At 70.9% G+C, this 222,374-nt stretch carries 215 protein-coding genes, 5 tRNA genes and 1 pseudogene (1 of these 221 running past the window's edge); 116 read left to right on the forward strand and 105 right to left on the reverse strand.

Annotated elements, in window-relative coordinates; translation table 11 throughout:
- Positions 1-150: 150 nt before the first annotated feature.
- A complete protein-coding gene (locus tag CBQ26_RS17140) occupies positions 151-459 on the reverse strand; it encodes an IS1/IS1595 family N-terminal zinc-binding domain-containing protein (RefSeq protein WP_088249855.1) in 309 nt (102 codons plus the stop codon).
- A 218-nt stretch (positions 460-677) separates the two neighbouring features.
- On the opposite strand from CBQ26_RS17140, the gene rpsB reads away from it, so the two are divergent.
- From rpsB to CBQ26_RS17175, 7 genes are all read left to right on the forward strand, one after another.
- A complete protein-coding gene (gene rpsB, locus CBQ26_RS17145; RefSeq protein WP_088249856.1) occupies positions 678-1,430 on the forward strand; it encodes a 30S ribosomal protein S2 in 753 nt (250 codons plus the stop codon).
- A gap of 115 nt (positions 1,431-1,545) precedes the next feature.
- Complete coding sequence (gene tsf / locus CBQ26_RS17150) at positions 1,546-2,343, forward strand: translation elongation factor Ts (RefSeq protein ID WP_088249857.1); 798 nt, start codon at positions 1,546-1,548, stop codon at positions 2,341-2,343.
- Positions 2,344-2,529: 186 nt separating this feature from the next.
- Positions 2,530-3,240 (forward strand): UMP kinase, encoded by a 711-nt coding sequence (gene pyrH / locus CBQ26_RS17155; protein WP_088249858.1) that lies wholly within the window; start codon positions 2,530-2,532, stop codon positions 3,238-3,240.
- Positions 3,241-3,346: 106 nt separating this feature from the next.
- Entirely contained in the window at positions 3,347-3,898 is a 552-nt protein-coding gene (gene frr / locus CBQ26_RS17160; RefSeq protein WP_088249859.1) for a ribosome recycling factor, read from the forward strand.
- Positions 3,899-3,989: 91 nt separating this feature from the next.
- Positions 3,990-4,820 (forward strand): phosphatidate cytidylyltransferase, encoded by an 831-nt coding sequence (locus CBQ26_RS17165; protein ID WP_172418145.1) that lies wholly within the window; start codon positions 3,990-3,992, stop codon positions 4,818-4,820.
- 264 nt (positions 4,821-5,084) lie between these two features.
- Entirely contained in the window at positions 5,085-6,368 is a 1,284-nt protein-coding gene (dxr, locus tag CBQ26_RS17170) for a 1-deoxy-D-xylulose-5-phosphate reductoisomerase (protein ID WP_088249860.1), read from the forward strand.
- Positions 6,365-7,483, forward strand: coding sequence for a M50 family metallopeptidase (locus CBQ26_RS17175; RefSeq protein WP_088249861.1), 1,119 nt, complete (start codon positions 6,365-6,367; stop codon positions 7,481-7,483). The genes dxr and CBQ26_RS17175 overlap by 4 nt, the downstream gene beginning before the upstream one ends.
- 115 nt (positions 7,484-7,598) lie before the next feature.
- Here the strand turns inward: CBQ26_RS17175 and alr are convergent, their stop codons facing one another.
- Positions 7,599-8,684 carry an alanine racemase gene (gene alr / locus CBQ26_RS17180; RefSeq protein ID WP_088249862.1) on the reverse strand — a complete coding sequence of 362 codons (1,086 nt, stop codon included), beginning with the start codon at positions 8,682-8,684 and terminating at the stop codon, positions 7,599-7,601.
- Positions 8,685-8,767: 83 nt separating this feature from the next.
- Between alr and CBQ26_RS17185 the strand changes: the two genes are divergently transcribed.
- On the forward strand, positions 8,768-10,726 hold the full coding sequence (locus tag CBQ26_RS17185; protein WP_088249863.1) for a hypothetical protein: 1,959 nt from the start codon (positions 8,768-8,770) through the stop codon (positions 10,724-10,726).
- Between the two features lie 79 nt (positions 10,727-10,805).
- On the forward strand, positions 10,806-11,282 hold the full coding sequence (locus CBQ26_RS17190; RefSeq protein WP_191299399.1) for a hypothetical protein: 477 nt from the start codon (positions 10,806-10,808) through the stop codon (positions 11,280-11,282).
- Positions 11,283-11,379: 97 nt separating this feature from the next.
- Here the strand turns inward: CBQ26_RS17190 and CBQ26_RS17195 are convergent, their stop codons facing one another.
- Together CBQ26_RS17195 and CBQ26_RS17200 are read right to left on the reverse strand one after the other, a co-directional pair.
- Complete coding sequence (locus tag CBQ26_RS17195; RefSeq protein ID WP_088249864.1) at positions 11,380-12,096, reverse strand: ABC transporter ATP-binding protein; 717 nt, start codon at positions 12,094-12,096, stop codon at positions 11,380-11,382.
- 1 nt (position 12,097) lies between these two features.
- A complete protein-coding gene (locus tag CBQ26_RS17200) occupies positions 12,098-13,273 on the reverse strand; it encodes an ABC transporter permease (protein ID WP_088249865.1) in 1,176 nt (391 codons plus the stop codon).
- Positions 13,274-13,422: 149 nt separating this feature from the next.
- Between CBQ26_RS17200 and CBQ26_RS17205 the strand changes: the two genes are divergently transcribed.
- Positions 13,423-14,721: a DUF4127 family protein gene (locus CBQ26_RS17205; protein WP_088249866.1), complete on the forward strand. Its 1,299-nt coding sequence runs from the start codon at positions 13,423-13,425 to the stop codon at positions 14,719-14,721.
- 46 nt (positions 14,722-14,767) lie between these two features.
- Here the strand turns inward: CBQ26_RS17205 and CBQ26_RS17210 are convergent, their stop codons facing one another.
- Positions 14,768-15,988, reverse strand: coding sequence for a cysteine desulfurase-like protein (locus CBQ26_RS17210; RefSeq protein WP_088249867.1), 1,221 nt, complete (start codon positions 15,986-15,988; stop codon positions 14,768-14,770).
- Between the two features lie 71 nt (positions 15,989-16,059).
- A complete protein-coding gene (locus CBQ26_RS17215; RefSeq protein WP_088249868.1) occupies positions 16,060-17,901 on the reverse strand; it encodes a glycoside hydrolase family 3 protein in 1,842 nt (613 codons plus the stop codon).
- A 260-nt stretch (positions 17,902-18,161) separates the two neighbouring features.
- Between CBQ26_RS17215 and CBQ26_RS17220 the strand changes: the two genes are divergently transcribed.
- The 4 genes from CBQ26_RS17220 to CBQ26_RS17235 all read left to right on the forward strand — a co-directional run bounded on the left by CBQ26_RS17220 (position 18,162) and on the right by CBQ26_RS17235 (position 22,917).
- The gene (locus CBQ26_RS17220; protein ID WP_088249869.1) at positions 18,162-18,458 is read left to right on the forward strand and encodes a hypothetical protein; all 297 of its coding nucleotides are present in this window, start codon (positions 18,162-18,164) and stop codon (positions 18,456-18,458) included.
- A gap of 31 nt (positions 18,459-18,489) precedes the next feature.
- Complete coding sequence (locus CBQ26_RS17225; protein WP_229843973.1) at positions 18,490-20,604, forward strand: transglycosylase domain-containing protein; 2,115 nt, start codon at positions 18,490-18,492, stop codon at positions 20,602-20,604.
- A gap of 76 nt (positions 20,605-20,680) precedes the next feature.
- Positions 20,681-21,391, forward strand: a complete 711-nt coding sequence (locus tag CBQ26_RS17230; protein WP_088250059.1) for a VWA domain-containing protein — start codon at positions 20,681-20,683, stop codon at positions 21,389-21,391.
- The gene (locus CBQ26_RS17235; protein WP_229843971.1) at positions 21,388-22,917 is read left to right on the forward strand and encodes a hypothetical protein; all 1,530 of its coding nucleotides are present in this window, start codon (positions 21,388-21,390) and stop codon (positions 22,915-22,917) included. Before CBQ26_RS17230 ends, CBQ26_RS17235 begins: the two co-directional genes overlap by 4 nt.
- Before the next feature lie 149 nt (positions 22,918-23,066).
- On the opposite strand, the gene CBQ26_RS17240 is transcribed toward CBQ26_RS17235, so the two are convergent.
- The 4 genes from CBQ26_RS17240 to CBQ26_RS17255 form a co-directional block, all read right to left on the reverse strand.
- Positions 23,067-23,492, reverse strand: coding sequence for a hypothetical protein (locus tag CBQ26_RS17240; protein WP_088249870.1), 426 nt, complete (start codon positions 23,490-23,492; stop codon positions 23,067-23,069).
- A 76-nt stretch (positions 23,493-23,568) separates the two neighbouring features.
- Complete coding sequence (locus CBQ26_RS17245; RefSeq protein WP_088249871.1) at positions 23,569-23,934, reverse strand: hypothetical protein; 366 nt, start codon at positions 23,932-23,934, stop codon at positions 23,569-23,571.
- 82 nt (positions 23,935-24,016) lie between these two features.
- Positions 24,017-25,498: a MocR-like pyridoxine biosynthesis transcription factor PdxR gene (gene pdxR / locus CBQ26_RS17250; RefSeq protein WP_373297102.1), complete on the reverse strand. Its 1,482-nt coding sequence runs from the start codon at positions 25,496-25,498 to the stop codon at positions 24,017-24,019.
- Entirely contained in the window at positions 25,474-25,782 is a 309-nt protein-coding gene (locus tag CBQ26_RS17255) for a hypothetical protein (protein ID WP_088249872.1), read from the reverse strand. The genes pdxR and CBQ26_RS17255 overlap by 25 nt, the downstream gene beginning before the upstream one ends.
- A gap of 92 nt (positions 25,783-25,874) precedes the next feature.
- On the opposite strand from CBQ26_RS17255, the gene CBQ26_RS21530 reads away from it, so the two are divergent.
- Positions 25,875-26,051, forward strand: a complete 177-nt coding sequence (locus CBQ26_RS21530) for a lipopolysaccharide assembly protein LapA domain-containing protein (protein WP_143342198.1) — start codon at positions 25,875-25,877, stop codon at positions 26,049-26,051.
- Between the two features lie 84 nt (positions 26,052-26,135).
- Here the strand turns inward: CBQ26_RS21530 and leuB are convergent, their stop codons facing one another.
- From leuB to CBQ26_RS17280, 5 genes are all read right to left on the reverse strand, one after another.
- Positions 26,136-27,194 carry a 3-isopropylmalate dehydrogenase gene (gene leuB / locus CBQ26_RS17260; RefSeq protein WP_088249873.1) on the reverse strand — a complete coding sequence of 353 codons (1,059 nt, stop codon included), beginning with the start codon at positions 27,192-27,194 and terminating at the stop codon, positions 26,136-26,138.
- Positions 27,187-27,753 (reverse strand): 3-isopropylmalate dehydratase small subunit, encoded by a 567-nt coding sequence (locus tag CBQ26_RS17265; RefSeq protein ID WP_088249874.1) that lies wholly within the window; start codon positions 27,751-27,753, stop codon positions 27,187-27,189. Before CBQ26_RS17265 ends, leuB begins: the two co-directional genes overlap by 8 nt.
- Positions 27,754-27,836: 83 nt before the next feature.
- Positions 27,837-29,087: a hypothetical protein gene (locus CBQ26_RS22055; RefSeq protein WP_172418146.1), complete on the reverse strand. Its 1,251-nt coding sequence runs from the start codon at positions 29,085-29,087 to the stop codon at positions 27,837-27,839.
- Positions 29,088-29,100: 13 nt separating this feature from the next.
- On the reverse strand, positions 29,101-29,721 hold the full coding sequence (locus CBQ26_RS17275) for a LysE family transporter (protein WP_229843970.1): 621 nt from the start codon (positions 29,719-29,721) through the stop codon (positions 29,101-29,103).
- Between the two features lie 38 nt (positions 29,722-29,759).
- Entirely contained in the window at positions 29,760-31,046 is a 1,287-nt protein-coding gene (locus CBQ26_RS17280) for a homoaconitate hydratase family protein (protein WP_088249875.1), read from the reverse strand.
- 333 nt (positions 31,047-31,379) lie between these two features.
- Here CBQ26_RS17280 and CBQ26_RS17285 point away from each other — a divergent pair, with 333 nt between their 5' ends.
- On the forward strand, positions 31,380-33,923 hold the full coding sequence (locus tag CBQ26_RS17285; RefSeq protein ID WP_088249876.1) for a hypothetical protein: 2,544 nt from the start codon (positions 31,380-31,382) through the stop codon (positions 33,921-33,923).
- A gap of 80 nt (positions 33,924-34,003) precedes the next feature.
- Here CBQ26_RS17285 and CBQ26_RS22250 read toward each other — a convergent pair whose 3' ends face one another.
- Positions 34,004-34,369: a hypothetical protein gene (locus CBQ26_RS22250; protein WP_191299395.1), complete on the reverse strand. Its 366-nt coding sequence runs from the start codon at positions 34,367-34,369 to the stop codon at positions 34,004-34,006.
- Positions 34,370-34,602: 233 nt separating this feature from the next.
- Here CBQ26_RS22250 and sdhC point away from each other — a divergent pair, with 233 nt between their 5' ends.
- The 5 genes and pseudogenes from sdhC to CBQ26_RS17315 all read left to right on the forward strand — a co-directional run bounded on the left by sdhC (position 34,603) and on the right by CBQ26_RS17315 (position 39,405).
- Entirely contained in the window at positions 34,603-34,959 is a 357-nt protein-coding gene (sdhC, locus tag CBQ26_RS17295; protein ID WP_088249877.1) for a succinate dehydrogenase, cytochrome b556 subunit, read from the forward strand.
- Positions 34,959-35,336: a succinate dehydrogenase hydrophobic membrane anchor subunit gene (locus tag CBQ26_RS17300; protein WP_088249878.1), complete on the forward strand. Its 378-nt coding sequence runs from the start codon at positions 34,959-34,961 to the stop codon at positions 35,334-35,336. The genes sdhC and CBQ26_RS17300 overlap by 1 nt, the downstream gene beginning before the upstream one ends.
- A gap of 34 nt (positions 35,337-35,370) precedes the next feature.
- On the forward strand, positions 35,371-37,122 hold the full coding sequence (gene sdhA / locus CBQ26_RS17305) for a succinate dehydrogenase flavoprotein subunit (protein ID WP_088249879.1): 1,752 nt from the start codon (positions 35,371-35,373) through the stop codon (positions 37,120-37,122).
- A gap of 58 nt (positions 37,123-37,180) precedes the next feature.
- Positions 37,181-37,945: a succinate dehydrogenase iron-sulfur subunit gene (locus CBQ26_RS17310; protein WP_088249880.1), complete on the forward strand. Its 765-nt coding sequence runs from the start codon at positions 37,181-37,183 to the stop codon at positions 37,943-37,945.
- Between the two features lie 81 nt (positions 37,946-38,026).
- A pseudogene (locus CBQ26_RS17315) lies at positions 38,027-39,405 on the forward strand (cytochrome P450).
- Positions 39,406-39,411: 6 nt separating this feature from the next.
- On the opposite strand, the gene CBQ26_RS17320 reads toward CBQ26_RS17315, so the two are convergent.
- The 9 genes from CBQ26_RS17320 to CBQ26_RS17360 all read right to left on the reverse strand — a co-directional run bounded on the left by CBQ26_RS17320 (position 39,412) and on the right by CBQ26_RS17360 (position 44,010).
- Positions 39,412-39,729: a hypothetical protein gene (locus CBQ26_RS17320; RefSeq protein ID WP_229843969.1), complete on the reverse strand. Its 318-nt coding sequence runs from the start codon at positions 39,727-39,729 to the stop codon at positions 39,412-39,414.
- Between the two features lie 26 nt (positions 39,730-39,755).
- The gene (locus CBQ26_RS17325; protein WP_088249882.1) at positions 39,756-40,250 is read right to left on the reverse strand and encodes a hypothetical protein; all 495 of its coding nucleotides are present in this window, start codon (positions 40,248-40,250) and stop codon (positions 39,756-39,758) included.
- A gap of 28 nt (positions 40,251-40,278) precedes the next feature.
- Positions 40,279-40,581 (reverse strand): antibiotic biosynthesis monooxygenase family protein, encoded by a 303-nt coding sequence (locus CBQ26_RS17330; RefSeq protein ID WP_088249883.1) that lies wholly within the window; start codon positions 40,579-40,581, stop codon positions 40,279-40,281.
- 13 nt (positions 40,582-40,594) lie between these two features.
- Positions 40,595-41,134 carry a cyclin-dependent kinase inhibitor 3 family protein gene (locus CBQ26_RS17335; protein WP_088249884.1) on the reverse strand — a complete coding sequence of 180 codons (540 nt, stop codon included), beginning with the start codon at positions 41,132-41,134 and terminating at the stop codon, positions 40,595-40,597.
- Positions 41,131-42,135, reverse strand: coding sequence for a porphobilinogen synthase (gene hemB, locus CBQ26_RS17340; protein ID WP_088249885.1), 1,005 nt, complete (start codon positions 42,133-42,135; stop codon positions 41,131-41,133). The genes CBQ26_RS17335 and hemB overlap by 4 nt, the downstream gene beginning before the upstream one ends.
- Positions 42,136-42,227: 92 nt before the next feature.
- Positions 42,228-42,548, reverse strand: coding sequence for a roadblock/LC7 domain-containing protein (locus CBQ26_RS17345; protein WP_088249886.1), 321 nt, complete (start codon positions 42,546-42,548; stop codon positions 42,228-42,230).
- Complete coding sequence (locus CBQ26_RS17350) at positions 42,545-42,886, reverse strand: roadblock/LC7 domain-containing protein (protein WP_078302764.1); 342 nt, start codon at positions 42,884-42,886, stop codon at positions 42,545-42,547. Before CBQ26_RS17350 ends, CBQ26_RS17345 begins: the two co-directional genes overlap by 4 nt.
- Complete coding sequence (locus CBQ26_RS17355) at positions 42,883-43,233, reverse strand: roadblock/LC7 domain-containing protein (protein ID WP_088249887.1); 351 nt, start codon at positions 43,231-43,233, stop codon at positions 42,883-42,885. Before CBQ26_RS17355 ends, CBQ26_RS17350 begins: the two co-directional genes overlap by 4 nt.
- Positions 43,234-43,305: 72 nt before the next feature.
- Positions 43,306-44,010: a tyrosine-protein phosphatase gene (locus CBQ26_RS17360; RefSeq protein WP_088249888.1), complete on the reverse strand. Its 705-nt coding sequence runs from the start codon at positions 44,008-44,010 to the stop codon at positions 43,306-43,308.
- 225 nt (positions 44,011-44,235) lie between these two features.
- Here CBQ26_RS17360 and gyrA point away from each other — a divergent pair, with 225 nt between their 5' ends.
- From gyrA to CBQ26_RS17380, 4 genes are all read left to right on the forward strand, one after another.
- On the forward strand, positions 44,236-46,671 hold the full coding sequence (gene gyrA / locus CBQ26_RS17365) for a DNA gyrase subunit A (RefSeq protein ID WP_088249889.1): 2,436 nt from the start codon (positions 44,236-44,238) through the stop codon (positions 46,669-46,671).
- 542 nt (positions 46,672-47,213) lie between these two features.
- On the forward strand, positions 47,214-47,822 hold the full coding sequence (locus tag CBQ26_RS17370) for a helix-turn-helix domain-containing protein (protein ID WP_172418147.1): 609 nt from the start codon (positions 47,214-47,216) through the stop codon (positions 47,820-47,822).
- Between the two features lie 174 nt (positions 47,823-47,996).
- Positions 47,997-49,355 (forward strand): FAD-dependent oxidoreductase, encoded by a 1,359-nt coding sequence (locus tag CBQ26_RS17375; protein WP_088249890.1) that lies wholly within the window; start codon positions 47,997-47,999, stop codon positions 49,353-49,355.
- Between the two features lie 49 nt (positions 49,356-49,404).
- Positions 49,405-50,397: an NAD(P)/FAD-dependent oxidoreductase gene (locus tag CBQ26_RS17380; RefSeq protein WP_088249891.1), complete on the forward strand. Its 993-nt coding sequence runs from the start codon at positions 49,405-49,407 to the stop codon at positions 50,395-50,397.
- A gap of 21 nt (positions 50,398-50,418) precedes the next feature.
- Here CBQ26_RS17380 and CBQ26_RS17385 read toward each other — a convergent pair whose 3' ends face one another.
- Positions 50,419-51,231 carry an AAC(3) family N-acetyltransferase gene (locus tag CBQ26_RS17385; RefSeq protein ID WP_088249892.1) on the reverse strand — a complete coding sequence of 271 codons (813 nt, stop codon included), beginning with the start codon at positions 51,229-51,231 and terminating at the stop codon, positions 50,419-50,421.
- Positions 51,232-51,454: 223 nt separating this feature from the next.
- On the reverse strand, positions 51,455-53,611 hold the full coding sequence (locus CBQ26_RS17390) for a glutamine synthetase III family protein (RefSeq protein ID WP_088249893.1): 2,157 nt from the start codon (positions 53,609-53,611) through the stop codon (positions 51,455-51,457).
- A 426-nt stretch (positions 53,612-54,037) separates the two neighbouring features.
- Here CBQ26_RS17390 and glnA point away from each other — a divergent pair, with 426 nt between their 5' ends.
- The 8 genes from glnA (at position 54,038) to clpB (ending at position 65,851) form a co-directional block, all read left to right on the forward strand.
- Positions 54,038-55,447: a type I glutamate--ammonia ligase gene (gene glnA, locus CBQ26_RS17395; protein ID WP_088249894.1), complete on the forward strand. Its 1,410-nt coding sequence runs from the start codon at positions 54,038-54,040 to the stop codon at positions 55,445-55,447.
- Positions 55,448-56,098: 651 nt separating this feature from the next.
- Entirely contained in the window at positions 56,099-57,256 is a 1,158-nt protein-coding gene (locus CBQ26_RS17400) for a branched-chain amino acid ABC transporter substrate-binding protein (protein ID WP_088249895.1), read from the forward strand.
- Between the two features lie 337 nt (positions 57,257-57,593).
- Positions 57,594-58,607 carry a branched-chain amino acid ABC transporter permease gene (locus CBQ26_RS17405; protein WP_088249896.1) on the forward strand — a complete coding sequence of 338 codons (1,014 nt, stop codon included), beginning with the start codon at positions 57,594-57,596 and terminating at the stop codon, positions 58,605-58,607.
- Positions 58,604-60,247 (forward strand): ABC transporter permease subunit, encoded by a 1,644-nt coding sequence (locus tag CBQ26_RS17410; RefSeq protein ID WP_088249897.1) that lies wholly within the window; start codon positions 58,604-58,606, stop codon positions 60,245-60,247. Before CBQ26_RS17405 ends, CBQ26_RS17410 begins: the two co-directional genes overlap by 4 nt.
- Positions 60,244-61,053: an ABC transporter ATP-binding protein gene (locus CBQ26_RS17415; RefSeq protein WP_088249898.1), complete on the forward strand. Its 810-nt coding sequence runs from the start codon at positions 60,244-60,246 to the stop codon at positions 61,051-61,053. The genes CBQ26_RS17410 and CBQ26_RS17415 overlap by 4 nt, the downstream gene beginning before the upstream one ends.
- Positions 61,046-61,774 (forward strand): ABC transporter ATP-binding protein, encoded by a 729-nt coding sequence (locus CBQ26_RS17420; protein WP_088249899.1) that lies wholly within the window; start codon positions 61,046-61,048, stop codon positions 61,772-61,774. The genes CBQ26_RS17415 and CBQ26_RS17420 overlap by 8 nt, the downstream gene beginning before the upstream one ends.
- A gap of 129 nt (positions 61,775-61,903) precedes the next feature.
- On the forward strand, positions 61,904-62,881 hold the full coding sequence (locus CBQ26_RS17425) for a lipocalin family protein (RefSeq protein WP_088249900.1): 978 nt from the start codon (positions 61,904-61,906) through the stop codon (positions 62,879-62,881).
- A gap of 411 nt (positions 62,882-63,292) precedes the next feature.
- On the forward strand, positions 63,293-65,851 hold the full coding sequence (clpB, locus tag CBQ26_RS17430) for an ATP-dependent chaperone ClpB (RefSeq protein WP_088249901.1): 2,559 nt from the start codon (positions 63,293-63,295) through the stop codon (positions 65,849-65,851).
- Between the two features lie 191 nt (positions 65,852-66,042).
- Here the strand turns inward: clpB and CBQ26_RS17435 are convergent, their stop codons facing one another.
- The 5 genes from CBQ26_RS17435 to CBQ26_RS17455 form a co-directional block, all read right to left on the reverse strand.
- Positions 66,043-66,549 carry an SRPBCC family protein gene (locus CBQ26_RS17435; RefSeq protein ID WP_088249902.1) on the reverse strand — a complete coding sequence of 169 codons (507 nt, stop codon included), beginning with the start codon at positions 66,547-66,549 and terminating at the stop codon, positions 66,043-66,045.
- Positions 66,546-66,899: an ArsR/SmtB family transcription factor gene (locus CBQ26_RS17440; protein ID WP_088249903.1), complete on the reverse strand. Its 354-nt coding sequence runs from the start codon at positions 66,897-66,899 to the stop codon at positions 66,546-66,548. Before CBQ26_RS17440 ends, CBQ26_RS17435 begins: the two co-directional genes overlap by 4 nt.
- Before the next feature lie 123 nt (positions 66,900-67,022).
- Positions 67,023-67,541 (reverse strand): PH domain-containing protein, encoded by a 519-nt coding sequence (locus CBQ26_RS17445; RefSeq protein ID WP_088249904.1) that lies wholly within the window; start codon positions 67,539-67,541, stop codon positions 67,023-67,025.
- Positions 67,542-67,545: 4 nt separating this feature from the next.
- Positions 67,546-68,928 carry a DNA repair protein RadA gene (gene radA / locus CBQ26_RS17450; RefSeq protein WP_088249905.1) on the reverse strand — a complete coding sequence of 461 codons (1,383 nt, stop codon included), beginning with the start codon at positions 68,926-68,928 and terminating at the stop codon, positions 67,546-67,548.
- Positions 68,921-69,202: a DUF2087 domain-containing protein gene (locus CBQ26_RS17455; protein WP_088249906.1), complete on the reverse strand. Its 282-nt coding sequence runs from the start codon at positions 69,200-69,202 to the stop codon at positions 68,921-68,923. The genes radA and CBQ26_RS17455 overlap by 8 nt, the downstream gene beginning before the upstream one ends.
- A 176-nt stretch (positions 69,203-69,378) precedes the next feature.
- On the opposite strand from CBQ26_RS17455, the gene CBQ26_RS17460 reads away from it, so the two are divergent.
- Positions 69,379-70,044 (forward strand): hypothetical protein, encoded by a 666-nt coding sequence (locus tag CBQ26_RS17460; protein ID WP_088249907.1) that lies wholly within the window; start codon positions 69,379-69,381, stop codon positions 70,042-70,044.
- Between the two features lie 46 nt (positions 70,045-70,090).
- Here the strand turns inward: CBQ26_RS17460 and CBQ26_RS17465 are convergent, their stop codons facing one another.
- On the reverse strand, positions 70,091-72,331 hold the full coding sequence (locus CBQ26_RS17465; protein ID WP_088249908.1) for an ATP-dependent Clp protease ATP-binding subunit: 2,241 nt from the start codon (positions 72,329-72,331) through the stop codon (positions 70,091-70,093).
- A gap of 325 nt (positions 72,332-72,656) precedes the next feature.
- Here CBQ26_RS17465 and CBQ26_RS17470 point away from each other — a divergent pair, with 325 nt between their 5' ends.
- Positions 72,657-73,037 (forward strand): carboxymuconolactone decarboxylase family protein, encoded by a 381-nt coding sequence (locus CBQ26_RS17470; RefSeq protein WP_088249909.1) that lies wholly within the window; start codon positions 72,657-72,659, stop codon positions 73,035-73,037.
- Between the two features lie 105 nt (positions 73,038-73,142).
- Here CBQ26_RS17470 and CBQ26_RS17475 read toward each other — a convergent pair whose 3' ends face one another.
- Positions 73,143-73,793 (reverse strand): hypothetical protein, encoded by a 651-nt coding sequence (locus CBQ26_RS17475; protein ID WP_088249910.1) that lies wholly within the window; start codon positions 73,791-73,793, stop codon positions 73,143-73,145.
- 434 nt (positions 73,794-74,227) lie between these two features.
- Between CBQ26_RS17475 and CBQ26_RS17480 the strand changes: the two genes are divergently transcribed.
- The 3 genes from CBQ26_RS17480 to CBQ26_RS17490 all read left to right on the forward strand — a co-directional run bounded on the left by CBQ26_RS17480 (position 74,228) and on the right by CBQ26_RS17490 (position 76,876).
- Positions 74,228-74,989 (forward strand): electron transfer flavoprotein subunit beta/FixA family protein, encoded by a 762-nt coding sequence (locus tag CBQ26_RS17480; protein ID WP_088249911.1) that lies wholly within the window; start codon positions 74,228-74,230, stop codon positions 74,987-74,989.
- Positions 74,986-75,933 carry an electron transfer flavoprotein subunit alpha/FixB family protein gene (locus CBQ26_RS17485; protein WP_088249912.1) on the forward strand — a complete coding sequence of 316 codons (948 nt, stop codon included), beginning with the start codon at positions 74,986-74,988 and terminating at the stop codon, positions 75,931-75,933. Before CBQ26_RS17480 ends, CBQ26_RS17485 begins: the two co-directional genes overlap by 4 nt.
- A gap of 193 nt (positions 75,934-76,126) precedes the next feature.
- Positions 76,127-76,876, forward strand: a complete 750-nt coding sequence (locus tag CBQ26_RS17490) for an SDR family NAD(P)-dependent oxidoreductase (RefSeq protein WP_088249913.1) — start codon at positions 76,127-76,129, stop codon at positions 76,874-76,876.
- Between the two features lie 62 nt (positions 76,877-76,938).
- Here the strand turns inward: CBQ26_RS17490 and CBQ26_RS17495 are convergent, their stop codons facing one another.
- The 4 genes from CBQ26_RS17495 to uvrA form a co-directional block, all read right to left on the reverse strand.
- Positions 76,939-77,379: a disulfide bond formation protein B gene (locus CBQ26_RS17495; RefSeq protein WP_088249914.1), complete on the reverse strand. Its 441-nt coding sequence runs from the start codon at positions 77,377-77,379 to the stop codon at positions 76,939-76,941.
- Positions 77,380-77,382: 3 nt separating this feature from the next.
- The gene (locus CBQ26_RS17500) at positions 77,383-78,078 is read right to left on the reverse strand and encodes a DsbA family protein (protein ID WP_088249915.1); all 696 of its coding nucleotides are present in this window, start codon (positions 78,076-78,078) and stop codon (positions 77,383-77,385) included.
- A 159-nt stretch (positions 78,079-78,237) separates the two neighbouring features.
- On the reverse strand, positions 78,238-78,897 hold the full coding sequence (locus CBQ26_RS17505; protein ID WP_088249916.1) for a hypothetical protein: 660 nt from the start codon (positions 78,895-78,897) through the stop codon (positions 78,238-78,240).
- Complete coding sequence (uvrA, locus tag CBQ26_RS17510) at positions 78,894-81,983, reverse strand: excinuclease ABC subunit UvrA (protein WP_088249917.1); 3,090 nt, start codon at positions 81,981-81,983, stop codon at positions 78,894-78,896. Before uvrA ends, CBQ26_RS17505 begins: the two co-directional genes overlap by 4 nt.
- A 251-nt stretch (positions 81,984-82,234) precedes the next feature.
- On the opposite strand from uvrA, the gene CBQ26_RS17515 reads away from it, so the two are divergent.
- Positions 82,235-82,582: a hypothetical protein gene (locus CBQ26_RS17515; RefSeq protein ID WP_088249918.1), complete on the forward strand. Its 348-nt coding sequence runs from the start codon at positions 82,235-82,237 to the stop codon at positions 82,580-82,582.
- A 294-nt stretch (positions 82,583-82,876) separates the two neighbouring features.
- Here the strand turns inward: CBQ26_RS17515 and CBQ26_RS17520 are convergent, their stop codons facing one another.
- The 3 genes from CBQ26_RS17520 to CBQ26_RS17530 all read right to left on the reverse strand — a co-directional run bounded on the left by CBQ26_RS17520 (position 82,877) and on the right by CBQ26_RS17530 (position 85,795).
- Positions 82,877-83,836 carry a TolB-like translocation protein gene (locus CBQ26_RS17520; protein WP_308430583.1) on the reverse strand — a complete coding sequence of 320 codons (960 nt, stop codon included), beginning with the start codon at positions 83,834-83,836 and terminating at the stop codon, positions 82,877-82,879.
- A complete protein-coding gene (locus CBQ26_RS17525; RefSeq protein WP_088249919.1) occupies positions 83,833-84,549 on the reverse strand; it encodes a M23 family metallopeptidase in 717 nt (238 codons plus the stop codon). The genes CBQ26_RS17520 and CBQ26_RS17525 overlap by 4 nt, the downstream gene beginning before the upstream one ends.
- 67 nt (positions 84,550-84,616) lie before the next feature.
- A complete protein-coding gene (locus CBQ26_RS17530) occupies positions 84,617-85,795 on the reverse strand; it encodes a class I SAM-dependent rRNA methyltransferase (protein ID WP_172418148.1) in 1,179 nt (392 codons plus the stop codon).
- Between the two features lie 119 nt (positions 85,796-85,914).
- On the opposite strand from CBQ26_RS17530, the gene CBQ26_RS17535 reads away from it, so the two are divergent.
- Together CBQ26_RS17535 and CBQ26_RS17540 are read left to right on the forward strand one after the other, a co-directional pair.
- Positions 85,915-86,460 (forward strand): hypothetical protein, encoded by a 546-nt coding sequence (locus CBQ26_RS17535; protein ID WP_088249920.1) that lies wholly within the window; start codon positions 85,915-85,917, stop codon positions 86,458-86,460.
- Positions 86,461-86,585: 125 nt separating this feature from the next.
- On the forward strand, positions 86,586-87,860 hold the full coding sequence (locus CBQ26_RS17540) for a S41 family peptidase (RefSeq protein ID WP_229843968.1): 1,275 nt from the start codon (positions 86,586-86,588) through the stop codon (positions 87,858-87,860).
- 39 nt (positions 87,861-87,899) lie between these two features.
- Here CBQ26_RS17540 and CBQ26_RS17545 read toward each other — a convergent pair whose 3' ends face one another.
- Positions 87,900-88,157 (reverse strand): NAD(P)H-dependent oxidoreductase subunit E, encoded by a 258-nt coding sequence (locus tag CBQ26_RS17545; protein ID WP_088249921.1) that lies wholly within the window; start codon positions 88,155-88,157, stop codon positions 87,900-87,902.
- Positions 88,158-88,263: 106 nt separating this feature from the next.
- Here CBQ26_RS17545 and CBQ26_RS17550 point away from each other — a divergent pair, with 106 nt between their 5' ends.
- The gene (locus tag CBQ26_RS17550; protein WP_229843967.1) at positions 88,264-89,217 is read left to right on the forward strand and encodes a DMT family transporter; all 954 of its coding nucleotides are present in this window, start codon (positions 88,264-88,266) and stop codon (positions 89,215-89,217) included.
- 208 nt (positions 89,218-89,425) lie between these two features.
- On the opposite strand, the gene CBQ26_RS17555 is transcribed toward CBQ26_RS17550, so the two are convergent.
- Together CBQ26_RS17555 and CBQ26_RS17560 are read right to left on the reverse strand one after the other, a co-directional pair.
- Positions 89,426-90,190: a TerC family protein gene (locus CBQ26_RS17555; RefSeq protein WP_172418149.1), complete on the reverse strand. Its 765-nt coding sequence runs from the start codon at positions 90,188-90,190 to the stop codon at positions 89,426-89,428.
- 168 nt (positions 90,191-90,358) lie between these two features.
- Complete coding sequence (locus tag CBQ26_RS17560) at positions 90,359-90,967, reverse strand: TetR/AcrR family transcriptional regulator (RefSeq protein WP_088249923.1); 609 nt, start codon at positions 90,965-90,967, stop codon at positions 90,359-90,361.
- A gap of 123 nt (positions 90,968-91,090) precedes the next feature.
- Here CBQ26_RS17560 and CBQ26_RS17565 point away from each other — a divergent pair, with 123 nt between their 5' ends.
- Positions 91,091-91,726 (forward strand): phospholipase A2, encoded by a 636-nt coding sequence (locus tag CBQ26_RS17565; RefSeq protein WP_088249924.1) that lies wholly within the window; start codon positions 91,091-91,093, stop codon positions 91,724-91,726.
- 51 nt (positions 91,727-91,777) lie between these two features.
- Here CBQ26_RS17565 and CBQ26_RS17570 read toward each other — a convergent pair whose 3' ends face one another.
- Positions 91,778-91,966, reverse strand: a complete 189-nt coding sequence (locus CBQ26_RS17570; RefSeq protein WP_216360387.1) for a hypothetical protein — start codon at positions 91,964-91,966, stop codon at positions 91,778-91,780.
- Positions 91,967-92,071: 105 nt separating this feature from the next.
- Positions 92,072-93,220 carry a diaminopimelate decarboxylase gene (gene lysA / locus CBQ26_RS17575; protein WP_088249925.1) on the reverse strand — a complete coding sequence of 383 codons (1,149 nt, stop codon included), beginning with the start codon at positions 93,218-93,220 and terminating at the stop codon, positions 92,072-92,074.
- Positions 93,221-93,359: 139 nt separating this feature from the next.
- Between lysA and mnmA the strand changes: the two genes are divergently transcribed.
- Together mnmA and CBQ26_RS17585 are read left to right on the forward strand one after the other, a co-directional pair.
- Positions 93,360-94,538 (forward strand): tRNA 2-thiouridine(34) synthase MnmA, encoded by a 1,179-nt coding sequence (mnmA, locus tag CBQ26_RS17580; protein WP_088249926.1) that lies wholly within the window; start codon positions 93,360-93,362, stop codon positions 94,536-94,538.
- Positions 94,539-94,549: 11 nt separating this feature from the next.
- A complete protein-coding gene (locus CBQ26_RS17585; RefSeq protein WP_191299383.1) occupies positions 94,550-94,963 on the forward strand; it encodes a DUF5063 domain-containing protein in 414 nt (137 codons plus the stop codon).
- Between the two features lie 31 nt (positions 94,964-94,994).
- Here the strand turns inward: CBQ26_RS17585 and CBQ26_RS17590 are convergent, their stop codons facing one another.
- From CBQ26_RS17590 to CBQ26_RS17625, 8 genes are all read right to left on the reverse strand, one after another.
- Positions 94,995-95,396: an HIT family protein gene (locus CBQ26_RS17590; RefSeq protein ID WP_088249928.1), complete on the reverse strand. Its 402-nt coding sequence runs from the start codon at positions 95,394-95,396 to the stop codon at positions 94,995-94,997.
- Positions 95,397-95,468: 72 nt separating this feature from the next.
- A complete protein-coding gene (locus CBQ26_RS17595) occupies positions 95,469-96,632 on the reverse strand; it encodes an alkaline phosphatase family protein (RefSeq protein WP_172418150.1) in 1,164 nt (387 codons plus the stop codon).
- Between the two features lie 46 nt (positions 96,633-96,678).
- Positions 96,679-97,128: a methyltransferase family protein gene (locus tag CBQ26_RS17600; protein WP_088249930.1), complete on the reverse strand. Its 450-nt coding sequence runs from the start codon at positions 97,126-97,128 to the stop codon at positions 96,679-96,681.
- A 190-nt stretch (positions 97,129-97,318) separates the two neighbouring features.
- On the reverse strand, positions 97,319-98,242 hold the full coding sequence (locus CBQ26_RS17605) for an NAD(P)-dependent oxidoreductase (RefSeq protein WP_088249931.1): 924 nt from the start codon (positions 98,240-98,242) through the stop codon (positions 97,319-97,321).
- A gap of 7 nt (positions 98,243-98,249) precedes the next feature.
- Complete coding sequence (locus CBQ26_RS17610; RefSeq protein WP_088249932.1) at positions 98,250-98,861, reverse strand: GNAT family N-acetyltransferase; 612 nt, start codon at positions 98,859-98,861, stop codon at positions 98,250-98,252.
- 4 nt (positions 98,862-98,865) lie between these two features.
- Positions 98,866-99,924: a 3'(2'),5'-bisphosphate nucleotidase CysQ gene (locus CBQ26_RS17615; RefSeq protein WP_088249933.1), complete on the reverse strand. Its 1,059-nt coding sequence runs from the start codon at positions 99,922-99,924 to the stop codon at positions 98,866-98,868.
- A gap of 31 nt (positions 99,925-99,955) precedes the next feature.
- Positions 99,956-100,684, reverse strand: a complete 729-nt coding sequence (locus CBQ26_RS17620) for an endonuclease III domain-containing protein (RefSeq protein ID WP_088249934.1) — start codon at positions 100,682-100,684, stop codon at positions 99,956-99,958.
- Between the two features lie 65 nt (positions 100,685-100,749).
- Positions 100,750-101,325, reverse strand: a complete 576-nt coding sequence (locus tag CBQ26_RS17625) for a hypothetical protein (RefSeq protein WP_088249935.1) — start codon at positions 101,323-101,325, stop codon at positions 100,750-100,752.
- Between the two features lie 81 nt (positions 101,326-101,406).
- On the opposite strand from CBQ26_RS17625, the gene CBQ26_RS17630 reads away from it, so the two are divergent.
- Both CBQ26_RS17630 and hisG read left to right on the forward strand, forming a co-directional pair.
- A complete protein-coding gene (locus CBQ26_RS17630) occupies positions 101,407-102,609 on the forward strand; it encodes an ATP phosphoribosyltransferase regulatory subunit (protein ID WP_088249936.1) in 1,203 nt (400 codons plus the stop codon).
- A complete protein-coding gene (gene hisG / locus CBQ26_RS17635; RefSeq protein WP_088249937.1) occupies positions 102,606-103,241 on the forward strand; it encodes an ATP phosphoribosyltransferase in 636 nt (211 codons plus the stop codon). The genes CBQ26_RS17630 and hisG overlap by 4 nt, the downstream gene beginning before the upstream one ends.
- Positions 103,242-103,303: 62 nt before the next feature.
- Here hisG and CBQ26_RS17640 read toward each other — a convergent pair whose 3' ends face one another.
- The gene (locus CBQ26_RS17640) at positions 103,304-104,539 is read right to left on the reverse strand and encodes a MalY/PatB family protein (protein WP_143342199.1); all 1,236 of its coding nucleotides are present in this window, start codon (positions 104,537-104,539) and stop codon (positions 103,304-103,306) included.
- A 68-nt stretch (positions 104,540-104,607) separates the two neighbouring features.
- Here CBQ26_RS17640 and CBQ26_RS17645 point away from each other — a divergent pair, with 68 nt between their 5' ends.
- From CBQ26_RS17645 to CBQ26_RS17660, 4 genes are all read left to right on the forward strand, one after another.
- On the forward strand, positions 104,608-105,306 hold the full coding sequence (locus CBQ26_RS17645) for a 5'-methylthioadenosine/adenosylhomocysteine nucleosidase (RefSeq protein WP_088249938.1): 699 nt from the start codon (positions 104,608-104,610) through the stop codon (positions 105,304-105,306).
- Positions 105,307-105,365: 59 nt separating this feature from the next.
- Positions 105,366-105,767: a CidA/LrgA family protein gene (locus tag CBQ26_RS17650; protein WP_229843966.1), complete on the forward strand. Its 402-nt coding sequence runs from the start codon at positions 105,366-105,368 to the stop codon at positions 105,765-105,767.
- Complete coding sequence (locus CBQ26_RS17655) at positions 105,764-106,423, forward strand: LrgB family protein (RefSeq protein ID WP_088249939.1); 660 nt, start codon at positions 105,764-105,766, stop codon at positions 106,421-106,423. The genes CBQ26_RS17650 and CBQ26_RS17655 overlap by 4 nt, the downstream gene beginning before the upstream one ends.
- Before the next feature lie 75 nt (positions 106,424-106,498).
- Positions 106,499-107,092 (forward strand): TetR/AcrR family transcriptional regulator, encoded by a 594-nt coding sequence (locus tag CBQ26_RS17660; RefSeq protein ID WP_088250069.1) that lies wholly within the window; start codon positions 106,499-106,501, stop codon positions 107,090-107,092.
- A gap of 2 nt (positions 107,093-107,094) precedes the next feature.
- Here CBQ26_RS17660 and CBQ26_RS17665 read toward each other — a convergent pair whose 3' ends face one another.
- Complete coding sequence (locus tag CBQ26_RS17665; RefSeq protein WP_088249940.1) at positions 107,095-107,844, reverse strand: helical backbone metal receptor; 750 nt, start codon at positions 107,842-107,844, stop codon at positions 107,095-107,097.
- A 110-nt stretch (positions 107,845-107,954) separates the two neighbouring features.
- On the opposite strand from CBQ26_RS17665, the gene CBQ26_RS17670 reads away from it, so the two are divergent.
- The 3 genes from CBQ26_RS17670 (at position 107,955) to CBQ26_RS17680 (ending at position 111,180) form a co-directional block, all read left to right on the forward strand.
- Positions 107,955-108,617, forward strand: a complete 663-nt coding sequence (locus CBQ26_RS17670; protein ID WP_088249941.1) for a c-type cytochrome — start codon at positions 107,955-107,957, stop codon at positions 108,615-108,617.
- 98 nt (positions 108,618-108,715) lie between these two features.
- Entirely contained in the window at positions 108,716-109,564 is an 849-nt protein-coding gene (locus tag CBQ26_RS17675; RefSeq protein WP_088249942.1) for a group III truncated hemoglobin, read from the forward strand.
- A gap of 8 nt (positions 109,565-109,572) precedes the next feature.
- Positions 109,573-111,180 (forward strand): S49 family peptidase, encoded by a 1,608-nt coding sequence (locus tag CBQ26_RS17680; RefSeq protein ID WP_088249943.1) that lies wholly within the window; start codon positions 109,573-109,575, stop codon positions 111,178-111,180.
- 83 nt (positions 111,181-111,263) lie between these two features.
- On the opposite strand, the gene CBQ26_RS17685 is transcribed toward CBQ26_RS17680, so the two are convergent.
- Positions 111,264-113,033 (reverse strand): M3 family oligoendopeptidase, encoded by a 1,770-nt coding sequence (locus CBQ26_RS17685; protein WP_088249944.1) that lies wholly within the window; start codon positions 113,031-113,033, stop codon positions 111,264-111,266.
- A gap of 208 nt (positions 113,034-113,241) precedes the next feature.
- On the opposite strand from CBQ26_RS17685, the gene CBQ26_RS17690 reads away from it, so the two are divergent.
- From CBQ26_RS17690 to CBQ26_RS17705, 4 genes are all read left to right on the forward strand, one after another.
- Positions 113,242-114,510: an ABC transporter substrate-binding protein gene (locus tag CBQ26_RS17690; protein ID WP_229843965.1), complete on the forward strand. Its 1,269-nt coding sequence runs from the start codon at positions 113,242-113,244 to the stop codon at positions 114,508-114,510.
- A 130-nt stretch (positions 114,511-114,640) separates the two neighbouring features.
- Positions 114,641-115,561: a carbohydrate ABC transporter permease gene (locus CBQ26_RS17695; RefSeq protein WP_088250071.1), complete on the forward strand. Its 921-nt coding sequence runs from the start codon at positions 114,641-114,643 to the stop codon at positions 115,559-115,561.
- A complete protein-coding gene (locus CBQ26_RS17700) occupies positions 115,561-116,409 on the forward strand; it encodes a carbohydrate ABC transporter permease (protein ID WP_088249945.1) in 849 nt (282 codons plus the stop codon). The genes CBQ26_RS17695 and CBQ26_RS17700 overlap by 1 nt, the downstream gene beginning before the upstream one ends.
- 59 nt (positions 116,410-116,468) lie before the next feature.
- Complete coding sequence (locus CBQ26_RS17705; RefSeq protein WP_088249946.1) at positions 116,469-117,596, forward strand: LLM class flavin-dependent oxidoreductase; 1,128 nt, start codon at positions 116,469-116,471, stop codon at positions 117,594-117,596.
- A gap of 66 nt (positions 117,597-117,662) precedes the next feature.
- Here CBQ26_RS17705 and CBQ26_RS17710 read toward each other — a convergent pair whose 3' ends face one another.
- Positions 117,663-118,250 (reverse strand): phosphate signaling complex PhoU family protein, encoded by a 588-nt coding sequence (locus CBQ26_RS17710; protein ID WP_088250072.1) that lies wholly within the window; start codon positions 118,248-118,250, stop codon positions 117,663-117,665.
- A 187-nt stretch (positions 118,251-118,437) separates the two neighbouring features.
- A complete protein-coding gene (locus tag CBQ26_RS17715) occupies positions 118,438-118,740 on the reverse strand; it encodes a hypothetical protein (RefSeq protein WP_088249947.1) in 303 nt (100 codons plus the stop codon).
- Positions 118,741-118,895: 155 nt separating this feature from the next.
- Here CBQ26_RS17715 and CBQ26_RS17720 point away from each other — a divergent pair, with 155 nt between their 5' ends.
- From CBQ26_RS17720 to CBQ26_RS17735, 4 genes are all read left to right on the forward strand, one after another.
- Positions 118,896-119,855: a LysR family transcriptional regulator gene (locus CBQ26_RS17720; RefSeq protein ID WP_229843964.1), complete on the forward strand. Its 960-nt coding sequence runs from the start codon at positions 118,896-118,898 to the stop codon at positions 119,853-119,855.
- Positions 119,856-119,972: 117 nt separating this feature from the next.
- Entirely contained in the window at positions 119,973-121,451 is a 1,479-nt protein-coding gene (gene cysS / locus CBQ26_RS17725; protein WP_088249948.1) for a cysteine--tRNA ligase, read from the forward strand.
- Between the two features lie 424 nt (positions 121,452-121,875).
- Entirely contained in the window at positions 121,876-122,481 is a 606-nt protein-coding gene (locus CBQ26_RS17730) for a YcjF family protein (protein WP_172418151.1), read from the forward strand.
- A 75-nt stretch (positions 122,482-122,556) separates the two neighbouring features.
- Entirely contained in the window at positions 122,557-122,826 is a 270-nt protein-coding gene (locus CBQ26_RS17735; protein WP_088249949.1) for a hypothetical protein, read from the forward strand.
- Between the two features lie 176 nt (positions 122,827-123,002).
- Here the strand turns inward: CBQ26_RS17735 and CBQ26_RS17740 are convergent, their stop codons facing one another.
- The 5 genes from CBQ26_RS17740 to CBQ26_RS17760 all read right to left on the reverse strand — a co-directional run bounded on the left by CBQ26_RS17740 (position 123,003) and on the right by CBQ26_RS17760 (position 126,149).
- A complete protein-coding gene (locus CBQ26_RS17740) occupies positions 123,003-123,359 on the reverse strand; it encodes a hypothetical protein (protein WP_088249950.1) in 357 nt (118 codons plus the stop codon).
- Positions 123,360-123,364: 5 nt separating this feature from the next.
- Positions 123,365-124,552, reverse strand: a complete 1,188-nt coding sequence (gene mqnC, locus CBQ26_RS17745; RefSeq protein ID WP_088249951.1) for a cyclic dehypoxanthinyl futalosine synthase — start codon at positions 124,550-124,552, stop codon at positions 123,365-123,367.
- 212 nt (positions 124,553-124,764) lie between these two features.
- Entirely contained in the window at positions 124,765-125,208 is a 444-nt protein-coding gene (locus CBQ26_RS17750; protein WP_088249952.1) for a hypothetical protein, read from the reverse strand.
- 63 nt (positions 125,209-125,271) lie between these two features.
- Complete coding sequence (locus CBQ26_RS17755; RefSeq protein ID WP_088249953.1) at positions 125,272-125,679, reverse strand: DoxX family protein; 408 nt, start codon at positions 125,677-125,679, stop codon at positions 125,272-125,274.
- Positions 125,676-126,149: a MarR family winged helix-turn-helix transcriptional regulator gene (locus CBQ26_RS17760; RefSeq protein ID WP_172418163.1), complete on the reverse strand. Its 474-nt coding sequence runs from the start codon at positions 126,147-126,149 to the stop codon at positions 125,676-125,678. Before CBQ26_RS17760 ends, CBQ26_RS17755 begins: the two co-directional genes overlap by 4 nt.
- Positions 126,150-126,748: 599 nt before the next feature.
- On the opposite strand from CBQ26_RS17760, the gene gnd reads away from it, so the two are divergent.
- The 5 genes from gnd (at position 126,749) to CBQ26_RS17785 (ending at position 132,988) form a co-directional block, all read left to right on the forward strand.
- Entirely contained in the window at positions 126,749-127,816 is a 1,068-nt protein-coding gene (gene gnd / locus CBQ26_RS17765) for a phosphogluconate dehydrogenase (NAD(+)-dependent, decarboxylating) (protein WP_088249954.1), read from the forward strand.
- A gap of 371 nt (positions 127,817-128,187) precedes the next feature.
- On the forward strand, positions 128,188-129,684 hold the full coding sequence (zwf, locus tag CBQ26_RS17770) for a glucose-6-phosphate dehydrogenase (RefSeq protein ID WP_216360388.1): 1,497 nt from the start codon (positions 128,188-128,190) through the stop codon (positions 129,682-129,684).
- 109 nt (positions 129,685-129,793) lie between these two features.
- Complete coding sequence (locus CBQ26_RS17775) at positions 129,794-130,747, forward strand: glucose-6-phosphate dehydrogenase assembly protein OpcA (protein ID WP_088249956.1); 954 nt, start codon at positions 129,794-129,796, stop codon at positions 130,745-130,747.
- A gap of 154 nt (positions 130,748-130,901) precedes the next feature.
- Complete coding sequence (gene queG / locus CBQ26_RS17780; protein WP_088249957.1) at positions 130,902-132,008, forward strand: tRNA epoxyqueuosine(34) reductase QueG; 1,107 nt, start codon at positions 130,902-130,904, stop codon at positions 132,006-132,008.
- 176 nt (positions 132,009-132,184) lie between these two features.
- A complete protein-coding gene (locus CBQ26_RS17785) occupies positions 132,185-132,988 on the forward strand; it encodes a glutaminyl-peptide cyclotransferase (RefSeq protein WP_229843982.1) in 804 nt (267 codons plus the stop codon).
- 159 nt (positions 132,989-133,147) lie between these two features.
- Here CBQ26_RS17785 and tmk read toward each other — a convergent pair whose 3' ends face one another.
- Both tmk and CBQ26_RS17795 read right to left on the reverse strand, forming a co-directional pair.
- A complete protein-coding gene (gene tmk, locus CBQ26_RS17790; protein ID WP_088249959.1) occupies positions 133,148-133,789 on the reverse strand; it encodes a dTMP kinase in 642 nt (213 codons plus the stop codon).
- Positions 133,790-133,853: 64 nt separating this feature from the next.
- Positions 133,854-134,660, reverse strand: a complete 807-nt coding sequence (locus tag CBQ26_RS17795; protein ID WP_172418152.1) for a Nif3-like dinuclear metal center hexameric protein — start codon at positions 134,658-134,660, stop codon at positions 133,854-133,856.
- Between the two features lie 191 nt (positions 134,661-134,851).
- Here CBQ26_RS17795 and CBQ26_RS17800 point away from each other — a divergent pair, with 191 nt between their 5' ends.
- On the forward strand, positions 134,852-137,173 hold the full coding sequence (locus CBQ26_RS17800; RefSeq protein WP_088249961.1) for a hypothetical protein: 2,322 nt from the start codon (positions 134,852-134,854) through the stop codon (positions 137,171-137,173).
- A 24-nt stretch (positions 137,174-137,197) separates the two neighbouring features.
- Here the strand turns inward: CBQ26_RS17800 and CBQ26_RS17805 are convergent, their stop codons facing one another.
- From CBQ26_RS17805 to CBQ26_RS17820, 4 genes are all read right to left on the reverse strand, one after another.
- A complete protein-coding gene (locus CBQ26_RS17805; protein WP_088249962.1) occupies positions 137,198-138,202 on the reverse strand; it encodes a hypothetical protein in 1,005 nt (334 codons plus the stop codon).
- Between the two features lie 111 nt (positions 138,203-138,313).
- Positions 138,314-138,390 (reverse strand) — tRNA-Met (locus CBQ26_RS17810).
- Between the two features lie 35 nt (positions 138,391-138,425).
- Positions 138,426-138,501 (reverse strand) — tRNA-Ala (locus tag CBQ26_RS17815).
- An 82-nt stretch (positions 138,502-138,583) separates the two neighbouring features.
- Complete coding sequence (locus tag CBQ26_RS17820; protein ID WP_088249963.1) at positions 138,584-139,264, reverse strand: TrmB family transcriptional regulator; 681 nt, start codon at positions 139,262-139,264, stop codon at positions 138,584-138,586.
- Positions 139,265-139,389: 125 nt separating this feature from the next.
- Here CBQ26_RS17820 and CBQ26_RS17825 point away from each other — a divergent pair, with 125 nt between their 5' ends.
- Entirely contained in the window at positions 139,390-139,599 is a 210-nt protein-coding gene (locus CBQ26_RS17825; protein ID WP_088249964.1) for a hypothetical protein, read from the forward strand.
- 216 nt (positions 139,600-139,815) lie between these two features.
- On the opposite strand, the gene CBQ26_RS17830 is transcribed toward CBQ26_RS17825, so the two are convergent.
- Both CBQ26_RS17830 and CBQ26_RS17835 read right to left on the reverse strand, forming a co-directional pair.
- Positions 139,816-139,890, reverse strand: a tRNA-Val gene (locus tag CBQ26_RS17830).
- Between the two features lie 5 nt (positions 139,891-139,895).
- Positions 139,896-139,971 (reverse strand) — tRNA-Ile (locus CBQ26_RS17835).
- 109 nt (positions 139,972-140,080) lie between these two features.
- Between CBQ26_RS17835 and CBQ26_RS17840 the strand changes: the two genes are divergently transcribed.
- From CBQ26_RS17840 to CBQ26_RS17860, 5 genes are all read left to right on the forward strand, one after another.
- The gene (locus CBQ26_RS17840) at positions 140,081-141,472 is read left to right on the forward strand and encodes a glycogen synthase (RefSeq protein WP_088249965.1); all 1,392 of its coding nucleotides are present in this window, start codon (positions 140,081-140,083) and stop codon (positions 141,470-141,472) included.
- The gene (locus tag CBQ26_RS17845; protein WP_244898082.1) at positions 141,469-142,428 is read left to right on the forward strand and encodes a hypothetical protein; all 960 of its coding nucleotides are present in this window, start codon (positions 141,469-141,471) and stop codon (positions 142,426-142,428) included. The genes CBQ26_RS17840 and CBQ26_RS17845 overlap by 4 nt, the downstream gene beginning before the upstream one ends.
- Positions 142,429-142,489: 61 nt before the next feature.
- Complete coding sequence (locus CBQ26_RS17850) at positions 142,490-143,269, forward strand: RNA methyltransferase (protein WP_088249966.1); 780 nt, start codon at positions 142,490-142,492, stop codon at positions 143,267-143,269.
- Positions 143,270-143,785: 516 nt separating this feature from the next.
- A complete protein-coding gene (locus CBQ26_RS17855) occupies positions 143,786-145,480 on the forward strand; it encodes a GAF domain-containing sensor histidine kinase (RefSeq protein WP_172418164.1) in 1,695 nt (564 codons plus the stop codon).
- A 152-nt stretch (positions 145,481-145,632) separates the two neighbouring features.
- The gene (locus tag CBQ26_RS17860) at positions 145,633-145,893 is read left to right on the forward strand and encodes a hypothetical protein (RefSeq protein ID WP_088249967.1); all 261 of its coding nucleotides are present in this window, start codon (positions 145,633-145,635) and stop codon (positions 145,891-145,893) included.
- Positions 145,894-145,960: 67 nt separating this feature from the next.
- Here CBQ26_RS17860 and apaG read toward each other — a convergent pair whose 3' ends face one another.
- Positions 145,961-146,365: a Co2+/Mg2+ efflux protein ApaG gene (gene apaG / locus CBQ26_RS17865; RefSeq protein WP_088249968.1), complete on the reverse strand. Its 405-nt coding sequence runs from the start codon at positions 146,363-146,365 to the stop codon at positions 145,961-145,963.
- A 37-nt stretch (positions 146,366-146,402) separates the two neighbouring features.
- Between apaG and CBQ26_RS17870 the strand changes: the two genes are divergently transcribed.
- Positions 146,403-147,458 carry a M20/M25/M40 family metallo-hydrolase gene (locus CBQ26_RS17870; protein WP_172418153.1) on the forward strand — a complete coding sequence of 352 codons (1,056 nt, stop codon included), beginning with the start codon at positions 146,403-146,405 and terminating at the stop codon, positions 147,456-147,458.
- A gap of 89 nt (positions 147,459-147,547) precedes the next feature.
- Here CBQ26_RS17870 and dusA read toward each other — a convergent pair whose 3' ends face one another.
- The 4 genes from dusA to CBQ26_RS17890 all read right to left on the reverse strand — a co-directional run bounded on the left by dusA (position 147,548) and on the right by CBQ26_RS17890 (position 151,802).
- Positions 147,548-148,573 (reverse strand): tRNA dihydrouridine(20/20a) synthase DusA, encoded by a 1,026-nt coding sequence (gene dusA / locus CBQ26_RS17875; protein ID WP_088249970.1) that lies wholly within the window; start codon positions 148,571-148,573, stop codon positions 147,548-147,550.
- 72 nt (positions 148,574-148,645) lie between these two features.
- Entirely contained in the window at positions 148,646-148,867 is a 222-nt protein-coding gene (locus CBQ26_RS17880) for a hypothetical protein (protein ID WP_088250078.1), read from the reverse strand.
- Positions 148,868-148,930: 63 nt separating this feature from the next.
- A complete protein-coding gene (locus CBQ26_RS17885; protein WP_308430582.1) occupies positions 148,931-151,096 on the reverse strand; it encodes a HelD family protein in 2,166 nt (721 codons plus the stop codon).
- Positions 151,097-151,259: 163 nt separating this feature from the next.
- Positions 151,260-151,802, reverse strand: a complete 543-nt coding sequence (locus CBQ26_RS17890) for a hypothetical protein (protein WP_088249972.1) — start codon at positions 151,800-151,802, stop codon at positions 151,260-151,262.
- Between the two features lie 377 nt (positions 151,803-152,179).
- Between CBQ26_RS17890 and CBQ26_RS17895 the strand changes: the two genes are divergently transcribed.
- Complete coding sequence (locus tag CBQ26_RS17895) at positions 152,180-153,694, forward strand: glycine--tRNA ligase (protein ID WP_088249973.1); 1,515 nt, start codon at positions 152,180-152,182, stop codon at positions 153,692-153,694.
- Entirely contained in the window at positions 153,691-154,092 is a 402-nt protein-coding gene (locus tag CBQ26_RS17900) for a hypothetical protein (protein ID WP_088249974.1), read from the forward strand. Before CBQ26_RS17895 ends, CBQ26_RS17900 begins: the two co-directional genes overlap by 4 nt.
- Positions 154,093-154,320: 228 nt before the next feature.
- On the opposite strand, the gene CBQ26_RS17905 is transcribed toward CBQ26_RS17900, so the two are convergent.
- The 6 genes from CBQ26_RS17905 to CBQ26_RS17930 all read right to left on the reverse strand — a co-directional run bounded on the left by CBQ26_RS17905 (position 154,321) and on the right by CBQ26_RS17930 (position 161,158).
- Positions 154,321-155,826 carry an alpha/beta hydrolase gene (locus CBQ26_RS17905; protein ID WP_088249975.1) on the reverse strand — a complete coding sequence of 502 codons (1,506 nt, stop codon included), beginning with the start codon at positions 155,824-155,826 and terminating at the stop codon, positions 154,321-154,323.
- Positions 155,827-156,144: 318 nt separating this feature from the next.
- On the reverse strand, positions 156,145-156,921 hold the full coding sequence (locus tag CBQ26_RS17910; RefSeq protein WP_088249976.1) for a hypothetical protein: 777 nt from the start codon (positions 156,919-156,921) through the stop codon (positions 156,145-156,147).
- Between the two features lie 61 nt (positions 156,922-156,982).
- A complete protein-coding gene (locus CBQ26_RS17915) occupies positions 156,983-158,080 on the reverse strand; it encodes a hypothetical protein (RefSeq protein ID WP_088249977.1) in 1,098 nt (365 codons plus the stop codon).
- Between the two features lie 36 nt (positions 158,081-158,116).
- Positions 158,117-159,916 (reverse strand): HSP90 family protein, encoded by a 1,800-nt coding sequence (locus tag CBQ26_RS17920; protein WP_172418154.1) that lies wholly within the window; start codon positions 159,914-159,916, stop codon positions 158,117-158,119.
- Between the two features lie 71 nt (positions 159,917-159,987).
- Entirely contained in the window at positions 159,988-160,509 is a 522-nt protein-coding gene (locus CBQ26_RS17925) for a mismatch-specific DNA-glycosylase (RefSeq protein WP_172418155.1), read from the reverse strand.
- A gap of 52 nt (positions 160,510-160,561) precedes the next feature.
- A complete protein-coding gene (locus tag CBQ26_RS17930) occupies positions 160,562-161,158 on the reverse strand; it encodes a sulfite oxidase-like oxidoreductase (RefSeq protein ID WP_088249980.1) in 597 nt (198 codons plus the stop codon).
- A 253-nt stretch (positions 161,159-161,411) separates the two neighbouring features.
- Here CBQ26_RS17930 and CBQ26_RS17935 point away from each other — a divergent pair, with 253 nt between their 5' ends.
- A complete protein-coding gene (locus CBQ26_RS17935) occupies positions 161,412-162,332 on the forward strand; it encodes a DUF4032 domain-containing protein (protein WP_088249981.1) in 921 nt (306 codons plus the stop codon).
- Between the two features lie 60 nt (positions 162,333-162,392).
- Here the strand turns inward: CBQ26_RS17935 and CBQ26_RS17940 are convergent, their stop codons facing one another.
- Complete coding sequence (locus CBQ26_RS17940; protein WP_088249982.1) at positions 162,393-163,721, reverse strand: M17 family metallopeptidase; 1,329 nt, start codon at positions 163,719-163,721, stop codon at positions 162,393-162,395.
- Positions 163,722-163,810: 89 nt separating this feature from the next.
- On the opposite strand from CBQ26_RS17940, the gene CBQ26_RS17945 reads away from it, so the two are divergent.
- Together CBQ26_RS17945 and CBQ26_RS17950 are read left to right on the forward strand one after the other, a co-directional pair.
- Positions 163,811-164,143 (forward strand): Asp23/Gls24 family envelope stress response protein, encoded by a 333-nt coding sequence (locus CBQ26_RS17945; RefSeq protein ID WP_055362594.1) that lies wholly within the window; start codon positions 163,811-163,813, stop codon positions 164,141-164,143.
- Between the two features lie 55 nt (positions 164,144-164,198).
- Positions 164,199-165,770 carry a DAK2 domain-containing protein gene (locus CBQ26_RS17950; protein ID WP_172418165.1) on the forward strand — a complete coding sequence of 524 codons (1,572 nt, stop codon included), beginning with the start codon at positions 164,199-164,201 and terminating at the stop codon, positions 165,768-165,770.
- Positions 165,771-165,897: 127 nt separating this feature from the next.
- On the opposite strand, the gene CBQ26_RS17955 is transcribed toward CBQ26_RS17950, so the two are convergent.
- On the reverse strand, positions 165,898-168,132 hold the full coding sequence (locus CBQ26_RS17955) for a VWD domain-containing protein (RefSeq protein WP_088249984.1): 2,235 nt from the start codon (positions 168,130-168,132) through the stop codon (positions 165,898-165,900).
- Positions 168,133-168,268: 136 nt separating this feature from the next.
- On the reverse strand, positions 168,269-169,258 hold the full coding sequence (locus tag CBQ26_RS17960) for an acetamidase/formamidase family protein (protein ID WP_088249985.1): 990 nt from the start codon (positions 169,256-169,258) through the stop codon (positions 168,269-168,271).
- Positions 169,259-169,297: 39 nt separating this feature from the next.
- Here CBQ26_RS17960 and murF point away from each other — a divergent pair, with 39 nt between their 5' ends.
- The 15 genes from murF (at position 169,298) to CBQ26_RS18035 (ending at position 183,581) form a co-directional block, all read left to right on the forward strand.
- Complete coding sequence (gene murF, locus CBQ26_RS17965) at positions 169,298-170,590, forward strand: UDP-N-acetylmuramoyl-tripeptide--D-alanyl-D-alanine ligase (protein ID WP_088249986.1); 1,293 nt, start codon at positions 169,298-169,300, stop codon at positions 170,588-170,590.
- A 225-nt stretch (positions 170,591-170,815) separates the two neighbouring features.
- A complete protein-coding gene (locus tag CBQ26_RS17970; RefSeq protein WP_229843961.1) occupies positions 170,816-171,562 on the forward strand; it encodes a hypothetical protein in 747 nt (248 codons plus the stop codon).
- Positions 171,563-171,979: 417 nt separating this feature from the next.
- Complete coding sequence (gene pilM, locus CBQ26_RS17975) at positions 171,980-173,158, forward strand: type IV pilus assembly protein PilM (protein ID WP_088249987.1); 1,179 nt, start codon at positions 171,980-171,982, stop codon at positions 173,156-173,158.
- Positions 173,151-173,843, forward strand: coding sequence for a fimbrial assembly protein (locus CBQ26_RS17980; protein ID WP_088249988.1), 693 nt, complete (start codon positions 173,151-173,153; stop codon positions 173,841-173,843). The genes pilM and CBQ26_RS17980 overlap by 8 nt, the downstream gene beginning before the upstream one ends.
- Complete coding sequence (locus tag CBQ26_RS17985; RefSeq protein ID WP_088249989.1) at positions 173,833-174,477, forward strand: type IV pilus inner membrane component PilO; 645 nt, start codon at positions 173,833-173,835, stop codon at positions 174,475-174,477. The genes CBQ26_RS17980 and CBQ26_RS17985 overlap by 11 nt, the downstream gene beginning before the upstream one ends.
- Positions 174,474-175,688: a hypothetical protein gene (locus tag CBQ26_RS17990; protein ID WP_143342200.1), complete on the forward strand. Its 1,215-nt coding sequence runs from the start codon at positions 174,474-174,476 to the stop codon at positions 175,686-175,688. Before CBQ26_RS17985 ends, CBQ26_RS17990 begins: the two co-directional genes overlap by 4 nt.
- Before the next feature lie 3 nt (positions 175,689-175,691).
- The gene (locus tag CBQ26_RS17995) at positions 175,692-177,710 is read left to right on the forward strand and encodes a secretin N-terminal domain-containing protein (protein WP_088249991.1); all 2,019 of its coding nucleotides are present in this window, start codon (positions 175,692-175,694) and stop codon (positions 177,708-177,710) included.
- Positions 177,711-177,816: 106 nt separating this feature from the next.
- Positions 177,817-178,965 carry a chorismate synthase gene (aroC, locus tag CBQ26_RS18000; RefSeq protein WP_088249992.1) on the forward strand — a complete coding sequence of 383 codons (1,149 nt, stop codon included), beginning with the start codon at positions 177,817-177,819 and terminating at the stop codon, positions 178,963-178,965.
- A 100-nt stretch (positions 178,966-179,065) separates the two neighbouring features.
- Complete coding sequence (locus CBQ26_RS18005; RefSeq protein WP_373297105.1) at positions 179,066-179,761, forward strand: shikimate kinase; 696 nt, start codon at positions 179,066-179,068, stop codon at positions 179,759-179,761.
- Positions 179,748-180,851, forward strand: coding sequence for a 3-dehydroquinate synthase (gene aroB / locus CBQ26_RS18010; RefSeq protein WP_088249993.1), 1,104 nt, complete (start codon positions 179,748-179,750; stop codon positions 180,849-180,851). The genes CBQ26_RS18005 and aroB overlap by 14 nt, the downstream gene beginning before the upstream one ends.
- 25 nt (positions 180,852-180,876) lie before the next feature.
- Positions 180,877-181,308: a type II 3-dehydroquinate dehydratase gene (gene aroQ / locus CBQ26_RS18015; protein WP_088249994.1), complete on the forward strand. Its 432-nt coding sequence runs from the start codon at positions 180,877-180,879 to the stop codon at positions 181,306-181,308.
- A gap of 154 nt (positions 181,309-181,462) precedes the next feature.
- Positions 181,463-181,858, forward strand: a complete 396-nt coding sequence (locus tag CBQ26_RS18020) for a hypothetical protein (RefSeq protein WP_088249995.1) — start codon at positions 181,463-181,465, stop codon at positions 181,856-181,858.
- Between the two features lie 170 nt (positions 181,859-182,028).
- Complete coding sequence (rplM, locus tag CBQ26_RS18025; RefSeq protein WP_055362765.1) at positions 182,029-182,454, forward strand: 50S ribosomal protein L13; 426 nt, start codon at positions 182,029-182,031, stop codon at positions 182,452-182,454.
- A 2-nt stretch (positions 182,455-182,456) separates the two neighbouring features.
- Positions 182,457-182,858, forward strand: a complete 402-nt coding sequence (gene rpsI, locus CBQ26_RS18030; protein WP_046843115.1) for a 30S ribosomal protein S9 — start codon at positions 182,457-182,459, stop codon at positions 182,856-182,858.
- 108 nt (positions 182,859-182,966) lie between these two features.
- Entirely contained in the window at positions 182,967-183,581 is a 615-nt protein-coding gene (locus tag CBQ26_RS18035; protein ID WP_088249996.1) for an antibiotic biosynthesis monooxygenase, read from the forward strand.
- Between the two features lie 241 nt (positions 183,582-183,822).
- Here the strand turns inward: CBQ26_RS18035 and CBQ26_RS18040 are convergent, their stop codons facing one another.
- The 3 genes from CBQ26_RS18040 to CBQ26_RS18050 are packed head-to-tail and all read right to left on the reverse strand — an operon-like array spanning position 183,823 to position 185,807.
- On the reverse strand, positions 183,823-184,290 hold the full coding sequence (locus CBQ26_RS18040) for an NfeD family protein (protein WP_088249997.1): 468 nt from the start codon (positions 184,288-184,290) through the stop codon (positions 183,823-183,825).
- Between the two features lie 4 nt (positions 184,291-184,294).
- Positions 184,295-185,212 carry an SPFH domain-containing protein gene (locus CBQ26_RS18045; RefSeq protein ID WP_088249998.1) on the reverse strand — a complete coding sequence of 306 codons (918 nt, stop codon included), beginning with the start codon at positions 185,210-185,212 and terminating at the stop codon, positions 184,295-184,297.
- Between the two features lie 22 nt (positions 185,213-185,234).
- The gene (locus CBQ26_RS18050) at positions 185,235-185,807 is read right to left on the reverse strand and encodes a histidine phosphatase family protein (RefSeq protein ID WP_088249999.1); all 573 of its coding nucleotides are present in this window, start codon (positions 185,805-185,807) and stop codon (positions 185,235-185,237) included.
- 37 nt (positions 185,808-185,844) lie between these two features.
- Here CBQ26_RS18050 and CBQ26_RS18055 point away from each other — a divergent pair, with 37 nt between their 5' ends.
- Positions 185,845-187,308, forward strand: coding sequence for an ATP-binding cassette domain-containing protein (locus tag CBQ26_RS18055; protein ID WP_088250000.1), 1,464 nt, complete (start codon positions 185,845-185,847; stop codon positions 187,306-187,308).
- 5 nt (positions 187,309-187,313) lie between these two features.
- On the forward strand, positions 187,314-187,868 hold the full coding sequence (locus tag CBQ26_RS18060) for a PsbP-related protein (RefSeq protein WP_088250001.1): 555 nt from the start codon (positions 187,314-187,316) through the stop codon (positions 187,866-187,868).
- A 215-nt stretch (positions 187,869-188,083) separates the two neighbouring features.
- On the opposite strand, the gene CBQ26_RS18065 is transcribed toward CBQ26_RS18060, so the two are convergent.
- From CBQ26_RS18065 to rplS, 3 genes are all read right to left on the reverse strand, one after another.
- The gene (locus tag CBQ26_RS18065; RefSeq protein WP_229843960.1) at positions 188,084-188,896 is read right to left on the reverse strand and encodes an HAD hydrolase family protein; all 813 of its coding nucleotides are present in this window, start codon (positions 188,894-188,896) and stop codon (positions 188,084-188,086) included.
- The gene (locus CBQ26_RS18070) at positions 188,893-189,648 is read right to left on the reverse strand and encodes an HAD family hydrolase (RefSeq protein WP_088250002.1); all 756 of its coding nucleotides are present in this window, start codon (positions 189,646-189,648) and stop codon (positions 188,893-188,895) included. The genes CBQ26_RS18065 and CBQ26_RS18070 overlap by 4 nt, the downstream gene beginning before the upstream one ends.
- An 89-nt stretch (positions 189,649-189,737) precedes the next feature.
- Complete coding sequence (gene rplS, locus CBQ26_RS18075) at positions 189,738-190,199, reverse strand: 50S ribosomal protein L19 (RefSeq protein ID WP_088250003.1); 462 nt, start codon at positions 190,197-190,199, stop codon at positions 189,738-189,740.
- A gap of 193 nt (positions 190,200-190,392) precedes the next feature.
- On the opposite strand from rplS, the gene CBQ26_RS18080 reads away from it, so the two are divergent.
- Positions 190,393-191,178, forward strand: a complete 786-nt coding sequence (locus CBQ26_RS18080; RefSeq protein WP_229843959.1) for a hypothetical protein — start codon at positions 190,393-190,395, stop codon at positions 191,176-191,178.
- 81 nt (positions 191,179-191,259) lie between these two features.
- Here the strand turns inward: CBQ26_RS18080 and CBQ26_RS18085 are convergent, their stop codons facing one another.
- The gene (locus CBQ26_RS18085; RefSeq protein ID WP_088250004.1) at positions 191,260-191,787 is read right to left on the reverse strand and encodes a GNAT family N-acetyltransferase; all 528 of its coding nucleotides are present in this window, start codon (positions 191,785-191,787) and stop codon (positions 191,260-191,262) included.
- Between the two features lie 190 nt (positions 191,788-191,977).
- Between CBQ26_RS18085 and lipB the strand changes: the two genes are divergently transcribed.
- The 3 genes from lipB to CBQ26_RS18100 all read left to right on the forward strand — a co-directional run bounded on the left by lipB (position 191,978) and on the right by CBQ26_RS18100 (position 194,957).
- Complete coding sequence (lipB, locus tag CBQ26_RS18090; protein WP_088250005.1) at positions 191,978-192,694, forward strand: lipoyl(octanoyl) transferase LipB; 717 nt, start codon at positions 191,978-191,980, stop codon at positions 192,692-192,694.
- 6 nt (positions 192,695-192,700) lie between these two features.
- Positions 192,701-193,690, forward strand: a complete 990-nt coding sequence (gene lipA / locus CBQ26_RS18095; protein WP_088250006.1) for a lipoyl synthase — start codon at positions 192,701-192,703, stop codon at positions 193,688-193,690.
- Between the two features lie 385 nt (positions 193,691-194,075).
- Entirely contained in the window at positions 194,076-194,957 is an 882-nt protein-coding gene (locus tag CBQ26_RS18100; RefSeq protein ID WP_088250007.1) for a CBS domain-containing protein, read from the forward strand.
- 116 nt (positions 194,958-195,073) lie between these two features.
- Here CBQ26_RS18100 and CBQ26_RS18105 read toward each other — a convergent pair.
- Positions 195,074-195,150 (reverse strand) — tRNA-Ile (locus tag CBQ26_RS18105).
- A gap of 92 nt (positions 195,151-195,242) precedes the next feature.
- Positions 195,243-196,373 carry a dGTP triphosphohydrolase gene (gene dgt / locus CBQ26_RS18110; protein WP_088250008.1) on the reverse strand — a complete coding sequence of 377 codons (1,131 nt, stop codon included), beginning with the start codon at positions 196,371-196,373 and terminating at the stop codon, positions 195,243-195,245.
- Between the two features lie 59 nt (positions 196,374-196,432).
- Between dgt and CBQ26_RS18115 the strand changes: the two genes are divergently transcribed.
- Positions 196,433-196,990: an NUDIX domain-containing protein gene (locus CBQ26_RS18115; protein ID WP_088250009.1), complete on the forward strand. Its 558-nt coding sequence runs from the start codon at positions 196,433-196,435 to the stop codon at positions 196,988-196,990.
- Positions 196,987-197,898: a riboflavin biosynthesis protein RibF gene (gene ribF, locus CBQ26_RS18120; protein ID WP_088250010.1), complete on the forward strand. Its 912-nt coding sequence runs from the start codon at positions 196,987-196,989 to the stop codon at positions 197,896-197,898. Before CBQ26_RS18115 ends, ribF begins: the two co-directional genes overlap by 4 nt.
- A gap of 66 nt (positions 197,899-197,964) precedes the next feature.
- On the opposite strand, the gene CBQ26_RS18125 is transcribed toward ribF, so the two are convergent.
- On the reverse strand, positions 197,965-198,495 hold the full coding sequence (locus CBQ26_RS18125) for a DUF6174 domain-containing protein (RefSeq protein ID WP_088250011.1): 531 nt from the start codon (positions 198,493-198,495) through the stop codon (positions 197,965-197,967).
- A 120-nt stretch (positions 198,496-198,615) separates the two neighbouring features.
- Here CBQ26_RS18125 and CBQ26_RS18130 point away from each other — a divergent pair, with 120 nt between their 5' ends.
- The 7 genes from CBQ26_RS18130 (at position 198,616) to CBQ26_RS18160 (ending at position 206,029) form a co-directional block, all read left to right on the forward strand.
- Positions 198,616-199,497, forward strand: coding sequence for a 1,4-dihydroxy-6-naphtoate synthase (locus tag CBQ26_RS18130; RefSeq protein WP_088250012.1), 882 nt, complete (start codon positions 198,616-198,618; stop codon positions 199,495-199,497).
- 241 nt (positions 199,498-199,738) lie between these two features.
- Positions 199,739-200,986 (forward strand): PQQ-dependent sugar dehydrogenase, encoded by a 1,248-nt coding sequence (locus tag CBQ26_RS18135; RefSeq protein WP_172418156.1) that lies wholly within the window; start codon positions 199,739-199,741, stop codon positions 200,984-200,986.
- A 1-nt stretch (position 200,987) separates the two neighbouring features.
- A complete protein-coding gene (locus CBQ26_RS18140; RefSeq protein ID WP_088250014.1) occupies positions 200,988-202,424 on the forward strand; it encodes a superoxide dismutase family protein in 1,437 nt (478 codons plus the stop codon).
- Between the two features lie 128 nt (positions 202,425-202,552).
- Positions 202,553-203,491, forward strand: a complete 939-nt coding sequence (locus CBQ26_RS18145) for an ABC transporter ATP-binding protein (RefSeq protein WP_078304964.1) — start codon at positions 202,553-202,555, stop codon at positions 203,489-203,491.
- 40 nt (positions 203,492-203,531) lie between these two features.
- On the forward strand, positions 203,532-204,305 hold the full coding sequence (locus tag CBQ26_RS18150; RefSeq protein ID WP_088250015.1) for an ABC transporter permease: 774 nt from the start codon (positions 203,532-203,534) through the stop codon (positions 204,303-204,305).
- Positions 204,306-204,422: 117 nt separating this feature from the next.
- A complete protein-coding gene (locus CBQ26_RS18155) occupies positions 204,423-204,851 on the forward strand; it encodes a globin domain-containing protein (RefSeq protein WP_088250016.1) in 429 nt (142 codons plus the stop codon).
- Between the two features lie 83 nt (positions 204,852-204,934).
- Positions 204,935-206,029: a bifunctional 3-deoxy-7-phosphoheptulonate synthase/chorismate mutase gene (locus tag CBQ26_RS18160; RefSeq protein WP_088250017.1), complete on the forward strand. Its 1,095-nt coding sequence runs from the start codon at positions 204,935-204,937 to the stop codon at positions 206,027-206,029.
- A gap of 75 nt (positions 206,030-206,104) precedes the next feature.
- Here the strand turns inward: CBQ26_RS18160 and CBQ26_RS18165 are convergent, their stop codons facing one another.
- From CBQ26_RS18165 to CBQ26_RS18175, 3 genes are read right to left on the reverse strand one after another with little or no spacing between them, the layout of a single operon-like run.
- Positions 206,105-206,689 carry a 2'-5' RNA ligase family protein gene (locus CBQ26_RS18165; RefSeq protein ID WP_229843958.1) on the reverse strand — a complete coding sequence of 195 codons (585 nt, stop codon included), beginning with the start codon at positions 206,687-206,689 and terminating at the stop codon, positions 206,105-206,107.
- A gap of 13 nt (positions 206,690-206,702) precedes the next feature.
- Complete coding sequence (locus tag CBQ26_RS18170; RefSeq protein WP_088250018.1) at positions 206,703-207,356, reverse strand: helix-turn-helix transcriptional regulator; 654 nt, start codon at positions 207,354-207,356, stop codon at positions 206,703-206,705.
- Entirely contained in the window at positions 207,353-208,417 is a 1,065-nt protein-coding gene (locus CBQ26_RS18175; protein WP_088250019.1) for an Mrp/NBP35 family ATP-binding protein, read from the reverse strand. Before CBQ26_RS18175 ends, CBQ26_RS18170 begins: the two co-directional genes overlap by 4 nt.
- A gap of 107 nt (positions 208,418-208,524) precedes the next feature.
- Here CBQ26_RS18175 and CBQ26_RS18180 point away from each other — a divergent pair, with 107 nt between their 5' ends.
- Both CBQ26_RS18180 and guaA read left to right on the forward strand, forming a co-directional pair.
- Positions 208,525-210,306 carry a hypothetical protein gene (locus tag CBQ26_RS18180; protein ID WP_143342201.1) on the forward strand — a complete coding sequence of 594 codons (1,782 nt, stop codon included), beginning with the start codon at positions 208,525-208,527 and terminating at the stop codon, positions 210,304-210,306.
- An 83-nt stretch (positions 210,307-210,389) separates the two neighbouring features.
- Complete coding sequence (guaA, locus tag CBQ26_RS18185; protein ID WP_088250021.1) at positions 210,390-211,907, forward strand: glutamine-hydrolyzing GMP synthase; 1,518 nt, start codon at positions 210,390-210,392, stop codon at positions 211,905-211,907.
- A 74-nt stretch (positions 211,908-211,981) separates the two neighbouring features.
- Here guaA and CBQ26_RS18190 read toward each other — a convergent pair whose 3' ends face one another.
- Genes CBQ26_RS18190 through CBQ26_RS18215 form a run of 6 tightly spaced genes read right to left on the reverse strand, consistent with a single transcriptional unit; the run spans position 211,982 to position 218,586 of the window.
- Positions 211,982-212,545: a hypothetical protein gene (locus CBQ26_RS18190; protein ID WP_088250022.1), complete on the reverse strand. Its 564-nt coding sequence runs from the start codon at positions 212,543-212,545 to the stop codon at positions 211,982-211,984.
- Between the two features lie 18 nt (positions 212,546-212,563).
- Positions 212,564-213,916, reverse strand: a complete 1,353-nt coding sequence (locus CBQ26_RS18195) for an ABC transporter permease (RefSeq protein WP_229843957.1) — start codon at positions 213,914-213,916, stop codon at positions 212,564-212,566.
- The gene (locus CBQ26_RS18200; RefSeq protein WP_088250023.1) at positions 213,913-214,695 is read right to left on the reverse strand and encodes an ABC transporter ATP-binding protein; all 783 of its coding nucleotides are present in this window, start codon (positions 214,693-214,695) and stop codon (positions 213,913-213,915) included. The genes CBQ26_RS18195 and CBQ26_RS18200 overlap by 4 nt, the downstream gene beginning before the upstream one ends.
- Positions 214,692-216,080 (reverse strand): efflux RND transporter periplasmic adaptor subunit, encoded by a 1,389-nt coding sequence (locus CBQ26_RS18205; protein WP_244898083.1) that lies wholly within the window; start codon positions 216,078-216,080, stop codon positions 214,692-214,694. Before CBQ26_RS18205 ends, CBQ26_RS18200 begins: the two co-directional genes overlap by 4 nt.
- 5 nt (positions 216,081-216,085) lie before the next feature.
- Positions 216,086-217,165, reverse strand: a complete 1,080-nt coding sequence (locus CBQ26_RS18210) for a TolC family protein (protein ID WP_088250085.1) — start codon at positions 217,163-217,165, stop codon at positions 216,086-216,088.
- A complete protein-coding gene (locus CBQ26_RS18215) occupies positions 217,165-218,586 on the reverse strand; it encodes a TolC family protein (protein WP_088250025.1) in 1,422 nt (473 codons plus the stop codon). The genes CBQ26_RS18210 and CBQ26_RS18215 overlap by 1 nt, the downstream gene beginning before the upstream one ends.
- A gap of 164 nt (positions 218,587-218,750) precedes the next feature.
- Here CBQ26_RS18215 and CBQ26_RS18220 point away from each other — a divergent pair, with 164 nt between their 5' ends.
- From CBQ26_RS18220 to ychF, 4 genes are all read left to right on the forward strand, one after another.
- On the forward strand, positions 218,751-219,434 hold the full coding sequence (locus tag CBQ26_RS18220; RefSeq protein WP_088250026.1) for a response regulator transcription factor: 684 nt from the start codon (positions 218,751-218,753) through the stop codon (positions 219,432-219,434).
- A 169-nt stretch (positions 219,435-219,603) separates the two neighbouring features.
- Positions 219,604-220,944 carry a sensor histidine kinase gene (locus CBQ26_RS18225; protein ID WP_244898084.1) on the forward strand — a complete coding sequence of 447 codons (1,341 nt, stop codon included), beginning with the start codon at positions 219,604-219,606 and terminating at the stop codon, positions 220,942-220,944.
- Positions 220,945-221,050: 106 nt separating this feature from the next.
- A complete protein-coding gene (locus CBQ26_RS18230; protein ID WP_172418157.1) occupies positions 221,051-221,506 on the forward strand; it encodes an SH3 domain-containing protein in 456 nt (151 codons plus the stop codon).
- A gap of 101 nt (positions 221,507-221,607) precedes the next feature.
- Positions 221,608-222,374, forward strand: partial view of a redox-regulated ATPase YchF gene (gene ychF, locus CBQ26_RS18235; RefSeq protein ID WP_088250028.1) — the 5' portion only. Its footprint extends 331 nt past the window's final position; only the first 767 of its 1,098 coding nucleotides appear in the window; it begins with the start codon at positions 221,608-221,610; the stop codon falls past the right edge of the window.

Consider the following 222,374-nt stretch of genomic DNA (forward strand, 5'->3'; position numbering starts at 1 on the left):
TGACCTCATCCCGTGCCCCTATGAAACAGCCCACAATGCGGCGCGAGTGGCGGTCCATGGCGAGCCAGATCCACAGCAATCTGGTGTGGCGGGTCACAAACGTGCATAACTCGTCGCACTCCAGCACCAGCGCCGCTGGTGCTAGAGTGCTCACACTTTTGGGAAGCTCTGGGGTTCGGGATCAAGGCTGTGTGGGACGGTGTTCGTCAGGGCCTGGAGATGGCGTCGGAACCACGAGCGGCTGACCCCGACGGCCCGGCAGATGCCGCGGTGTGACAGGCGTTCGGACAGCAGGCGGTCGACGAGGGCAATTGTGTCGGGTGAAATCCGCGTTCGTCGGTGGTGGAGGGTGAACTGGTGGGTGCAGATGCGGCACAGGTAGCGCTGCTTGCCTGTGTGGGCGTGACCGTTTTTGACGATGCGGGCGGCGCCGCACTGCGGACACTCCAGACCGTTCATACTTCATTGAACACCCGTCATGCCTGAGAATCCACGACCGCCCGGCGTCCCCCCTCCCACCCGTGCGTCTGATGTCGTATAATTCGCGTTTGGGTGCCCCCGTGACCCGCCGTGCGCGCTGGAGCGTCGCGTCCGGCCTGGCCCACCTTCGGCGTTCATGACGCTGGGCTGGCACGAGGACGGCAAACTTGTCCCACATTCAACGCTCGGGAGTTCACATGTCGTACATCTCCATGAAGCAACTGCTGGAAGCCGGGGTTCACTTCGGCCACGAAACCAAGCGCTGGAACCCCAAGTTCAAGCGTTTCATCTTCGCCGAGCGTAACGGCATCTTCATCATCGACCTGCAGAAGACCCTGAAGCAGGTGGACCGTTCCTTCGACTTCATCAAGGAACTGTCCGAGCGTGGCGGCGTCATCCTGTTCGTCGGTACCAAGAAGCAGGCCCAGGAGATCGTGGAACTCGAAGCGCGCCGCACCGGCATGCCGTTTGTCACCAGCCGCTGGCTCGGCGGGATGCTCACGAACTTCAAGACCATGCGCACCCGCATTGACCGCCTGAACGAACTCGACGAGATGTTCGAGTCCGGCCGCGTCAACGACCGCCTGAAGGCCGAGCGCATCAAGCTGGCCGCCGAGCGCGAGCGCCTGCAGCGCTTCGTGGGTGGCATCCGCAAGATGAACCGCCTCCCCGACGCGATCTTCGTGGTGGACCCCACCAAGGAAGTCATCGCCGTGCAGGAAGCCAACAAGCTGGGGATTCCCGTCATCGCGCTGGCCGACACGGACAGCGACCCGGATGTCATCGACTACATCGTCCCCGGTAACGACGACGCGATCCGCTCCATCCAGCTGATCACGCACCGCATCGGCGACCTGCTCGTCGAGGCGCGTGGCGGCGGCGAGGACGTGGGCGCGGCCGAAGGCGAGACCGCCGAAGCCGGCACCGACACCGAGCAGACCGAGAACTGAACCCGGAACGGACCGGAAAGGAGGGTGGTGTCCGGCGAGTACGCTCTCGGACCACCCTTTTTTCCGCCTCCCCCACCTCCCTCACACAAGTTCAAGCCGACACAGGAGGCATGACATGCTGGAATCGATCAAGAAACTCCGTGAACTGACGGGCGCAGGCATGATGGACGTCAAGAAGGCCCTCGCCGACGCCGGCAACGACGAAGACAAGGCCATCGCCCTGCTGCGCGAGCGCGGCATCGTGAAGGCCGCCAAGAAGGCCGACCGCGAAGCCAAGGAAGGCCTCGTGCGCTTCGTCGTGGACGGCAACAAGGCCGCCATCGTCGAAGTGAACTCCGAGACGGACTTCGTGGCCCGCAACAGCGACTTCCAGGCGCTGGTGGCCGAACTGGCCCAGGCGGCCCTGAGCGCCGGCACCAATGACGTCGAGGAGTTCCGCTCCTTCACGCTGCCCAGTGGTGAGACCGTGGCGACCACCGTCGCCGCCGCCGCCGGCAAGATCGGCGAGAACCTGGTCCTGAACCGCGTGGCCTTCGTGGAAGGCAGCACCGTCGCCGGCTACGTTCACAGCAACGGCAAGATCGGCGTGCTGGTCGACCTGGAAGGCGGTAACGACACGCAGGCCAAGGACGTGGCCCTGCACGTCGCCGCCGAGCGTCCCCAGTTCCTGAGCCGTGACGAGGTGAACAGCTCCGACATCGAGAAGGAGCGCGAGATCCTCACGAACAAGGCGCTGAACGAGGGCAAGCCCCAGCAGATCGTCGAGAAGATCGTCGAGGGCCAGATCGGCAAGTTCTACTCCGAGAAGGTCCTGCCCGAGCAGAACTTCGTCAAGGACAACAGCGTCACCGTCGGGAAGTACCTGGGCGGCGCGACCATCAAGCGCTTCGTGCGCTTCGAAATCGGCGCGTAAATCCCCTGACCTCCGGCCCTTCCCCGTCAGCGGGGCGGGCCGGGCGCAGGCCGGATTCATCGTTGCGCGCGACACAGTCCTCCCGGCAGCCGCCCGCGCGTCTGCCGGGAGTATTGTGTTGCCGTTCCGTCACGTTCATTCTTTCCCGGCGCGCCCCGGCGCGACCGCCCCCCAAGTGAGGTATGCATGTTCAAGCGCGTTCTGCTCAAGCTTTCTGGTGAGTTCCTGGCCGGCGAGTCGGGCTTCGGGATCAGTCCCGACACCACCGCCCAGCTGGCCGGTCTGATCACCGGAGCCCTGGAAGGCACCGACGTGGAACTCGCGGTCGTGATCGGCGGCGGGAACCTGTGGCGCGGCGCCCGCAACGGCGAGGGCATGGACCCCGCCACCGCCGATTACATCGGCATGCTGGGCACCGTCATGAACGCCATGGCGCTTCAGGACGCCATGGAGAGCGCCGGGCGTCCCACCCGCGTCATGAGCGCCATCCAGATGGCGGCCGTGGCCGAGCCGTACATCCGCCGCCGCGCCATGCGGCACCTCGAAAAGGGCCGCGTGGTGATCTTCGGGGGCGGGAACGGCGCGCCGTTCTTCACGACCGACACGACCAGCACCCTGCGCGCCCTGGAAATCGGCGCAGACGTGGTGCTGATGGCCAAAAACCGCGTGGACGGCGTGTACGACAGCGATCCCCGCAAGAACAGCGACGCGAAGTTCATCGCGCAGGCCACGCACCGCGAGGTGGTCGAGCAGCGCCTGGAAGTCATGGACGCCACCGCGCTGACGCTGTGCATGGATAAGGGCCTGCCGATCGTGGTGTTCGACCTGTTCCAGGACGGCAACCTGCGCCGCCTGCTGGAAGGCGAGCGGGTCGGCACGCTGATCCAGACGCCCTGATCCTGCCCGCGCCTTCCGGCCCGGCCGCAGAGGGCCGGCGGCGGCGCTGCGCTACAATTCCCGCGAGCGACGTCTGTTCATTCTCACTCCCCAGGAGGCCCTGACCATGGCTGACATGAAAGCAATCCAGGCTGATACCCGCGAGAAGATGGGCAAGGCCATCGAGTCCCTCGAGAACAACCTGTCGGTGCTGCGCACCGGCCGCGCCAACCCCGGCATCCTGAAGAAGATCGTCGTGGACTACTACGGCAGCTCCGTGCCGATCGATCAGGTGGCCAGCATCAGCACGCCGGACGCCCGCACGCTGGTCATCACGCCGTGGGACCGGGGCGCGCTGAACCCCATCGAGAAGGCCATCCGCGACAGCGACCTGGGCCTGAATCCGAACAACAAGGGCGACACGATCTTCATCAGCCTGCCCATGCTGACCGAGGAGCGCCGCAAGGACCTCGTGAAGAACGCCAAGAACTACGCCGAGGACGCCCGGATCGCTATCCGTAACATCCGCAAGCACGGTCTGGACGAGGTGAAGAAGGTCGAGGGCATCGGTGACGACGAGATCAAGCGCGGCGAGGCCGACGTGCAGAAGATCACCGACGAGTTCATCGCGAAGGTCGAGACGACCTTCCAGAAGAAGGAGCAGGAAATCCTCGGGTGAGGACGCCTGACGCAGGGTGTGGGCTGTGGGCCGTGGGGTGCGGCAGAGTGGCACCTCGCTGCCCGCAGCCCACACCCCTTCCGGAGGCCGCGTGGAATCGCTGAGCAGCCGCATGCTGACCAGCGTGGTGGGGTTCGCGATCATCAGCGCGGTCGTGTGGATCGGCTGGTGGGCGATGCTGCCGGCGCTGCTGTTCGTGTCGGTCATGGGGCTGTACGAGTACATCCGCATGCTCGACCGCAACGACATCGACGTGCGCCGCGTGAGCCTGGGCGTGTTCGCCGCCGCGCTGATCCTGGCGAGCCTGCCCATGTGGCCGCAGGCGCCGTGGCCCGGCGGGTCGTGGCGTGAGGCGGTCATGACGGTCGCCGTGGCGTACCTGCTGGTCATCGAGGTCATCCGGCCCGGCGAGCGGCCGCTGGAGCGGGTCGTGTACTCGGTGTTCGGGCTGCTGTACATTCCGTGGCTGCTGGGGTACTTCCTGATGCTGCGCTACAGCCCGGACGCCGAGCGGGGCCTGCTGTACTTCGCGCTGCCGCTGCTGGCGACGTTCGCGGCGGACATCGGGGCGTACTTCACGGGGCATTTCTTCGGGCGGCGCAAGCTGGCGCCGGAAGTCAGTCCCGGCAAGACCGTCGAGGGCGCCGTGGGGGGGCTGCTGGCCAGTTTCGTGATCGTCCTGGCCCTGACGACCCTGACCGGCATCTGGTCGCCGCTGGAGGCGCTGCTGTACTCGATCCTGGTCGCGACCGCCAGTCAGCTGGGCGACCTGAGCGAGAGCCTGATCAAGCGCGCGCTGCGCACCAAGGACAGCGGCAACAGCCTGCCCGGTCACGGCGGGTTCCTGGACCGCATCGACAGCCTGCTGTTCGCGGTGCCGGCCACGTACCTGTTCCTGCACATCAGTCTGTTCTCGCAGTAGCGGCCGGCCGGAGTGATCGGCAGCCGGTTTCCCCCCGGCTGATACGGACTGCCGTTTGTTTCGCCAACAATCCGGAACTTCACCGCCCCTGCCGGCTCCACGTCCGGAGGGGCGTTTCTCTCCCACTCTGCGGAGGGGCTCTCCGAGTCGCATCCGCTCGGACCCACCGGGCTTTGCAGCCCATTCAATCGGAGTCCGTATGAGGCGGCCGCTCAGGCTGGGCGCGCACAGACTTCTGCGGCGGATGCTCTAGCATGCGGGGTGATGAAGCGAGAGCAGGCAGAGAGCGGCGCGGCGCCGTCCGGTCGGGTCCAGGCCAGTGCGGTGCAGTCCAGTGCGGTGCAGGCCATCGCCGTGCTGGGCAGCACCGGCAGTATCGGCACGCAGGCGCTGGACGTGGCGCGGGAACGCGGCTGGCAGGTCACGGCGCTGGCGGCCGGGCGGAACCTGGACCTGCTGGAAGCGCAGGTCCGGGAGTTCCGCCCCGGACTGGTCAGCGTGGACGAGGGCGTGCTGGGCGAGGCCCGCGCGCGCCTGTCTGGGCTGGCGCAGGTCATCGCGGACCCGTCCGAGGTGGCCGCCCACCGCGCGGACGTGACCGTGAACGCCATGAGCGGCCTGATCGGGCTGGCCCCGACCCGCGCGGCGCTGGAGGCCGGGCAGGCGGTGGCGCTGGCGACCAAGGAGGCGATGGTCACGGCCGCGCACCTGATGTGGCAGGCGGCGGCCGTGGGGGGCGGGCGGGTCGTGCCGGTGGACAGCGAGCACACGGGCATGTTCCAGTGCCTGACCGGCGAGGACATGGCGGACGTGGCCGAGCTGATCCTGACGGCGTCCGGCGGACCGTTCCGGCTGGGTCCGGACGACCTGAGCGGCGTGACGCCCGAGCAGGCGCTGCGCCACCCGTCCTGGAGCATGGGGCCGAAGGTCACGCTGGACAGCGCCACGCTGCTGAACAAGGGCCTGGAGGTCATGGAGTGCGCCAGCCTGTACGGGCTGCCGCTGTCGCAGGTCGGCGTGGTGGTGCACCCGCAGAGCATCGTTCACGCGGCCGTGCGGTTCCGGGACGGGAGCCTGAAGGCGCAGTTCGGGCCGACGGACATGCGGCTGCCCATCGCGTACGCCATCGACGCCGCGCCGACCGGGATGCAGCGTCCGGGGGACGTGCGCGGCGCGCGGCGCGGGCCGGAAGTCGCGTCGCACGGGTCGTGGCCGCTGCTGGGCGACTGGGAGTTCCGCGCGCCGGACCTGCGGCGCTTTCCGTGCCTGGAACTGGCGTACCGCGCCGGGAACGCCGGGGGCCTCGCGCCGGTGGTGCTGAATGCCGCCGACGAGATAGCCGTGGACGCCTTCCTGGCCGGGCAGATCGGGTTCATGGACATTCCGCGCCTGATCGAGCGCCTGCTGGACGAGACGCCGGGCGGCGACCTGACCTGGGATTCGCTGGGCGAGGCGGACGCCTGGGCGCGGGTGCGGGCGCGTGAACTGTGCGCCGGTGGCCTGGGCCGCGCCGTGGGTGCCGGCGCGGGCGGCGGGGGGCAGGCGTGAACGTGTTGCAGGGCATCGCGGCGGCCCTGACGCCACTGGGGCTGCTGTGGACGGTGCTGCTCATCGGGGTGGCCACCTTCCTGCATGAACTGGCGCACTACGCGCTGGCGCGCCGGCAGGGCGTGGCGGTGCACTCGTTCAGCGTGGGCATGGGGCCGGTCCTGTTCAGAAGGCAGTGGCGCGGCACCGAGTGGCGCCTGAGCCTGCTGCCCATCGGCGGGTACGTGGAGATCGACGGCATGGCCCCCGAGGAGGACGGACAGGGCGGCTACCGGCAACCCACGCGCGGCTTCGCGGGCCTGCCCGCCTGGGGCAGGGTGGCGATCCTGCTGGCCGGGCCGCTCACGAACCTGCTGCTGGCCATCGCCCTGATGACCGTCACGTTCACCGCGCAGGGCGTGCCCGCCCCGGACCGCGCCCGCATCGAGGAGGTCGTGGCCGGGTCCACCGCGCAGCGCCTGGGCCTGCGGGCCGGGGACGTGATCACCGCCATCGACGGGCAGGACATCCCGGACACCACCCGCGTCGGCGGGCGCGAGGTGGCGGGCTGGGAGGGCGTGCGGGACGTGCTGACCCGGGCCGGGCCGCACACCTTCACGGTCGTGAGCGGCGGGCAGACCCGTGACGTGCGCTTCGACTGGACGCCCACCGTGAACGGCGAGCGGCAACTGCTGGGCATCCGCTACGGGCCGGACGTGCAGGCCACCAGCGCGCCCGCCGCGTTCGTGCGGGCGTGGCAGGTGACGGGCGAGGCGGTCCCGCAGGTTCTGCGGAGTTTCGGGGAGCTGTTCGCGCGGTTCCTGACCCTGAACCTCTCGCGGGACGAGAACGTCAGCGGCCCCATCGGCACGGCCGAGATCGTGTCGCGGGCCGCCACGGTCAGCCCCTGGGCGCTCGTGCAGGTCGCCATCCTGCTGAACCTGTCGCTCGCGTTCTTCAACCTGCTGCCCATTCCAGGCCTGGACGGCGGGCGCATCCTGCTGGTACTGGTCGGGTCGCTGCGCGGCCGTCCGCTGACCTTCAGTCAGGAGCAGGCCATCAACCTCGCGGGCTTCGCGTTCGTGATGATGCTGATGCTGTTCGTGGTCGTGCGGGACGTCAGCCGCTTTTTCTAAATACACTGCGTTTATCTTGTAGATAAACCGCGCGGAGCGCGGAGCAGAAGAAAGTACGTTGAAGCGGGTGGCAGGGGTGGGCCGTGAGAGATTGTTCCTGCGGCCCACCTTCCTGTCACGGGGTCTCGCCCACCGTGCGTTCCACGCGGTCGCCCACGCCGGTCAGGACCTCGTACTCCACGGTGCCTCCCCAGGCGGCCACGTCGGTGACGGTCAGGTCCCGCTGGGTCCAGAGGGTGACGGGATCGCCGGGCTGCACGTTCAGGCCGGTCACGTCGATCATGAGTTGATCCATGCAGATGCGGCCCAGGACCGGGCGGCGCCGCCCGGCGACGAGGACCTCGGCGCGGCCCGTGGCGCTCCGGGGGTAGCCGTCGGCGTACCCGATGCCGACCGTGGCGACCGGCGTGTCGTGCGGGGCGCGCCACAGGCCGCCGTAACTGACGGTCTCGCCGGCCGGGACGGTGTGGACGTGCGTGACGCTGGCCTGCACGGTCATGACCGGGGTCAGCGGGGCGCGGGCGCGCAGGTGCTCCGGCGCGAAGCCGTACGCGGCCAGTCCGGGCCGGGCGAGCGCCATGCCTGGCAAGCGGCCCAGGCTGAGGACCGCGCCGCCGTTCGCGGCGTGCGCCAGCAGCGGCTGCGGGGTGGGCGGCAGGGCGTCCAGCACCGCCCGGAAGCGGCGCAGTTGCTCGTGGGCGAACTCCAGGTCGGGTTCGTCGGCGCTGGCGAAGTGGGTGTACGCACCTTCCAGCAGGCCCCGGCGGGCCAGTTCACGGCCCACGGCGACGGCCTCGTCGGGTCGGGCGCCCAGACGGTTCATGCCGGTATCGACCTTCAGGTGCGCGCGGGCGTGGGCGGGCAGCGCGGCCGCCTCGGCCAGCGACGCGACGGGCAGGCGCACGCCCAGGTCCGCCAGGACCGGCACCTCGGCGGGCGTGGGCGGCGTGAGCAGCAGCACGGGCCGGCCAGTGTTCAGCGCGGCGGCCGCCTGCGCCTCGCGGGGCGTGGCGACCGCCAGTCCCCACACGTCCGGGTGCGCGGCGGCCAGGGTGGCGATCAGGGTCAGGCCGTGCCCGTAGGCGTTCGCCTTGACCGGCAGGATCAGGGGCGTGCCGCTGCGGGCCGCCAGGGCGCTCAGGTTGCCGCGCAGGGCGTCGGGGTCGATCAGGGCGCGGGCGCGGGGGGCGAGGACGGACATCTGAGCCGCATGCTACCCCCGCCGGGCGGAGCGGACGGGCGCGGCGGTCAGACGGGTGGGCGCGTGTATGATTTTTCGCAGTCATGCCCACGTTCAAGCCCGTCCGCTCTGCCCGTCTCCGTCCCGCCCTGCTGACCCTGGGGCTGCTCACCCTGGGGGCCGCGCCGGCCGCCGCACAGACCGGCGGGATCCTGCCGCTGGTGTCTGTGGGCGAGAAATGGCCGCAGGCGCAGGAATCGTACGTGATCCGCGTGTCGGCCGCCGACGCGGGCCGCCCGCTGGGGCTGGAGGTGTTCTCGCCGACGTTCAACCTCGCGGACTACGTGGACGGCCGCCGGGGCGACGGGTACTTCGGCGACGAGCTGTACAAGAAGAACGAACCCTTCGAGACGACGTTCACGCTGACCGGCCCGAACGGCACGGTCGTCGAGAAACGCTACGGCCTGAACCGCGAGCACACCTGGGAGAGCCTGTTCGCGGGCGGCCTGGGAGCCGGCACGTACACCCTGAAGGTCAGCAGCCGGGGCGACGGCAAGAACTCGTTCGCGCTGCGGGTCGCGGCGCCCTTCGCGCTGGAAACCAGTGATTTCAGCGTGAACGCCCGCAGCACCGACGCCTCCGCCCTGCTGGCGGCGCGCGTGAACGTGACGGCCGACTGGGTCGGCAAGACGCTGGGCCTGCTGAACTACGACGTGGACGGCGCCCCGGAAGCGGAACTGTGGGCCGTGCAGCCCGGCGGGACGCGCGTGAACCTGACGCCCAGCGAGAACGGCCGCACCGCCACCGACCCGTTCCGCATCACGCCGGAACTGGTGGGCGAGTGGCAGCTGTTCATCCGGGTGCTGCCCACCACCCGGCAGTACAGCAACGCCATCCGCTACTCGTTCCGGCTGGACGACAAACCCATCACGGCCCGCGTGGGCGGCTTCACGCTGCCGGACACCGTGAAGATCGCCAACCAATTGCTCGTGGACGTGGTGGACCCCCAGGGCCGCCCGATTCCCGGCGCGTCGTACGCGCTGGTGGGCGACGCGGTCGTGCGTCCGCAACTGCCGCCCGGATACGTGCCGGTCAGCGGAACGCTCGTGCAGGGCACCGGGAACGTCGTGTCGCCCACCGAGGTGCGCTACCAGCCGGGCTTCAACAAGATCCGTTTCGTTGCCCGCCCGCCCGAGGGCCAGCTGGCCGTGGACGCCGTCGCGCTGTACGGCGATCAGCGCATCCCCCTGACCGGCGTGCCGTTCGAGGTGGGCGGCCGCACCCTGACCACCCCCGCGACCGTGCCGCTGGCGCCGGGCGACTACCCGGTCACGCCGACCGGCATTCCCGGCAGCACCTTCACCCGCCCCCTGCCCGGCCGGGTCGCGGACGGCGGCACCAACCGCGTCACCATCGAGTACCGCGTGCGGACCGAGGTGACGCTGGTCACCGCGCCGGACATCCTGAACGCCTGCGACGTGACGCAACTCACCGCGACCGCCAGGACCGAATTCCCGTACCGCCTGCCGGCCCGCCTGAAACTGAACCTCCCGACCGGCTGGACCAGTGACTACCCGCTGGAAGTGCCGGGCGAGTTCAGCCAGGGCCAGCCGCTGCGCCTGAAAGTACCGGTCCGGGTGTGCCGCAGCGACACCGCCGAGGCCGTGCTGGAACCGGTGGACCTGCGCACCACCGGGCAGGCCCGCGTGCGCAACCCCGGCGGGGCGAACGTGACCCGCACCGTCGAGGGAGGCGCGCGCGCCAGCCTGCAAAAAAGCGTGGAGGCCGCCGCGCAGGGTTACGTCGTGACGCTGGTCCTGACCGTGGACAGCACCCTGGAAGGACTGCGTCTGCTGGACGCGCTGCCCGGCGGGAGCGCACAGCCGGCCGTGCGCGGCCCCATCCAGGTGCAGGGACCGAGCCTCGCGAACGTGAATCCGCGCGTGGAGGGCGACAGCATCCTGCTGGGCCGCGTGATTCCCGGCACGTACACCCTGACGTACACGCTGTTCACGGACCAGCCGGCCGACCGGGTCGTGACCGCCCCCGACCTGAGCTGGTGAGGGCCCCTGACCGGCGCCCCAACGCCCGGTGCTCCTTTGGTCGGATGCGCATCCGGCGCTCATGGGCTAGGCTGGGGGCATGAAGAAGTTCTGGCTGTCCGCCCTGGCCTGCGCGCTGGTGGCCTGCGGCGCGGCCGGCGGCACGCCGGACCCGCAGGCCGGCGACCTGCTGAGTGCGCCCACCACCCTGATCCGGCAGGGGCACGTCCTGAGCGCCCAGTCGGCCGTCACGCTGTACGGGGGCGGGCTGGGCGTGCGCGTGCAGGTCGGCGCGAGCGCACCGGGCCGCGCGGGGGCCGCCGCGTCCCTGAACGGCCTGACCCTGGACGGCGTGTTCGTGGTCACGGGCGACGGCGTCTGGAAGGCCCCGCTGCGGGCGACCACGCCGGGGCAGACGTCGGTGGGCACCCTGAACGCCGCCGCCTGGAGTGGCAGCGGGAAGTTGCGGCCCGGTTCGGGCGTGCAGGTCGTGGTGCGCCTGAAAGACCGCCTGGGCCACGCCTACTGGCTGCGCGACACCACCCGCGCCAGCGGCAGCCCGGCCCCCCTGGACTGAACCGGAGGGGCGTGTTACTCCCACTCTGCGGAGGGGCTCTGCGCGCCGCTTTGCCTGGACCCAGCAGGCTTTGCACCCCATTCAACCGGAGTCCGGGTCAGTCGACGGGGCTGACCACGCCGTCTTTCACGCTCAGGTGATGGTCGGCCTGGGCGGCCACGTCGCGGTCATGGGTGATCAGGATGACGGTGCGGCCGGTCGCGGCGGCGCGTTGCAGCAGGCCCAGGACCCGTTCGCCCGTGCGGCTGTCGAGGTTACCGGTGGGTTCGTCGGCCAGCAGGATGGCCGGGTCGTGCGCCAGGGCGCGGGCCACGGCGACGCGCTGCGCCTCGCCGCCCGAGAGCTGGTTGGGCAGGTGTCCGGCGCGGCCCTCCAGGCCGACGAGGGCCAGGAGTTCGCGGGCGCGGTCCTGCCGCTGCCGGGCGGGCACCCCGGCGAGGGTCAGGGGGAACTCGACGTTCTCCTGCGCGCTGAGGATGCTGACAAGGTTGTGGTTCTGGAACACGAACCCGTAGTGACGCAGCCGGAAGTCGGCGCGGTCCGCCTCGCCCAGGCTGGTCAGGGCGGTGTCGCCGACGACGACGCGGCCGGTGGTGGGTTCGTCGAAGCCGGCCAGCAGGTTCAGCAGGGTGCTCTTGCCGCTGCCGCTCGGGCCGACCACGGCGGTCAGGCCGGGCGGGAAGGTGTGCGTGAACGGCGCGAGGGCCAGCACCTGCCCGTCGCCGCTGGGGTACGTGCGCGAGAGGGCCTCGGTGCGCAGGGCAGGCAGAGCGGGCGTGGCCTGGATGACGGGTCGGTCGGGGTGGGTCGTCATGTCAGAGTCTCCCGAGGGCGCCCACGATGCTCATGCGCCCGGCGTTGCGGGCCGGCAGCAGGCCCGAGAGCAGGCCCAGCAGCAGGCTGATGGCCAGCGCCAGCAGCACCAGCCGGGGGGTCAGGGCGGCCGCGTCGATCCCGGCGAGCTGCTGGGTGTACAGGTTCACGCCGGCGATCCCGGCGAGGCCGAGCAGCACGCCACCCACCCCGCCGACCAGCGACAGCAGCAGCGATTCGGTCAGGACCAGGGACCGCACGAACGACGGGCGCGCCCCGATGGCGCGCAGCGTGCCGAACTCGCGGGTGCGTTCGAAGACGCCCATCATGACGGTGTTCGCCACGGCCAGCCCGCCGACGATCAGGGCGATCAGCGAGATCCCGAAGCGCACGGCGTCACTGATGATCAGGGCGCGGTCGATGAAGCTCAGGAAGTCGCTCTGGGTGCCGGCCTCCAGGTCCAGCCGCCCGGACAGCGCGTCGGCCACGCGCCGGGCGTCGCGGGGGTTGTCGAGTTTCACGGCGACCAGCGACACGCGGCCCGCCGCGCCCTCGCTGCGTTGCAGGGTGGTCAGCGGAATGAAGATGAAGTTGTCCACCAGTCCGCTTTCCGGGGCGAGCACGCCGATCACCTTCACCTGATTGCGGCGGTTGAGGTTGAGGGTGCTGCCGACCTCCAGCCGCAGGTTCTGCGCGGCCTTCGCCCCGGCGACCGCCACGCCCGCACCCTCGTCGGCGGCGGTCAGGGCGCGGCCCTGCGCGGCGCGGGTCGTGGGAAACACGGTCCCGATGCCCTGCGCGGCGGGCAGGCCGTACAGGACGACGCTCTGCGTGACCTCCAGACCGCCGCGCACGGCCATGATGACCGGCGTGACCGTCTGGATGCCGAGTTCCGGCGCGAGCGCCTGGATGTCGTCGGCGGTCTTCTGCGGCAGGTTCGGTTGCAGCGCCAGTCCCTGCGAGAGCGGCGTGAGGCTGACCTGCACGTCCGGGCCGATCCCGCCGAGCTGCGAGACGAACACCTTGCGGATGCCCTCGCCGAGCGACAGGAAGATCACCATGCTGGCGACCGCGACCGTGATGCCCAGCGTGGTCAGCAGCGTGCGCACGCGGCGGCGGGTCAGGCCCCTCCAGGCGAGTTTCCAGATGTCCGTCCATCGTAGTCCTGGCGACGTCATGAGACGCAGGCTACGCCGCGCCGGCCGCGTGCGTGGGGACGCATGACTACAGTGCCGCATGACTACAGTGACGCGGCCGGACGCTCCCCCTTCCCCATCCAGAGCTTTCTCTGCGGGAAGGCTCACGCCGCGCCCGTACGCTCGGGGGTATGAAGTTCTCCCGTCCGGTCCTGCTGAGCACGCTGTCATCGCTGACCCTCGCCCTGGGTGGGGTGCCGGGGGGCGCGCAGGCGCAGACGCTGCTGCCTCTGGATTCCCGCCCGGCCACGCGGGTCCTGCCGGCCCTGATCGCCGACCTGCGCGGCGGCGCGGCGCACGTCCCGCCGGCCTCCATGCTGGGGAACGCGCGGGTGGGCGCGGACCCGGCCGCCCTGACCGCGTGGCTGGAGGCGCAGCCCAAGGATGGCCCGCTGATCGCCGCGCTGGACGCCCTGGCATACGGCGGGCTGGTGCAGTCCCGCACGAGCCCGCTGAGTGCCGCGCAGGCGCTGGCTCGGCTGGAACCGCTGCGCACCTGGACGGCCCGCACCGGGCAGCCCGTGTACGCCTTCATCACGCTGCCGCGCGAACCGGACGCCACGAACCGCGAACGCAACCTCGCCGTGACCCGCACGCTGATCGACTGGGCGCGCGCCGGGAGCTTCGCGCAGTTGCATGTCAGCTGGGACGACGCGCTGCCCGGCAGCCCCGCCCCCGCCGAGGGCGCCGCGCTGGCCAAGGACGCCCCGGCGAACGTGCTGGTCTACCCCGGCGCAGACGAGGTGCTGTCCATGCTGACCGCCCGCGCCCTGGCCCCGCAGCCCGCCACGGTGACCTTCGAGTACAGCGACCCGGCCGCCGCGCGGCAGGTCATCCGCTACGAGGGCATTCCCCTGACGCAGAGCGCCGTGAACCACGCGCAGGCCAGCGGCTTCACCGTGCAGGAGGCAGGCCGGCCGGCGGACCTGACGGTGTTCGTGTTCAACGGCGGTGACCCCCGCCGCGCCGCCGTGCGCGTCAGCCAGCTGCTGGCCGCCGGGCCGGTCGCGGTGGCCGACGTGGAGAAGGTCAACCTGGGCAACCCGCGCCTGTGGCGGGACCTGCAGACGCTGCGCCGCACCGCGAACCTCAAGGCGCTGGCCGCGTGGGGCACGCCCGGCAACAACCTCGGCACGGCCCTCGCGCACGCCAGGGTGGCCCTCTCGCCCGGCGCGGACCCCGTCCGGCAGGACGCCCTGCTGGCCCGCGAGTACGCCAACGACGTGATCTATAGCGCCGACCTGCGCGCCGCCCTCAGAAAGGCCGTGCCGGAGGCGCAACTGACCGCCCCCGGCACGCAGGACACCCTGCTGAACCTCGCCCGCGACGCCTTCCCGCTGCGCCTGGGCGGCACGTACACCCTCCAGGACGCCACGCTGCCGTGGGGCCGCTCGTTCGAGTGGGACTTCACGCTGACGCCCCAGCCGTAAATCGATAGTGGGAAGTGGGCGCCACTCCAGCACCCACTCCCCAACTTCAGCCCAGTTCGGCCAGCAGGCGGTCGATGTCGTCGGTGGTGGTGTAGTGGGCGATGCTGGCGCGCACGACGCCCTGCGGGTACAGGCCCAGGTCCCGCAGGGGTTGCGCGGCGTAGAAGTGTCCGGCCGCGACGTCCACCCCAGCGCGGCTGAGGCGGCCGGCGGTCTGCTCCGGGGCCTCGCCGCCCACGCGGAAGGCGACGGTGCCCACGCGGCCCTGCGTGCCCTGCGGGCCGTACACGGTGACGAGGTCGTGGTTCAGCAGGCCGGTCACGAGGCGCTCCATGACCGGCTGTTCCAGCTCGTGAATGCGCCCCGAGGCGGCTTCCAGGGCGGCGCGGGTCAGGTCCGCGTGCCCGGCGAGGTCGCGCAGGTAGTCCAGGGTGCCGAGCCACCCGGCCAGCAGCTCGAACTGCGGAGTGCCGTGCTCGATGCCCGTGATGTCGCCGACCGGGATGAATTCCAGGCGGGGCCAGGGAAGCGCAGCGCGCAGGTCCGGGCGGATCCACAGGGCGCCCAGGTGCGGCGCCCAGACCTTGTACGGGCTGAAGGTCAGGAAGTCCGCGCCCCAGGTCTGCACGTCCGGGAAGGTGTGTGGCGCGGCGTGCACGGCGTCCACGATGGTCCACGCTCCGGCAGCGCGGACCTGCGCGGTGATGGCAGGAATGTCCGGCGTGACGCCCAGCGCGTTGCTAGCGGCCGTCACGGCGACCAGCCGCGTGCGGGGCGTGAGCAGCGCGGCGAGGTCGTCGGGGTGCAGGGTCATGTCGGGCTGGCGGGCGTGCCAGACCTTCACCGTGACGCCCACGCGTTCCAGTTCCCGCCAGGGGCTGGCGTTGCTCTCGTGTTCCAGGCCGCTCAGGATGACCTCGTCGCCGGGGCCCCACAGGCGCGCGAAGGCCCCGGCCAGCCGGAAGGTCAGGGCGGTGGCGCTCTGCGCGAGGGCCACGTCCTGCGGCGCGGCGTTCAGGAACAGGGCAGTGCCCTCGCGGGCGCGGCCCTTGAGGGCCAGAATCTCGCGGCCCGGCTGGTGGCCCGGCATGGCGTTCGTGGCGCCGTAGGTCATCAGGTGCCCGGTGACGGCCTCGATGGCGCGCAGGGGCAGCAGGCCCCCGGCGGCGTTGTCGAGGTACGCGCGGCCCTGCGCGAGCGGCGGGAACTGGGCGCGCAGGTCGTCGCGGGTGGGCAGCGGGGCGCGGGCCGGTGCGGGTCGGGTCATGCCCCCGAGTGTAGCGGCGGGGTGTGGCGGGGCGTCCCGTCCGTCCGACTGCCCCTCCGGCCGGTGCGGGCCTACGGCCGGGTGGTGAGGCCGAACCCGGCGGGGAACAGCGGATCATACGGGCGGGTGTCGGCGTTCAGGGGCAGCTGATCGTCACTTCGCGGCCAGCTGACCGGGAGCCGCCCGGTGAAGGGTGCGCGGCCGTACAGCACGTCGGCCAGGCCCGCGCCCTCGCTGCCGGGCAGCCACGCGGCCACCAGGGCGTTCATGGGCGTGCCGGGCAGGATCAGCGGGCGGCCCGAGACGGTCACGACCACGCACGGCCCGTCGGCGCAGACCGTGCGGATGTTCGCGGTGTCCTCGGCGTTCAGGGCCAGCGAGGCGCGGTCGCCCTTGCCCTCGGCGTAGGGGGTCTCTCCGACCACCACGAGGCCCACGTCGGCGGCGCGGGCCTGTCCGGGCTGCGCGGCCCGCGCGTAGGTGACCGTCCCGCCGCCCACCTCGCGCAGACCGGCGAGCAGGCTGGTCCCGCCGGGCACCGGGCCGTTCTGCCCCTGCCACGTGAGGGTCCAGCCGCCGGACTGGCGGCCCACGTCGTCGGCGCTCTGCCCGGCCACGAACACCCGCGCGCCCGGCGGGAGCGGCAGCACGCCGTCGTTACGCAGCAGCACCAGGGATTTCTGCACGGCCTCGCGGGCCAGGGCGCGGTGCCCGGCGCTGCCGAAGGTCCGCTGGAAGCTGGCGTCGGTCATGGGACGCTCGAACAGGCCCAGCCGGAACTTCTGCCGCAGGATGCGCGCCACGGCGTCGTCGATGCGGCTCATGGGGACGCGCCCGGCGCGCACCTCGGCGCTCAGGGTGTCCACGAAGCGCACGTACTCGTTGGGCACCATGACCATGTCGATCCCCGCGTTGATGGCTGCGCGCACGGCCGCCGGGTACCCGCCGGGAATCTGGTCCACGCCCGCCCAGTCGCTCACCACGAACCCCGTGAAGCCCAGTTCCTTTTTCAGCACGTCGGTCAGCAGGTAGCGGTGGGCGTGCAGTTTCGTGCCGTTCCAGCCGGAGAAGCTGACCATCACGCTGCCCACGTTGCGCGCCACGGCCGCCCGGAACGGCGGGAGGTGCACGCGGCGCAGTTCCGCCTCGCTCAGGCGGGTGTCGCCCTGGTCCAGCAGGTACCCCTCGGTGACGCTGCTGCCGAAGGCCGTGCCGCCGTCGCCCAGGTAGTGCTTGGCGGTCGCCAGGACCGCGCCGGGCTGCGCGAGGCCGCCCGCGCCCTGGTACCCGTCGATGATGGTGCTCAGGGCCGTGGGGAGGGCCGGGGTCTCGCCGAAGCTCTCGTAGGTGCGGCCCCAGCGCACGTCACGCGCCACGCACAGGCACGGACTGAAATTCCAGCGGACGCCCGTGCCGGCCATCTCCTCGGCCGTGGCCCGCCCGACACGCCGCGCGAGATCCGGGTCGCCCGACGCGCCCAGCCCGATGTTGTGCGGGAAGAGGGTCGCGCCCGGCACGTTGTTGTGCCCGTGCACGGCGTCCGTGCCGTACAGCATGGGAATGCCCAGCCGGCTGCGCAGGGCCGCCGCCTGGAAGGCGTCCACCATCGCCGCCCAGCCCTGGGGGGTGTTGTCGGCCGGGGCGCTCCCCCCACCGGACAGCACGCTGCCGATGCCGAACACGGCCATGTCGTTCAGGTCGCGGACGGCGGCGCGTTCCGCCTGGGTCATCTGCCCGATCTTCTCGTCCAGGGTCATGTGCAGCAGCAGGTCGTTCACGCGCGCGTCGACCGGCAGGGCCGCGTTGCGGTACGGGGCGTTCGCGGCGGGCGCGCCGGTCGTGAAGGGCGTGGCGGCGGACGCGGTGCCCAGCAGCAGGCAGGCGGTGGGCAGCAGGACGGACTTGCGGATCATGCGGAACCTCCAGACGTGGGCCGGAACGGGGGCAGGGTCAGGTTGTGAAAAGGGTTTCAGGAAAACACTAGCAGCTTCCGCCTCCCGCCGCGACCCGGCTGTCTTTCCTGGCGCCACCCGGCCAGCCCCGGCGACGGAACACTGCCCTGAAAGCCCTGTCACGCTGCCGGGCCGGAGCAGCGCAGGCGAGTGGCGTTAACGCCTGTTTGATCGTCCTTTGGTGGGATGTGTCCCTCATGCCTGCCCCGTATGCTCTGTCCATGAGTTTCGTGCGTAAGCCCCGGCCGTACTCGTCGGGCCTGCCTGGAACGCCTCCCCTGCCGTCTGCGGCGCCTGCCCCGGCGCGGCGGGTCCGGCCCGCCCGGCCCCGTCTGCCCCGCCCGGACCTGTCCCGTCCCGACCTGCCGCGTGCAGGCTGGCCGGGCGCGGTGACGGCGCTGGCGGCGCTGGGCGCGGTGCTGGTGCTGCTGGTGGGCCTGTCGGGCCTGTGGAACAGCGCAGCGCGTGACTGGCAGTTCCGGTCGGCGGCGGCCGGCGTGACGGACGTGGTCCGCTGAGCGTGCCTTACCTGGAACACGGGGCGCGGGCGTGCTGAGGGTCTGGGAGCGGTGGCGGAACCCGTGGCCGCGTTCGCCGTTCCTGCGTCGGCCTGCGCCGTGGACGCTGCGGCGCGCGGTGCGGGCGGCGCTGGCGTGGGTGGGCGCGGCGACCGTGGGCATGATCGCGCTGGGCGTGGCGGGGGCCGTGTGGACCGGGGCGCTGGGGCGGGTGTGGAACCTGCGGGCGGAACTGCGGCCCGTCGAGGTCGTGGACCGGCGCGGCGAGCCGCTGGGCGTGATCGACCACTGCCGCGCCGGGAACGCCGTGAACGCCGTGCCGTGCCGCGAGTCCCTGAGCGTGCCGCTGACCGGCGTGAGCGAGGCGTTCCTGCTGGCGTACGTGGCCAAGGAGGACGTGCGGTTCTTCTCGCACGTGGGCGTGGACCTGGGCCGGTTGCCCCGCGCCCTGCTGAGCGGCGCGGGCGGCAGCACCATCACCATGCAGCTGCTGAAGAACAACGTGCTGGCCGGGCATTTCGATTACGACACGGACCGGCGCGGGCCGCTGCTGACGCTGACCCGCAAGGCCACGGAGTTCGTGCTGGCGCCCGTCGTGACGTGGCGCTACGGGCGGCGCGAGGTGCTGGCCATGAGCGTGAACAGCCTCCCGTGGATCGGGATCGGGCAGCGTAAGGGCGTGTACGACGCGGCCCGCGCGGTGTTCGGCGTGGAACCGGCGGACCTGACGCTGGCGCAGAGCGCGTTCCTGGTGGGCCTGCTGCCCGCGCCGGGCCGTTACCTGGTGACGGACACCACGCCGCCCGAGACGGCCACCGCCCGCTTCCGCTGGATGCGCACGCAGCAGCTCGTCACGCTGGAGATCCTGCGGTCGCGCGGGTTGATCGGGCAGGGCGAGTACCTGGAGGCGGTCAGTACGCCGCTGCAACCCCGCCTGTGGCGCGCCGAGTACGCCGGGAGCGGCACGGACCTGCGCGTGGTGCAGGCCACCCGGAACCCCGCGTACACGAACGAACCGGAGCCCGTGTGGGCCATGCAGGAACTCGTGCGGCGCGAACTGCGCGCGGCGGGCCTGGACCCGAAACGGGTGGGGCGGGTCGTGCTGACCGTCGACGCGGCCACGCAGGCTGCCCTGACGCGCCGCGTGACCGGCGAGGGCGCCACCGGCCCCCGCCCGACCGGCGTGGCCGAGGGGGCCGCCATCGTGGACGTGCGCGGCGGCGGGATCGTGGCGCTCGCCAGTTCCACCGGCGGCAGCCAGAGCAGCGACGCGGGGCGGCAGTGGGCGGTCAGTGCGCTGCGCCCGGTGGCGAGTACCGTCAAGCCGCTGCTGTACGCCGCCGCGTTCGGCGACGGCCTGACGCAGCTGAGCGCCTTCCCGGATCAGGCGACCCGTTACGGTTCGCAGGCGGTGCGCAACAGTACCGGCACGTTCCTGAACCGGGCGGTCACGGTGCGCGAGGCGAACGCCCGCAGCCTGAACACCGTGGCCGTGCAGGTCGGCACGCCCCGCGAGAAGACGCTGCGGGCCGTGCTGGACGCCGCCGGGTACCAGGAGGACCGCAACAACCGTTCCAGTCCGTCGCTGGGCACGTACCGGGCCGCGCCGCTGGACGTGGCGGCCGCGTACGCCAGTTTCGCCGACGGGGGCCTGCTGTGCCGCCCGCACCTGCTGGCCGAGGTCACCGACACGGCCGGGCGCCCGCTGCCGCTGCCCCGCCCGGACTGCCAGCCGCTGTGGGACGAGGTGGTCGCCTACGAAACCTTCGACCTGCTGACCGCCGCCGTCAGCACCGACGCCAGCCACGTGCCGTTCCTGCGGCCCACCCTGTTCCAGCGCATGCAGGGGCGGGCCATGCCGCTGGGCGCGAAGTCCGGCACGACCGACGACGTAAACGACACGTGGTGCGCGGCCGTCACCCCGCAGTACGCCATGGCCGTGTGGATCGGCGATCCCGAGGGCCGTCAGAGCGTGCCGGTCACGCTGTACCGCGAGCAGACCGCCTGCCGCGAGGTGGCCCTGCTGCGCGAGTTGCCGCACGATCGCCGCAGCCTGGAGGCGCCGCCCGGCATCACGCGCGTGGCGGGCGCCGCCGTCCCGATTCCCGGCCTGAACCCCCGCAATCCGGTCCCGGTGGCGCCGTGAACGTCCGTCTGCGGCGCCACGTCTCGCCTGCCCCTGTCTTTCCGGCGGCCCTGCCCGCCTGCCTTCTGGAGTGCCCATGCCTGTGACCCCTGCCCTGCTGTCTGCCCTGTCCCTGTCCACCCTGTCCCTGCCGGTGCCGACCATGAGCGCCTCGACGCTGCTGGGCCTGTCCACGCCGCCGCTGCACCTGACGGTCGCAGTGGACATGACCGGCAGCAGCAAGAACCCCGCCTTCCGGTACGCGGATCAGGCGCGGCTGCTGGCGCAGAGCGTGATGCTCAACCAGCTGCGCAGCGGCGACACCCTGACCCTGCTGCGCGTGTGCGACGGCGTGCAGACCGTCGCGGACTTCACGTTCAGCTCGAAGAACGGGGCGCGCATGGCCAGGGCGGACATCCTGCGCTACACCGCCGCGCTGACCAAACCCTGCACGGGGCGCGGCAGCGCCATCACGGCCGGACTGACCCAGGCCGCAAAGCGCGCCGCGCAGACCGCGAAGGTGAACGACGTGGTCGTGCTGTTCACGGACGGCGCGCTGCTGGACGACCCCGGCCGCGCCGGATTGGGCGGCGTGACCCGCACGCTGCTGGGCGCGAAGACCACCCGGACGCTGTTCGTGGCGGGCCTCAGCCCGGAGGCGGGGGCGGGCGGGGTGTCGGTGCGCGACTCGTTCGTGAAGGCGCTGGGCACCCCGGCCAGTGACCGGCGCGTGCTGCTGGCCGGCGCGTACGACCTGTCGAACGTGTACCCGACCTTCGCGGCGGCCGTGAAGGCGGCCCGCCAGTGACCCGCCCAGGCGACCCCACCAGCCCAGGCGACACCAGCCCACTGACCCGGCCCCTGTCGCGAGTGACGCTCAGTGGCCCAGACCTGGGCACCGTCGATCTGGAATTCGAGGGCGAGGCTGCCCCGGACGGCACCGACGCAGGCAAGCACACAGCGCCCCATGCCCCCGCCGCCCCCCAGGACACCGGGCCGGACTTCGACCCGCGCCTGTACGAGGCGGCGCTGCCCCGCCCGGACCCGCTGAGCGCCGACGCGTTCCTGCCGGTGCTGGACCCGGCGCAGTTCGCGGCCCTGCTGGACGACCTGCGCGGCGAACTGAGTCTGGTGCCGGACGAGGCGACCCGCGCGGCCCTGAACAGCCGCGCCCGGCTGCTGCACCTGAACGTCGAGGGGTACCGCGTGCAGCACGGGCAGGCGCGCTCGGCCCTGACCCGCGTGCTGGCCGAGACGGGCGTGGGCGTGCGCGGCAGCTGGGAGCGGCAGCAGGAGCACCTGACCTTCATGAACGCCGCGAGCGGAGGCGTGGAACGCGACTACGAGGCCGCGACCGCCGCCATCGAACAGGCCCGCGCCCGGCGGTTCGAGGCGCTGGTGGGCGTGGGCGCCCGCCCGGACACGACCGGCGCCGAGGACCTGTACACCCAGCAGGCCGTCATGGACCTGGCCCGCGAGGGGCACGCCATCCGCCCGCCCGAGCAGAAGAGCGGCAGCAAACGCGTGTTCAACGGCTTCGCGGTGTTCAGCAAGTTCTTCGTGGGGGTCATCAGCGGGGTCAGCATCAACCTGCTGTTCAACCCGGAATCCCGGCTGTACCTGACCCTGATCGCCCTGACGGCCGGCGTGATGTTCAGCGTGCTGCTGCTGTGGCTGGTGGATGAACTCGCGTACCGCGCCAAGCTCGCGCCGGTCACGCCCGGCATGGCGCCCGCGCGCGCGTACACGGCCGGGATCGTGGCCGTCACGGCGCTGTACCTGGGCGTGGAAGGGTTCCTGAACTGGGACGGCATCCTGCGCGTCACGGCCGAGATCGCCGCGAACGCCGCGCAGCAGGGCCAGCTGACCGACCTGAACGCCCTGCCCGAGACGGACACCGCGCCGCAGCACTGGTCACTGCTGACCTTCACGCTGGCGCTGGTGGGCATGGCCGCCGGGGCCGCACTCGTACAGGGCCGCGAACGTGCCCGCGCCGTGCTGGAACGCGAACGCCTCGCGGCGCGCGTGGCGCAGCTCAAGGCGCAGGGCACCCTGGCGGACGCGGCCCGCGCGACCGATCACGTCACGTACCTCGAACGGGCCCGTGACCGCCTCGCCCCGCCGCGCGACGTGACCAGCCCCGACCACGCCCGCCTGAACGAACGGGTCCTGCACCACTGGGAGCAGGAACGCGACTCGCAGGTACAGGCCATCAGCAGCCGCCTGCTGGCCGAGGCGCAGCACCTCCAGGCCACACTGGAGGACTTCGCCGGGCAGGTGCAAGCAGCGCGGTTCCCGCCCCCACGCCGGGGCCTGCGCGCCCTGCTGCGCTGAGGGTCGTCCGGATCATACGGATTCCGTTTGTTTCGCCAACAATCCGGAACGTCACCGGATTGCCGGCTCCACGTCCGGAACCCGTCTCTCTCCTACTCGCATCCGCTCGGATTGAACGGGCTTTGCAGCCCATTCAATCGGAGTCCGTATCAGCCCAGGCGACCCAGCAGGTCGTCCATCCGCAGGGCCGCCGGGGCAGCCGGGACCAGCGCGACCGGGTGGCCGCCGGACTGGTCCAGCGTGTCGGGGCCGTGCCGGGCGGCGCGGTCCTGGGCAGCCGCGATCTGATCGAGGGTCCACATGCGCGCCAGGACGGCCCGCTCGTCCGGCCGGACGCCGTCGAGGTGGCGGCGGGTCACGGCGTACAGGTGAACGCTGACGCTCATCTGGTCGCGTGGCTGCGGCGCGAAGTGCCCGTGCGGGTCCAGCAGCACCTCCGAGGCGTGGTAGAACGTCGCCCAGCGGCGGGCGCGCGCCAGGACGGACGGGCTGAACGTGACGCCTGCCTCGGGGGTGGGGGGTGGCCGGTCGGCCGGCTCGGCAGGGGGCAGGTCGGCGACAGGGGCAGCGGTCATGAACGCCCGAGGCTAGCGGACCCCGCAACGGGAATCTATGAGAAACCCGTGAAGCGGGGCGGGGCCGGGCAGCCCGTCACTCGCGGGATTCTTTCAGGTCCATCGTGCCCGTGAACTTCGAGAACTCCACGATCAGCTGGTACTTGCCTTCCGGGCCGGTGGTCATGACGTTCAGGCCCCAGGTGCCTTTCGGGCAGACCTGACCGGCCACCTGAATGCCCTTGGGGTCGAGCAGGCGCACGGTGGCCGTGCCGGAACGCACGTCGCAGGAGCCGCGCACGCCGATCATCTTGCGGTCCTCGAAGATGTTCAGGCCGTAGCGGTTCTCGCCGCTGGCGTTCAGGAGGTACGTGGGCGTCAGGGTGACATACCCGAAACGCAGCCCGAACGTGAAGTACATCAACGTCAGGACCAGGGCCAGGGCGGCGAGCAGCAGGCGCATTGCGCGCAGTCTACCGCGCGGCCCGCCGGGGTGCGCGCCGGGTTGCCGGCCGCCCCCCCCGGCCGGGGGACCTCCCGCCCGGTCAGGGTGCGCCCCGCAGCGCCAGCCCGAGCCGGCGCGCGCCGTCACGCAGCTGCTCGGCCGGCAGGCCCGCGAAGCCCAGCAGCACGGCCGGCACGTGACCGCCCGCCGCGAGCGGCGAGACCGGACTGAGCGCCACGCCCTGCGCGGCGGCGCGGTCCAGGACCTGCTCCTCGGTCCAGGGGGACGGCAGCGGCAGGTACAGGTGCAGGCCCGACGCGACCGGCGTGACCGTCCAGCCGGTCAGGGCGCGGCGCAGTTCCGTGACCAGCGTCTCCTGCCGGTGGGCGACGGTGCCGCGCGCGCGGCGCAGGTGGCGGGCGTACGCGCCGGAACTCAGCACGTCCGCCAGGGCCAGGGCGTCCAGGCGGCCCGGCAGGCGGTCGGTCAGGGGGCGGGTCCCGGTCAGGACGCGCAGCACGTCCGGCGGCGCGACCAGGAACCCGCTGCGGGTGACGGGCGCCAGACTCTTGCTGAACGACCCGAGCAGGATCACGCGGTCCGGCGCCAGCCCCTGCAACACGGGCGGCGGGCGCGAGGTCAGGTGCAGGTCCGCGGCGTAATCGTCTTCCAGGATGAAGGCGTCGGCGGCGGTCGCCCAGGCGATCAGCGCCTGCCGCCGCGCGGCGCTCAGGCTGACGGCCGTGGGGTACTGGCAGCCGGGCGTGACGTACACCAGGGTCGCGCGGCCGGGCAGGGCGTCCGTGCGCAGACCGCCATCGTCGACGGGAACGCCCGTCACGTCCGCGCCGGTCGCGGCGAGCGCGGCGCGCGCCCCGGCGTAGGTGGGGTCCTCGGCGGCGGCCAGCCGGCCCGGCTCCAGGAACACGCGGGCCAGGGCGTCCAGCGCGGACTGCGTGCCGCCGGTCAGCATGACCATGTCCGGCGTCACGCGCGCGCCCCGCTCGGCGCTCAGGTACGCGGCCAGCGCGCGGCGCGTCTCGAGCGGCCCCAGCGGGTCGTGCGGGTGGGCGTGCGTGACCTGCGCGGCGCGCCGGGCGAGCGCCTGCGTCCACGCGGATTCCGGGTACAGCTCCGGGACGGGCTGCCCCACCCGGAAATCCACGGCGAAGGTGTCCCCGCCGGCCTCCGGCACCTGTCCCCGCAGCGCGCGGATCGCCCAGGCGCTCAGCGGGAGGGCCGGGGCGTTCACGCGGGCCGGGCCGGGCAGCGCCGGGACGCTGATCACGGTGCCGCTGCGGCCGCGCGGACGCACGTACCCCTCGGCGTGCAGCTGGGTCAGGGCGTCCACCAGCGTGTTGCGCGACACGCCCAGGCGCTGCGCGAGGCGGCGGTGGCCGGGCAGGCGCGTGCCCTCGGGCAGGCGGCCGTCCAGCACGGCCTCCCGCAGGGTCCGGGCGGCCAGCGCGTGCCGCGTCTCGCCCGGACGGGCCGGCGCGAGCGTCAGGTCGGGCGTAACCTCCTCCGTGCCTGTCAGGGCGGCCGTGCCTGGGGGGCTCAGCGGAACTCGCGTTCCAGCCACGCGCGCTGCCCACCCTCGGCCGTCAGGGCCTGCCCGGCCAGTTCCAGGAACCGGTCGCGGGCCGCCCCGGCTTCGGCAGGGCTGAGGCCGTGCGCGGCCGGGTCGGCCAGCAGGGCGCGCAGCAGCGGGAAGACCGGCGTGTCCGGGTGCAGGGTGCCGCGGACGGTCACGTCCGCCCGCCACCGCAGCAGGTAGTCCAGCGCGTACGGGCCGGGTTCCAGCACGCACCCGCCGGGGTACGGGATGCGGGCCGGGGCGGGAAAGGTCACGGCGGGGTCGCTCATGCCCCCAGCATGCGCTACGTGAAGCGTTCCTGAACAGGGGCCGTGTGGCAATTGAGGCAACGCCTGCTCGGCGCCGCTCCTAAGCTGCGGGTATGCCTGCACTGGGACTCCCCGAACTGCTGTTCGCCCTGACCGTCCTGAGTGTCACCCTGGGCGTGGGCGCACTCGCCTACTTTCTGATCGGTCAGCTGGGCCGGGCCGGCCGCCGCGCCCGCCTGCGGGAACTGGAGCGGCGCATCCAGCAACTGGAACGCGAACGCCTTCACTGACCGGGGCAGCAGCGGCCAGCGGGGAGGGGGCCGGGGATCGCGTCTCCCCGGCCCCCTCCCCGCTGCCCTGAGCGGCGCTCCCGCTTACCCGACGGCGGGCGAGCTTTCCAGGGCGCTGAGGACGGCGCGCGTAAAGGTCTGCGTGTCGGCCGCGCCGCCCAGGTCGCGGGTGGGCTGGGCGCGCAGGGCCAGCGCCACGGCGCGGTCGATCCGGTTGGCGGCGTCCGGGCGTTTCAGGCCGTGCCGCAGGAGCATGCCGGCGCTCATGATCGCGGCGGCAGGATTGGCGATTCCCTTCCCGGCGATGTCCGGGGCGCTGCCATGGATGGGTTCGAACAGGCCGGCGCCGTCGCCCAGACTGGCGCTGGGCATCAGGCCGAGGCTGCCGGGAATGACGGCGGCGAGGTCGCTGAGGATGTCCCCGAACAGGTTCTCGGTGACGATCACGTCGTAGCGGCTGGGGTCCGAGACGATCAGCATGGCCACGCTGTCCACGTACTCGTGGTTCAGGTGAATGCCACGGTAGTCGCGGTCGCGCAGGGCGGTGACGTCGCGGCGCCACAGTTCGCTGACCTCCAGCACGTTGGCCTTGTCCACGCTGGTCACGCGGCCCCGGCGCTGTTCGGCGGCCCAGAAGGCGACCTTCGCGACGCGCTCGACCTCGGGGGTGGTGTAGCGCATGGTGTTGTACGCGGTGTCGCCGTCGATCTTGCGGTCGCCGTCGAAATACACGCCACCCAGCAGTTCGCGCACGATCAGGATGTCCACGCCGCGCGCCAGTTCCGCCTTCAGCGGGGACAGGTGCTCCAGGCCGGGCTGCACGCGCACCGGGCGCAGGTTCGCGTAGCAGCCGAGCGCCTTGCGCAGCGCCAGCAGCCCGCTTTCCGGGCGCAGGTGGCGGGGCAGCAGGTTCCAGGCGCTGTCCTGCGCGCCGCCGACCGTGCCCAGCAGCACCGCGTCGGCGTTGGCCAGGGCGTCGCGGGTGGGCTGCGGGAACGGGTCGCCGTGCGTGTCGTAGGCCACGCCGCCGATCAGGTGTTCCTCGATGGTCACGTCGGGCGCGACCTCGCGCAGCACCTGCACGGCCGCCGCCGTGACCTCCGGGCCGATGCCGTCGCCGGGCAGGGTGACGATCTTAGGCATGCTGTTCCTCCTGGCCGGGGTGGCCGTGACCGGCCTGCGTGGAGTGGGCGTCCAGGGTCTCGGCCTCCAGCGCCGTCTGGTCGTGTTCTTTCATGTACTCCAGCCAGCCGCCGGCCTTCTGCACGTCCAGCGCGAACTGCGGGACCGGCACGAAGGTCAGGCTCTGCCCGGTGCGGGTGTTCGTGATGGTGCCCGCCGTGAGGTTCAGGTCGGCCGGATCGCCGTCCTGGAAGGCCTGCACGATGCCGTCGCATTCCAGCGCCAGGAAGCCGTTGTTGATGGAGTTGCGGTAGTAGATCCGCGCGAAGTTCGGGGCGATCACGGCGGCCACGCCCGCGCCGCGCAGCGCCCACACGGCGTGCTCGCGGCTGGAGCCGCAGCCGAAGTCCGCGCCGGCCACGATGATGTCGCCCGGCTGGACCCGTTTCACGAAGTCCTTGTCGTAGTCCTCCATGGCGAACTTGGCGAGTTCGCTTTCCACGTCGGTGGTCAGGTGCCGGGCGGGGATGATCTCGTCGGTGTTGATGTGGTCACGGGCAAATACGTGCACGGTGGGCATGGGGGCTCCTTGCGGTCGGGACTCGGCGGGCGGTCCCGACCCGGTTCGAATTCAGTTCTCGGTGCCGTGCGTTCCCGGCACCGTCAGTCTTTGGCCCGGTAGGCGCGGAGTTCTTGCGGCACTTCCTCGTCGTACAGGTCGCGCCAGTTGGTGCCGTCGAAGGTGATGGCCGACTCGATGAACGACTGGGCCAGCGGGTCCGGGTCGTCCAGGGCGTCCAGGGGAATGTCCAGCAGCACCGCGACGGGCACGGGCAGTTCGGCGCCTTCCGGGACGACCAGTTCGCTCTCGAAGGTCTGGACCATCAGTTCACGGGTCCACTGCGCCCACTCGGCGGGGTTCCCGGCGCCGGTCTCCAGCAGCAGGTCGGCGCGCAGGCGCTCGCCATGCTCGGCGGGCACGTCCTCGTCCACCCATTCCACGCGGCCGTCGGCGAACACCTGGACGGGCACGGTCTCCACGTCCAGGAAGTCCGGGAGGTTCAGGGCGTCCTCGCGGGCCTCGCCGTCCGGGTCGGCGTACGAGATCCAGGCCTCGCCGTCGAGGCTGTAGCTGCTGTTCTCGCGGTTCACGGTGACCTCCACGTTGCCCAGCGTGGCGAACGCCAGGTTCAGTGGGGATTGCAGCGGCGCGGGCTGGCGCAGTTCGAAGGCCACGCGCCGCGCGACCGGCACGGGGTCCGTGTCGTCGCCGTCGGTGGCGTCCAGGTGGGTTTCCTGCCAGCCCTCCTCGGTGTCGCCGTGCCACTCGCGGGCCAGGGATTCGAGCATGTCCAGCAGTTCGGCCGGGGGTTCCGGGTCGATGTCCAGGCGGCCCTCGCGCCACTGCTCGGCCACGTAGGTCGCGACGACCTCGCCGCCCAGCGTGGCGGCCGGGTGTTGCAGCAGGAACTCCATGGCGCGGCGCGGGTCCATGTTCACGGGGAACGCGTCCCATTTCACGCCGTCGTCGGAGTGCTGCACTTCACGCAGGCGGACCGCGCCGCCCTCGACCGGCAGGAACCGCCCGGTGGTCTCGCTGCCCTCGCCCACGCGGCCCAGCGCCAGTTCGCCGCTCAGGCGGCGCAGCGCCGGCACGGGAATGGACTGCACGTCCTCGGCGGTTTCCAGGAAGCGGTCCACGCGGCCGTGCATGACGTGCAGCGTGCGGTACTGGCTTTCCCACGCGGCTCCGTACGGCTGCGAGCGCTGCAGCGCGCCCGCGATCAGTTCGCGGTGCGCGGCGTCCTCGGGGGCGCGCGTGAAGGTCAGCGTGCCGTCCGCATCCATGGTCGCGTCGAAGGGGTACACGGTGGGCATCAGGCCCAGTTGTTTACGTCGTTTTGCTTCGCCCATAAGTTCACCTAGCTTACTCGCGCGAGGCGAGCAGCAGCGTTCCGAATCCCAGCATGAGGCTGCCGGCCACGCGGTCGACCACGCGCCGGGCGCGCAGGTAGGCGCGCTGCATGGGCGCGGCGGACATGCCGGTCGCGACCAGCGCGAACCAGCCGGCGCTGAGGCCCACGATCAGCAGGAACGCCGCGAGCTTCAGGCTGCCCCCGGCCTGCGCGCCGAGCACGCCGCTGAACACGCTGCCGAAGAACACGGCGGCCTTGGGGTTGCTGATGTTCGTCAGGAACCCGGCGCGCAGCGCGGCGAGGTCGCTCAGGGGCGCCTGGACGGGCGCGGCCTGCGCGTCCGGCCCGGCGCTGCTGCGCCAGAGGTTCACGCCCATCCACAGCAGGTACGCGCCGCCCGCGACCTTCACCACGCCGTGAATCCACGGGAACGCCCCGAACAGCAGGCCAATTCCCAGCAGCGCCAGGGCCGCCCACACGCTGATCCCCAGCACCACGCCCAGCCCGGCCAGCAGCGCCGCGCGGCGCGTGCGGGCCAGCGCCGTCTGGCTGACCAGCAGCACGTCCGGACCCGGAATGACCAGCACCACCGCGTGAATGGCGGCCACGGCCAGCAGAATGTTCAGATCCACGTTCTCCCCTCCCCTTCACGGCCCGCTGCGACCGGCGTTCAGTCGGCGGCGTTGATGGTGTCGTTGTACTCGCGCGGATCGCTGATGAAGCCCGCCACGGCGCTCGCCGCGACGGTCGCCGGGCTGGCGAGGTAGATCTGCGCGCTCGGGTCACCCATGCGGCCCACGAAGTTCCGGTTAGAGGAGCTGATGCACACGTCGTCCGGCCCCAGCACGCCCGAGTGCATACCCAGGCACGCCCCGCAGCTGGGGTAACTGACGCTCGCCCCGGCGTCCACGAAGATCTCCAGCAGCCCCTCCTGCGCGGCCTGTTTCCAGATGGCCTGCGTGGCGGGCACGACGATCATCTGCACGCCGTCCGCGACCCGGCGGCCCTTGAGGATGCGCGCCACGTCCCGCAGGTCCGTGATGCGGCCGTTCGTGCAGCTGCCCACGTAGGCGTGCGTCACGGCGATCCGGTCACTGCCCGCCACGCGCCCGTTGCTGGGAATGTGCGGGTACGCGACGGTCGGCTCGACCGCCGAGGCGTCCACCTCGACGACCACCTTGAAGTTCGCGTCGGCATCGGACTGGTACTCGGTGTACTGGTCGGGCGTCACGCCACGGGCGCTCATGTACGCGCGGGTGGTGTCGTCCACGGCGACGATGCCGGTCTTCCCGCCCGCCTCGATCGCCATGTTCGTCAGCGTGAAACGGCCCTCCATGTCCAGATTGTCGATGTAGTCTCCGACCCACTCCATGACCATGTAGTTCGCGCCGTCCGCACCGATGCGCTTGATGACCTCCAGCACGATGTCCTTGGGCGTCACGCCCGGCTGCGTCTGGCCCGTCACGCGGATCAGCATGGTTTCGGGCACCTTGAACCACACCTTCCCGGCGTAGATGGCGCCCGCGAGGTCCGTGCTGCCCACCCCGGTCGCAAAGGCGCCCAGCGCGCCCGCGTTGCAGGTGTGGCTGTCGCCGCTGACGAGCGTCTGCCCCGGCTTCATCAGGCCCGTGTTCTCCAGCACCACGTGCGCGATCCCGCCGCGACCCACGTCGAAGAAGTGCTTGACACCCTTCTCGTGAACCCAGCTCTTGAGTTTCTGGTACATCTTCGCGGCCTTGATGTTCATGGCCGGCACGCTGTGATCCGGCACCGCCACGATCTGATCCGGGTTGAACACCCGGTCCATGCCGCGCTCCTCCAGCATCCGCAGGGCCGCCGGGGTGGTGATCTCATGACACAGCACCCAGTCGGTCGCGCACTCGATCAGCTGCCCCGGCACCACCGCGTCATGCCCACTGTGGGCCGCCAGGATCTTCTCCGCAATCGTCATTCCCATACCACTGCCTCCTCAAGAAACGCGCCCCCGGCCGCTGCGAGAGCTACCGGGGGCGAACACTGAACGCTGGGCCGCGCTCAACGCCCCACACGAAGAAGAAGCCCCACCAGGGAAGCCCCGACCCGCCAGAAACCGTTGAACATGCCCCGAGCATACGCCACCCCCCACCCGCAGCAGGCAGGTGGTGTAGATAGGCGCCGCGCCACACAGAGGAACAGGCCGGGCACCCCAGCCCCCGGTGAATCTGACGAGGTCTTCATCAAGCGGGGGGCCGCTGAAGAGGCGCAAAACTCCAGCGAGGCTGCGCATTTCTTATTAGAATCCTGAGCGGACATGAAGACACTGAAACTCCCGGCCGCCATGATCGGCCTGACCGCCCTGCTGACCGCCTGTCCCTCCACCACAGACACCGGCGGCGTGACACCGCCCTCACCCGGCAGCGCCGTACAGGCCACTCGCGTGGCCGGGAGCGTCACGGGCGCCCCTGCGGCTGCAACCCGCGCTGTCCTGATCGTCGGGAGCGATTACGACTTCGCCAACACCGGCACCGTCAAGGGTGGAGTGCTGGACCTGCCGCTGACAAAGGCCCCAGACAGCAGAAGCATGTTCAACCTCACTTCAGGCGGTGGCTGCACCTTCACGGGCTCGCGAACCAACGACCCGTCCGTGGCCCTGTTCACGGACGTGGAACTGTTCAGCGAGCAGATCGATTCACTGGCCTTCGCCACCGAGCAGATCGTGTCGGGCGGCACCGCGCCCGGCAGTCAGGTCGCCCGCCTGTACAGCGCCACGGCCGCCACTGTGAAGGGCACTGTCCTGTGTGCCAACCCGGACGGCAGCAAATTCACCGCTGCACTTGATGTCGTCCTGAACTCCGGCTGGAATGCCCTTGAGTACGCCGAAACCAACTCCACGCTCACCCTACGTAGTCTCGGCAGCAGCGTGCGCTCCGAACTCAAGGCCACGGCTTACACGCCGTCCGTGCTGGTCAGCCTGGGCAGCGCCGTGACGATCACGTCGGACGCCGGGATGTCGGTGCCCGCACGCCTGTACCAGGAAGGTGGGTACACCGGGCAGGTCAGCCTCAGCACCGACGTGCCCGGCCTGACCATCGAGCCGTCCACCGTCAACCTGACCGCCACGACGCTTCAGAGCGTGCAGGCCCAGGCGACCGCCGCCTACCTGAAGAACCTGGGCGTCAATCCACAGCGCCTGGACACGAACCTGACCTTCAAGTACAGCGGCAACGACAACTACTCGGGTTCGTTCCGCGTGATCGTCAAGGACACCACCGGCAAGCAGGTGGGCGGCGGCAACGGCAGCCTGGAAGTCCGCAAGCCCGGCCTGACGATCGGCACCTGCGGAAGCAACTACCTGGAGCTGTACCCCAGCAAGACTGCCTCCCTGAACGTGTGCGGTTACAGCGTCGGGAACTTCAGCGGGCCGGTCACGTACTCCGCCACGGGCCTGCCGGCCGGCGTGACCGTCACGCCCGTCACGCAGACCCTGAACGGCTCCTCGTACCTCAGCCTGACCTTCAAGAGTGACGCGACCCTGAAGCCCGGCACGTACCCGATCACCCTGACCGCCGACGGTGGCACCGTGAAAGCGTCCGCCTCCACGGAACTGAGGGTCCCTGCACCGACCGTCAACATCGCCATCTCCTCCACGTCTTACTACGGCCAGCAGATCTACCAGGGCGGCACCGCCCAGCTGAACGTGGACGTGAGCACCCAGAACGGCTTCAACGGACAGACGACCCTGACCGTCACGGGCCTCCCGGCCGGTGTGACGGCCTCCCCGAAGACCGTGACGGTCACGCCGGGCAGCACCACGACCACCGCCATCACCCTGACCGCCACGGCCGACGCCACGCTGGGCAACAGCACCATCAAGGTCACCAGTCCAGACCAGAGTGCCAACTCCTACGGCGCGGAGACTCAACTCTCGGTGCGTCCGGCCCGCGCCGCGCTGGGATCGACCGTTGGCGAAGCGGTGGGCGCCACCAGCGGCCTCTGGGCTGTGACGGCAATGGCCTACGACTCCAGCAGCAATGCGTACAGGAACACTGTTACCCGCTTCACGACCACGGGTCAGTCTGCCGCCAGCGCCGCGGTGGCGTCGCAGAACAGCCTTCAGTTGATCAGAACGACGGGAGGAGTGATTGCATTCGACAGCGGGTTCGTCAAAGCGCCAGCGCTGATTGCAGATGACGGTACGGTGACCCAGCTGCCCGCCGCGAACCTCGGCAACCTGACGGCCTTCACCAGAAGGGCCGACGGGCAGGGCCGCGTGTGGTTCGTGAACACCGTCTACACCGGGGTAGGCGGCACTGCCACGTCCCTGAAGACGTGGGTCCCGGCGACCGGCGTGATCACCACGGTCGACAGTACCGCCAATTACGGGTCCGGCTCCTACGACGCGCAACTGACCCTCGGTGCGGACGGGAAGACCCTGGTCTACCTGGGTGGGTACGCGGGTGACGCCCTGAAGATCGATACGGCCACTGGCACCGTCACCAAGCTGGATCTGCTCAAGAGTAGCGGCGCGACCTCGGCAGCCATCGCCGCCGACGGCACCATCTGGTTCAGCGCGTACGGACAGCTTGCCCGCCTGAACGCGGATAACACCGTCAACAAGTTCACTGCCGTGCAGACCGGCACGCTGACCGGGTTCGACCAGAGCAACCCGGCCGTACTGTGGGGCAGCGACACCAGCAACGTGTACAGGATCGATACGGCGGCCACCCCCGCTGCGACCACCGTCAATCTGGGGAGTGTCAGCAAGGCCATCCTGAACGCGCAGGGCGGCGTGCAGGTCATCACCAACGAGTACAACGGCAACACCACGACCTACTACCTGTCGCAGCTGAAGTAAGCTCCTCTGCTCGATAAAGGCCGCACCCCAACTTCCGGGTGCGGCCTTCCTGTCTGTGGGTTGCGGGGCGAGGTCGCGGGTTACTGCAGGTCGAAGTCGATGACGGGCGGCGCTTTGGGGGTTTCCTCGGCCGGTTTGTCTTTCGGCTGGTCGCTGGGCGGGGCGGTGCGTTGCACGTTGGGGATGGCGACGGGGGTGGTGCGGTCGATGGGCTGGTGGGGCTGGCCGGGTTTGACCCACTGGGTGCCGGGCGCGGCGGGGCCGGGGGTGCGGCGGGGTGGGGTGGGGTAGGCGGCGTGGCGGGCGGCGCGGATGATGCCGTCGACTTCGGCTTTGCTGAGCAGTCCCTTGTGTTCGAGGGTGCTGAGGATGCCGAGGACGAGTTTGCGGGTGAATTCCGCTTCGGCCTGGGGGTCTTTGGGTGGGGTGGGGGTGGGGCCGGTCATGCGGTTCAGGGTAGCGCGGTGGGGGGCGCGCTTGCACCTCACGCGGTGACATCGGGTGTTCCGGTTCTCTGGCCGCGGGGTGGGTGCGCTCTGGCGGGCTGGTGTTAAACTGCTTGCTGTCTGAAAGAGTGGTGTGAATGATCACCCACACGGCTTACCGTTCGCCCTAGTGTGTGGTGGGGTGTCGGTGCCTTGAGAACAGAAGGGTTTAGACGTCGAGGAGGACTGGGAGAATGTACCGAGGAAGAGAGGGGCAGTGGGCGTTCCTGCTTCACCGCCTGTCCGGGCTGGCAATTCTGGCTTATCTGATGCTGCACGTGTTCAGCATCGGGTCGTTCATTTTCGGTGAGCGGTTTTACATGGTGATTCACGAGACGTATGACCTGTGGCCGTTCCGGATCGGGCTGCTGTTCGTGACGGCGGGCGTGGTGTACCACGCGTTCAACGGGCTGCGGATCATCGTGATGGACTTCACGGGCTTCGGCGTGGCGTACCAGCGGCAGATGTGGTACGGGGTGCTGCTGATCAGCGTGGTGTCGTTCCTGTACGCCGCGTGGACGCTGTACCCGCGTCTGATGGGAGGTTACTGATGATTCGTGCACGGACGTTCACGGACGCGCGGCAGCAGTCACACAGTAACGCGGAGCTGAACTGGTGGATTTTCATGCGGATCAGCGGGCTGATCCTGGTGTTCCTGATTCTGGGGCACATCTACATGACGTTCATTCAGGTGAGCGAGTCGGACGCGACGTATGACGCGGTGGTCGCCAAGCTGGCGAACCCGGCCTGGAAGTTCTATGACTGGCTGATCCTGGCGCTGTCGCTGATGCACGGCGCGAACGGCGCGCGGTATTCCATCGAGGATTACGTGCGGTCCCGTCCGAACCGGGCGTGGGTGAAGGGTCTGTTCTATACCGTGGTGGCGCTGGTGTTCGCGTTCGGCACGGTGGGTCTGTTCTCGATCTGATCCTGCCTTTGCGGGCAGGTGGTAAAGGATAAATATGCATCATCGTTATGACGTGCTGGTGGTGGGAGCGGGGGGCGCTGGCCTGATGGCCGCGCTGTACGCCGCCAAGGGGAACGTGTCTGTGGCCTGCATCAGCAAGCTGTACCCGACGCGGTCGCATACGGGCGCGGCGCAGGGCGGGATCGGCGCGGCGCTGGGGAACGTGCAGGAAGACCACTGGGAATGGCACATGTTCGATACCGTCAAGGGCGGCGATTACCTGACCGATCAGGACGCCGCCGAGGTGTTCTCCAAGGACATCATCGACGCGGTGTACGAGCTGGAGCACATGGGTCTGCCGTTCTCGCGCACGCCGGACGGGAAGATCGCGCAGCGGAAGTTCGGCGGTCACACCCGTGATTTCGGGAAGGCGGCCGTGGAGCGCAGCTGCTACGCGAAGGACCGGACGGGTCACATGATCCTTCAGACGCTGTACCAACAGAACGTGAAGGCCGGGACGACGTTCTTCAACGAGTTCCACGTGACGGACCTGCTGATCGAGGATGGCCGCTGCCGTGGGCTGGTCGCGTACGAGCTGAGCACCGGCGAGCTGCACACCTTCCACGCGAAGGCCGTGATCCTGGCGGCCGGCGGGTACGGGCGCGTGTTCAAGATCACCAGCAACGCGCTGACCCTGACGGGCGACCTGATGAGCATCTACTACCGCAAGGGCCTGCCGCTGGAGGACATGGAGTTCTACCAGTTCCACCCGACCGGTCTGGCGAAGCTGGGCATCCTGGTCACAGAGGGCATCCGTGGTGAGGGCGGCATCCTGCGCAACGACAGTGGCGAGCGGTTCATGGAGCGGTACGCGCCGACCATCAAGGACCTCGCGCCGCGTGACATCGTGTCGCGCTCCATCATCACCGAGATCCGCGAGGGTCGCGGGGTGGGCCGTGACAAGGACGCCGTGAACATCGACCTGACGCACCTGCCGCGCGAGGTGATCGAGGGCAAACTGGCCGAGATCACGGACCTGGCGCGCACGTACCTGGGCATGGACCCGGTCAAGGACCTCGTGCCGATCCAGCCGACGGCGCACTACGCGATGGGCGGCATTCCCACCGACCTGAACGGCCTGTGCCTGAGTGACGGGAACGGCGGCAGCGTAGAGGGCCTGTACGCGGCTGGTGAGCAGGCGTGCGTGTCGCTGCACGGCGCGAACCGCCTGGGCACGAACAGCCTCGGGGACCTCGTGGTGTTCGGCCGTCGCGCCGGGATCTACGCCGCGCAGTACGCGCGTCAGGTGGAATTCCCGGACATGCCGGAAAACCCGCAGCGTGAGAGCGTGGACCTGTTCGACCGCCTGCGCAACAGCAGCGGCAAGGACAACGCCGCCGCGATCCGCAAGGAACTGCAGGAATCCATGATGAACAACGTCGGGATCTTCCGGAACGGCCCCGACATGGAAAAACAGGTCGGGATCGTGCAGGAACTCAAGGCGCGGTACGCGAACGTGGGCGTCAGCGACCCCAGCCGCCGCTACAACAGCGAACTGATCGAGGCGATGGAACTGGGCTTCATGCTCGACTGCGCCGAGGCGATGACCGCCAGTGCGCTGAACCGCACCGAGTCGCGCGGCGCGCACGACCGCGAGGACTACACGACCCGCGACGACGAGAACTGGCTGAAGCACACCATGGCCTACAAGGACCTGAACCGCGAGGGTCAGGTGCAGATCGGGTACAAGCCCGTGTCCCTGAAGGGCTTCACGCGGGCGTTCGAACCCAAGCCCCGCGTGTACTGACCCCCACCCCCACCCACTCGGGCGGCGTGAACGACCGCGCCGCCCGGAAGGAATCTCAATGACCCAGACCCACGCACCGACCAGCGCCGCGCCCGTCTCTGCGAGCGTGCCGATGATTCAACTGAAAGTGAAGGTCCTGCGCTTCGATCCCGAGAAGGACAAGAAGGCGCACTGGACCACCTACGACGTGGAAGCCCAGGCGAGCGACCGCGTGCTGGACGTCATCAACCACATCAAGTGGTACATGGAGCCCAGCCTGACCTTCCGCCGGTCGTGCATGCACGGCATCTGCGGCAGCGACGCCATGCTGATCAACGGCCGCAACCGCCTCGCCTGCAAGACCCTGGTGCGCGACGTCGCCAAGAGCGGCGGGACCATCACGGTGGAACCCATCCGCGGCCTGAAGGTCGAGAAGGACCTGCTGGTGGACATGGAGCCGTTCTTCGACTCGTACAAGGCGATCATGCCGTACTTCATCAACGAGTCCCCGGCTCCCGCCGCCGAACGCATCCAGTCCGAGGAAGAGGCCGAGCGCATGGCGCACTCCAGCAACTGCATCCTGTGCGCGTGCTGCACGACCAGCTGCCCGATCTTCTGGGTGAACGGCTCGTACCTCGGCCCGGCCGCGATCGTGCAGGCGCACCGCTTCATCTTCGACACCCGCGACGAGGCCACGCAGCAGCGTCTGGGCATCATGAACCAGAACACCGGCGTGTGGCGCTGCCGCACCGCGTACAACTGCACCGAAGCCTGCCCGCGCGACATCCCCATCACGCAGCTGATCGAGGAAGTCAAACGCGCCGTCATGTACGGTCAGGCGTAAGCCTCAAACCCCTGAAAGCCCCGCCCCGCCAGTCGGTCGGCGGGGCTTTGTCATGGGCGGCGCGGAAGTGTACCGTGGGTCATGACCGACGCCCCGCCGCTGCCCGCCCCGCGCGTCATTCCCACCGTACCCGGCCCGCCGGTGATCGGCAGCCTCACGAACCTGTACCCGCACCGGCTGCGCGCCTTCCTGACCGGCGCGTACCGCGAACACGGCCCGGTGTTCAACGTGACGGGTCTGGGGCAGACCTTCACGGTGCTGGCCGGCCCGGAAGCGAACGTGTGGGCGGTCAGGGAATCCGCGCGGGTGCTGCGCTCGCTGGAGGCGTGGCGCCCCAACGACCGGGCGTTCGGGGTGCAGCGGTCCATGATCAGCGTGGACGGCCCGGAGCACCGCGCGTTCCGGCGGGTGGAAGGCCGCACGTACACCCGCTCGTACCTGGGCGCGAACCTGCGCCGCGCGCTGGCCGTCACCGCCGAGGACCTCGCGCCGCTGCGGGCCGGGGATGACCTGCAGGTGGCGCACTGGTGCAAGGCCGTGATCACCGAGCAGCTGGCGCGCCTGGTCGTGAACGGCACCGCCCGGCCGTACCTGGGTGACCTGCTGGGCTTCGTGCAGAACACCCTGATGGTCCGCGTGACCCGGCAGCGCCCGCCGCTCGTCGAGCAACTGCCGGGCTTCCGGCGGGCGCGGGCGCGGTCGCTGGGCATGGTGGAAACCCTGATCGACGAGCACCGCCGCGTCCCCCCGGAGCAGGCCGGGCGCGACCCGGACCTGATCGACGACCTGCTGGCCGCGCAGGCTGCCGACCCGGCGTTCTGGTCGGACCTGGACCTGCGCATGGCGGCCATCGGGGCGTTCATCGCGGGAATGGACACCGCCGCGAACACCCTGGCGTTCGTGCTGTACCGCGTCGGACGGCACCCGGACCTGATGCCCGCCCTGATCGCCGAGGCCGACGAGGTGTTCCGGGACGGCCCGCCCAGCATGGAGACCCTGGGGGGCTGCCGCACCTGCACCGCTTCGTGCTGGAGTGCCTGCGCCTGCATCCCATCGCGCCCGCCATGACCCGCACCGTCACGCAGGACTTCGACTTCGCGGGGTACCGGGTGCCGCAGGGTCGGCGGGTGATCGTCGGCACGACCGTCTCGCACGGGCTGGAGGCGTGCTTCACGGACCCCGACACCTTCGACCCGGACCGGTTCGCGCCCGGCCGCATGGAGCACCGCCGGCCCGGCGCGTTCGCTCCGTACGGCCTGGGGCCGCACATCTGCGCGGGCAGCGGCATGGCCGAGGGGCTGATCATGCTGAACCTCGCGGCGATCCTGCGGACCCTGGACCTGCGCGGCGACCCCACCTATGTCCTGCGCGAGGTGGCCCGCCCCACCGCCACGCCCGACGACCGCCTGACCCTGCGCGTGACGGGCGTGCGGCACCCGGCAGTCAGCCTGCTCGCCTGAATCCCGTCAGGGCAGCGGTTCGAGGCTCCGCACCGGTTTCCCGGTCTGCCGCGCGTACGCGATCTCCCGGCGGGTGGATTCACCCACGTACCCGCCGGGGTTGATGACCAGGACCTCGTCCGCGAGGTCGATCTTGCGCAGGTGCAGCGCTCCGAGGCGGTCCAGCGCGGCCTCCCGTTCGGCGCCCGTCAGGTGCGCCAGGGCGTCCTCGTCCCGCTGGCGGTGACTGCCGACACTCAGGACGATCCGGCCCGCCAGCGTCTCGGCCAGCGACGCCGCGTCGAACTCGGCCAGGAAGCGCACGCTGCCGCACAGGCACACCACGCGCGGCCTCTCCCCCACCGACGCGATCAGAACTGCAGGGCGTAGCGGGTGCCGGCCCCGTCGAAGCACTCGCCGACGCCGCGTTCCTGCGCGTCCACCGTCAGGGTGCAGGTCAGGATGCCCGGCGCGTCCCCGTCCGCGCGGGCGATCAGGTTGCCGGTGTAGGCCGGGACGGGACGGCCTCCCTCAACACGGGTGCCGCCGCCCGTGACGGCGCTGCCGTCCGTGCCGCTGCTGGCGCCGAACGCCACGCTGAAGCCCAGTCCGCCGGGCAGCGCGCCGTTCCCGATCAGGTACGTGCGCCCCGCGTAGGTGCGCCCGCCGATGCGGATGGTGGCGTTGTCCGGCGCGAACGGGTCACCCAGGCGGGGCGTGAGGGTGCCGCGCGTGAAGGTCGCGGTGCCTTCCTCGCCGGTCACGGCGTTCACGATCCGCCCGGTCTGCGGGGCAGTGACGGCGGGCGCGCACGCGCCGAGGACGGAGGCGAGCAGGGCCGCGCCGAGCAGGACATGGGATTTCATGCGCCCAGTGTAGCCCCGCCGGTGCCGGTCAGCGGGCGACGACCTCGTGGATTTCCAGGACGTTCGGGCCGCTGAAGGCGTCCTTCGGGAGGGTGCCGCTGCGGGCGTGACCCTGCCGGAAGGCGTCGCTGGTCGTCCAGGCCTCGAAGGCCTCGCGGGACTCCCAGAACGTCAGGACCACGAACGGGTCGCCGTCGCGGGTGGGGCGCAGGACGTGGTTGGCGATGAAGCCGGGCATGCCGTCCACCAGTCCGGCGCGGTCGCGGAAACGCGCCTCGAAGGCGTCGTGGTACTCGGCTTTCACGTGGATGCGGTTGGCGACGCTGATCATGGGGGACCTCCAGTTACCGGGCGAAGTCGTGGATGAACTGTTCCTGCTGTGGCGTCTCGATGGCGTGCGGGCTGCGGGTCTGGCGGACCAGGGCGATGGCGTCGTCGGCGTCTAGGCCCGCCTGCGCGAGCAGGCACGCGGCGGTCAGGCCCGCGCGGCCCAGTCCGCCCCGGCAGTGGACGACGACGCTGCGCCCGTCGAGCAGGTGGGTCATGAGTTCGTCCACGTACGCGGCGAAGTCACGCGGGTCGTGCGGCGCGTGCCCGTCCGGGATGGGGTACGGGGCGACCTCGATGCGGTGGTCGGTGGCGGCGTCGTGATAGCCGTCCATGCCCAGCAGGTCGAACTCGAAGTCCTCGATCAGTGGCGCGATGACGTTCGTGCCCTGCTGCGCGAGGGTCTGCATGTCGCCGGTGACGCTCCGGTCGTGGGTGACGCCCGGCTGGTACACGCTGCCGCCCTTCTTGCCGGGAGCGAAGGTCAGGCCCAGGCGGCCGGGCCACAGGCCGGTGGGAATCCAGTCCACGCGGATGGGGTTGGCGGCGCTGGTCACGCGCGGGCGTCCTCGGCGATCCAGCGGGCGGCGTCCATGGCGTGGTACGTGATGATCGCGTCCGCGCCCGCGCGGCGCATGCCGGTCAGGGTTTCGAGGACGGTGCGGCGTTCGTCCATGAAGCCGGCGGCGGCGGCGGCCTTGATCAGCGAGTACTCGCCGCTGACGTTGTAAGCCACGACCGGCAGGTCGAATTCGCGTTTCAGGAGGTTCAGGACGTCCAGGTACGCCAGGGCGGGTTTGACCATCAGGGTGTCGGCGCCCTGCTCGGCGTCCAGGCGGGCCTCGCGCAGCGCCTCGCGGTAGCCTCCGGCGGGGTCCATCTGGTAGGTGGCGCGGTTGCCGACGCTGGGGGTGGACCCCGCGGCGTCGCGGAAGGGGCCGTAGTAGGCGCTGGCGTACTTCACGGCGTAGCTCATGACGGGTACGTGCGTGAAGCCCGCTCCGTCCAGTGCGGCGCGGATCGCGGCGACCTGTCCGTCCATCATGGCGCTGGGGGCGATCACGTCGGCGCCCGCGCGGGCCTGCGAGACGGCGGTGCGGGCCAGCAGGTCGAGGCTGGGGTCGTTGTCCACCGTCCAGGCGTCCGCGCCGCTCTGGCCGGGCACCTCGCACAGCGGGCCGCAGTGGCCGTGGTCGGTGTACTCGCACAGGCAGGTGTCGGCGATGACGTTGATGCCGGGCACGCCGGCCTTGATGGCGCGCGTGGCCCGCTGGATGATGCCCTCGTCGGCGTAGGCCTGGGTGCCCACGGCGTCCTTGTGGTCGGGAATGCCGAACAGGATCACGCTGGGAATGCCCAGGGCCAGGGCCTCGCGGGCCTGCTGCACGGCACTCTCGATGGAGTGGCGCTGCACGCCGGGCATGGTGGCGATGTCGGTCACATTGTCGCGTTCATGCACGAAGATCGGGTGGATGAACTGACTGGGGTGCAGGTGCACCTCGCGGGTCAGGGCGCGCAGGGCGGGCGTGCGGCGCAGGCGGCGGGGGCGGTCTTGCATGCGCCTACGCTAGCGCGCGGGCGCCGGGACGAATGCAACGCGCCCCGGCGTTCCCGCTGGGCGGGGGCCGGGGCGCGCGGGGGCAGGCCCGGTCAGGCGGTGCCGAGCAGGCGGCGGACCGCGAAGCGTACGCGGCCGAGGCTGGCGACCTCGTCGAAGGCGGTCAGGAGGATCTGGTCGCCGTGCGGGGTGAACAGCACGGGGCCGCCGTCGAGGTCCAGCAGCAGTTCCTGCCAGTGGCCGGTGTTCAGGTTGGCCTGCAGGCTGCCGATCACGGCGCGGCTGGCGGCGACCAGCGTGAGTTCCGCGTTCAGCTGCTCCTCGCTCAGGCCGGCGCGGGCCACGACGCGGCCGTCGCTGGCGACCAGGGCGGTGTGGCGCACGCCGCGCACGTCCATCAGGGCCTCGATCATGGGGTCTCCGGGCGGGGCAGGTGCCCGAGTTCCAGGGCCAGCCGGGCCAGGGTCTGCTGCGCGGTGCGGGTGTCGGTGCCGCGCGCCATGGCGGCGCCCAGCACGAAGTCCCCGCTGGACACGGCGACGACCTCGATGCGTTCGCTGGTGAAGGCGATGCGGGTGACCTCGCCGGCGCCCAGGCGGCGGCCGGTGCGGTCCAGGCTGGCGCGCAGGGCGCTCAGTTCGGCGGCCATGGCGTCTCCCCCGTCGCCGTGCGTTTCGATGGGCAGGCCGTCCGGGCCGACCAGGGCGGCGGCGATCACGCCGGGCAGGGTGCGCAGGGGGTCGATGATCACAGGATGGCCTCCAGTTTGCGGGCGGTGTCGCGGCCGTACAGGCGGGCCTGTCCGAGGTTGCTGCGGGCGTCGACGGCCAGCAGCAGGAAGTACTCGGCCCTGATGGGGTGCAGGTACACGCTCAGGCGTTCGCCGCGCAGGTACATCTCGCGGGTCTGGCCGCCGTTCAGGGTGCTGGAGTAGGCGGTGCTGGCCGCGCGGTACAGGCCGGCGTGCTCGGCGATCAGCAGGCTGAGGTCGGTGGCGGCGGTCGAGTGTCCCTCGATGAGCAGGCCGTCCAGGCCCCCGATGGCGGCGGCCCAGGCGCCATCCACGTCCCTGACGAGTTGCGTGAGTTGATCAAGCATGTGAACGCATCATAAAGGGTACGCGCGGTCAGTGGGGGGCGGTCTCTGGCGGGCCGTCGGGGGTGGGGGCGGTCAGGCCGGCGGGAAGGGCGTGTGGAGCCGGCGGGCCAGCGCGTCCTGTTCGGCTTCGGTCAGTCCGTGCGCGCGCAGGTAGGCGCGGGGGCTGCCCCACGCGCGGTCCAGGTGATCCAGGGTGCGCAGGATGTCGCCGGGGTGGGTGGGCGCCAGGGGCGCGAGGGTCGCCCACCGCTCGGGTGTGTGGCGGGCCTGCATGGCGGTGTAGAAGGCCGTGAGGTGTGGGCCGCTGGCCGCGTAGTCGGCGGCAGTCCGGTCGCGGCTCTGCCCGGCCAGTTCACTGCACAGAGCGGCGATCAGGCCTGTGCGGTCCTTCCCGGCGTGGCAGTGGATGAGCACTGGGCCGGGCGGCGCGTCGAGGATGGCGCCCAGGACGGTCACGATCTGGTTGGCCGCGTGGTCGAGCATGGCGTTCATGTGGTCGGCGTTGCTGCGGGCGGCGGCGGTGGCGTCGTTGAAGGCCCGGTTTCGCCAGGGCAGCAGGGGCAGGTTCAGGTAGGCGGGGTGGCCCAGGAAGGGCGGCGGGTCCACCGTGCGTTCCGTACGGTCCCGCAGGTCGATGAGTCGGCTGAAGTTCAGGGCCAGGAGTTGCTGCTGGCCGGCTGGGGTGAGGCGGCCGGGGTTGCCGCTGCGGGTCAGGCCGGGGAGGCAGGAACGGTGGTTGAGCGCGCCGTCCGGGGCGGGTGGGGTGCGGGGTGTCATGGAGGGCTGATTTTGCCGGTGCTGGGCGGGTTCCGGTGGTGGTGCGGGTCGCGGTGTCGGGGGGTGTTTTCGGGTACAATGGGCAGCATAGAAGGACCCGGTTCTATTACGCCCTGAGCATAATCGTGCTAGAATCGTTCCATCCCTGGCCCCGCGCCGGGACCTCCCCAACTCACCTCTGCGGCGCGGCCCCGGCCACGCCCGGACCTGCACCACTGGAGCAACATGACCGGAATTCTTCCCGTTGACATCACCAGCGAAGTCAAGACCAACTTCATCAACTACGCCATGAACGTGATCGTGGACCGCGCGCTGCCCGACGTGCGCGACGGCCTCAAGCCCGTGCAGCGCCGGATCATGTACGCCATGATGCTCGAGGGCCTGTACGCCAACCAGAAGCACGCCAAGTCGGCGTCCGTGGTCGGCGAGGTCATGAAGAAGTACCACCCGCACGGCGACTCGTCCATCTACGACGCCATGGTCCGCCTGGGCCAGTGGTGGAACATGCGCTACCCGATGGTCCACCCGCAGGGGAACTTCGGCTCCATCGACGGCGACCCACCCGCCGCGATGCGTTACACCGAGGCCCGCATGACCAAGGTCGCCGAGGAAGTCCTGGCCGACCTGGAAAAAGAGACCGTCGACCTGAAACCCAACTACGACGAGACGACCGTCGAACCCAGCGTGCTGCCCTCGGCCGTGCCGAACCTGCTGATCAACGGCGCGTCCGGCATCGCGGTGGGCATGGCGACGAACATCCCGCCGCACAACCTGACCGAGATCTGCAACGGCCTGCTGGCCCTGATCGACGACCCGCACATCGGCCTGGACGCCATGATGCAGCACGTCACCGGCCCGGACTTCCCGACCGGCGGGCGCATCAGCAAGCAGGGCATCCGTGACGCGTACGCCACCGGCCACGCCGGCCTGAAGGTGCGCGGCAAGGCCCGCATCGAGGAGAAGAACGGCCGCAACCAGATCATCATCAGCGAGATCCCGTATCAGGTGAACAAGACCAACCTGATCCAGACGATCAGCGCCATGTACAAGGCCGGGAAGATCCCGGACATCAGCGCCCTGCGCGACGAGTCCGACCGCAAGGACCCGGTGCGGATCGTGGTGGAACTCAAGCGCGGCGCGATTCCCACCCTGGTCCTGAACCAGCTGTACAAGTACACGCAGCTGCAGGGCACCTTCACGGTCATCAACCTGAGCATCGTGAACGGCGAGCCGCGCGTGCTGCCGCTGATCGACACCATGCGTTACTTCCTGGATCACCGCCGGGACGTGGTCACGCGCCGCACGCAGTACGACCTGAAGAAGGCCGAGGAACGCGCCCACATCCTCGAGGGACTGATCCGCGCGCTCGACCACATCGACGAGGTCATCAGCCTGATCCGTTCGAGCAACACGGGCGCCGAGGCGCGCGACTCGCTGATGGCCCGCTTCGGCCTGAGCGAGGTGCAGTCGCAGGCGATCCTGGACATGCGCCTGCAACGACTGGTGGGCCTGGAACGCGAGAAACTGATGGCCGAGTTCGACGAACTCCAGAAGACGATCGCGTTCCTGCGCTCCATCCTGGGCGACGAGGGCCTGCTCTGGAAGGAGATCAAGAAGGAGATCCGCGCCGTGCGCGACAGCTACGGCGACGAGCGCCGCAGCACCATCACGCTGCTGGAAGAGGACATCAGCAAGGAGGACCTGATCGCCGTCGAGGACATGGTCATCACCATGACCCGCGCCGGGTACCTGAAACGCACCAAGCTCGACGCGTACCGCGCGCAGGGCCGCGGCGGTCGCGGCTCGTCCGGCGGCAAGCTGCGCGACGAGGACGTGAACACCCGCGTGTTCGTGGGCAGCACGCACGACTTCCTGCTGTTCTTCACCGACAAGGGCCGCGTGTTCCACGAAAAGATCTACGACCTGCCGGAGGCGGGCCGTGACGCCAAGGGCACCCACATCCGCAACCTGCTGCCGGGCCTGCGTGACGACGAGAACATCGCCTCCGTCCTGAGCGTCAGGGGCTTCGAGGAGGAGGGCTGCTTCATCTTCGCCACCCGCAACGGCGTGGTGAAGAAGACCCTGATCACCGATTACGGGAACATCACCTCGGCGGGCCTGATCGCCATCAACCTGCAGCAGGGTGACGAACTGATCAGCGTGGGCATCGTGCAGGACAGCGACCACGTGATCCTGGCGACCCGCAACGGCAAGGCCATGCGCTTCCAGAGCGGCGAGGTGCGCGACACGGGCCGCGCCACGCAGGGCGTGATCGGCATCCGCCTGCGTGAAGGCGAGCAGGACGCCGTGGTCAGCATGGCGCTGGTGCCCGGCGGCGACGAGAACAGCGAGCTGCTGGCCGTCAGCGAGTGCGGGCTGGGCAAACGCACCCCGGTGAGCGAGTACCCCGCCAAGGGGCGCGGCGGGATGGGCGTGATCACGCTGGACGTCACCGAGAAGACCGGCAAGCTGGTCACGCTGGCCCGCGTGGCCGGTGACGAGGAACTGATGGTCCTGACCGAGAAGGGCACCGTGATCCGCACCCGCGTCGAGGAGGTCCGCGTGACCGGCCGCAACGCGCAGGGCGTGAAGGTCATCAATGTGTCGGACAAGGACAGCGTGATCAGCGCCTTCCCGATCCGCCGCGAGGACGAACTCTGACCGGCTGACCCCTGACCTCCGGGCAGGGTGGGCGGCGGGGTGCAGGCCTCGCCGCCCACAGCTGTTTCGTGCGGTCCTGCCGGGCCGGGAAGCCTGATACGGATTCCGTTTGTTTCACCGACAATCCGGAACTTCACCGGATTGTCGGCTCCACGTCCGGAACCCGTTTTTCTCCCACTCGCTTCGCTTGGATTGAACGGGCTTTGCAGCCCATTCAATCGGAGTCCGTATGATTCGAACCGGTTGTTCAGTCGGCCCGTACCGGGGGTGAAGGGGCGGTTGCCGGTAGGGCAGTGGCGGACGCACCCGGCGGGGGCGGTGAGTACCGGGTGAGGCGGCCCGGCCCGGTGCCGTGACCGAAAAGGCTGTCCTGCCGCTGGTCGGGGCGGTTCGAGCTGACCTGGCGATCTGTAATCTCAATGCTGATTAAAGAAACAAAAGTGTTTACAAAAAAGTGATGTTGGGTTACACTGTGAGCACGTCGGGAATAAGCCCCCGGCACCCGTTTCCCCCCTCTCACACCGCCCAAGGAGGCGCACACAATGACCCTGACCACCAACACCCGGACCTTCGTGGACACCGTGACCTACCGCCCCGGCGCCGTCATCCTCTACCCCGGCAAGAGCGACATGCTCTACCGCGTCTCGACCGGTCTGGTCCGCGTGCACACCATGGACGACGACGGCAACGGCCTGACCCTGCGCTACGTCAAACCCGGCGAGTACTTCGGTGAGGAAGCCCTGGCCGGCGTGAACCGCGCCTACTTCGCCGAGGCCGTCACGGACTCCAGCATCGACGTGATCAACCCCGCCCTGATGAGCGCCGAGGACAACCTCGTGGTCACCACCCACCTCGTGCGCACCCTGGAACGCGCCTACGAGAGCATCTACCGCCTGGTCGGCAAGCGGCTGCGCGCCCGCATCGCCGGGGAACTGCTGGAACTCAAGGACACCGCCCTGGCCACCCAGCTCGACAGCGGCGAGACCATGATCTACGCCACGCACGACGAACTGGCCGCCGCCGTCGGCTCGGTCCGCGAGACCGTCACCAAGGTCGTGGGCGAACTGTCCCGCGAGGGTGTGATCAGCGCCGGCTACGGCAAGATCACCCTGAGGAACGAGGCGGCCCTCCAGACCATCGCCGCCGCCTGATCCACCCACCCCTCCAGCAGCGCTGCCCGGTCCTCACGCCGGGCAGCGCGTTCATCTGTGGCGGGCGTGGGGACCGGCCGGGGCGGGTGTTTCCGTCCATGTGACACCCTGCGGGCTGGACAGCGGGCCGCGTTGCCATTCCCCCCCAAGCAGTTGACCTTTAGACTCAACCGCATGAGCCTGACCGTCACCCCCGACCGACCCCTGCGTGTCGCCGTGATCGGCAGCGGCCCCAGCGGCATCTACGCCGCCGAGGCCCTGCTGAAAAGCGACCTGAACGTCGATATCGACGTCCTCGACCGCCTGCCCACCCCCTACGGACTGGTGCGCTACGGCGTGGCGCCCGACCACCTGACCATCAAGAGCGTCACGCGCGGCTTCGAGAAGACCCTCGGCGACCCGCGCGTGCGTTTCCTGGGCAACGTGGAATTCGGCACCGACCTGACCCACGAGGACGTCCTGAGCCACTACGACGCCGTGCTGTACACCGTCGGCGCCAGCAGCGACCGTCGCCTGGGCATTCCCGGCGAGGACCTGACCGGCTCCATGAGCGCCACCGAGTTCGTCGCGTGGTACAACGGCCACCCGGACGCCGCCGCCCGCGAGATGGTCCTCAGCGCCGGTGGCGTGGCCGTGGTCGGCGTGGGGAACGTGGCGCTCGACGTGAGCCGCATCCTCGCCAAGACCACGCAGGAACTGCGCAGCAGCGACATCGCCCCCCACGCCCTGGACGCCCTGGAACACAGCGCCGTGAAGGACGTGTGGATCCTGGGTCGGCGCGGTCCGGCGCAGGCGGCCTTCACGACCAAGGAACTGCGTGAATTCGGTGAACTGCACGAATCCGAACCCGTCGTGGACCCCGCCGAGATCGCCCTGACCGAGGCCGAGGAAGCGGCTGTGACCGACAACGTGAAGAAGAAGAACATCGAGGTCCTGCGCGACTTCGCCGCCCGCGAACGCGAGGGCAAACCCCGCCGCGTGCACCTGCGCTTCCTGGTCTCCCCCACCGAGATCATCGACGACGGCACCGGGCACGTGGGCGGCCTGAAGGTGGAACGCAACCGCCTGGACGACAGCGGCAACGCGGTCGGCACCGGCGAGTACGAGGTGCTGCCGGTGCAGATGGTGCTGCGCTCGGTCGGGTACCGGGGCGTGGCGCTGCCCGGCGTGCCCTTCGACGAGCGGCGCGGCGTGATTCCCAACGAGGAAGGCCGCGTGGAGGGCCGCGTGGGCGAGTACACCGCCGGGTGGATCAAGCGCGGCCCGAGCGGCGTGGTCGGCACGAACCGCAAGGATGCCACCGACACCGTCGCGCACCTGCTGGCCGACGTGCAGGGCGGGAAGCTGCCCGGCGCGCCCCAGCCCACCCGCGCGGCCGTGGACGCCCTGCTGGCCGGACGGGGCGTGCAGGTGTACTCGTTCGCGGACTGGCAGGCGCTCGACGCGCACGAACTGGCGACCGGGCAGGCTGAGGGTCGCCCCCGCCGCAAGGTCGTGCACCGCGAACTGATGCTCGGGCACCGCCAGGGCTGACCGCCCACGCCGGAGGGGGGGCAGGGGAGCGTTCTGGCATACTCGCCGCATGAGCGCCCCCCTGACCCCCGAGCATGCCGACGTGCTGGTCGTCGGCGCCGGCCCCGCCGGACTGCACGCCGCGTTCTACGCCGCCTGGCGCGGCCTGAACGTGACCGTGCTGGAGGCCCGCCACGAACCCGGCGGGCAACTGACCGCCCTGTACCCGGACCGCCGGGTGTACGACGTGCCGGGCCTGCCCGCCACGCCCGCCGCCGACGTGATCGCCGCGCTCGTCCGGCAACTGGACGGACTGCCCGCGCAGCTGCACCTGAACACCCTGGCCCGCACGCTGCAACCCGACGGTGACGGCTGGCAGGTCGGGGCGATCGGCCCGCACGGCCCGCAACACTACCGGGTGGGCGCCGTGATCCTGACGGCCGGCCTGGGCGCCCTGCTGCCCCGCGAGGCCCGCGTGCCCGGCACCCACCCGGACGTGCGGACGGACGTGCCGGACCCGGCGGACCTCGTGGGCCGCCGCGTGCTGATCGTGGGCGGCGTGCCGCAGGCCACCCGCGCCGCGCTGGAACTCGCGCAGGCGGGGGCGCAGGTGACCCTCACGCACCGCCGCGCCGGCTTCCGGGGCAGTCCCGCCGAACTGGACGCCCTGAAGGCCGCGCAGGCGGGCGGGCAGCTGACGGTCCTGGCACCGGCCGTGCTGCTGAACGTCACGCCGACCGGCGCGGCCCTCACCGTGGACGGCCAGCCGCGCGACGTGCCGGCCGACACGGTCCTGATCCTGAACGGCTACCTGCCGGACCTGACGCCCGTGCAGGGCTGGCCGCTGGACTGGCAGGGCGAGTACGTCCCGGACGGCACGGGCGGCCGCACCACCCTGAGCGGCGTGTTCGTGGCGGGCGATCTGGCGGCGTCCGGGCAGGACTTCAAGCTGATCTCGGTGGGGCTGGCACAGGCGGCGGTGGCGGCCAATCACGCCGCGCACCACGTCCGGCCGGACCTGCGCGTGCGGCCCGGTCACTCCAGCGAGAAACGCCTCAGCTGATCAGGCCCGCGAAGATGCCCTTCAGCTGATCAGGCCGGTGTGCGCGCGTGGGGTCAGGCCCTGGGCGCGCACCAGCGACCGCACTTCCTGGCAGCGGCAGCCCCGGTACGTGCACAGCAGGCCTTCCGGGTCGCGGTTCAGCAGGCGCACCGTGGCGTCCACGAGGTCCCGCACGCGGTACAGGCGCAGCGTGGCCGACCCCACCTGCGCGCTGCGCAGTCCCAGGTGAACCTCGGGCGCCAGATGATCGAAGTCCGCCGAGCAGTTCGGGAAGGCCGTGGGCAGCACCTGACCGTCCAGCGGCACGTAACGCGTCAGCAGCGGCATCCCCGCGAGGTGCTCGCCGTAGTGCACGCTGGTGTTGCTGCCGAAATCCACGCCCATCAGCAGCGCGTACCCGTCCAGGTCGTACAGCGCCCCGATCGGCTGGTAGGGACTGCTCAGGGACTGCGCCTGCGTGATGCGCCCGGCCTCGGCGCCCAGCGCGATGAAACTCAGGGTCGGGTGGAAGGAGCGCAGCGCGGCGGCGCGTTCCACGATCTCCTGCGACACCCGCCCGATATCGCGGCTGACCCGGCTGTCCCGGCCGAAACGGGCGTGCGTGGTCGAGGTCGGCCGCGACAGCAGCGTCGAGTACGTGAACGCCGGGGCCACCAGCGTCGCCGTGCGCGCTGCCAGGGCGTCCACGACCGTCCGGGCGCCGCCGTCCAGCGTTCCGAAGGATTTCAGGCTGGCGTGCACGATCACGTGCTGCGACCCGTCCAGCCCCAGCGCCCGCAACCCCTCGTCCAGTTCGGCGGGGGTGACGGCGGGGCGGCGAAGCAGATTCAACACACCCGCAGTTTACTCCGCGTGGCGGGGGCAGGGCAGCCACCGGGTTGTGGACAGGGTGGTGGACCGTGGGCAGCAGGGGGTGGCCGGCAGGCACAAGAGCGTGACCCGCCTGCGGGGAAGCAGGGCGGGTCACCAGGGTGCGTTCCTTCTTTACGGGGGACTCTCCGGGTCGCCTCCGTCCGGACCCGGCGGGCCTTGCAGGCCGTTCAGGTCCGAGTCCGCTTTACTTGACGAAGAGCATCTGGCGGTAGGTGGGCAGCGGCCAGAGCTTGCTGCTGACGACCTTCTCGAGTTTGTCGGCGGCGGCGCGCACGTCGTTCATGGCGGGCAGGACGTGGTCGCGCATGTGGTGGGCTTTCTCGTGGACCTCGTCACCGCCGAGCGCCTCGTTCTGGACGCGCAGGGCCTGGAGGGCGTCGAACAGTTCGTCGGCGGCGGCGCTGACCTCGGTGGTCACGCCCTGGGCGGCGCGGCTGCCGCCAGCCTTGCCGAGGTCCGCGAGGTAGTTCAGGGCGGCGGGCAGGATCTGCGTCTGGGCCATGTACTCGGTGGTTTCACCCTCGATGTTCACGGTCTTGAAGTAGATGTCGTACATGATTTCCTGACGCGCGGCGAGTTCGCGTTCGTTCAGGATGCCCAGCTTGCCGAACAGTCCCACGTTCTTCTCGCTGTTCAGGTGCTCGATGGCGTCGAGGGTGGTGCGCAGGTTCAGCAGGCCGCGTTCCTTCTCGGCTTCCTGGTGCCAGGCGTCGCTGTAGCCGTCGCCGTTGAAGACGATTCGCTGGTACTTCTGGTAGGTGCTCTTGACGACCTCGGTGACGGCGTCGTCGAGGCTCAGGCCGGCGTCCAGCCTGGCTTTCAGGTCGGCGGTGAGTTCCGAGACGCTGTCGGCGACGATGGCGTTCAGGACCGTGATGGGGAAGCTGATGCTCTGCGAGGAGCCGACCGCGCGGAACTCGAACTTGTTGCCGGTGAAGGCGAACGGGCTGGTGCGGTTGCGGTCGCCGGCGTGGACGGGAATCTCGGGCAGGACGGAGCTGCCCAGGCCCATCAGGCCGGCGGACTTGCCGCTGCCGCCCTGGCCGCTGACGATGCGGTCGAAGATGTCGGTCAGTTCGCTGCCCAGGAAGATGGAGATGATGGCGGGCGGGGCCTCGTTCGCGCCGAGGCGGTGGTCGTTGCTGGCGCTGGCGACGCAGGCGCGCAGCAGGTCCTGGTGGGTGTCGACGGCTTTCAGGACGGCGGTGCAGAAGAACAGGAACTGCATGTTCTCGTGGGGGGTATCGCCGGGTTCCAGCAGGTTCTCGCCGGCGTTGGTGGCCATGCTCCAGTTGCAGTGCTTGCCGCTGCCGTTCACGCCCGCGAAGGGTTTCTCGTGCATCAGGCAGACCAGGCCGTACTTGCGGGCGGTGGTGCGCAGGACCTGCATGATCAGCTGCTGGTGGTCGGCGGCGATGTTGGAGTGCTCGAAGATCGGGGCGATCTCGAACTGGCCGGGCGCGACCTCGTTGTGGCGGGTCTTGACCGGGATGCCCAGGGCGTACAGCTGCATCTCGGCGTCGGTCATGAAGCTCAGGACGCGGTCGGGAATGGCGCCGAAGTAGTGGTCCTCGAGTTCCTGGCCGCGCGGGGGTTTGGCGCCGAACAGGGTGCGGCCGGTCATGACCAGGTCGGGGCGGCGGTAGTAGTACTCCTCGGCGATCAGGAAGTACTCCTGCTCGGCGCCCAGGCTGCTGCCGACGCGGGTGCCGGCGCTGGCGCCGAACAGTTCCAGGGCGGGCGTGACGGCGCTGTTCAGGGCCTCGATGGAGCGCAGCAGCGGGGTCTTGAGGTCCAGGGCCTCGCCGGTCCAGGAGGCGAACACGCTGGGGATGCACAGGGTCGCGCCGTTGGCGTGCCGGACGATGAACGCCGGGGAGGACGGGTCCCAGGCGGTGTAGCCGCGCGCCTCGAAGGTGGCGCGCAGACCGCCGGACGGGAAGGAGCTGGCGTCGGGCTCGGCCTGGATGAGTTCCTTGCCGGAGAAGGACATGATGGCCACGCCGTCACCGGCGGGGTTCAGGAAGGAGTCGTGTTTCTCGGCGGTGGAGCCGGTCAGCGGCTGGAACCAGTGGGTGTAGTGCGTGGCGCCCTTTTCCATGGCCCAGGTCTTCATGGCGAGCGCGACGGTGTCGGCGATGCCGGCGTCGAGCTGCGCGCCGCGTTCCACGGTGCCCTGCAGGCTCTTGTAGGCGCTCTTGCTGAGGCGGGCCTTGAGCTGGTCGAGGGTCAGCACGTCGCTGGCGAACAGGTCGTTCACGACCTCCAGCGGCGAGGCGGAGGGGGTGGTGTCCACGCGCCAGTTGCGTGCGGCCGAGTTGACGTCGAAGTCCTGGTTCATGTCGCTCCCTGGTGCGGGCCTGGGCCGCTGGTGCGGGCGTGGGGGCATCCCGTGATCTCACGCCGCGCCGGCCCGTATGACCCGCTCACTGCCCGCGAGTATAGGAGGGTCTTTTCATGCGGTCAACGTATTCTTCTGAACAAGATGCCGGCCCGTCCCGTCTTTCCGGGCGTTTGGCCGGGCGTTCCTGCAGATTGTCAGCGCGGAGTGTCACGGACGTGCAGGCAGCGCGGAACAATCTGCGGGCAGCAGGCAGGGGCGGCCGACGCTCGGGGTGACGGACGGCTGGGAAGGTCGTACCATTTCGGGACGACCGGGTGGTGTGCCGGCAGGCGGCGCGTCGGCCGCTCCGCAGGCACGGCCCGCGCTCCAACCTGTGTTCGCCACTGCACTCCCGCATTCACCCCCACCGGAGGTCCGTTTCAGATGCCCACCCGTTCCAGCCGCCCCGCCACACCGGTTCCTTCCGAGAGCACGGACCGTTCCACCCGGCCCGACGGCCCCACGCGCGAGAGCATCCTGGCGCGCCTGCAGGAGGCGGAAGTCAAGTTCCTGCGCCTGCAGTTCACCGATATCCTGGGCGCCACCAAGAACGTCGAGGTGCCCAAATCGCAGTTCCAGAAGGCCCTGAACGGCGACGTGACCTTCGACGGCAGCGCCGTGGAGGGCTTCACGCGCGTCGAGGAATCCGACATGCTGCTGCGCCCGGACCTGAACACCTTCCTGATCTACCCGCAGTTCTCCCGCGAGGAGGGCGAGCGCGGCCGGGTCGCGCGGCTGATCTGCGACGTGGCCCTGCCGGACGGCACGCCGTTCGAGGGGGACCCCCGGCAGGTGCTCAAGCGGCAGATCGCGCGGGCGCAGGCGCTGGGCTTCGAGATGTTCGTCGGCACCGAACCGGAGTTCTTCCTGTTCGAGCGCACCCCGGCCGGGGTGGGCAGCACCGTCACGCACGACCGCGCCGGGTACTTCGATCTGGCGCCCATCGACAAGGGCGAACGCATCCGCCGCGAGATCACGAACAAGCTCGTCGAGATGGGCTTCGAGATCGAGGCCGCGCACCACGAGGTCGCGCCCGGCCAGCACGAGATCGACTTCCGGTACGCCCCGGCGCTGGAGACGGCCGACCGCATCGCCACGTTCAAGTTCGTGGTCAAACGCGTGGCGCTGGAGTACGGACTGCTGGCATCGTTCCTGCCCAAACCGATTCCCGGCGTGAACGGCAGCGGCATGCACTGCCACCTGAGCCTGTTCCAGGGTGGCGTGAACGCCTTCGCGGACCCGGCTGGCGAGTACGGTCTGTCGCGCACGGCCGAACAGTTCATCGCGGGGCTGCTGGATCACGCGGGCGGCATGACGGCCATCACGAACCCGCTGGTGAACAGCTACAAGCGGCTGGTGCCGGGGTTCGAGGCGCCGGTGAACGTGGCCTGGAGTACCAGTAACCGCTCGGCCCTGATCCGCATTCCGGCCAAGCGCGGGAACTCCACGCGCGCCGAGCTGCGCATGCCCGACCCGAGCTGCAACCCCTACCTGGCGCTGGCCGTGATGCTGGCGGCCGGTCTGGACGGCATGGAGCAGCGCATGGAGCCCGCGCCGGCCATCCAGCGCAACATCTTCAAGATGACGGTCCGTGAGAAACGCCACCACCGCGTCAAGGAGCTGCCCACCGACCTGCGCGAGGCCGTCGAGGAACTGGAGAAGGACGACGTGATGCGCCGCGCACTGGGCGAGCACGTCATGGATCACTTCGTGGCGGCCAAACGCGCCGAGTGGCGCGAGTACAGCGCCGCCGTGCACCAGTGGGAACTGGACCGTTACCTCGACCTGATCTGAAGACGCCTGGAAGGGCCTGTGCCGGGCCGCCTGATGCCGTGGCAGATCCAGTGATACGGACTCCGATTGAATGGGCTGCAAAGCCCATTCAATCCGAGCGGATGCGAGAAGGAGAGAAACGGGTTCCGGACGTGGAGCTGGCAATCCGGTGAAGTTCCGGATTGTTGGCGAAACAAACGGAATCCGTATGACAGGGCCGCAGGCACCCGTATCACACGGCGGGAAGGACAACCTGGGTTCGCGATGGCGGCCCGCGTTCTCCTTCCCGCCGTCCTCTGTGGCCCAGACGGACGGGAGGAAGGGGCGGTGGCGGGCCGGGCCGCCCGCAGCCCAGCCGTACCGGTGACTGCGCCGTGAGTCGTCTTCATCAAGCGGGGGATGGTCGTGCGGGCTGGACAGGTTCATCTTGCGTTCCACTGCGTGGAAACAACCATTCCAGATTCAGTAGCGCCCGTCCGCGCAACCGGATTGCCATTTCTTTGGGCCGCACAGCAATCATGCTGTGGTATCAGGGTGGTCTTGCCAGAATCATTTCAATGGTCCTCATGAGTAACGCATTGACATGACCTAAAGCGCTCCATAGAATCTCGGCATCACTACACCGCACCAGGGCTGCTCAAGGCCCGACGTGTACCCATATCTGGAGGACCCATGAAGAAAACCGCCCTGAGCCTCACCGTCCTGGCAGCCCTCGCCCTCGGCACCGCGTCCGCCCAGACCACCATCAAGATCGCCAGCCTCAGCCCGCTGTCCGGCGGCCAGAGCGACCTGGGCACCCAGATCCGCAACGGCACCCAGCTGGCCGTCAACGAGTACAAGGCCCAGTTCAAGAAGCTCGGCTTCGACCTCGTGCTCGTCCCCTACGACGACCAGGCCGACCCCGCCACCGGCACCGCCGCCGCCCGCAAGATCGCCGCCGACCGTCAGATCCTCGCCGTGGTCGGCACCCTGAACTCCGGCGTGGCGATTCCCGCCAGCCAGGCGCTGGTGTCCAGCAAGGTCGCCATGGTCTCCCCCGCCAACACCGCCAACGGCGTGACCGACCGCGGCCTGAGCAACATGAACCGCATCGTCGCCCGTGACGACTCGCAGGGCCCCGCCGGCGCGAACTTCATCAGCGGCAACCTGAAGGCCAAGAAGGTCTACATCCTGAACGACAAGACCGCCTACGGCGAGGGTCTGGCCAAGGAAGTCGAGAAGGCCCTGAAAGCCAAGGCCGTGACCGTCAGCGCGAACGAAGGCACCGAGGAGAAGAGCGACTTCTCCAGCATCATCGCCAAGATCAAGCTGCAGAAACCCGACGCCATCTACTTCGGCGGCATCTACAACCAGGTGGGCGTGTTCATCAAGCAGCTGCGTGAAAGCGGCGTCGCGACCCCCGTGGTCGGCGGCGACGGCCTCGACAGCGGCGAGCTGCCCGTGATCGTCGGCGCGGCCAACGCCAACAACATCTACTTCACGACCGTCGCCGCGCCCATCGACGCGCTGCCCGCCGCGAAGGTGTTCGCCACCAACTACAAGAAGACCTTCAACGACGACGCCCAGGGCTTCGGTGCCTTCGGGTACGACGCCGCCAAGGTCGTGCTGCAGGGCGTGCTGAACGCCACCCGCGCCAACGGCAACAAGGTCCCCAGCCGCGCGCAGGTCGAGAGCGCCATCCGCAAGGGCAACTTCACGGGCCTGCTGTCCGGTACCGTCGCCTTCAACTCGGTCGGTGACCGCAAGGCCGGCACGCTGTACGTGATGAACGTCACGGACGGCAAGTTCAAGCTCAGCACCAGCATTCCCGTCAAACCCGTCAAGCAGTAAGGCTGTTTTCCGGGGCGCGTCTATACACGCGCCCTCCTGTACGACAGTTCCCCGTACCATCCTGGGGCCGGGCCTATGTGCTCGGCCCCGCCTGCATTCCAGCTGTTGACCCGGCGTGCAGGCAGGTGCGCAGGCAGGCACACACCGCCAGACCGGGGAGCTGTCCGCAGGAGCCGGGCGCGCTTCCCGCCGGCCACGGCCAGGTCGTTCCCCTCGTTTTACCGTTCGTTTCACCGTTGAACTGCGCGTGACGGCCACGCCGTCATGCCCGCAGCGGCGCCGGACCCGGTGGTCCGGGTATCCGGATTTTCATGGGTTGTCAAAGGAGTTGGTTGTTTTGGATTTTGCGACGTTGTTGACCTTTCTGATCGGCGTGATCACGGGCGGGCTGGTGCTCGGGTTCGTCTACGCCATCATCGCGCTGGGGTACACCATGGTGTACGGCGTGCTGCAACTCATCAATTTCGCGCACTCGGAAGTGTTCGTCACGGGCGCCGTGGTGGGCTTCGAGGTCTTCCGCGTGCTGGCGCCGGTCGAGATGAACGGCTACCTGAAGCTGCTGATCGCGCTCGTCGCGGCCATGACCATCTCGGGCCTGCTGAACGTGGTGATCGAACGCCTCGCGTACCGCCCGCTGCGGAACTCGCCGCGCCTCGTGCCGCTGATCACCGCCATCGGCGTGTCGCTGATCCTGCAGGACGTCCTGCGCGTCATTGAGGGCTTCCAGGGTCGCTTCGACCTGACGTACACCCTGCCGAACGGGTTCTCCGCGCCGTTCTGCGGCGCCGAGAGCACCTGCGCGCCCGTCGGGAAGTTCCTGACCGGCATCGGCGTGAGCCTGCAGCTCAAGGACGTGATCCTGGTCGTCGTGTCCCTGCTGAGCCTCGCGGTCCTGAACTACATCGTGAACCGCACCCGCCTGGGCAAGGCCATCCGCGCCGTCGCGCAGGACCGCGTGACCGCCGGCCTGATGGGCATTGACGCCAACCGCATGATCAGCGCCACCTTCCTGATCGGCGGGGCGCTGGGCGGCATCAGCGGCGTGCTGTTCGGCATGAAGTTCGGCACCATCAACGCCTACAGCGGCTTCATTCCGGGCGTGACCGCCTTCACGGCCGCCGTGCTGGGCGGCATCGGCTCGATTCCCGGCGCGGTGCTGGGCGGCCTGCTGCTGGGCGTGCTGGAGAAACTGATCGGCGTGACAAACGTGTTCGGTGAGGTGCTGGGCATCGCGAACCTGGGCGTCATCGACGACTCGTACAGCAAACTGGGTGCCTTCATCGCGCTGGTGCTGATCCTGATCTTCAAACCCACCGGCCTGCTCGGCAAGAGCAACGTGGAGAAAGTATGACCGCCCCCACGTCCACCCCCAACCCGTTCAAGAACCTCCCACGCGCCGGTCAGCCTGACCGTACGGTCCTGCTGATGTTGTTCTTCATCATCAGCAGCGGTATCCTGCTGGCCTCGCACAACGCCCCGCTGCTGGAGTCCCTGGGGTCCCTCGGCAGCTTCCTGAAAAACCCCATCGTGGAAGCCCTGTTCGTCAGCCTGTTCCTGGCGAACGTGCTGTTCGCGTACCTGTGGAAGGCCGCCCCGTGGGCGCGGATGCTGGTGGGGGTCGGCAGTCTGCTGTTCGTGCTGCCGCTCGCCGGCCGCGAGGACACCAGCCTGCTGGACCTGAGCATCCAGATCATGATCTTCGCGGCGCTGGCGCTGGGCCTGAACATCGTGGTGGGTCTGGCGGGCCTGCTTGACCTGGGGTACATCGCGTTCTTCGCGGTGGGCGCGTACCTGTGGGGTATCTTCGCCAGCCCGCGCTTCGCGGAGGTGCTGCGCTACTACGGTGAGAATCCGGGCGCCACGAACGCCGGGACGCTCGCCATCGGGCTGTTCCTGCTGGTCGTGACGATCGCCAGTCTGGTGTACATCTCGCGCCTGACCGCCCGCACTGCCCCGACCGCCCTGTCCACCTGGAGTTTCCGACTGGCGAGCCTAGGCGCGGTCGCCGGCCTGACCCTGACCCTGCGGGCCGTGATGGTCCTGATGTCCGGCAGCGCCGACTCGCTGGAAGCCGGCATCAACCCCGGATTCTTCTGGCTGTTCCTGGCCCTGAGCATCATGGCGGCCGCCATCGTGGGCGTCCTGATCGGCCTGCCGGTCCTGAAACTCAAGGGCGACTACCTGGCGATCATCACGCTGGGCCTGGGCGAAGTGATCCGCGTGCTGGCGAACAACCTGGACCTGTACTCGGCCGGGTCGCAGGGCATCACGCCCATCGGGACCGCGTCGGTGCCGTGGTTCAACACGCTGGCCGGCGCGCTGGGCTTCGCCGAGGACCAGCACTACCTGCTGTTCCTGTACGCGCTGGTGCTGGTCGTGATCGGCGTGATCCTGCTCGTGAACGTCCGCCTGGACCGCAGCCGCATCGGCCGCGCCTGGATCGCCATCCGTGACGACGAGGTCGCCGCGCAGGCCATGGGCGTGCCGCTGATGCAGACCAAACTGATCGCCTTCGCGACCGGCGCGAGCTTCGCGGGAGTCATGGGCATGATCTTCGCCGCGAAACAGACGTTCATCAGCCCCGAGAGCTTCGTGCTGAACCAGAGCATCATGGTGCTCGCCATGGTCATCCTGGGCGGCATGGGGTCCTTCCCCGGCGTGATCCTGGGCGCGGGCGTCGTGACGCTGCTGAACCTGCGCATCCTGCCGGGCCTGGGCGAGGCGACCGCCAACCTGGGCATCCCGCAGGAAGTGAACCCCGGCCAGCTGCAACGCCTGATCTTCGGCGCGATCCTGGTCGCCATGATGCTGCTGCGCCCCGAGGGCCTGCTGCCCAACCGCCGGCGACAGCTGGAACTGCACCACGAGGACCACCAGGAAGACGACAGCGCCCAGGGCAACGCCGGCGCGCTCGGCAAGGGCGGCGGCGACGTGTACAGCGCCGGGTACGCCCCGGCCAAGGAAGACGACAAGGCAGGGGGCAGCAGGTGAGCGGCAACATCCTCGAAGTGACGGGCGTCACGAAAGTCTTCGGTGGTCTGACCGCCGTGAACGACGTGACCATGAACATCCCCGAACGCAGCATCATCAGCGTGATCGGCCCGAACGGCGCCGGCAAGACCACCTTCTTCAACATGATCACCGGCATCTACGAACCCACCAAGGGCTCCATCCGGCTGGCCGGGCGTGAACTGGTGGGCCTGCGCCCGGATCAGGTGACGGAGGCCGGCATCGCCCGGACCTTCCAGAACATCCGGCTGTTCTCCAGCATGACCAGCGAGGAGAACATCATGGTGGGCCGCCACTCCCGCCTGAAAAGCACCTTCGTGGACGCCATGCTGCGCACGAAGAAATTCCACGAGTCCGAGCAGGAAGCCAGGGACGCCGCGCGGATCATGCTGGACTTCGTGGGGCTGGGCAAGTGGCGCAACGAACTCGCCACGAACCTCCCGTACGGGGACCAGCGCAAACTGGAGATCGCGCGCGCCCTGGCGACCACGCCGAAACTGATCCTGCTGGACGAACCGGCCGCCGGCATGAACCCCCGCGAGACCGAGGACCTGAAGGCCCTGATCCGCCGCATCCGCGACGAGCTGGGCGTCACCGTGTGCCTGATCGAGCACGACATGCGCCTCGTGATGACCCTGTCCGAGGGCATCACCGTGCTCGACTACGGCTCGAAGATCAGCGAGGGCCTGCCGCATCAGGTCCGCAACGACCCCCGCGTGATGGAAGCGTACCTGGGCCGCGGCGCCGCCGCCGGCGAGTACGGGAAGGAAGAGCGTCCCCATGTCTAAGGCCACACCCATGCTGGAACTGCAGGATATCCACACGTACTACGACCACATCCACGCCCTGAAAGGCGTCTCGATGACCGTGAACGAGGGCGAGATCGTCGCCCTGATCGGCGGGAACGGCGCCGGCAAGACCACCACGCTGCGCACCATCAGCGGCATGATGAAACCCCGCAGCGGCAGCCTGACCTTCGAGGGGCAGAACATCGCCGGGATTCCCGCGCATCACATCCTGAACCGCGGCATCAGCCACGTACCGGAGGGGCGGCGTATCTTCAAGGACATGACCGTCCGCGAGAACCTCGACGTGGGCGCGTACAGCGTCACCGACCGCGCCCTGATCGAGAGCCGCATCCAGGAGGGCTTCGGGTTCTTCCCGCGCCTGAAGGAACGCGAGGGGCAGCTGGGCGGCACCATGTCCGGCGGCGAACAGCAGATGCTCGCCATTGCCCGCGCGCTGATGGTCAACCCGCGCCTGCTGCTGCTGGACGAACCCAGCATGGGCCTGTCACCGCTGTTCGTGGAGGCCATCTTCGACATCATCGTGAAGCTGAACAAGGAGCGCGGGACGACCGTGCTGCTGGTCGAGCAGAACGCGAACATGGCCCTGCAGATCGCGCACCGCGCGTACGTGCTACAGACCGGCGAGATCAAACTGTCGGGCAACGCCGCCGACATCGCGCAGGACGAGAGCGTCCGCAAGGCGTACCTCGGCGACGAGTAACGTTCAGGCACGACTGGGCTGACCCTCCGGGAAACTGGGGGGTCGGTTCGTCTATCGAGATGGCGGGGCGCCGTGTTCGCCGCCATCTGCGGCATCAGCCGGACGGCGGGTCGGTTACGCTTGATGCCGATGCGTCTGAACCTGATTCCAGTGCTGGCGGCCCTCCTCCTGAGCGGGTGCGTGCCCGTGCAGACGACCGTGAATCCGACCCAGTTGCCTGCTGCGACCGATTACGGGGCGCACACGAACCCGATGGAGTGGTGGTACGTGAGCGCGTACCTGCCCGGCGAGGGGCTGGCGCTGCACTGGGCGCAGTTCCGGGTGCGGGACCCGCGCGTGCCGTTGCCGCTGATGATCTCGCACGTGGCGGTCACGGACCTGCGGACCGGGAAACTGACGTTCCTGGAGCAGCCTGCCGGGACTGGCGAGGTGACCTCTCCCCCGTTGCGGGTGCGGCAGGGGGCGTGGACGCTGACGCAGGCGGGCCCGGAGCCGACGGCGCCGCTGAGCCTGAAGGCCGGCCCGCTGGACCTGACGCTGACCCCCGTGAAGGGACCGGTGCTGCACCCGCCGGGGTACAGCGGCAGCGCCGACACAGGCGTGCTGTTCTACCAGGGAATCACGCGACTGGACCTGACCGGCACCGTGAACGGGCGCGCCGTGCAGGGGCAGGCGTGGCTGGATCACCAGTGGGGGAATCAGATACCGGGGCAGACGGCGCTGTGGGACTGGTTCAGCGTGCATCTGAACGGTGGGCGGGACCTGATGGTGTACCGCGTGCGCCGCCCGGACGGGAGCGTGGCGCAGCTGATCGGCAGCGTGGTGGAACCGGACGGGCGGGTGCGGGCCGTGCCGGGCCTGCGGGCCGAGCCGGGCGAGGTGTGGACCAGCCCCAGCGGGCGCCCCTACACGCTGGGCTGGCGGCTGGTGTCGGACGAGTTCGACCTGAGCGTGCGGGCGCTGCGGCGCGAGCAGGAACTCCTGAGCCGCAGCACCCGCATCGCGTACTGGGAAGGACCCATTGAGGTGTTGGGCGTGTGGGCCGGAGAGCAGGCCAGGGGGACCGGCATGATGGAACTCGTCAGCGGAACGTGGACGCCTCGGTAGGCGGGCGACTCTGTTCTATGCAGGACCGTGAGGCTGCTGTGGTCACGCGCTTCGTCCGGTGTCTGTTCAGTGGGTTGCCGGGTTCCACCGGGCTCTATCGTGTGCAGGCTGATACGGACTGCCGTTTGTTTCGCCAACAATCCAGAACTTCACTGGATTGCCGGCTCCACGTCCGGCAGCCCGCTGTTGCTCCTTCTCGCTTCGCTCGGATTGAACGGGCTGTGCAGCCCATTCAATCGGAGTCCGCATGACTTTCCGTGTATGGGTCGCTGAACGGGTGGGCGGCTGGTGGGCCGGGGTCGCCTGGGTCACGATCATTGATCCGCAATAAACTTGACATGACCTGACTCAAGTTTCAGAATGAGGGTAGTTGACCCAGCACCCACCCACCCATCCCCGGAGGTTCCAGACTTGAATCCCGACCGTTTCACCGAGGCCACCACCCAGGCCGTGCAGCAGGCGCAGACGCTCGCGCAGCAGCGCGGGCACCAGAACCTGACGCCCACCCACGTCCTGCGCGCCCTGACCGACAACGACACCGCCGTGCGCGCCCTGACCCTGGCCGGCGGCAACCTGACGGATATCCGCGCCGCGCTGGACGCCGAACTGGCCAAGCTCCCGCGCGTGCAGGGCGGCGAGGGTCAGCTGTACCTCGACCCGGCCCTGGCCCGCGCCTTCGGAAAGGCCGACACCCTGGCCGGGCAGCTGGGCGACGCGTTCGTGGCGGCCGACGCACTCCTGCTCGCCCTGCGCGGCGAGTACCGGGGCCGGGGCCTGCCGACCGAGACCGATCTGAACCGCGCCGTGACCGAACAGCGCAAAGGAAAGACCGTGACGACCAAGACCAGTGAACAGCAGTTCGACGCCCTCGCCAAGTACGGCACCGACCTCACGCAGCGCGCCCGCGACGGCAAGTTCGACCCCGTGATCGGCCGCGACGAGGAGATCCGCCGCGCCATGCAGATCCTCCTGCGCCGCACCAAGAACAACCCCGTGCTGATCGGCGAACCCGGCGTGGGCAAGACCGCCATCGCCGAGGGGCTCGCGATCCGCATCGTGAAGGGCGACGTGCCGGACGGCCTGAAGAACAAGCGCATCGTCAGCCTGGAGATGGGCAGCCTGCTCGCGGGCGCGAAGTTCCGCGGGGAGTTCGAGGAACGCCTCAAGGGCGTGATCGACGAGGTGATCGGCTCGGCGGGCGAGGTCATCCTGTTCGTGGACGAGATCCACACCATCGTCGGCGCGGGCAAGACCGAGGGCAGCCCCGACGCGGGCAACATGCTCAAACCCGCCCTGGCGCGCGGTGAACTGCACCTGATCGGCGCCACGACCCTGAGCGAGTACCGCGAGATCGAGAAGGACCCCGCCCTGGAACGCCGTTTCCAGCCGGTGTTCGTGAACGAGCCCAGCGTCGAGGACACGATCAGCATCCTGCGCGGCATCAAGGAGCGCTATCAGGTCCACCACAACGTGGAGATCACCGACCCGGCGCTGGTCGCCGCTGCGGGGCTCTCGCACCGCTACATCACCGACCGGCAGCTGCCGGACAAGGCCATCGACCTGATCGACGAGTCCGCCGCCCGGCTGCGCATGGCGCTGGAGAGCAGCCCCGAGCGCATCGACCAGCTCGAACGCCGCAAGCTGCAGCTGGAGATCGAACGCGAGGCCCTCAGGCGCGAGAAGGATCAGGACAGCCAGAACCGCCTGCTGGACATCGAGGGCGCCCTGAAGGGCCTCACCGACGAGCTGGCCGACGTCCGCGCCCGCTGGGAAGGTGAGCGGCACGAGGTCGCCGCGCTGCGCGAGAAGCGCGAGTCGCTCGATCAGGTGCGCACCGACATCGAGAAGGCCCGCCGGGACTACGACCTGCAACGCGCCGCCGAACTGGAGTACGGCACCCTGCCGCAGCTGGAGAAGGAGGTGCACGAGCTGGAGCAGAAGCTCAAGGGCGCCGAGTTCGCGCACACCCAGGTCACCGAGGAGGACATCGCCTCCGTGGTCAGCCGCTGGACCGGGATTCCCGTGAACAAGCTGATGGAGGGCGAACGCGAGAAGCTGCTGAAGCTGGAAGAGCAGCTGCATGGCCGCGTGATCGGTCAGGACCGCGCCATCGTGAGCGTCGCGGACGCCATCCGCCGCAGCCGCGCGGGCCTCAGCGACCCGAACCGCCCGCTGGGCAGCTTCATGTTCCTCGGGCCGACCGGCGTGGGCAAGACCGAGCTGGCCAAGGCCCTGGCGGAGTTCCTGTTCGACAGTCAGGACGCCATGGTCCGCATCGACATGAGCGAGTACATGGAGAAACACACCGTCGCCCGCCTGATCGGGGCGCCTCCCGGTTACGTCGGCTTCGAGGAGGGCGGCCAGCTGACCGAGGCCGTGCGCCGCCGCCCCTACGCCGTGCTGCTGTTCGACGAGATCGAGAAGGCCCACCCGGACGTATTCAACGTGCTGCTGCAGGTGCTCGACGACGGCCGCCTGACCGACGGGCAGGGCCGCACCGTGGACTTCCGCAACACCCTGATCATCCTGACGAGCAACATCGGCTCTCCCCTGATCCTGGAGATGCAGCACCGGGGCGACAGCGCGACCGACATCCGCGACGCCGTGATGGGCGAGTTGCAGGACCACTTCCGCCCCGAGTTCCTGAATCGCGTGGACGACATCATCGTGTTCGATGCGCTGACCGCCGCCGACCTGCACAGGATCGTGGACATCCAGATGCGCGGCCTGATCAAACGCCTCGCCGAACGCCGCGTGAGCCTGCACCTGAGCGGCGCCGCGAAGGACCGACTGGCCCAGATCGGGTACGACCCGGCCTTCGGCGCCCGCCCCCTCAAGCGCGCCATCAGCCGCGAGATCGAGACGCCGCTGGCCCGCGAGATCCTCCAGGGGAACGTGCCCGACAGCAGCAGCCTGACCGTGGACTACGACGGCACGAACTTCACGTTCCAGACCGGCGCGCTGAACTGAAGTGGACTCCGGTGGAATGGTTTGCGAAAACCGTTCCATCCGAGCAAAGCGAGTAGGAGCCAAGAGGATTCCGGGCGTGGAGTTGGCAGATCGGTGGGGTTCCGATCTGCCGACGAAACAGACGGAATCCGCACGATAAGGCAACGGGCAGCGGCTCCCCCGATGAAGGTGGGAGCCGCTGCCCGTTCTGGTCAGACGAGGTGTTCGGCGAGGCGGTCCCAGGTTTCGGTGATGCCCTGAAGCATGCCCATGTCCATGACCGCCTGCAGGTCCTCCGGGCGGACGTACGTGGAGCGGCTGGTGACGCGGGTGCCGCCGGGAACGGCCTCGAAGGTCAGGTCGGCCAGCGTGGCGGGCATCTGGTCGTTGACCGCGCCGTGCTCGTCGCTGAAGTGGTCGGTATACGTCAGGCGGGTGGGCGCCTCGATGCGCTCGTACACGCCCAGGCCCCAGCTGTTCATGCCGTGGAAGTCGCCCTGCGCGGGGTCGGTGCAGGTCATGCAGTAGTGCCAGCGGCCGCCGGGGCGCAGGTCCACCGTGCAGTGCGTGAGGGTCCAGCCGCGCGGTCCCCACCAGTGCTTCAGGTGCTCGGCCTGCGTGAACGCCGCGAAGACCCGGTCGGGCGTGGCGGCGAAGGTGCGTTCCAGCACGAGGGTGCGGGCGTCTTCGATGCGGTGGTCGAGCGTGGCGTGCGTCATGGGGAACCTCCGGGGTCGGTGGGGTCGGGTGCGGGGTCTTCGGGTGGGAGGGTGCGTAGGTAGTCGTCCAGCCGGTCCAGCCGCTCCTCCCAGAGGGGGCGGTAGCGGGTCAGCCAGTCGTCGAGGTCGCGGAACGGGGTGGGGCGCAGGTGGGCGATGCGGCGGTTGGCCTGGGGTTCCATGTGGACCAGTCCGGCGTCCGTGAGGACGCGCAGGTGCTTGGAGGTCTGCGGCTGGCGCAGGCCGAGCCGTTCGGCGATCTCGCCGACGCTGTGGGGCCGTTCGCGCAGCAGTTCGACGATCTGGAAACGGTGCGGGTCGGCCAGGGCGGTGAAGGTGTGGTGGTTCAAGCGGCGCGTGACCTCCTTCTGATGCGTTCGTTATGAACAGATTATGCCATAGAAGGAATATTCCTGTCAAGGCATATAACGGGTATCAGCACTGCCACTCCCGTTCAGCCCTCCGGGGACAGATCAGTCCAGCACGGGCACGCCCCGCGCGGCGAGCGCCCGCGCGAAGGCGTCGGGGTCGGCGGGCGTCAGGTAGTACGGCGTGCCGCCCCGCTCGACGATCAGGCCGCCGCGCGTGTTCGACGCGATGGCCTGCACGCTGCGGTACCCGGCCCCCGTGAAGGTGTAGTTCCCGGTGTAGTAGCCGGGCAGGCCCACCCCACCGACCCGCAGGCCCAGCCCGGCGTCGGTGCGGCGCACCCGCAGTTCGCGGTACGGCCACTCGAAGGTGCCGGAGAAGCGGCTGACGCGCAGGCCCGTGTCGGTCAGGGTGTACGCGAGGCGCCTGGGCACCTGCGCGAACAGTGCCCCCAGTCCCACGCCCAGCAGGGTCAGGGCCACGCTGCCCGCCACCGGCAGGGGCTTATCGGCGCCGTCGTCCGGAATCCAGGCGGTCACGATCAGGAGCAGGGGCACCAGCCACACCAGCGCCCGGAACCAGACGGGCGAGGTGGGTGGCGCGGCCGACAGCGGGGCAGTCATACCCTCAGGTACGCTCGGCGGCGGCGCGGGGTTTCCGGCTGCCAGTGCCGGTGCTGCCCTGCCAGACCTGCGCGACGGCTTCCTCAACGCTCTTCACACCGTTCGGGTGGCCGTCCAGGCCGGGCGGCACGATCAGGCGGGTGTACCCGGCGCGGCGGGCCTCCTCGGCGCGGCGGATGGAGGCGACGGTGGAGCGCACCTCGCCCGCCAGGCCGACCTCGCCGAACACGGCCACGCTGTCCGGCAAGGCGCGGCCCACCACGGCGGAGTACACCGCGAGCGCCACCGCGAGGTCTAGGCCCGGATCGGGCACCTTCAGGCCGCCCGCGAGGTTCACGTACACGTCCAGGCCGCCCAGCGTCAGGTCCAGGCGGCGTTCCAGCACGGCCAGGACGACGTCCACGCGGCGGGCGTCGAGGCCCACCACGACCCGGCGGGCGTTCGGGTACGGCGTCTTGCTGGCAAGCGCCTGCACTTCCAGCAGCATGGGGCGCTGCCCGTCGATGGTGGCGGCCACGACGCTGCCGGGCACCCCGACGGGCCGCTCGGCCAGGAACGCTGCCGACGGGTTCTCGACGGCGATCAGGCCCTCGCCGCGCATCTCGAACACGCCCAGTTCCCCGGCCTGCCCGAAGCGGTTCTTCACGCTGCGCAGCAGGCGGTACGACCCGACCGTCTCCAGGAAGACGGTGGTGTCCACGATGTGCTCCATGACTTTCGGTCCGGCGACTGTGCCGTCCTTCGTGACGTGCCCCACGAGGACGGTGGCGGTGCCGGTTTCCTTGGCGGCGCGGGTCAGCAGGGCGGTGCCGTCGCGGACCTGCGCCACGCCACCCGGCGCGCCGTCCCCCTCGACGGTCACGGTCTGGATGGAATCCACGATGCACAGCGCGGGCTTGTGCTCGGCCATCAGCGCCGCCACATGTTCGGCGCGGGTGTCGCGGGTGAGCTGAATCTCGGCCTTCACGCCCAGCCGGTCGGCGCGCAGGCGGATCTGCTCCAGGGATTCCTCGCCCGCCACGTACAGGACCGTGCCGCCCCCCGCCGCGACCTTATCCGCGACCTGAAGAAGCAGGGTGCTCTTGCCGATGCCGGGCTCCCCGCCGATCAGCGTGACGCCCCCGGCGACCAGACCGCCGCCCAGCACCCGGTCGAGTTCCGGAATCCCGCTCGGGGTGCGGGGCTCCTCGCGGCGTCCCACCCCGGACAGCGGCGTGAGGCGGCCGCCCGTGATGCCCCCGTACGCCCCGCCGCGCGCGGTGGTCGCGGCGGCCGGAACTTCCTCCTCGAAGGAGTTCCACGCCTGGCAGTTCGGGCAGCGGCCCAGCGGTTTGGCGCTGGTGTACCCGCAACTGGTGCAGACGTAGTTCGTGCGGGCTCTAGCCACGCGCGCCGGGGCGGCCGTCCGCCCGCCAGTACACGCCGTCCCCGCTGGCCAGGTAGTCGCTGTCGACCAGTTCCGTCAGCAGGAAGCTGGGGTCCTCCAGGGTGCTGTGGTCGGCCAGGATCTGCTCGACCTGCCCCTGGTCGTACGACACGCCGGGCTCGAACAGTCCGGTCAGGTAGTCGAGGATGGCCAGCTGGTGCGCGCGGCGGCGGTCGCTGGGCCACCCGGTGATGCGGCCGTATTCGTCCTGAAAGTCGACAATGCTCTTCGTCATGACCGCCATGGTACTGGACAGGCGGCGGGCGGATGGTTCCCGGACCCCGCATTGACGCGCCCGCCCCGCGCGGGGAACGATGGACGCACCCCACGCCGGGCGCGATCACGGCCCGATCACGCCCTGCCGCGCAGACTGCCCCCATACCCGCCCAGACGCGGGAAAGGAGAGTCCCCATGAACCAGCGTGCCCGCACCCTGACCGCCCTGTCCCTGTCCGCCGCCACCCTGCTGGGCGTCGCGGTGGCCGCGACCACCAGCGTCCGCTTCTTCATCAACGGGCGGGCCACCGCGAACGCCATCAGCGTGAACGGCACCACGTACGTCCCGGTGTCCGCCCTGAAGGCCGCCGGGCTGAACGTCACCACCACGGCGGGCCGCGTGGACCTGAACCTTGCGGCAGGCGGGCAGAATCAGGTGGCGGCCGTCAGCGGCTGCCTGGGCGAGACGCTGTTCAACGGCGTGTGGCGCTTCCGCGTGACGGACGTCCGGGCCGTGCCCAGCACGTACAACAACCGCCCCGGCTTCGAGATCACCGCCGAGGTCCGCAACGCCACCGGGCAGAGCCTCGACCTGACCGGCACCGGCTTCGGCCTCACGAACGTGAACCTCGCCTTCGCGGACGGCACCACGACCACCGTCGAGAGCGTCGCCCAGAACCGTGACGGCTGGGACCACAACCGCGCCGTCATGCCCGCCGGGGCGTACGCCATGCGGGCGCAGGTGCCCGGCAGGGGCACCCCCACGAAACTGGTGTACCTGCGCGCCGGCAACGTGAAGGCGGGCCTGCCGTGGAACACCCCGGACCCCGCCTTCCGGGTGGACCTCACCTGCCGGAAATAAACGAGGAAGAGCCCCGGCTGATGCTGGGGCTCTTCTGCTGAAGAGGTTACGCGAGGATCTGACGGGAGGCGGCTTCCTCGCCCTTCTCGAACTGGATGCCGCCCTCGCCCAGCACGACGCGCAGTTCCTCGCCGTGGTTGCTGGTGAGTTCCAGCGCCAGCGGGTCCTCGAGCTCCTCGCGGACGAGGGTGCGCAGCTGCCGGCTGCTGCCGACGGCGTGCTTGGGACTGCGGGCCTTGAGTTTCCCGACCAGCCACGCGGCGATGGCGGGGTCGAAGGTGACGGTCAGTTCGCGGCTGGCCAGCTCCTCGCGCATCTCGCCCATGAGCTGCTGCGCGACCCGCACGAGTTCCTCCTCGCCGAGGCTCTTGAAGCGGATGACCTCGTCGAGGCGGTCAAGGAATTCCGGGGTGAAGATGTTGCGCAGCGGGGCGTTGCTGTCCGGCGTGACCGGGCTGAAGCCCACGGTGGGCGTCACGTTGAAGCCGGTGTTGCTGGTCATGATGATGATCGTGCGGCGGAAGTCCACGGTGCGGCCCAGTCCGTCGGTCAGGCGGCCGTCGTCGAGGACCTGCAGGAAGGTGTTGTACACGTCCGGGTGGGCCTTCTCGATCTCGTCGAGGAGGATCACGCTGAACGGCTGGCGGCGCACGGCTTCCGTCAGGCGGCCGCCCTGCTCGAAGCCCACGTAGCCGGGGGGCGAGCCGATCAGTTTGCTGACCGAGTGGCTTTCCTGGAATTCGCTCATGTCCATGCGGATCAGGCTACGTTCACTGCCGAACAGGCTGCGGGCCAGCGCCTTGGCGAGGTGGGTCTTGCCGACCCCGCTGGGTCCGACGAACAGGAAGCTCGCGGCGACGCGGGTACGGCCGCCCAGGCCCACGCGGGCGCGGCGCAGGGCGCTGGACAGCGCGCGGATGGCGTCCGGCTGGCCGTACACCTGATCCTGCAGGTTGCCTTCCAGGTCGCCGAGCTGCGCGGCCGTCTCCTCGGAGTAGATGCCGCCCATGGAGTTGATGACGCTCTCGATGTCCTCGCGGGTCACGTACGGTTCGCCGTCCTCGGTCTCCGCGACGGGCAGGCCGACACTCATGTTCAGGCGCACGCGGCTGGCGGCCTCGTCGATCAGGTCGATGGCCTTGTCCGGGAAATTGCGGCCCGGCAGGGACCGTTCGCCGATGCGCACCGCGAGCTCCAGCGCCTGCTCGGGGATCTGCACGCCGTGGTGCTCCTCGTACTTGGGTTTCAGTCCGCGCAGGATCTGCAGCGTCTCGGCGGGGCTGGGTTCCAGCACGATGACCGGCTGGAAACGGCGTTCCAGGGCGGCGTCCTTCTCGATGTAGCGGTGGTACTCGCCGGTGGTGGTCGCGCCGATCACCTGGATCTCGCCGCGCGACAGGGCGGGCTTGAGGATGTTCGCGGCGTCCAGCGTGCCCTCGGCGCCGCCCGCACCCACCAGGGTGTGCAGCTCGTCGATGAAGGCCATGACCTTCGCGTTGCGCAGTTCCTCGATGATCTGCCGCAGGCGTTCCTCGAACTCGCCCCGGTACTTGGTGCCGGCGACGACGCCGCTCAGGTCCAGGCTGACCAGTCGCACGTTATGCAGGTTGGGCGGGGTGCGCTTCTCGTGAATGGCGAGCGCCAGCCCCTCGACGATGGCGGTCTTGCCCACGCCGGGGTCGCCGATCAGGACGGGGTTGTTCTTCGTGCGGCGCGTGAGGATCTGCGTGACGCGGCGGATCTCCTCGCTGCGCCCGATCACCGGGTCGAGTTTGCCCTCGCGCGCCCACTTCGTCAGGTCACGGCCGTACTCGTCGAGGAAGGGCGTGGCGACCGGCTTGGCGGGTTTGCTGCCCGCGCCCTCGCCCTGCGCGAGGATGCGCCAGCGGATGGTGTCCACGTCCTTGGTGAGTTCCTGAAGGATGCGGAAGGCCACGCCGTCACCCTCGCGGATGATGCCCAGCAGGATGTGCTCGGTGCTCGTGACCTGCGCGCCCAGGTTGCGGGCCTCGCTGGACGCGAGTTCCATGACGCGCCGGGCGCGGGGCGTGATGCTGGGCGCGTCGTTCAGGCGGTTGCCCTCGCCACGCCCGATGATCTCCTCGACGCGGCGGCGCAGGCCGTCCAGGGACGCGCCGAACTCTCCGAGAATGCTGGCGGCCGTGCCACCCTCGCGCATCAGGCCCAGCAGCAGGTGCTCAGGGCCGACCATCGCGTGGCCCAGACGGTTGCCTTCCTCGCGGGCATAGTGGAACACGAGGCGGGCGCGGTCATCGTATCTGTTCATGGGTGACCCCCAGGGGCGGAAAAGCGCGACAGTCACGTTACCGGGTCGAACGGAAGATCACAGGTCGCTGGAGCGAACGGAGGAATACAGGGAAAACCTGACTGCCTGCGGCAGAACGGGGGACCGGATTTCTGAACGCCTACGGGACAGCCTGAGTGTAGAGTATCCCCACCCCACCCACCCAGGCAGGTGAAACCTTACGATCTGCGCGCGGCGCGCCCGACCACCGGTCCCACCTGCCGCCACTGTAGCCGCGCCGCCCTGACGGGACTCTTGCCAGGTCTGGGCAGCCGCTCCCACCGGCCGGCCGCGCTACCCTGCCCGTATGACCGACCCCGACTCCCCGCGCGCGCGGGACGTGATCTTCGGCACCCAGCAACCCCGCATCCAGCAGCGGCTCGACCGGCTGGACCCCGACCTGGGCGCGTACATCCGCGACTTCGCGTACGACACCGTGTACGACCGCCCCGGCCTGGACCTGAAAAGCAAGGAGCTGATCGCCTGCGCGCTGCTCGTGTCGCTGGGCAGCCCGCCCGAACTGCGCACCCACATCCGGGGAGCCATGAACGCCGGCGCCACCGAGGACGAGGTCCGCGGCGCCCTCATGATGTGCGTGCCGTACCTCGGGTTCCCCCGCACCGTGGCGGCCTTCGAGGTTCTCCGGCAGCACCTGAACGCCCGGACGGACGCCGACCCGTCCCCGTAACCCCGGCTCACGCGCAGCCAGCTGAATGGATCGAGCGCCGACCTCCGCAGGGGGGCCGACGCTCGGTGAGTGATTCCTACCCGGCGGGGGCCGGGGCAGGCAGGATCAGAAGTTGTAGGTCACGCCCACGCGCGCCTTGAAGTTGGTGCCGGGGCGCACGAAGCGGTTGTCGAGGGTGTCGTACCCGGCTTCATTCGGAGCGAAGGAGTCGCTGCCGCCCGTGCTGGTGCTCGTGTTGATGTTGCTCTTGAAGTAGTGGTCGACGCCCAGGTCGCCCACGAGGCCCAGGTTGCCGGTCAGGGCGTAGTTGACCATGGCGCCCGCGCCGATGCCGAAGGAGTTGCTGCTGTAGGTGACGGAGCCACTGTTGCCGTAGCTCTCGGTGGACTTGAAGGCGCCGTAGCGGCCGCCGCCGTACAGGGTGGCCTGCACGCCGGGGGCGACTTCGCCCAGGCCGTACGTGGCGTCCACCGAGGTGACGGTGTGGCTGCCAGATTCGGTGGCGCCGTTGGCCTTGGCGGCCGAGAAGGGACCGGCTCCGATGTCGCTGCTGTCGTTGATGGCGTCGGCGGCGCGGGTGGTGGCCACGCCGACCTTCACGCCGACCGGGCCGGCGACATTGGGGGTCAGGACGAAGATCTCGCCGCTGAGGCCGCTGGCGTAGCCGCCGGTCAGGCCGAGTTGCACGCCGCTCAGGGACTGGGCGCCGGCGGTGGCGGTGAGGGCGAGGAGGGTCAGGGGGATGAACGTCTTCATGAGGCTAGGTTCCGCCGTGACCATGAGAGGCTTCCCTGAGCCAGTTGACGGGAACTTTAAGGAGGTGCCGGACATGAAGGCCCGGCCGGGGGAACCTGAAGGGGTGTTCAAGGCGGTGTGGGAGGGGGTGGCAGGATCCGGGCGTGTCGGGGACGGTATGAATGGCGGTGCGGACGGTGGGGGTGAGCTCTCATGCGGTGGGGTGTCCGGGATGCCTGAGCGTGAGGGCCGGTGCTGTGGGCGGGGTGGGCGCTAGGGTGGGGTCAGCCGTGGTCTGGGGGCTGGTGGGTCTTCCCTGTCGCCGGGTCCTCTGCTAAACTTGAACCAAGTACAATTTGTCATGCTGGGCGCGTCTGCCCTCAGGTGCCTGAAACCGAACCTGACCTGAACCGACACGTCACCGGACACCCCCACCCCGATTCACTGGAGGACCCATGAACATCCTGACCCTCGTAAGACAAGTTCCCGACGCCGAGGCCCGCATCAAGATCAGCGGCCAGACCGTCGACCTCGAAGGCGCCACCCTCGTCATCGACGGCATGGACGAGTACGGCGTGGAAGAAGCCCTGCGCCTGCGCGAGAGCGGCGCGCCCGTCGAGCAGATCATCGCGCTGGCCGTCGGACCCAAGAAGGTCGAGGACGCCCTGCGCACCGCCCTGGCCATGGGCGTGGACCGCGCCATTCACGTCGAGACCGACGAGAAGTACGACGCCGTGACCCTCAGCCGCGTCGTCGCGCAGGTCGCGCAGGCCGAGAACGTCACCCTGATCCTCGCCGGCGGGCAGGAAACCGACTGGGACTCCCAGGCCCTCGGCGCCGCCAGCGCCGAACGCCTCGGCTGGCCCCAGCTGACCTGGACGAACGAACTGAAACTCGACGGTGACACCCTGACCGGCCGTCACGACGTCGACGACGGCAACGAGAGCTTCAGCGCCACGCTGCCCGCCGTGGTCACCACCCAGCAGGGCCTGAACGAACCCCGCTACCCCACCCTGCCGAACATCATGAAGGCCAAGAAGAAGGAACTCCGCAAGGACGACCCCGCCGCATACCAGCTTCAGGGCAAGGTCCGCAGCGTCAACGCCGAGATCCAGACCCGCGCCCGCCGCAACACCATGATCGACGGCAAGGACCCCCAGGCCGCCGCGCAACAGCTGCTCGAACTGCTTCGCAACGAAGCCAAGGTGATCGCATGATTCTGATCGTCGCTGAACACACCGCCGGGAAACTGGCGAAATCCACCCTGGAAATGGTCACCGCCGCCCGCGAGTCCGGCCGCGAGGGACCCGTCACCCTGCTCGTGCTGGGCCAGAACGTCGCCGCCGTCGCCACCGAGGCCGCCGCCGTCGCCGATCAGGTGCTCGTGGCCGACCTGCCCCAGCTGGCCGCGTACAACGCCGAGGTCTGGGCGGCGGCCGCCACGCAGATCGCGCAGGAAGGCGAGGCGCACACCATCATCATCGGCGGCAGCCGCTCCGGCCGCGAGTACGCCCCCCGTGTGGCCGTGAAACTCGACGCGCCGTACCTCGAGGACGCCATCGCGCTCGGCAGCAACGGCGCGGCCCTCCAGGCGCAGCGCTACACCTACCTGGCCCGCGTGACCGAGACGGTGGAAGCCGACGGGACAGTCGTCGTGACCGTCAAACCCGGCTCGTTCGCGCCCGCCGCGCCCGCCGCCACTCCCGGCGAGCAGTACGACGTGGAACTCGACCTGCCCGCCCCGCGCGTGCAGGTGACGGGCCGCAGCGTCGAGAAGAGCAGCCGCGTCGCGCTGACCGAAGCCGAGGTCATCGTGACTGGCGGCCGTGGCGTAGGCAGCACCGAGAACTTCACCCGTTACGTCGAAGGCCTCGCCGACGCCATCGGCGCGGGCGTGGGCGCCACGCGCGCCGTCGTGGACGCTGGCTGGCGCCCCTACGCCGAGCAGGTCGGCCAGACCGGCAAGACCGTGCAACCCAAGGCGTACATCGCCCTGGGCGTCAGCGGCGCCGTGCAGCACCTGAGCGGCATGGGCAAGAGCAAGAACATCATCGCCATCAACAAGGACGCCGAGGCGCCCATCTTCAAGGTCGCGGACTACGGCATCGTGGGCGACATCAACGAGATCGTGCCCGCGCTGATCGAAGCCAGCCGCAAGTAACCGGGAAATGGGGGGGTGGGCCGGTGGCTGACCGTCGCCCCGCCGCCCGTCTCCCCATGAAGGGCCCGCCGACGCGAACGCCGCCGGCGGGCCTTCCCTCTTGCCCGCCTTCCTGCCGCCCACTCCCCTCCTCCACTTGAGCGTGTCTTAGCGTTCGTACCTTCCGCGCGGCGCTGTCCGTGACACTGGGGGTATGACGGACGTATCGCATGGAGTGGTGGTGACGGGCGCCGCGCGCGGGATCGGGCGGGCGGTGGCGGAACTGTACGCAGAGCGTGGGTGGCGGGTGCTGAGCGCGGACGTGAACCTGCCGCCGGTCCTGCGTGGCCAGCGGCGCGTGAAGGCGGATGTCAGTACCGCCGCCGGACGCGAGCGGATCGTGCGGGCCGCGCGCGAGATGGGCGGCGTGCAGGTCCTCGTGAACAACGCGGCGTTCCAGGGCGCGCACGGCAGCGTGCTGGACGTCAGCGAGCGCGGCTGGGCGCGGACGCTGGGCGTGAACCTGACGGCGCCGCTGCTGCTGACGCGGGCGCTGGTGGACCTGCTGCCGCGCGGCGCGGCGGTCGTGAACGTGGCGAGCGTGCAGGGCCTGTTCGCCGAACAGGGCAACGCGGCGTACAACGCCAGCAAGGGCGGTCTGGTGAACCTGACCCGCGCGATGGCGCTGGACCTCGCGCCGCGCGGATTGCGGGTGAACGCGGTCGCGCCCGGCGCGATCAGCACCGAGGGGGTGCTGGAGGCCATCGCGGACAGCGAGAACCCCGAGCAGACCCGCCGGGACTACGAGGACCTGCACGCCCTGCGCCGCCTCGGCACGCCGCAGGAAGTGGCGAAGGTCGTGTACTTCCTGGGCAGCGACGAGGCCAGTTTCCTGACCGGCGCGATCGTCCCCGTGGACGGAGGCATGACCGCGTCGTTCATGATGGCGGGCCGACCGGTCTAGGCGGGAGGCGGGGCGGAGGGGTCCTTGACCGCACCCCGCGCCCCGCCTCCCGCACGCCTCCTTCAGATGCTGCGGTTTCGCCGCCAGCTCAGCAGGCCGATGATCAGGATGAACGCGGTCATGCTGAGGACCGGGATGGTCAGGATGGTGTTCAGGCCGGCGAGCGCGCCGCCGCCCCACAGCGGCCAGGGAATGTCGCAGGCGACGGTGGTGGCGTCGGCGGTGCAGGCTTTCAGAACCGGGATCAGGCCCCAGTCCTCCAGATTCTGGATCAGGGCGATGACGGCCCCGACGCCCGCGAGCGGCAGGGCGTACACGCGGGCGTTCAGGTCGCCGCGCAGCGCGCCGATGCCCAGGATGACGGCCAGCGGGTACATGGCGATGCGCTGGTACCAGCACAGCACGCAGGGTTTGAATCCCAGGATGTTACTGAAGTACAGGCTGCCCAGCGTGGCGATCAGGGCGATCACCCACGCGGCGTACAGGCGGTTGTCGCGGCTCACGGCTTACTTGCTGGCGGCGTCGATGGCGGCGCTGACGTCGGCCAGCAGGTAGCTGCCCTGGCCGCTGCCGTTCAGGACCTGCTTGCCGTTCACGAACACGGTGGGCGTGGAGTTCACGCGGGCGTCCGTGACCTGTTTCTCGTCGGCGTCCACGCGGGCGGCGGTGGCGTCGGTGTCCAGGCAGGTGGCGAACTGGCCCTGGTCGATGCCCTCGACGTTCCCGGCGAGGTCCTTGAGGCGGGTCTTGGTGGCCCAGGCGGTGCTCTCGTCACCCTGCGCGCGGAACAGGATGCTCTTGAAGCTGCCGAAGGCGTCGTTGCCGCCCTGGTCGTACACGCACTTGGCGGCCTGCGCGGCGAACTTGCTGTCGTCGACGGGCAGGCGGGCCACCTCGGACAGGAACGGCCAGACCAGCGTGTACACCTTGGCCTTGCCGGTGTCCACGTAGTTGGTCTTCAGGCCGGGCGCGACCGTCTCCTCGAAGGTCTTGCACACGGGGCACTTGAAGTCCTCGATGACGACCACGCTGACGGGCGCGTCGGCCTGACCGGCGAAGGGCTGCCCGGTCAGGTCGAAGTCGCCGTTCAGTCCGGCGCCGGGGGCGGGCTTGCCGCGCACGGCGACCAGGGCGAGGGCGATCAGGGCCACGGCGATCAGGGTGCCGATGACGAGGATGGTGCGGTTGGAGTTGCTGTTCATCTTGCCCCGGAGTGTAACGCGCCGCCATGAGACGGTCACGCCGGACCCGTCCCAGGCGGGTGGCCGGGTGGGTGGTTGGACGGGTGGCCGGGCCGGACCGCAGCAGGCCGCCGCTTCCGGAGTCGGAAAGCGGCGGCCTGGGCGGGGATCGGGGATGGGTCAGCCGGGCGTGGCGGCGCGGGCCGCGACCCGGCGGCGGCGGCGCAGGATCAGTTCCGTAAGTTGCCGCACGGCGCTGACGCTCAGGGCGACCAGCATACCCAGGATGGCGTTGCGCTGGAATTCCGGGGTGCCGGGCAGCGTCATCTGCGGGTCCAGCGAGGTCCCGAAGCGGCCCACGCCGATCAGCACGGCGGCGAACAGCGCACCTGCGAACGGCAGGACGAAGAGGCCGCCCGAATGCTTGAGCAGCAGGGTGCCCATCAGCGTCCCGCCGACCAGCGGCAGGATGATCAGCCACTCGGCGGGCGGCTCGACCGGACTGAGGTACCCCACCCCGCCGAGCAGCAGGCCAGCGTAGCCGAACCAGCCGCCGAACTCGTCGGCGAGCAGGGTCAGCAGCACCCAGGTCAGCAGGCGCACGGGCCACTCGCCGGGCGTCCACTGGAAGTACGCCAGGGCCAGCAGGCACGCGGCGCCCAGCGTGAGCTTCAGCAGCGTCATGCCGGGCCGGGCGGCCTGTTCCGGCGGGGTGGGCGCGGCACGCCGGGCGGGCCGGGGCTGCGGCCGGGCCGGGCCGGCGGCCGGCGTCACCTGGGGCTGGGCGGGGTCGGCGGCGGCGTGCGCGGCGTCGGTGGGGGTGGGGTCGGGCTGGGTCATGCGCTTTCTTTCTTAGCACGACTCTTGCGGGCGGGCGCCGCGCCGACCAGTTCGGGTTCGGCAGCGGCGGGTTTCTTCGCGGGCCGGCCGGGTTTTTTCGGGGCGGGTTCGCTGGCGGGGGCGGGCGTGCGGGGCGTGGCGGCCACGATGCCGGGCACGCGGCGCAGGTACTCGCCAGTGTGGCTGGTGGGGTGGGCGGCCATCTCCTCGGGGGTGCCGGTGCCGACGACGGTGCCGCCGCGCACGCCGCCTTCCGGGCCGAGGTCGATGATGTGGTCGGCGGTCTTCATGACGTCCAGGCTGTGCTCGATGATCACGAGGGTGTTGCCGCCTTCCACGAGGCGTTGCAGGACTTCCATGAGTTTGCGGACGTCCTCGAAGTGCAGGCCCGTGGTGGGTTCGTCGAGGATGTAGATGGTCTTGCCGGTGGCGCGTTTGCTCAGTTCGCTGGCGAGCTTGATACGCTGCGCCTCGCCGCCCGAGAGGGTGGTGCTGGGCTGCCCGATCTTCATGTAGCCCAGGCCCACATCGCACAGCAGGGTCATCTTGCGTTCGATGGCGGGAATCGCCTCGAAGAAGCTCTGGGCGTCCTCGACGGTCAGGTCGAGCACGTCGGCGATGGTCTTGCCGTTGTACTTGACTTCCAGCGTCTCGCGGTTGTAGCGCGCGCCCTTGCAGACCTCGCACGGGACGTAGATGTCGGGCAGGAAGTTCATCTCGATCTTCATGACGCCGTCGCCCTTGCAGTGCTCGCAGCGGCCGCCCTTCACGTTGAACGAGAAGCGCCCGGCCTGATACCCGCGCCGCCGCGCTTCGGGCGTGCGGGTGAACAGGTCGCGGATCTCGGTGAACACGCCGGTGTACGTGGCGGGGTTGCTGCGCGGCGTGCGGCCGATGGGGCTCTGGTCGATCTCGATGACCTTGTCCAGGTGCTCCATGCCCTCGATGCGGTCGTAGCGGCCGGGGGTGGTCTTCGCGCCGTTCAGTTCGCGCGCCAGGGTGGCGTGCAGGATGTCGTGAATCAGGGTGCTCTTGCCGCTGCCGGACGGGCCGGTCACGACCGTCATGGTGCCCAGCGGAATCTCGATGGACACGTTCTGGAGGTTGTGCTCACGCGCTCCGATCACCTTCAGCTGTCGGCCGTTGCCCCGGCGGCGGTGGGTGGGCACCTCGATCTTCAGTTCGCCGCGCAGGTACTTGCCGGTCAGGCTGTTCCTGTCCTGCTTGACCTGTTCGGGCGTGCCGACCGCGACGACCTGCCCGCCGTCGACGCCCGCGCCGGGGCCCATGTCCACGAGGTAGTCGGCGTCCATCATGGTGTCCTCGTCGTGCTCGACGACGATCAGGGTGTTGCCCAGGTCGCGCAGGTGCTTCAGGGTACCGATCAGGCGGTGGTTGTCCTTGGGGTGCAGGCCGATGGACGGCTCGTCGAGCACGTACAGCACGCCGGTCAGGCCGCTGCCGACCTGGGTGGCCAGCCGGATTCGCTGCGCCTCACCACCCGACAGGGTGTTCGCGGTGCGGTCCAGGCTCAGGTAGTCCAGGCCCACGTCCACCAGGAATTTCAGGCGGGTGCGGATGGCCCGCAGGATCGGGGCGGCCACCGCCGTGCCAAAGTCGTTCAGGCTGTACTCGTAGCGGCTGGGCGCGTGCGCGCGGGCCGTGCCGCCCAGGTGGCCCTTCAGGAACGGCGCGATGGCGTCGTGGTCCAGCTCGCCACCCTGGAGGTCACGGAAGAAGGTGTCGGCCGCCAGGACGCTCATGCCGCTCGCCTGACTGATGTTCAGGCCGCCCACCCGCACCGCCAGGATCTCGGGTTTGTAGCGGGTACCGCCGCAGGTGGGACAGGGCTGGAGTTCCATCAGTTCCTCCAGCTTCTCGCGCATGAACTCGGATTCCGTGTCGGCGTAGCGGCGTTCCAGGTTCGGGATGACGCCCTCGAACTCGGTCATGAAGCGCATGGTTTCCTTGCCCGCGCGGCGGTACACGACCTCGAAGGGCGCGCCCGGCCCCTTCAGGACGGCGTCCTGTGCGGCTTTTGGCAGGTCGCGCCAGGGGGTCTTCACGCTGAACTCCAGGTGCTCGGCCAGCGCCTGGAGCTTGTCCCAGTAGTAGATGCCGCCGCCCGTGCCCTTCTTGCTCCAGGGGAGGATGGCGCCCTCGGCGATGGAGAGCTTGTCGTCGATGATCTGGTCGGGACTGAACTCCTGCTTGCTGCCCAGGCCCGCGCAGTCCCCACACGCGCCGTACGGCGAGTTGAAGGAGAACGAGCGGGGTTCGAGTTCCTCCAGCACGCTGCCGTGTTCGGGGCAGGCGAACTTCTCGGAGTACAGTTCCTCGTGCGCGCCGCCGTCCTCACCGGCATCCGGCATCAGGACGCGCAGCAGGCTCTCGCCGCGGCGCAGGCCCAGTTCCACGCTCTCGGCGATGCGGCTGCGGTCGGCCTCGCGCAGGGTCACGCGGTCAATGACCACGTCCACGTCGTGCTTCTCGAACTTTTCCAGCTTCAGCTTCTCGGCTTCCTCCAGTTCGTACAGCGTGCCGTCCACGCGGACGCGTGCGAAACCCTCGCGGCGCAGGTCGGCGAACAGCTTGCGGTACTCGCCCTTGCGGCCACGCACGACGGGGGCCAGCAGGATGGCGCGCTTGTCAGGGAAGCCCGCCAGCAGCCGGTCGGTGATCTCGCTGGGGCTCTGCTTCTCGATCTTGCGGCCACACACCGGGCAGTACGGGGTGCCCACGCGGGCGTACAGCAACCGCAGGTAATCGTGGATCTCGGTGACGGTCCCCACCGTGGAGCGGGGGTTGTGGCTGGTGGTCTTCTGGTCGATGGAGATCGCCGGGGACAGCCCGGTGATGCTCTCCACGTCCGGTTTTTCCATCAGGCCCAGGAACTGGCGGGCGTACGCGGAGAGGCTCTCGACGTAGCGGCGCTGGCCCTCGGCGTAGATGGTGTCGAAGGCCAAAGTACTCTTGCCGCTGCCGGACACGCCCGTGATGACCACGAACTGGTCGCGCGGCAGTTCCACCGTGATGTCCTTGAGGTTGTGTGCCTTCGCGCCCTTCACGATCAGATTGTTCTGCAAGGTGGATTCTCCCTGAAAAGTGCGGCCTGAACGGCAGGAATCAGACGTAGACCGGGCCGCCGGGGGTTACGTTGAATGCGTAAGGCACCGCCTTCGCTTCGGAAACGAGACAGTCTAGCAGGTCAGGGCACCATGCGAACATGGGGCGATTCCTCATTCGGCGCCCCCTCGGAAAGGTCAGACGGACCTCCCTCACCGAGGGGCAAGAATCCTTTCCTGAAGCCAACAGCTGCAAGGAGTAAGCTGCCCAGATGATGACCCGTGTGATGCTGACTGTCGCGCTCTCAGGGATCGTGGGATCAGGGTTATCTGCCTCCGGTGACCCATACCCGGCCAGCACGGTCGCTGCCTTGATGGTCGAGCCGATGATCCAGAATGGAAGGCCGTCCCGGCAGATTCTGGCGCTGTACATCATCAAGAGCGACCCGGCCCTGTCCCCACTGGTTGGCAGCGTGGGGTTCGAATCCGAGCACTCGGTCCGGATCGGCTTCTCGCACAGAGCCTGGATTCTTTCGCAGGAAATCGCCGAGCTGAAAAAGAGGTTGAAGGAGATCGGCGTGGACGCGAGTGTTCACTGGGCGGAGGTCAAAGGGTTTTAAGTACACTGCGTTTATCTTGTAGATAAACCGCGCGGAGCGCGTAGCAGAGGAAGTACGTTGAAGCGGGAATGGAGAGATTCCGGTGCCTTCCCGGAATCTCGCAATGTTAGCTTCGACGTACTTATTGATACCGGTGGAAATTGAAGTTGCCTTTAGTTCAAGGCGGCGCGCTGGAGCACGTTCAGTACGAGATCTGACTCAACCTCACGACTCGGATTTACACCTTTATCAATAAGGCCCGTCACCTGACCACCCTGCCGGGGTCGCCGTGACCCTCTGGCCAGGCCAGTCCCCTCAGGGCAGCGTCAGGACGCGCACGTTGCCGTCGCGGGCGCTGAGGTAGTTCAGCAGGCGCCCGTCGGGGCTGACGGACCAGTCCGACAGGCGCACCTGATCGCCCAGGTCGCCCAGGGTCTTCCAGGCGTTCGCGGTCACGTCGTACTGCCGCAGGGTGTGCGGGCCGCCCGCCGCGTTCAGGGGGATCAGCAGCAGGCGCGCGGCGTCTCGCCAGCGGTACGAGCCGAAGGTGCTCAGTTCGCGGGGGCTGCCACTGGCGGTGCCCTGCACCCACAGGCCGTTGCGGGCGGCGCTGTCGAAGGCGACCGTGTACGCGACCTGCCGCCCGCCGGGGCTGATGGTCACCGAGCGGAAGCCCAGCGCGGTCCTGAGGGTACGGCGCGCGCCCGTGCGGGTGTTCAGGGTGAACAGGTCGCGGTCGCGTGCCCCGGCGCTGGGTTTGCCGCTCAGGAGCAGGGTGGTGTCGTCCAGCCAGCCGTGAATGCTGCCGCCGGGCAGGGTCGCCACCAGCCGGGGCGCGCCGAACGCGTCGGCGACGAACACCCGAGTGACCCGGCGGTCGAAGTTGCCGGTCGTGTCGCTGCGGGCGTAGGCCAGTCGGGTCTCGGCGGCCGTCCAGGCGACGTTCGCGCCGTAGGTGGGCAGCGTGAACCGCCGCCCGTCCGCGAGGCGTTCCAGGGTGGTCGCCTCGCCCGGGCCGGGCCGCACCGCCCACTTCAGGGCCGGGGAGAAGTACGCCACGCTGGAGAACCGCCGCGTGACCGCGCCGCCCGTCGCGGCCACCTGATAGATGCCGGTCGAGCCGCGCGCCGGGGGGCCGTCCAGGAACAGCAGGGCGCGGGAATCCGGCGTCCAGACCACGCCGGGGCAGCACTCGCCACTCAGGACCGCGCGGGACGGGAGGGTGGCGGCGTGTGCCGTTCCCAGCATCAGGACGGCCAGGGCGGCGTGCCTCACCTCGCCCCTCCGGGCGCGGGGGGCCAGGGTTGACGGTACTCGTTCAGCAGCGGGCCGCCCCGCAGGGCGGCGGGTTGCGAGTCCGGCGTCTGCCAGCGCCGTGGCTGGGTCAGGTCGTACTCGTAGCCGCGCCCGAAACTGCCGGCCAGCGCCAGGGAATTCCAGTCCGCCGCGATGAACGGCAGCGGGTTGAAGAAGCGCTGGTGCGAGCGGTCCCGCAGTTCCAGGTGCAGGTGCGGGGCGCTGACGCAGGTGCCCTGCGAGTCGCCGCTCTCGCCGATCACCTGCCCGCGCGTGACCTGCTGTCCCACCCGCAGGCTGGACCGCACCCGCAGGTGCCCGTACAGGCTCGAGAGGTTGCCCGCGTGGTCCACGACCACGTTGTGCGGCGGGCTGCCGTGCGGGCCGTCCACCTCGGCCACCACGCCGTCCCCGATGGCCCGCACGGGTGTGCCGCACGGCGCGCTGAAATCCAGGCCCGCATGGATGCCCTGGAGATTCCCATACGTGCTCTGGCGCTGCCGGTAGGCGCCGGTCGTGTTCCCGTACCCCTGCCCCAGCATCCAGGTGTCCGGGCCGGGCGGTCCCGCGAACGGCAGCCCGAACTGCGCTTTCGCGGGCGCGACGGCACTCAGGGGCAGCGGCGCGGCATAGTGGGCGAGGGCCACGCCGGTGAGCGCGGCAGCCAGAAGCAGGAATCGGCGGGCAGCCATACCCGATGCTGCCCGCCCCGCCCGCGCGGCAGGGTACGCGCGGCCACCTTCTCCCCTGCGCGTTCCTTCAGGCTTTGCGCAGCAGGATGCTCTTGAGGTACAGGCTCTCCGGGACGCTCAGGAGGTGCGGGTGGTCGGCGGGCTGGTAGGTCACTTCCAGCACCTCGGCGTCGGTGTTCGCCTCGGCCGAGGCAACTCGGGCGGCGTCGAGCAGGTCGTCCACGCGGATGTAGTGGGCGCAGGTGCTGATCATCAGGTGCCCGCCGCTCTCCAGCATGCGCAGGGCGTGAGCGGCGCCCTCGGTGAAGATGCGTTTGGCGCGGGGTACGTCGTCGCGCCGCTTGGCGAGGGTGGGCGGGTCAAGGACGATGGCCGAGAAGGTCCGCCGGTCCTTTTCCAGCGCGGCGAGGGCTTCCAGGGCGTCGCCCCAGCGCACGCCGACGCTGACGCCGTTACTGCGCGCCGCCTGTTCCAGGGCGGCCAGGGCGACGTTGTCCTTGTCGATGGCCGTTGCCTTCGCGCCGGCCTTCGCGGCGTGCAGGCTGAAGCCCCCGGTGTACGAGTACACGTCCAGGAAGCCCGCGCCGGGCCGGACCAGCGAGGCCATCAGGCGGCGGTTGTCGCGCTGGTCGAGGAAGAACCCGGTCTTCTGCGCGTCCATCGGGGCGAAGTGCAGCCGCAGGTCGTCCTCGAAGAACTCCACGCGGTCCGGCACGTCGCCCCAGAGGGTGCCGGTCACGAGGTCCAGGCCCTCCTTGCGGCGCTCGCCGGTGTCGCTGCGCTCGAAGGCACTCGCGGTGCGCGTCTCGTCCTTCAGGGCCTTCACGATCAGGTCACGGTGACGTTCCACGCCGGCGTTGCGCAGCTGCACGCTCAGGACGGACCCGAACTGGTCGGCGATCACGCCGGGCATCCCGTCGGCTTCCGCGTGCAGGACGCGCATGGCGTCGGTGTTTACGATCCGTCCGGCGCGGCGGGCCAGGGCGGCCTTCACGCGGGCGCGGTAGAACTTCAGGTCAATGTCCTCGTCCTGCCACGTCAGTAACCTCAGCGGGGTGGCGCCCTGCGGGTTGAAGTACCCACGGGCGATCAGGCGGGTGCTGCCCTCGGCGCGGACGTTCACGACCTCGCCGGGCTGGATGCCGTCGTCGGCGCGGGCAATGTCGCCGCTGTGCCCGAAGGGGTAGCGGCCCGCGATGCGGCGCACCGCCTGGGCTTGAAGGGTGACGGTCGGGGACTTCTTCACCGCAGCAGCGTACCAGAGGGCGCCGCCCGGCCGGAGTGACGGGGACCGGAGTGCAGGGGCCCGAGTGCGGGGGGCGGCCGGGGCAACTGCCCGGCCCGCCGGCTGCTACCCTCGGTCAGATGATGCGTTCCGTTGCCCTGCCCCTGACCGCCGCCTTCCTCCTGGCCGGATGCGGGCTGATTCCCACCCCCAGCGTCGACATTCAGGACAGCGTTCAGGAACTGCCGGACAGCAGCGCGCTGGGCGGCAAGGTCGTGTACCTGGATCAGGACGCCCTGAAGGACAACCGCGTGCCGTCCGTGTTGCAGCAGGTGACGGTGCGCGGCGACGCCACATACCTGTCCACGTCCGGCGGGACGCTGTCACGGGTCGAGCTGTTCGTCCGGCCGGACCTGACCAGCCTGCCCGGCACCTGCCGCGAGTACCCGGCGTCCCTGGTCGCCCCGCGCATGTTCGTCTGCGAGGCGGACGGCGAGAAGGCGCAGAGCATCGGCACGCTGAACCTCACGCGGGGGCAGGGCGTGGCGTTCACGCTGGGCGGCGCGGCGCTCGACACGGCCGCGAAGGGCGGACGCGGGTACTTCGGGCTGCGCTTCACGGAGGGCCGCAGCATGTCCTTCGACACCCTGAAACTGACGAACATGAAGGCCAGCGCCCGCCTGTAACGGCGGCCGGACGGGCCGGGTCAGGACTGGCGGCGGGGGTACCCCCGGACGCTGAACGCGGCGCGGGCCTCACAAGGTGCGCGCCGCCCCGGTGTGCGGCGGGCGGCGTGCTCTAGCCTGGGCAGGTGCCCTCCCTGTCTGCTTCCGGCCTGCGCCGCGCGGCCCTGCCCTTCCTGCTGACTGCCGCGCTGGGAGTCGTCCCGGCGCTCGCCAGTCCCGCCACTGACCTGTACCGGCACGCGACCGCCTCGGTGCTGCGCGACTACTACGGGTGGTCCACCGCCGACCTGCACGCCCTGAGCGAGCAGTACGCCCGCACGCTGGAGGAACGTTGCGCGCCCGCTGGTGACGCCTGCTCCTTCGACACGGGCCGCGCGGTCCTGACCGAACTGCTGCGCGAGGTCGGGGACGCGCACACCAGCGTCCGCGACCCGGAAGGCGCGCTGCGGCTGCGGGAGGTGCAGGAGAACCGGCCGGTGCTGCGCACGGGCGCGCGGGTCGTGCGGGTCGAGGGGGGCCTGCTGGTCGCGTCGGTCATGCCGGGCAGTCCCGCCGACCGGGCCGGGCTGCGCGCCATGGACCTGCTGCCGCGCGTGAACGACCAGGACGCCGGCCGGCGCGGCGGCGAGAACGCCCCGGTCGGCCCGACCGAGTTCACGCGACTGGAACGCGCGGGCGAGCCGTTCACCGTGGAGGTCCGGCGGGCCGGGCAGCCACCGCGGACCCTCACGCTGGGCAGCGACCTGCTGGTCGCGCGGGACGAACCGACCCTGCACTGGGCCGGACCGGACGGGCGGACGGCGGTCGTGACGGTCGCGTCGTTCCTGCCGCAGGACACCGCCGAGCAGTTCCTGGCGCGGGTGCAGGAGGCCCGGCAGGGCGGCGCGCGGGCGCTGGTCGTGGACCTGCGCTTCAACGGCGGGGGCAGCCTCGTGCAGTGCGTGGCGGCCGCCAGCGTGTTCGCGCCGGTCGAGTACCGCACGCGGTCCCTGGGGGGCGGCGCGGTGTACGCGGGCGTGGCGGGCCGCCCGAGCCGCCCGGCGGACGCCCAGAAACCCCCGCCCCCGCCGGTGTGGCGCGGCCCGGCGGCCGTGCTGGTCGGGCCGAACACCGCGTCCTGCTCGGAGGTCTTCACGTACTACGCGCAGCGGGCCGGCGTGCTGGCGGTCGGCGAGGCGACGCGGGGCGTGGGCAACAGCGGCGTGACCTTCCGGCCCCTCCCGGACGGCGGGGTGCTGTCCGTGACCATGCTGCGCGCCTACTGGCCCGACGGCACGCCCCTGCCCGAGCGGGTGCAGCCGGACCTGCTGGCCCCCACCGACCTGGATGCCCTGACCGGCGAGGGCCGCGACACGACCCTTCAGGCCGCGCTCGACGCCCTGAACGGCCACGCGCGCTGACGGCCGCTCAGGGCAGCAGGAACGCGGGGCTGGCCGGGGTCAGCGCGACCAGCGTTTCATGAGTGTCACGAGGCGTTCCGGCGTGACGTTGCGGTACTCGATCTCGTTCACGCGGACGAGCGGGGCGTCCTCGGCCGCCACGGACTCCCCGCACTGCTTGAGGGTCAGTTCGACGTTCCCGTCGGCAGTGACCATGCCGGGGCTGATGCGCAGCGCCGCCCAGACGGCGTCGAGCAGGTCCTCGCGTTGATCGATGGTCAGGTGTTCGGTACAGATTTCCAGGCGGGTAACGGGCACAGTGATGATCTCCTTCAGGCGCGGTCATCCTAGCGGATCGCGGGCCGTCCCGGCGCGTCCCGGTCACGCGGCCAGTCCGGCGGAGCGCGGGGGTATCTTCGCGGACGTGCCCCCCACCTCCCCTTCCCTTCCGACCGGCCCTGACGCGCAGACCACGCGGCTCGCCCTGACCGGCGTGATCGTCACCGTGATCCTGTGGGGCGGGAACGTGGTGCTGCTCAAGGCGCTGCTGTCGCACCTGAACGCCGAGAGCATCAACACCGGCCGTTTCCTGCTGGCCTCGGCAGTGCTGGTCACGCTGGCCGTGCGCGCCCACGGCTGGCCCCGCTGGACCCGGCGGACGTGGCTGACCGTGGCGGCCGTGGGCCTGCTGGGTAACAGCGTGTTCCAGACGCTGTTCCTGATCGGCATCCGGCTGTCCCCGGCGGGCGTGGCGGGCGTCGTGAACGGGCTGGTGCCCGTGCTGGTGCTGCCGCTGGGCCTGCTGCTGGGGCAGGCGGTCACGCGGCGGCAGGCGGCGGGCGTGGGCGTGGCCTTCGCGGGCCTGCTGACGCTGCTGCTCCTGACCCGGCAGCCCGGTTCGCCCGTCCCGCTGGCCGGACTGGGGTGGCTGCTGGCCGCCGCGACCGCCTGGGCGCTGTACACCCTGTTCAACCGCACGCTGTCCGGGCGGGTGGGGGCGCTGCCGTTCGTGGCGTTCAGCCTCGCACTGGGCAGCCTGCCGTACCTGCTGTACGCCGCGCCGCACGTGCAACTGGCCGGCACGCCGCCGCTGGCGTGGGTGGGCGTGGCCCTCAGCGGGCTGGGCGCGAACGTCGTGGCGTACCTCGCGTGGGCGCGCGGCGCGCAGGTGCTCGGCGCAGCCCGCACGAGTGTCTGGAACACCCTGGCCCCCATGGTCGCCCTGATCCTGAGCGCCGCGCTGCTGCACGAACGCCTGCCCCTGAGCGTCTGGGCGGCCGCCGCCGTGATCCTGGGCGGCGCGGCCCTCGCCAACTGGCCCGGCCGGACGGCTACCCCCCCGGCCAGCGGCGCCACGGAAAAAGCCCCCACCGGGTAGGCGGGGGCGCGCAGACAGCTGCTCAATGGTGCGGACACTTTCAGGCGCCAGAGGGGACAAGCATCGACCACGTCTTCTGTCACGCCATGCCTGCTCACCCCCTCCCAGCCTCCCCCCTCAAGGGGGAGGGGTCAACACGGCGTGTCCATCGCCGGTCTGCCCTGAAGTCATGAACCTGTCCACACCATTGCCGATTCAGCCTGCCCGTTCAGTCCGGCTGGCGGTCCGAGCCGTGCAACTGCACCGGACTGCCGCGCCGCACGCGCAGGTTCAGCAGTTCCACCGCAATCGCAAAGCCCATCGCGAAGTACGTGTACCCCTTGGGAATCTTGAACCCGAAGCCGTCCGCGATCAGGTTCACGCCGATCAGCAGCAGGAACGACAGGGCCAGCATCTTCACGGTCGGGTGCGCCTGCACGAACTCCCCGATGGGCCGCGCGGCCACCAGCATGATCGCCACCGTCACCACCACCGCCGACACCATCACGCCGATGTCGTCGGCCATCCCGACCGCCGTGATCACGCTGTCGAGGCTGAACACGATGTCCAGCAGCATGATCTGCCCGATGATCGCCGCGAAGTTCGCCCCGGCCACCGCGCCCGCCGACGTGCCCGCGCCGTGCACCGGCCCTTCGAGCTGCTCGTGCATCTCCTTGACGGCCTTGTACAGCAGGAACAACCCGCCGAAGATCAGGATCAGGTCCCGCCCCGAGAAGCCCTGCCCGAACACCTGAAACAGCTCGTTCTTCAGGCTGTAGATCCAGCTGATCGAGAACAGCAGCCCCAGCCGCATGAACATGGCCCCCAGCAGGCCGATGGTCCGGGCGCGCTGCTGCTGCTCCGGCGGCAGTTTGCCCGCCAGGATCGAGATGAAGATGACGTTATCGATCCCCAGCACGACTTCCAGCAGCAGCAGCGTGCCGAACGCCAGCCACGCCTCTGGCTGCGTGATCCAACCGAACAGTGATTCCACCTTGTCACTCCCTGAATACAGAAAACGGGCGCCGACACGCGCGCCCACGACACCGCCCCACCCTCCTGCCACCGCGCCCGTGCCACGCGACCGACGTTCATGCTGACCGGACGCCCGCGCCGCTGCATGGCAGGACGCTCAAGAATCTTCATGCAACCGGGGGTTACCTCATGGAGCGGGAGGGCGGGACGTCGCGCCGTCCAGGAACACGGCCAGCAGCGCCCGCCCCATCGCCTGCGGATCGCTGGACGGCGCGCCCGTCACCAGCGGGTACGTGAGCGCCAGGAACGCCCGCGCCAGCATCGCCGGAGCCACGTCCGCGCGCAACTCGCCCCGCGCGGCCGCCAGCTCGAACAGCTCGGACAGGCCCCCGATCCACACGCGGCGGTACTCGCGCTCGAACGCGCCGCGCCGCTCGGGGCTCACGTGCCGTAACTCGCCCGCCAGTTGCAGACCCACCCGCTGCTCGGGCGCACTGGCCAGCAACTCGTACACCAGCGTATCCAGTTGCAGGCGGATACCCACCTGCGCGTTCGCCGCCGCCACCAGCCGCGCCAGTCCCGCCAGCGTGCCCTCCAGCATCGCCAGGAACAGCGCCTCCTTGTCCGCGTAGTGGTGATACAGGGCGGGTTTCGTCACCCCGACCGCCTCCGCGACCTCGCGCATGCTCACGCCGTGATACCCGCTCTGCACGAACAGCCGCGCCGCCTCCTGCTGAATGCGGGCGCGGGTCGTATCGGGCAGGGCGGCAGGAGCAGACACAGGAGGAACCGTCATTACCGCCCATGATACCTGCGGCCCGCCCTGGCATCCCCCTGACAGGCCGGCGTACACTGAAAGGCGATCCACAACCCAGCCCCGCGCCCCCCCGCACCCCGAGCCCTGCCCACAGGAGTCGCCATGCGTTCACTCATGCTGCCCGCCGCCCTGCTGTCCCTGACCCTCGCCGCCTGCTCGCAGACCGCCGCGCCCACCGGCACCCCCAGCGCCCGCGACTACGCCGCCCGCCCCGAACTGCAGGACCCGGACAGTCAGGCCATCCTCGCCCGCTACGGCAACGACCCCGGCCTCCTCGCCACGCTGCGCGAAGCGTACGGCGAGACGCCCCGCATCCTCACCCTGCCCGCCGCGCCCACCATCAGCGGGCAGGACCTGAGCAGCGACCGCCTCGCCTACGTGAAACGCACCGGCTGGGGCACGGTCGGCAACTACAACGGCCAGTACGCCGCGTACAACGGCACCAGCCTCCCCTACCCCGGCCTGGACTGGACCCGCGACGGATGCAGCGCCCCCGACGGCCTGGGCCTGGGCTACCGCGAGGACTTCCGCCCCGCCTGCAACGTCCACGACTTCGCGTACCGCAACCTCAAGGTCTACCAGCGCACCGACGCCAACCGCAAAACCAGCGACGAGGCCTTCCACACCAACATGAAAGCCATCTGCAACGCCAAGAGCTGGTACAAGCAACCCGCCTGCTACAGCGCCGCCTACGCCTACTACCAGGCCGTGCGCATCGGCGGCAGCGACAGCTTCTGAACACGAAGCGGGCAGCGGAGCGCACTCAGGCCTCCGCTGCCCGCCCACCGCTCAGGCCGGGTTCGTCCAGTACGCCCAGGTATGACCGCCCGCGCAGGTCGCCGTGAACTCCGGGCCGCGCTTGCTGACCTTGCCCGGCTGACCGCACTGCGCGCACACCGGCTTGGCTGGCGTGTTCCCACCGCAGTCGCCGCACTTCAGGTAGTACCCATACTTCCCGAACTGCACCGTCACGTTCACGCCCGAGCACGCGCGGCACGCCACGTCCGGACGGGGCCGTGCCTGCGCCTGCCGCTCCTGCGACGTGCGGACGCTGGCCCGTGATCTGTCCCCGCTACCCACTCCTTATTCCCCGCTCTCTTCCAGGCGCCAGATGTCCTGCGGCGTTTCGCGCTGGCGGATGACGGTCCACTGGTCGTGGTCCCAGAGCAGTTCGGCGGGGCGGGCGCGGGTGAGGTAGGTGCTGCTCATGGCGGCGCCGTACGCGCCGGCCTCGTGGATGGCGAGGAGGTCGCCGGGCTGCGGGTCGGGCAGGGTGACGTCGCGGGCGAGGAGGTCGCCGCTCTCGCAGGCGGGGCCGGCGAGGTCCCACTGGGCGGTGCCGCCCCGCTCCCAGAGGGGGGTGACGGGGTGCTGCGCGCCGTACAGCATGGGGCGCAGCAGTTCGGTCATCCCGGCGTCCACAAGAACGAAGTTGCGTCCGGTGCGTTTGGTGCCGACGACGCGGGTGAGGAGGGTGCCGGCCTGCGCGACGAGGTACCGGCCGGGTTCGACCCACAGCTGCGCGCCGAAGGTGGCGGCGGCGGCGCGGGCCTCGCGGGCGATACCGTGCAGGTCGGCGCCCAGGCCCCAGCCGCCCCCGGCGTCGAGGACGTCCAGCGGACCGGTGTGGGCGCGCAGTTCGCCGAGGCGGTGGAAGGCGGCGGTGAAGTCGTGCGCGTCGCGGATGGCGCTGCCGATGTGGACGTGCAGGCCCAGGGCGGTGTGCCCGGCGGCGCGCAGGGCGTCCAGCACGCGGGGGGCCTGTTCCAGGGTGACGCCGAACTTGCTGCCGGCGGCGCCGGTGGCGAGGTGGTCGTGCGTGCTGACGTTCAGGGCGGGGTTCACGCGGACCAGTGCGCGGGAGGCGGGCGGCAGCAGCGCGACCTCCTCTTCGCGGTCGAGGATGAAGGTCGCGCCGAGCTGCGCGCCGGTGGCGTACTCGCCGGGCGTCTTGGCGGGGCCGTTCACGAGGATGCGCTCACCAGTGGCACCCACTCGGGCGGCGCGGGCGAGTTCCCCGGCGCTGACGCATTCGAAGCCGACGCCCTGGGCGTGCAGGCGGCGCAGCAGGGTCAGGTTGGGGTTGGCTTTCATGGCGTAGTACACGCGGGCGTCCCCGAACGCGGCGCGGACGCGGGCCAGCGCGGCGTCGAGTTCGGCGGCGTCGTAGACGTACAGGGGCGTGCCGTGCTGCTGCGCGGCGGTGTGGAGGGCCTGTGGGGGGATGCTCATGCCGGGGAGTGTAGCGGGCTGCCTGCGGTGGGGTGGGGGCCGGGTGGTGCGGTCCACACGGGTGCGCGGCGGGGAACGGAGCGAATTGCCGCGCGCGTCACCGCCGCCCTGGTGGGGGTCTGTTAAGCTGCGCGGCTGTATGAGTGCCCCGACCCCTGCTTCCGCGACCGTCCCCGCCCCTGCCGCCGCTGCGGGGGAACGGGTGCTGTGCGCCATGTCCGGCGGCGTGGACAGCAGCGTCACGGCGGCGCTGCTGAAGGATCAGGGGTATCAGGTGGTGGGTGCCATGATGCGTTTCTGGCCGGACGACAAGCGCACGGACACCTTCGACTCGTGCTGCTCGCCCGACGCTGCGTACGAGGCGCGCCGCGTGGCCGAGCAGGTGGGCGTGCCGTTCTATCTGCTGGATTACCGCGAGCAGTTCCAGCGGCACATCGTGGGGCCGTTCATCGACGAGTACAGCAAGGGGCGCACGCCGAACCCCTGCGTGAACTGCAACACCAAGGTGAAGTTCGACGAACTGGTGAAGAAAGCCAAGATGCTCGGCTGCCGCTACGTGGCGACCGGGCACTACGTGAAGCGCGTGGAGAACGCGCGCGGCGAGGTGGAATTCCATCGGGGCGACGATCCCCGCAAGGATCAGACGTACTTCCTGTGGGGCACGCCGCGTGACGCGCTGCCGTACATCCTGTTCCCGGTGGGCGAACTGGAGAAACCGCAGGTACGTCAGATCGCCGAGGAACGCGGCCTACTGACCGCGCAGAAACCCGAGAGTCAGAACATCTGCTTCGTGCCGGGCAAGGTGCAGGACTTTGTTGCCGAGCACATCCCGCAGGCGCAGGGCTTCATCCGCGAGATCAGCAGCGGCGAGGTCGTCGGGGAGCACCTGGGCACGCAGTTCTACACGCTGGGCCAGAAGAAGGGCCTGGGCCTGTACCAGTCGCACCGCGTGCGGCACGTCGTGCACCTGGCACCCGACACGAACACCGTCTGGGTGGGTGACTACGACGACTGCCTGTGGACCGGCCTGAAGGCGCAGAGTGCCAACTACCTGATCGACCTGACCGAACTGCCGGGGGAACTGGAGGTGCAGGTCCGCTACCGCACCGCGCCCGTCAAGGCCCGCGTGATCCGCGCCGACGAGAGCGGCTTCGAACTGGCCTTCCAGGACCCGCAGTTCGCGGTCGCGCCCGGCCAGAGCGCCGTGCTGTACGCCGGACCGCGCCTGCTGGGCGGCGGCCTGATCGAGGACCACGTCCCCGCCCTGCCCGAACCGAAAGCCCCGCCGAAGAAACGCCCGGCCGTGCTGCTGTCCTGATGCTGGCGCACGTGCGCCGGGTTCACGCGGCCCTTCTAGACCGCGAGGGCCTCACGCCAAGCGCGCTGGCCAACCTGCTGGACGGGTTGCGGCGGGAGGTGCAAGCGCTGCCCTGCACTGTCCCTGAATCGGACACACCCCCGCGCGAGGAAGATCACCACCTGCGCGCCTCTATCGCCGGGGCGTGGCCGGAACTCGGCTTCTACGACCCGGCCACCGGCCGCGCCCTGGGCCACTGTGACCTCCCCACCGAGATCGGCGACGCGCTGGACGACCTGACGGACCTCGCCCTCGACCTGGGCACCGCTCTCGCGCTGGCCGACACGGACGAGGCCGATGCGCTGGCGTGGCTGCGCTTCTCCCACGACATCCACTGGGGCGACCACGTGCAGGACGTCACGCGGCACCTGCGCTGGCTGGGCTAGACCCGCGAACTGACCGTCGTGGGGGGCGGGGTCAGCGCTGGCGTCTGTTCTCCACGGCTTTCAGGTGACTGCGGATTCCTCGACCGGCCAGCGGTTCATCCCGGAATCGTGGAATGACGTGGAAATGGGCGTGCATCACATGCTGTCCCCCGACAGCCCCCACATTCCACCCGGCGTTGTATCCGTCAGGCGCGATGACCGCGTCCAGATACGCCCTGGCCTGCATGAGGAGATCCTGGGTGGCGGTCCATTCCTGTGGCGTGAGATCGAACACCGTGGGTCGGTGGGCTTTCGGGACGATGATCCCTGCTCCTTCCAGGGCTCCCATCTCGCTGGGCTTGATGCTCAGGAGGCAGTGGTCATTCTCGAGAACAAACGCATTTCGGCGAAGCTCGGCAAGATCGCAGTAGGGGCAGGCGTGATCATCGTGCATTCGCCCCCGAAGATAGGGGATGACCCGGCGGCATATCGCGCCTGGGACACCCGTGAACTCTCCGAAGGGCCACTAGACCCGCACGCTGAGCACGGGCACCAGCATCTCCTCTGCCGTCCAGCCGCCGTGCAGGCCGAGCATGGGGGCGGGGCTGGTGGGGCGGCGGATGGCGTGTCCGGGGTGCGGGACGGCGATCAGGTCGCCCACGCGCGGGCGCAGTCGGGGGTCGGCGTGGGCGGGTGGGCCGAACAGGCCGCCGGTCCAGGCGTCGTCGGCGGTCAGGAGGGTGGCGTGCGGGGCGAGCAGCGCCGCGATTTCGGCGTGGTGCCCGGTCTGGGGGCGCAGGTACGCGGCGCGTTCCTCCCCGGCGACGGGGCCGCGCAGGGCGGTTTTCATGACCTTCTTCGTGATGGTGTCCACGTAGCCGTCCGGGGGCTGGGGGCTCTGTCCGTGGTCGGCGGTGAGGACGACCAGCGTGTCGCCGGTCCTGGGTAGCGCGGCCAGCAGGTCCGCGACGATGCGGTCGGTGCGGCGCAGTTCGGCGTGCGCTTCCGGGCTGTCGGGGCCATACCCGTGGCAGATCAGGTCGTACTCGGGGAAGTACACCAGGGTGTAGGACGGCTGCCCCGGCTGGAGGGTCGCGGCGGTCAGGGTAGGCGTTTCCTCTGGCTGCGCGTAGGGGTGGTATTCGGCGCCGTCACAGGCCCAGCGGGTCAGGACGCTGTGCTGGTACGCGGCGGGCATGACGACGTGCGCGGCCACACCCCGGTCATGCAACTGGCGGTACAGGGACGGCACGGCGGCCAGAAACCCCGCGTCCGCCAGGGGCGTGTGGGTGTAGACGTCGTACAGGCGGATGAGGTTCACGACGGCCTGCGCCTCGTCCAGCCAGACGGTCAGGCCCAGGTACCCGTGCTCGGCGGGCGCGCGGGCGGTGTGCAGGGTCGTCAGGGCGGCCATGGTGGTGCTGGGGAACACGCTGGTGACCGGACCCGGTGCGGGCGTCAGGCATGCCAGCGTGGGCGCGTCCCCGCGCGTGACCGCATCCCGCAGTTGCCCGGCGCCCAGGGCGTCCACGACGATCAGGACGACGTGCCGCGCGCCGTCCAGCGGCAGCGGGTGGCGGTACGGCGCATGGTGGGTGGTCACCCCGAAGTGCGAACCCAGGGTCGCGGCGAGGTTCAGGACGCTGCCGCCCGCGTAGTCGGGCCGGATCGCGTGCGGGGGCAGGTGCATGGGTGAAGATAGCTGCCCGCGCCGGGAGGGCACCTTGAGGCTTCGTTCAGCGCCGTCCGTGGCATGGCAGGAACGCTCCGGTGCGCGCCCGGTACGCGGCATGGTCGGGGTGACGTCCGGCCAGCGCGGCGTCCTCGATGCCCGCCTTGTGTCGCAGCAGACCCGCGAGCAGGAGGGTGCCCGTAGCGCTCACCCCTCCGCCCCGCGCGACCGTCCAGCCGCCCGCCAGCAGGAGCAGCGCCGTGTAGATCGGGTGCCGCACGAGACGGTACGGGCCGCGCTGCACCAGCGTGCCCCCCGCGACCGGGGTGGGCAGCGGCGTGAGGTTCCGTCCCAGGGTGCGCCCGCTCCAGACGAGCAGGCACAGGCCACCTGCGCCGAGCGCCGCGCCCGCCGCCCGGACGGATCGGGGGCGACCTCTCCCCCGGCGCCCGCCCGCGAGAATGACGATCAGCAACGCCAGCTGCGCGGCGACCAGTACGCGGTCGCGGTTCATGGCTCCTGCCGCAGTGCTCACAGCTCACACCTCCTGCGGATTCCGTCTGTTTCGCCGACAACCCGGAACATCACCGGGTTGCCAGCTCCACGCCCGGAACCCGCTTCGCTCCTTCTCTGCTGGCGCAGCTCTGCGAGTCGCATCCGCTCGGGTGAACAGGTTCTGCGCCCCTGTTCACCGGAGTCAATCTTCAGTACGTGCGTCCGGCGGTGACGCGCCCGGCGGGTTCGTGGCCCTGTTGCAGGTCGATCAGGAAGTCGCGGGTCAGGTGTGCGCCGCGCCGGACGAGGTCGGTGGTGGTGCTGGCGACGTGCGGGGTGATGATCACGTTCGGCAGTTGCCACAGCGGGTGCGTGGCGGGCAGGGGTTCGGGGTCGGTCACGTCGAGGAACGCGCCGCCCAGCCGGTGTTCCTGAAGGGCCTGCACGAGGTCGTCGGTGACGATCAGGTTGCCGCGCCCGACGTTCATGAGCCACGCGCCGGGTTTCAGCAGGGCCAGGGTGTCGGCGTTCACGACGCCGCGCGTGTCGGGGGTGCTGGGCAGCAGCAGGATCACCCAGTCGGCGGCGCGCAGCAGTTCGTCACGTTCGTCGGTGGGGGTGGCGCTGCGGATGCCGCGGACGTGCGTGCCGTGCGGCGCGAGCAGTTCTTCGAGGTTCCGGCCGATGTGCCCGTAGCCCCACAGGACGATGTTCAGGCCGTCCAGGGTGCCCAGGCGGGAGTCGGTGGGCAGGGCGGGGCTGGCCCACTGGGCGCGGCCCTGCGCGTCCCGGAAGGTGTGCAGGCCGCGCGCGGCGGCGAGCAGGCCGCTCAGGGCGTGCACGGCGACGGCGCGGTCGTGCAGGCGGCTGGCGTTGAACAGCGCCACGCCGTCCGGGAGGTGGCCCTGCACGTGGTCGATGCCGGCGGTCAGGGTCAGGACCCATTTCAGGCCGGGGGTGCTCAGCAGGCGTTCGCGGGTCTGCGGGCCGGTCATCCACAGGACCACGCCGTCGGCCGGGCTGTCCGGGACGTGCGCGCGGTCGTAGTGGTCGAGGGTGACGCCGGGCACGCCTCCCTCGTCGGGCTGGCTCAGGGCGCGGAATTCGGGCAGGTCTGGCAGCAGGACACGCATGCGGTCATTATTCCCCGTCGGTGGGGGGCGGGTCCGGCTGCATGGGCGGTTGCTGAAGGGGGTCTTGCGGGGCCGCTGCCTGCAGGGCCAGCCATTCGCTGCGCGTGAGTTCCATGTGGACGTCGGTGCGGCCCTGCCGTTCGCTGCGGCCCACCTCGCGGAATCCGCAGGCGAGGAAGGCCCGCTGCGCGCGGCGGTTGTGGCCGAAGGTGGTCAGGCGGATGCGGGACAGCGGGAAGTCCCGTTCCTGAAAGGCCCAGCGCAGCAGCGCCTGCACGGCCTGACGGCCGTACCCGCGTCCCCACAGGTCGGGCAGGCCGATCATCACGCCGAGCGTGGCGACGGTGGCGGTCAGGGGGGGCGGGGGGCGCAGGTCGTACAGTTCGGCGCTGCCGATCAGGCGGCCCTGTTCGTCCATGACGCCGAAGCCGTGGCGTTCGCCGGTGCGTTCCTCGTCCTGCATGACGCGCCGGAACAGCCATTCGGGCATGCGGATGGGTTTGGCGTCGTTCCAGTCGGCCAGTTCGCGGCTGCGGAAGAAGGAGTGCAGGGTGCGCCACTCGGCGGGCGTGAGGTCCAGCAGGGCCTTGAGGCTGACGTGCGGTGGAAGGTCGGTCATGCGGTCAGGGCTGGGCGGTGCCCGCGGCGACGGTGCTCGCGGCGACGGTACCCAGGGCGCGGGTCACGTCCCGCGTGAGGCGGTCGAGGTGGAAGGCGTCCCCCTCGGCGCGCTGCACCTGCCGGGTGTCGGGGTTCACGACCAGCAGGGCCAGCAGTTGCCCGTCGGCGTGGCGGACGTTCACGCCGGGGTGCCCCTGGAGGGCCGCGCGGTCGGCGGGGTTCAGGGCGGCCCAGGCGGGTTCGTGGGCCTGCACGCCCAGGTGCGCGGTGGGCAGGTTCAGGGTGCGCAGCTGATCGCGCAGCCACGCGGTCGCGCCGGGCTGCCCGCCGATCAATCCCTGTTCGACGTGCGGGCGCGGCTGGTTGTACGTGACGGCCCGCCCGTCGCGGCGGGTCAGGTCGCCGCCGGCGGCGCGCAGCAGGGCGTGTCCGGCGGCGATGTCCCACTCGCTGCGGGGGGACATGGTGAAGGTCGCGTCGGCGTGCGCGGCGGCGATCCGCGCGAGTTTCAGGGCGATGCTGCCGCTGGGTTTCATGCCGCCCAGGGGGGTGGCGTGCAGTTCGCGGCGGTGTTCGGTGTCGGACACGGCCACGCGCCACTCCGGGCCGGCGTGCGGGGCCGCGACGGGCTGGCCGTTCAGGAACGCGCCCTGCCCGACGACACCCGTGAACAGTTCGTCGGTTTCCGGGGCGTACACGACGCCCAGCACGGGCTGCCCGCCCACCGCGAGGCCGATGCTGACGCAGTAGTCGGGCAGGCCGGTCGAGTACTCGCGGGTGCCGTCGATGGGGTCCACGATCCACACGCGGTCGTGGTTCAGGCGGGCGCGGTCGTCGGGTTCTTCCTCGCTGAGGCGGCCGTCGTCGGGGAAGGCAGCGGCCAGGGCAGCCATGATCAGCGCGGACGCCTCGCGGTCGGCGACCGTGACGGGATCGTCGGCGCCGGTCTTGTGTTCCACGGTGAACCCGGCGCGCCGGTGCGCCAGCAGCAGCGCCCCGGCCTCGCGGGCCAGCACGCAGGCGACCGAGAGTTCAGGGGAGAAGTCGTGAGGAGCGGTCATGCCCCCGAGCATAGCGGCCCGCGCGGGCCGGTCAGGCCGGGCCGAGCAGCGCCGCCGACGGGCACAGCTCCGCCAGGACGCAGGTGTCGCAGCGGGGGTGGCGGGCCGTGCAGACCTCGCGTCCGTGCCGGACCCCGGCGACGTGCAGGGCGGCGCGGGTGGCCCAGGTGGGCGGGGTGACCGCGTCGAACCAGCGTTCCACGCGCGCGGCCGTCCAGTGGCCGGGCACCCAGTCCAGGCGGCGGGCCAGGCGGTCCAGGTTCCCCTCGACCGGCATGGCGGCGCGGCGCAGGTCGAACAGCAGGATCAGGCTGGCGGTGTGGCGGCCCACGCCGGGCAGCGATTCCAGGCGGGCGCGGGCGGCGGGGTCCGGCAGGTCGCGCAGGGCCTCCAGGCTCAGTGTTCCGGTGTCGTCCAGGGCTTCCAGCAGCGCGTGGATGTGGCGGGCCTTGCTGCGGTGCAGGCCGCCGCCCGCCGCTTTCAGGGTGGCCTCGATGCCGTCCGGGCCGTCGAGCAGCGCCGCCTCCCAGCGCGGGTAGCTTTCACGCAGCGCCGCGTCCTGCCGGTCGGCGGCGGCGCGGGTGTTCTGCTGGCCCAGGATGGTGCGGATCAGGCCGGCCAGCAGCGTTCCCGACCGGCCGGTGCGGGGGGTGGGGCCGCCGGGCAGGTACCGGGCCTCCAGGCGGTCGCTGACCGGCGCAAAGGTGACTGGCACGGCGGGCGGCCCGGCGGGCAGTGCGGGTGGGCGGCGGGCGGGCATCCGCGCAGGCTAGCGGCGCGGGCGCGCGTCAACCGTGCCGGGCGCGACGGTCGCCGCCCTGGCCGTCAGCGGGCGCGGAGGGTGGTGCGGTTCCCGGCGCTGTCCGTGACCTCGATGTCGGCCCAGATGCCGGTCGTCTCGGCGTAGAAGTCCACGCTGGGGCCCGGCGTGATGTTCAGGCGGTTGCCGTCCACCAGGATCTGGGACACGCGGGCGTTGTCGGTGGCGGTCCCGGCGACCCGCACGGTGTTCCCGCTGCGTTCAAAGCGCGTGATGCGGATGACCGGGCGCACCGGGTCCACGCTGACCGGCACGACCAGCGTGCCCTCGTTGCCGGCGGCGTCGCGGGCGGTGATGGTGTAGCGGCCGGTGGGGGTGTTCAGCAGCGTGCGGAACTGGAAACGCGCGAGCTTGTCGCTGCCGGGTTCGGTGGGGATGGGTTTGCCGTCCACGGCGACCTCGGTGACGCCGGTGTCGTCCAGGACGTAGCCCTGGATCAGGAAACTCTTCTCGCGGCTGGCGCTGCTCTCGCTGGTGACGCTGATGTGCGGCGTGAACGTGTCGTTGGTGCGGGCGCAGCTGCCCAGCGTCAGCGCCAGGACAGCGGCGGCCAGGGCACGGTGGGACGGGCGGCGCGACATGGGCCGAGTATAGGGCAGGTGTCCGGGCGTGACCGCCTCCGGCGGCGCGTACTGACGGTCCGCGCGGCCCGTGCGTCTAGAATGCCGGGCGTGAGTTCGTCCGCTGCCCGTCCGTCCAACCGTCCGTCCGCCCGCGCCGGGTTCATTCCCGAGGGCACGCGTGACGTGCTGCCGCCCGAGTGGTCGCAGCGCGAGGCCCTGCGCGCCCGCCTGAGCGCGTGTTTCAGCGCGTGGGGGTACCGGGGGGTGGAGGTCCCGGCGCTGGAGTTCGCCAGCGCGGACCATCCGCAGGACGCCCTGGCGTTCAAGCTGATCGATTCGGGCGGGCAGGTGCTGTCGCTGCGCAGCGAGTTCACGACCGCCGTGGGCCGGCTGGTCCGTTCGCGCTTCCCGCAGGGGCCGTTCCCGCTGCGCCTGCAGTACGGGGGGCGGCTGTGGCTGCGCGCCCTGAACAGCGAACTGGGCCGCCTGCGTGAATTCAACCAGATGGGCGTGGAACTGATCGGCGTGCAGACCGCGCAGTCCGACGCGGAGCTGCTGCACCTCGCGGCGGCGGCGCTGGAGACGGCGGGCGTGCAGGCGCAGCTGGAGGTCGGGTATCCGGGCTTCGTGGACGCCGTGCTGGAAGACGCCGGCCTGAACGGCGAGGCGCGCGCGGCGGTGCATGACGCCATCGACCGCAAGAGTGGCGCGGACGTGGACCTGCTGGCCGCGCAGCACGGCCTGAGCGGCGCGGTGCGCGGCACGCTGCACGCCCTGACCGACCTGTACGGCGGCCCCGAGGTGCTGGACGCCGCGCAGGCCCTCTCGCCGGGCGTGCGGGCGCAGGAGGCGGTGGCGCACCTGCGGCGGGTCGCGGCGCTGTACGGCGGGCCGCTGCTGTTCGACCTGGGCGTCAGTCGCCGCTACGGGTACTACACGGGCCTGACCTTCCGGGCGTACTCGGCGGGCCTGAACCAGCCGGTGCTGGGCGGCGGCCGCTACGACCTGCCGGGCGGGCTGCCCGGCGCGGGCTTCGCGGTGGGGCTGGAACGGCTGATGCAGGCGCTCGCGCCGGTCCTGCCGCCCGAACCGGAGGTGGTGCTGGCGCTGGATCTGGCGTCGGCGCGGGCGGCGCGGGCGCAGGGCCTGCACGCGGAACTCGCCTGGACGGACGACTGGGGCGAACTGCGGGCCTTCAGCGCGGCGCGCGGCATCCGCCGCTGGGTGAGTGATTCGCCCTCGGGCCTGACCTTCACGGAGCTGGCCTTCACCGACCTGAACGGCGCGGAGGTGACGCTGTGACCCCCGCCCCCACCCGCAGCGCCGACCACCTGACGCTGGCGCTCCCCAAGGGCCGCATCCTGGAGGACGCCATCGCGCTGCTCTCGCAGGCCGGGCTGCCGCTGACCATGCCGGAAAAATCCCGCGCGCTGCGGCACGAGTTCCCCGGCGTGACCATCCTGGAACTGCGTAACCAGGACGTGCCCATCTACGTGGACCTGGGCGTGGCCGACGCCGGCATCGTGGGCAAGGACGTGCTGATCGAGTCGGGCCGCACCGTGTACGAACCGGTGGACCTGAAGTTTGCCGGGTGCCGCCTGTCCCTGATCCGCGAGGTCGGCGCGACCGGCGAGATCACCCGCGTGGGCACCAAGTACCCCCGCGCGGCCCGCGCGTACCTGCACTCGCGCGGCATCACGGCCGAGACCGTGAAGCTCAGCGGGAACATCGAACTGGCCTGCCTGACCGGACTGGCCGACGCGGTCGTGGACCTCGTGCAGACCGGCGGCACCCTGAAAGCCAACAACCTGGAGGAAGTCGAGGTGCTGTTCCACTCGACCGCGCGCCTGATCGTGAACCGCGCCGCCCTGAAGGTCCGCGCCGCGCGCCTGCGCCCCCTGATCGAGAACCTGCGCACCCTGACCGCGCAGTAAACCGCACCCAGGAGGCAGGGAGTGGGAAGTGGAACGACCACGACCCGCTCCCTGCTGACCACTTACCTCGCCCGGTTCAGGGCCCCGGTCATGCGGTTCAGGGCCTCGGTCAGCAGTTCGCGGCTGGTGGCGAAGTTCAGGCGGATGAAGCCCTGGTACTGGGGTTTGTGGCCCTCGTGCGCGAAGACCGGGCCGTCGTGTACGGCGACCCTGGCCTCCTGAAGCAGGAAGGCGTGGATGTCGGCGGCGCGCGGGTGGGCGCGCAGGTCCAGCCACGCGAGATACGTGGCCTGCGGCGCGTGGAAGCGCACCCAGGGCAGGTGCTCGCGCAGGTAGTCGGCCAGGAAGTCGCGGTTACCGCGCAGGTACTCGACGGTGTCGGCCAGCCAGGGGCCGCCGTCCCGCAGCGCGGCCTGCCACATGGTGATGCTCAGGGCGCTCTCGTGGCCCATCAGGCCCCCGGCGGCGCGGCGCACGCGGGACAGCAGCGCGGCGTTGTGGCTGGCCATCACGCCGATGCCCAGTCCGGCGGTGTTGAAGGCCTTGCAGGGGCCGGTCAGGGTGACGGTGCGGCTCTGCACGCGCGGGTCGGCGGCGAAACTCTCGAAGGCGTCGCCGTAGCGCAGGTCGGCGTGCAGTTCGTCGCTCATGACGAACAGGTCGCGCGCCAGCACCAGATCGCGCAGCTTCCCGAGTTCCTGCGCGGTCCACACGCGGCCCGTGGGGTTGTGCGGGTGGCACAGCAGCAGCAGGCGCGACCCGCGCGAGGCGGCGTCCATGGCGGCCCAGTTGATCTCGTACCCGCCGTCGGCGTCGCGCAGCGGCACGCCCGCCACGCGGCGGTCCTGATCGGTGATCGCCAGATGGAAGGGGTGGTACACGGGCGTCATGGTCACCACCGGCTCGCCGGGACTGGTCAGGGCGTGCACGGCGGCGTAGATGCCGGGCACCACGCCGGGCAGGAAGGTCAGGTGCTCGCTGCCCAGCCCGCTCAGGCCGTGGCGGGCCAGGGACTGACTGACCTGCTCTTTCAGGACGGGGTCGCCCATCAGTTGCGGGTAGCCCAGACCGCGTTCCAGCCGGGCGCGCAGGGCGTCCATGATGGGCGGCGCGACCGCGAAGTCCATGTCCGCGACCCACATGGGAATCACGTCCGGGTCGAAGGCCGTCCATTTCAGCGAGTCCGGGTGGCGCAGCGCGGCGGGGTCCAGAGTGGCGGGGTTCAGTGCGGCGGGGTCCAGGGCGGAGGGGGCCAGCGGGTCGCGGGGATCGGCGGGCTTGGGTCCGGCGTCGGTCATGTGCCCGAGCATACGCGCGCCGCGTGAGTTTCCGCCCGCGCGGCGTTCATGCGCGTACACTCTGAGGAATGCTGGCGATTATTGGTGCGATGGACGAAGAGATCGAGTTGCTTCTGGCGGACCTGCGGGGCCGCGAGGACCTGACGTTCCCCGGCGTGACCCTGCACCGGGGAGCGCTGGACGGCGTTCCGGTCCTGCTGACGCGCGGAGGGATCGGCAAGGTGAACGCCGCCATGACCACCACGTACCTGCTGACGCAGGGCGCGACCCGCGTGATCTTCACGGGCGTGGCGGGCGGCGTCCACCCGGAACTGCGGGTCGGGGACATCGTGGTCAGCACGGACCTCGTGCAGCACGACGTGGACGTGACCCCGCTGGGCTACGAGGTCGGGACGGTGCCGGGCGAACTGCCCGCGTGGCCCGCCGACCCGGACCTGCGTGTCGTGGCCCTGGACGCCGCGCGCGACGTGGAGGGCGTGCGCGTGCTGGACGGCCGCGTGGCGAGCGGGGATCAGTTCATCGCGTCCCGCGAGGGCGTGCAGCGCCTCTGGACCCGTTTCGGGGCGGCCTGCGCCGAGATGGAGGGCGCAGCGGTCGCGCAAGTGTGCGCCAAGGCGGGCGTGCCGTTCGTGGTGATCCGTTCGGTCAGCGACACCGCCGACCACGACGCGAAGGTGGATTACCGCGAGTTCATGCCGCTGGTCGCCCGGCACGCCAAGCAGGTCGTGCGCGGCATGCTGGCCCGCCTCGCCGCGCCCGGCGCCTGACGTGAGCGGCGCCCAGTGACCCGGACTCGGACTCTGGCCGGGTGGCGCACGGAGTCCGCGTGAGCGGCGCGGCGTCCGTCACGGCCCGCCTGAACGCCCCGGCCCGGTTCCTGCTGGGCCTGGGCGTCCTGATGGCCTTCGCGGCGCTGGGGCAGGCGCTGGTGGGCGCCCTGCACCTGCCGCTGCCGGGGTCGGTGGTGGGCATGGCGCTGCTGTGGGCGGCGCTGGGCGCCGGAGTGGTGCGCCTGCACTGGATCGCGGACGCCGCCGACGGGCTGCTGGGCATCCTGGGGTTGCTGTTCGTGCCGGCCACCGTGGGCTTCCTGCAGTTCCTGAGTGCCGGGGCTGCGTGGGGCCTGTGGCTGCTGGTCATGACGGCCGCGCTGCTGCTGGGTGCGGGCGCGGCGGGCCTGCTCGCCTCGCGCCTGCTGCGGCCGGAAGGCACTCCGGAGCGCCCGTGATCTGGCTGACCGTCACGCTGCTGGCGTTCGCGGCCGGCGTGCTGGGGCAACTGCGGCTGCGCTCCCCGCTGGCGAACCCCACCCTGATCGCCACGCTGCTGGTCGCGGCCGGGCTGCTGGCGGGCGGGGTGCCGTACGACACGTACCTGCGGGACGTGCAGCCCCTGACCACCCTGCTCGCCCCGGCGGTCGTGGCGCTGGCCGTGCCGCTGTACCGCCTGCGCGCCCTGCTGGCCCGGCAGTGGCGCGCCCTGCTGATCGGCGGCCTGAGCGGCACCCTGACCGCCGTGGCCGCCGACGCCGGACTGGCCCAGCTGCTGCGCGTCAGCCCGGACGCCGCGCGCGCCCTGCTGACCGCGCCCGCCACGAGTCCCGTCGCGCTGCAACTCGCGCCGTTCACGCAGGCGCCGCCCGCGCTGGCCGCCACGCTGGCGGTCCTGTCGGGCCTGATCGGCGCACTGATCCTCCCGGCCCTGCTGACCGCGCTGCGCGTCACGCACCCGCTGGCGCGCGGCATCGCCATCGGCGCCGTCGCGCATGGCGTCGGCACCGCCCGCGCCCGCGAGGAGGGCGAACACACCGGCGCGGCCAGCTCGATCGGCATGGGGCTGGCGGCCCTGAGCGTGACGCTGCTGGTGGCGCTCCTGGCACAGTGACCGAGGGGCACTCCCCCCGCTCCTCCGGCTCCGCCTCGCTTGACCCTGGCCGCCGGAGCCGGGATGCTGGGCGGCATGGCGCGCAAGGTGAATCCCATTCAGGACCGGGCGCGGCGGGCGGCGCTGGAGAAGGCGGCGTACCTGGCGATCTACGAGCGGGGCTACGCGGGCGTGACGCTGGCGGACATCGCGGCGCACGCGGGCGTGAGCCGGGGCACGCTGGTGTACCACTTCGGGAGCCGGGCGGGGCTGCTGGCGGCCGTGATGCGGCGGTTCTCGCGGACGATCGCGGTGGCGACGCGGCGCGCGGTGCGGCAGGCCGGGTCGCCGGAGGGCAAACTGCGGGCGTACGTGGACAACCAGTTCTACGGCCTGGAGAACACCCGGCGGTTCTACACGGTGTCGCTGGATTTCCTGGCGGCCGCCACGCGCGACCCGGAGCTGATGGAGGTGCAGCGGGCGTTCCTGGCGGATTCGCTGGCAGTGGATCTGGAACTGGCACGGCTGTCCGGCGAGGCAGGTGCGGAGGGGCGGGCGCGGTTGCTGCGCGCGCTGGTCGAGGGCCTCAGCGTGCGGTTCCTGGCGGACCCGGACCCGGACCTGGGCGCGTACCGCGAGGACTGCCTGGGGGGCCTGCGGGCGGTGCTGGGCTGGGAGGCCCGGGAGTAGGGTCAGGGCTGGCCGGGCAGGGCGTCCAGCGCCGCGCGCAGTTGCCGCGCGCCCTCCAGCAGGCGGGGACCGGGGCGGCCCAGGCCGCTCTCGTGGATGGCGACGACCGGCACGCCCAGACCGCGCGCCTCGATGACCTCCGGGCGCAGTTTCTTCGCGCCGCACCACGAGCACACGATCAGGTCCGGCTGCGCGGCGCGCACCTCGTCCAGGGTCAGGGGCGCGCTGCGGCCCGCGCGGTCCGCCAGGGCGTTCACGGCGCCCAGTCCTGCCAGCAGGTCCGTCACCCAGGAGTCGCGGGTGGCGGCGATGATGGGCCGGGGCCACCACTCGACCAGCACGCGCGGCGGGCGGGCGTGGGGCCGGTGCAGGGCGCTCAGGGCGCGTTCCAGGGCGTCGGCCACCGCGCCCGCGTGGTCCGGCTGGCCGGTGGCCGCGCCGATCAGGCGGATGTCGCGCAGCACGTCCGGGACGCTGACGGGATCGAGGATCAGGGTGGGCAGTCCGGCGGCCTGCACGGCCTCCACGACCCGCTCCATGCCCGGCACGCTGAGGCTCGCCAGGACCAGATCGGGGCGCGTGGCGATCAGGGCGTCCACGTCGATGTTCAGGTCCGGCCCGAGGCGCGTGGCGTGCTCCAGGCCGGGGCCGTCGCTGTGGCTGTCCACCGCGACGAGCTGGCGGGTCGCGCCCAGCGCGTGCAGGATGTCGGTGTTGCTGCACGTCAGGCTGGCGAGGCGCAGGGGGGGCATGTCCGGAGCATAGCGCCCTGCGCGGGGGCGGCCCGTCGGGGGCGCGCAGGGAACGGAAGTGCGTGCAGGGCGGTCAAACGCCCCCCTGACCGTGTGGTAGGCTCGCGGGTATGAAGAACACGTTCGCCGTCTCCATGACGCTGCTACTGGCCCTGACGCTGGGCGGCTCGTTCACCGCCTACCGCGCGGCCACCTCGGCCCATCACGGGGAGTCCCACAGCAAGGACGAGGGTCACAGCGAGGGCGGCGCCAAGGAAGGCGCGACCCGTCCCAGCGAGTCCGCTCCCAGCCCGAACAGCGCGGCGACCGGCGCGGCCGGCGAGGCCGGAGCGCTCGGCGACGTCACGGCCGACAACGAGGGCGGCGTGCAGGCCGGCGAGAACGGCGCCGTGCAGGACACCGGCGAGGACACCACGGGCAGCACGCCCGCCGCCAGCCAGGAAGGCACCGCCACCGACACCGACCCGGCCGGCGCGACCGGTCAGGAACCCGACGAGACGGCCGCCGCCGCCGAGACGCAGGGTGACGCGACGGCCGGCGGGGACTCGTACGCCACGAGCTGCGCCGGGTGCCACGGCGCCGAGGGCCAGGGCGGTATCGGCCCGGCCCTGGAGAAGGTGAACGGGTGGACGCTGGCGCAGTTCACGACCGTGCTGCGCGAGGGCAAGACCCCCGAGCGCGAACTGGGCGCCGTGATGCCGCGCTTCACGGACGCGCAGCTGACCGATTCGGACGTGGCGAACGTGTACGCGTTCATCAAGACGCTGTACTGATCGCCCAGCGGCTCCCTGGCCTGCCCCTTCATGGACCCCCCTTTGCCGGGGGTCTTCTGCTGTCCCGGCGCGGGGGCGGTGGCCGCTATGCTGGGCGGATGACCGGGCCGCTGCTGTCCACCTCTTCCCTGCGGCCGGACCTGGGCGGGTGGGCGGTGCAGGCGGCCCGCCCGGAGCGGCTGGCGGGCGCGGCAGGGCTGTTGCTGCCGCATGACGGCCTGCCGGTCGCGGACGTGCGGGCGCACCCGGAGCGCTGGGAGACGCTGGGGCTGGTGACGGGTGCGCTGCGGCGCGGCGTGCCGGTGCTGGGGTGGGGGTCGGGTGCGGCGCTGCTGGGGCGGGCGCTGGGCGCGGCGGTCACGGCGTCCGGGTCCGCGCCGGACCGCTCGGCCCTGCCGCGTGGCGCGCAGGCGCACGCCTGGGCCGGCACGCACCCGCTCCACTGGACGCTGGACCGCGCGGTCGCCTGGGCGGAGCCGGAGCTGCCGCCCGCGCTGCTGGCCGCGTTCCTGGCGGCGCTGCCCGGCTGGACGGACCGGCGGCCCGGCTCGCCGCTGGAGGAGGTGGGCGGTGTGGCGGCGGTGCGGGAGGTGGTCACGGCCTTCTACGCGCGGGCGCGGGCCGATGCGCTGCTGGGGCCGGTGTTCGCGGCGCACGTGGAGGACTGGCCGGCCCACCTGGAGCGCGTGACGGCCTTCTGGGTGACGCTGCTGGGCGGCGAGCCGGGCCGGGCCGCGTGGCGGGGGAACCTGAACGCCGCGCACGCGGGGCTGGGCGTGCGGGCCGCGCACCTGGGCCGCTGGCTGGCGCTGTGGGACGAGACGGCCCGCGCGGTCCTCCCGGCCGACGCGGCGGCGCTGCTGAGTGCGCGGGCGGCCGTCATGGGTGAACGTCTGGGCGGCGCGGCGCGGGCCGGAAGCGGAACTTCTCAGGCGGGCGGCACGTAGCGTGGGGTATGAACCTGAAGCTGCCGTTCCTGAAGACCGACGACACGCTGCCGGGCGGCGTGACCCGCCCCACCTGGGTGATCCTGGACCTGAGCGGCCCGTACCCGGAGCGGCAGCCGGGCAGCCCGGTGGCGGCGCTCCTGAACCGCACCGAGTCGCTGGAGGCCCTCGCGGCGCGCGTGCAGAAGCTGCGCGGCGCCGGGTGGCTGCACGGCGTGCTGGTGCGCTTCGGTGAGTTCACGGCCGCCCCGGCGACCGCGCACGCGGTGCGGGGCATCCTGGCGGACCTCGCCGCCGAGAAGCGCGTGGTGGCGTACCTGCCGCAGCTGACCATGACCACCCTGATCGCCGCGAGCGGCGCGGGTGAACTCGTCGCGCCGGAATCCGCCGAGGTGAACCTGGGAGGCTTCGGGGTGGAGAGCACCTTCCTGGGCGAGTTCCTGAAGAAGCGCGGCATCGAGTTCGAGAACCTGCGTGTGCGCGAGTACAAGGCGGCCCTGACGCGCTTCTCCCAGGACCACATGGACGACCACAACCGCGAGCAGCTCCAGGCGTACCTGGACGGCCTGGAGGCCGCCTGGGCCAGCGATCTGGCGGCCGCGCGCGGCGTGAGCCCCGAGGTCGCTGCCAGCTGGATCAGCGCGGACCTGACGAGCGCTCAGGCGGCCCTCGCGGCGGGCGTGATCACCAAGGTCGCATACGAGGACGAACTCGTCGGTCCGGGCTCGCGGCCCTTCGAGGCGGTGCTGGACCTCCTGACCCCCCACCGGCCCGCGAAGGCGAAGGTCGGGCGGGTGGCGGTCGTGCCGCTGGTCGGGACGATCATCACCGGCAAGAGCCGCACCAACCCCGTTCCGCTGCCGCTGCTGGGCGGCCCGATGGCCGGGTCCGACACGGTCGTGGCCGCGCTGCGCCGCGCCAAGGAGGACAGGGCCACGAAAGCCATCGTCCTGTACGTGAACAGCGGCGGCGGCAGCGCCCTGGCCAGCGACCTGATCTGGCGCGAGGTCGCCAGGAGCGAGAAACCGGTCGTGGTCGTCATGGGCGAGTACGCCGCGTCGGGCGGGTACTACGTCTCCACGCACGCGAAGAAGATCGTCGCGTCGCCGTACACCCTGACCGGCTCCATCGGCGTGGTCAGCGGCAAACCCGTCCTGACCGAATTCAACCGCCGGCACGGCCTGAACCCCGAACGGGTGGGCCGCGACCGCGCCCTGATGTACTCGGCGGCCCGCCCGTACACCGACGAGGAACGCGACCACGTCGAGAAGGGCATCCTGGAGGTGTACGACCGTTTCACCACCCGCGTCGCCGAGGGGCGGGGGCTGAGCAAGGAGCGCGTGAACGAACTCGGCCGGGGTCGCATCTGGAGCGGCCAGGACGCCCTGGACCGCGGTCTGGTCGATGAACTGGGCGACCTCCGCACCGGCCTTGAGCGCGCGCGGGAACTCGCGGGCCTCCCCAGTGACGCGCCCGCCTGGAACGTCACGCCGAAGAACCACGGCCCACTGCCGCAGTTCGCGCAGGAAGCCGCGCAGGCCGCCAGCGTGACCGTCTGGCCGTTCGGCGGCGAGCGGGTGCTGACGTGGTTCGATCAGGACGTGCGCGTGCGCTGACGCGGGCAGTAGGGAGTGGGAAGTGGTGAGTGGAACGGCGAAACCCCCGACCCACTCACCACTTCCCTCTGTCCACTTCCCGTTTACGCCTGCGTGGTGGCCTCGTAGGCGTCGATCTGGCGGCGGATGACGTTCAGGCTGCCTTCCCAGAAGTCCGGGGCGTGCAGGTCGATGCCGAAGCGCGCGGCGAGGGCCAGCGGGGTGGCCTGCCCGGTGGCGGCCAGCAGGGCGTCGTAGCGGGCCTGGAAGTCGGTTTCGTGGCCCTGGGCGCGGGCCTGTTCGTACTGGGCGTACAGGCCCAGGCCGAACAGCAGCCCGAAGGTGTACGGGTAGTTGTAGAAGGAGCGGCCGTAGTAGTGGGGCTTGACGGCCCACATGTACGGGTGGGGGGTGTTCAGGGCGTCGCCGTACGTGTCGCGCTGGGCCTGCACCATCAGGGTGTTCAGGTCGCTGGGGTTCAGGTCGCCGCCCGCGCGGCGTTCGAAGACGGCCTTCTCGAACAGGAAGCGGCTGTGGATGTCCACGACGACCTGCGCGTGGCCCATCAGCTGCGTTTCGAGGACGTACAGGCGCTCGTCGCCCTGCGCGCTCTGTAGCGCGGCGTTCTGGATGATCGTCTCGCAGAAGATGCTGGCGGTCTCGGCGAGGGTCATGGGCGTCTCCTGCTGGAGGGGGCGCAGGTCGCCGAGCTGCACGTTGTGGTACGCGTGGCCCAGTTCGTGCGCCAGGGTGCTGACCGAGTCGAGGCTGGGGTCATGGTTCATCAGGATGCGGCTGTCGGCGCCCTGCCATTTCATGCAGAACGCGCCGCTGCGTTTGCCGTCGCGGGGGCCGGCGTCGATCCAGCGTTCACCGAAGGCGCGGGCGGCGAAGTCCCCCAGCGCGGGGCTGTACGCGCGGAACTGGCGTTCCACGAAGGCCTCGCCGGCGGCGTAGTCCCAGTGGGTGTCGCTTGTGCCGACCGGGGCGAACAGGTCCCACCAGTCCAGCTGCGTCTTGCCCAGGTGGCGGGCCTTGGCGCGGAAGTACCGGCGGAAGTCCGGCAGGGAGCGCACGACGGCGGCCTGCATGGCGTCCAGCGTCTCGCGGTCGATGCCGTTGCTCAGGAGGCTGGGCGCGACGACGTCCGTGAAGCCGCGCCGGGCGGCGAGGGTGCCCTCCTCCCCTTTGACGCCGTTCATGCAGGCGGCGAAGACGGTCTCCTGGGTCTTCCAGGCGGCGATCTCGGCGTGGTAGGCGTCCTCGCGCACGCCCGCGTCGGGGTCGCTGGCGAGGGCGCGCAGGGCGGTCACGGGCAGGCGCTGGCCGCGGTACTCGCCCGCCAGGGTGCTGGAGACGTTGCCGTGCAGCTTGCCCCAGCCACCTCCGCTGGCGGGGTGCAGGCGGGCGGCGAGGTCCTCCTCGGGCGGGGTCATCTGGTACCGGGCGAGTTGCGCGGCGCGGCGCAGGCGGTGCTCGTGGGCGCGGGCCTCGGCGCTCTGCTCCAGCAGGGCGGTCAGGGCGGCGTCGTCCAGGCCGCCCAGCCAGGCGGTCAGGCGGGCGCTCAGCGGTCCGAGCGGCAGGCTCAGGGTGGTCAGGGCGGCCATGCGGGTCTGCGCCGCCTCGTCGCGGCTGTCGGTGGTCACGAAGGCGTACACGAAGGCGCGCACGCGGCCCAGGCGGGTCAGCACGGCGTTCAGTTCGCCCAGCGCGGCGTCCACGCCCGTCGGCGTGACGGGCGACCCGGCGCGCACGCCGTGCGTGTCGAACAGGGTTTCCAGGGCCTGCACGTCGCTGGCCAGGGCGCTCAGGTCATGATCCAGTTGCGGGTCGTTCAGGCTGGCGTACAGGTCGTCGGTGCGCCAGCGGGGCATCTCGGTTGTGGTCACGCCTGAGTGTACGGCGGGTGCGGGGGGCGGTGACATAGGCCAGATTGCGCACGGCTGCGGCCCGGCGTGCGATGCTGGGGGGGCCAGTTCATGCAGCGTGCACAGGGTCGCCCCTCCCGGCGACTGGACCGGCATGGACTTTGTTGATAAAACAGGTCCACTATTCTGGTTTCATTCCCCCGGAGGTTCCACCATGCGTTCACCCACCACGCGTCCATCCGCCCTGACCAAACGCCTCAGCGTGACCCTCGCGCTGGCCGCCTGCGCCCTGGCCGGCAGCGCCAGCGCCGCCACCACCCTGACCGTGTTCATGGGCAGCCAGCAACGCCCGGAAGTCTTCCAGCCGCTGTTCGAGCGCTTCCAGAAGCAGAACCCGAACATCAAGATCAAGATCGAGACCGGCGGCGCCACCAGCGAGGCCCAGAACCAGTACCTGACCACCGTGCTCGCCGCCAAGGACAGCACCCTGGACATCTTCCTGATCGACGTGGTCCGCACCGCCACCTTCGCCGCCGCCGGCTGGGCCGAACCGCTCGACGCCTACCTGCCCAGCAAGGACACCTACCTCAAGGCCTTCCTGCCCGGCCCCATCGGCGCCGCCACCGTCAGCGGCAAACTGTACGCCATGCCGGCCTTCACCGACGCGCAGTTCCTGTACTACCGCAAGGACCTGCTCGAGAAGCACAAGGCCAAGGTCCCCAAAACCTGGGATGAACTGGCCGCCACCGCCGCCCGCATCCAGAAAGCCGAGGGCGGCAACCTCCAGGGCTTCAACTTCCAGGGCGCGCCCATCGAGGGCACCGTGTGCAACTTCCTGGAAATGACCTGGACCGGCGGCGGCAGCGTCGACGACGTGACCAGCGCAGCCGCGAAACAGGGCCTGGGCTTCCTGGTGAACGCCGTGAAAACCAAGCTCTCCCCCGCCGCCAGCGCCGAGATGAAAACCGACGACTCCCGCCAGCAGTTCCAGGCCGGGAACGTCCTGTTCGGCCTGAACTGGAGTTACGCCTGGGCGCACTTCCAGGGCAACAGCCCCCAGCCCACCAAGGTCAAGGGCGACGTGGGCGTGGCCGCGCTGCCCGCCTTCGGCAAGAACGCCAGCGCCACCTGCACCGGCGGCTGGGAATGGGGCGTGAACGCCTTCGGCAAGAACAAGGCCGCCAGCGTGAAACTCCTGCAGTTCATGGCCAGCAGCGACGTGCAGAAGGAAATGGCCATCAAGGGCGCGTACCTGCCGGTGCGCAAGAGCCTGTACAACGACAAGGCCGTGCTGGCCGCCAACCCGCACTTCAAGTCCCTGTACCCCATCGTGACCAAGGCCCGCCCGCGTCCCGTCACGCCCAGCTACCCGCGCGTCAGCGAGATCATCCGCAACAACGTCTCGGCCGCCGTCGCCGGCAGCAAGACCGTGGACGCCGCCCTGAGCGACATGAAACGCGACCTGACCCCGCTGCTGAAGTAAGCGCCGTCAGGACACCGGCAGGGGGGCGCCGCGCAGGTAGACCGCGCGCCGCCCCCTCCCGGCCGGGCCGCCCCTGCCAGAGCACCCTCGCCCGGACACCCTCGCTCCCCGCCCGAAAGACGTGACCCTCATGACCACACCCAACCCCACCCCGGCCCGCCGACCCCGCCGGGAACCCAGCGAGGCGCTGCTGGCCACGCTGCTGCTGCTTCCGGCCGCCGCGCTGCTGCTGGGCGTGCTGCTGTTCCCGATGCTGACCACCTTCCGCGACAGCCTGTACCTGAACAAACTGACCGAACCGTGGCTGACGGGCTTCGTGGGCCTGAAACAGTACGCGCAGATGCTCGAAGATCCCCGTTTCGGTCAGGCGCTGCGCAACACCCTGTTCTTCGGCGTGCTGACCGTCGGCGGGTCGTTCCTGGTCGGCATTCCCATGGCACTCGCCGCGCACCTGCCGGGCCGGACCCGCGGGCTGGCGCGCGTGGCGCTGCTGCTGCCGTGGGCGATGCCGCCCGTCATCACGGGCCTGATCTTCGCGTGGCTGTTCAACGCGCAGTACGGCGTGTTCAACGACCTGCTGGTGCGCGCCGGGATCATCGACGAGCCGCTGCGCTGGCTCAGCACGCCGGGCCTGAGCGTCCTGGCGATGGTCGTCACGATCATCTGGAAGACCAGTTCCTTCGTGGCGCTGATCGTGCTCGGCGGCCTCCAGGGCATCCCGAAAGAGATGATCGAGGCGGCGCAGGTGGACGGCGCGACCTCCACCCAGACGTTCTTCCGGGTGATCCTGCCGCTGCTGGCCCCCAGTCTGGCCGTGGCGTTCATCTTCCGGACCATCAGCGCCGTGCAGGTGTTCGACATCCCGTACACCTTCATCCAGCAGGCGCCGGCGCAGGGCCTGCTGGAGACGCTGGGCGTGTACATCTACCGCACGGGCATCGAATTCCTGGACTTCGGGTACGCCGCCGCGCTGAGCGTCGCGCTGTTCGCCCTGAGTCTGGCCGTCACCGCCGTGTACGTCCGCTTCGTGCGGGACGGAGCGAACTCCTGATGGAAGAGCAGACACACGAGAACCTGAGCCCCGCCCAGCGCGTGGGCCGCGCCGCCGCGCTGGGCGCCCTGGTCGTGGGCGGCTTCTTCCCGTTCGTCTGGATGGTGCTGACCAGCCTGAAAACCGAAGGGGAACTCCAGAAGTTCCCGGTGCAGTACCTCCCGTCGAAACTGGATTTCAGCAACTACGCCCGCGTGTTCAGCGAGCAGCCGTTCGCGCAGTTCTTCTTCAACTCGCTGGCCGTCAGCCTGCTGAGCACCCTGCTGTGCATCGTGGCCGCCGTGCCCGCCGCGTACGCCCTGGCCCGCCTGAACCTGCGCGGGCGCGGACTGCTGCTCACGGCCGTCGTGGCGTTCAGCATGTTCCCGGTCGTCAGCCTCCTGATTCCGCTGTTCCGCCTGATGCGCGGCGCGGAACTCCTGAACACCTACCCCGCCCTGATCCTCCCCTACGCCGCGCTGAGCCTCCCCATCGGCATCCTGACGCTGGTGGCGTTCTTCAGCGCCATCCCCCGCGACCTCGAAGCGGCCGCCATGGTGGACGGCACCACCCGCGTCGGCGCCCTGACCCGCGTGGTCCTGCCACTCTCGATGCCGGGCGTCGTGACGGCCGCGCTGCTGGTGTTCGTGAACTCCTGGAACGAATTCCTGCTCGCCCTGAGCTTCAACACCAAACTGTCCATGCGCACCGTGTCCGTCGGCGTGACCCTCTACCAGGGCGAATTCGCGTTCCCCTGGCCGCTGATCGCCGCCGCCGTCGTGGTCGCCACCGTGCCCCTCGTGCTGCTGATCGCCATCTTCCAGAAACGCTTCGTGTCCGGCCTGACCGCCGGGGGCGTCAAGGCGTAGACGGTTGACAGTTGATGGGATCGCTGTCACACCCCATACCTCTCCCCTTCAGGTGACTTATGACCAATCCTTCCCAGTCCGAATTCCTGTGGTTCCTGCAACTGTCCCGTGACGGCGAGTTCATCGGCACGAAAACCAAACCGCCGCGTAAGCCCACACTGGCGTACCTTCAGTCGCTGATCAGCGCGGCGGGCGAGGCGGGCTTCACGGGCCTGCTGACCGCCACGAACTACCACAGCGAGCACGAGAACTACACGGCGGCCGTGGCGGCCCTGGCGCGCAGCGCGCCGACCGATCCGGCGCTGCTGATCGCGGTGCGGCCCGGCATGTTCCACCCGGCCATGTACGCCAAGATGCTGGCCACGTTGCAGAACCTGTTTCCGGGGCGGGTGCGGCTGAACATCGTGACGGGCAGCAGCCCGGCCGAGAACGCCATGTACGGCGACAACGAGGATCACGGCAAACGGTACGAGCGCACGCGGGAGTTCATGCAGATCCTGCGGCAGCTGTGGACGGCGCCGCCGCCGCAGTCGTTCCGCAGTGACCTGTACTCCTTCGAGAATGCCGTGCTGGACCCGGCGCCGGTGCAGCCGATTCCGCTGTACTTCGGGGGGGCGTCGCCGGTGGCGCAGGAGATCGCGGCGGACCTCGCGGACGTGTACCTGATGTGGGGCGAGCGCGAGGACATGCTCGCCGAGCGCCTGAACCAGATGCGGGCGCTGGAGGAAAAGACCGGGCGCCGGTTGCGCTACGGCCTGCGGACGCACGTGATCGTCCGTGAAACGGAAGCCGAGGCCCGCGCGGCCGCCGAGCGCCTGATCAGCCGCGTGGACCCGGAGGTACGGGCAGCGTTCGTGGCGAGCCACGCGCATGTGGACGGCGTGGGCCAGAAACGCCAGATCGACATGATGAAGGACCTGGACGCGGACCTGATGGTCGAACCCGGCCTGTGGGCGGGCGTCGGCATGGCCCGCAGCGGCGTGGGCGTCGCCCTGATCGGCAGTCCCGAGCAGGTGGCCGCCAAGATCCGCCGCTACGAGGACATGGGCTTCAGCTCGTTCATCTTCAGCGGCTACCCGCACGAGGAGGAAGCGCGGCGCTTCGGGGAACTGGTCATGCCGCTGTTGAAGGGCGCGCAGAGCGAGGAACGCGCCATTCACACGGACAGGGTCGCGCCGGTCGCCTGACCTGCCCTGCTCCTCCCCCCTTGTGGGGGAGGTCGGGTGGGGGGTGGCGGGCCGCGCCCGCCGGGTTCAGCTGGCGCGCAGGATGATGTGTTCGAGGCGTTCGGCGACGTTCACGAGGTGATCCCCGAGCCGTTCGAGGTTGCGGGCCATGCGGCCGGCGGTCAGGGCGACGCTGGTGTCTTCCGGGCGTTCGAGCAGGCGGGTCAGGCTGGCGCGCTGCATCTGTTCGTACAGGGCGTCCACCTGTTCGTAGTCGAGGCGCATGACGTCGCGGGCGGCCTCCACGTCCCGTTCGGCGAAGGCGAAGGCGAGGCGTTCGAGCATCTCCGAGAGCAGCCGCACGAGCGGCAGCACGTCCTGAAGGGTGGCGCTGCGGGCGCGGGGCGCGAACGTCTCGAGGTCGCGGGCGACGTTGAAGGCGTAATCCCCGACCCGTTCGAGGTTGGTCAGGCTGCGGAACACCATCAGGTGGAAGGCGAGTTCCTGTTCGGTCAGGCCGGCGGCGAAGGCGTGCAGGCACAGGTCCTCGATCTCGCGTTCCAGGGCGTCGGTTTCGGCTTCCAGTTTCTCGGCGCGGGCGGTCAGACCGGCGAATTCGGCGCGGTCGTTGGCGTCGCGCACCGCGTCGAGCTGTTCGAGGGTGATGCTCAGCATCCGCAGGAAGCGCACGGTGACCAGCGAGACACTCAACTGCCCGGCGCTGGCCGGTTCCGACTGGACCGGTCCGGCGCTGCCCTGCTGGGTGGGGTGGTCACTGTTCATGCGGCCAGTATGCTGCCGCGTTGTGATGACCGGGTCAAGGGACAGCGTGGTACGGCCCCCGTGAAGGCGGGCGGGCCGGTCAGCGGTGGGTACGGACGGGTCCCAGCGGCGTGAATCCGGCTGCGAGCAGCGCGGCGCGCAGGTCGTCCGGGGTGGCAGGGTGCTGGGGGCGGGCCTGGAGGGTCAGGTCGCCCAGGCTGGCGACGGGCCAGCCCTGCACCGTCCAGCCGTCGAGCTGCGGGGCCTGTCCGCTGGGGGCGATGACTTCCAGGCTGTACAGGGGCAGGTCGGGCTGGGGGGCGGCGGGGTCAGCCTGCCGGGCGAGGGGCTGGAGGCCAGGGGCAAGGGGAAAGCGGGCCGTGGGGCGCAGGGTGGCGGTCATGGGGGCACCTCGTGGGGGGCGCGGCCGGGGTGGCCGGTGATGCCTCCAGGGTGCGCCGGTGGGGGTCGGTCTGACCATCGGTGCGGACGCTATCCCGCGCGCCCTGCATCGGTTTTCCCGATGCCGGCCGGGGTGGGCGGGGCCTACACTGGGGCATGACCTCCATGCGCTTCTCCCCCACCACTGGCCTGCCGTCGCTGGCGCAGCTGCGCGCCCTGCTGGCGGTGGCGGACGCCGGGGGCTTCAGCGAGGCGGCGGCGGAACTGGGCGTGTCGCAGTCCACGCTGAGCGAGGCGATCAGCAAGCTGGAGGCGCTGGCGGGGCGGCCCCTGCTGCGCCGGGGGCGGGGCGGCACGGTGCCCACCCCGGCCGGCGAGCGGATGCTGACGCACGCGCGCGCGGCGGTGCAGGCGGCAGGCGACGCGCTGCTGGCCGCGCAGGAGGACACGCAGCTGCGCGGCGTGCTGCGGGTGGCGTCGTTCCGTTCGGCGGCCACGCACCTGCTGCCGCCGGCGCTGGCGGCGTTCCGGGCGCAGCATCCGGGCGTGACGGTGCGCCTGCTGGACGGCGAGACGGGGGGCGGCGGGCAGGACCTCGTGCGGCGCGGTCAAGCGGACGCCGCCATCGTGATCGAGGAGAACTGGACCGACCTGCGCCTGACCCCGCTGGTCATGGACGAGTACCTGTTCGTGGCGCCCGCGCGGCGCGGCACGCACCCGGTCACGCCGGAGGACCTGGGGGGGCCGCTGCTGCTGGCTCCGGGGCCGAACTCGTGCAACCTGCGCGTGATGGCGTACCTGCGCCGCTGCGGCGTGCAACCGGGGCGCGTGACCGAGATCGGCGAGGACAGCGTGATCCTGGGCATGGTGGCGCACGGGCTGGGCGTGAGCGTGATGCCCCGGCTGGCGCTGGAACCGCTGCCCGACGGACTGGTGGCGCTGCCGCTGCCGGGTCGGCTGATGCGGCCGCTGGCGCTGGCGACCCTGCCGCACCGCGCGAACCTGCCGGTCATCCGGGCGTTCACGGATGCGCTGCTCGCGGCGCTGCACCAGCCCCACGCGCCCGCGCCGGACCCGGCGGCGGCCTTGCCGGGCGGGGCTTCTCTGCTACATTGAACGTATGACGACCCTGTGTTGCCTCCGCTAGCGGCCCACGCGCAGCCCAGCGTCCGTGACCGCGCCCCTGATCCATGAGGCGCGGTCTTTTTATTGCCAACTGAACGAGGAGACATCATGACCCAGCGTCCCGAACCCCGCCTGCCCGATCCGAACATCGTCCTGTACGACACCCTGACCCGCCAGAAGGTCACCTTCGAACCGACCACGCCGGGCCGGGTGGGCATGTACCTGTGCGGCCCGACCGTGTACAGCGACGCGCACCTGGGCCACGCGAAGAAGGAGGTGGCGTTCGACGTGATCCGCCGCGCGTTCACGCACTTCGGGTACAAGGTGCGGTACGTGGCGAACATCACCGACGTGGGCCACCTCCAGAACGACAGTGATGACGGCGAGGACAAGATGCTCGCCCGCGCCCGCCTGGAGCAACTGGAGCCCATGGAGGTCGCGGACAAGTACATGTGGTCTTTCGTGAAGGACATGGAGGCTCTGAACGTCCTCAAGCCCAGCATCAACCCCCGCGCGACCGGGCACATCGGCGAGCAGATCGCGCTGATCGAGGAACTGATCGAGCGGGGCCACGCCTACGAGTCGGCGGGCAGCGTGTACTTCGACGTGCGCTCCTGGCCGCAGTACGGCAAGCTGTCGGGCCGCAAGCTGGACGATCAGGAGGAAGGCGTGCGCGAGGCGGTCCGCGAGGAGAAACGCGACCCGCGTGACTTCGCGCTGTGGAAGAACGCCGAGCCCGGCCACATCATGCGCTGGGAGTCCCCGTGGGGCGTGGGCTTTCCGGGCTGGCACATCGAGTGCTCCGCGATGAGCCTGAAGTACCTGGGCGAGGGCTTCGACATTCACGGCGGCGGCCTGGACCTGCAGTTCCCGCACCACGAGGCCGAGATCGCGCAGGCCGAGGCGGCCGGGCACGCGTTCGCTCGCTACTGGATGCACAACAACATGCTGACCATCGGCGGCGAGAAGATGAGCAAGAGCAAGGGCAACTTCCTGACCATCCAGGACGTCCTCGCGCAGCACGACCCGATGGTGGTGCGCTTCCTGCTGGTCGGCAGCCACTACCGCTCGATCACCGAGTTCAGCGACGCCGCCTTCGAGTCCGCCCGCAGCGGCTACCGCCGCCTGAGCGAGGCGCTGCACGAGGTCGAACGCCGCCTGCCGGGCGCACCCGCCGGGCAGAACGCCGCGCTGGACGCGAGGATCGCCGCGCACGTCCAGGCCTTCGAGGACGCCCTGCGTGACGACTTCAACACGCCCAAGGCGGTCGCGGCGCTGTTCGGCCTGACCACCGACCTGAACGCCGCGCTGAACACCAGCGAGGTGCCGCGCGGCACGCTGGAAGCCGCCCGCGCCGCCTACCGCGACCTGGGCGGCGAGGTGCTGGGCCTGTTCGCGGGCGGCAGTGGCCCCGCGCAGACCGACGACTCGCAGGTCGTGGGCGCCCTGATGGACCTCGTGCTGAAGGCCCGGCAGAACTACCGCCTGAACAAGCAGTACGCCGAAGCCGACGAACTGCGCGACACCCTCACGAAGGTCGGCGTGACCGTCGAGGACACCAAGGACGGCGTGCGCTGGAAACGCTGACCGGCCGGACGCGCCAGGAATGAGACGGACTCCGGTTGGATGGTCTGCAAAGCCCGCTGGGTCCGAGCGGATGCGACTCGGAGAGCTGCTCCGCAGAGTGCGAGAGAAACGCCCCTCCGAGCGTGGAGCCGCCAATCCGGTGAACTTCCGATTGGCGGCGAAACAGACGAAATCCGTATGAGCCGCGCATGACAACTTCACCCGGCGCTTCCTGAACCGGCTGTCAGAGGGCTGTCAGGGCCGCCGCCTACACTGAGGGGCGAGTGGTGATGAACCCCTCATCCTTCCCTCCGATGCGGGCACGCCACCTCCCCCCCCCTGGGCGTGCCCGCTCTTTCATGCCGGCGCGCCGCGGGGGCAGGAAGGTGAACGGCGCATCAGCGGCCGCTCACGCGTGCGTGGGGCGCGGCGCTACACTCGCCGTATGCTGCCGCCGCTCGTGAAACAGGTGCTCGACAACTTCAATTTCGACGTGGACCCGGCCCTGAGCCGCGAGGAGAACGCCGAGGAGGTCATCAAGAGCGCCGCGCTGCTGTCCGGCGCGATCGCCGTGGAACCCATCCCGTTCGCGGACATGCTGCTGATCTCTCCGGTGCAGGCCAAGATGGTGCTGCACATCGGCAAGATCTACGGCTTCGATGTGAGTACGGAACGGGCGCGTGAGATCGCGCAGGAACTCGGCGTGACCTTCGCGTACGGGTTCGCGGCCCGGCAGGTCATGCGCGGACTGGCGAAACTGGCGCTGCCCGTGATCGGAGGCCTGATCACCGCGCCCGCCGTGTACGGCTGGACCTTCGCGCTGGGGCGGCTGGCGCAGAACTACTTCGAGCGGCGCACGCTGGGCCTGCCCGCCTCGCGGGACCAGCAGGTGCGGGTCGTGCAGGAAGCCAAGCAGGACTCCCGCCGGGTCCTGCCGGGCGCGCAGGACTTCACGGACCTGGCGGCAGAACTGCGCCGCCGCGCCGACAGGAAGAACGCCGAACTGAACAGCGCGGAACCGGGCGCCCCTAAAGACCCCGACCAGCGCTGACCCGCGAGCAGGCGCGTAAAGAGATCATTACTTTGGCGGATGCCGGCGCAACCACCCGGCCGCTAAGCTGGGCTCATGAGTGTTCCCCGTCATTTCAGCGACACGCGGACGGAAGAGGGCCGCGTGAGGATTCTCGCCGTGTCCGGCCGCGTGCTGCTGGACGCCGAGGGACCCGGCTGGCAGCACCGCAGCGCCCACCCGTCCCTGGAGGACGCCACGCTGGAACTCGCGCTGCTGCCCCGCGTCGGCGCGGACCTGTACGCCGCCGCGCTGAACGACATCGAGCGGCAACTGCGCTTCACCGGCCCGGTCACGGACGACCGGTCGTACCCCGGCGCCGCCTGACCGCTGCCCCACCCATAGAACAGACGGACTCCGATCGAATGGGCTTTACAGCCCGTTCAACCCGAGCGAAGCGACTTGGAGAGCTGCCCCGCAGAGTAGGAGAAAAACGGGTTCCGGACGTGCAGCTGGCAATCCGGTGAGGTGCCGGATTGTCGGCGAAACAAACGGAGTCCGGTTCAGTGGTCGGTGAACCAGACGATCAGGCGGGTGTGGTCCCCGGTGGGGTCCAGGGCGTACATGAACGCCGCCCAGGCGTGCAGGTGGCCCCACCCGTCGGGCGGCGCGTGCGCCTGAACGTCGTGGACGTCCGTGACGCTCAGGGTCGTGGCGTGCCGGGCGTCGTCGTCCTGGAACAGCAGTTCCGAGCGGCTCTGGAGGCTCAGGTCGTCCGGGTGGGCGCGGCCCGCCACGCCGGCCCGTTCCAGCTGGTCCAGCAGGGTGGCCGGGTCGGCGTGCAGGAACCGGGCCGTCAGCTCCCAGCCGCCCTGCGGGTCGGGGCGGTGCTCGCACAGCACCAGCGCCTGCCCGGCCACGCCGATCAGCTGGCCCCGACGGCGCGGTCGCCTTCCGGGTTGGCGTCGTCCCGGCCCAGGATGGCGGTCACGTCGGGCCGCTCGATGATCTGAAAGCGGCTGTTGCGGATGGCGGGTTCGAATCCGGCGTCCACGGCGATACGGACCAGCTCACGGACCGTCGCGTTGTGCCGCCCGTGCCCGCCGGCAGCCGACACGACGTTCTCCTCCAGCATGGTGCTCCCCAGGTCGTTGGCGCCGTAGTACAGCGCGGACTGCGCGACTTTGAACCCCTGCGCGGGCCAGGACGCCTGGATGTTCGGGATGTTGTCCAGCGCGATGCGGGCAATGGCGAGCTGCTGCAGGTACTCGTGCGCGGTCGCGCCGGGCGCCTTGCCGTGCAGGCGGGTGTGTTCGGTCTGCAGGGTCCACATGGCAAAGCCGGAAAATCCGTTGCCGCCGTACTCGCGGTTGGCCCGGTCCTGCTGCTCGCGGATCTTCAGGAGGTGACTGGTGCGCTGCGCGTACGTCTCGCCGAACCCGATGACCATGGTGGCGATGGTGTACAGGCCCCGGCGCTGCGCGGCGTCGATGATCCGGAACCAGTCCTCGCTGCGGATGCGGGCCGGGGCGGCCTTGGCGCGCACGTCGTCCTCGAGGATCTCGCCGCCCGCGCCGGGCAGGCCGTCCAGGCCCGCCTCGATCAGGATGGTCAGCAGGTCGTCCAGGGTGTGCCCGAAGGTCTTCTCCATGAACAGCACCTCCTCGGGCGAGAAGGCGTCGATGCGGATGGTCGGGTGGTTGGCCTTCACGTGCCGCAGCAGACCGGTGTAGTAGTCCAGGCCCAGCGCGGGGTTCACGCCGCCCTGAAGCAGGATGCGCGTTCCCCCGACCGCTTCGAGTTCGCGGATCTTGTGGCTGATCTGCTCGTAGTCCAGGGTGTAACTGTCCTTCTGGCGGGCGGTGCGGTAGAACGCGCAGAAGTTGCAGCCGACGTTGCAGATGTTCGTGTAGTTGATGTTCCGGTCGATCAGGAACGTCACGGTATCCGGGTCGCGCCGCGCGAGGCGCAGGTGGTGCGCGGCGGCGGCCACGTCCGGCAGCGGCAGGGAGTACAGCGCCTCGATGCCGGCGTGGTCGAGTCGTTCGCCTTGCACGGCCCGGTCGAGCGCAGCGGCGGCCGGGTCGGTTCCGATGGGGGCGGGAGCGGTCATGCGGGTACGGTAGCACCGGCAGGCGCGGGCATTGGTCTCTCCGGGCACAGGGTTCCGGCGCGGCAGCGGAGCATACGCGGCCCGGACGGATGGAACGGCCCGCGCTGCCCCTTCCGTCCGGGTCCAGTGCTCGCCCACTCTGCGGGGCAGCTCTACGAGTCGCTTCCGCTCGGACCCAGCGGGCTTTACATCCCGTTCAATCGGAGTCCGTATCAGTCGTAGGAGTACCCGGTGAAGTACAGGTACGCCGGCTGCCCGCCCTCGTAGGCGACGACGTAGAGACTCTCGCCCCGGTCCAGGGATTCGGTCAGCCGGTCACTGGCCTGCACCTGCGCCAGGGCCGGCCGGGTGGTGCCGAACAGGTCCAGCAGCGTTTCGCGGTCCGGCGGTCTCATGCCCCAGTCGTCGTCGCTGTCGGCGAGTCCCGGCACGTCCAGGATCGTGCGGGTGCCCTGCGCGTCTGCGGCTTCAAGGGCGTCTTCGATGCTGTCGTGGTCCGGTCCGGCGGCCGGCGAGTGCGCCGTGACCGGGAATGCCGGAACGGGGATGACCGGCGAGTAGCGGCCCGCCTGGAATTCACGCTGCCGGACCCGTTGCAGGACGACTGCGACGTCCGGTTCGTAGGGTTCGACGTACCACCACAGATGACCGCCCATGCACTCAGTCTATCCGGCACGTCGCCCGGTCCGGGCGGCAGGTGGGGTCCGGCGGGGGTCGGTTCAGGCGGGCAGGCCCGGCACGCGGTAACGGCCGGGGCCGGCGAGGGTCAGGGCGACGGTGGCGGCCAGCAGGCTCAGCGGGAATTCCACGCCGTTGGGGTTGAAGAACCCGGCTTTCAGGTGAACCAGAGCGATGGCGCCCAGCATGATCAGGCTCAGGGCGCCGCCGGCCCAGCGGGTCAGGATGCCGGCGATCAGCAGCAGACCGCCGATCAGTTCGGCCCCGGCGACCAGGGGGGCGCTGAGGGCGGGCAGGGGGGCGCCCATCTGCGTGAAGGCCTGGGTGGTGCCGGGCAGGGTGTACGTGAAGATCTTCTGCGCGCCGTGCATCACGAAGATCAGGCCGGTGGCGAGGCGGACGGTCAGCAGGGCGAGGTCGGTGTGGTGGGTGGTGGCGGTGGTGGTCATGGGGTGTCCTCGGGTGGGGGGGTCAGCAGCGTGAGCAGCTGCTGGAGTTGCGTGGGGGTCAGGTGCGCGAACTGCCGGGCGTGCAGGGCGGAGATGGGCTGGTCGATGCGGGTCAGCAGGGCGCGGCCCTGGTCGGTGAGGCGCGTGGCGACGACGCGGCGGTCCGGGCGATCGCGGTCGCGGCGGACCAGTCCGGCTTTCTGGAGGCGGTCGAGCAGGCGGGTGACGTCCGGGTCGTGGACGAGCAGGCGTTCGCTGATCTCGCTGCAGGTCAGGCCGCCTTCCCCGGCGCCGCGCAGGATGCGCAGCACGTTGAACTGGGGTCCGCTGAGGTCGTAGTCGCGCAGCAGTTCGGCCGTCTCGTGCTGCTGGCGCAGGGCGAGGCGTTGCAGGGCGAGGTAGGTGGTGTGTTCGGGGCTGCCGGGTGTGCCGGGCAGGTTGGAGGGCGTTGGGGTGGAGGCAGGTGTCATGTCGGGGGTCATTGTCTCCCGGCGGGCGGGGCGTGGGGGGTGGGGGTGCGGGCGTTCCTGCGTGGGGGACGCGGGCGAAGGTGGGTGGTCGGGGCAGGGCTGCTGGACCTCCCTCAAATTAGTCGTTTCAACGACTATCTGTCAACGCTCCCTGCTGGCTGTGGCAGCGGGAGTGCCCCCCGCAGGGTCATCCATGGTGCGAACAGGTTCATCCCTTCCGGGCAGACCAGCGATGAACACGCGCTGTTTGCCCCTCCCCCTCGAGGGGGGAGGCGGGGAGGGGGTGAGCAGGCATGGCGTGACAGAAGACGTTGTCCATGCTTTTGCCCCTCTGGCGCTGGAACAGTGTCCGCACCATTGGTCAGACGGACTCCGGTTGAATGGGCTGCGAAGCCCGCTGGGTCCGAGCGAAGCGACCCGGAGAGCGGCCCCGCAGAGTGGGAGCCACACGCCCCCCCGGACGTGGAGACGGCAGTCCGTATCCCGCCGCCCGAAACGTGATCTGGCGAAGGGCGGAGCCACGCAGGCGGAGTCGTATAGTGGCGGGCGGTAAGGCCACCGGGATGGAAACGATTCCGGCATGGTCAGGAGGTCACGCAATGAAGATCGGCATGATTGGACTCGGCAAGATGGGCGGCAACATGGTGCTGCGCCTGACACGCGGCGGCATCGAGGTCACGGGCTACGACCGCAGCGAGGAGAGCGTCGCGCACATCGAGGCGCAGGGCGCGCGCGGCGCACGCTCCATGGACGACCTGATCGCCTCGCTCGGCGAGAGCGGTCAGCGCGCCGTGTGGCTCATGGTGCCCGCCGGGAAGATCACCCAGCAGGTCATCGACGACCTCGCCGGGCGGCTCGCACCGGGCGACATCATCATCGACGGCGGCAACAGCAACTACAAAGACAGCGTCCAGCGTGCCGAGGCCCTCGCCGAACGCGGCCTGCACTTCGTGGACGTCGGCACGTCCGGCGGCGTGTGGGGCCTGAAGGAAGGCTACGCCCTGATGATCGGCGGCGACGAGCAGGCCGTCGAGCGCCTGCGCCCGGTGTTCGAGGCGCTGGCGCCCGCGCCCGACCGTGGCTGGGGTCGCATGGGACCGGCCGGCAGCGGCCACTACGTGAAGATGGTCCACAACGGCATCGAGTACGGCATGATGCAGGCCTACGCCGAGGGCTTCGAGCTGATGCGCGCCAAGACCGACTTCAACCTCGACATGGCGCAGATCGCCGAGCTGTGGCGTCACGGCAGCGTCGTGCGTTCCTGGCTGCTGGACCTGACGGCCGAGGCGCTGCAGAACAAGGCCGAGTTCGAGGCCCTCTCGGACTACGTGGCCGACAGCGGCGAGGGCCGCTGGACGATCATCGACTCGGTGGAGCTGGGCGTGCCCACGCCGGTCATCACGCTCGCCACGCAGATGCGGTTCCGCAGCCAGCAGGAAGTCAGTTACGCCGGGCAGATGCTCTCGGCCATGCGCCGCGCCTTCGGCGGTCACGCGGTCAAGACCATCGAGACGCCCCGCCAGGAGGGACTGGTGCCGGAAGTGCAGGCCGGTCAGGACCCCAGCGCCGCCGCGCCCGCCAACATCGGTCAGGGGGGCGGCGGCACCGGCAGCAGCGCCGAACAGCTCGGTGAAACCGGCCAGCAGCGCGTGAAAGGCGACGAATGAGCGCCCCCAAGAAACCGGCCAGCAGCCCCGCCACGACGAAGGCGGCGCCGAAGAAGCCCGCCGCAGCGAAAGCCACCGTGAGCAAGGCCGCTGCCAAGACCCCAGCCGGCAAGGCAGCCAGCAAGGCGACTGCCAAGACCGCCGGCAAGACCACGGCCAGCAAGGCGGCGGGCAGCAAGAGCAAGGTCGCGGCGAACGTGCAGGCGAATGTGGAGTCGGACCTCGCGGCGCGCACGGTGGGCGTGTCGCAGGCCGCTCCGGCGCGGCGGGGAGCCAGCGTGAAGACCGCGCAGACCTCCGCGCCCCGCAAGGGCAAGGGCAAGCGCGGCGCCGCGCCCGGTCATGACGGCCAGAATCCCTTCCGGGCGCTGATGCGCCGCAACCGCGCGCCGGAACCGGCCATGCTGGTGATCTTCGGCGCGACCGGCGACCTGTCGCGCCGCAAGCTGCTGCCCGCCGTGTTCGGCCTGTGGCAGGACGGCCTGCTTGGGAGTGCTTTCAACATCGTGGGCGTGGGCCGTCAGGAGATGACGGACGAGCAGTTCAAGGATTACGCCATCCAGGCCCTCAAGGACAGCAAGGAGACCGACGCCATCCAGCCGGGCAGCCTGGAGAAGTTCCGCGAGCTGCTGTACTACGAGTTCGGTGATTTCGCCGGGGACGAGGTGTACGCCAAGCTGGGCCGCGAACTCGACCGCGCCGAGGAGGCGCACGGGGGCCGCAAGAACGCGCTGTTCTACCTCTCGACCCCGCCCAGCCTGTTCGAGCCGATCAGCAACGGTCTGGGCCGCCTGGAACTGGCGGATCAGAGCGAGGGCTGGCGCCGGCTGGTGATCGAGAAGCCCTTCGGGCACGATCTGGCCAGCGCCCGCGCGCTGAACGACACCATCCACCGCGTCTGGGACGAGTCGCAGGTGTACCGCATCGACCACTACCTGGGCAAGGAGACCGTGCAGAACCTGATGGCGATCCGCTTCGGGAACGCCATCTTCGAGCCGCTGTGGAACCGTGGGTACGTGGATCACGTGCAGATCACCGCCAGCGAGGACCTGGGCCTGGAAGGGCGCGCCGGGTACTACGAGGAGGCGGGCGTGGTGCGCGACATGCTTCAGAACCACCTGATGCAGCTGTTCGCGCTGACCGCCATGGAACCCCCGGCCGCCTTCGACGCGGACGCCATCCGCGACGAGAAGGTGAAGGTGCTGCGCGCCGTCAAGGAGATCCCGTCGGGCCGCGTGAAGTCGGTCGCGGTGCGCGGGCAGTACGGTCCGGGCACCATGTACGGCGAGAAGGTGCCGGGCTACCGCGAGGAACCGAACGTGAAGGAGGGCAGCGTCACGCCCACCTACGTGGCCTTGAAACTGGAAGTGGACAACTGGCGCTGGCAGGGCGTGCCGTTCTTCCTGCGCACCGGGAAGCGGCTGCCGAAGAAGGTCACGGAGATCGCCGTGGTGTTCAAACGCCCGCCGCTGGGCATCTTCCCCGGCGGTCTGGAACGCAACGTGCTGGCCTTCCGCATCCAGCCGGACGAGGGCGTGAGCCTCAAGTTCAGCTCCAAGACGCCGGGGCAGGAGATGGTGCTGCGCGAGGTGGTCATGGACTTCCGCTACGACGCGTTCGGCGCGCAACTGGAAAGCCCATACTCGCGCCTGCTGCTCGACGCGATGCTGGGCGACGCCACGCTGTTCCCCCGCGAGGACGAGGTGGACCTGGCGTGGCAGATCGTGAGCGGCATCCTGGACGTCTGGGAGGCCGAGCCGGGTCGCCGTGAGAAGGGACCGGACTTCCCGAACTACACGGCCGGCACCTGGGGGCCCGACGAGGCGGACGAACTGATGGGCGACGACCGCCGCTGGCGGCGCCTGTGAAGACGCTGAAGTATGGAGGACCGGTGATGGATCAGATCCTCCCCATCCGCCATCCGCCATCAGCCATCAGCCACTCGCCGTCCGCCATCCGTCTGCCCGGAGGGCACCCATGACCTACGCAACCGACCTGAAACCGCTGGGCCCGGTGGACACCACCGTCCGCAAGGCCCAGGTCACGCTGGACGAACTGTGGGCGCAGACGAACGTCGAGACCCGCGCGTACACCGGGAACATCATCGCGCTGACCGTGAAAAAACACCTGGGGCGCGTGCAGGAAGCCCTGGCGGGCCTGGAAGGCCGTTACGCCGGGCGGCAGATCATCGGCGTGATGGACGGCACGGACGACCTGACCGTGCACGCCAGTCTGGTGCCGCAGCGCGGCGGGCTGTACGTGGAACGCCTGACGCTGGAAGCCAGCCCCGAGCAGCTTCAGGGCGCGATCCTGCCCCTGATCCGCCCGGCCACCGTGAACCACGTCTGGTGGGGTGCGGACAGCCGGCCCGGCGGCACGCTGCTGACCGAACTGACGGACCTGGCCGATCAGGTGATCGTGGACAGCCTGACGCTGGACATGCCGCCCTCGCGGCACTACGCGCTGGCGGACCTGGGCTGGAGCCGCTCGGCGCCGTGGCGTGAGGCGCTGGCGCAGGTGTTCGACAGTCCGGACGCCGCCCGGCAGTTGCCGCGCATCGACCGGCTGGTCGTGCGGCACGCCGGGAAGAAGGACCTGCCGGCGCGGCTGTACGCGGGCTTCATTGCCAGCACGCTGGGCTGGACGGACCTGCGGGGCGTGACGTTCCGTTCGGGCCGCTGCGGGCGCGAGAACGGCGACCTGTGCGGCGCGGAACTGCTGGGCGACGGCGTGCGCTTCGCCCTGAGCGCCGAGACCAGCGGCGGGAACGACGTGGTGCGCCTGGAGTGCCGCTGGGACGGCGTGAACCGCGAATCCGAGGTCGTGGTGCCCACCATGACGCTGGCCGAGGGACTGGCGCGCGTCATGGCCCGCCCGGAACGCGGCGGGGTGTTCGAGCACGCCTGGGCCCTGGCCAAGGAAACGCTGTAACCCCGGTCCGGGCGGTCTACTTCGCCCGGACCTGAACGGTCACGCATCATGCAGGTCGGAATCCGCGAGGGTTCTGCTGCCAGAGGGGCCGCGCCGCTGTCAGGGTGCGGCCCCTTCCCTTTGTGGTGGGGTCGGCGCGGCATACTGCGCGGCGATGAGCGCTTCACCGCATGACCGGCTGTCCGACCTCGCCCTGAGCCTGGGGGCGGACGCCGTGGGCTGGGCGCCCGCGCAGGTGCCGCTCGCGGCCGTGGACGAGTACGCGGGGTGGCTGGACGCCGGACGGCACGCGGGCATGACCTACCTGGAACGACAGTTGCCGGTGCGGGCCGACCCGTCCCAGCGGCTGCCGGGCGTGGGGAGCGTGCTCGTGCTGGGCGTGTCGCACGCCTTCGCGCCGCCGGTGGTGCCGAACGGGGGCGTGCGGGTGGGCCGGGTGGCGCGCTACGCCTGGACGCCGGACTACCACGAGCAGTTGCAGCCGGTCCTGTCCCGCCTGGAGCAGGAGGCGGCGGCGCTGGGCGTGCGGGCGCGCGGGTACGTGGATCACGGGCCGGTCATGGAGCGGCTGTTCGCGTCCGGGGCGGGGCTGGGCTGGCGCGGCCGGTCCGGCATGACCATCAACACGGGGCTGGGCGCGTTCGTGACCCTGGCGGTCGTCCTGACCGACCTGCCCGCCCCGGACGGCGGCGTGGCGCACCCGGACCGCTGCGGCCGCTGCCTGCGCTGCGTGACGGCCTGCCCGACCGGCGCGATCGGCCCGGACCGCGCCATCGACGCGCGGCGCTGCGTGTCGTACCTGACCATCGAGCACCGGGGGCCGGTGCCGCCCGACCTGCGGGCCGGGGTGGGCGACTGGCTGTTCGGCTGCGACGTGTGCAGCGAGGTCTGCCCCTGGACCGTGAAGGCCGGGCCGCTCGCGCGGTTGCTGAAGCCCGACCCGGAGCTGGCGCACCCGGACCTGGGCCGGTTCTTCGGGATCAGCGAACGCGAGTTCGAGCGGCAGTGGGCGGGCACGGCGTTCCTGCGGCCCCGGCGCAAGGGCATGGCCCGCAACGCCCTGACGGTGCTGGGCAACACCCGCGCGCCGCAGGGCTGGCCGCTGCTGCTGCTGGGCGCGCAGGACCCCGCCTGGGAGGTGCGCGAGGCGGCCGCCTGGGCGCTGGGCCAGTGGAATGAGCCGGGCCACGTGCGGGCACTGCTGGACGACCCGCACGCGGCGGTGCGGGAGGGCGCGGCCCTGGCGCTGGAACGGGTCTGACCGGCCGCTCCCGGCTGGGCGGCGCCAGATTCAGGACGTGTCCAGATTCAGGAGGTTTTCAGATTCAGGAAGTGTAAAGGGGGGTCGGGAGGCCGCGCAGCGTCTACCATGGGGGCGTGCGCGCGCGTGTCCTTTCCCTGTTGATGTCTCCCCTGCTGGCGGCCGGGTTCCTGCTGATGCCCGGCGCGGCCCAGACGGCCCCGGCTGCGGCCGTTCCCACGCTCGTGCCGACCGTCACGGCCCGTTACCCGCATGACCGGGACGCCTTCACGCAGGGCCTGCAGTACCTGGGGAGCGGCGTGCTGGTCGAGAGTACCGGGCAGGTCGGGAAGTCCGGGGTGCGGCGCGTGGACCTGAAGTCCGGCCGGGTCCTGACGCAGACGGCGACGCCGCTGGCGACCGCGTTCGGCGAGGGCGTGACCGTGCTGGGGAACGTGGCGTACCACCTGACGTGGCAGGACGGCGTGGCGTTCACGTTCGACGCGGCGACCCTGAAGGAAACCGGCCGCCTGCGGTACTCCGGCGAGGGCTGGGGCCTGACCAGCGACGGGCGGCAGCTGATCATGAGTAACGGCTCGTCCACGCTGGCGTGGCGGGATCCGAAAACGTTCCGTGTCACGCGCAGCCTGCGGGTGACGGATCAGGGGCAGCCGGTCCGGAACCTGAACGAACTGGAGTACGCGCAGGGCAGCGTGTACGCGAACGTGTGGCTGACCGACCGGATCGCGCGGATCGACCCGCAGAGCGGCCGGGTCACGGCGTGGCTGGACCTGAGCGCCCTGGCGCGCGAGGCGAGTGCCGCCGCCACCCGCGCCGGGCAGCCCCTGACGTTCGACGACGTACCCAACGGGATCGCCTTCGTGCCGGAACGCGGCACGCTGCTGCTGACCGGCAAACGCTGGAGCACGCTGTTCGAGGTGAAGGTGCCGGGCCTGAAGGTCGATCCGGGCGTGGGTGGCCGCGCCGCGCCCCGCCGCTGACCCGGCCATCCAGGGTCATACGGGTTCCGTTTGTTTCGCCGACAACCCGGAACATCGCCGGGTTGTCAGCTTCACGTCCGGAACCCGTTTCTCTCCCACTCGCTTCGCTCGGACCCAGCGGGCTTTGCAGCCCATTCAATCGGAGTCCGTATCAGTCGGTCAGGGCAGGCGGGCCTGCACGGCCTGCCACACCTGGGCGGCCAGGGTGTCCTGATCCTGCGTGGCGTCCAGGATCAGGAAGCGCGTCGGGTCGGCGGCGGCCAGGGTCAGGAAGGCCTGCCGGACCCGGCGGTGAAAGTCCAGGTCCGCCTGTTCCAGCCGGTCGGGTTGCCCCCGGCGGGCGGCGCGTTCCAGGCCCACGGCCGGGTCCAGGTCGAGCAGGACCGTCAGGTGCGGCGTGAGCCCGCCGGTCGCCTCGCGCGTGATCTGCTCCAGCAGGCCGGCGTCCAGGCCGCGCCCGCCGCCCTGGTACGCGAGGCTGGAGTCGGCGTAACGGTCGCAGATGACGACCTCGCCGCGTGCCAGGGCCGGGCGGACGACGTTGCGGACCAGCTGGGCGCGACTGGCCGAGTACAGCAGGAATTCCGGCAGGGGGTCGATGGTCAGGGCCGGGTCCAGCAGCACCTCGCGGACCCGCAGGCCCAGTGGAGTGCCGCCGGGCTCGCGGGTGACGGCGTGCGCCTGCCCGTGGGCCTGTAACTGCGCGGCGAGGCGCGCCAGCTGCGTGCTCTTGCCGGCGCCCTCGGGCCCCTCGAAGGAGATGAACAGGCCGCCGGGCGGGGTGGGGACCGGTCCCGTCACACGGACTCCGGACGTGAAGTCGGCAGTCCGGCGATGTTCCGGTTGGTCAGCGAAACAGTCCGTATCACAGGCCAGTGGGGTGGTGCAGGAACTGCCACGCCAGCCCGAACTCGTCTTCCAGGCGGGCGGCCAGGGCGCGCACGCCGAAGACCTCCGTCTCGTAGTGGCCGGCGTACACGACGTTCACGCCGTACTCGAAGGCGTCATGGAAGTGCTTGTGTTCCGGTTCGCCGGTCAGCAGGGTGTCCAGGCCCATGGTGGCCGCCTCGGCGACACTGCCAGCCCCGCTGCCGCTCAGGACACCCAGGCGGCGCACGGTGGGCGACTGACCGCCGCCGTGCACGAGGCAGATCTCGCCGGTGAGTTTCTGCACGCGGTCCGCGAAGTCCTGGAGGGTCTGCTCGAAGGGCAGTTCGCCGGCCAGTCCGATCTTCTGGCCCTGCCAGTCCCCGAAGGGCCGCAGGTTCTGGAGGGTCAGGGCGCGGGCGATCATGGCGTTGTTCCCGACCTCCGGGTGGGCGTCCAGCGGGATGTGCGACACGTACAGGTTCAGGTCCGCCGACAGGGCCGCGCGCAGCCGCTCGCGGTGCGGGCCGGTCACGGCCAGCGGCTGGCCCCAGAACAGGCCGTGGTGGGCGATCAGCAGGTCCGCGCCGCTGTCGGCCGCGTGTTGCAGGGTCTTGAGGCTGGTGTCCACGCTGACGGCCACGCGGCGGATCACGTTGGTCCCGCCGATCTGCAGGCCGTTCAGGCTGGGGTCCGGGTACGCGCCGACGTTCAGGTAGTCGTTCAGCCACGCCACGAGCGCGTCACGCGGCACCTCGCCGCGGGTCAGGGGGATGGAAGGGGTGCTGGGGGAACCGTCGGACATGACAGGCATTCTAGGCGGGCCGGGCCGAGACGAATGCCGGTGCGGATTGCAGTTCCGCCCCCACCCGTTTCCGGCAGCGGTCGCGGCGGGAACTGCTCTAGACTCACGGCAATGTCCTGCTGCGCCGCCCGGTTCTCCCTCCGTTCCGTTGCCCTTCCGGTTCCGCGCCGCTCCGGCTCCGGGCGGCCCGCATGACCGGCACCCCGGACGCGGATCACCTGCCGGCGACCGGCCGCCTCCTGACCGGTCCCGGCCCGCTGCACGCGACCCTGACCGAGGAACTGACCCTGGCGCTCGGGCGTGTGCTGCGCGCCGCTCCGGACACGAGCGCGCTGCTGGACGTCGCCCTGCCCGGCCTGAACGACCGGCGGGTGCCGGCGCTGCTGCTCGGGCCGGGCGGGGCGGACCTGATCGACCTGGACGGCGACCGGCCCGGCACGCTCGCGCTGGCGGCCCGGCTGCGGGAGCTGCTGCCCGGCGGCGCGGACCTCACGGTGACGCTCGTCACGCCCGGCGCGGACCCGGACGCCCCACCACTGCCGGACACACTGCCACTGCCAGACGTCAGGCTGGTGCCGGCCGGCGACCCGGACGCCCTGGCCGGCGCGCTGCGCGCCTCGGTGCAGTCGGGCGGGCCGGCGCTGCTGGACCGCGCCGCCCTGATCGCGCGGCTGGACGTGCGCCCGGCCCGGCTGGCGTTCCTGCGGGGCCGGGTCCTGAGCGCCCTGGACGGGCAGGGCGTTCCCGGCGTGCAGGTGTGGGCGCAGGCGGGCGCCAGCGAACTGCGCGCCGTCACCGACCCGCACGGCCACTACGCCCTGAGCGCCGATCAGGGGCACGCGCTGGAGGTCGGGTTCGTGCCGCCGCCGCGTTACCGTGCGCCCGAGACGCTGCGCCTGAACCCCCTCGGGCCGTACCTGAGCGTGGAGGACACGCGCCTGCCCGAACGGACGTCCCGCCTGTCCGAGGACGACCTGCGCGCCGCGATGATGCAGGCCATGCAGGCCCGCCTGGAAACGCAACTGGCCGGCGACCCGCAGGCGTGGACCGACCCGGCCCGGCAACTGGACGCCGTGACCGGGGACCTGCGCGCCCAGTTGCGGGAGGCGGCGCAGGACGTCGCGGCCCGGCAGCAGCAACCCCGTCCGGACGGCGCCGGGCTGGCCGTGCGGGTGCGGCACGCCGCCGATCAGCTGTTGCTGGCCGCGCAGGCCCAAGACCTGAACCGCGACCTGCACGCCCTGAACGCCCCGGCCGGCGAGGCGCAGCAGACCGGGGAGCACCAGCTGGCCGTGCAGCGGGCCATCGACACCCTGACGGGCGTGGCCGCCAGTCGTCACCATGAGCGGCGGCGCCCCGACCCGCTGCCCGCCCGGACCGCGTCCCTGCACACCCGCCTGCCCCTCCCGGTTCCGGAAACGGCTCCAGTCCTGTGGACCGCACCGGTCCTGACTGGCGCCACGGCCCTGCCATCTCCACCCAGCCCGGACAGCCACTCCGGAGGGGACACCGACTTCGGTCAGGAATTCAATCTGGACACCGGGTTCGGACAGGTCCGCGAGTCGGACGCCGGTCTGGAACCGGAGTCCGCCGGGGCGACGGGGACCACCGAGGACTTCGGACCAGACGACGGATTCAATCCAGACGACGGATTCGGGCCGGACGACGGTGTCCTGCTGACCGGGGTGGCCGCCCCGCGCGGCCCGATCACCGAGGTGGTCATGGCCGACCCCCGGCCCGGCCCGGTCTCCCCTCCCCCCGTCCACACGCCCGCCCAGCCGGCCCCGTCTCCTGCGGCGCCCGTGCGGGCAGCGCGCCGCCTGCCGCTGCCCTGGGTCGCCGGGGGCCTGCTGGGGGTCGCCGCCCTGACCGCTGCGGCCCTCACGCTGGGACAGCGGGAAGCTCCCGCGCAGACCGCCGCCGCGCCCACCCCGGTCGAGGCGGCCCGGACGGTCGCGGCCGGAACGGCAACAGACGCTGCGACCCCGGCGCGCCCAGCCCCGCGCGTGGCGGCCACCGTCACGCCACGGCCCATCCCGGCACCGGTCGCGCCGCGCGTCACCGTGACCGGCGCGGCACCCGCCCCGGCAGCACCAGCAGCACCGGCACAGGCCACCGCCGCCGTTCAGACCCGCACGACCCAGCCCCGCCTGGCCGCCACCCCGCCTCAGCCGGCCCGCAGCGCACCGGCCCGCACCCCAGCCGCGCAGGCCACCGCGCCCGCCACCGGCACCCGGCTGACCGCAGGGCAACCGGAAAACACGCCCGCACCCGTCACACCCCCCGCCGCCCCGGCCGCACCCGACGCGGACCTCCCCTTCATCGAACCGCCCCTGCCCACCCCCAAAACGCCCGGCGGGCCAGCACAGACCGACCCCGCCCCCAGCAGCGACCCGGTCGAGCCGGCACCCGCCCCGGACACCGGGGGCGCGCCCCCGCCCGCCGCAGACCCGGCCAGCATTCCGGCCACGCCACCCGGCACCCCACCCGCCCCGGATACCCCCGGCAACTGACCGGACGGGCGGCGGCGGGGCGGTTCAGGGCCGCACAGGCAGCGGCTCGTACACGCGTTTGCTGCTGCCGTTGCTGAAGTACACGGTGGCCGTCACGTTCAGGCTGGTGTACACACGGTCGGCGCGGGCCCGGACGTTCAGCGGCAACGTGAAGATCAGCTGACTGCCGCTCTGCCGCAGGGCCGTGCTGGTCCCCCCGGCCGGCGGCCAGACATCCGTGGTGTCCAGCGTGATCTTGCCGCTGCGGGCCGCGTCCCGGTACTCCAGCTCGTAACGGAACTCGGCCCGGACGGGACGCGCGCCGTTCGGAACGGTGTCGATCACCAGGTCGCACAGGTGCGCCCGCCCGGCCAGCAGACCCGTGCGCGTCACGCCACTCCCGGCCTCCCGGCAGGTCGTGAAGTACCAGCGGGTGAACTTGGGAGCCTGCGCGCCGGGCGCGGGCGTGACCGTCAACGGACCCGGCGCGGCACTCCCCGCCCCCGGCCGCTGCGGCGCGCAGCCGTTCACCTTCTCCCAGGCGGTGTTCACGCCCGACGCGGCGAACGTGTACGTCAGGGCCTGACCGCCACCGGGCCGATTGACGCGCACCACAAGGCGTTTCCCGGCATTCAGGCCGTTCACGATGCGGCGCACCACCGCGCCGCTGAACCCGAGCGCCGTCGTGTCCACCGTCTCGTCACCGTTCAGCACCACCGACAGGTCACGGTCACTCAGCACGACAGGCGGATCGTCCCCCAGCCGGATGGTGACCGCCGGTTTGATGCCGGCGTCGGCGTCCTCCTGACTGGACAGCTGGAACTTGGAACTCATCCAGGCCCACAACTCCTGACGGTCATAGTTCGAGCAGCGCAGGATGAACCGCGTCTGATCGGTCCGGTCGTTCACTTCCGGCAACACCACGAACCCCGTGTTGACATCCGTGATCGGGTCCCGCGAAACCGAGTACGTCGTGCCCGTGCCCGGCACGCGTTCGACGGCACCGGCCCCGCACAGCAGCGACAGACACAACAGGAAAGGAATCCGCATGCCCCCGTTATGACCTGCTTTCAGGCACGACTCAAGCGAACCTGCCGCACCCCACCCGCGAACTCGCGAATAAAAGAAAAACCCCCGTCCGGGACGGGGATTTTCTGTGTTTGGTGGCGATGCCCGGACTTGAACCGGGGACCTAACGATTATGAGTCGTTCGCTCTAACCAGCTGAGCTACATCGCCTTGAAAAAACCCCGCCTGCGGGCGGGGGCGTTCCTTGGTGGAGCTGAGGGGATTCGAACCCCTGACCTTCTGAATGCCATTCAGACGCGCTCCCAACTGCGCCACAGCCCCGCTTTTTCCCTCTTGCCTCGTCGGAGGCTCAGATAGATTAACAGCGACTTCCTGACCTGTCAACTGCGGCGGGGCGGGCGGGTCAGTCGGTCGTGCGGGTGGCGGTGGTCTGCGCGGCGAGCTGCACGTAGCCTTCGATCAGGTGAATGATGACCGGGTTGTGGGTGTGGACGCCGTGGGCTTCGCCGGTGCCGCCCTCGTCGATGAAGTGGGCGATCAGGGCGGCCTCGCCGTCGCGGGCGAGCAGGAAGGCGCGCTGGCCGTGTGCGGCGACGCTGGGCAGGTCGGTCAGGGGCGTGCGGCGCAGTTCGACGCCGCGTGGCGTGAGGCGTTCGAGCCGGTCGGCGAAGCTGGCCTCGCCGGCCATGTAGAGGCTGCGGCGGGCGTTGAGGGTCAGGTCCTCGCAGAGGCTGCGGATGGCGGCCTCGCCGTGCAGGTGGTACACGGCTTCCGGGGCGGGGTCGGGGGCGAGGCGGGACAGGTCGCGGTCGAGGGCGCCGAGGCGGTCGTCGAAGGAGCGGCGGGCGCGGGCGAGGTACTCGCGGGCGCTGAGGGGCGCGTACTCCAGGGGGTTCTGGCCGACCTTGGCGGCGAGGCCGCGGCCTTCGAGGCGTTCGAGCGTCTCGTAGATCTTGGGCCGGGGAATACCGGCCTGCCGGGCCACGCGGGCGGGCACGGCTCGCCCGAGGGCCAGGAGGGCGGTGTAGGCACGGGCTTCGTATTCGGTCAGCCCGAGCGCTTGCAGGTGGATCACGGCGCTCATCGCTGCTCAGCATACGGGATGCGGGGGCCGGGGCTGGCGCGTGCGGTGGGGGCTGGACGGGCAGATGAAGGTGGGGGTGGGGGGCCGTTCATCTGCGCGGGCCGTGGCGGGGGGTAGCGTGAGGCATGACGATCAGCCGCTCGATGGGTCTGGACCCGATTCTGGAACGCCTGGGCCGTGAGGGGGCCAGCCTGCTGGAGGCAGAGGCGATGCGTGCCGTGCTGGCCGAGGACTTTGCCGGGCGGTCCCTGGACAGCCTGAGCGAGGACGAGTGGCTGCGGGCGCTGGGGCGCATGGAGGCGGTCAAGCAGACCGGGAACGCCGGCATGAAGTGATCCGGACCCGGATTGAATGGGCCGCGAAGTCCGCTGGGTCCGAGCGGTTGCGACTCGGAGACCTGCCCCGCAGGGTGGGAGAAGGGCGGGTTCCGGATTGTCAGCGCAACACACGGCAGTCCGTATGATCTGGCGGGAGCGGCTGTGTCCGCGCCAGCAGCCCCCCCCACGCATGGCATGAAAAAACCCCGCCGGAGCGGGGTCTTTTTTCTGTTCTGGTGGGCGGTATAGGATTTGAACCTACGACCCTTCGCGTGTGAAGCGAATGCTCTACCACTGAGCTAACCGCCCGTTTCTGGTGGGCCCTGCCGGATTTGAACCGGCAACCAATCGGTTATGAGCCGACTGCTCTGACCGTTGAGCTAAGAGCCCTCAGGCGCCTGTGCCACGCCGGTCGTTCAGGCGAGGGGAAGTGTAGCAACGGGGGCGGGCGTTGTCAAACGTGGGCGCTGGTGGGGGCGTGGCGGGTACAGTGCTGGGTATGCAAGTCGTGCACGTGGCGTCCGAGGTGTTCCCGTTCTCGCGGTCCGGTGGGCTGGGTGATGTGCTGGGGGTGCTGCCTGCGGTGCAGGCGGGGCTGGGGGCGGAGGTGACGGTGGTGTCGCCGTGGTACGCGGACGTGCAGGAGGCCGTGACGCCGCTCTGGCGTGGGGTGCTGGCGGGCGCGGCGGGGCAGCCGCCGCTGCCGGAGGTGCGGGTGGGCGAGGTGCGGCGCGGCGGGGTGCGGTTCCTGTTCGTGGGGCTGGCGTGTTTCGACCGGCCGGGCCTGTACCACCCGGACGACGTGTGGCGCTTCAGTCTGTTCGGGCGGGCGGTGCTGCCGGTGCTGGCGCAGCTGGGGGTGCGGCCGGACGTGCTGCACGGGCATGACTGGCAGGCGGGGCTGGTGGTGGCGCACGCGCGCCTTTCGGGGGTGCGGTCGGTGTTCAGCGTGCATAACCTGCAGTACCAGGGGCGCTGGAACCTGCTGGACGGCATGGGCTGGACGGGCCTGCCGGAGTGGGCGTTCACGCATGAGACGCTGGAATTTCATGGGGACGTGAACCTGATGAAGGCGGGGCTGGTGTTCTCGTCGCAGGTGACGACGGTCAGTCCCACGTACGCGCGGGAGATCACCACGCCGGAGTTCGGGGAGGGGCTGGAGGGCCTGATGACCCGCCTGCGGGCGGAGGGTCGGCTGAGCGGCATCCTGAACGGGCTGGATCAGGCGCGCTGGGATCCGGCGAGCGATCCGGACGTGCCGGTGTTCACGGACCCGCGCGGGAAGGGCGCGGCGGTGGCGGCGCTGCGTGCGGAGTTCGGACTGGACGGCGCGCCGATTCTGGCGAGTGTCAGCCGGCTGGCCGAGCAGAAGGGCATGGACCTGCTGATCGGGGCGTTGCCGCAGCTGGTGCAGGACTGGAACGTGGTGGTGCTGGGCGGCGGTGATCCGGCGCTGGAGGCGGGCCTGCGGGAGTGGGCGGCGCATCCGAGGGTGGTGTTCGCGCAGGGGATGAACGAGCCGCTCGCGCACCGCATCTACGCGGGTGCGGACGCGTTCGCGATGCCCAGCCGTTTCGAGCCGTGCGGGCTGTCGCAGATGATCGCCATGCGCTACGGGACGCTGCCGGTGGTCCGGGCGACGGGCGGGCTGGTGGATACCGTGCCGGCCGACGTGGGCTTCTCGTTCGCCCAGGCGTCGGCGGGGGCGCTGGCGGGGGCCTGCCGGGAGGCGCGCGCCGCGTTCGACGATCCGGCCGGGTGGGAGGCGCGCGCGGCGAGGGCGATGCGGCTGGAGTTCAGCTGGGACGGCCCGGCGCGCGAGTACCTGGGCCTGTACGCGCGGGTGCTGAGCGGCGCCGCGCCGGCCGTGGCGGGTCTGGTGGAGGCGTGAGCGGCGACGATCACGCTGCCGGACAGGACGTGACGCAGGAGCAGGACACGCTGGTCCCAGACGGGGCAGAGTCGGTGGGGCCGGTGCGGGTGGGGCCGGTGCAGGTCGAGGCGCTGGGGCCCGAGCAACTGGAACTGGTACTGGCCGCGCTGTACGAGGCGCCGCGTGAGGCGGTCGCGTGGATGGCGCAGGCCTGCACGGACGCCTGGGTGGCGTTCGAACGGCACGAGCCGCTCGGCCCGGACGGCGAGCCGCTCCCGGACGGCACGCGCGAGGTGGTGCTGGGCGCGGTCGGGACGCGGCCCAGCCCGGCGCACGGGTCCGAGCTGCTGGGCGGCGTGCTGGGCGGACCGCGCCGCGCCGGGGCGGCGGCGGCCCTGGCGCGCGCCGCGTGGGAACGCGCGGGCCGCGTGTACGCCTTCGCCGAGGGGCACCTGTTCCCGCCGGAAGTGCTGATCGAGGCGGGGTTCCGCGAGGTCGGCGCGTACCGCCGGCTGGAGGGCCGCGTGCCGTACCGGCATGTGGACGCCCCGGAGGGCGTGACGCTGCGTCCCCTGGCCGAGGTGAGCGTGCCGGCGCGCCTGGAGGCGCTCGCGGCGTTCGAGGACCGGGTGGGGCATCACGCGGCCGCGCCGGAAGCGGCGCAGGACGGCGGGGGCGGCTTCGACTCGCACCTGAGTGTCGTGGCGCTGGACGCGGAGGGCCGGGGCGTGGGCGTGTGCCGCGCCGCCGTCGAGGACGGCGTGGGCCGCATCGACGCGCCGGGCGTGACGGTCGCGTGGCGGCACACGAACCTGCGCGCGGCGCTGCTGAACAGCGTGAACGCGCGCCTGCGGGCGGCCGGGATCACGCGGGTCAGCGTGGATTCCTGGGGGGACACGCCGGAGGAACTCGCGCACGACCTGCGGCTGGGCCTGCACGTGGCGGACGAAACGCCGATCCTGGCGTTCCCCTGACCGGCGCGGCCCGGTTCCGGCTTACCGTCTGCGGGGGTCCGGGCGCGCTAACATCCCGGCTGTGAATCTGGCCGTTGTCCTTGTCTCCCCCAAAACTCCCGGCAATATCGGTTCGGCGGCGCGCGCCATGCTGAACATGGGAGCGCACGACCTGCGGCTGGTCGCGCCGCGCTGCGATCACCTGGACTCCCAGTCGGTGGCGATGGCCGTCCACGCCGCCGACCTGCTGCGCGGCGCGCGCGTCTACCCCACGCTGCGCGAGGCGCTGGCCGACCGGGACCTGAGCGTGGGCACCAGCGCCCGCATCCGCGCGGACCTGCCGGCCCCGCAGCACCCGGCGCAGGTGCGCCCGCTGGTGCGCGCCGCCGCCGCGCCGGCCCTGGTGTTCGGGCCGGAGGAGACGGGCCTGATCAACAGCGACCTGGAGCAGTGTCAGGTGACGGTGCGCGTCCCGACCGGGGATTACGCCAGCCTGAACCTCGCGCAGGCAGTGCTGCTGGTGTGCTACGAGTTCCTTCAGGGCGTGGACGAGCAGCCGGAACGGACCCGCAAGACCGCCACGCGCGACGAGATGGAATCCATGTACGGGCACCTGCGCGAGACCATGCAGCTGATCGGGTACACGGACGCCGTGCGCGCCCGGCACACGCTGCGGCTGTGGCGCGCGATGCTGGACCGGGGCCTGATGACCAGCGCCGAGACGCGCCTGTTCCGGGGCCTGCTGCGACAGGTTCACTGGAAGGTCGGGGACGCCGCCGCGCGCGGCACGACCGAACCCCGCCCCCAGGCCGACCCCGCGCAGACTGACCCCGCGCCGCTGGACGCCGGGCAGGACGACTGATAAGGACTCGGATTGAATGGGCTGCAAAGCCCGCTGGGTCCGAGCGAAGCGACTCGGAGAGCTGCCCCGCAGAGTGGGAGCAACAGCGGGCGGCCGGACGTAGAGCCGGCAATCCGTGTCAATGGTGCGGGCAGGTTCATACCTTCCGGACAGACCAGCGATGAACACGCCGTGTTTGCCCCTCCCCCTTGAGGGGGGAGGCTGGGAGGGGGTGAGCAGGCATGGCGTGACAGAAGACGTTGTCCACGCCTGTCCCCTCTGGCCCTCGAACAGTATCCGCACCACTGCTGATGGACTCCGTTTGTTTCGTCGGCAGTGCCTGGGTCGCGGTGCAGCGCTGGCCGGCTGCTCTAGACTGCCGCCATGCCGGACGCTCCCGCGCCGCCCCGCCCTGACCCGCTCCTGAACACCCCGGCCCGCACGCCCGCGCGGCCGGAGGGCAGCGCCGCCGACCTGGACTCCGCAGGGCTGGATGGCATGTCCGGGGCGCTGTCCCCGGCGGGCCTGACCGGAGAGATGGGCGGCGACCTGCCCGGCGCGTTCCGCCTGTCGGACCGGGTGAAGGTCGTGCGGAACGTGCTGCCGCCCCTGATCGTGCTGGTGGTGGGCGCGGTGGAGTTCCTGATCTCGCTGCTGCCGGCCGGGCAGGAGTTGTGGGCGCACCTGCTGTTCTACGGGCTGGTCGGGCCGGCCGTGACGTACTTCAGCGTGGAGTGGATCGCGGAAGGCACCCGCGCGCGTGAGCGGGCCGAGCGGGAGCTGCGGGACCTGTACGGGCAGCTGCGGGCGTCTCACGCGCAGCTGGGCGCGGTGCAGGCCCTCATGCGGGACCTGACGGACGCGGCCGACATGAACGCCGTGCTGGACGTCGCGGCGCGCGGCGCGGTGCGCGTGACGGGCGCCACGCACGCGACCCTGACCGTGCCGGGCGGCCTGAGCGGCTCGGCGCGCGGCGAGACGCTGCTCTCGTCGCCCAGCGCGGCACTGTACCCGCTGCGGGTGTCCATTCCGGGGGGTGGGGCGCTGGCGCTGCATTTCGACGCGCCGCCCAGCCCGGAATCCGAGTCGCTGGCGCAGGCGCTGGCGGCCGAGGTGGCGCGCGGCGTGGAGGCCGTGCGGCAGCGGACGCTGGACCTGATGACGCTGTACTCGGTGGATCAGAGCATCCGCGCCGAACGCAACATGCGCCGCCTGCTGTCGCGCGTGACCCGCACCATGGCCGACCGGGTGGGCGCCGAGGCGCGCGCGGTGTTCCTGACCGATCAGGACAGCGTGCTGCGCCTGGAGTACGCGCAGGACCGGCAGGGCGAGGCGCGCGGCGGTGGCGTGGCGCCGCCGTTCGCGCTGCGGGTCGCGCAGGCGGACGGGCCGCTCATCACGACTGCCGACGACGCCGGCGAGGTCTTCCCGGACGCCCGCAGCGTGCTGGGCATCCCCATGCGGGACGACGAGGGACTGGTGGGCGTGCTGATGCTGGGCGACGCCCGCCCGAACGCCTTCGACGACGCGCGGGTGTCGCTGCTGGCCCTGATGGCCGGGCAGGCGACGCTGGCGGTCCGGAATGCGCGGGCGTACCTGTACTCGGAGGAACTGGCGATCAGTGACGAGCGCGCCCGCATCGCCCGTGAAATTCACGACGGGGTGGCGCAGTCCCTGGCGTTCGCGGCCCTGAAACTGGACGTGGTGGCCCGGCAGGTCCACAGCGACCCGGCCCGCGCCGAGAGCGAGGTGCGCGCCGCGACCACGCTGCTGCGCGAACAGATCCGCGAGGTGCGCCGCTCGATCTTCGCGCTGCGGCCCATCGACCTGGAACGCTACGGACTGCTGGAGACCGTGCGGCGCTACGTGCTGGATTTCGGCGAGCAGAACAGCCTGCGGGCCACGCTGGACATCAGCGGGGACGTGCACCTCTCGCCCGGTGACGAGGCCGTGGTGTTCCGCATCCTGCAGGAGAGCCTGAACAACGTCGCCAAGCACGCCCGCGCGCAGGAGGTCCGCGTGACCCTGCGCGGCGGCGAACGCGTGACCCTGCGCGTGCAGGACGACGGCGCCGGCTTCGATCCGGAGCAGGTGACGGGCCGGGTCAGCAGCGCCGGCGGGCTGGGCCTGCTTCAGATGCGGGAACGGGTCGAGGCGCGCGGCGGCCTGTACCGCGTGCTGTCCAGCCCCGGCCACGGCACGCTGATCGAGGCCGAGATGCCGCAGGCCTGACCCGGACCCGGTTTCTCCCCTGCCCTGCCCACATCGAGGCCTCCTGCCCTCCCCCGGACCGGCGTCTGGACGATCCACCGGACGTCGTGAATCTCACACTGACCGCCCCCCCTGTGACGGGCCGGACAGAGGCCCGGTGAGAGGATGCAGCCATGAGCGAGCGCAGCCACCCGGAAACGCGGTTCGAGGCCGGCACCTGGGCTGTCATGGGACTGGTCTCCCGAGAGGACGGGACGCCCGTGACCCTGGCAGACTACGAGGTGCTGTGGGAGCACCTGATGGAGAACTGCGAGGCGCGCGGCCTGCGCTTCTCCGGGCGGGCCGTGCCGGTGGACTTCAACGCCCTGACGCCGGAAGCCGTGGCGGAACTGCTCGACCCGCGACAGCATGGCGTGGAAGACCTGTTGCGTTGACCCAGCGTCCTTCCTCCGCTCCGCGCGCCTGATCCACACGACCGGCGCACTGGACTGAGCGGCGCCGTCAGTTCAGGGTGCGGCCCGGCAGGATCAGCGCGAACGTCGGGATGGTCACGCGGGCCTGCACGCCCCAGGCGTCCTGCATCAGGTAGTGGCCGCCCATGTGGCCGGGCGCGGCTTCCAGCGTCACGAACGAGTCGTACAGGAACGTCCCGCCGGGGGCCAGGACGGGCTGCTCGCCGACGACGCCCTCGCCGTCCACGCGGGTCACGCGGCCCGTGGCGTCCATGATGTCCCAGTGGCGGGCCAGCAACTGCCAGGTGTCGTCGCTGCGGTTCTCGATGTGAATCACGTACATGAACAGGTGCCGTTCCGGGGTGCTGTGATCCGCCATGTACTGCACGTTCACCTGAACGCGGATGTCCGGAGCGGCGCCGTCCGGCCCGTCCGAGCGGATGGGGGAATTCATGCGGCCCAGCATAACGGGCGGGCGTACACTCGCAGTCATGAGTGTCATCAACCGTGAATTCCTGTTCCGCCTGCTGGAAGTCGCCGCGCCCAGCGGCCTGGAACGCCGCGCCGCCGACGTGTGGCTGAAAGAGGCCGCGACATTCGCCCGCACCAGCGAGGACCACTACGGCAACGCCTACGCCGAGATCGGCCCCGAGGACGCGCCCGTCATCGCGCTGATGGGTCACCTCGACGAGATCGGCCTGATCGTGTCGCACGTGGACAGCGAGGGCTTCCTGGCGGTGCTGCCGGTCGGCGGCTGGGACCCGCAGGTGCTCGTCGGGCAGCGTATCCGCCTGCTCGCGCCCGGCGGGGACGTGATCGGCGTGATCGGCAAGAAGGCCATTCACGTCATGGAGGCCGACGAGCGCAGCAAGGCCAGCAAACTGGAAGACCTGTGGATCGACGTGGGCCTGCCCAAAGAGGAGGTGCAGACCCTGATTCCGGTCGGCACGTACGGCGTGGTCGAGCAGGGACCCATCATGGTCGGCACGCGCGTCGTGAGCCGCGCCCTGGACAACCGCGTGGGCGCGTTCATCGTTCTGGAAGCCCTGCGCGCCCTGAAGGACCACGACCTGAAGTACCGCGTGGTGGCCGTCGGCACCAGCCAGGAGGAGATCGGCTGCTTCGGCGCGCAGGTCGGCGGCTACCGCCTCGACCCCATCGCCGGGGTCGCGGTGGACGTCACTCACGAGACCAAACAGCCGGGCGTCAGCGAGAAGAAGTACGGCGTGGCGCCCTTCGGGTCCGGCGCGAACCTGACGGTCGGGCCGATGGTCAGCCCCGTCATCACCCGCCAGATGACCGACGCGGCCCGCGCGGCCGAGATTCCCTTCACGCTGAGCGCCACCGGCCGCTACTCCGGCACGGACGCCGACGCCCTGACCCTGGTGCGCGCCGGGGTGCCCAGCGCCGTCGTCAGCATCCCCAACCGCTACATGCACTCGCCCAGCGAGATGGTCGACGAGCACGACGTGAAAGCCTGCACGGACATCATCGCCGCGTGGATCCGGACGCTGCCGGAAACCCCGGACTTCACCCGCCGGGGCTGAGGAGACAGGAAACAGCGGGCATAGCCTGAGCCTACTGAACAGGGCGACACGCGGAATGCCGGTGTCGCCCTGCTGTCTGCCGGTCGCGGTCAGGCGGGCTGGGGTTCGGTCGCTCCGGGGCGGGCGTCGAGGACCTCGGCGGGCACGCCTTCGAGCGCGGCGCGCACGACTTCCAGTCCGGCGCCGGGCTTGTGGCCCTGTTCGCTCAGGGTGCGTTTCCAGTGGCGGGCGCCGGGCTGACCGGTGAACAGACCCAGGGTGTGTTTCATCATGCGCGGCAGCGGGTGGCCCGCCTCCAGTTGCGCGGCCACGTACGGCACGAACGCCTCGATGGCCTCGCGGCGCGTGACGGGCAGCGCACTCTCGCCGAACACGTCCTGGTCGGCGCGGGCCAGGATGAACGGGTCCTGGTACGCGGCGCGGCCGATCATCACGCCGTCCGCCCAGGCCAGCGCGTCCTGCGCGGCGTCCAGGGTCAGCACGCCGCCGTTCAGCACGACCGTCAGGTGCGGGAAGTCGGCCTTCAGCTGCCGCACCACGTCGTAGCGCAGCGGCGGAATCTCGCGGTTCTCCTTCGGGGACAGGCCCGAGAGCCACGCCTTGCGGGCGTGCACAATGAACGTGTCGCACCCGGCGGCCTCCACGGTCCGCACGAAGTTCGTCAGGTGCTCGTAACTGTCGAGGTCGTCGATGCCGATGCGGTGCTTGACGGTCACGGGCAGGCGGGTGGCGGCGCGCATGGCCTCGACGGCGCGGGCCACGGTGTCGGGCGTGCCCATCAGGGACGCGCCGAACGAGCCGCTGCTCACGCGGTCGCTGGGGCAGCCGCAGTTCAGGTTGATCTCGTCGTACCCGAAGTCCTCGCCCATGCGGGCGCACTCGGCCAGCGCGGCGGCGTCACTGCCGCCCAGCTGCAACGCCACCGGATGCTCGACCCGGTCGAAGCCCAGGTGCCGGTCACGGTCCCCGTGGATGATCGCGCCGGTCGTGACCATCTCGGTGTACAGCAGCGTCCGGCGGGTCAGGGTGCGGTGAAAGACCCGGCAGTGCCGGTCCGTCCAGTCCATCATGGGCGCGACGGACAGCGTCAGGGGCGGGCGGGCAGGGGCGCTCATCAGCCGATCAGTGTACGGGAAAGGCCCCCGCCCCAAAGGTGGCGGAGGCCCGGAAAGAGGGGGAGGGTGGGGTCAGGAACGCTGGTCGTCGTTCGGGTCCGCGCCGAAGGTCGTGCCGGTTCCGGACGCCTGATCTTCCGGCACCGCGCCGGGCGTGGCGGTTGCCGCGCCGCCCAGCCCCGTGTCCTGCGCGCCCGTGCCCGACTCGTCATAGTGGCCGCTGCGGTCGCTCATGCCGTTCCCCGCTTCGTCCGGCAGGCCGCCCTGGCCGGTGGTCTTCTGATCGTCGCTCATGCCGTCACTCTCCCCCACCCGGCCCAGGGTGGGATGAGGAGTGCGGCGCGCAACCCTTGACGTTCAGGCGATCAGCGGGTGCAGGTCCCCGGCGCTGACCAGTCCCAGCCAGTGCAGGGCGCGGCTGGCCGAGACGTACAGCAGGCGGCGTTCGTACTCGGTGCTCTCGTCGTAGGTCTGCGCGTTCGCGCTGGCGACGATGGCGGCGCTGAACTCCAGGCCCTTGGCGAGGTTCACGGGCAGGATGACCAGTCCGCCCCGGAAGCGGTGCTCCTGGGTGGTGATGGGCTGGGCGTCCGTGTCGAATTCCCGCAGGGCCTCGGCGAGGCGGTCGGCGTCCACGCCGCGCCGCGTGACGATGGCGATGTTCTTGTGCCCGGCGGCCTGCGCGTCCTTCACGGCCTGGGCGATCAGCGGCAGTTCCCCGTGCGGGGCGTCGGCGGGGGCGGTGTAGCGCTGCACCTCGGCGCCGTCGCGGTCCACGCCCTGCACGGCAGCGGCGCGGTTGTACGTGGCGGCGATCCGCGCCCCGAGTTCCGTGATCTGCCGGGTCGAGCGGTAGGTGCGGCCCAGCGTGAGCACCTGCGCGCCCGGCAGTTGCGCCTGCACGGCCTCCCAGGAGCTGGGGCCCTTGTAGCCGTGCATGCCCTGGTTCAGGTCGCCCAGCGCCGTGATGTGACCGGGACGGGTGGCGCGGCCCAGCAGCGCGTACAGCAGCGGCGAGTAATCCTGCGCCTCGTCCAGCACCACGTGATCGAAGGGTTCCAGGGTGCGGCCGTCCAGCCGGCCGATACCGCCCGTGAAGGCCTGCACGGCCAGCATGACGGGCAGCTCGGTCACGTCCGCGTTCGCGCGGCGCGGCGTGGGAATGCCGCTCAGCGGGTCGGTCAGCAGCAGCTGGATCTCGCGGTCGGTCAGCAGGCCACTGGCAGCCAGGGACTCGGCGCTGCCCAGCAGGCGGCGGGCCTCGGTGATGGGCGTGGTCGAGGCGAACACGCGCCCCAGGAAGGTCGTGAGCGGCGCGGACAGTTGCCGCAGCACGCCCGCCTCCTCGCCTTCCGGGACGTTCAGGCGCGACAGGGCCTCGGTCTCGATGGCGCGGCGCATTCCGGCGCGGTACCCGGCCAGGGGGTCGGCGGCGAACACGTCGCGCAGCATGGCGGCCAGTTCCGCCTCCGTGAAGTGCAGCGTGACCGGTTCGCGCCCGCGCACCTCGATGCTCTCGCGGATGCTCTGCCCGGCGAGACCCGCGTTGAACTTGCCCCACAGGTGCGTGCGGACCACGTCCAGCATGCGGGCGTCGCCCAGCAGTTTCGCCTTGCGCCACGCCAGCGCCCGGCGGGTGTTGTCCCGGTCGGTCAGCAGCAGGCTCAGGGTGCGGTCCGTGACCTCCAGTTTCTCCAGGCCCAGCAGGCCGGTCGCCCAGGCTTCCGGGGTGGTCACCACGACCCGCTCGATACCCAGTTCCGGCAGGATCCGCGCGGCATACGCGGCCAGCACGCGGTTGGGCATCAGGACCATGCACGCCTCCGGGCGGGCGCGGTGCGCGCCCCGGTCAGGGTTGGTCATCCAGGTCAGGCGGTGGAAACCGATGGTGGTCTTCCCGGAACCCGCCGCGCCCTGAATGATCACGGGCGTCCCGGCGGGGGCGCGCATGGCGGCGTTCTGCTCGGGTTGCAGCGTCTCGACCACGTCCCGCATCCCGGCGGTGCTGTCCTCCTGAAGGCGGCGCAGCAGCACCTCCTCGCGGCCGCCGGTGTCGCCGCCCTGCTCGTCGTCGTACAGGTCGGTCACGCGCAGCAGTTTCTTGCTGTGCACGTCCAGCTGCCGGCGGCGCCGGATGACCCCGGCGCTGCCCCGGCGGGGCGTCCAGCCGAGCGCCTCGGAGTAGAACAGACTGCCCACCTCGCTGTCCCAGCTGACCACCGAGTACGGTCCCTTCACGTCCCGGAAGCCGTGCTTCCCGACGTACAGCGTCTGCTCGCGGCCCGCCACGCGCACCTTCAGGCTCCCGAAGAACGGCTGGTGAACGTGCGGCGAGAGCATCGCCGCGAACTCCTCGGCCTGATCGCCCAGGATGATGCTGGTTTCCAGGTCCGCGCCCATCTGCCGGTCCCGGTCCTCCCAGAACTCGATCTGACGGATCATCGCCGCGACCGTCTGGGACAGGTGCTCACTCTCAAGTTCAAAATCCGGGTGTGTTTCCGGACGGGATTCCGCAACAGGCATAACGCACAGGATACGACCTGCGGGCCTCGCCCGGCCCGACAAGCCTGACAGTCCCCGGAACGCGAACGGGTCCCAGGCAGCGCGACCCGCCCGGAACCCGTTTCTCTGCTGCTCGCCCTGCCCGGGTTGAAAGATCTTACAAACCGTTCAGGCGAAGTCCGTATTACTTGCCGACGTTCAGGTTCAGGTTCACATCCGGGTTGTTCTTGCCGTCCGTGAAGGTCACGATGGCGACGTCCACGCCGGTTTCGGCATCGGCGGCGGCCGTCACCTTGTACGTCACGCGGAACTGGTCGCTGTACTGCACGTTGACGCTGTCGCCCGTCTCCGTGGTGCGGCGCACGGCGCGGGCCACGTTGACCTTCTGCACCGAGATGGTCACGCCCCTGGGGGCCTCGGCGCTCTTGAACTTCAGCCAGTCGGCCGGGCGGACGGGGTCAGGGACGTTGCCGTTCACGCGGGCGCTCGGGGAGTAGTTGAACGTCAGGGCGTTGAAGTACGTGTCGAACTCCTCGTTCTCCTCGAGCAGCGAGCGGGGGTAGCGGTACTCCACGAACACCGTCTGACCGGGCGCGAGGCGCGTGAAGGACAGGGCGCTGTCCTGAACGAGCGGCACGTAGTCGACGCTGCCGGGCTGCACGGGGGTGCAGGCGCTCAGGGCCAGCAGGCCGGTGATGGAGACAGTCAGGGTAGGAAGCAGTTTCATCTCATCACGGACAGTAGCAAACTTCATTCGGCTCTCACGCCTCACTTACCCGCCTGGTGGGTGGGTCAGGGGGTGGGACCGGCGGACTTGACCCTCCGGGGCGGACTGGCGCAGACTGGACGGGCGTTGATCCGCAGGAGTACCGCGCAGATGCCACCACAGAGCGAGCCCGTGACGGTGAGAGTCGGGCGGTCAGGCGGCGCGGGAAGGGCGGCGGGGAGCTTCAACAGACACAAAAGTGCCGGTCGGGCCGCGGAGAGCGGTGACCGGAACTGGGGTGGAACCGCGCGTGACTTCATGCGTCCCCAGACGAGCGAGTGCCGGAACAAGGCCGCCGTCTGGGGCGTTTTCCTGTACCCGCACGAAAAGGAGCACGTATGCCAGCAACTTCGATGGAAGAACTCGTCAGCCTGTGTAAACGCCGTGGATTCATCTTCCAGGGCAGCGAGATCTACGGGGGCCTTCAGGGCTTCTACGATTACGGTCCGCTGGGCGTGGAACTGAAGAACAACATCAAGGCCGCGTGGTGGCGTTCCAACGTGTACGAGCGTGACGACATGGAGGGCCTGGACGCCAGCATCATCATGCACCGGCAGGTGCTGCGCCACTCGGGGCACGAGGCGACCTTCAGCGACCCGATGATCGACAACAGGAAGAACAACAAGCGTTACCGCCTCGATCATCTCGTGAAGGACCAGAAGGCCGACGTGATCTCGAAAGTGGCCGAGGCGATAGGCCAGAGTGCCGAGAACTTCCCGGCGGTCGTGGCGGCCCTGAACGCCAACCCGGCGCAGGCGTCGCAGGCGCTCAAAGAAGCGGGCGTACGCGACCCGTTCAGCGGTGAGGTCGGCGACTGGACCGAACCCAAGCCGTTCAACATGATGTTCAAGACGACCATCGGCCCGGTCGCGGACGACGAGAGTTACGGCTACCTGCGCCCCGAGACCGCGCAGGGGATCTTCACGAACTTCAAGAACGTCGTGGACTCCACCAGCCGTCGCCTGCCGTTCGGCATCGCGCAGATCGGCAAGGCCTTCCGGAACGAGATCACGCCGCGTAACTTCATCTTCCGCGTGCGGGAACTCGAGCAGATGGAAATCGAGTTCTTCTGCACGCCCGGCACGGACGAGGAGTGGCACGAGCACTGGCTGGAAAAGCGCCTGAGCTGGTGGGAGGCGCAGGGCGTGCCGCGCAGCAAGATCGAGATCCTCGATGTGCCGAAGGAGGATCTGGCGCACTACTCCAAACGCACGTACGACCTGATGTACGACTACCCCACCCTGGGCCACGAGGAGATCGAGGGGATCGCCAACCGCAGCGACTACGACCTCGGATCCCACACCAAGAACCAGAGCGAGCTGGGACTGGTGGCAAGCGTCGAGGAGAACCTCGACTCCATCGCCAAGCTGACCATTCCGCACCCGGAGACGAACAAGCCGGTCGTGCCGTTCGTGATCGAACCGTCCGCCGGGGTGGACCGCGCCATGCTGGCCGTCCTGAGCGAGGCGTTCACGAAGGAGACGCTGGAGAACGGCAACGAGCGCATCGTGCTGAAACTGAAGCCGCACCTCGCGCCGATCAAGGTCGCCGTGATTCCGCTGGCGCGCAACAAGGCCGAACTGGTCGATCTGGCCCGCTCCATCAAGAGCGACCTGCAGAAACTCGGCCTGGGCCGCATCCTGCTGGAGGACAGCGGGAACATCGGCAAGGCGTACCGCCGCCACGACGAGGTCGGCACGCCGTACTGCGTGACGGTGGACTTCGACACGGTCGGCAAGGGTGAGGACGCCAGCCTGACCGACACCGTGACCGTCCGCGACCGTGACACGCTGGCGCAGGAACGCGTGAAGATCAGCGAACTGACCGCCTACCTGCAGGCGAAACTGAAATGAAACGGGTTCCGGACGACCGCCTGCTGCCCTATCTGATGACCGTGGAACTCGCGGTTCTCGGCGTGTACGGCGCTCATCCGGACCTGACGGACGCGCAGGTGGACAGCGCCTTCGAGGAACTCGCGCGCCGTTACCGGGCCGAGGCGACGAACTTCCCGTTCAAGCCCGGCAAACTGGACGGCCTGCGCGCCGAGGTCCACGACGCCGCGCTGCGGAACCTGACCACCCTGCTGGCGCAGCCCGGCGATCACCCCAGCGCCGAGGAACTCCGGCAGGGCCTGGGCCGCCTGCGCAGCAGCGTGAAAACCTGGACGCGCGAGGCCGGTCGGCAGGGGTACCTGCGTTACATCGAGCAGTACGTGAACTCCGGGGATGGGGACTTTCTGAACCTCGACTGATACTGACTCCGATTGAATGGGCTACAAAGCCCGTTCAATCCGAGCGGATGCGACTCGTAGAGCTGCCCCGCAGAGAAGGAGAGAAACGGGTTCCGGACGTGGAGCCGGCAATCCGGTGACGTTCCGGATTGTTGGCGAAACAAACGGAATCCGTATGAACCGGAGTGCGTATGGCACAGGCCCCCGCACGTCAGCGGGAGCCTGTGCCGTTCGGCTCCGGGGTAGGGTTCAGCGGGTCAGGGGTTGCATCCAGTCGCTGATCCAGCGGGCCACCTGATCGCCGCGCGTGACCGTGATGTCCAGGTGCGCGGCGTCCGGCAGGGTGCGGGTGGTCAGGGTGGCGCGGGTGGTCGCGGCGTACTGGCGGTACTGCGCCTCGGTGGTCACGCCGCGCGCGGCGGCGATGCCCAGGACCGGCAGGGCCAGCTGGGCGCCGTGCCAGACGGGCAGGGTCTTCTCGAAGGGCGTGCCGCGCGTGTCGGTGCGGGCGGCGGCGAGGTCCAGGGTCAGGCGGTTCGGGAAGTACCATTCGCTGTAATCGCTCAGGGGCGTCACGAAGCGCCGCGCGAAGTCCTGCGGGTCGGTGGGCGCGGCCGGGTCGGTCTGCCAGCCGACCGGGCGGGCGGGGTCCTGCGGGCCGACGATCCAGCGGGTGTCGCCCGCGCCGGGGAAGGCGGCGCCCAGCAGGCGGGCGCCCAGGTTGGGGGCCTCGCTGGCGTTCGTGGCGCGGCCGGTGTTCAGGGTCAGGAACGGCAGCAGCGCGTACCGCTGTTCGAGCTGGGTCATGGCGGCCGCGAGGTTGGTGGCGGGGAACAGGGTCAGGCCGCCGCTGGGGGCGGGGGCGTCCGGTGCGAGCGCCGCGAGGCGGGCCTGCGCGGCGGCGCGGCTGGCGAATTTCGGGCTGAACACGACCGAGTTCACGTACGGGTCGCGGGTCAGGTTGTTCAGGCCGGGCAGCGGTCCCAGCGGGTTGCGGGCCGCCTGCGTGTACTCGTCGGGGGTCAGGGGCGTGCCGCTCATCAGGCCGGGCAGACCGTCGAGCATGACCAGTCCGCGTACGTCCCGCGCGCCGGGCACGCCGCCGAAGTCGTAGGCGGCGTACAGGCCGCTCAGGGTGCCGCCCATGGAGTGACCGCCGATGAACACGTTCGGGGTCAGGCGGCGGGCGTCCAGCACGGCGACCCGCCAGTCACGCAGGGTGGTGTCCAGGCCCCAGTCCTTCATGAACGGCAGGCTGGCCGGGGAGCGGACGGGCAGCCCGGCGCGCGCCACGCCGCCCAGGGTGCCCAGGTCGCGGCCCAGCAGCGCCGCGTGGTCCTCGAGCAGGTTGCTGCGGCGGTCCACGGCCCACACGGCCCAGTCGGGGCGCAGCGTGACGATCTGCCGGGCCAGCCGGTCGAAACTGCCGGCCCCGCCGAGGTAGCCGGGCATCAGCAGCAGCACCGCCGACGGGGACCCGGAGCCGTAGCGGACGGTGACGCTGGCGTTCAGCTGGGGGGGCGTACCGGGCACCGGGGTGCCGGGCCTGACCGCGCGCCTTGCCGGGACGGCGTCCAGGCTGCGGCGGGCCGGGTCGGTCAGGGCGACGACGCCCGCGTCGAAGGGAACGTCGGTCCGGTCGGAGGTATCGACCGCGAACGCGTCCGCGAAGTCGGTGGGCGCACCGTCCTGCGCGGCGGCGGGGGCGGTCAGGGCGGCGGCCGTCAGGGTGAGGAGGAGGGCGCGGCGCTTCATGCCTCTCATGCTGGTCCGGGGCGGGCGGCCGGAAGGTGTTCCGCCTGACCGTGGGCCTTGAGGCGCCGCAGAGCGTTTCTTGGCCCGACGTGCAGGCCCCGCTCATGCGGCCGGGCTGGCCTCTCCCCTGGCGCCGACACGGCGTTCCCACCGTGGCTCATACGGACTGCCGTTTGTTTCGCCAACAATCCGGAAGGTCACCGCCCCTGCCGGCTCCACGTCCGGAGGGGCGTTTCTCTCCTGCTCTGCGGGGCAGCTCTCCGAGTCGCATCCGCTCGGACCCAGCGGGCTTTGCAGCCCATTCAACCGGAGTCCGTATCAGGTGGGTGGGTCGCTGTCCGGTTCGGGTCGGAGTTTGCCGCTCAGGTAGCGGCGGCGGGCCTGCGCCTCGCGGTCCTGCGCGGCGGCCTGCGCCTGCGTGACCTGCCGCATGCGGGTCTCGATCAGGTGCAGTTCGCGGGTCAGGTCCTCGGGGCGGCGCGGGCCGCTCTGCCACGCCGTCAGCAGTTCGGGCAGGTCCGCACGGGCGGCCTGCCGGGCGTCGAAGGCGTCGCGGGTCAGGGTGCCGCCGCTCGTGACGCGCAGGGCCTCGCGGGTGGCCTGCACGGCGGATTGCAGCGCGGGCCGCGCCGGGCTGGGCAGGCGGCGTTCGTGCTGCCGGAACGTTTCCAGCAGCGTCCATTCCTCGGGCGGGGCGGCGGCGTCCAGCGTGACCGGCGCGGGGCGGGTCAGTGTGCGGACGCGCCTGAACGCCCACACGCCGAACGCCACGAGCAGCGCCAGCACGAGGGCCAGCAGCCAGCCGGCCACGTCGCTGCCGGTCGCCACGCCGATGCCCAGCAGGATCGCCAGCGGCACCAGGACGCCCACGACCAGGAATCCGATGACGGTCAGGGCCAGCAGGCTTCCGGCGCGGCGCACCGTGGGTTGCAGGGCCGCCCCGGTGCTCCAGGGGTCGGCCGGCGCGGCCGGGTCGCGCCGGGCCGCGTGGACCAGCGTGCGGGCGGCTCCGGCCGCGCCGCTCACGACGCGGCGGGCCGCGCCCGAGGGCCGGGCCGGGTCTGACGGGCGGGAGGGCGGAATGCGGGACGCCATACTCCACAGTACGCGCCGTCCGGCCCGGCCGTTCCCGACTGGGACACGGTTGAGGGGAAGGTCAGGCGGGCGTGGGGCGCGGGAGGTCCGCCAGCGCCAGGATGCGTTCCAGCCGGTGGGCGTGGTACGGCAGGCCGTTGCGGGCGTCGAATGCCTGCGCGAGGGTCCGGGCGGCCCCGGCGTGATGCTCGAATCGTTCGTGGGCTGCGTACGTGCCGTCCGGGCGGTGGCCGGGCAGGTCCTGCGGGAGGGTCAGGGTGAGGGTGTCCCGACCGGCGGCCCGCAGGCCGCTGAACAGCAGCGCCGCCGCGAGGTGGAAGTCGAGGCGGGTGTCGAGTTCGGTGGTGCGTTCGGCCCAGCCGACGTGCCGGGCGTACCAGTCCTGCGCGGCGCTCAGGTCGGTCAGGCTCAGGTACTCCAGGTGGCGGGCCTGGGCGGTCACGTGGTCCGGGTCGCCCGCCACGAGGTCGCGGCCCTGTTCGTGGTGGCGGCGCGCCTCGTCCCAGCGGCCCAGGCGGATCAGGGCCGGGAGGACCATGCCGTGCGTGGAGTGCGGGATGTGCGAGCAGCTCATGCCGCGGTCCAGCATGCGCTGCACCTGCGCGGCGCACCCGGCGTCGTCCCCGGTGAACTCGTGGTAGTCGGCGATGGTCTGGGCCTCGCAGGCGGGGCAGTCGCTCAGGTGGTCGCGCCGCGCGAACTGCCAGATGTTGAAGGCGGTGCGCGCGCCGTTCACGTCGCCGCGGTGCAGCGCGAGTTGCAGCTCGAAGTACGGCACGGTGCCCCCGCCCGCCCCGAGGGCGCGGATGCGGTCGGCGTAGTCGCGGTGCAGGTTCTGGATTCGCTCCAGCGGAATCTGCGGGAAGTGGTGCGTGGCGATCAGCACCCACTTGTGGTACCAGGCGAGGCCGTGCTGTTCCCAGGCGCCCAGTTCGGCCTGGTGCTCGTCGAGGTACGCGCGGCACCAGGCGAACGCGACGAGCATCTTCTCGCTCTGCCCGGCGTAGTTGGCCGAGTAGATCAGTTCCTTGCGGGCCTCGTAGGCGGCCTCGCCGTCGCCGCTCAGGTCGGCCTGACGGACGGCCTCCTCGACCAGGGCGAGGCGCTGCGGGCCGTGCGGGAGGTTCTGCGCCTCTTCCAGGGTGGTGTGGACGGTCATGGTGGACTCCTCGGGGTGTGGTGTGGGTCGGGGCGGTCAGTTCAGGTGCGGGGCGGGGCGGCTGGGGTCCGGGTCGCCGAGGGCGGCGCCGATCAGGTCGAGCAGACCGCCGTTCAGCAGTTCCAGTTCCCGCGCGGTCAGGGGGTGGTGGCCCAGCAGCAGGGCCTGCACGTACAGCATGCCCAGCACGCGGCGCAGCAGCGGCCCGTCGGGCAGGTGCGCGGCCCGCTGCACGAGCGGGTGGTTCAGGTTGAAGTGAACGTCCATGGCGTAGGTGTCGGCGCTCACGTCCCTCAGGTCGTCGAGCAGGTCCGCCCACAGGCCGCCGGACGGCCCGACGGCCTGCCGGGTCCGGTGCAGGTCGCGTTGCGCGCCGGGGAAGGCCATGGCGCACAGCGCGGCCGGTTCGAAGCGGCTCAGGCGCACGCCGGCGTCCAGGGGGGCCAGGGTGTCCTGCGCGGCGGCCAGCAGCGTGGCGGTCGCGCGGCGTTCGGCCGGGGTGGGCGGCGCGAGGTCCTGCACCAGATCGGCGGCGCTCAGGCGCGTGACGCGCACCTGCGGGTTCAGGGCGCCGTAGCGTTCCAGCAGGGTGTGGTCGTAGGTGTACACGGCGTGAATGACGGGCGGCCCGCCGGGCGCCGCGAGCTGCGCGGCCTGCCGGTACAGGTTCAGGTCCGCCACGAAACGCAGTTCCCCGTCGCTGCGTTCCAGCAGTTCCGGCAGGGTCTGGCGGCCGGCGCTGGACTCGAACGGCAGCCACGGCAGGAACAGCGTCAGGAAGTCGTCGTCCTCGGCGGCCAGCGCCTTGATGCTCAGGTAGTGCAGCGTGATCAGTTCGCGCAGGCGGCCCGGCTGCTCGCGCGCCAGCCGCAGCAGCCAGTCGCGCAGCGTCCCGGCGATCTCCTCGCGGGCGGCGTGCAGGTCGGCGTCGTCGCGCAGGGCGTCGCGGGCGGCGTTGGGCCGCAGCGTTCCGGCGTCCAGTACGGTCTTCACGAAGAACGCCCAGCGGGGCGTCAGCTGCTCCTCCTGTTCCGAGAGCAGCATGTGCCGCACGTATACCCGGTGGTGGCCGCGGGCGTCCAGGCTGGGCGTCCAGGGCAGGATGAACGCCACGCCGCGCACGGCCCCGGCGTGGGTGTTCACGTCCACGAAGTCCAGCGGGGGGGCGTTCAGCAGCGCCTCGCCGTACGCCAGCGTCGCGGCGCGGCGGGCCTCCTCGCCGCGCGAGTGGTCCAGCCAGGGTGCGCCCGTGGCGTTCAGGGGCGCCCCGCCCAGCGTGACCGGGTACGGCAGCAGCGCGCCGTACTCGGCGGCCCAGGCGGCCACCCGGTCGGGCAGCAGGAACGCGGCGCGGTCCGGGCGGGCGCGCAGGGTGATCTGCGTACCGACCGGCCCGTCGGGCAGCCCGGCGTCCTCGCCGGTCAGCAGGGTGTACGAGCCGTCCGCGCGGCCCACCCAGCGCACGGGCGGCGTGCCGCGCGCCGAGCGGGACACCAGTTCGATCTCCTCGCTGACCAGGAAGCAGGCGAGCAGCCCGATGCCGAACTGACCGATGAATTCCACGCTGCCGCGCTTGGAGGACCGGCCGATGGTCGCCAGGAAGGTGTGAATGTCGTCCGGGGACAGGCCCACGCCGTTGTCGGTGAAGGTCAGGCGGCCCTCCTGCACGTCGAAGGTCAGGGCGGGGCTGAACGCGTCGCCTAGGTCGGTGCGGGCGCGGATGGCGTCCACGCCGTTCTGCATGAGTTCACGGACGTACACTTCCGGCCCGGCGTACAGGTGTTCGCTGAGCAGGTCGATCAGGCCCCGGAGGTCCACGGCGAAGGAGCGGGTCATGCGGAGCATTCTTTCAGACGGCCCGCCCGTTCACCCCCGCACAGTGGCGCATGGTCCCTGACTGCAACGGCTTAGGGCCGGGTGGAGGCGGGCTGTTCGGGGCGCAGCTCCGCCACGCGCGCGGCGAGCGCCTGCCAGGGCTCCAGCTGAAAGTGAGAGAAGGCCAGCGGGCTGGTGCTGGGCAGTACCCACAGCTCCGCGCCTTCCAGCCGCTCCGGTTGCGGGCCGTAGGGCAGGCGGGCGGTGGGTACGCCCAGAGTCTCGGCCGCGCCGCGCTTGCTGGTGAAGGCCACGAGGCCCGGTCGGTAGCGGCGCAGTTTGCCGCGCAGTTCGCCCGGCGCGAAGGCGTGGGCAGGCAGCGCGGCGTCCACGCCACTGTGCCGTTTGGCCACGTCGGTCAGGCCGATCCCGAACTCCGGCAGCCGGGGGTACTCCTGCGGGTCCAGCAGGCGCGGGGTCAGGCCCACGGCGTGCAGGGTGCGCCAGAAGCGGTTGCCGGGGTTGGCGTAGTACGCGCGGGCGGCGGCGCTGATGCGGCTGGGCGCCGTGCCGACAAGCACCAGCGTCAGGCCGGGGCGCAGTACGTCCGGCACGAGGTACTCGCCCGCGCCGGTCAGGTCGGCCGCCGCGTCTGGCGTCGGCTTCTCAGTCGTCGTCGTAGCGTTCCTCGATGAAGGGATCGCCGCGCATGTGGTAGCCGTTCTTCTCCCAGAAACCGGGCCGGTCGGCGGCCATGAATTCCAGGCCGGTCAGCCACTTGGCGCTCTTCCAGAAGTACAGGTGCGGCACGACCAGCCGCAGCGGGCCGCCGTGCTCGGCGTCCAGGGGCTGCCCGTCGAAGGTGTGGGCCAGCAGGTTCTCAGGCCGCGTGAAGTCCTCCAGGCTCAGGTTGGTGGTGTACCCCCCCACCGAGTGCTGCATGACGTGGGTGGCGCCGGGTTTCAGTTGCAGGTGCTCCATCAGGTCCACGACGCGCACGCCGGTCCAGGTGGTGTCCAGTTTGCTCCAGTGCGTCACGCAGTGGATGTCGTACGTCAGGGTGGTCTGCGGCAGGGCCATCAGGTCCGCCCAGGTCAGGGTCTTCTCCTCGGCCAGTCCGGTCACGCGGATCACCACGTCCTGCGGCGCGTAGTGCTGCGTGGGGCCGTACGTCAGGACCGGAAAGCGGGTCGTGAGCGTCTGGCCGGGCGGCACGCGGCCTCCCATGTCGTCCGCCGGTTTCTTGAAGAATTTCCCGAGCATGGCTGCATTCAACACGCCCCCACCCCGCCCCGCACAGGGCGCAGGACACCTTCGGGGCGTGCATGAAGTGTTTCGATAGGCCCGCGCTCCCCCTGACGGGGAGGTGACCGGAGCGGCGCACCCTGCGGGACAGGGAACCCGCCCGGCCGGTGTATCCTGAAGGCACGACCGGGGGTCCTGACCTCTTCCCCCGTTGACGGCAGGCTCCCGGCCCAGTCGCGCCCAGCTGCGGGCGCAAGGAGAGTTGAGCCCCATGTCCGCATTTGATCAGGCCAAGCACGAAGTCGAGCGCGCCCGCTTCCTGGGGGACGTCCGCGACCTGCTGGCCATCCTGCGCCGCCAGCCGAACGAACTGCTGCCCTTCGAATGGGTCCGTCACCTCGCGCCGGACGGAGAGTTCCAGCGCGGCCTCCAGACCATTGAGGTCGATCACATCATCGGGTCGGTGGACCGGTACCGCGAGTTCGACCGGCACTACCTGCCCAAGGAACGCCACCTGGACGAACGCTGGATCGGGGTGCGCTCGGCGCAGTTGCAGGGCAAGGAGCTGCCCCCCATCCAGGTGTACAAGGTCGGGGACCTGTACTTCGTGAAGGACGGCAACCACCGCGTGTCCGTCGCCCGGCGCCAGGGTCAGAAGTACATCGACGCGTACGTGATCGAGCTGCACGTCGCCGTGCCGCCCGAGGAGGACGACACCCTCAAGACCCTGATCATCAAGGGCGAGTACGCGCAGTTCCTGAAGGCCACGAACCTGGACCGGACCGTGCCCGGCCACCGCGCCATCCGTTTCACGACGCCCGGCCGCTACGAGCGCCTGCTGGAGCACATCCGCACCCGCCAGTACTTCCTGGACCGCAAGCCCGAACGGGCCGGGCTGCCCCCCGTGACCTTCGAGGAGGCGGCCGAGAGCTGGTACCACCGCCTGTACGCCCGCATCGTCGAGAACATCGAGAAGCACGACGTCATGACCCGCTTTCCCGGCCGCACCGAGGCGGACCTGTACCTGTGGATCATGGATCACCGTTACTTCCTGACCCAGAAGTACGGGCATGACGTGGGCAGCGAGGAAGCCACCATCGACTTCGGCGCGAACCACGCCCCGCCCGCCTACAAACGCCTGGGCCAGCGCATGCGCCTGATGCTGCGCGGCCGCCTGCACCCCACCATGTAATGCGGCGGGGGGAGTGGGGAGCGGGTCGCGGCTAACTCCCCACTCCCCCCTGCCCTGCTGTCAGCGGGCCAGCACGTACTCCACCAGGGTCCCCACGCCCCAGCCGGTGGCGTTTTCCTCGCGGGCGGCGTTCCCGGCGATGTCCAGGTGCGCCCAGGGGCGGGTGACGAACTGCTGAAGGAACAGCGCGGCCTTGATGCTGCCGCCCGCCGGTTGCAGGTCGCTGTTCCTCAGGTCGGCCAGCGTGCCCTTCTGGAAGGCTTTCAGGTACGGCTGGTGCAGCGGCAGTTCCCACACGAGTTCCCCGGCGGCCAGCGCGGCGGCCTTCAGTCGGTCGGTCAGGGCGGGGTCGCTGCTGAACAGCGCGGCGATGTCGTTGCCCAGGGCGCTGATCTTCACGCCGGTCAGGGTGGCGAGGTCCACGAGTTCGGTCGCGCCCTCCTGGCAGGCGACGGTCAGGGTGTCGGCCAGGACGAGGCGGCCCTCGGCGTCGGTGTTCGTGACCTCGACGTGCAGGCCGTTGGCGGCGCGGTAGATGTCGCCGGGGCGCATGGCGTCCGGGCCGACCATGTTCTCGGCGGCGGCCACGTACGCGCGGACCTCGGTGCCTTCGGGGATGTGGGCGCGCAGGTCGGCCAGGGCGCGCATGGCGCCCAGCACGGCGGCCGCGCCACCCATGTCGTTCTTCATGCCGTACATCCCGGCCGGGGGTTTCAGCGAGTACCCGCCGGTGTCGAAGGTGATGCCCTTCCCGACCAGCGCCAGGGTGCGCGTGGCCTCGCCGCGTGCGGGAATGGTCACGCGGATCAGGCGCGGGCCGTGCGTGCTGCCGGCGGCGACGGCGGCCAGCAGGCCCATGCCGCGCGCCGTGATGTCCGCGCCGTCCCAGACGTCCACGTCCAGGCCCAGCGGTTCCAGGGTGCGGGCCTCGCGGGCCAGCGTGGCGGGGTTCAGGACGTTCGCGGGCGCGCTCGTCAGGTCGCGGGCGAAGGTCACGCCGGCGTGCAGGCCGGTCACGCGCGCGGCGTCCGCGCGGCTCAGGCCGTCGAGGGCCAGGGTCAGTTCCGGGCGGTCTGCGGGAGCGCGGTAGCGGGTGTCCTGCCACGCCCCGCCCAGGGCGGCCCCGGCCAGCGCGGCGGCGTACGGGGTAGCGGCCACCTGCACGGTCCCGGCGCGCAGCTCGCGGGCCAGTCGGGCCAGGGCGGCGCCCACCTCGCGGGCCTCGTCGGGGCTGGCGGGGGCCAGGGCGGCGGCCTCGTCGTGCGAGTCGCGGCGGGCGCGCAGGCGCACCTCGCCGGGCTTCAGGTCGCGGGTCACGCGGTCGGCGTCGTCCGGGCCGACGAACGAGAGGGTCAGGTCGGCACGCTCCAGAGTGTGGACAAGGGGCATACGCGCAGTACAGCACGGCCCGCGCCCGGCGGGTTCCGGCACGCGGGACGGCCCGCTCTGACAGGCCGGGCGGTATACTGCCCTTTACTGTGACTGGCTCTATTCAAATTACCGAGGCGGCCCTCGCCTCGCTTATCGGGCTGATCGCCCATGAGATTCCCGGCGTGGTGGGCATGGCTCCCGCGAACCTGAAAGAGGGCATCAGCCGGGTGCTGGGGCGCGCGAACGTCAGTGACGGCGTGGTCATCAGCCGCGACGGGAACCGCTTCGCGGCGGACCTGTACGTGGTCGTCGCGTACGGCGTCAGCATTCCCACGGTCGCGCGCAATATCGTCGAGCGCGTGGAACACACCCTGAAAACCCAGGCGGGCACCGAACTGACCGCCATCCGCGTGCATGCCGTGGGGGTGCAGCGTGTCTGACCAGGCCCCCCAGTCCGCCGGGCACGCGACCCTGGCCCCCGCCACCCTGGCGCACATGCTGCGCTACGCCACCGACTGGCTCGGCGTGTACCGCGAGCAGGTGAACGCCCTGAACGTCTACCCCGTCCCGGACGGCGACACCGGCACGAACATGCACCTGACCATGCAGTCCGTGCGGCGCGAACTCGACACCTGCGACGAGAACTCCATGCCCGGCGTGGCGCGCGCCATCAGTTACGGCGCGCTGCTGGGCGCGCGCGGCAACAGCGGCGTGATCCTCTCGCAGCTGCTCAAGGGGTTTGCCGAGACGATCAAGGATGTCCGCGAGATCGACCCGGCCACCCTGACCCGCGCGTTCCAGGCGGCGCAGAAGGTCGGGTACGGCGCGGTCATGAAACCCGTCGAGGGCACCATCCTGACCGTCGCGCGCGGCGTGGCCGAGGGCGCCGCCCGGCCCCGCGAGACCGATACCGCCGAGACCGTGCTGGAACAGGCGCTGTTCCGGGGTCAGGAACTGCTGGATCAGACGCCCGAGATGCTGCCCGCGCTGAAGCAGGCGGGCGTGATCGACAGCGGCGGCCAGGGCTACCTGTACCTCGTGCAGGGGATGCTGGCGGCGCTGCGCGGCGAGGCGCTGCCGCCCGCCCCCGAGATCACCAGTTACGCGCAGGAGCAGTTCGAGAACGAGGAATTCGGGTACTGCACCGAGTTCCTGATGAGCCACGCGACCACCTCCATCGAGGAGATCCGCGAACTCGTCACGCCGTTCGGGGACAGCCTGCTGGTCGTGGGCGCCGAGGGGTACGTCAAGGGCCACATTCACACGAACCAGCCGGACGAACTGCTCGCCACGGTCGGCCGTCACGGCCGGATGCTCAAGACCAAGGTCGAGGACATGAGCGAGCAGCACACGGAGATCCTGGGCATGGCCGGAGCGTCCGCCCGCGCCGAGGAGGAAATCCAGCCCAGCGGACTGGTCGCCGTGGCGAACGGGTACGGACTGGTGAAACTGTTCCGCAGCCTGGGCGCGCGCATCGTGTCCGGCGGGCAGACCGCCAACCCCAGCGTGCAGGACATCGTGGACGCCGTGCGGTCCGTCAGCGCCGAACGGGTCGTGATCCTGCCCAACAACAAGAACGTCCTGATGGCCGCCGAGAAGGCCATGGAGCTCATGGAGGGCCGCGCCGTTGTGATTCCCACCCGCACGCTCGGGCAGGGCATCGGCGCGGCGCTGAACTTCAGCGCGGACGTCCCGGCCGCCGACCTCGTGGACGCCATGACCGACGCCGCGCGCGCCGTCACGACCTTCGAGGTCACGCGCGCCAGCCGCACCACAAACATCACCGTCAAGGACGGCCGCACCCTGGACATCGCCGAGGGCGACGTGATCGGCCTGATCGACGACGAACTCACCCAGAGTGGCGGCACGCCCGAACAGAGCGTGCTGGAAATGCTCAACCGCCACTACGCCGGGCAGGAGATCGTCACGGTGTTCAGCGGTCCCCAGAAGACCCAGGAGGACCTGGACGCCCTGAGCGCCAGCATCCGCGCCGCCTTCCCCATGGTCGAAGTCGAGGCACACGCCGGCGGCCCCGACCTGTACGACTACCTCGTCACGCTGGAGTAAACAGGGAAAGGGGTCAGTGGGTCGGTCGCCTGACCCGCACCCCTCAGAGACAGAAGCAGGGAGCGTCGGCGGTGGCCGACGCTCCCTGCTTCCTGCTGTTCCTGTCCTCTACGGCCCACTCCCCTCTTCAGCGGCAGTCCCCGGCGGGTACGGTCACGGTCTGCGTGCCCGTGAAGCGGTTGTTGGCGGTGCTCGCTTCGGGGAAGAACGCGCCGAAGTTCACGCGGGCGGCGTAGGTGTGCGCGCCGGGCGCCGTGGTGGGCTGCGCAGCGGGGTAGTACACGGGGACCGTGACGGTCACGCTCTCGCCGGGCGCCAGGGCGGGCAGGCCCACGCCGTTGCCACGGTAGCCGGCGCCCAGGGTCTCGTCGCGGGTGTCCACGACCTGCGCGAGGCCCACGTCGCTGCGGGCGGGGCTGGGGGCCGCGCCGACGTTCCGGACGGTCACGCGGGCGTTCACGAGGGGCGCGCCGCCCGCGCAGGTGCCGCTGTACGCGGCGCTGAACGCGGTGACGGTCAGGTCCGGCAGGGCGAGGCGCACCTGATCACGGGCGGGTTGCGTGTCGGCGCTGCTCGCCGCGAAGCGGGGGTTTTCGGTCAGGGCCACGTCGGTCACGCAGCGGTCCAGCAGCAGCGGATCGGTGACCCCCGCCGCGCGGCAGGTCGCCTCGGCCCCGGCAGCGGCGCCCGCCGGGACGACCGGCGGCGCGGACGGGAAGGCCGGATCGTCGAAGCCTCCGAACCGCTGGCCCTCGTCGTACACGAACAGCGACTCGGCGGGGGTCGGCACCCGCCAGGAGTTCCCGAAGGTGCCGTACAGGTCGGCAGGCGTCACGGGGCTGCTCAGGACCGCGCCGCCGCGCGCAGTCAGGTCGTTGGTGGTCACACCGTCGAAGTTCCCCCACACGCCCCGCACCCGCCCGCGCCGGGCGTCCGGGAGGGTCAGGCGGGCGTCCAGGTAGGCGCCATTGTTCGTGATCGCCAGCCGCTCCCCGCCGGGGAACTCCAGGGTGTACACGTTGCCGCTCTGGGTAACGCGGTGCCCGCCGCCCAGGTCCAGGCCCCCGGCGGGCACGTCCGTCCGCACCCCCGCCTCGCCGATGCGAAGCGCGGGAATCATTCCGGCGTACACGCCCACCTTCTGCCCGTTCATGCGGGTAGCGACCGCCGTGTTCACGCTGACGACGCTGCTGCCGCCCCAGGGACGCTGGCGGGCCTGCACCCGGAAGCCGTCCGTGACGCTCTGGGTCAGGTCGAACTCCCCGACCGCCTGGAATTCCAGGGCTGTCTGGTCCAGCGTGATCAGGTGCGGGTCGCCCCAGCTGACCGCCGGGGGGTTCGGCGCGGCGGCCTGCACGGTCACGTCCCGCCCGGCCTCGTTCCCGTTGCGGATCGCCATGCGCGAGTCCGGCGTGAAACTGCCCACGAACGCCCCGTCGTTGTAGGCGTACACGCGGACCTTCACGGTCTGCCCCGTCGGGAGCGCGCCCGCCGGGATGCTGAAACTGCGCGCCGAGCCCGGCAGGTCCCCGGACCGCCACGCGTGCCCCGCGCCGCCCGTCACCCAGGTGGCGGACACCACGAACCGCTGCGGGTTGCTCGCGGACGTCCACGCGACCGGCAGCGCCGCCGACGCCGCGAGGCTGCTGCCCGCCGCCGGGGCGGTCAGGGCGGGCGCTTCGGGCACGACGTCCGACGCGAACACCAGGCACTCGCCGGCCCGCGTCAGCAGATTCAGCGGCGCACCCACCGCCACGGGGGCCGGGAGGGTCCCCTGGAACAGCCCTCCGCCCGACGCGGCGAGGGTCGTGCCGTTCACGGTGACGGTCACGGGCACGGTGGCCGCGCCGCCCACCCGCACGTTCTGCGACTGTGCGCCCATGTCCGTGCCCTGCACCGGGTAGCGCGCGCACACCAGCGGCCCGCCCGACCCGGGCACCGGCGACAGGGACGCGGCCAGTTTCGCCTCGCCCAGCGCCACCACCCGGAAGTCGTACCGCTGCCCGTTCTTCAGGCCCTTCGCCCGGAACGACATCGGCCCGCCCGCCTTGCCGGGCAACAGCGGTTGCGCCGTCAGCTTCTGCCCACCCTGGTACACGTCGTACCCGGCCGCCCGCGCGTCACCGGGCCACACCAGCGTCACCGCGCCGTCGTCCGGCAGCACCAGCAGTTGCGGCCCCAGCACGGCGCGCAGCACGTTCGGGTTCAGCACCGGCTGTAGCGGATTGAGCGTCCCCTGCGCCATCAGACCCTGTGCCATCAGACCCTGCGCCACAACACCCTGCGCGCCCGCCGCGCCCAGCAGCGTCAACGTGACCAGCCCACCCACCACGGCCCCCAGTCCCTTTCGCGTGTTCAGCATGAGTCCTGCCTCCTTCCCGGCATGCCCGCCGAGTTGAGGACAGCGTAGAAAAGCCCCCGTGAGCGGCCCATGATCACCCGCGCCGGGAGCGTGATCAGGCACACCCGGACTGCCGGCTGCTGTCAGCCTTCTGCCATCAGCCTTCCGCCGCCCCGAAGATGTCCAGCGGCAGGAAGGCGCTGACGGTGTAGTGGGGGGCGTCCACGATCTGACTGATCTTCAGGTCCACGCAGGCGCTGGCGAGGACGTAGGCGTCTTCCAGGCTCAGGCCGCGCGCTTGCAGGCGGCGCAGCAGAGCGCGCAGGGCGATGCGGGCGGCCTCCATCAGGTCGGGGTGGTGGCCGGTGGTGGCGTGCCACGCGCGGCTGCTGCCGCCGGGGGTGGTCGTGGCGAACTCCGGGGTGGTGATTCCGGCCTGCGGTTCGACGTGGACGCGCAAGGTCAGTTGCCCGGCGGTTTCGATGCCGGTGCCGCTGACCTCGCCGTCGCCCTGCGCGCCGTGCAGGTCCCCGGCGGACAGGAGGGCGCCGGGCACCTCGACCGGCAGCCAGAGGGTGCTGCCCACCACGAGTTGCCGGATGTCCATGTTCCCGCCGACGTGGCGGGGCGGCGCGGTGGGGTGCGCCCCCGGCGCGGCCGGGGCGACGCCGATCACGCCGGGGAACGGCGCGAGCGGCACGCGGATGCCGGGCCGGAAGTCAGCGTGCGTGCCGGCGCGCAGGTCCCAGAAGTGCGTGTGGGGGCGCAGCCCCTCGGCGGCCAGGGCGGCGTCGAGCAGGCCGATGCCGTCCGGGCGGCAGCCAGTCCAGCCCCACGCGGCGGTCTGCACGTCCAGGATCTCGATGCGCAGGGCGTCGCCGGGCTGCGCGCCGCGCACGTGAACGGGGCCGGTCAGGGGGTGGCCGCGCGGGCCGGGGCGTTGCGGGTGGGCGTCCGCGACGATCAGGGGCAGCAGTTCGGGCGGGGCGTTCAGTTCGCCGTTCGCGACCCGGCGGGCCACGCCGCCGTCCGAGGCGTCCAGGGTGTGCAGCGTGACGGTGTCGCCGCTGTCCACGGTCAGCGCAGGTGGCAGGGCGTGGTCCCAGACGGTGTGGACGGCGCCGGTCCCCAGGGAGTGGTGGGTCATGCGGGTCAGGATAGGGCGGGGCCGGTATGCTGGTGCGTCATGGTCGATCCTTTCTGCGCGTTGCCCTTTTCCGCCGCTGTTCACCCGGAGGCCCGCCCGGCGCGGCGCCTGACGTGGGATTCGCGCGAGGCCGGCCCGGACGTGGCGTTCGTGGCGCTGCCCGGCGAGCGGATGCACGGCAACGCCTTCGTGGAGCAGGCGCTCGCGGCGGGCGCACCGTTCGTGCTGACGGACCTGGACGTGCCGCGCGCGGTCCGCGTGGACGACGCGCAGGCGGCGCTGTTCGCCTGGGCGCGCGCCGAGCGGGCGCGCAGTCCGCTGGTGGTGGGCGTGACGGGCAGCGCCGGGAAGACCACCGCGAAGAGTTTCGTGGCGGCGGCGCTGGACGCGCAGTTCATGCCGGTGTTCAACACCATGCCCGCCATCGCCTGCTTCCTGATCGAGCTGGGCGGCAGCGGGCGGCCGCTGGTGGTCGAGATGGGCATCGACCGGATCGGCGAGATGGCCGAACTGGTGGACCTGGTGCGCCCGGACGTGGGCGTGATCACCAGCATCGGCCCGGCGCACCTGGAGCAGCTGGGCAGCATCGAGGGCATCGTGCGGGAGAAGGGCGTGATCCTGCGCGGCGTGGACGGCCGCCCGGTGCGTGGGCTGGTGGGAGCGCAGGCGTCTGCCTTCTATCCGGGGGTGGACAGTTACGGGTTCGGGCCGGTCACGCACGCGGGCGAGGACCTGACCGTGACAGCGCAGGGCGCGTCGTTCCGGTTCGCGGGCGTGCCCGTCACGTTGCCGCTGGCGGCGCGGGTGCAGGCCGAGGCGGCGGTGCTGGCCCTGACGCTGGCGCACGAGGCGGGCGTGCCGCTTCCCGAGGCAGCGGCCCGGCTGGCGGCGGTCAGCGTGCCGGGCGGCCGGTACCGGGTGCATCCGGGGCGGTTCACGGTGATCGACGACGCGTACAACGCCTCGCCGGTGGCGGTGCGGGCGGCACTGGACGCCCTGAACGGCTGGCCGGGCCGGCGGATCAGCGTGCTGGGCCGCATGCTGGAACTCGGGCCGACCGAGCGGGACCTGCACGCCGGGGTAGGCGCGTACGCCCGCACGCAGGCGGACCTGACCTTCGGGGTGGGCGCCTTCGCGGCCGAGCTGGGCGACCGGGCCTTCGCGACCGTGCCGGAACTGACGGCCGCCCTGCTGGCCGAGGTGCGGGACGGGGACGTGCTGCTGGTCAAGGCCAGCCGGGGCATCAGCTGGACGCCCGAACGCCGCGCGCAGGAGGGCGTGGGCCTGGACGTGGTGGTGCGCGCCCTGCTGGCCGCGCGGGACGCGGAGTAATACGGACTGCCGTTTGTTTCGCCGACCATCCGGAACTTCACCGCCCCTGCCGGCTCCACGTCCGGAGGGGCGTTTTTCTCCTGCTCTGCGGGGCAGCTCTCCGAGTCGCATCCGCTCGGACCGGGCGGGCTTTGCAGCCCATTCAACCGGCGTCCGGATAAGGGCTGCGGGCCGGCGTCAGGACGCCCTCACGGGAGGTCCGGGCCGGCGGGTCAGAATGCGGGCATGGTTTCCCGCTCTGGCCGCCCGCGTGCCCTGACCGTCCTGCTGTCCCTGCCGCTGTGGCTGGCCGGGTGCGCGCCCGCCGCGCTGGGCGAGTTGCCGGCCGGGGCGGCGTTCCGCGCGGCGTTCAGTGATCAGGGGGTGGCGTGGGTAGCGTCCGGGCGGGCCTGCGTGGCGCGCGCGCCGTCGTTCCGGGTGAACTGCCCGCCGCTGCCGCCGGCGGTGGACGTCGCCTGGAACGGCCCGGACGCCTGGGCGGGCGTGCCGGGCGTGGGGGTGGTCGTCACGCTGGACGGCGCGGCCCGCACCGTGGACGTGGGGCGCGTCGCGGCCCTGAGTGCCGGGCGGGTGTACCGCGAGGACGGCAGCGCCGTCACGTACGCGAACGGGCCGGTGCGGGGCGTGCCGGGCCGCCCGTCGGCCGCCGTGACGGTGGGCGACGCGGAGTTCGCGCTGGTGGGGGGCGAGGTGCGCCGCGTGGCGGACGGCGCGGTCCTGGCGCGCGGCGCGGCGTTCCTGACGGTCACGCCGGACGGCGCGGCGGGCAGCGCGCAGCCGCAACTCGTCACGGCCGAGGGCACGTACCGCCTGACGGGCGAGCGGCTCGAACGGCTGGACCCGACCGGGCGGGTGGTGGCGACCACGCCGCACGGGCCGGGGCGGGTGGGGCGCGTGGGATCGCTGATCGTGACGGTGGATGTGGCGGGAACGGTCCGGGCGTTCGGGGTGGACCTCAGCCCGGTCCGCTGAGGGCCGGACCGGCAATCCCCCGGACCAGCACGCTCCCGGATCAGCACGTCCCCGGAGAGGCGGGCGGACGGCGCCCTGACCGGCCGCGCCGGCGCGTGAGCAAGATGAAGGTGCGGTGTTCATGGTGTACTGCAGGTCACCCCGGCCCGTCGCCTTCACGTTCGGGGTGGGGTGGCAGCCGGCCTCTCGGCACCCGGCCCGTGCCCGCGCCCACTGACTGCCAGGGTTCTGCGCGCTCCTGGCGCGACTTTTCCTGTAGGCTCAGGGTGTCAGAGTTCCGTAAGCGCGTGGGTGGTTGCATGGGGCGGCATGTCCCTTTCAGTCGTCCCGTCCCCGTCTTCTCACCCCCGCTCCCTCTGGTCCCGCGCTGCACGCCAGATGAGTGAATGCTAAAATCCGCGTGATCCTGGAGGGAGAATGTCGAGTTTCCTGAACCGCCTCTTAAACCCACGTCCGAACGCCCTCGGCGTGGAAATCGGCACGAGTGCCATCAAGGTCGTGGCCCTGCGCCCCGGCTCACCGCCTTCCCTCCAGCACGCCGTGATGGTGCCCACACCCATCGGCAGCATGCGTGACGGACTGGTGGTCGAGCCGCAGGCCGTCGCCACCGAACTCAAGAACCTGCTGGCCGAGCACCGCATCACCAACAAGTTCGCCGTGACCGCCGTGCCCAACCAGGTGGCGGTCACGCGCAACATCATGGTGCCGCGCATGGAACGCAAGGACCTGCAGGAAGCCATCAAGTGGGAGGCCGAGCGCTACATTCCCTACCCCATCGACGACGTCAGCCTGGACTTCGACCTGCTCGACGACCTGAGCACCGTCCCCGAGGACGGGCAGATGGAGGTCGTGATCGCCGCCGCGCCCACCGAGGCCATCGCCCGGCAGATCGAGGTGCTGCGCCTCGCGGGCCTGGAACCCAGCATCGTGGACCTCAAGAGCTTCGCGTCGCTGCGCGCGCTGCGCGGCAACCTGCTGGGCGAACACCTGACCAAGAGCACCCTGACCGGCACGAACTACACCGAGGCCGGCGAGGTGGCGCTCGTCATGGAGATCGGCGCGAGCAGCTCCGTGATCAACCTCGTGCGCGGCGACCGGGTCCTGATGGCGCGCAACATCAACGTGTCCGCCGACGACTTCACGACCGCGCTGCAGAAGGCCTTCGACCTGGACTTCAGCGCCGCCGAGGACGTGAAACTCGGGTACGCGACCGCCACGACCCCCACCGAGGACGAGGAGGACCTGCTGAACTTCGACATGGCCCGCGAGCAGTACTCTCCGGCGCGCGTGTTCGAGGTGATCCGCCCCGTGCTGGGCGACCTGATCACCGAGATCCGCCGCAGCTTGGAGTTCTACCGCGTGCAGAGCGGCGACGTGGTCATCGACCGGACGTTCCTGGCCGGCGGCGGCGCGAAACTGCGCGGGCTGGCCGCCGCGATCAGCGACGCGCTGGGCTTCCGCGTGGAGGTCGCCAGCCCCTGGCTGACCGTGCAGACCGATCAGGCGAACGTGGACACGGGGTACCTGCAGGCCAACGCGCCGGAGTTCACGGTGCCGCTGGGCCTCGCGCTGCGGGGGGTGACGAGCCGTGGTTGAAATCAACCTGCTGCCGCAGCAGTACCGCAAGCAGTCGGAACCCAGCGCCTGGCGCTTTGCCACGTACGCCCTGATTCCGGTCACGGTCGCCGCGATCCTGATCCCGGAAGTCATGACCGCCACCCGCGCCGGGGACCTGCGCAAGCAGATCGACAGCCTGAACGGCGAGGCCACGGCCCTGGCGCCCGTCAACCGCGAGTTCTCGGAACTGACCCGCGAGAAGACCGAACTGGAACAGATCACCTCAATCGCCACGCAGCTGCGCGACGGCAAGACCTACTGGACGAACGACCTCGCGGCGTTCACGGCGCAGCTGCCGGCGGGCAGTGGCGTGGCCGTGCAGAGCATGACCATCAAGGCGCTCGACGCGGCCGCCCTGGGTACCCTGCAGCAGGGCGGCGTGTACAGCGGCAAGAACGTGACGCGCGAGATCGACCTGACCGGCTCGGCCGCCAGCCAGCAGGCGGTGGTCGGCTTCCTGCGGACCTTCGAGAACAACCCGAACTTCGGCGTGAACTTCCGGTCCATGCAGTCCGACGGCGAGACCGGGCAGTACACCTTCAACGCCAGCGTGGGCATCGTGCAGCCCGTCGCGCAGACCGAAACCCCGGCCGACCCGAACGCCCCGGCCACCGCGCCCGCCGCTCCGTCCGGCACCGCGGAGGGAGGCCCCAGTGTTAACTAAACTCTCGCCGCGTAACCTGTTCCTGGCGGCGCTGGGCCTGTGCCTGGTGATCCTGGCGCTGTGGTACACCATGCGGTTCCAGCCCCGGCAGGCCGAGATCAGCAACCTGCAGGGCGAACTGGACACCCTGAACTCCCGCGTGGTCGTGCTGCGCAGCAACGCCAGTCGCGTCCCGGCGCTGCGCGAGGAAGTCGCGGCGCTCAAGGTGCAGCAGGACGAGTTCCTGGCCGCGCTGCCGCAGACCGCGAACTTCGGCGGGGTGCTGGACGAACTGCGCCTGACCTCCAGCGCCGCCGGGGCCAGCATGGACAGCTTCACCGTGCAGAGCGGCAACGTGACGGGCCTGCCGGCCGGCGTGCGGCCCATCGGCCTGAACCTCAGCGTCAGCGGCCGTTTCGCCGAGCTGTTCCAGATGCTGCGTTCGGTCGAGACCATGAGCCGCTTCACGAACGTGAACAACCTGAGCCTGCAACTGCCGGAAGCCACCAGCCTCGACCCTGAACTGCAGGGCACCATGAGCCTGACCGTCTACACCTTCGATCCCGCCCAGGCCGCCGCGACCGGCACGCCGGGCGCCCCGGACGCCGCGCCGGCCGCGCCCGCCGCTCCGGCGCCCGCAGGAGGCACCCAGTGACGCGCGCGCCCGTGAAACTCTCCCGAGAAATGAAGGTGCTGCTGGGCCTGCTGCTGCTGGTCGCCGCGATCGGCGTGTACTACCTGCTGACCAAACCCAGCGCGGACGACCTGGCCAGCCAGCCGCAGCCGCCCGTCGTGACCGGCGGTCCCGGCGACGACACCATTCCCGTCACGCCGGCCGAACCCGACCCGGCCACCGGCGAGACGCCGGGCGTGGCCGTGCAGCCCGACGCGCAGGTCGAGGTGGAAGTCATTCCGCCCTTCCCCACCGACGGCGTCGCCACGGACCCCACTGCCCCCGCACCGGGCGACGTGCCCCCCACCCCGGCCGGCATCAACCCCGAAGGCACGCTGGCGGCCGTGCCCGGCAACAACCCCTTCCGGCCGCTGCAGGTCACGGGGGACAGCAGCGCCCCGGCCGGGCAGACCCCCGCGCCGGTCACGCCCGACTCGACGGCACCCGACACGACCGCCAGCGTTCCCACGCCGGTCGTCCCGGCCGTGGACCCGCTCGGCAGTACCGGCGGCCCGCTCGGGATCAGCCCACTGCCCGGCGCGAACGGCTCGGAGAGCAGCTCCGGCGGGGCCGTCCCGGTTCCCGTCATTCCCGGCGGCGACGGCAGCACCGGCCCGGTCGCGCAGCCCGTGGTCGTCACGCCCATCCCCGGCGGCGATCCGGTCGTCGTGAACCCCGGCCAGACGGCCCCCGCGCAGCCCGCCCCGGTCAAACCTCCGGTGGCCGGCGTCAGCGTGCCCGGCGTGACCAGCATCCCGGCCCTGACGGCCAGCACCGGCGGCGCCACGAACGGTACCGGCGGCGCTACGAACGGTACCGGCGGCGCTACGAACGGTACCGGCGGCGCTACGAACGGTACCGGCGGCGTGACGAACGGTACCGGCGGCACGCCCGCCACCGCGACCCCCGCGCCCGGCACGCCGCAGGTCATCACGGACCTGGGCAGCGGCAACGCCAGCGTGCCGGCCCTCAACGAACTCGACGCCTTCGTGCAGACGCAGGAACTGGCCTTCAACGCCGTGGTCCTCGGGCCTGTCAACACCGCCATCTTCCGCAGCAAGGACGGTTTCGTGGTCGTGTCGGTCGGCCAGAAACTCCCGGACACGCAGGTCACGGTCAAGGAAGTCACGGCGACCGGCGCCACGCTGAGCCTGGGCAACAACTCTAGAACCCTCGAACTGGACAAAAGGTGAGCCATGACTAAACGCTTCGCATTCCTCCTGCTGACCGCCGCGCTGGGCATGGCCGCCGCGCAGACCTCCCCTGCCACCCCGGCCGCGCAGACGAGCGCCGTGGCCGACAGCGCCCTGTCCGGCGCGAACGTCACCATCGAAATCGGGCGTTACGGCGGACCGCTGTCGAGCCTGCTGTCCGCGCTGGCCAAATCGGCCGGGTACGGCCTGATCCTGGACACCAACGTGGACGCGCTGCCCTCGGCGGCCGGCACGGCGACCCCCACCACCGAGGCAGGCACCGGCACCGCCGGTACGCCCGCCGCGACCGGCACGGCCCGCCCGGTCGTGTACTCCTTCCAGAACAAACCCTTCAACGAGGTCTGGCCCCTCCTGATGGACGTGTACGGCCTGAGCTACGACGTGGTGCGCCTGAGCGGCGAGCCGGTCCTGCGGGTCAGCAACACGCCCATCCAGCGCAGCGTGACCCTGAAGAACGCGGACGCCACGCAGGCCTCGCAGCAGGTGAAGCTGTTCTTCGGAACGCCCACGTACAGCGAGACGCCGCAGCGCGACGCGCAGGGCAACACGACCGGCGTGCTGCGCACCCTGGCGGACGTGAAACTGGATTCCGCGACCCTGCGGATCATTCCGGACGTGCGCAGCAACAGCGTGATCATCCGCGGCACGAACAAGGAAGTGGCCGAGGTCACGCGCCTGCTGGGGCAGCTGGACAGCACGCCCGGCGCCGGCACCAGCACCACCAGCACCGAGACGCAGACCGTGCAGCGCGTGTACGCCGTGAAGGGCGCGCAGGCGGACATCGTGGCGCTGCTGGCCGCGCAGTATCCGGGCCTGAAGGTCACGCCGGTCGGGCAGACCGGGCAGCTGGTGATCACGGGACCGCAGAACCAGCTGGACGCCGCCGTGGCCCTGCTGGGTCAGGTGGACCGCGTGGCGCCGGTCGTGGCGGGCGCGCAGATCACGCAGCGGGTGTTCCAGCTGGTGAATGCCAGCGCCGAGGAGGTCAAGGCGACCCTGGAAGGCACGCTGGCGCGTGAACTGACCAGCAGTTCGATCGTGCCGAACGCCACGCTGATCGACCCGACGACCGGGCAGCCGTACACGACGGGCGCGCTGGCGAACGCGCCGCTGAACCCCGTGTCCAGCACGACCGGCACCGGCACGACCGCGACCGACACCAAGGCCGCCACCGCGTCGATCATCGCGGACAAGCGGACGAACACCCTGATCGTGCGCGGCACGGCCGATCAGGTGGCTCAGGTGGCCGACCTGATCCCGAACCTGGATCAGCGGGTGCCGCAGATCAACGTGCAGGTCCGCATTCAGGAGATCACGGAGACGGCCAGCCGCAGCCTGGGCATGGACTGGAAGGCGGGCTTCGGGGGCTTCACGGTCAGCGCGGGCAGCGGCGGACTGGGCGCGGCCTTCGATCCGACGCGCAGTCTGGTGGGCTTCAACCTGGGCGCGACCCTGAACACGTTGCAGGGCCAGGGCCTGAGCAAGAGCGTGTACGACGGCGCGATCACCATGCAGAGCGGTCAGCGGTCGCTGGGCAGCGGGACCAGCACGCAGAACGCGTCGGGGTCGGCGGCGGCGACCATCAAGAGCGGCGGGCGACTGGAGCTGAACGTGCCGTCCACGGCAGCGAACGTGGCGCCCATCCAGAAGCAGATCGACTACGGCGTGAACCTGGACTTCTTCGATCCGCAGGTCGCGCCGGACGGCACGATCACCATGCGGGTGCGCGGCCAGATCAACGACCTGCGGACTGCCATCACGGCGGACACCGTGCCGAACCTGTTGCAGTTCGTGAACAGCGAGGCCCAGACGACCCTGACCTTCAAGAACGGCGAGACGCTGCTGCTGAGCGGCCTGCTGAAGACCACCGAGAGCACCAACCGGGACGGCGTGCCGTTCCTGTCGTCCATCCCGGTGATCGGCGGGCTGTTCGGCCGCGAAGCGACCAAGAAGGAGCAGACGCAGCTGCTGGTGGTCATCACGGGGAACGTCGTCAAGTAACCCCTCGCGTTCACTCTGCCCCCCTCGCCGCACTGCGGTGCGGGGGGCGTGTTTGTTTGGTCATGCCTTCCGCGCGGCGGGTGGGGGGGCGCTACAGTCCGGGAGTATGAGGTACTTGACCGCCGGGGAGTCGCACGGGCCGCAATTGACGGCCATCATCGAGGGGCTGCCTGCGCAGTTGGATCTGGGCAAGGGGGACATCGACCCGTGGCTGCGCAGGCGGCAGGGCGGGTACGGCCGGGGCCGGCGGATGGTGATCGAGACGGACGAGGCCGAGATCCTCAGCGGGGTGCGGGCGGGCCGCACGACGGGCGCGCCGGTCACGCTGGCGATTGCCAACAGGGATCACCGGAACTGGACGGAGATCATGTCACCCGAGCCGGGCGGCGAGCCGCGCAAGAAGGCCCTGACGGACGCGCGGCCCGGTCACGCGGACCTGACAGGCGGCATCAAGTACCGGCACAAGGACCTGCGGGACGTGCTGGAGCGCGCCAGTGCGCGTGAAACGGCGGCGCGCGTGGCGGTCGGCAGCGTGGCCCTGAAACTGCTGGGCGAGCTGGGCGTGCAGGGCGCGAACTACGTGGCGAACCTCGCGGGGATCGAGACGCGGGAGGCGTTCTCCTGGGACGCGCTGGACGCCATCGAGGACAGCGACCTGCGCACGCCGGACGCAGACGCCGCCGCGCAGATGCGTGAACGGATCGATCAGGCCAAGCGGGACGGCGACACGCTGGGCGGCATCCTGGAGGTCCGGTTCCGGGGCCTGCCGGTGGGGCTGGGGTCGTTCGTGCATTACGACCGCAAGCTGGACGGGCGGATCGCGCAGGCGTGCCTGAGCGTGCAGGCCATGAAGGGCGTCGAGATCGGCCGGGCCTTCGAGAACGCCACCCGCCCCGGCAGCGGCGTTCACGACGCGGTGTACTACCGCGAGGGCACGTACGCGCGCGACACGAACGGCGCGGGCGGCCTGGAGGCCGGCATGACGAACGGCGAGGAGCTGATCGTGCGGGTCGCCATGAAGCCCATCGCCACGCTGATGAAGCCGCTGCCGACCGTGAACGTCGTGTCGCACGAGCCGTCCGACGCGGCCCGCGAGCGCAGCGACACGACAGCCGTTCCGGCGGCGGGCGTGGTGCTTCAGTGCGCGATCGGATGGGTGCTGGCCGAAGCGATGCTGGAGAAGTTCGGCGGCGACACCCTGCCCGAGTTGCAGGAGCGCGTGGCGGCGGCCCGCGCGTACGCCCAGGCGTACTGAGGGGGCGCGGGTGCTGAGCGACACGCCGGGTCACCCGGCCGGCGCGGCGGCCCTGGCGGCGTTCCGGGCGGGACTGGAACCCGCCCTGGGCGCGCACCTGCTGGAGGTCCCGGCCGAGGCGCTGTCGGCGGCGGGACTTCCAGAGGGTGCATCCGTCACGCCGCCCGCCGGGGATTCCCTTACACTGTCCCCCATGTTCAGTTCCGGCCTCATCGAGCGCCCCGTGTCGTGGGTGGCGCTGGCCGGTTTCATGGGAACCGGCAAGAGCCGCATCGGCTGGGAGCTGTCGCGGGCGCTGGCGCTGCATTTCGTGGATACCGACAAGCTGATCACGCGGGTGGTCGGCAAGACCATTCCCGAGGTGTTCGCGCAGGAGGGCGAGGGGTACTTCCGGGCCTGCGAGCACGAGGTCGTGCACCGCGTCACGCGGCTGGAACACGCGGTGATCAGTCTGGGCGGCGGGACCTTCATTCAGGAGGACAACCGCCGCCAGCTGCTGGAACGCGGCCCGGTCGTGGTCCTGTGGGCCACGCCGGAGACGGTGTACCAGCGCACCAAGCACAGCGACCGGCCGCTGCTGCGCGTCGAGGATCCCCTCTCGACCATCCGCTCGATGATGAACGAGCGTGAGCCGGTGTACCGGCAGGGCACCATTCACGTTCACAGCGACGGGCGGCCCAGCGAGGAGATCGTCGAGGAGATCATCGAGCGGCTGTGGGCCTGGGCGGACGCGCAGCACGCCTGGGCGGCGCAGGGCGAGGGAACGGCGGGCGGGGATCACCGTGCGGCGGATTGAGGTCGGCCGCGCCGGAGAGCCCGGCCACTACACGGTCACGGTCGGCGCGCACCTGCTGGCGGGCCTGAGCGTCCCCGAGCGGCACGTGGCGCTGATCCACCCGGCGGACCTGCCGCGCGCGTTCGTGGCGCAGGTGCAGGCGGCGCTGAATCCGGCCGTGACGGTCGAGGTGCCGGCCCGTGACGACTGCAAGACCCTGGGCGTCCTGAGCGGCGTGCTGTCGCGGCTGGCAGCGGCGAACATCCCCCGCGACGGGGCCGTGGTGGGCCTGGGCGGCGGGGCCGCCACCGACCTGGCGGGCTTCGCAGCCGCGAGTTACCTGCGGGGCGTGGCGTTCTACACCCTGCCGACCACGCTGCTGGGCATGGTGGACGCCGCCGTGGGGGGCAAGACCGGCGTGAACCTGCCGGAAGGCAAGAATCTGGTGGGGGCGTTCTGGCCGCCGCGCGCCGTGTGGTGCGACACCGGCACCCTGGCGACCCTGCCGGACACGGTGTTCCGCGAGGGGGCCGCCGAGGCTTTCAAGCACGGCCTGATCAGCGACCCCAGCCTGCTGGCGCGCGTGCTGAACCCCGAATTCCGGCCCGGCGGCGCGCTGCTGGAGGCCACGGTGGCCGACGCGATCGCCGTGAAGGCCGGCGTGGTGACCCGCGACCTGACCGAGCGGGGCGAACGGGCCTACCTGAACTTCGGGCACACGCTGGCGCACGCGCTGGAGGCCGTCACGCACCACAGCGTCTCGCACGGCGACGCGGTCGGGTACGGCCTGCACTACGCCGCGCGGCTCTCCCGCGCGCTGGGCGGCGAGGACCTGACCGCGCACACGCGGGCGTTCCTGCGCTGGCAGCAGCCCTCGCCCCTGCCGGCCCTGACCTACGACGACGTGGCCCCGTTCATGGCGCGCGACAAGAAAGCCGACGCGGACGGCGTGCGCTTCGTGCTGCTGCGCGCCCTGGCCGACCCGTACCTGACCCGCGTGCCCGACCATGTCCTGAGAACCGAGTTCACGGGCTGGCAGGCGGACCTCGCAGAACTTGATCTGGCAGCACTTGAGCTGAGCGCCGCGCTGCACAACCCCGCGCCCACCTGACCGGCCGGGACGGTAGGCTGGGGCCATGCTGCTCGTGCTGAACGGCCCCAACCTCAACCGCCTCGGCCTGCGGGAACCCGGCGTGTACGGCTCCCAGACCCTCGAGGACCTCGAACGGCAGTGCGAGGCCTGGGGCGCGGAACTCGGCACGTCCGTCACCTGCCGCCAGAGCAACTTCGAGGGCCAGCTGATCGAATGGATCCACGAGGCGCAGGAACAGGGCTTCGGCGGCGTGGTCATCAACCCCGGCGCCCTGACCCACTACAGTTACGCCCTGCGCGACGCGATTGCCGGGCAGCCCCTCCCGGTCATCGAGGTCCACATCAGCAACGTGGACGCCCGCGAGGAATTCCGCCATAAGAGCGTCACGGCCGCCGTGTGCCGCGGCAAGATCAGCGGCCTGGGCTTCCTGGGCTACCGCCTGGGCATGGAAGCGCTGCTGGAAAGCCAGGGGTGATACGGACTCCGTCTGTTTCGCCGACAGATCGGAACACCACCGATCTGCCCGCTCCACGTCCGGAAACCACTTCGCTCCCACTCTGCGGAGCAGCTCTACGAGTCGCATCCGCTCGGACCCAGCGGGCTCTGCAGCCCATTCAATCGGAGTCCGTATGAGATGGCCCGAGTACGACCGGGACGGCTTTGAGCTCCTGTCAGCCGAGGAGCGGCACGCGGCGAATCCTGACACCTTCTGGATTCCGGACGTTCAGGTGCGTTCCAGCCTCCGGCGGGGGCAGGCGGCGAAACTCCTGTTCGACATCCAGTTTCAGGAGGACGGAAAGCCGATGCTCGGAACAGAGCGCATGTGGGTGATCGTCTCGCGGCGTGAGGGGGACGTGTACGTGGGTGTCCTCGACTCTGTTCCGCGCACCACGGCGCCCGGTGACCCTCTCCAGACTGGCGTGGAGGTTCCGTTCCTGCCTGAACACGTCTGCGATGCCGGGAACCCGCCGCAGGAGTACTCGAACGGGCGACTCGAGCAGCCTGCTGTCCGGCGCTGGACGTAGAATCCGGGGTCGCCGCTTGCCCCCGGACCCCCGAATCTGATACCTTTACCTTTAGTGTCTCGTGCTTGGTAGGGCCGAGGCGACCGGGAGGCACCCGGACACACACGTTTTCGTCTCCCCGTCGGAGCGGGGTGTGTCGCAGCCAAATCCCATCTTCATGGAGTTTCACGGTGAAAACCTACATCCCCAAAAATGACGAGCAGAACTGGGTCGTTGTGGACGCAACGAACGTGCCCCTGGGCCGCCTGGCGACGCTGATCGCGAGCCGCATCCGTGGTAAGCACCGCCCCGACTTCACCCCGAACATGATCCAGGGCGACTTCGTGGTCGTGCTGAACGCCGAGAAGGTCGCCCTGACCGGCAACAAGCTCGACGGTAAGGTCTACACCCGCTACAGCGGCTACCAGGGTGGCCTGAAGACCGAAACCGCCCGCGAGGCGCTGAAGAAGCACCCCGAGCGCGTCATCGAGCACGCCGTGTTCGGCATGCTGCCCAAGGGCCGTCAGGGCCGCGCCATGCACCCCCGCCTGAAGGTGTACGCCGGCGAGACGCACCCCCACGCCGCCCAGAAACCCCAGACGCTCGAGGTCAAATAATCATGGCGATTCAGCAACCTGAACAGTTCTACGGCACCGGCCGCCGCAAGAGCGCCGTCGCCCGCGTGTTCCTCCGCCCCGGCGAAGGCAAGATCATCGTGAACGGCAAAGAGTTCCAGACCTACTTCCGTGGTCTGCTGCGCGCCGTGCACGCCCTGCAGGCGTTCCGTGAAACCGGCACCGCCGGCCGTTACGACGCCGTGATCACCGTGGTCGGCGGCGGCCCCACCGGCCAGGCCGACGCGATCAAGCTGGGCATCTCCCGCGCCCTACTGAAGGTCAACCCCGACTTCCGCGCCCAGCTCAAGCCCAAGGGCCTGCTGACCCGCGACCCCCGCGAAGTCGAGCGCAAGAAGTACGGCCTCAAGAAGGCCCGCCGCGCGCCCCAGTTCAGCAAGCGCTGAACCCGGCTGCCGCTGCACCCCCCGCCCCTGTCCGGGCGGGGGTTTTTCGTGTGCCTTCCCCGTGCCTCTTCCCTGCCGGGCGGCCCGGTGCGGTAGACTGCGGGGCTGATGTCTGTTCACGCTGATTCCACCACGTCCGACCCGTCCCTCACGGCTGCGCCCCCGACCGGGACGGGCATCACCCTGGTCGTCACGGAGCGGGTGCGCCGCTCGCAGCTGGAGGCGTACGAGGCCTGGGCACGCCGCCTGCACGCCCTTCAGGCAGGGCAGCCGGGGTTCGTGGGCCTGCACGTTCTGCGGGACCTGAGCGGGCCGGTCGCGGAGTACGTGACGCTGGTACGGTTCCGTGACCGGCAGGCGCTGGAGGCCTGGCGGGCCACGCCCGGCTACCGCGAGGCGCTGACGGAACTGGACCGCTTCACGGCCGGCGAGGTCGAGTACCGCGAGGCGCAGGGGCTGGAGGCGTGGTTCGACCGGCCCTCGCGCCTGCCGGCCCCGCCGCTGTGGAAGAACGTGGTGGTGGGCGTGGTTGGGGTCTACCCGCTGATCATGCTGTTCGCGTGGCTGTTGCGGCCCGTGACGGCCGACTGGCCCGGCTGGGCGGCCACGCTGGCGACGGCCACGCTGTCCACCATCTTCCTGAACTGGCCGGTGCTGCCGCTGCTGTCGCGGGCGCTGCGGCCCTGGCTGTACCCGGCGCAGCGCGTGGACCGGGACAGTTGAACAGCGGCGCGCGGCCAGAGCAGAAGCCCTGGCCGCGCGCCGCTCCATCCCCTGTGCGGGTCGGTTCATACGGACTGCCGTTTGTTTCGCCGACAATCCGAAATTTCACCGCCCCTGCCGGCTTCACGTCCGGAGGGGCGCGTTCCTGCCACTCTGCGGGGCAGCTCTCCGGGTCACTTCGCCCGGACCGGGCGGGCTTTGCAGCCCATTCAATCCGAGTCCGGATCAGTCGGAGTCCGCATCAGGTCCAGGTGCCGCTCACCTCGCGGACGTGCAGGGTCGCGCCGTCCGCTGCGACGATCAGCACCCGCGCGCCGGCGGGCGTGTCCGGGCCGGTGGCTCGCCACTCGCCGTCCGCGACGCGCACGCGGCCCACGCCGTTCTCGATGGCCTGCGTGACGGTCACGGTCTGCCCGACCAGCCGGCCGCTGCCCTGGTTCAGGCTGTTCGCGCCGGGCGGGTCGGGCAGCACTCGGCTCAGGTAGCGGCGGCCCAGCAGGACGCTGGCGACGCTGAGAACCGCGAACAGCAGCAGTTGCACCGCCACCGGGACCGGCAGGATGAACACGACCAGTCCCAGCGCGAAGGCTGCCAGGGCCAGCCACACGAAGAACACGCCGGGCGCGGCGACTTCCAGGATCAGCAGCAGGGCGCCCAGCACCCACCAGTGCCAGGGCTGCACTCGTTCCAGGGTGGGCAGCCAGTCCACGCGCCTACCCCTTGCGTCCGAAGGCCTCGCGGGCCACTTCCGCGATGCCCTGCAGGCTGCCCAGCACGCTGACCGCCTCGACCGGCAGGATCAAGGTCTTCTGGTTGGGGGCGGTGGCGACCTCCTTCAGGGCGTCCACGTAGCGCTGCGCCACGAAGTAGTTGATGGCCTGCACGTTCCCGGCGGCGATGGCCTCGCTGACCATGCGGGTCGCCTCGGCCTCGGCCTGCGCCTGCCGTTCGCGGGCCTCGGCTTCCAGGAAGGCGGCCTGACGGCGGCCCTCGGCGTTCAGGATCTCGGCCTGTTTCTCGCCCTCGGCTTTCAGGATGGCGGCCTGACGGAAGCCCTCGGCGTCCAGGATGTTGGCGCGTTTCTCGCGTTCGGCCTTCATCTGGCGGGCCATGCTGGCGACCAGATCGGCGGGCGGCTTGATGTCCTTGACCTCTATTCGCGTGACCTTGATGCCCCAGGGGGCGGTGGCCTCGTCGACCACGCCGAGCAGGCGGGCGTTGATCTGGTCGCGGTTGCTGAGGAGTTCGTCGAGGTCCATGCTGCCCATCACGGTGCGGATGTTGGTCATGGTGAGGTTCAGGCTGGCCTGCTCGAGGTTCCCGACCTCGTAACTGGCCTTGGCGGCGTCCAGCACCTGGTAGAACACGACGGCGTCCACGGTGACGAGCGCGTTGTCGCGGGTGATGACCTCCTGACTGGGAACGTCGAGGACCTGTTCCATCATGTTGACCTTGCGGCCGATCCGGTCGATGTAGGGAATGATGATGTTCAGGCCCGGCGACAGGGTGCGCTGGAACTTCCCGAAGCGTTCCTGCGTCCACTGGTACCCCTGCGGTACACTCTTGACTCCGGCGAACAGCGTGACGATGACCAGCAGCAGCAAGACGCTGACGAAAACAGTGAATCCCATGGTGCCTCCTGTGTACCGTTCCTTACGCGCCGGGCCGCGCGGAAGTTCCCTGCGGAGGCCGGGACGGCCAGGAAACGGTCACGTGGCCCAGCAGCGGCAGCGCCTGCCAGACCGTCCAGGGGTCACGGCCGGTCAGGTGCGCGGCCAGGAGGCTGATGACGGTGCCGTGCGCCACGACCGCCACGCACGGCTGCGGGTGGGCGGTCATGACCGCCGTGACGGCATTGGTGAACCGTGTCAGGGCGTCGCGGGCACTCTCCTCACCGCTGACCACCTGCTCCGGATGGTCGAAGAAACGGCGGATATCCGCCTCGAACGCGGCCGGATCGGGCCGCCAGGGGGCCGTGTAGCGCAGTTGCTCGTGCAGGCCCTGCATGGGCCGCAGCGGTGCGCCCAGCGCGGCGGCCAGTCCCTGCGCGGTGGCGTGCGCCTTGGGTTCCACGCTGCACGCCACGAGGTCCGGGCGGGGGTGCAGGGCCGCCAGCAGGGTGGGCAGGTCGGTCAGGGCGTCGTCGGCCAGCGGCCAGTCGTGCGCGGGCACCTGCGGGTCGATGTGGGGACGGCCGTGCTTGATCAGGTGCAGCGTGCGGAGCATGAGCGCAGAAGAGCACACGCCCGCTAGACTCGCGGGCATGACGGCGCTGGTGACCCTGAAGGACGTGACGGTGGTGGCCGGGGGCCGCACCCTGCTGGAGAACGTGACGCTGGAGGTCGCGCACGGTGAGGCGCTGCTGCTGCGCGGCCCGAACGGGGGCGGCAAGACCTCGCTGCTGAGGCTGCTGTCGGGCGAGGTCGCCCCGCTGCGCGGCGAGCGCCTCTACCGGCTGGGCGGGCAGGAGCAGCGGTCGGCCGTGCGGGCACGGCGGTCCCTGTCAGTGGTGGGCCCGGACGCCGAGGCGTTCTACCTGACGCGGGACTGGGCGGTGACGGTGCGGGACCTGCTGCTGGGCGCGGCGCGCGGCGAACGCCTGAACCTGTGGGAGGCCACCCCCGCCGAGAAGCGGCGCGTGGCCGACGTGGCGGCCCTGACCGGGCTGGGGCCGCTGCTGGAGCGGGACGTGCGGACCCTCAGTCACGGGCAGCGGCGGCGGGCGGTGCTGGGCGCGGCGCTGATGCCCGCGCCGGAACTGCTGCTGCTCGACGAGTTCACGGACGGCCTGAGCGGCGAGGCCCGCGCGGAACTGGGGGCCGTGATTGCCGCCGTTCACGCCTCGGGCGTGGCGGTCGTGCTGGCCTCGCACCGGCCGGAGGAGGCGCCGGACCTGCCGTGGCGCACGCTGGGCGTGCAGGGGGGCCGGGTGGACAGCCGCACCGGTCCGGCCGGCCCTGCCGGAGACTGGCCCGAGTTGCCGCTGCCATCCACGGACGGCCTGCCGCGCGACCTCGTGACGGTCAGCAGCGCCGAGGTGTACCGCAACGGGCACCGCGCGCTGGGGCCACTGACCTGGACGTGGCGCGCGGGGCAGCACTGGCTGGTGACGGGCGGGAACGGCAGCGGCAAGAGCACCCTGGCCCGCCTGATCGCCGGGGAGTTGCACCCCGCGCTGGGCGGGCAGGTGACGCGGCCGTTCCTGACGCGCGACCTGCTGAGCGAGCGCCGGCGCGGCGTGGGGCTGGTCAGCGCGGAACTGGGCATCCGGCAGCGGCGCGAGTGGACGGGCCGGGACGTGATCGGCAGCGCCTGGGACGGCACCGAAGGATTCACCCCCACCCTGGACGCCGCGCAGCGCGCCGAGGTGGACCGTCTGGCGGCCGCCCTGCACGCGGCGGACCTGCTGGACCGCCCGGCCGACACGCTCTCGCAGGGGCAGTTGCGGCGGCTGCTGCTGGCCCGCTCGGTCGCGCACCGCCCGCGCCTGCTGATCCTCGACGAGGGCCTGGACTTCCTGGACGCCGGGTCCCGCGCCGCGTTCCTGGGGCTGCTGCCGGACCTCGTGCGCGGCGGCACGCACCTGATGGTCGTCGCCCACCGCACGTCCGACGCCCCGGCGGGCCTGACCCACCACCTGCACCTGTCGGCGGGCCGCCTAGCGTCCTGCGGGCCGCACGCGCCGGGCCGCACGTCAGATTCGGCTCACCTTCAGGCACTACCCTGAGCCGCATGAAGCGCGCCCTCCTGACCTTCGCCCTGCTCGCCGCGCCCGCCCTGACCGGCGCGGCGTCCGCCCAGACCACCCCCGCCCCCGCCACGCCGGAAACCCGGACCATCGAAGCCATCACCGCCACCAGCGAGAAAGGCTACTCGATCCGCGTGCCCGCCGGATGGACGCCCCTGAAGAACGTGCCCGGCACCGACGTGGCGTTCGTGTACCAGAAGATCGGCAGCCTGCGCCCCACCGTCACGGTCGTCGTGCAGGACATCCCCGCCGAACTAAAAGCCACCCTGGCCGACGTGCGTGACCTGAACGCCCGCAAGATGCCCGACGTGGTGCCCAAACTGAAGATGCTGGGCGAGAAGACCACCAAGGTCAGCGGGCAGAACGCCATCCTCTGGACCTACACCGGCGACGGCGAGGGCGGCACCGTCCGCTGGACGCAGGTGTTCACCCTGAAGAACAACCGCCTGTACACCGCGACCCTCATGACCCCCACCGGCACGCCCGCCGACGTGATCGAACAGGGCCGCACCATCCTGAACTCCCTGACCCTGAAGTAAGCCAGGACGCAGTGGTGGCCCGGTCGAACCCAGGGGTCGCCGGGCCACCACTGCGTTTCATACGGATTCCGTCTGTTTCGCTGACAGATCGGAACCCCACCGATCTGCCAGCTCCACGTCCGAAACCCGTTTTTCTCCTCCTCTGCGGGGCAGCTCTACGAGTCGCATCCGCTCGGACCCATCGGGCTTTGCAGCCCATTCAATCGGAGTCCGCTTCAGCGGGTCGCGGCCAGCCGGTCGGCCCAGGCGTGCAGGAACGCGCCCAGGTCCGCCTGCTGCGGCACGCGGGTGTTCGCGTGGGGGGTCAGCAGGGGCAGCGAGCCGACCTGCACGGCGTACCCGGCGATTTCCAGCATCGCCTCGTCGTTGTCGCTGTCCCCGAAGGCGACGGTCTGGGTGTGCGGCACGTTCAGGGCATCGGCAATTAGGGTCAGGGCCGCGCCCTTGTGCGCGCCCTGCGGCGTGACGGTCAGGAAGTGCGGGTAGGGGTCCTGCGCGCCGGTCAGCACGAGGTGCGGGTGGGTGGTCCGCAGGCGCCCGGCGAGCGCGGCGACCTGCGGGTGGTAGTACCCGACTTTCAGGATGCCCTCGCGCGGCGCGTCGGCCAGGGGGCGGAACTGGCGCAGCACCATCCACGGTTCGGGTTCCACGCCGGGCGGCAGGTCCACGTACAGGCCGTCGGCGGTGAACAGGACCACGCGCGCCCCGTCGAGTTCGTGGGCCAGCGCGGCTTCCAGGTCCGCGTCGCTGAAGCGGGCCTCGGTGTGCAGGTCCTCGCCGATCAGGATGCGGCCGCCGTTGTTGGTGGCGACCGCGTCGGGTTCCATGACGCGCAGCACCTGCGACGGCGGCGTGTCGCGTCCGGTGATGATGGCCAGTTTCACGCCCAGCGCCCGCAGCCGCTCCAGGGCCTGCGCCGCGTCGGGCTGCACCTCGCGTCCCGCGTCGGGGATCAGGGTGCCGTCCAGGTCGAAGGCCATCAGGAGCGGCGGGGTCACGGGCAGGTCGGCGGGCAGGGTCACGGTCACGCGCGGCAGCCTAGCGCGTCCGCCCGGCAGCGCGCGAGGACGCGGGGCACATCCGCCGGGCCGGGCGCGGTCAGGTGCGCGGCGTGCAGGGCCGGGTGTGCGCCGACCCGCAGGAAGGTCCGGGCGTGCGGGAGCATGGCGGCGTCGGCGGGACCGTCCCCGGCCGCCCAGGTGCGCGCGGCCGGCACGCCGAGGTGCGCGGCGAGGTCCCGCAGCGCCTCGCCCTTGCCGGCGTCCGCCGCCACCAGTACCAGCCGGTCGCGGCGTTCACGGATGACCTGCGCGCCCGCAATGACTGCCCACTGCGCCTGAAGATCGTCCAGACGGTCGGCGTCCGGCTGGCCGTGGACGACCTTCAGGGGCGCGGGGGCGTGCGGCCAGCGGCCTCTGAAGTCGGGATCGGTGTGCCGCAGAATGCCGCTCGGGTCGGGCGTGACGATCAGGGTCCTGCAACTGTCACCCCACTCGGCGGGCGTAAGGGCGCCCAGGGCCGCGTGGACGGCCGGGCGCGGCAGGGTCCGCTTCCACAGCACGCGGCCCTCGCAGCGCAGCCACGCCCCGGAGCAGCGGGACACGCTGTCCAGTGGCCAGTCCCGGAGCAGCGGCGGCAGGCGGCCGCGCGCCGTGATGACCGCCACATGCGCCCCGGCCAGCTGCCACGCCCGCAGTTCGTCCAGCAGTCCAGGTGGGGGTTGCCCGTCCGGGCCGATCAGGGTTCCGTCGAGGTCCAGGGCCAGCAGGGCGGTGGGCACGCGGGTACCGTAGCGCGGCGCGGTCGGTGGAACGCACGAAAATGCGCCGCCCCCAGTTACGGGGGCGGCGCGGTGAAACCGGGTGAGGCTTACTCGCCCTGGGTTTCGGGGGCGGTTTCGACGGGCGCGGCGGCCTTGGCGGCCTTCTCGGCCTGGGCGCGGGCGGCGTCCTTCATCACGCGGCTGCGGTCGTTCTTGATGCGGGCTGCCTTGCCGCGCAGGTCGCGCAGGTAGTACAGCTTGGCGCGGCGGACCTTGCCGCGCTCCAGCACGCTGATCTTGGCCAGCAGGGGGCTGCTGAAGGGGAACACGCGCTCGACGCCTTCACCGAAGGAGATCTTGCGGACCGTGAAGCTCTTGCGGCTGCCCGAGCCGTTGATGGCGATGACGACGCCTTCGAAGGCCTGGTTGCGGGTGCGGTTGCCTTCCACGACCTTCGTTTCCACGCGGACGGTGTCGCCGGGGCGGAACTCGGGGGCGTCGGTCTTGATGTGAGCCTGCTCGACGGCGCGGAGGATGGCGCCACGGTTCGCTTTGATTGCGTGCTGCATGATTGACTCCTTCGGGCAGCGGACCGTCCCACCGTCCCGCTGTCTGCGGGCAGAGACGTTCTTGCTCCTGTGTGAACGGGTCGCCGCCAGGGGCAGTCGACCGGACCGTAACAGTATACGCGCCGGGAGCCTGGGCAGGCAAGTGAAGGTGGCGTCACCTTATGAGGCCGCCGGGCACGTCAGTCTGAGGATCATGAATTCCGTGCCTGAACAGGCGGCCGGTCCCCTGGCCGAGGTCCGTGAAGTGTCGTTGCAGCAGCGCCGCCGCGTCTCCGAGGTGCGCGCGCGTGAACATGTCGGCGCGGCCGGCTGGGAGCAGACGAGCGTGCTGGAGTCCATCATCCGCGCGGGCCGGGAGGGACTGGCCGCCACGGACGCCCTGCGGCAGGTCGTGACCCTGACGACCGAGCAGCTGCGGGCGCTGCCGCTGAACGCGCCGAGCGAGGCGCGCGGCGAGCAGCTGCAGGCGCTGCTGCACCTTCAGGAGAGCGGCGAGGTGCAGGTCCGGGCGGCCGAGGCGCTCGATACGCTGGTGTGCGAGGCGCTGGAGAACGTCACGCGGACACCCGTGAACGAGGTCAGCCTGGGCCGCCTTCAGGCGATTCACCGGCACGTGCGGGAGCAGGTCCTGGCGCTGGAGACGATCATGCAGGCGGCGCAGGTGCAGGCCGACACGCTGACGCAGGTGCAGCGGCTCGAGCAGGTGAGTGCCGAGTACCAGCAGCGGGTGTCGTCCCTGCGGCACCTGAGCGCGGCGGACGAGGCGCAGGCGCTCGGAACGGCCGGCGAGCAGCTGGTCGAACGGATCGCGCAGCTCGACGAGGCCGCGCCGGAGCAGCTGAGCGCCCTGACCCGCATCGGGGAGGCCGTGGCGGACCGCCTGACCGAGACGGGCGTGTCGGACCACGAACAGGCGCAGGCCCTCGAGGAACTCGCGGAATTGATGGAGGAGAAGGCCGGGCAGATTCGCAACGGCTGAGCGCGACGCCTGATCAGGGGAGGGCCACGCGGCTCTCCCCTGTCCGGTTTCCGGTCCGGTTGCGCCCATCCGGAGTCCGGATCAGGTGAGCGTGGGTACCCAGAAGCGCAGGATGGGGTTGGGGTGGTCCGGCACGACGAACTGACCTTCGAGGACGCCGCCGTTCTTCTCGATGGTGCGGCGCGAGCCGGTGTTGTCCGCGTCGCAGGCCACGAGGGCCGAGTCGATACCCAGCTGCCGGGCGCGGCGCAGCGATCCGGCGAGAATACGGGTGGCGTGCCCCTGGCGGCGAGCGCCGGGGCGGACCTCGTAGCCGATGTGGCCGCCGAACTCGCGCAGGCGTTCATTCAGCGTGTGGCGGATGCTGGCGCGGCCCAGGTATGTGTCTCCATCCACGAGCCACAGGTACTCGGAGTGCACGAAACCGCCGGGGAGGGGCTGGCCGGGCTCGAAGCGGCGCAGGTGGGTCAGGAAAGCCGTGAAGTCACGCTCCATGTCGGCCACGTCGAAGTTGAGGGTGTCGCCCAGACCGCTGCCGGTGGTCTGCGCCTCGCGCACGGCGTCCAGAAAGCTTGACTTGAACTGTTCGGAAGGGGCTACCAGTTCCATGCCTCACCCTAGGGTGCGTCGTCCTGTGCGCCCTGAGCCAGATGGCGCAGCCGCGCCCAGGGACGTCCATTCAACCCGGACGCGCCTGACCAGCACGGAGCGCAGGATTCACCACGTTCACTGGTCAATACAGCCCGAACACCCGCCTGCGACACGATAAAAGCCCGGCGGCGCGGCGTACAATCGCCGCATGACGCACCCCCCCTTCGACGTTCTGGACCTCGGCCTCACGCCGTACCGGGACGCCTGGGAACTTCAGAAACAGCACCACGAGCGGGTCGCGGCCGGTGGTCGCCCGGCGCTGCTGCTCGTGGAACACCCTCCCGTCCTCACGCTGGGCCGCAAGGCGCGTGAGGGAACCAACATCATCGTCACGCGCGACTACCTGAACACGCAGGGCATCGAGGTGCTGGAGGTCGAACGTGGCGGGGACGTCACGTACCACGGCCCCGGCCAGCTCGTCGCCTACGCCATCTTCCCCGTCGGCCGCCGGGTCGCGGACTTCCTGCGCCTGCTGGAACAGGCGACGATCGGCGCCCTGCACGACCTGGGACTGAACGACGCGCGCCCGAACCCCGGCTACGCCGGCGTGTACGTCACCGAACGGGACGTGAACGGCCTGACGTACGACCAGAAGATCGCGTCGTTCGGCGTCGCGGTGCAGCGCAACATCGCCCTGCACGGCCTCGCACTGAACGTAAACCCGAACCTCGCGCACTTCGAGCTGATCGTCCCGTGCGGCCTGACGCAGACGCACATGACCAGCGTGCAGCGCGAATACGACCTGCGCGGCCTGAACAGAGCGGCCAGCATGCAAGGCGCCAAAGACGCCCTGACGCGCGCCTTCCACACCACCTTCGCCCAGTACGACTGGACGCTGCCCACCCCAGCGGCAGCCGGGAGCTGACACCACATGACCCAGGAAACCCCCAAGGAACCCAAGTTCATCAAGAACGGCATCTACCGCAAGGACAGCGTGCCGGTCCGCGACAAGAAACCCGAGTGGCTGAAAGTCACCATCCCGACGGGGCAGGTCTTCACGGAAGTCCGTAAGATCGTCAAGGAACACCGCCTGCACACCGTCTGCGAGGAAGCCATGTGCCCCAACATCGGCGAATGCTGGAGCCGCGGCACCGCCACCTTCATGCTGATGGGCCACATCTGCACCCGCGCCTGCCGCTTCTGCGCCGTGGACACCGGCAACCCCATGGGCAAACTCGACCTCGACGAACCCCAGGGCGTCGCCGAGAGCGTCAAGCTCATGGGCCTGAAGTACGTCGTGCTGACCAGCGTCGACCGTGACGACCTGCCGGACGGCGGCGCGTACCACTTCGCCAAGACCGTCCAGGCCATCAAACGCCTCAACCCCGAAACGCGCGTCGAGGCCCTGACGCCCGACTTCGGCGGGAACACCCACTGCGTCGACCTGGTGCTCGACAGCGGCGTGGACACCTACGCCCAGAACCTCGAAACGGTCCGCCGCCTCACCCATCCCGTCCGCGACATCCGCGCCGACTACGACCAGACCCTCAAGGTCCTCGCGCACGCCAAGCAGGCCCGCCCCGACGTGATCACCAAGACCAGCATCATGCTCGGCCTGGGCGAAACCCGCGAGGAACTCCGCGAGACCATGCGCGACTGCCGCGACGCCGGCGTGGACGTCCTCACCTTCGGGCAGTACCTGCGCCCCACCATGCACCACCTGCCCGTCGAACGGTACGTCTCCCCCGCCGAATTCGACGAACTGCGCGACGAGGCCATGGCCATGGGCTTCCTGGAAGTCGTCAGCGGCCCCCTGGTCCGCTCCTCGTACAAGGCCGAGCAGATCGTCATGGACCGCCCCGGCACCCTGCCCGAACACCTCGCCCACCTCGGCGAAGGCAGCGAACTCAGCCTGATCTGATACGGACTCCGATTGAATGGGCTGCAAAGCCCGCTGGATCCGAGCGAAGCGAGAAGGAGAGAAACGGGTTCTGGACGTGGAGCCGGCAATCCGGTGAAGTTCCGGATTGTCGGCGAAACAGACGGAATCCGTATGACCCCCGCACAGACGCAGGTTGAATGGTCGGCACCATCCTTCAACCCGAGTGGACGCGACCCGTCAAGCAGACCCGCCGCGTGGGAACAACGCAACACTGTTCCGGACGAATGGCAAAACAGACAATCCGTATCGAACCTCAGCCCGCCGGACGCACCCACGCGCCCCGGCGGGCTGCACCCGTCCGGCCTCCCGCTCCGTAATGCCCCGGTAACGGGCGGCGCCGACCCTGTGGTCAGGAGGTTCACCCATGACCACCCCCCTACTCGTTCAGGACGCCATGCACCCCCGCGCCGTCACGGTCGGCGCGCACGAACCGCTCAGCGCCGCCGTGGTCGCCATGCAGGAACTCGGCGTGAAACGCCTGCCGGTCGTGCAGGCCGGCCGCGTGGTCGGGATCGTCACGGACGGCGAGATCCGCCGCGCGCTGCCCACCCTGGCCGACGGCCTGAGTCCCTGGGAGTTCACGAACCACGTGGGCCGGGTGCGCGTGCGCGACGTGATGCGCGCCCCCGTGCATACCGTCACGCCGCAGACGCCGCTGCGGGCCGCGCTGCGCACCCTGCTCGACCGCCGGGTGGGTGGGCTGCCGGTCGTGCAGGAGGATACGGGCGCCCTGATGGGCATGCTGACCCTGACCGACGTGCTGCGCGCCGAGGCCCGCGCGCCCCGGTTGCAGTGGGGCGCGGCGGCGCAGCACATGACCCGCGAGGTCGTGACCGTCACGCCCGACGCGCCCGCCAGCGAGGCCGCCGCGATCCTGAACGTCACGCGGCTGCACGTGCTGCCGGTCGTGCAGGGCGGTCAGCTGACCGGCGTGCTGCACGCCCGTGACCTGCGGGACGTGGTGGACCGCGCCGCTGCCACGCACGGCCCGACGCTGCTGGCCGATCAGTTCTTCCTTCAGGGCGTCACCGTCCGGGACCTGATGCGCCCGCCCGGCGGGTACCTGACCGAGAGCGTCCCCATGCACGACGCCCTGACCCGCATGCTCGAAGCCGACGTGCATGGCCTGCCGGTCATCACGCAGGACGGGGAACTGCTGGGCGTCGTGACGATCAGCGACGTGATCCGCACCCTGCTGGGCGAAGCGGTGAAGGCCGCGCCCGCCCCGGCCCTCGCAGACGCCTGAACCGCCGGGCCGACAGCTGGTGACCTTTTGCTTTCGCCAGTATGCAGCCGGATGCATACCAGCCCGTGCCCCGGATACAACGAAAGAACCCCGTCATTGACGGGGTTTCTCTTCCTTGGTGCGGATGCCCAGACTTGAACTGGGGACCTCACGCTTATCAGGCGTGCGCTCTAACCAGCTGAGCTACACCCGCGCACCTTTGTTGCCTTCGCGCTGTCCTCTCGGGCAGGCGGGCATAAATGTATCAGGGGGGCGGGAAGCTGTCAACTGGCGGGGCGGGTGGGGTCAGCGGGGCCAGGTGGTGGGTGGGCTGGCGGCGGTGAGGGCGGCGTGCATTTCGAGGGCGTAGCGGTCGGTCATGCCGGCCAGGTAGTCGCAGATGGCGCGGGGTAGGCCGCCGGTCTGGGCGAGGTCGCGGTAGCTGGGGGGCAGCATGCTGGGGCGGTCGTGCAGGGCGGTGAACAGGGTGGTGAGGACGCGGGTGGCCTGTTCGACCTGCATCTCGACCCGCCAGTGTCGGTACAGGTTGTCGCGCAGGAAGGTGCGGGCGCCGCCCAGCAGGGCCTGCGTGGCGGGGCTGTAGGTGATCAGGCCGCCGGTGTGCGCGCGGACCTGGGTGGGGGTGTGAAGGCCGCTGGTGGTGATGGCGTGGTCGCTGGCGTGGGTCAGGTCGCGGATGAGCCAGCCGAGCAGGTGGCGGTGCAGGGTGCGGCGGCCCTGTTCGGTGAGCGGGTGGGGGTTGACGCCGGTGGCGGTCAGGAGTTCCTGCCAGAGGGGCAGTCCGGCGAGGTGGTCGGGGGTGATCAGGCCGCTGCGCAGGCCGTCGTCGAGGTCGTGGGCGGTGTAGGCGAGGGCGTCGGCGGCGTCCACGAGTTGCGCTTCGAGGCTGGGCTGGCCCAGGCCGCCCCGGTGGTGTTTGTTCAGGCCGTCGAGGGTGTCGAGGGTGAGGTTCAGGCCGGGGTAGTGGGGTTTGGGGTGTTCGAGCAGGGTGACGATCCGCCGCGCCTGGAGGTTGTGGTTGAAGCCGCCGTGTCCCTGCATGAGGGTGTTCAGGACGCGTTCCCCGGCGTGCCCGAAGGGGGGGTGGCCGAGGTCGTGGGCCAGGGCGATGGTCTCGGAGAGCGTCTCGTTCAGGCCGAGGCTCAGGGCGACGCTGCGGGCGACCTGCTGCACTTCCAGGGTGTGGGTCAGGCGGGTGCGGTAGTGGTCGCCGGCGGCCGAGAGGAACACCTGCGTCTTGGCTTCCAGGCGGCGGAAGGCGGTGGTGTGCAGGACGCGGTCCCGGTCGCGCTGGAAGGCGGTGCGGGTGTCGCTCTCGGGTTCCGGGTGTTCGCGGCCCCGGTGGTCGCGGCTCAGGGTGGCGTGGGGGGCCAGGGTGCTGGCCTCGCGGGCTTCCAGGTCGCGGCGGGTGATCATGCCGTCAGTGTGGCAGACGGCCGCAGACCGGGCGTGGGCGGGTGCTTTACAGTCTGGGCATGAGCGGAAGTCAGGACGGGCCGGGCGCGGCGGGCACGCGGGTGGTGTTCGACGGGCATATCGTGCGCCTGGAGATCATGGACGGGAAGTGGGAGATCGTGCGGCACGCGAGCGCCGTGGCGGTCCTGGCGCTGAACGGGCGCGGCGAGATGCTGCTGGTGCGGCAGGCGCGGCGGGCGGTGGGCGCGGTGACGGTGGAGGCCCCGGCGGGCCTGATTGACGCGGGCGAGGAACCGGCGGGCGCGGCGCGGCGGGAGTTGCAGGAGGAGGCCGGGCTGGACGGGGACATGGAACTCCTGACGCGCTTCTACTCCAGTCCCGGTTTCTGTGACGAGGAGCTGTTCGTGTTCCACGCGACGAACCTGCGCGAGAGCAAGTTGCCGCACGACGAGGACGAGGAGGGGATCGAGGTGCTGTGGCTGCCGCCGGCGCAGGTGCTGTCGGGCCTGCGGGACGGGTCGCTGGTCGGGAGTGCCTCGACGGTGACGGCGGCGCTGTACGGCCTTCAGCTGCTGGCCGGGGGCACTGCCGGGAGTGCGGGGCAGGAGCCGTCGTGAAGACGTACGTCTCCCCTGGTCAGCGGCCGGACACGGCGACGGTCGTGGCGGTCGGGTCGTTCGACGGCGTGCATCTGGGTCATCAGGCGTTGATCGCGCAGTTGAAGGCCAAGGCGCGTGAGCACCGGGTGCCCAGCGTGGTGTACACCTTCGATCCGCCCACGCGGGTGCTGACGCAGGGCGTGGAGTTCCTGTCCACCCTGCCCGAGAAACTGGACCTGCTGGGCCGTTACGGCGTGGACGAGACGATCGCGGCGTCGTTCACGCCGGAGTTCGCGGCGCGACCCAAGGAGGCGTTCCTGGACGACCTGCGGCAGCTGCGGCCCCGCACGGTCGTGGTCGGTGAGGACTTTCACTTCGGGCGGGGCCGGGCGGGCGGCGTGGAGGACCTGCGCCTGGTCGCGCCGGAGGTGGTGACGCTCCCGATGCATCAGCTGGGCGGCGAGGACATCAAGAGCACCCGCATCCGCGAGTACCTGAAAGCCGGGGACGTGGTGGGCGCGGGCCGCCTGCTGGGCCGCCATTACGACGCGCAGGGCGTGGTCGTGCAGGGCGACCGGCTGGGGCGCACGATCGGGTGGCCCACCGCGAACATCCGCGTGCCGGACGGCAAGGCCCTGCCGCTGGGCGTGTTCGCGGTCGTGGTGGTGGGTGACCCGGCGCTGGACGGCGGGGGCCGCTGGCACGGCGTGGCGAACGTGGGCTTCCGCCCGACCGTCAGCGGCCTGGACCGGCGCTTCGAGGTGAACCTGTTCGATTACAGCGGCGACCTGTACGGGCAGGAGTTGCAGGTGAAGTTCTTCGCGCACCTGCGCGGCGAGCAGAAGTTCAGCGGCCTGGATGAACTGAAAGCCCAGATCGCCCGCGACGCCGACGCCGCCCGCGAGGCCCTGAAAGACGTGCGCTGACAGAAGCATTGACCCTCTCCCGTGGGGAGAGGGCGCCGCGCACGCGGCGGGTGAGGGGTCACGCGCTTACTTCAGGGGCGTGAAGTTGCGGATGCTCCACTCGCCGAAGCCGTCCGCGATGCCGCCGTCGCCCATGCCGGAGTACACGCGGGTGGGGTAGCCGAGGGCCGGGTTGAAGCTGACCTGCACGTCCGGGCAGGCGGCGCGCGACTGGCGTTGCAGGGTCTGGAACAGCTCGTCGAAGCGGGCGTCGATGGTCTGAGCGGCCAGGGGGTTGGGGTCGCCCTGCTGGCCGGGCAGGAGGTCGGTGCGGGTCACGCGGCCTGCCTGGACGGTCACGCGGGTTTCGGGGAACAGGACGGGCGCGGCGATCTGGCGCAGGTCGTAGGTGTAACTGGCGGGCCGCCCGGCGTTCCACTGGGTGCGGGCGCGGGTCAGTTGGGCTTTCAGGGCCGTGAAGTCCGGGCGCACGTACCCGTCGCGGCAGGTGGTGGCCGGGGCGGGTCGGGGGCCGCCGCCACCGGCCTGCGCGGGGTTCAGGGCGCTGACGGCGACGAGGGCGGCGGGGATCAGCAGGGCGGCGCGCAGGGGGGGCATGGGGCGCAGCGTACCTGCCCAGGCTGACGCGCGGCTGAGCCGGGTGCTGGCCGTTCGTTACGGCGGGGACGGTGGCTGGCCTCGCGTTCCGGGTGGGTGGGGGGGCGTACCCTGGGCGGCATGAGCCCGGATGCCCTTTCCCCTGTTGCGAGTGACCTGCCGGCGGTGCTGGACCTGGGGTACTCGCTGTGCCCGAACGACACGTTCATCTTTCATGCGCTGCACGCGGGGCTGGTGCAGGGGCCGCTGCCAGTGCGCGAGGTGCTGGAGGACGTGCAGACCCTGAACGACTGGGCCACGCAGGGCCGCCTGCCCATGACGAAGATCAGTTACCGCGCGTACTTCGGCGTGATGGACCGGTACGTGGCGCTGCGCGCGGGCGGGGCGCTGGGCCGGGGGGTGGGGCCGCTGATCGTGACGCGCGGGGACGTGCAGGACCTGAACGGCCGCACGGTCGCCTCGCCGGGCGCGCTGACGACGGCGGAACTGCTGCTGCGGCTGGTCTTTCCGCAGGTGAACGTGATCCGCATGCGCTACGACGAGGTGATGCCCGCCGTGCAGCGCGGCGAGTTCGGGGGGCAGCCCGTCGACGCGGGCCTGATCATTCACGAGTCGCGCTTCACCTTCCACGAGTACGGGTTGACCCGCCTGCTGGATCTGGGGGCGTGGTGGGAGGAGGACACGGGCCTGCCGCTCCCGCTGGGCGCGATCCTGGTGCGCCGGGACCTGCCCCTGAGCGTGCAGCGCGACCTGAACGCGGCAGTGCGCGGCAGCCTGGAGTACGCGTACGCGCACCCGGAGGCGTCACGCGGGTACATCCGCGAGCACGCGCTGGAGATGTCGGACGAGGTCATGCAGGCGCACATCGACCTGTACGTGAATCCCTTCAGTCTGGACGTGGGCGAGGAGGGCGAGCGGGCCGTGCGGGAACTGCACCGCCGGGCCGTTCAGGTCGGGGCGGCGCCCGCCACCGACCAGAGCCTGTTCGTGCCGGTGACCTGATACGGACTCCGATTGAAATTGAATGGGCGGCAAAGCCCACTGGTTCCGAGCGAAGCGACTCGTAGAGCTGCCCCGCAGGGTGGAAACGGAATCCGTATGAGGAGGGGCGGGCGGATGGGAGGCTCCTGAAGCGTTCCTGAACGGGACCTTGGCCGGGCCGGAAGCAAGTTCTCAGATGGTGACGCGCGGCAGCTTTGGCGGGTGGCCGGGTGCGGATGCTTCAGTCCGGAGGATTCATCCCATGCGCCATACCCCCCTGTCCGTGTTCACGGCGGTCCTGTCGGCCGCCCTCGTTTCCGCGTCGCTGGCCCAGACGGCCCCGCCCACGCCCCGCCCCCTGCCGCCGGGCGAGCCGCCCGTGACGGTCACCGCGACCCGCAACGAACCCACCCCGCTGGAATTCACGGCGGACAAACTCTCGCTCCTGAAGGTCCCGGCCGGGTTCACGCTGAAGGTCATGGCGACCGGGCTGGGCAACGCCCGGATGCTGCATGTCATGCCGGACGGCGGGATTTACCTGTCGCGCCGCGCGCAGGGGGACGTGTGGTACCTGAAGGACACCGACCGTGACGGGCAGATCAGCGCTGCGGAGCGGCGTCAGGTGGCGCAGAACATGAAGCTGGCGCACGGCATGGACGTCAGGGACGGGAAGATGTACGTGGTGGGCGAGAAGACCATCTGGGTGATGGACATCGCCAGTGACGGCGGGCTGAGCGTGCCGCGCGTGTTCGCGGACGGCTTCCCGGACGCCGGGCAGCACCCGGCCCGCACCCTCAAGTGGGGTCCGGACGGGTACCTGTACGCCAGCTTCGGCTCCACGAACAACGACGCCCCCACCCCCAACCCGGAGGAGGCGACCATGCTGCGTATCAGCCCGGACGGCAAGACCCGCGAAGTATTCGCGCGGGGCCTGCGGCACACCATCGGCTTCGGGTGGCACCCGGTCAGCGGCGTGCTGTACGGCGCGGATCAGGGCAGCGACTGGCACGGCGATAACATCCCGCCCGAGGAACTGAACGTGATCGAACGCGGGAAGAACTACGGCTGGCCCTTCTGCTACGGCGACAGGCAGCCCGACCCGTACGTGAACGTGGGCAACATTCCCGGCAAGATCACCAAGGCCGAGTACTGCGCGGGCACGCAGGGCAGCGTCCTGAACTACACGGCGCACGCGGCGGCCATCGCCATGAACTACTACACCGGCACGCAGTTCCCGGCCGAGTACCGCAACGACGCGTTCATCGCGTTCCGTGGCTCCTGGAACCGCAGCGAACCCAGCGGGTACGAGATCGCGCGGGTGGTGTTCGACGCGCAGAACAGACCCGAGCGGATCGAGCCGTTCATCACGGGCTTCGTGTACCAGGACGGGGACGTCTGGAAGCAGTTCGGGCGGGTGGCGGGCGTCGCCACGTACACGGACGGCAGCCTGCTGTTCACGGACGACCAGAGCGGCGTCATCTACCGCGTGCTGTACACCGGGGGGAACTGACATGCAGCGCGTCTCGAGAAAGCGCACCCTGATCACGGCGGCCCTGCTGGGGGGCGCGGCGCTCGCTGGGATCGGACTGGCGGGCGGCGCGGGCATGTCCATGGCGGCCCCGGCCTCCACGCCGCTGAAGGCCACGGCGGCCCTGCGCGACCCGACCGGACAGGTGCTGGGCACCGCCACCTTCGCGCAGCAGGGCGGCGGGGTGCGCGTCAGCGTGACCGTCTCGGGCCTCACGCCCGGCCAGCACGGCATGCACGTCCATGAATTCGGGCGCTGCACGCCGGGCGTGGACCCCGCCACGAACACGGTCGTGGCGTTCGGTGGGGCCGGCGGTCACTTCGACCCCGGCATGAGCCGCAACCACGACGACCCGCAGGCGGACAACCACGCCGGGCACGGCGGGGACCTGCCCATGCTGACGGTCGGCGCGGACGGCACCGGGCGGGCGACCTTCACGACCGCCAAGGTCAGCCTGACCGGCATGAACGGCGTCCTGAACCGCTCGCTGGTCATTCACGCGCAACCCGACGACTACCGGAGCGACCCGTCCGGCATGACCGGCGCGCGCGAACGCTGCGGGATCATCACGCGCGACGGCTTCAGCGTGCGCGACTACCCGCTGCCCGGCCCGCAGGACTTCCCGGAGGGCGTGGCCGTGGACGCCGCCCGTGGCGTGGCCTACACCGGCAGCGCCGCGACCGGCACCATCTACGCCGTGAACCTGAACAGCGGGGCCGTGTCCACCTTCGCCGAGGGGGGCGGGCAGGGCCGCGCCTCCGCGCTGGGCCTGAAGGTGGACGCGCAGGGCCGCGTGTGGGCGGCGGGCGGCGCGAGCGGCACCGTCAGCGTCCTGCGGCCCGACGGGTTCCCGGTCGCGATCCTGAACACCCCCAAGTCCCCGAATGCGTACGTGAACGACCTGACGCCCGCCCCGGACGGGAACGTGTACGTCACGGACTCCACCCGGCCCGTGATCTTCCGGGTCACGCCGGACCTGAAGCTGAGCGCGTGGCTGGACCTGGGCGGCACGCCCATCCGCTACGCCCCGGGCATCAACCTGAACGGCATCGTCGCCACGCCGGACGGCCGGGCGCTGCTGACCGTGCAGCTCAACACCGGGGACCTGTGGCGCATCGACCTGCGTACGAAGGCCGTGCGGCGCGTCATGACCGGCCTGACGCGCGGCGACGGCCTGCTGCTCGACGGGCGCACGCTGTACGTGGTCCGCAACGCCGAGGGGGTCATCACGAAAGTCAACCTGAACGCCGACTGGACCGCCGGCCAGGTCGTGGCCGAGGAACCCCTGGCGGGCCTGCGCTTCCCCACCACCCTCGCGGCCATCGGCGGGGACCTGATCGTGCCGCAGGGCCAGCTCGACAAGTTGCAGGGCGGCACACCCGAAACGCCGTTCCGCCTGACCCGCTTCCGGAAGTTCTGATCCCCCGCCCGGCGGCGCCCCAGCGCTGCGCGGCCCGTCGCTCAGCCACCCCCACGGGCAACCCCCTCGTGGGGGTGGCTGAGGGACATGTCAGGCGCGGGGGCGGACGCTTGGGTTAGGCTGTGCGGGTGACGAAGCAAGGTGCGCCAGCCATCCCGGCCATTGAGGTCCGGGGGCTGTACAAGAAATACGGCCAGAACAGTGTCCTAGAGGACGTGTACCTGACCGTGAAGCCCGGTGAGGTGTACGCGCTGACCGGGCCGAACGGCGCGGGTAAGACCACCCTGATCCGGACCATGACCGGCCTTGCCTTCCCCACGGACGGCGAGGTCCGGCTGCTGGGCCGCGACGTGCATACCGACGGGCAGCGCGCCCGCGCCTACCTGGGGGCCGTGGTGGAGGCGCCCGCGAAGTTCTACCCGCAGTTCACGGGAACGCAGAACCTGCAGGTCCACGCGAACCTCTCGGCCATGGCGCCGGGAGGCCGCAAGATCAGCCGCGACCGCATCCGCGAGGTGCTGGCGCTGCTGGAACTGACCCGCATGGCCGACCGGCGCGTCGAGGAGTACTCGCTGGGGCAGCGGCAGCGGCTGGGCGTGGCGAGCGCCATGCTGGCCGAACCGAAGGTCCTGATTCTCGACGAACCCACCAGCGGCCTCGATCCGCTGGGGATCGGGTTGATCCACCGGATCGTGACCAGCCTCGCCACGAGCGGCTGCGCGGTGGTGCTCAGCACCCACCACCTGCGCGAGATCGCCACGTACGCGCACACGGTCGGCATCCTGACGGGCGGGCGGCTGGTGGACACCGTGGACCTGCGCGCCCGGCAGGCCGCGTACCGCTTCCGGGTGGACGACCCGGTCGGCGCGGCGGCCGTGCTTGAACGTCTGCCGTTCGTGCGCCGCGTCAGCACCCGCACGCCGTACGCCATCGCGCACCTGGGCGGCGAGTCCCGCGTGCCCGACGCGCTGTCGCACCTGAGTGCCGAGGGCATCCGGGTGTTCGAGGCCAGCCCGGACCACTTCGACCTGTACGAGTACTACCGTGAACGCGTGGAGCAAGCCTGATGACCCCTGATCCCCAAGACCGCAGCGGCCGGGTGAGCGCATGCTGACCCTGCTGTCCCTGGAGTACCGCAAACTGTTCGGAGCGCGCAGCGTGCGGCTGGCGCTGCTGGTGACGTTCCTGATGCCGCTGCTGTGGGCGTTCGCGCCGCGCCTGAGCGCCCTGATTCAGGTGAACCTCGTGAGCGGCTGGCAGCTGCCGGCCGTGAGTATCGGCGTGACCATCGGCTACCTGCTGCCGCTGTTCATCGCCGTGACCGTCGCCGAGATGATCGGCTCGGAAGTCTCGCAGGGCACGCTGGCCCCGCTGCTGCTGCGCCCGGTCGACCGCACCAAGGTCATTGCCAGCAAACTGATCACGGCGCTGTCCTATCCCTTCCTGCTGATCTTCTCGACCGTGCTGGGATCGCTGCTGGCCGGCATTCCGCTGGGCTTCGGGACGTTCACGGGCGGCACCGGACTGGGGCCGGGACTGTTCGTGGGTGTGGGGCAACTGACGAGCGACGCCGCCTTCGCCGAGGTGCTGCGCGGCTCGTTCCTGGCCGGCGTGGTCCTGATGCCCATCGCGGCGCTGTCGCTGCTGTTCGGGGTGCTGTACCTGAACACGGCCGCCGCCGCCCTGGCGACCTTCGCGGCCCTGATCGTCATGCGCCTGCTGGTGGTGCTGCCCGAGGCGATCCAGCGGATCCTGCTGACCAGCCAGCTGAACCTGTACGTGCAGCAGGGCGATATCGCGCAGCCGCTGGTGCTGCTGCTGATCTACACCGCCGGTTTCGGTCTGATGAGCATCTTCGCCTTCGACCGCCGCGACGTGTAATCTGCGCCCCCGCGCTCCTTCCCGACCGGCACACCGCGAGCGCGTGTGCCGGTTTCGCATTCCCGCTGGCGGCGCTCCACTCGCCACCGGGAGCGTCCAGGCGTTACCCTGGCAGGCATGACGGCTCCCCTCTCGTTGACTCCGGGCGGCAGCCTGTATGACCGGATCGGCCCGGACGCGCTGGCGGCGCTGGTGGACCGCTTCTACGCCCTGGTGGCACGTGACCCGCTGCTGAGTCCGATCTTCCCGGCGGACCTGACCCTGACGGCCGAGAAGCAGCTGGCCTTCCTGAGCGGGTTCCTGGGCGGGCCGCCGCTGTACCACGAGCGGTTCGGGCATCCGCGGCTGCGGGCGCGGCACCTGCCGTTTCCGATCACGCCGGAGCGGGCGCAGGCGTGGCTGGCGTGCATGAACGCGGCGCTGCGCGACACGCCGGGCGTCGCGCCGGACGACGCGCGGGAACTGTACGCGGCGCTGGCGCGCGTGGCGACGCACATGGTGAACGCGCCGTCCGGAGCGGCGCCGGCCGCCGGAGGCACACCGTGAGCGGGGCGGGAGTTGGACAACTCTTTGCAATTGACTAGCAGGGTGTCAGCGGGGTCAGGTGCGGCTTTCCTACACTGCTGAACATGACCCAGCCGCAACGCAGCATTGAGGACCTCCGCGCCGAGGTCGATCAGATCAACCGTGAACTTCTCGGTCTCCTGTCCCGCCGCGGCCACGTCGTCGCGCAGATCGGTCACGCCAAGACCCAGGAAGGCCGCCCCAACCACTACGACCCGGCCCGTGAGGACAAGCAGCTCAAGGAACTCGAGGGCCTGAACCAGGGACCGTTCACGGGCGCCGCCGTGAAGGCCATCTTCAAGGAGATCTTCAAGGCCAGCCTGGACCTTGAGGAGAGCAACGACAAGAAGCAGCTGCTCGTGTCCCGCAAGGTCAAGAGCGACGACACCGTGCTGGACATCGACGGGGTGCGCATCGGCGGGAACTCGCTGCCGACCATCATCGCCGGGCCGTGCTCCATCGAGAGCGAGGAGCAGATGGAGCAGACGGCCGCGTACCTGGCGGGCAAGGGCATCAAGATCCTGCGTGGCGGCGCGTACAAGCCCCGCACCAGCCCGTACGGCTTCCAGGGCATGGGCGTGGACGGCCTGATTCTCGGGAACCGCGTCGCCAAGGAACACGGCATGCTGTTCATCACGGAGGTCATGGACACCCGTGACGTGGAGATCGTCGCCGAGTACGCCGACATCCTGCAGGTCGGGGCGCGCAACATGCACAACTTCGCGCTGCTGCGCGAGGTGGGCCGCGCCCGCCGCCCGGTGCTGCTCAAGCGCGGCCTGAGCGCCACCATCGAGGAGTGGCTGTACGCCGCCGAGTACATCCTGTCGGAAGGGAACAACGAGGTCATCCTGTGCGAGCGCGGCATCCGCACGTACGAGAAGTGGACCCGCAACACCCTGGACCTGAGCGCCGTGGCGATCGCCAAGAAGGAAACGCACCTGCCGGTCATCGTGGACGTCACGCACGCCGCCGGGCGCCGCGACCTGCTGATTCCGCTGGCGAAGGCCGCGCTGGCCGTGGGCGCCGACGGCATTCACGTCGAGGTGCACCCCAGCCCCGCCACCGCCCTGAGCGACAACGAGCAGCAGCTGGACTTCGCCGGGTACGACCAGTTCAGCGAGGCGCTGGGCAGCATGCTGAAGGTGCCCGTCGGGGTCTGATCGCCCTTCTTTCAGCAGCAGAGGCCGGTTTCCCAGATGGGAGGCCGGCCTCTGCGTATGGGCTGCGCGCCGGGGTCAGCTGGGGGCGCTTTCGGCGGTGGGGGCGGGGGTGGGGTCGGCGGGGCCGGTCAGTGGGAAGGTGTGGAGTTCCTGCACCTCGCCCCGGTGTTCGCGGGTCAGGCTGAGCGCCTCGACCCGGAAGGACGTGACGGGCGGCGTCAGGTCGCGCACGGCGTCCCACAGCAGCGGTTCGGCCCACGGCAGGACGCCCAGCGCCAGGGTCAGGTGCGGGCGGTACTCGGGGCCGTCGTAGCGGGCGAGGCTGCTCGGGCCGATGGTCAGGGTGCGGTCGTGCAGGGCGCGCAGTTCGGGCGCCAGTTCGCATTCCAGGAAGATCACGCCGGTCACCTGTTTCCAGCCGCGGATCTGCACGTCGAAGGCGGTCTGGCCGCGCAGGACCGCGCGGCAGGCGTCCACGAGTTCCGTGCTGCTCAGGGGCGTCTGGAAGGGCGCGCGGACGTTCAGGTGCGGCAGGCCGAAGCCGCGCACGTTCAGGCGTTCCTGCAGTCGCCGCAGCCAGCTGTCGAGGGTTTCCGGGGGCCACGCCACGATGGAGTACAGCGGGGCGGGCGCCCCGGTCGGGGTGGGCGGCGTGGTCACGGCCGGACCGACCTTACCCGACCCGGTAACGGCAGCTGCCCTGCCCGCAGGCGATGCGGGTCTCGCGCGTGACGGGCACGCCCAGCAGGTCGCCGTACAGGGTGATCTCGGCGCTGCACAGCTGCGAGTACTGGCGGGCGACGGTCAGGTTCGGGCAGTTGTGCTGCGTGAAGGTCCAGTGGCCCTGCTCGTCCTGCACGGCGCTGGCGTCGAAGCCGTGTTCGTTCAGGCGGCGCACGAGGTTCTGCACGCGCTCCCCGAGGGGCAGGTCTGCGGGCAGTTCGCTGCGGAACCGGTCGGCGATCTCGGCGTTGCGGGCGTCGAGGACTTTCAGGAGCGCCTCGCCGCCGAACAGGCCCTCGATGTGCCGCAGGACGTCCACGCACAGGCTGGAGTACGTTTTCGGGAAGGCCGCCTCGCCCCGTTCGGTCAGGGCGTACACGTGCTGCGGGCGGCCGCGGCCGCCGGGCCGTTCGGTGCGGGCCTCGACCAGTCCCTGTTCCTGCAGGTCGCACAGGTGCCGGCGCGCGGCGGGCACGCTGATGTCCAGGCCCTGCGCGAGGTCCTGGGCGGTCTGCGCGCCGCGCCGTTTGACGAGTTCCAGCAGCCGGGTCTTGGTGCGTTCCGGCGCGGGGGTCTGCGGGACGGGGAGGGTCGCGGCGCTCATACGACGGTCAGCTGGTCGGGCAGGTCCGCCAGGGACTGCGCGAGCGAGCGGACGCTGACCTGCCCGGCGAGGTTGCGGGCGACCTGCGTGAGGGCCTGCGCGGCGGCCGACTGCGGGTGGGCCAGCACGGCGGGGGTGCCCCGGTCGCTGTCCTGGCGCACGTCGATGTCGATGGGCACCTCGCCCAGCTGCGGGTACTCCTCGCCGAGCCTGCGGCTGCCGCCCCGGCCGAACAGGTCGTAGGTGTGGCCGGTGTCGGGCGCCACGAAGTAACTCATGTTCTCCACGACGCCGAGGACCGGCACGCTGGCCTTGCGGAACATGTCGATGGCGCGGGCCGCGTCGATCAGCGCGACGTCCTGCGGGGTGGTGACGATCACGGCGCCCGTCACCTGGATGGTCTGCGTGAGCGACAGCTGCACGTCCCCGGTGCCGGGCGGCAGGTCCACGATCAGGTAGTCGAGTTCGCCCCAGGCGGCGTCTTTCAGGAACTGCTGCACGGCCGAGTGCAGCATCGGGCCGCGCCACACCAGCGCCTGCCCGGCCGGGGAGAGGTTGCCCATGGACACGAACTTCACGCCGTGCGCCTCGATGGGCTGCATCTTGCGTTCGGCGTTCGCGGTGACCTTGGCGCCGCCCTGGCCCATCATGTGCGCGACGCTGGGGCCGTACACGTCCGCGTCGAGCAGGCCCACGCGCGCGCCGTCACGGGCGAGGCTGGCGGCGACGTTCACGGCGACGCTGCTCTTGCCGACGCCGCCCTTGCCGCTGCCGATCAGCAGGACGTGCTTCACGCCGGGCAGGGCCGGCTGCGCGGGGGGGCGGACCATCGCGCCGAAGGTGACGTCCACGCGCGTGATGCCGGGCACGGCCAGGACGGCCTCGCGCACGTCTCCCTCGATCTTGCCTTTCAGGGGGCAGGCGGGCGTCGTGAGGTTCACCTTCACGCTGGCCACACCCGAATCCACGGTGGCCTGCTCGATCATGCCCAGGGAGACGAGATCACGGTGGAGTTCCGGATCGTTCACGGTACTCAGGGCGGCCATCACGGCTTCACGCATATCCCGCAATTAGTAGCGCATCCACCGGGGTAGGGCAAGCCACGCGGTCACAGTAGGACGCGGGCTGGCGTGCCTGCTGGCGTGCCGCGCGGCCTATACTGCACGGGATGAAGTCAATTGGCCCCTATGTGGCCGCGCGTGAACTTCCGGGCCGGACAGGCAGTCCGGTGCGGACGCTGCGCGCCACGGACCGCCTGACGGGCATGCCCGTGCTGCTGCACGTCCTGCCGCACCCGCCGGCGCTGCCTGATCTGCCGGACCATCCGAACGTGCTGCCGGTCGTGGACAGCGGCGTGGACGGCGACCACGGGTACCTCGTGACCGAGCTGCCGCTTCAGGCGCGCCCGGCGTCGGACGCGCTGCTCACGGCGCGCGGCGCACTCGGCGCCCTGGCGGCGCTGCACGGGCGCGGCGTCGTTCACGGCGGCCTGAGCCCCGCGCAGCTGTGGAGCGTGGACGGCCGGGTGCTGCTGACCGGCGCGGGCCTGCCGTGGGGCGGCGATCCGGGACCGGCGGACGACCTGTACGCCCTGGCGGTGATCCTCTCGGAGATGGGGCCGCTGCCGGCGGCGCTGCGCCCACTGGCCGAGCAGCCCGGCACCCTGAGCGCCGCGCAGGCCCTGAGCCGCCTGAACGCCACGCCCGGCACGCAGGCGCCGGTGCAGGAGCCGGTGGCCGTGCCGGTGCAGGTGCCAGTGCAGACGGCGGTGCAGACGCCAGTGCAGACGCAGGTGCAGGCCGCCCCCCCGCCACCGGCGGACCTGCCGCCGGAACTACCCCCTCCTCCGCTGCCGGCACCGGAAGCGTTCCCGGCAGTGGGGCCGTCGCCGCAGCCGGCCCCCGGCCTGGAGGCGACCGAGTGGCTGGGCAGCCCGGCCCCCTCCCCCACCGCCAGGGAGGCCGCGGCGGAACCCGATCTGCCGGACCCGCTGGCCGCCAGCACAGCCACGGAGGCAGCCGGGCCGGACGCCGGGGCCGCGCACGACGGCTCGCCCATCGTGCTGGGTGATCCGTCGCCGCCCACCCGTCCGCTCGCAGAGGGTGGTCCCATCCCGGCCGCAGAGGCGGGGGCCGCGCCGGAACCGGAGACGCCGCAGGAACGCCGCCGCCGCCAGAACGAGGAACGCCGCGCGCAGGCCATCCTGGACGCCCAGGCGGCCGCCGCGCGCCGCGCCGCGCAACGCCGCGACCGGCAGGAACCACCCGTTGCCGCCCGGACCGTCCGGATCGGTTTCGGCGCAGCGGACGGCGAGGACCTGCCCGCCTGGACGCCACCGGGCGAAGGCGCGCACGGCGAGGCGGCGCCGCGCCGCCTGAACCTGCGGGACGTGGAGCGCCTGCCGCCGGGCCTGCGGCGCGAGCCGCTGCCGGAACCCGAACCGGAACCCGCCCCGCGCCTGCCGGCCCGCCGCGCGCCGGGCGACCCGATCCGGATCGGCTGGGACGAGGACGACTCGTGGCGGGTGGTGCGGGAAGCGCCCGCATCCCCGCCCGCCCGGCGGCGCTGGCCGCGCTGGGCGCTGCTGGTCGCGGCGCTGGCCCTGCTGATCGGCGGGACGTGGTGGGCGCTGCGTGGTCCGGCGCGCGGGGACGCGGGCGCGGCCGCCCCGCCGGTCGCGGCGGATGCCGGTGCCGGCGCGGCGCCGTGCTGCCCGGTCGAACTGATCGTGCAGGGCGGCGGGAACGTCCGGCTGGCCCTGACCGTGCAGGACGCCCCGCCCGACGCGAACCTGACGCCGGGGCAGGAGTTCGGGACCGCGCCGGGGCGGGTACTGTTCCCGGTGCGCGGCACGTACCGCCTGAACGTCACGGCCAGCGGGTACGCGCCGGGCACCCTGAGCGTGACCGTGCCCCGCGAGACCCGCAAAGAGATCGTCCTGGGGGAATAGTCCGGGCGGGGCGCGCGCGGGCCGGGCGACCCGTCTGCTCCGGCGGGACGCCTGCGGGCCGGGCGCGTGACACAATCAGGGTGATGAGCGTTGTCATTCTGGATTTCGGCAGTCAATTCACGCGTCTGATCGCGCGGCGGTTCCGTGAACTCGGGGCGTACAGCGTGATCCTTCCCGGCAGCGCCCCCCTGGAGCGAATCCTGCAGGAGAACCCGCAGGGGATCGTGCTGTCCGGCGGCCCCAGCAGCGTGTACGACGAGAACGCCCCGAAACCCGCGTCGGGCGTGCTGGACCTGGACGTGCCGGTGCTGGGCGTGTGCTACGGCATGCAGTTCCTGGCGCAGCAGGCGGGCGGCGACGTGAAACGCGCCGGGAAACGCGAGTACGGCAAGGCCGACCTGACCGAGTACGGCGGGCAGCTGTTCGCCGGGATCCAGGGCGAGTTCGTCGCCTGGATGAGCCACAGCGACTCGGTCACGGCGCTGCCCGAGGGATACGAGGTCGTCGCGCAGACCGCCGACACGCCCGTCACGGCCATCGAGAACACGGTCACGCGCCGCTACGGCGTGCAGTTCCACCCGGAAGTCGTGCACACGCCCAAGGGCGGGCAGCTGCTGGGCAACTTCCTGGACATCTGCGGCGTCACGCGCGACTGGACGGCCGAGCACATCATCGACGAGCTGATCGCAGACGTGCAGGCACAGGTCGGGGACGGCCGGGTGCTGCTGGCGATCAGCGGGGGCGTGGACAGTTCCACGCTGGGCCTGCTGCTGGCCCGCGCGGTGGGCGAACGCCTGACCGCCGTGTTCATCGACCACGGCCTGCTGCGCCTCGGTGAGCGCGAGCAGGTCGAGGCGGCGCTGCGGCCCCTGGGCGTGAACCTGATCACCGTGGATGCCCGCGCCGAGTTCATGGCGGCGCTGAGCGGCGTCTCCGACCCCGAGCAGAAACGCAAGATCATCGGCCGCGAGTTCATCCGCGCCTTCGAACGTGAGGCCCGCACGCACGGCCCCTTCGACTTCCTGGCGCAGGGCACCCTGTACCCGGACGTGATCGAGTCCGCCGGGGGCGAGGGCGCCGCGAACATCAAGAGCCACCACAACGTGGGCGGCCTGCCCGACGACCTCGCCTTCAAGCTGGTCGAGCCGTTCCGCACGCTGTTCAAGGACGAGGTCCGCGAGATCGCGCGCCTGCTGGGCCTGCCGGACGCCGTGCGGATGCGCCACCCCTTCCCCGGACCGGGACTGGCGATCCGCTGCCTGGGCGCGATCAGCGAGGAGAAGCTGGACATCCTGCGCCGCGTGGACGACATCTTCATCAGCGGCCTGCGCGAATTCGGGCTGTACGACGGCTGCTCGCAGGCGCTGGCGATCCTCACGCCCATCCAGTCGGTCGGCGTGATGGGTGACGAACGCACGTACTCCTTCACGGCGGCGCTGCGGGCCGTCACGACCGACGACTTCATGACCGCCGAGTGGGCCCGCCTGCCCTACGACTTCCTGGCGACCATGAGCAACCGCATCGTGAACCAGGTCCACGAGATCAACCGCGTGGTGTACGACATCACGGGCAAACCCCCGGCGACCATCGAGTGGGAATGACCCGCTGAGGCGGCACAGGCAGGAGGCCCCCACCCGTATCAATGGTGGGGGCCTCCTGCTTGCCGGTACGTGCGTTACTTCTTCTTCAGCAGCGCCACGTACGCCTTCAGCCCGTCGGCCAGGCGGTCCTGCTTGAAGGGATTGAACTGGCCGGGCTGCCCGCCCTGTCCGTTCTGGTCGGGGCGGCCGGCACCCTGCCCGGCGGGGCGGTTCCCGCCGCCCTGGCCCTGGGCGTTCTGGCGCTGGCCGCGCTGCGTTTCGCGTTCCTTCTCGGCTTTCAGGAACAGGCCGTCCAGGGCCGTGAGTTGCTTGGCGGTCAGGATCCTGTCCTCGATCTGCGTGAGGTACTTTTTCGCGTCGTTGGGCTGCACGGCCGCCGCCTTCTGAAGGGTGGTCAGGATGGGCAGCAGTTGCGTGGCCTGCGACTTGCTCAGGGCAGTGGCCTTGTTCTTTTCGAGGTCCGGGAGCAGGCGCACGGTCTGCGCGAGGTCCGTGATGGGCTGCATGGCTTTCATGCGGGCCTGCATTTCCGGGGTCATCTGGCGCTGCGCGCTCTGCTGCGCCGAGGCGACACCGACGGTCAGAGCGGTCAGGGTGAGGGCGGCGGGGATGAGGCGGGCGGGAAGGGTCTTGTTCATGGTGGATCTCCTTGAGGGTTACTCGTAACGCAGGGAATCGACGGGGTCGAGGCGGGCGGCGCGGGCGGCCGGGTAGTACCCGAAGAACACGCCGACCAGCGCGCTGAACAGGAATGCGACGATCATGGGAGTCGGGCTGAACACCGGGGCGATTCCGGCGAGGTTCCCCAGGTACGCCACGCCCACGCCGAGCAGGATGCCGATCACGCCGCCGCTGATGGACAGCAGGCTGGCCTCGACCAGGAACTGCGTGAGGATGTCGCGGGGTTTGGCGCCCAGGGCCTTGCGGACGCCGATCTCGCGGGTGCGTTCCGTGACGGACACCAGCATGATGTTCATGATCCCGATGCCGCCGACCAGCAGGCTGATCCCGGCGATCGCGCCGACGAGCAGCGTCAGGGTGGACGTGACGCTGTTGAGGCTGGCGAGGCTGTCCGCCTGGTTCTGCACCTGGAAGTCCAGGTTGTCCGGGTCGGTCTGCTTGTGGCGGGTGCTGAGCAGTTCGGTCACGTCCGCCTGCAACGCGGTGAGGTCGTCGGCGCTGACCGCCTGGAGGTAGACGCTGCTGACGGTGGGTTCGCCGCCCGCGCTGTTGGTGCGCGCGAAGCGTTGCAGGTACGTGCCGAGCGGCACGAGCACCTGACTGTTCGCGTTCCCGAAGCCGCTGTTGCCCTTGTCGGGCAGCACGCCGGTCACGGTGAAGGACACGCTGCCCAGCCGGACCTTCTGCCCGATGGCCTGTTCGGGTGTCGCGTCCTCGCCCCACAGGTCGGTCAGGACCTGGTACCCGATCACGGCGACCCGTTTGCGGCTCCTGTTGTCGGCGTCCGTGAAGTAGGCACCGGCCTCGACGGGACTGTTGCGGACCGTCTCGTAGGCGGGCCAGGTGCCGAGCACGCTGGCCTGGGTGTTTGCGCTGCCGACCTTGGCCTGCACGGAGCTGTTCACGGTGGGCGCCACGCCGGCCACGCGGTCCGGGAAGGCGGCGGCCAGCGCCTCGGCGTCCTCGACGGTGATGGTCTGGCGGGGGCCACCCCGGACGAGGGTGCCGCCCCCGCCGCCACGGGCGCTCTGCACAGTCAGCAGGTTGGTGCCGAGGCTCTCGAGGTTCTTCGTGACGCCGGCGGTGCTGCCCTGTCCGATGGCGGTCAGGGCGACGACGGCGGCCACGCCGATGATCACGCCCAGCGCCGTGAGGACCGACCGCAGCGGCGTGCCGACGATGGCGCGCCACGCGATGGTGAACGCGCCGCCCAGGCCGATGCCGCCCCGCCGCACGGGCCGGGCGGCGCCGGGCGTGCTGACCGGGGCGGCCTTACCGGCCAGCTGATCGGGGGTGGCCTTCCCGGTCGGCTGATCGGCGGCCGTCACGGCTGTCCTCCGCTGGCGGCCGCGCCGGGCAGGTGGGGGGGCGCGTGGTGGGTCATGGAGGTGCGGGGGGTCTGGCGGCGGTCGGATTCGATCAATCCGTCGCGCACGCGGATGACCCGCTCGGCGTACGCGCCGATGTCGTCCTCGTGCGTGACGATCACGACGGTGGTGCCCTCGGCGTGCAGGGCGCCGAACAGGGCCATGACTTCCTCGCTGGTGCGGGTGTCGAGGTTCCCGGTGGGTTCGTCGGCCAGCAGCAGGCGCGGGCGGCCGGCCAGGGCGCGGGCGACCGCCACGCGCTGTTTCTGGCCGCCGCTGATCTGGCTGGGCAGGTTGCGGGCCTTGCTGGCCAGTCCCACGCGCCCCAGGACCTGCATGGCCCGCTCGCGGCGTTCGCGGGGCGGAATACCGGCGTACGTGAGGGGCACCTCGACGTTCTCGACGAGGCTCAGGCGGGGCAGCAGGTGGAACGCCTGGAACACGAAGCCGATGTCGCTGTTGCGGGCCTCGGCGCGTTCGTTCTCGCTGAGGGTGGTCACGTCCCGCCCGGCCAGCCGGTACGAGCCGCCGCTGGGCCGGTCGAGCAGCCCGATGATCTGCATCAGGGTGGTCTTGCCGCTGCCCGAGGGTCCCATCAGGGCGACCATCTCGCCCTGCGCGATCTGCACGCTGACGCCCTTGAGCGCCTCGAAGATCACGTCGCCCTGCTCGTACACCTTGCGCACGTCGCGGATGTCCACGACCGGCGCGGTCGCCTGGGCGTCCGGGTGGGCGCTCACGGTCTGCCTCCGCCCATGCCGGGGATCGGCAGTCCGCCCATGCCCGCGCCGCTCCGGCTGCCCTGTCCCTGCGTGCCGTCCTGGCGGGTGCGGCCAGCGGCGCTGCTGGCCGCTCCGGGCACCACGACCTCCTGGCCGCGTTCCAGGCCGCTGGTGACGACCGTGTTCGTGCCGTCGGTCGCGCCGGTCTCGACCCGCACCTGCTCGCCCTCAGCGTTCCCGGCGGCGCCCTCGGCGGCGGGCAGCTGCACGTAACTGCGGCCCCGCACGGTCTGGACGGCCCGGCTGGGCACGAGCAGGCCGGTTTCCTCGCTCTGGATGATCTCGGCCTCGGCGGTCATGCCGGCGCGCAGCTGGCCGTCGGGGTTGGGAAGCTGCACGGTGGCGGTGAACACGCTGATGCCGCTGCTCTGGGTCGCGCCGGGCGACACGCGCACGACCCGGCCCGTGAAGGTCTGCCCGTCGAAGGCGTCCAGGGTCACGTCGGCGCTCTGGCCGACCTTCACGCCGGCGATCTCGGTCTCGTCGATCTGCACGGGCAGGTTCAGGGTGGTGTCGTCCAGGACGGTCAGGATGGTCGCGCCGCTGTTCACGACCACGCCCTCGGTGGCGGTGACGGTGCTGACCACCCCGGTGATGGGGGCGTACACCTTCAGGTCCGCGCGGGCCTGCTGCGCGGCTTCCAGGCTGTCCTGCGCCTGCTGCACGGCAATCTGCTGGCTGCGCAGGTTCTGGGCGTCGCTGGCGCCGCCCGTCTCCGCCTGGGTCTGCGCGGCGCTCAGGCTGGCGCGGGCGCTGTCCACGGTCTGCTGCGCCTTCGTGACGGCCGACTGCGCGTCCGCCAGGGCCGAGGCGCTGAGCGCCCCGATGGCGGCCAGTTGCCGCTGGCCGTCCAGGGTGCGCTGGGCGTCCGCGAGGGTCTGCTGCGCCTGCGTGAGTGAATTCTGGGCGCTGGTGACGCTGCTCCGGCGCTGCGCGGCGCTGCTGGCCTGCGAGGCGCGCGTGGCGTCCAGTCCGGCGCGGGCCTTGTCGAGGTTCAGCTGCGCCGACGCCACGTTCTGCTCGACCGTGTCGCTGCTCAGGGTGGTGATCAGTTGCCCCTTCGTGACGCGCTCGCCGACCGCCGGGACCGCGCCGACCGTGGCGGTCAGGTCCGCGCCGACCGTGCGGGTCTGCGCGGCTTCCAGCGTGCCGGGACCGCTGACGGACACCCGGATCACGCCCTGCTGCGCGCGGGCGGTGGTGGTCGCCGCGACCGCCTGGGTGGGTTCGGCGCTGCGGGCGCGGTACGCGAGGGTCCCGCCGACCGCGCCGATCAGCAGCAGGCCGCCCACGATCCAGGGCCAGCGGGCGCGGCGGGCCGGGCGGTCGGCCGGTACGGTCACGGCGCTCACAACGTCCCGCCCAGGCCGGTCAGGTTCTGCCCGGCGGCGACGGACAGCGCCGCCAGCGCCTCGGTGACGTTGTTCTGCGCCTGCAGTCGGCTGAACTGCGCTTTTTTCAGGGTCAGCTGCGTGCCCTGCAACTCGACGGCGCTGATGGTGCCGCTTTTCAGGCGGGCGGCGTCCTGGGTGTAGGTCTTCTGCGCGGCGGCCTCGCGGCTCTGCGCGACGACCAGCAGTTCGGCGGCGTTCTGGGCGCCCTGGTAGGCGCTCGCCAGGGTCTGCTGGGCGTTCTTGCTGGCGGTGTCGGCGGCGCGCTGCGCGTTCGCCAGGGCGGTGCGGGCGTCCTGCAGGGTGCGGGCGGGCGTGAAGTCGTTGTCGGCGAGTTTCACGCTCAGCTGCGCGCTGCTCAGGTCGTTCGCGGCGCCCACGAGGCTGCTCAGGCCGCCCAGACCGTTCTGGAGGGCGCTCAGGGTGACGCTCAGTTTGGGGGCCGTGATGACGCTGCCGGCGCGCACGCCGCTGCCCAGGCCGGTCAGCGTGCCGAGTTTCGCGGCGGCGAGGTTCACCTGCGCGCGGGCGTCCGCCAGGGTCTGCTGGCTGCCGCTCAGGGTGTTCTGCGCGTTCTGCACGTCCAGGGCGGTGGCGTTCCCGATGCCCAGTTTCACCTGCGCGACCTGCGCGGCCTTCTGGTCCACCTGGGTCTGCAGGGTCTGGAGTTCCACGTTCTCCTGCGCCTCGAGCAGGGCGTTGTACGCGCCGATGGCGTTCTGGATCGCGGCGAGTTTCGCGGCCCGGACCTGCGCCTGGGCGAGCGTCTCGGCGTTCTTCGCGTTCAGTTTCCCGGCGACCAGCGTGGCGGGGTCGGCCTGCGCGACGCGATTGGCGGCCTGCGCCTTGGTCAGGTTCGCCTGGGCGGTGTTCACGTCGGCCCCGGCTTTCAGGGCGGCGGTGACGGCCGCGCCGCCACTGACGGCCTGCGTGCCCTGGGCGTGGGCGGCCGGGGCGGCGCTCAGCAGCGCGGCGCTCAGCAGGGACAGGCGGAGGTGGGGGGCGCGGGGGTGGGCGGGCGTGGGGGTGGGGTTCATCACTGGGGGCCTCCGGCGGCGTTGTCGAGTTGGATCAGGGTGATCTGGGCGTTCAGGCGGGCGGACAGCAGGTCACGTTGCGCCTGCGCGAGGGTCAGTTCGGCGCTCTGCACGTCGTCGGGCGTGGCGGTCCCGGCCTGCACGCGCGCCTGCGCGGTCAGGAGTTGCTGCTGCGCCACCTGCAGCTGGGTCTGGCGGGTCTGCGCGGCGCTCAGGGCCTGCTGCGCGGCCATGAAGCGGCTGCGGACGTCGAGTTCCACGTTCTGCTGCGCGACGGTCAGGGACAGCGCCGCCTGCGTCACGCCCGCCTGATCGGCGCTGAGGCCGGCCCGCTGCGCCGGGGAGTACACGACGTACGACCCGCTGAGGCTGGCGGTCAGGCGGCCGCCGCTGCCGCTGGCGCTGCTGCCGACCGGCACGCTGTACGCGCTGCTCAGGGTGCCCTGCTTCAGGTTCAGGCTGGCGCTGAGGGTTCCGGCGCTGCCGCCGCCGTAGCCGACGCTGGCGGTCAGGTCCGGCAGCGCCGAGTCGCGGGTGGCGCTGTCCAGGGTGTCCTGCGCGGCGGCCAGGGTGTTCTGCGCACTGATCACGTCGGCGCGGCCGCTGCGGGCGCGGGCGACCAGGGCGCCCAGGTCCGGCAGGGTCAGGTCCGCCGGGGCGGGCGCGCCGAAGGTCACGCGGCCCAGGCTGACGCCCAGCGCGGATTCCAGGGTGCGCTGCGCGGTGTCCAGGTTCCCCTGCGCCTGCGCGGCGGCGGACTGCGCGGCCTGCAGGGCGGCCTGGGCGCTCAGGACCGCCTCGGGCGCGGCGTTCCCGGCGGCCTCCTGCGCCTGCGCCACCTGCAACTGCCGGGCGCGCAGCGCGGTCGTCTGCGCGCCGATCTGCACGTCCTGCGCGGCCAGCACCGCGTCGAAGTACGCCTGCGTGACGTTCAGGCGGGCGCTGCGCTGCGCTTCGTGCAGGGTCGCGCCCGCCAGCGCGAGGCTGCGTTCCGAGGCCCGCAGGCTGCTCTGGCTGTTCGACCAGGGCAGCAGGCCCAGGCTGACGCTGACCCCGGCGTTCCCGCCGAGACTGGCGGCCTGGGTGGCCGCGCCGTCACTGGCGGTCCCGGCGGCGCTGGCGTAACTGGCGTTGCCGTTCACGCTGACGGTCAGGCCCAGGGCGCTGCGGGCCGCGTCGAGGTTCTGCTGCGCGACCTGCACGCTCAGGGCGGCGCGGGTCACGCTGGGCGCGCCGGCCAGCTGCGCGTACGCCTGCTCCAGCGTGTACATGGACGCCTGTGGCGCGCTGACCTGGGGAGCGGCCGGCGTGACGGGCGCGGTCTGCGCCAGCGCGGGACCGGACGCCATGACCAGCGCGGCGCTCAGGGCCAGGGCCAGCGGCAGGCCCCGGCGGGACGGATGGGCAGAGGGGAGCTTCATGTCCCGGAGTGTGGCGGCGGCCCGCGAAGACTCCGCGCAGCCTCCATGAAGATTTGTCGAAGACGCCTGCGCCGCGTCCCGCACAGCGTAAACCCCGCCGGACGCGCCCGGCGGCCCGGCGGACACTTCGCCTGACCTTCACGCAGCTCACCTACCATGCAGTCATGAGCGCCCTGATCCTGATCGTCGAGGACGAACCGCAACTGGCCGAGGTCCTGGAAGCCTACGCCCGCCAGGAAGGCTACCGCACCGAACGGGCCGCCGACGGGAACGCCGCCCTGCACGCCTTCCGCGCCCTGAACCCGGACCTGATCCTGCTGGACATCATGCTGCCCGGCCGCAGCGGCCTGGACGTGCTGCGCACCGTGCGCGGCGACGGCGCCACCCCCGTGATCCTGGTCACGGCCCGCGCCGAGGAGACCGACCAGATCGTGGGCCTGGAACTCGGCGCGGACGACTACGTCGTCAAACCGTTCCGCCCGCGCGAGGTCATGGCGCGCGTGCGGGCCGTGCTGCGCCGCGCCGGGGCCGCGCTGGAGGACACGGAACGCCCGGTGCGGGTCGGGCCGCTGGAGGTGGACCGCCGGGGCTTCGTGGCGCGCGTGCACGGCGAGCCGCTGAACCTCACGCCCGCCGAGTTCCGGCTGCTGTCGCAACTGGCCGAATCGCCGGGCCGGGCGTTCTCGCGCGAGGAACTGCTGTCGGCGGCCCTGCCGGACAGCGACGCGCTGGAACGCGTGGTGGACGCCCACCTCGCCAGTGTGCGCCGCAAACTGGACGCCGCGCAGGGCGGCGGCCTGCTGCACACCGTCCGGGGCGTCGGGTACCGGCTGGAGGCCAGCCCGTGAATCCGCCCGACCTCAGACGGATTCCGCTTGTTTCGCTGACAGATCATGACACTGCCGATCTGCCAGCTCCGTGCCCGGAACCCGGTTCTCTCCTGCTCTGCGGGGCAGCTCTCCGAGTCGCATCCGCTCGGACCCAGCGGGCTTTACAGCCCCTTCCATCGGAGTCCGTATGAAGCCGGCGCTGACACGGGCGCGGCAGCCTGGGTTCTGGAGCGTCAGCCGCCGGCCGCTGGCCGTCACGCTGCTGCTGGCGATGCTGCTGGTGGTGGGCGTGTCGGTGGGCAGCGTGCTGGTGTTCTCGAACCTCGTCGTGCAGCGGCAGGTGGACCGCCTGCCCGACGACATCAAGCTCGCCATGCGCGAGCGGCAGGCGGCGCTGCAACGCGGCGAGGTGATCACCCCCACCCCGCCTGTCCCGGAGATCCGCACCGGGATGGTCGTGGACCCCTTCCTGGAACCCGGCCAGAGCAGCCCGGACGTGGGCGGCGTGGTCGTGCTGCCCAGCGGCGAGCAGGCGCAGGTCGTGCAGGGCCGCCGCCCACGCGGCCTGCGCGCCGAACCCGGCCCGCGCGACGCGCCGCCCAACCGCACGCAGAACTTCGTGCGGGACGTGCAGCTCAGCCTCGTGCAGGTGGGCCTGCTCGCCACGGGCGCCGCCGCGCTGCTGGCGTGGCTGCTGGCCCGCCGGATCGCGCGGCCGATCTCGGCCGTCTCGCACGCGGCGGCGCAACTGGCCGGCGGCGACCTGGGCGCCCGCGCGCCCGTCCAGAGCGGCGAACGCGAGATGGCCGCCCTGGCGCAGAGTTTCAACGACATGGCCGAGAACCTCCAGGCGCTGGAACACGAACGGCAGCAGGCCGTCGCGGATATCGCGCACGAACTGCGCACGCCCATCGCAGTCATGCAGGCCCGCCTGGACGCCCTGGAGGACGGCGTGTACCCCCTGAACGCCGAGCAGATCGCGCTGCTCAGCACCCAGACGCAACTCCTGACCCGGCTGGTCGGGGACCTGCGGACCATCACGCTGGCCGAGGCCGGACGGCTCGCCCTGAACCCGCAGCCGCTGGACCTCGGCACGCTGGGCCGCGAGGTCGTGCGGGACCTGCAGGACCGCGCGGCGGCGCGCGGCGTGACGCTCAGCGTGCAGGCCGCGCAGACCCCGATCCGCGCGGACCCCGTGCGGGTGCGGCAGATCACCACCAACCTCGTGGACAACGCCCTGCGCCACGCCCGCAGCCGCGTGAGCGTGCAGGTGGAGACCGTGCAGGGCCGCGCGCTGCTGCACGTCGAGGACGACGGCCCCGGCGTCCCCGAGGACAGCCGCGAGGCGGTCTTCACGCGCTTTACCCGCCTGGACGGCAGCCGCACCCGCGACACCGGCGGCAGCGGCCTGGGCCTGGCGATCGTGCGCGCCCTGACCGACGCACACGGCGGCGAGGCGCACCTGTCGGGCAGCGCCAGCCTGGGCGGGGCGCGCTTCACGGTGGCGCTGCCCGCCGCCCGGACCTGATACGGACTCCGGCAGTCCGTCTGGGGGGTGGCGGGTGGGCCGCGCGGCGTGCTACCCCTGGGGGATGCCCTTCACATGGACGCCCGCGCGACGGACGGGACGGCTGATGCGGCCGTCTCTGGCGCGGCGGTCTGCGGCGTGGCTGCTGGCGGCGCTGCTGTGCGGCGCGCCGCCCCTCGCGGCGGCCGGGACGGTCCCGCCGGCCGGCGGCGCCGTGACGTCCCGCGCGCCGCAGTACGCGCAGCCGGACCCCCGGTCCAGGGTGCTGGTCGAGCTGCCGGTCGGGGCGGCCCTGACCGTGTACCGCTGCTTTCCCCGCTGGTGCGAGGTGCAGGCAGTCCGGCAGGGCGCGCGCGGCTGGGTGATCCGGTCCTCGATCAGCGTGCAGGGCGCGTGCGTGCAGCTCGTGCCGCTGGGCTTCAAGGACGTGCGCCGTCAGGAGGGCGGGTACCGGACCGAACTGGACCTGAACCGCAACGGCCGCGCCTGCGACCCGGACGACCTGCACGCCGAGAAGCTCCGCTCGGCCGCGCCGGCCCTCGCGCGCGGCGGGCGCAGCTGACCGACTCCTGCGCGCCTCTGGCGGCCGCCCCGCCGCGCTGCCCGGTCTGCGGTAAACTCTGAGGGTTGCCCCGCGCAGAACCGGCGGGTGAAGGAGTCGAAATGGGTCTTGCTATTGGAATTGTGGGTCTGCCGAACGTCGGGAAAAGCACGCTGTTCAACGCCATCACGCGCGCCGGGGCGCTCGCCGCGAACTACCCGTTCGCGACCATCGAACCGAACGTCGGCCGGGTCACGGTGCCCGACGACCGCCTCGCCGCGCTGAGCCGCGTGTTCACCAAGGGCGACCGCGTCCCACCGATCGTGCCGACCTTCGTGGAGTTCGTGGACATCGCCGGTCTGGTCAAGGGCGCCAGCCAGGGCGAAGGGCTGGGCAACCAGTTCCTGGCGAACATCCGCGAGGCGGACGCCATCGCGCACGTCGTCCGCTGCTTCGAGGACGGGAACGTCATTCACGTGGCGGGCCGCGTGGACCCCATCGACGACATCGAGACCATCAACACGGAACTGATCCTCGCGGACCTCGGCGGCCTGGAAAAACGCCTCCAGAACCTCCAGAAGAAGGCCAAGAGCAACGACAAGGACGCCAAGGAGCAGGCCGCGCTGGCCGAGCAGATCCTGGCCGTGCTGGGCCAGGGTAAACCTGCTCGCGCCGGCACGTACGACGCGCCCATCCCCAAGGAATTCGGGCTGATCACCACCAAACCCGTCATCTACGTCGCGAACGTCGGCGAGAACGACCTGACGCAGGACAACGAGTACGTGCAGAAGGTCCGCGAGTACGCCGCCGCCGAGGGCGCGCAGGTCGTGAAGATCAGCGCGCAGATCGAGGGGGAACTCGCCGAGATGCCCGAAGAGGACGCCCGCAT

It is taken from the genome of Deinococcus indicus, from assembly GCF_002198095.1.
GTDB classification, from domain to species: domain Bacteria; phylum Deinococcota; class Deinococci; order Deinococcales; family Deinococcaceae; genus Deinococcus; species Deinococcus caeni.

Excerpts from the sequence above, each read along its gene's own strand:
- CBQ26_RS17630 (WP_088249936.1), top strand. The coding sequence starts at position 101,407 with ATGCCGGGCGTGAGTTCGTCCGCTGCCCGTCCGTCCAACCGTCCGTCC.
- CBQ26_RS17425 (WP_088249900.1), top strand. The coding sequence starts at position 61,904 with ATGCGTCTGAACCTGATTCCAGTGCTGGCGGCCCTCCTCCTGAGCGGG.
- CBQ26_RS17240 (WP_088249870.1), bottom strand. The coding sequence starts at position 23,492 with ATGACCGCTGCCCCTGTCGCCGACCTGCCCCCTGCCGAGCCGGCCGAC.
- mnmA (WP_088249926.1), top strand. The coding sequence starts at position 93,360 with ATGAGTGCCCCGACCCCTGCTTCCGCGACCGTCCCCGCCCCTGCCGCC.
- CBQ26_RS17255 (WP_088249872.1), bottom strand. The coding sequence starts at position 25,782 with ATGAGCGACCCCGCCGTGACCTTTCCCGCCCCGGCCCGCATCCCGTAC.
- CBQ26_RS18175 (WP_088250019.1), bottom strand. The coding sequence starts at position 208,417 with ATGCGTGAAGCCGTGATGGCCGCCCTGAGTACCGTGAACGATCCGGAA.
- CBQ26_RS17265 (WP_088249874.1), bottom strand. The coding sequence starts at position 27,753 with ATGCCCACCGTGCACGTATTTGCCCGTGACCACATCAACACCGACGAG.
- CBQ26_RS17825 (WP_088249964.1), top strand. The coding sequence starts at position 139,390 with ATGACGATCAGCCGCTCGATGGGTCTGGACCCGATTCTGGAACGCCTG.
- CBQ26_RS17380 (WP_088249891.1), top strand. The coding sequence starts at position 49,405 with ATGAGCGCCCCCCTGACCCCCGAGCATGCCGACGTGCTGGTCGTCGGC.
- apaG (WP_088249968.1), bottom strand. The coding sequence starts at position 146,365 with ATGAATTCCCCCATCCGCTCGGACGGGCCGGACGGCGCCGCTCCGGAC.
- CBQ26_RS17660 (WP_088250069.1), top strand. The coding sequence starts at position 106,499 with ATGGCGCGCAAGGTGAATCCCATTCAGGACCGGGCGCGGCGGGCGGCG.
- CBQ26_RS17960 (WP_088249985.1), bottom strand. The coding sequence starts at position 169,258 with ATGACCCACCACTCCCTGGGGACCGGCGCCGTCCACACCGTCTGGGAC.
- CBQ26_RS17935 (WP_088249981.1), top strand. The coding sequence starts at position 161,412 with ATGTCCGCATTTGATCAGGCCAAGCACGAAGTCGAGCGCGCCCGCTTC.
- CBQ26_RS17345 (WP_088249886.1), bottom strand. The coding sequence starts at position 42,548 with ATGATCGAGGCCCTGATGGACGTGCGCGGCGTGCGCCACACCGCCCTG.
- CBQ26_RS17700 (WP_088249945.1), top strand. The coding sequence starts at position 115,561 with ATGGAAGAGCAGACACACGAGAACCTGAGCCCCGCCCAGCGCGTGGGC.
- CBQ26_RS18085 (WP_088250004.1), bottom strand. The coding sequence starts at position 191,787 with ATGGAACTGGTAGCCCCTTCCGAACAGTTCAAGTCAAGCTTTCTGGAC.
- CBQ26_RS17795 (WP_172418152.1), bottom strand. The coding sequence starts at position 134,660 with ATGTCCGACGGTTCCCCCAGCACCCCTTCCATCCCCCTGACCCGCGGC.
- CBQ26_RS17600 (WP_088249930.1), bottom strand. The coding sequence starts at position 97,128 with ATGAACCGCGACCGCGTACTGGTCGCCGCGCAGCTGGCGTTGCTGATC.
- CBQ26_RS17460 (WP_088249907.1), top strand. The coding sequence starts at position 69,379 with ATGAACCAGCGTGCCCGCACCCTGACCGCCCTGTCCCTGTCCGCCGCC.
- CBQ26_RS17775 (WP_088249956.1), top strand. The coding sequence starts at position 129,794 with ATGACCTACGCAACCGACCTGAAACCGCTGGGCCCGGTGGACACCACC.
- CBQ26_RS22055 (WP_172418146.1), bottom strand. The coding sequence starts at position 29,087 with ATGGGCGAAGCAAAACGACGTAAACAACTGGGCCTGATGCCCACCGTG.
- CBQ26_RS17665 (WP_088249940.1), bottom strand. The coding sequence starts at position 107,844 with ATGCCCCCCCTGCGCCTCGCCAGCCTGACGTGCAGCAACACCGACATC.
- CBQ26_RS17445 (WP_088249904.1), bottom strand. The coding sequence starts at position 67,541 with ATGACTGCCCCGCTGTCGGCCGCGCCACCCACCTCGCCCGTCTGGTTC.
- CBQ26_RS17885 (WP_308430582.1), bottom strand. The coding sequence starts at position 151,096 with ATGCCTGTTGCGGAATCCCGTCCGGAAACACACCCGGATTTTGAACTT.
- CBQ26_RS17625 (WP_088249935.1), bottom strand. The coding sequence starts at position 101,325 with ATGTCGCGCCGCCCGTCCCACCGTGCCCTGGCCGCCGCTGTCCTGGCG.
- CBQ26_RS17505 (WP_088249916.1), bottom strand. The coding sequence starts at position 78,897 with ATGACCCAGCCCGACCCCACCCCCACCGACGCCGCGCACGCCGCCGCC.
- CBQ26_RS17480 (WP_088249911.1), top strand. The coding sequence starts at position 74,228 with ATGAACATCCTGACCCTCGTAAGACAAGTTCCCGACGCCGAGGCCCGC.
- glnA (WP_088249894.1), top strand. The coding sequence starts at position 54,038 with ATGCCCACCCGTTCCAGCCGCCCCGCCACACCGGTTCCTTCCGAGAGC.
- CBQ26_RS18170 (WP_088250018.1), bottom strand. The coding sequence starts at position 207,356 with ATGAGCGCCGCGACCCTCCCCGTCCCGCAGACCCCCGCGCCGGAACGC.
- CBQ26_RS17200 (WP_088249865.1), bottom strand. The coding sequence starts at position 13,273 with ATGACGTCGCCAGGACTACGATGGACGGACATCTGGAAACTCGCCTGG.
- CBQ26_RS17805 (WP_088249962.1), bottom strand. The coding sequence starts at position 138,202 with ATGCGGATTCCTTTCCTGTTGTGTCTGTCGCTGCTGTGCGGGGCCGGT.
- CBQ26_RS18055 (WP_088250000.1), top strand. The coding sequence starts at position 185,845 with ATGACGGCGCTGGTGACCCTGAAGGACGTGACGGTGGTGGCCGGGGGC.
- CBQ26_RS17420 (WP_088249899.1), top strand. The coding sequence starts at position 61,046 with ATGTCTAAGGCCACACCCATGCTGGAACTGCAGGATATCCACACGTAC.
- CBQ26_RS17670 (WP_088249941.1), top strand. The coding sequence starts at position 107,955 with ATGAAGAACACGTTCGCCGTCTCCATGACGCTGCTACTGGCCCTGACG.
- CBQ26_RS17595 (WP_172418150.1), bottom strand. The coding sequence starts at position 96,632 with ATGCACCTGCCCCCGCACGCGATCCGGCCCGACTACGCGGGCGGCAGC.
- dusA (WP_088249970.1), bottom strand. The coding sequence starts at position 148,573 with ATGAGCGCCCCTGCCCGCCCGCCCCTGACGCTGTCCGTCGCGCCCATG.
- zwf (WP_216360388.1), top strand. The coding sequence starts at position 128,188 with ATGCGCCGCAACCGCGCGCCGGAACCGGCCATGCTGGTGATCTTCGGC.
- CBQ26_RS18155 (WP_088250016.1), top strand. The coding sequence starts at position 204,423 with ATGACGGCTCCCCTCTCGTTGACTCCGGGCGGCAGCCTGTATGACCGG.
- CBQ26_RS17375 (WP_088249890.1), top strand. The coding sequence starts at position 47,997 with ATGAGCCTGACCGTCACCCCCGACCGACCCCTGCGTGTCGCCGTGATC.
- CBQ26_RS17760 (WP_172418163.1), bottom strand. The coding sequence starts at position 126,149 with ATGACACCTGCCTCCACCCCAACGCCCTCCAACCTGCCCGGCACACCC.
- CBQ26_RS22250 (WP_191299395.1), bottom strand. The coding sequence starts at position 34,369 with ATGACCGGCCCCACCCCCACCCCACCCAAAGACCCCCAGGCCGAAGCG.
- CBQ26_RS17955 (WP_088249984.1), bottom strand. The coding sequence starts at position 168,132 with ATGCTGAACACGCGAAAGGGACTGGGGGCCGTGGTGGGTGGGCTGGTC.
- CBQ26_RS17310 (WP_088249880.1), top strand. The coding sequence starts at position 37,181 with ATGACCCAGACCCACGCACCGACCAGCGCCGCGCCCGTCTCTGCGAGC.
- CBQ26_RS17485 (WP_088249912.1), top strand. The coding sequence starts at position 74,986 with ATGATTCTGATCGTCGCTGAACACACCGCCGGGAAACTGGCGAAATCC.
- CBQ26_RS17900 (WP_088249974.1), top strand. The coding sequence starts at position 153,691 with ATGAAACGGGTTCCGGACGACCGCCTGCTGCCCTATCTGATGACCGTG.
- CBQ26_RS17880 (WP_088250078.1), bottom strand. The coding sequence starts at position 148,867 with ATGAGCGACGATCAGAAGACCACCGGCCAGGGCGGCCTGCCGGACGAA.
- lysA (WP_088249925.1), bottom strand. The coding sequence starts at position 93,220 with ATGAGCATCCCCCCACAGGCCCTCCACACCGCCGCGCAGCAGCACGGC.
- CBQ26_RS17390 (WP_088249893.1), bottom strand. The coding sequence starts at position 53,611 with ATGAACCAGGACTTCGACGTCAACTCGGCCGCACGCAACTGGCGCGTG.
- CBQ26_RS17910 (WP_088249976.1), bottom strand. The coding sequence starts at position 156,921 with ATGGCGTCCCGCATTCCGCCCTCCCGCCCGTCAGACCCGGCCCGGCCC.
- sdhA (WP_088249879.1), top strand. The coding sequence starts at position 35,371 with ATGCATCATCGTTATGACGTGCTGGTGGTGGGAGCGGGGGGCGCTGGC.
- CBQ26_RS17535 (WP_088249920.1), top strand. The coding sequence starts at position 85,915 with ATGATGCGTTCCGTTGCCCTGCCCCTGACCGCCGCCTTCCTCCTGGCC.
- CBQ26_RS17870 (WP_172418153.1), top strand. The coding sequence starts at position 146,403 with ATGAGTGTCATCAACCGTGAATTCCTGTTCCGCCTGCTGGAAGTCGCC.
- CBQ26_RS17300 (WP_088249878.1), top strand. The coding sequence starts at position 34,959 with ATGATTCGTGCACGGACGTTCACGGACGCGCGGCAGCAGTCACACAGT.
- CBQ26_RS18140 (WP_088250014.1), top strand. The coding sequence starts at position 200,988 with ATGCAGCGCGTCTCGAGAAAGCGCACCCTGATCACGGCGGCCCTGCTG.
- CBQ26_RS18135 (WP_172418156.1), top strand. The coding sequence starts at position 199,739 with ATGCGCCATACCCCCCTGTCCGTGTTCACGGCGGTCCTGTCGGCCGCC.
- CBQ26_RS17210 (WP_088249867.1), bottom strand. The coding sequence starts at position 15,988 with ATGACCCGACCCGCACCGGCCCGCGCCCCGCTGCCCACCCGCGACGAC.
- CBQ26_RS17360 (WP_088249888.1), bottom strand. The coding sequence starts at position 44,010 with ATGACACCCCGCACCCCACCCGCCCCGGACGGCGCGCTCAACCACCGT.
- CBQ26_RS17695 (WP_088250071.1), top strand. The coding sequence starts at position 114,641 with ATGACCACACCCAACCCCACCCCGGCCCGCCGACCCCGCCGGGAACCC.
- dxr (WP_088249860.1), top strand. The coding sequence starts at position 5,085 with ATGAAGCGAGAGCAGGCAGAGAGCGGCGCGGCGCCGTCCGGTCGGGTC.
- CBQ26_RS17820 (WP_088249963.1), bottom strand. The coding sequence starts at position 139,264 with ATGAGCGCCGTGATCCACCTGCAAGCGCTCGGGCTGACCGAATACGAA.
- CBQ26_RS18180 (WP_143342201.1), top strand. The coding sequence starts at position 208,525 with ATGAAGTCAATTGGCCCCTATGTGGCCGCGCGTGAACTTCCGGGCCGG.
- CBQ26_RS18115 (WP_088250009.1), top strand. The coding sequence starts at position 196,433 with ATGAGCGGAAGTCAGGACGGGCCGGGCGCGGCGGGCACGCGGGTGGTG.
- CBQ26_RS17860 (WP_088249967.1), top strand. The coding sequence starts at position 145,633 with ATGAGCGAGCGCAGCCACCCGGAAACGCGGTTCGAGGCCGGCACCTGG.
- CBQ26_RS17400 (WP_088249895.1), top strand. The coding sequence starts at position 56,099 with ATGAAGAAAACCGCCCTGAGCCTCACCGTCCTGGCAGCCCTCGCCCTC.
- aroC (WP_088249992.1), top strand. The coding sequence starts at position 177,817 with ATGAGGTACTTGACCGCCGGGGAGTCGCACGGGCCGCAATTGACGGCC.
- dgt (WP_088250008.1), bottom strand. The coding sequence starts at position 196,373 with ATGATCACCCGCCGCGACCTGGAAGCCCGCGAGGCCAGCACCCTGGCC.
- CBQ26_RS17245 (WP_088249871.1), bottom strand. The coding sequence starts at position 23,934 with ATGCGCCTGCTGCTCGCCGCCCTGGCCCTGGTCCTGACGTTGATGTAC.
- CBQ26_RS18190 (WP_088250022.1), bottom strand. The coding sequence starts at position 212,545 with ATGAACAAGACCCTTCCCGCCCGCCTCATCCCCGCCGCCCTCACCCTG.
- CBQ26_RS18080 (WP_229843959.1), top strand. The coding sequence starts at position 190,393 with ATGAATTCCGTGCCTGAACAGGCGGCCGGTCCCCTGGCCGAGGTCCGT.
- CBQ26_RS17615 (WP_088249933.1), bottom strand. The coding sequence starts at position 99,924 with ATGACCGCTCCTCACGACTTCTCCCCTGAACTCTCGGTCGCCTGCGTG.
- rpsB (WP_088249856.1), top strand. The coding sequence starts at position 678 with ATGTCGTACATCTCCATGAAGCAACTGCTGGAAGCCGGGGTTCACTTC.
- CBQ26_RS17915 (WP_088249977.1), bottom strand. The coding sequence starts at position 158,080 with ATGACCGTCCACACCACCCTGGAAGAGGCGCAGAACCTCCCGCACGGC.
- CBQ26_RS17855 (WP_172418164.1), top strand. The coding sequence starts at position 143,786 with ATGGGCGGCGACCTGCCCGGCGCGTTCCGCCTGTCGGACCGGGTGAAG.
- CBQ26_RS18210 (WP_088250085.1), bottom strand. The coding sequence starts at position 217,165 with ATGAACCCCACCCCCACGCCCGCCCACCCCCGCGCCCCCCACCTCCGC.
- gnd (WP_088249954.1), top strand. The coding sequence starts at position 126,749 with ATGAAGATCGGCATGATTGGACTCGGCAAGATGGGCGGCAACATGGTG.
- CBQ26_RS17710 (WP_088250072.1), bottom strand. The coding sequence starts at position 118,250 with ATGCTGAGCATCACCCTCGAACAGCTCGACGCGGTGCGCGACGCCAAC.
- CBQ26_RS17995 (WP_088249991.1), top strand. The coding sequence starts at position 175,692 with ATGACTAAACGCTTCGCATTCCTCCTGCTGACCGCCGCGCTGGGCATG.
- CBQ26_RS17455 (WP_088249906.1), bottom strand. The coding sequence starts at position 69,202 with ATGACGAAGAGCATTGTCGACTTTCAGGACGAATACGGCCGCATCACC.
- CBQ26_RS17940 (WP_088249982.1), bottom strand. The coding sequence starts at position 163,721 with ATGCCCCTTGTCCACACTCTGGAGCGTGCCGACCTGACCCTCTCGTTC.
- CBQ26_RS17280 (WP_088249875.1), bottom strand. The coding sequence starts at position 31,046 with ATGGGAATGACGATTGCGGAGAAGATCCTGGCGGCCCACAGTGGGCAT.
- CBQ26_RS17675 (WP_088249942.1), top strand. The coding sequence starts at position 108,716 with ATGACCGGGCCGCTGCTGTCCACCTCTTCCCTGCGGCCGGACCTGGGC.
- CBQ26_RS17220 (WP_088249869.1), top strand. The coding sequence starts at position 18,162 with ATGAGTTTCGTGCGTAAGCCCCGGCCGTACTCGTCGGGCCTGCCTGGA.
- CBQ26_RS17640 (WP_143342199.1), bottom strand. The coding sequence starts at position 104,539 with ATGACCGACGCCGGACCCAAGCCCGCCGATCCCCGCGACCCGCTGGCC.
- CBQ26_RS17735 (WP_088249949.1), top strand. The coding sequence starts at position 122,557 with ATGAGTGTTCCCCGTCATTTCAGCGACACGCGGACGGAAGAGGGCCGC.
- CBQ26_RS17230 (WP_088250059.1), top strand. The coding sequence starts at position 20,681 with ATGCCTGTGACCCCTGCCCTGCTGTCTGCCCTGTCCCTGTCCACCCTG.
- lipA (WP_088250006.1), top strand. The coding sequence starts at position 192,701 with ATGACCCAGGAAACCCCCAAGGAACCCAAGTTCATCAAGAACGGCATC.
- CBQ26_RS17730 (WP_172418151.1), top strand. The coding sequence starts at position 121,876 with ATGCTGCCGCCGCTCGTGAAACAGGTGCTCGACAACTTCAATTTCGAC.
- tsf (WP_088249857.1), top strand. The coding sequence starts at position 1,546 with ATGCTGGAATCGATCAAGAAACTCCGTGAACTGACGGGCGCAGGCATG.
- mqnC (WP_088249951.1), bottom strand. The coding sequence starts at position 124,552 with ATGACCGCTCCCGCCCCCATCGGAACCGACCCGGCCGCCGCTGCGCTC.
- cysS (WP_088249948.1), top strand. The coding sequence starts at position 119,973 with ATGACCCAGCGTCCCGAACCCCGCCTGCCCGATCCGAACATCGTCCTG.
- CBQ26_RS17330 (WP_088249883.1), bottom strand. The coding sequence starts at position 40,581 with ATGATCAGCGTCGCCAACCGCATCCACGTGAAAGCCGAGTACCACGAC.
- CBQ26_RS17645 (WP_088249938.1), top strand. The coding sequence starts at position 104,608 with ATGCTGGCGATTATTGGTGCGATGGACGAAGAGATCGAGTTGCTTCTG.
- CBQ26_RS17755 (WP_088249953.1), bottom strand. The coding sequence starts at position 125,679 with ATGACCACCACCGCCACCACCCACCACACCGACCTCGCCCTGCTGACC.
- CBQ26_RS18215 (WP_088250025.1), bottom strand. The coding sequence starts at position 218,586 with ATGAAGCTCCCCTCTGCCCATCCGTCCCGCCGGGGCCTGCCGCTGGCC.
- CBQ26_RS17605 (WP_088249931.1), bottom strand. The coding sequence starts at position 98,242 with ATGCGTGTCCTGCTGCCAGACCTGCCCGAATTCCGCGCCCTGAGCCAG.
- CBQ26_RS17325 (WP_088249882.1), bottom strand. The coding sequence starts at position 40,250 with ATGAAATCCCATGTCCTGCTCGGCGCGGCCCTGCTCGCCTCCGTCCTC.
- aroQ (WP_088249994.1), top strand. The coding sequence starts at position 180,877 with ATGCTGCTCGTGCTGAACGGCCCCAACCTCAACCGCCTCGGCCTGCGG.
- pilM (WP_088249987.1), top strand. The coding sequence starts at position 171,980 with ATGTCGAGTTTCCTGAACCGCCTCTTAAACCCACGTCCGAACGCCCTC.
- CBQ26_RS18035 (WP_088249996.1), top strand. The coding sequence starts at position 182,967 with ATGTCTGTTCACGCTGATTCCACCACGTCCGACCCGTCCCTCACGGCT.
- CBQ26_RS17690 (WP_229843965.1), top strand. The coding sequence starts at position 113,242 with ATGCGTTCACCCACCACGCGTCCATCCGCCCTGACCAAACGCCTCAGC.
- CBQ26_RS17435 (WP_088249902.1), bottom strand. The coding sequence starts at position 66,549 with ATGACGCACGCCACGCTCGACCACCGCATCGAAGACGCCCGCACCCTC.
- pyrH (WP_088249858.1), top strand. The coding sequence starts at position 2,530 with ATGTTCAAGCGCGTTCTGCTCAAGCTTTCTGGTGAGTTCCTGGCCGGC.
- lipB (WP_088250005.1), top strand. The coding sequence starts at position 191,978 with ATGACGCACCCCCCCTTCGACGTTCTGGACCTCGGCCTCACGCCGTAC.
- CBQ26_RS17970 (WP_229843961.1), top strand. The coding sequence starts at position 170,816 with ATGGTTTCCCGCTCTGGCCGCCCGCGTGCCCTGACCGTCCTGCTGTCC.
- CBQ26_RS18220 (WP_088250026.1), top strand. The coding sequence starts at position 218,751 with ATGAGCGCCCTGATCCTGATCGTCGAGGACGAACCGCAACTGGCCGAG.
- CBQ26_RS17895 (WP_088249973.1), top strand. The coding sequence starts at position 152,180 with ATGCCAGCAACTTCGATGGAAGAACTCGTCAGCCTGTGTAAACGCCGT.
- frr (WP_088249859.1), top strand. The coding sequence starts at position 3,347 with ATGGCTGACATGAAAGCAATCCAGGCTGATACCCGCGAGAAGATGGGC.
- CBQ26_RS17590 (WP_088249928.1), bottom strand. The coding sequence starts at position 95,396 with ATGCACGATGATCACGCCTGCCCCTACTGCGATCTTGCCGAGCTTCGC.
- CBQ26_RS18050 (WP_088249999.1), bottom strand. The coding sequence starts at position 185,807 with ATGCTCCGCACGCTGCACCTGATCAAGCACGGCCGTCCCCACATCGAC.
- CBQ26_RS17560 (WP_088249923.1), bottom strand. The coding sequence starts at position 90,967 with ATGACGGTTCCTCCTGTGTCTGCTCCTGCCGCCCTGCCCGATACGACC.
- CBQ26_RS18130 (WP_088250012.1), top strand. The coding sequence starts at position 198,616 with ATGAGCCCGGATGCCCTTTCCCCTGTTGCGAGTGACCTGCCGGCGGTG.
- CBQ26_RS17785 (WP_229843982.1), top strand. The coding sequence starts at position 132,185 with ATGCCCGGCGCGGCCCAGACGGCCCCGGCTGCGGCCGTTCCCACGCTC.
- CBQ26_RS17215 (WP_088249868.1), bottom strand. The coding sequence starts at position 17,901 with ATGATCCGCAAGTCCGTCCTGCTGCCCACCGCCTGCCTGCTGCTGGGC.
- CBQ26_RS17190 (WP_191299399.1), top strand. The coding sequence starts at position 10,806 with ATGAAGAAGTTCTGGCTGTCCGCCCTGGCCTGCGCGCTGGTGGCCTGC.
- CBQ26_RS17140 (WP_088249855.1), bottom strand. The coding sequence starts at position 459 with ATGAACGGTCTGGAGTGTCCGCAGTGCGGCGCCGCCCGCATCGTCAAA.
- sdhC (WP_088249877.1), top strand. The coding sequence starts at position 34,603 with ATGTACCGAGGAAGAGAGGGGCAGTGGGCGTTCCTGCTTCACCGCCTG.
- CBQ26_RS17800 (WP_088249961.1), top strand. The coding sequence starts at position 134,852 with ATGACCGGCACCCCGGACGCGGATCACCTGCCGGCGACCGGCCGCCTC.
- CBQ26_RS17475 (WP_088249910.1), bottom strand. The coding sequence starts at position 73,793 with ATGAAGACGTTCATCCCCCTGACCCTCCTCGCCCTCACCGCCACCGCC.
- CBQ26_RS18150 (WP_088250015.1), top strand. The coding sequence starts at position 203,532 with ATGCTGACCCTGCTGTCCCTGGAGTACCGCAAACTGTTCGGAGCGCGC.
- rplS (WP_088250003.1), bottom strand. The coding sequence starts at position 190,199 with ATGCAGCACGCAATCAAAGCGAACCGTGGCGCCATCCTCCGCGCCGTC.
- CBQ26_RS17465 (WP_088249908.1), bottom strand. The coding sequence starts at position 72,331 with ATGAACAGATACGATGACCGCGCCCGCCTCGTGTTCCACTATGCCCGC.
- CBQ26_RS17750 (WP_088249952.1), bottom strand. The coding sequence starts at position 125,208 with ATGGGCGGTCATCTGTGGTGGTACGTCGAACCCTACGAACCGGACGTC.
- guaA (WP_088250021.1), top strand. The coding sequence starts at position 210,390 with ATGAGCGTTGTCATTCTGGATTTCGGCAGTCAATTCACGCGTCTGATC.
- CBQ26_RS17470 (WP_088249909.1), top strand. The coding sequence starts at position 72,657 with ATGACCGACCCCGACTCCCCGCGCGCGCGGGACGTGATCTTCGGCACC.
- CBQ26_RS17285 (WP_088249876.1), top strand. The coding sequence starts at position 31,380 with ATGAAGACACTGAAACTCCCGGCCGCCATGATCGGCCTGACCGCCCTG.
- CBQ26_RS18020 (WP_088249995.1), top strand. The coding sequence starts at position 181,463 with ATGAGATGGCCCGAGTACGACCGGGACGGCTTTGAGCTCCTGTCAGCC.
- CBQ26_RS17620 (WP_088249934.1), bottom strand. The coding sequence starts at position 100,684 with ATGCCCGCCCGCCGCCCACCCGCACTGCCCGCCGGGCCGCCCGCCGTG.
- CBQ26_RS18230 (WP_172418157.1), top strand. The coding sequence starts at position 221,051 with ATGCGGCCGTCTCTGGCGCGGCGGTCTGCGGCGTGGCTGCTGGCGGCG.
- leuB (WP_088249873.1), bottom strand. The coding sequence starts at position 27,194 with ATGCCTAAGATCGTCACCCTGCCCGGCGACGGCATCGGCCCGGAGGTC.
- CBQ26_RS17515 (WP_088249918.1), top strand. The coding sequence starts at position 82,235 with ATGATGACCCGTGTGATGCTGACTGTCGCGCTCTCAGGGATCGTGGGA.
- CBQ26_RS18160 (WP_088250017.1), top strand. The coding sequence starts at position 204,935 with ATGACCCAGCCGCAACGCAGCATTGAGGACCTCCGCGCCGAGGTCGAT.
- CBQ26_RS17185 (WP_088249863.1), top strand. The coding sequence starts at position 8,768 with ATGCCCACGTTCAAGCCCGTCCGCTCTGCCCGTCTCCGTCCCGCCCTG.
- murF (WP_088249986.1), top strand. The coding sequence starts at position 169,298 with ATGGTCGATCCTTTCTGCGCGTTGCCCTTTTCCGCCGCTGTTCACCCG.
- CBQ26_RS17680 (WP_088249943.1), top strand. The coding sequence starts at position 109,573 with ATGAACCTGAAGCTGCCGTTCCTGAAGACCGACGACACGCTGCCGGGC.
- hemB (WP_088249885.1), bottom strand. The coding sequence starts at position 42,135 with ATGCAAGACCGCCCCCGCCGCCTGCGCCGCACGCCCGCCCTGCGCGCC.
- CBQ26_RS17715 (WP_088249947.1), bottom strand. The coding sequence starts at position 118,740 with ATGACCGCCACCCTGCGCCCCACGGCCCGCTTTCCCCTTGCCCCTGGC.
- CBQ26_RS18060 (WP_088250001.1), top strand. The coding sequence starts at position 187,314 with ATGAAGCGCGCCCTCCTGACCTTCGCCCTGCTCGCCGCGCCCGCCCTG.
- CBQ26_RS17195 (WP_088249864.1), bottom strand. The coding sequence starts at position 12,096 with ATGACGACCCACCCCGACCGACCCGTCATCCAGGCCACGCCCGCTCTG.
- CBQ26_RS17205 (WP_088249866.1), top strand. The coding sequence starts at position 13,423 with ATGAAGTTCTCCCGTCCGGTCCTGCTGAGCACGCTGTCATCGCTGACC.
- CBQ26_RS21530 (WP_143342198.1), top strand. The coding sequence starts at position 25,875 with ATGCCTGCACTGGGACTCCCCGAACTGCTGTTCGCCCTGACCGTCCTG.
- CBQ26_RS17890 (WP_088249972.1), bottom strand. The coding sequence starts at position 151,802 with ATGAAACTGCTTCCTACCCTGACTGTCTCCATCACCGGCCTGCTGGCC.
- queG (WP_088249957.1), top strand. The coding sequence starts at position 130,902 with ATGAGCGCTTCACCGCATGACCGGCTGTCCGACCTCGCCCTGAGCCTG.
- CBQ26_RS17370 (WP_172418147.1), top strand. The coding sequence starts at position 47,214 with ATGACCCTGACCACCAACACCCGGACCTTCGTGGACACCGTGACCTAC.
- CBQ26_RS17525 (WP_088249919.1), bottom strand. The coding sequence starts at position 84,549 with ATGGCTGCCCGCCGATTCCTGCTTCTGGCTGCCGCGCTCACCGGCGTG.
- gyrA (WP_088249889.1), top strand. The coding sequence starts at position 44,236 with ATGACCGGAATTCTTCCCGTTGACATCACCAGCGAAGTCAAGACCAAC.
- CBQ26_RS17610 (WP_088249932.1), bottom strand. The coding sequence starts at position 98,861 with ATGACCGACCTTCCACCGCACGTCAGCCTCAAGGCCCTGCTGGACCTC.
- CBQ26_RS18125 (WP_088250011.1), bottom strand. The coding sequence starts at position 198,495 with ATGCCCCCCCTGCGCGCCGCCCTGCTGATCCCCGCCGCCCTCGTCGCC.
- CBQ26_RS17685 (WP_088249944.1), bottom strand. The coding sequence starts at position 113,033 with ATGCCCCGCTGGCGCACCGACGACCTGTACGCCAGCCTGAACGACCCG.
- CBQ26_RS17355 (WP_088249887.1), bottom strand. The coding sequence starts at position 43,233 with ATGCTTGATCAACTCACGCAACTCGTCAGGGACGTGGATGGCGCCTGG.
- CBQ26_RS17565 (WP_088249924.1), top strand. The coding sequence starts at position 91,091 with ATGCGTTCACTCATGCTGCCCGCCGCCCTGCTGTCCCTGACCCTCGCC.
- CBQ26_RS17920 (WP_172418154.1), bottom strand. The coding sequence starts at position 159,916 with ATGACCCGCTCCTTCGCCGTGGACCTCCGGGGCCTGATCGACCTGCTC.
- CBQ26_RS17410 (WP_088249897.1), top strand. The coding sequence starts at position 58,604 with ATGACCGCCCCCACGTCCACCCCCAACCCGTTCAAGAACCTCCCACGC.
- CBQ26_RS17720 (WP_229843964.1), top strand. The coding sequence starts at position 118,896 with ATGACCTCCATGCGCTTCTCCCCCACCACTGGCCTGCCGTCGCTGGCG.
- CBQ26_RS18045 (WP_088249998.1), bottom strand. The coding sequence starts at position 185,212 with ATGGGATTCACTGTTTTCGTCAGCGTCTTGCTGCTGCTGGTCATCGTC.
- alr (WP_088249862.1), bottom strand. The coding sequence starts at position 8,684 with ATGTCCGTCCTCGCCCCCCGCGCCCGCGCCCTGATCGACCCCGACGCC.
- CBQ26_RS18100 (WP_088250007.1), top strand. The coding sequence starts at position 194,076 with ATGACCACCCCCCTACTCGTTCAGGACGCCATGCACCCCCGCGCCGTC.
- rpsI (WP_046843115.1), top strand. The coding sequence starts at position 182,457 with ATGGCGATTCAGCAACCTGAACAGTTCTACGGCACCGGCCGCCGCAAG.
- CBQ26_RS17840 (WP_088249965.1), top strand. The coding sequence starts at position 140,081 with ATGCAAGTCGTGCACGTGGCGTCCGAGGTGTTCCCGTTCTCGCGGTCC.
- CBQ26_RS18225 (WP_244898084.1), top strand. The coding sequence starts at position 219,604 with ATGAAGCCGGCGCTGACACGGGCGCGGCAGCCTGGGTTCTGGAGCGTC.
- CBQ26_RS17500 (WP_088249915.1), bottom strand. The coding sequence starts at position 78,078 with ATGAACAGCAACTCCAACCGCACCATCCTCGTCATCGGCACCCTGATC.
- CBQ26_RS17950 (WP_172418165.1), top strand. The coding sequence starts at position 164,199 with ATGCTGCGCTACGCCACCGACTGGCTCGGCGTGTACCGCGAGCAGGTG.
- CBQ26_RS17905 (WP_088249975.1), bottom strand. The coding sequence starts at position 155,826 with ATGAAGCGCCGCGCCCTCCTCCTCACCCTGACGGCCGCCGCCCTGACC.
- CBQ26_RS17490 (WP_088249913.1), top strand. The coding sequence starts at position 76,127 with ATGACGGACGTATCGCATGGAGTGGTGGTGACGGGCGCCGCGCGCGGG.
- CBQ26_RS17930 (WP_088249980.1), bottom strand. The coding sequence starts at position 161,158 with ATGCTCGGGAAATTCTTCAAGAAACCGGCGGACGACATGGGAGGCCGC.
- CBQ26_RS17705 (WP_088249946.1), top strand. The coding sequence starts at position 116,469 with ATGACCAATCCTTCCCAGTCCGAATTCCTGTGGTTCCTGCAACTGTCC.